Genomic DNA, 227220 nt, shown 5'->3' on the forward strand with positions numbered 1-227220 from the left:
GGCTTCACCAGCCTGATCGGCCAGCCGCTGGCCATCACCAGCCGCGTGTTCGACTATGGCAATCGCGTCAGCGAAGACAAGGCGAAGCAGTCCCGCTTCGTGGTCGGCGCCAAGGGTGTGGTGCTGGGCCAGGACTATGAAGTCGGCCTGACCTACAACGAGTCGAAGATCGACGGCACCGTGCCGGGCGGTTACTTCTCGCAGGTGGCTTACGCCAAGATCATCAACGATCCGGCCAACAACTGGAACCCGTGGGCGCCAGGCGGCGTACAGACCGGCGCACTGGCTGACAAGCTGAAGTCCGCCCAGTACACCGGCGACACCCTGCACGGCAAGTCCACCAGCACTTCCTTCGACAGCAAACTGACCGGCGACCTGCCGACCATCGCCGGCATCACCGCTCAGTACGCAGTGGGCCTGCAGTCGCGCATCGAGAAGCTGCAGACCACCCCGAGCCCGGCCCTGGAAGCTGGCGACATCGCCGGCCTGGGCGGCAGCGTTCCTCCGGTGGACCGCGAGCGCAAGATCAACTCGCTGTTCGGCGAAACCAACGTGCCGGTCCTGAAGACCCTGGACGTGGGCGCCGCCGTGCGTTACGACCACTACGACGACGTAGGCTCTTCGACCAACTACAAGGCCAACGTGCGCTGGCAGCCTGTGAAGCAGGTTCTGGTGCGCGCATCCGCCGGTTCGGGCTTCCGCGCTCCGACCCTGGTCGACCTGTGGCAGCCGCAGACCGTGGGTTCCTCCGAGTCCTTCAATGACAAGGGCACCGGCCAGAACCAGATCCAGGTGAACGCCCTGTCCGGCGGCAACCCGGACCTGAAGCCTGAGAAGTCCCGCCAGAAGTCCGCGGGCCTGGTGCTGGCGCCGTTCGATAACTTCACCGTGGGTATCGACTGGTTCAAGATCAATGTATCCGACATCCTGTCGACGCCTTCGGCGCAGGAAGTGGTATCCCGCTTCCGTGATGGCGACGCTGCGTACAAGAACTTCGTGACCCTGAACAGCTCGGGCGAGATCCAGTCGATCAAGACCCTGCTGACCAACAGCGGCAACGCCACCGTGAAAGGCTTCGACCTGTTCGCGAACTATCGCCAGAACACCGACTACGGCCGCTTCGACGTGGCGCTGAACGGTACTTACATGGACCAGTTCGACCAGACCTCCCCGGGCGGCGCTATCTCGCACAAGGTAGGCACCCTGGTGGACTCCGCCGGCAGCCCGGTGCTGGGCGCGCAGAACGGCGGCGTCGTACTGCGCTGGAAGCACACCCTGGCCGGTACCTGGAGCAAGGACAAGTGGACCGCCACCCTGATCCAGAACTACTCTTCGCGCTATGAAGCGGGTTGGGACCTGAACGACCAGCGCACCTTCGTTGGCGCCCAGGCTACCTACGACCTGAACGTGACCTACAAGCCAATCAAGCCTCTGACCCTGGCCGTTGGCGTGCGTAACCTGTTCGACAAGCAGCCTTCGATCTTCGTGCCGGTGTCCAACCAGTTCCAGTATGGCTACGACATCAACCAGTACGACCCGCGCGGCCGCTTCCTGTACGTGAACGCGACCTACCGCTTCCAGTAATCCTGGATGCGTGACGAAGCGCCCCCGCTTTGGCGTGGGGGCGGCTTTTTTTTTAAACCCAGGCCAAAAGCAGGTGTCAGGCACGTCGTGCCTGACACCAGATTCACGCTTCTGGTTTCCGGCGAAAATCCGGTGCCCTTCTATTTTTTGCTAAGCTTGCGCGATCCTAAATATCGCAGGGGCTTCGCATGCTGACCGTCCACCACCTGAACAACTCCCGTTCGCAGCGCGTGCTCTGGCTGCTGGAGGAACTGGGGCTCGAGTACCAGATCCTGCGCTACCAGCGCGACGCGAAGACCATGCTGGCGCCGCCCGAGCTGAAGCGCATCCACCCTCTGGGCAAGTCGCCCGTGGTGGTCGATGGTTCTGCGGTGCTGGCGGAATCGGGCGCGATCATCGAGTACCTGGTGGAGAAATATGGCAACGGGCGCCTCGTGCCCGCTGCGGGAACGCCGGAAAAGCTGCGCTATACCTATTTCATGCACTACGCGGAAGGCTCGATGATGGCGCCGCTGCTGATGAAGCTGGTGTTCGACCGCGTCGAGAGCAGCCCCGGTCCCTTCTTCGTGCGCCGCATCGCGCGCGCCATCGCGCAGCGGGTGAAGGGGACTTATATCCAGCCTCAGGTCAGCACCCACCTCGATTATCTGGAGGCCGAACTGGGCAAACACCACTGGTTCGCCGGCAATGAGTTCAGCGCTGCCGACATCCAGATGAGCTTCCCGCTCGAAGCCGCCGCCGCCCGCGCGGGGCTCGATGCTTCCCGCCCGCAGCTGCAAGCCTTCCTCGCCCGTATCCACGCCCGCCCCGCGTACCAGCGCGCCCTCGAACGCGGCGGCCCTTACGAGCTGCTGCGCTGATTAAAACCCACGGCGTGAATCAGGTGGCTGCCACGATGTGGCAGCCACCAGGTTTATGCCTCTGGTTTAAAATGGCGACCATGACAGGTAGATTGCTGGCCATTGACGGTTTGAATATTGTGCGGCGTGTGTACGAGGCCAGTCCGGAGCCGGACTCGGATCTCAAGGCCGAGATTGCGTTGCGCCATGCGTTCAGCGCCTTCCAGCGCCTGGTCAACGGGCACGAGCCCACCCACATCCTTCCGGCCTTCGACTATGGCGGCACCACCTGGCGCCACACGCTGTATAACGGCTATCGCGTGGGAAGGCAGCCGATGCCGGAGGTGCTGCGCGAGGCGCTGCCGGAGTTCTACCTGCGCCTGAGCGACATCGGCATGTGCCCCATCTCCATCCCCGATGTGGAAGCCGATGACGTGATCGGCACCGTGGTCACGCGCTGGCTGAGCGAGAAGCGCGGCGAGGCGGTGGTCGCCACGACCGACAAGGACCTGCACTGCCTGATCGCCGAAGGCGCCCGCATCTGGGATCACTTCAAATCCGAATGGCACGACCGCGCCTGGGTCGAGAAGAAGTGGGGTGTCACGCCCGGCATGCTGCCCGACCTGCTGGCGCTGATGGGCGATGAAACGGATTCCATTCCCGGCGTTTCCAACGTGGGCGTGAAAACGGCCGCGCGGCTGTTGCGCACTTACGGCACGCTGGACGCGATCATGGCCGGCGCCGGCATCCTGAAGGACAAAGTGGGCGAAAGTCTACGAAAAGAGCGCGAGATGTTGTATCTTTCTCGTCAATTAGTACAACTAAAGACGGATGTGAAGATCGGCGTGAGCTGGAACATGCTGGTCTGGGACCGTTAAACACTTCAGATGTTAAAAGCAGTGATTATCGACGGCAGCGCCGTGGCGCGCGGCCTGCTCAACACGGTGCTGATGGATGGCGGCTATGAAGTCGTGGGCCAGGCCCACACCTGCGCCGCCGGCAACGCGCTCTTGATCAAGCACCATCCACAGATCATCTGCGTCTCGCGCGACGTCATCGAGGCGGATACGCCGGCGATGCAAGCGATGCGCAAGGATTGGCCGAAGGCGATGATCTTCATGGTCTCCAGCGAATTCGACGAAGGCACGATCCGCAAGGGACACGCGATGGGCATCAACGGCTATATCGTGAAGCCTTTCAATGCGGGCACGGTGCTGAAGACCATCCGCAACACCGTGATCACCACGGTGAAGCGGCAGCAGAAGGCGCAGGAGGGGCCTGCCGGCGCCTCGGAATCAGGCGACGAAGCTTGAGCCGTCGATGATGCCGCCGCCCAGGCACACCTCGCCGTCATACAGCACGGCGGACTGGCCGGGCGTGACCGCCCACTGGGCATCCACGAAATCCAGGCCGAAGGTGCCATCCGGATGCGGCTTCACGTCGCAGGCCACGTCGGCCTGGCGGTAGCGCGTCTTGGCGGCGATGCGGCCCATGTGCGGCGCTTCGCCCGCGATCCAGCTGGTCTGACCTGCATGCAGGGATTCGGACAGTAGCCAGGGATGGTCATGGCCCTGCACCACCCACAGCGTGTTGTTTTCCACATCCTTGCGCGCCACGTACCAGGCGTCGCTGGAGCCGTCCGCGTTCTGGTAGGACTTCACGCCGCCGATGCCGATACCCTTGCGCTGGCCCAGCGTGTAGAAGGACAGGCCCACGTGCTCGCCCACCACCTTGCCGTCCGGCGTCCTGATCGGACCGGCCTTGTAGGACAGGTAGCGGTTCAGGAATTCGCGGAAGGGGCGCTCGCCGATAAAGCAGATGCCGGTCGAATCCTTCTTGGCCGCATTCGGCAGCTTCAGCATCTCGGCGATCTTGCGCACTTCCGTCTTCGGGATCTCGCCCAGCGGGAACAGGGTCTTGGACAACTGCGCCTGGTTCAGGCGGTGCAGGAAGTAGCTCTGGTCCTTGGTATGGTCGAGCGCCTTCAGCAGCTCGTGCCGGCCGGTCGAAGCGTTATGGCGCACGCGCGCATAGTGGCCGGTGGCGATCAGGTCCGCGCCCAGGTGCATGGCGTGGTCGAGGAAGGCCTTGAACTTGATCTCAGCGTTGCACAGCACGTCCGGGTTCGGAGTGCGGCCGGCCTGGTATTCGCGCAGGAATTCGGCGAAGACGCGGTCCTTGTATTCGGCGGCGAAGTTGACGGCTTCGATGTCCACGCCCACCACGTCGGCCACCGAGGCGGCGTCGATCCAGTCCTGGCGGGTGGAGCAGTACTCGGAATCGTCGTCATCTTCCCAGTTCTTCATGAACAGGCCCACGACCTCATAGCCCTGCTCCTTCAAAAGCCAGGCGGAAACGGAAGAGTCAACGCCACCGGACATGCCGATGACTACTTTTTTCTTGCTCATTTGAGGTCCTTCAGACTTCTTCGAATACAGAAGCGTGGGTATGCAGAATTTCGAGGGGCGCGCGCTTGCCTGCGAGATACTCATCGATGAGGGTTAACAGCAGCGGACTGCGGTGACGTTCCTTGCAGGCAGCAATTTCGTCGCGTGTAAGCCACAGTGTACGCAAAATTCCTTCATCCAGCGGCAAATCGTGTTTCTTGCCAACTTCACCACAAAAAGCAAACCGGAGATAGGTCACCAGCTCGCCCGTGCGGTTCGAACGGTAGCGCGACATATACATGCCTACCAACGCTGTGGGGGTGAAATCGTAGGCGGTTTCTTCCAGGGTTTCGCGCACCACCGCCTGCTCCAGCGATTCATGCGGATCCAGATGGCCAGCGGGCTGGTTCAGGCGAATGCCGTCACTGGTTTCTTCCTCGATGAGGAGAAACTTTCCGTCGTGCTCGATTACGGCAGCGACTGTGACATTGGGTTTCCAGGTGCGCGGCATGGGGTCATCCTTGATGAGAGCCGACATTTTATCCTGTTCCGCGTTATCGCATGTTACCGCGATGTGACAAGCCAGTTTCCCGAGGGAATGTTGCTCGATGAGGAATATTAATTATCGGGAATTCCATGATAGATTTTAGTTAGTTTATTCACACTAATCGGAGGCATCATGAGAATTGGCATACCGGCCGAGTCAAGGCCGGGGGAGACCCGGGTCGCGGCAACGCCCGAGACGGTCAAGAAGCTAGCATCCAAACACCAGGTGATTGTGCAGGCGGGAGCCGGCATAACCTCCTCGGTGACAGATGAAGCATATGCGGCAGCCGGCGCTACCATCGGTAGCGCCGAGGACGCGTTGGGTGCGGAGATCGTTCTGAAAGTTCGTGCTCCCAACGCGGAAGAACGCGCCTTGATGAAACGCGGCAGCGTTCTGATCGGCATGCTGAATCCTTTTGATGTGGAGAACATCGCGGACATGGCCAAGGCGGGCCTGTCCGCATTTGCGCTGGAAGCTGTGCCGCGTATCACGCGTGCGCAGTCCATGGACGTCCTGTCCTCCCAGGCCAATATCGCGGGCTACAAGGCCGTGATGGTTGGCGCGAATACTTATCAGCGGTTCATGCCAATGCTGATGACGGCGGCCGGTACCGTGAAGGCTGCCCGTGTGCTGATCATGGGCGTGGGCGTGGCCGGCTTGCAGGCCATAGCCACCGCCAAGCGCCTCGGCGCCGTGATCGAAGCGTCCGACGTGCGTCCGCCTGTGAAGGAACAGGTGGAGTCGCTGGGCGCCAAATTCATTGACGTCCCTTTCCTGACCGATGAAGAGAGGGAAATTGCCAAGGGCGTGGGCGGCTATGCGCGTCCCATGCCGCCGGAGTGGATGAAGCGCCAGGCGGACCTGGTGCACGAACGCGCCAAGGTGGCCGATATCGTCATCACGACCGCGCTGATCCCCGGCCGTCCCGCGCCGGTGCTGATCGGCGAGGAGACGGTAAAGGCCATGAAGCCCGGCTCCGTGATTGTCGACCTGGCGGTGGAGCAGGGCGGCAACTGCCCTCTGTCCGAACTGAACAAGACGGTCATCAAGCACGGCGTGCATATCGTCGGCGAGCCTAACCTGGCTTGCCACGTGGCGGCCGACGCTTCGGCGCTGTATGCACGCAATGTCCTCGATTTCCTCAAACTGATCATCGACAAGGAAGACAAGCTCTCGATCGATTACGAGGACGAGATCCTGAAAGCTACCCTCGTCTGCCACGGCGGCGATCCGCTGCGCAAATAGGAGAGAACGAAAATGGAAGTCAGCCACACCATCACTAACCTGATCATCTTCGTGCTCGCCATTTACGTTGGCTACCACGTGGTCTGGAATGTCACCCCTGCGCTGCATACGCCGCTGATGGCGGTGACCAATGCCATCTCCGCCATCGTCATCGTTGGCGCGATGCTGGCCGCCGGCCTGACCGAGGGCCTGGTCGGCCAGGTCATGGGCACCGTTGCCGTGGCCCTGGCCGCGGTGAACGTCTTCGGTGGTTTCCTCGTGACCCAGCGCATGCTGGAAATGTTCAAGAAGAAGGAAAAGCCAAAGGCCGCGCACGCCGCCGCTGCGCCACAGAAGGAGGTCACGCAATGAGCTGGGTGACCCTTAATCTTGTGACGATGATGTACCTCGTCGCGTCTGTCTGCTTCATCCAGGCGCTGAAGGGCTTGTCGTCTCCGGTGTCCGCACCAGCGGGCAATGCCTTCGGCATGAGCGGCATGGCCATCGCGGCCGTGACCACGATTGCGCTGATCCTGAAACTGAAGGCGGACGCGCAGGCGGCCGGCTACACTGGTTCCGGCATGGGCCTCGGCCTGGTGCTGCTGGGCGTGGTGGTCGGCGGCGGCATCGGCGCCTTCCTCGCCAAGCGCGTGGAAATGACCAAGATGCCGGAGCTGGTGGCGGCAATGCACTCGCTGATCGGTATGGCGGCAGTGTGCATCGCGGTTGCCGCGGTGAGCGAGCCGTCCGCCTTCGGCATTGCCGGTCCGGGCGAGGCGCTGCCGGTCGGTAACCGCATCGAGCTGTTCATCGGTACCTTCGTGGGTGCGATTACCTTCTCCGGTTCGGTGATCGCCTTCGGCAAACTGGCGGGCAAGTACAAGTTCCGCCTGTTCCAGGGGGCGCCGGTGGTGTTCGCCGGCCAGCACATGCTGAACCTGGTGCTGGCTACCGTGATGGTGGGCCTGGGCCTGGTCTTCGTGCTGGGCAGCGGCACCACGCCGGCCTGGACGCCTTTCCTGCTGATGACGGCCATCGCCTTCGTGCTGGGCGTGCTGATCATCATCCCGATCGGCGGTGCGGACATGCCGGTGGTGGTGTCCATGCTGAACTCCTACTCGGGCTGGGCGGCGGCGGGCATCGGCTTCTCGCTGAATAACTCGATGCTGATCATTGCCGGTTCGCTGGTGGGTTCGTCGGGCGCGATCCTGTCCTACATCATGTGCAAGGCGATGAACCGTTCCTTCTTCAACGTGCTGCTGGGCGGCTTCGGCGGCGACGCGGCGGCGGCTGCGGGCGGCGGCGGCGCGCAGCAGCAGCAGCGTCCCGTGAAGTCCGGTTCGGCCGACGATGCGTCCTTCCTGATGGGGAATGCTGAAACCGTGATCATCGTTCCGGGCTACGGCCTGGCGGTGGCGCGCGCCCAGCACGCGCTGAAGGAACTGGTGGAGAAGCTGGGCCACAAGGGTGTGACGGTGAAGTACGCGATCCACCCGGTCGCAGGCCGCATGCCGGGCCACATGAACGTGCTGCTGGCGGAAGCCGAAGTGCCGTACGACCAGGTGTTCGAGATGGAGGACATCAACAGCGAGTTCGCCCAGGCGGACGTGGTGCTGGTGCTCGGCGCGAACGACGTGGTCAACCCGGCGGCCAAGGATCCGAAGTCCCCGATCGCCGGCATGCCGATCCTCGAGGCCTACAAGGCCAAGACCGTGATCGTCAACAAGCGCTCGATGGCTTCCGGCTATGCCGGCCTGGATAATGAGCTGTTCTACATGGATAAGACCATGATGGTCTTCGGCGATGCCAAGAAGGTGCTGGAAGACATGGTGAAAGCCGCGGAGTAAGGAGTAAGTTAAAACCCAAGGCGTGAACCTGGTGGCTGCCACGTCGTGGCAGCCACCTGCTTTTTGGGCCCTTGGTTTTTAGCGGCGCCCGTACATCATCAGGTCGGCCAGCAGCGAGCGGGCGGGCCGGATGATGTCGATGGCGGCCAGCGAGAGGCCGAGCAGGGCCTGGGCGGGGGATTCGTTGGCGAAGATGCGCGCCATCGTATCCGTCGCGCGCACGGTCAGGCTGCGGTCCTGGGCGCGCAGTTCGGCGTAGCGCGCCAGCATATCGGGCGTTGCCGATTGCGCCAGCAGGCGCGCCAATACGGTAGCGTCGCGCAGGCCGAGGTTCAGGCCCTGTCCCGCAACAGGATGGAGCGTCTGAGCCGCATTGCCGATGGCCGTGGTGCGGGCGCTGCCCGTCACGCCGGCGTTCAGCCCGAGCGGGAAAGCCAGGCGGCGGCCGGTGGCCGTGAAGCGTCCCACGCGGTGGCCGAACATATCCCCAAGACGCGCCAGGAAGGCGTCGTCCTCCAGTTCCAGCAATTCAGCCGCCGTATCGGGACGGCAGCACCACACCAGCGAATATTCCTCATCCTGCGGCAGCAAGGCCAGCGGGCCCTCGTGCGTGAAGCGTTCGAAGGCGCGGTGGGCGACAGGCGCGCTGGTGCGCACCTGGGCGATCAGCGCCGTCTGCTGGTAGTCGCGCGCAACGGCTTTTTCCTCCTGCTGGCCGAACAGGCCGCCCTCGGCCTGCACCACGATGGCGGCGCGCAGCATTTGCGGCGCCTCGCCTTCCAGGTGCAGCGCAACCTGGTTCGCGTCTTCATCCTTGCGCACCACGCGGGCGGGGCGCAGCGAGCGTACGCCCAGCGCATCGCATACGGCGCCCAGCGCCTGCACCACGGAGCCGTAGCGCGTGACGTAGCCCAGCGCCGGCACGTCCTGCTCCTCGCGCGTGATCATGCTGCGGCCGAACTGGCCCTTGCGCGACACGTGGATGTCATGGATGGCGGTGGCCTCGATCGGCCAGGCGCCGATCTGTTCCAGGATCTGGCGGCTGCCGTAGGAGAGCGCCAGTGAGCGCGGATCGTTCTGCGCCTGCTCCAGCGGCTTGGCGTCGATCAGGGCGATGCGCTCGGCGCGCATACCGCGCTTGACCAGCAGGGCCGCCAGCGCCATGCCGGCCGGACCAGCGCCGCAGATGGCGATATCGGCATCGACCGTCATGCGCCGCCTTTCATGATGAATTCAATATCCGCGATGGACTTCGGCGCGCTGGCCGTCAGCAGGCGGTAGCCGTCCTGCGTGACGATCACATCATCCTCGATGCGGATGCCGATATTCCAGTACTGCTCCGGCACGCCCGCGGCCGGGCGCACATAGATGCCCGGCTCCACGGTGAGCGCCATGCCGGGCTGGATCAGGCGCGAAGGCTTCTCGTGCTGGCTCACGTCGCGGTACAGGCCGACGTCGTGCACGTCCATGCCCAGCCAGTGGCCGGTGCCGTGCATATAGAACTGGGCGTAGGACTTGCTGGCGATTGCCTCGTCCACGCTGCCCTTCAGCAAGCCGGTATCGAGCATGCCCTGCACCAGCACGCGCACGGCCGCTTCGTGGATGCCGGAATACTGCCGGCCCGGCACGATGGCCTGGAAGGCCGCTTCCTGCGCCGCCAGCACCAGCTCATACAGTTCGCGCTGTGGACCGCTAAAGCGGCCATTGACGGGGAAGGTGCGCGTGATGTCCGAGGCATAGCCTTCGAATTCGCAGCCGGCGTCGATCAGCACCAGGTCGCCGTCTTCGGTGCGGCGGTTGTTGGTGTTGTAGTGCAGGACGCAGGCATTGGCGCCGGAAGCCACGATGGGCGTATAAGCCGGGAATAGTGCGCCGTGGCGGCGGAATTCATACAGCAGCTCGGCCTCGATTTCGTATTCGAACATGCCGGGTTTCGTGGCGCGCATCGCGCGCTCGTGGGCGCCGCCGGCGATTACGCCGGCGCGCAGCATGATGGCCTGCTCGCCTTCGTCCTTCAGCAGGCGCATCTCGTCGATGATGGGCAGCAGGTCGCGCACGGAGGAGGGCGCGGTGATGCCGCTGCGCGACATGCGGCGCACGCTCTCCAGCCAGCGCATCACCTGCGCATCGAGCGTGGTGTTGCGCGCAAGGGAGCAGTACAGCGCCGTGGCGTTGGAGAGCTGGCGCGTCATCTGTTCGTCCAGCTGGCCGATGGGGTAGGCGAAATCCAGGCCGAATTCGGCGCGGGCCGCTTCGGGGCCGTAGCGGTAGCCTTCCCAGATTTCGTGTTCGATATTCTTTTCGCGGCAGAACAGGATGGACTGCGCCGGCGCCGTGCCGCGCGGCGCCAGGAGCAGCAGCACCGCTTCCGGCTCGGTGAAGCCGGTCAGGTAGTAGAAGGAACTGTCGTGACGATAAGGGTAGTCGCTGTCGCCGTTGCGCAGGACTTCCGGCGCCGTGGCAATGACGGCCACGCTGCCGGGCTCCATCTGCGCCAGCAGCCTGGCGCGGCGTTCAGCGTAAGGGCTCATGCGTTCATGACGGCGTTCAGTTCTTCCAGCTGCTTGACGGTGCCCACGTTGACCCATTCGCCTTCGTAGATCTCGCCGCCCACCTGGCCCTTGTCCGCATAGGCGCGAATCAGCTTGCCCAGGCCTGCGTGCTGGCCCGGCTCGATGCCGTCGAACATTTCCATGCGGTAGACGCCGATGTTCCCGAAGTTCCACTTCGGTTCACCGTCGTTGGATACCGAATACATATTCAGGCCGAAGTCGCCCTTGGGATTGTGCCAGGGGTTTTTGGTCAGCCAGATCCAGGCGGCGTCGCGCTTGTCCTTGTCGTAGGTGTTGCCCAGCACGTCCTTGTCATGCAGCACATCCTTCACCTGCTCGAAATCGAAGTGCGGGCAGTAGATGTCGCCGGAGATGGCCAGGAAAGGCTCCTCGCCCAGCAGATGGCGCGCCTTGGCGATACCGCCTGCTGTTTCCAGCGGCTCGGGCTCGGCAGAATAGCGGATCTGCGCGCCGAAGCGGCTGCCGTCGCCCAGGTATTCCTCGAGCATGTGGCCGAGGTGGGAATGGTTGATGACGATTTCCGTGATCCCGGCGCGCACCAGGTTCACGATATGCCATTCGATCAGCGGGCGGCCGCGTACTTTCAGCAGCGGCTTGGGCATGGTGTCCGTCAGGGGACGCATACGCTCGCCGCGGCCGGCGGCAAAAATCATTGCTTTCATGGGACAGCCTTTCAGAAGGTGTAGCCGACCTTGGGCTGCGGGTTGGTATCCAGCGCGTCCAGCAGTTTGCGCAGCGGTTTCAGTTCGTTGTAGCGGTGGGCGGTCTTGCGCACGTACTCCAGCACGGTGGGGATGTCGCCCAGGTACATGGGTTTGTTGTCGCGGTAGTTCAGGCGCGAGAAGGTGCCCAGGTTCTTCAGGTGGCGCTGCAGGGCGCACAGTTCGAAGTCCTTGTAGAAGGTATCGAAGTCCTTGTTCAGCGGCAGGCCCATGCCGCGCGCATGCTGCCAGTAGCGGATCACCCAGTCCAGGATCAGTTCTTCATCCCAGGACACGTAAGCATCCTTCATCAGCGAGCCGATGTCGTAAGTGATTGGGCCATACATCGCATCCTGGAAATCGAGGATGCCGGGATTGGCTTCGTCCATCCACATCAGGTTGCGCGAGTGGTAGTCACGGTGCATGAAGACCTGGGGCTGGGACTGGATATTCGCCATCAGCAGTTCGAAGACTTTGTCCAGGTCCGCGCGCTGGGCGTCGGTCAAGGTCACGCCCAGGTGGCGGCCGATGTACCACTCCGGGAACTGGACCAGGTCGCGCATCATGATTTCGCGACTGAACTCCGGCAGCACGCCGGGCTGGCTTTTCAGCTGGATCTTCACCAGGGCGGACAGCGCCTCGGCGTACAGCGTCGCGGCGTTGTCGTGGTCCAGGGCCTGCAGGTAGCTGGTGGTGCCCAGGTCGGACAGGAGCAGGAAGCCGCGCGGCACGTCCTGCGCCACGATCTTCGGCACGGAGACGCCGGCATCGGCGAACAGCTGGTCCACCTTGACGAAGGCGGGCACGTTCTCGCGCTCGGGCGGCGCGTCCATCACGATCAGGCTGGAACCATGCTGCGCCTGGTGCTCGGGCAGCACGTCGACACGGAAATAGCGGCGGAAGCTGGCATCCTCGGAAGCGGGACGTGCGGAGTCCACGACGACGAGGCCAATGCCTTGCAGCCATTCTTTTACGAGGGCAAGGCGGGGATCGGCGGCTGCTGCGGCGCCATCCTGCGCGCCCTGGGATGATAAATTAGACAATAATGACATTAAACAGCCTGCGGAATCCGGATGGTGTTGAAGATTCCCATATAATAAGGGATTCACATTAAAAAATCGCCTGTCACGGTGTTACTCGCGTCCCTTACATGAGCTGGTTTTCGGCCCCTAACAACAAGCAACGCTGGGCATTTGCCTTGACAGCCATCGCCGCCGCCTCCGCGACGGTGTGTGCCCATGCACAGACCACGCAGCACGCCAAGCGTCCGCCGCGGGTGGAAGACAAGAATGCCGTGACCACGGTGCGCGCCGAGGATATCAGCGGCCGTCCCGAGCGCGAGATCAATCTCGACCGCGACGTGGAAGTGGTGCACGACAAGACCCGCATGACGGCCGATACGGCCTGTTTCCGCCAGGTCGAAGACGAAGTCGAAGCAAAAGGCAATGTACGCCTGTGGCGCTGGGGCGACTACTACACGGCCGACGAGCTCAAGCTCAATATGGAAACGGGCAAGGGCTATATGCTGCAGCCGACCTACAAGATGGAGGTCAACAACGCCCAGGGCAAGGCACGCCGCATCGATTTCATCAACGAAGAAGAAGCGTTGGTCAGCGACGGCACGTATTCCACCTGCCAGGGCCCGAATCCGGACTGGTACCTGAGATCGAGCACGCTCAATCTCGACACGGGGCGCGACGTCGGCACCGCCGGCACCACCATCGTCTACTTCAAGGACGTGCCCCTGATCGGCACGCCCGGCCTGTCGTTCTCGCTGTCAGGTGCGCGCCGCTCCGGCTGGCTGCCGCCGATCCCGGGCTTCGGCTCCAAGGGCGCGGCGGAAATCACCGTGCCGTATTATTTCAATATCGCGCCCAATCGCGACCTGACGCTGTACCCGCGCATCATCTCGCGCCGCGGTATCCAGCTGGGCGCCGTGGGCCGCTATATCGGCGAAACGGACGAAGGCAATTACTACGAAGGCAAGACGTCCTTCGAATACTTGCCGCACGACCGCCAGACGGGCACCGACCGCTGGCAGATCAACACCCAGCACACGCAGGCGCTGACCAAGGAATGGTCGTACGGCTGGAATGCGCGCGCCGCATCGGACGACAACTATCCGAACGACTTTTCGAAGACAGTGTCGTCCTCGGCGGAACGCCAGCTGCTGCGCGAGCTGCGCACCGATTACCGCGGCGAGTACTGGAGCCTGACCGCGCGCGCCAACCGCTACCAGGTGCTGCAGGACCCGGACTCGGTGACCAATCCGAGCCTGACGGTGGAGCGTCCGTATGACCGCCTGCCCTCGATCAACTTCCGTGCCGCGCGCTATGACGTGGCTGGCTTCGACTGGGAATTCAATTCGGAGCTGACGCGCTTCTCGCATCCGACCCTGATCAACGGCAACCGCATGGTGGCCGTGCCGCAGGTGAGCTACCCGGTCATCGGCGCCAGCTATTTCATCACCCCCAAGCTGATGGTGAATGCCGCGGCTTACCAGCTCGATGCTTACCAGGGCACGGAATCGCGCTCGACCTCGCGCGCCATCCCGACCTTCTCGGTCGATTCGGGCCTGGAGTTCGAACGCGAATCGAAGCTGTTCGGCCGCGCCATGACGCAGACCCTGGAACCGCGCCTGTTCTACGTCTACACGCCGTACAAGCGCCAGGACAATCCGCTGTTCGACACCGCTGAAGCGACCTTCAACTTCACGCAGATCTTCAGCGAGAACCGCTTCGTCGGCTCGGACCGCGTCAGCGATGCGAACCAGATCACGGCGGCGGTGGTGTCGCGCTTCCTGGAAGCGAATGGTGCCGAGCGTCTGCGCCTCGCGTTCGGCCAGCGCTTCTACCTGAACGACCAGCGCGTGCAGCTCGATCCGAACGCGGAGAAAAAGGACAGCCGCTCGGACATCCTGGCCGCCGCCACCGGCCGTATTTCCGAAACCTGGGCCGTCGACAGCGCAGTGCAGTACAATCCGCACGACAGCAAGGTAGTCAGCTCGAATCTGACGCTGCAGTTCCAGCCGGGGCCGAAGAAGGTATTCAACGCCGGCTACCGGTATCTGCGCGACAGCTTCAAGAATGCGGACTTCTCCAGCCAGTGGCCGCTTTCGGACCGCTGGTTCGGCGTGGGCCGCGTCAGTTATTCGTTGAAAGATCATAAAGTCCTGGATACCCTGATTGGCCTGGAATACAACTGCGAATGCTGGGTGTTCCGCATGGGCGCGCAGCGCTTCGTGACGACGGCCAACAAGACTTCGACCCAGATCTTCTTCCAGCTGGAGCTGAACGGCTTGTCCAAGTTCGGCATCGGCAATCCGCTGGAAGTGATGAAGAACAGCATTCCGGGCTACCAGCGTTTGAATGAAGGCTACCGCCGCTAATTAGGTTTTCTCCACCCCTGACTCATGAGCGTTTCAGATATGCGTAATGCCAGTATGCACCCGATCAAAGTAGCAGTTGTCCTGCTGTGCGCCCTCGCTGCCGGCACGCCGGCCCTGGCGCAGGACGCCAAGCCGGCCGACAAGCCTGCTGCCGCCGCTCCAGCTGCCGCCGCTCAGCCGGCTGCAGCCCCCCAGGCTGCAGCCGCATCGGCCAAGGGGTTCACCCAGCCCGGCCAGTCCAGCAATACGCCGATCGACTCCATCGCCGTCATCGTCAATGACGAAGTGATCACGCGCCGTGAGCTGAACCAGCGCGTGCAGACCATCGTGCGCCGCATGCAGTCGCAGAAAGTGCAGCTGCCGGAGCAGGCCGACCTGGAACGCCAGATCCTGGAGCGCATGATCGTGGAACGCGCCCAGCTGCAGCTGGCCAAGGAAATGGGCGTGCGCGTGGACGACCAGATGCTGGACCGCGCCATCGGCCGCATCGCCGAACAGCAGAAGATGACGGTGCAGGACCTGCGCAACTCGATGGAGAAAGAGGGCACCACCTTCCCGGCCTTCCGCGAGGAGATCCGCGAAGAGATCATCATGCAGCGCCTGCGCGAGCATGAGGTGGACAACAAGATCCAGATTTCGGAAGCGGAAGTGGACGCCTTCGTGCAGGCCGAGAAGGCTGCCGCCGCCGAGCAGTTCGAGCTGAATATCTCGCAGATCATGGTGCGCATTCCCGAGAACGCGTCGCCGGACGTGATCGCCCAGCGCCAGAAGCGCGCCGAGGAAGTGATGCGCCAGCTGCGCACGGGCGCCGATTTCACCAAGATGGCCGCCACCTATTCCGACGCCACCGACGCACTGCAGGGCGGCGTGGTGGGCTGGCGCCAGAGCGACCGCCTGCCGCCGCTGTTCGCCGAAGCGCTGAACAAGCTGAAACCGGGCCAGCTGACGCCGATCATGCGCAGCGTGGGCGGCTTCCACATCCTGAAGCTGATGGATAAGCGCAGCGTGGCCGAAGCCCAGGCCGCGGAAACCGTGCAGCAGACGCACGCCCGCCACATCCTGATCAAGGTCACGCCGACCGTCAGCGCCGCAGATGCCAAGCGCAAGCTGCTGGAACTGAAGGAGCGCCTGGATAACAAGGCCGCCAAGTTCGAAGACCTGGCGCGCCTGGTGTCGAACGACGGTTCCGCTGCCAAGGGCGGCGACCTGGGCTGGCTGTACCCGGGCGACACCGTGCCGGAATTCGAGCAGGCCATGAACGCGCTGAAGCCGGGCCAGGTTTCCGAGCCGGTGGAATCGAGCTTCGGCTACCACCTGATCGAAGTCCTGGAACGCAAGAGCGACGACGTGTCGAAAGAGAAGAAGCGCGCCGAGGCCCGCAACGCCCTGCGCGAACGCAAGCTGGTGGAAGCGATCGACGACTGGCAGCGCCAGGTGCGCGACCGCGCCTACGTCGAGTTCCGCGACGATTCCAAGTAAACACGAAGGAGGGCACAGGTGAGCGCCACTCAGCAAACAGGGCGCGCCGCCGTGCCGCCATCCCGCCGCCCCGTCGTCGCCGTGACGACGGGCGAACCGGCCGGCATCGGGCCGGAGATTTCCATCCGCGCCGCCTGGTCCATGCGCGAGCGCGTCAACGCCGTGCTGATTGGCGACGCTGCCTTCCTGGCCATGACGGCCGCCGATATCGATCCTGCCATCCGCGTCAGCGCCCTGTCGCTGCAGGCCGTGCGCAATGGCGGGCTGCCGCATTTCGGCCCCAATGTGCTGTGCGCGATCGACATTCCGCTGGGCGCGCACGTGAAGCCCGGCGTGCTGGACCAGGAAAACGGCCGCGCCGTGCTGGCCACGCTGGATGCCGCCATCGAAGGCGTGGGCGCCGGCTGGTTCGAGGCGGTCGTCACCGCGCCGCTGCAAAAGAGCACCATCAACGATGCCGGCGTGCCGTTCTCCGGCCACACCGAATACTTCGCCGACCGCACTGGCACGCCGCGCGTGGTGATGATGCTGGCGGGCCAGCCGCACTTCCCTGCGGACGCCGCGCCGCTGCGCGTGGCGCTGGCAACCACCCATCTGCCGCTGAAGGACGTCTCGTCCGCCATCACGCGCGAGAGCCTGGCCGAAATCCTGGACATCATTGACCGCGATTTGCGCCTTAAATTCGGCATTGCCGCGCCGCGCATCCTCGTCACGGGCCTGAATCCGCACGCCGGCGAAAACGGCTACCTGGGCCGCGAGGAAATCGACACCATCACGCCCGCGCTGGAAGCCGCCCGTGCCCGCGGCATCGACGCCCGCGGCCCGTACCCGGCCGATACGCTGTTCCAGCCCAAATACCTGCAGGACGCCGACTGCGTGCTGGCCATGTACCACGACCAGGGCTTGCCGGTGCTGAAGCACGCCACCTTCGGCCGCGGCGTCAACATCACGCTCGGCCTGCCGCTGATCCGCACGTCCGTGGACCACGGCACGGCGCTGGACCTGGCCGCGCAGGGCCTGGGGCTGGCCGACTACGCCAGCATGGAAGAAGCCATCGCCAGCGCGCTGCGCATGGCCGAGGCCAGCCGCAAGTCCCAACAATAAGAGAACACATGAAACACATAGCCCGCAAACGCTTCGGCCAGAACTTCCTGCAGGACGAGCACGTCCTCGGCGGCATCATCGATTCCATCGCTCCGCGCGACGGCGATACGATGGTCGAAATCGGTCCCGGCCTGGCCGCGATGACGGACCTGCTGCTGCAATCGCTGCCGCACATGCACGTGGTGGAACTGGACCGCGACCTGGTGACGCGCCTGGAAAAGCGCTATCCGCGCGAGCGCCTGACCATCCACGCGGGCGATGCGCTGAAATTCGATTTCGGCTCGATTCCCGTGCCGGAAGGGCGCAAGCTGCGCGTGGTGGGCAACCTGCCGTACAACATCTCCTCTCCGCTGCTGTTCCATCTGGCGGAGTTTGCGAGCAAGGTGCAGGACCAGCACTTCATGCTGCAAAAGGAAGTGGTCGAGCGCATGGTGGCCGAGCCGGGCGGCAAGGCTTACGGACGCCTGTCCGTGATGCTGCAATGGCGCTACCGCATGGCGCTGCTGTTCGTGGTGCCGCCGGACGCCTTCGACCCGCCGCCGAAAGTGGATTCCGCGATTGTGCGCATGATCCCGATCGACAACCCGCTGCCGGTCGATCCCGCGCGCCTGGAAGCCGTGGTCGCGAAAGCCTTCTCGCAGCGCCGCAAAGTGATCCGCAACTGCGTGGCCGGCATGTTCACCGAAGAGCAGCTGGTCCAGGCCGGCATCAACCCCGCCGACCGCCCCGAAGCCGTCCCCGTCGAATCCTACATCGCCCTCGCCAACCTCTAAGGGGTCAGGCACGAAACGTTACATGGGCTCGCTTCTCAGGCGAGCTCATGTAGCATTTCGTGCCTGACCCCCAAATAAAAAAAGCCCACCGGAGGGGTGGGCTGAATCCATTTCTTAGAAAGAAGTGGAGGAGACGGGATTGATTATGATGCGGTGCCGCATATCTATCCAATTTATTTTTGAAATTCCCGTCATTCCTCCAATGAATATCACTGGCAGGTGATCACGACGTTCGCGCGGTCGGCGTCGCCCATCACGTCGGTGCCGTTGACCAGGGTGCAGGTCTGGGTCTTGGTCACGTTGCCGTTGGTGTCGGTTTCCTTCGGCTGGGTGTAGATGGTCAGGCCGTACGGGGTGCCGACCGGGATGGCAGCCGGGAAGGTGAAGGTGGTCGCGCCCTTCGAGATGGCGTAGGCGCCGGAGCTGGAGCCGTTGATGATGCTCAGGCCGTCCAGCGTCAGGTTGCTGATCGTGCCGCCCACCGAGTGCGTGTTCTGCGCGCACAGCACCTGCACCGAGATGCTGGTGGTCTGGCCGGCCGAGCCGTGCGGGTTGGAGACGTTGCAGGTCATGTGATCCGGCTGGGTCTTGATCGTGACGAGGTACTCGGTGCCGTAGGAAACGGTGTTCGGGAAGCTGAAGGTGGTCTGGCCCAGCGGCACGGCCACGGTGTCGCTGCCGTTCTGCAGCACCAGGCCGTTGTTGGCGATCGGCGTGCCGCCCGACGTGGTCACCGTGCCGGAAATGGTGAAGCTTGCCTTGCCGCCGCAGGCGGACAGCACCAGAGCCGCCGCCAGCGCAGCGCCCATTCCTACATACTTTGCTTTCATGTGTTCTCCAAATTGATGCGCTTACGCGGCGGGACGGCAGGTCACAGCCACAGTGGTCACGTTGGCGGTCGGCATGGTGCCGCTGCCGTTGGCCACGGTGCAGGTCAGGCCGGCCGGCTGGTTCAGCACCGAAATGCCGTACAGCGCGCCATTCGATACCTGGGTCGGGAATTTCCAGTTGGTGGTGCCGGCCGGCAGCGAGACGGTGGCCGAGCCGTTGGCCAGCACCAGCACGCCCGAGGTCAGGCCGGTCGCGGTGCCGCCCAGGTCATACGGGGTGTTGAAGCAGGACACGGTCGCCTGCAGCTGCGTGAAGTAGTTGATGCGGCCGGAGCCGTTGTTCAGCGTGCACTGGACGTTTTCCGGGATGGTCTTCAGCGTGATGCTGAAGTTCTGGTCGGTGTTCAGCAGAGTCGGGAAATACACGACGCCGCCGCCGGTGTTGACGGTGACGGTATCGTTGCCGTTCTGGAGGACCAGGCCATCCTTGGACAGGCCCGACACCGTGACGCCCAGCGCGATATTGCCATTACCGCCGCCGCAGGCAGCCAGAACGGCAGCGCTCAACAGCGCCAGGCTGGAACGCAGGTACTTACTATTCATTCATCTCTCCAATACGAATTGCTGGGCCGCCATGCGGAATCGGCAGCTATTTTAGTCCATTTGGCAAGCATGCCACCCATTTCACCTTGTAACAATTTTTAGGGCACCCGTGTGAGCTCGCACCGGGACGCGCGTCCGGCCAGCCGGCAGTGGTTGATTTCCTTGCCGTTGCGGTCGTGGACGACGGCCTGCCATTCGCCCGGCTGCGCGCCGCGCTCCAGCGTCATGAAGCCGAATCCGCCGACCCAGCTGCTGAAGTGGTCGATTACGGCGCCCGGCGCGGGCTGGATTGGCGAGACATCGTCCGGCAGCGGCGTGGTGTCTTCGTCGGTACCGGAAAAGCCGGTCACGAACTGGCTGGGATGGGCGCTGCGGTAGCTGACCTGCTGCCACAGGTGCACATGGCCGGACAGCATGGCTTGCACGCCGGCCGGCAGCAGCATCGGGTTCAGCGAGCCGAAACTTTGCTGCAGGCCGGCGTCGCCCAGCTGCAGGTAGCGCTGGCCGTGCTTGTCGACATCGGCGCCGAAGCCGAGGATGGGGTGGTGGTTCAGGCCCAGGTTCCAGCGCGCCTGTTGCGACAGTTCGTCCAGCCGGCGGTAGTTGGCGCGGTACTGGTCCCAGCCGGGCTGGCCGGGCTGCAGGCCGCGCCAGGTGGTGGCGGCGGTGTCCAGCACCAGCAACTGCGAGTCGCCGCCGAGCGGCACGGCGTAGGGATCGCTGTAGTTGCCTTGCATATCGTTGGCGGCGGCATTGCAGTCGCGGCCGGGCACGAGGGGGCGCGGATCGAGGAAGCGCCACCAGCCCTGTCCGGCGCGGCTGCAGCTTTCATGGTTGCCGCGCACCATGACCCAGGGCGCGGCGGCCAGCAGCGGGGCGGCGGGACGGAAGAAGTCTTCGCGCCAGGTATCCCAGCCATAGCCCCAGGGCGAGCCGGCGCAGCCTGCATTGCCTTCGGGGCAGGGGTTCTCGCGGTAATGGTAGTCGCCGACGTGGATCACGAGGTCGGGTTGCCAGCGCGCCGCGGCGGCGGCAATGGTGGCGAAGGGCGTCGCTTGCGGGTCGTTGCAGGCCTGATAGCGCTTGTCCGATTTCTTCAGGCGGCAACCGGTGTCGCCAATGACGACGATGCGGCGCGGCTCGGCGCGCGGCACCGGCAGCGCCTGGCCGGCGACGCTGGCGCTGCGGGCGCCGGCGGGCAGCGTCGCTTCGCAGGTCAGCACGGGGAAGGCGCTGGGCTTGGAGTCGGCCGGAGCGGAGGAGGTGGGGCGCTGTTCCACGGTTTCGGCGGGCGCGCGCTGGCGCATCGGCTGCTCGCGGCCGTCCACCAGCAGGGCGGGGCAGGAGGACGCAGTCGTCAGCACGCGCGCCACGGCCGCGCCCTGCTCGCCCAGCACAATATAGGCCGACAGCGGCGGCGGTGCCGCGGGCGGCGTGGCGCAGCCGGCGAGGAGGGCGGCCGACAGCAGGGCTGCGGCGCGGGACAGGATGGGCATTGCGTTATCTCCGGTGCAATAAAAGCAAGGCGCTAATCTACCATGCGGCCGGGCTGGCGGCTGAGGCCGTGTCCGAATGACAGTGCTGACCCCGAATTTAGGTGTGCGACAATGGGGGATGAAGCCGAAAGCGATACTTTTTGACCTGGATGATACGTTGTGGCCTATTGCGCCGGTCATTGCGGAGGCGGAGCTGAGCCTGCACGCGTGGCTGAGCGAGCATGCGCCCGAAGTGGCGCGCCAGTTTTCCATCGAGCAGATGCGCGCGCACCGCATGGAGCTGGCGGCGGCCCGGCCGGAGTTGCACGTGGACCTGGGCAAGCTGCGCCGCGCCAGCCTGGAGGCGGTGTTCGCCCATGCGGGCGAGGATGCGGCCGGGGTCGAGGGGGCGATGCAGCACTTCTTTGCTGCAAGGAATGCTGTCACGCCCTATGACGATGTGCTGCCGGGCCTGCTGAAACTGAAACACCAGGTGGTGCTGGGTACCATCAGTAATGGCAATGCCGACCTTGAAGTCATCGGTCTTGCCCACCATTTCAAGGTATCGCTGGCGGCCGGTGATTTCGGCAAGGCCAAGCCCGATCCAGGCATTTTCCTGGCGGCCTGCCACGCGCTGCATGTGGCGCCGTGGGACGCGGTGTATGTCGGCGATGATTTGAAACTGGATGTGGAGGGCGCCCAGCGCGCCGGGCTGCGCGCCGTGTGGCTGAATCGCACGGGCAGCGCGGCGCACCTGGAGGCTGGCGTGAAACCGGACGCCATCTGCAGCAGTTTCGAGGAACTTCTTGCGTGGCTGGAAGAACAGTTGGCAGAATAGATGGTGTATCAGCGCTTCATGATGAAAGTATGCAACTCGATAACCGTGCCCAAACCCTGCTGAAAGCCCTGGTCGAGCGCTATATCGCCGACGGCCAGCCCGTCGGCTCGCGCGCCCTGTCCAGGATTTCAGGGCTGGAGCTGTCCCCGGCCACCATCCGCAATATCATGGCGGACCTGGAGGAGCTCGGCTATGTCGCCAGCCCCCATACCTCGGCCGGACGCATTCCGACGCCGCGCGGCTACCGCATCTTCTGTCGATACGCTGCTGACGGTGCAGCACATCGACGAAAGCGCCGTCGAGACGCGCCTGGCGTCGGCCCAGCCGCCGCAGAAGCTGATCGCCAATGCGGCGCAGATGCTGTCCTCGCTGACCCAGTTCGCCGGCGTGGTGCTGACGCCGCGCCATGAGTCGGTGTTCCACCAGATCGAGTTCCTGCGCCTGGGCGAGAAGCGCATCCTGCTGGTGATCGTGTCGCCGTCCGGCGATGTGCAGAATCGCATGCTGCTGACCGATGTCGATTACACGCCGGCCCAGCTGCAGCAGTCGGCCAATTTCATCAACCAGCATTATTCAGGGCTGGCGTTCGACGAGGTGCGCAACCGCCTGCAGGTGGAGCTGCGCCAGCTGCGCGACGATATGGGGCGCCTGATGCAGGCGGCGGTGGAGGCGGGCAGCGCGGCCATGGCGGAGAATGCCGAGGATATGGTGATCGCGGGCGAACGCAATCTGCTGTCGGTGTCGGACTTGTCGTCGAATATGACGTCGCTGCGCCAGATGTTCGATCTGTTCGAGCAGAAGACGGGCCTGATGCAGCTGCTGGATGTGTCGTCCAAGGCGTCGGGCGTGCAGATCTTTATCGGCGGGGAGTCGAACCTGGTGCCGATGGATGAGATGAGCGTGGTCACCGCGCCGTATGAGGCCAACGGCAAGATCGTGGGGACGCTGGGGGTGATCGGGCCGACCCGCATGGCCTACGAGCGGGTGATTCCGATTGTGGATATTACGTCGCGGCTGTTGTCGAATGCGCTGAGCCAGCATTAGAACCCAGGGCGTGACCCTGGTGTCAGGCACGTCGTGCCTGACACCTGCTTTGGGCCGTGGGTGTTAATGGCGGTGCGGGCAGTTCACTTTGGTGCAGTTGCCGTACATGGCCAGCGCGTGCTCGGCGATCTTGAAGCCGCGCTCCTGGGCGATCATTTGCTGGCGCTTCTCGATTTCTTCGTCGACAAACTCTTCCACGCGGCCGCAGTCCAGGCAGACCAGGTGGTCGTGGTGCGAGCCTTCGTTCAGCTCGAAGATCGCCTTGCCGCTCTCGAAGTGGTTGCGGTTGAGCAGGCCGGCCTGCTCGAACTGGGTCAGCACCCGGTAGACGGTGGCCAGGCCCACGTCCATGTTCTCGGCCAGCAGCTGTTTATAGACGTCTTCCGCCGTCAGGTGGCGCACCGGACTGCTCTGGAAAATGTCGAGAATCTTCAGGCGTGGCAGGGTGGCCTTCAGGCCCGAGGCCTTCAGGTCGGTGGGGCTGTTACTCATGTTTGGTATCGTATGTGGCTGGAGTGCTTTATGATATAGCGTTTTGGCACTTCTGCTCAATTGGATTTGAGGTCACTTATGCGCGTCACCCCGGCTTTGCCGACTATTTTGTTGCACCGTATGAAACGCTCGGCCCCGCTGCTGGCGGCCATGATCCTCGCTGGCTGCGCCAGCAAACAGGCGGCGCCGACCGCGCCGGTGGTGGCCTCCCAGGGCGCCCAGACCACCACCGTTACCCAGCTGCAGAAGTTCATGTGGTTCTTCTCGCCCTACCGTCCGGACATCCAGCAGGGCAATTTCGTGTCGCAGGAAATGATGGCCCAGTTGAAAGTGGGCATGACCAAGGACCAGGTCAAGTTCCTGCTGGGCACGCCGCTGATGGCCGATGTCTTTCACGGCGACCGCTGGGATTACCCGTTCCGCCTGGCCAAGGGCAATGGCGAGCTGACCACCAGCGCCGTGGTCGTCTACTTCGACAAGGATGGCAAGGTGGAGCGCTTCGAAGGCGGCAACCTGCCGACCGAACAGGAATACATCGCCCGCATCGCCGGCCCGATCAAGGCCTTCCAGAAGGCCGAGAAGGCGGCCGCCGAGGCGCAGGGCCAGCCGCAGCGCGCGCCGCTGCCGTCCGGCCAGGACACGGGCACCGCAAAATAAGGACAGCAATGAGTACTCTGAATATCGCAATCGCCGGCGCCGGCGGCCGCATGGGCCGCATGCTGATCGAGGCCGTGCAGGCCGCGCCGGACTGCCAGCTGGCTGGCGCACTGGACCGCGCGGGCGGCGCCAATATCGGCCACGACGCGGCGGCCTTCACCGGCCAGCCGGCCGGCGTGGCCGTGTCGGCCGGGCTGGCCGAGGGCCTGAAGGATGCGCAATTCCTGATTGACTTCACCCGTCCGGAAGGCACGCTGCAGCACCTGGCTTACTGCGCCGAGCATGGCATCAAGATGGTGATCGGCACCACCGGCTTCGACGAAGCCGGCAAGGAAGCGATCCGCAAGGCGGCCGAGAAGACCGCCATCGTGTTCGCGCCGAATATGAGCGTGGGCGTGAACGTGACGCTGAAGCTGCTGGAATTCGCGGCGAAAAGCCTGAACACGGGCTATGACATTGAAATCATCGAGGCGCACCACCGCCACAAGGTCGATGCGCCGTCCGGCACCGCGCTGAAGATGGGCGAGGTGATCGCCGGCGCGCTGGGGCGCGACCTGAAGGATTGCGCCGTGTATGCGCGCGAGGGCGTCACCGGCGAACGCGATCCGTCCTCGATCGGCTTTGCCACCGTGCGCGGCGGCGATATCGTGGGCGACCACACGGTGCTGTTTGCCGGCGATGGCGAGCGCATCGAGATCAGCCACAAGTCATCGTCGCGCGTGACCTATGCGCACGGTTCGCTGCGCGCGGCACGCTTCCTGGCGGACAAGCCGACCGGCCTGTTCGATATGTATGACGTGCTGGGCCTGAACGGCTGATGGAGCATTTCAGCTTTGCCAGCTTCTGGGAGCGCACGGACGCCGTCGGCCACGCCGTCGCCTACCTGCTGCTGGCGATGTCGCTGCTGAGCTGGTATTTCATCCTGGCCAAGGGCTGGGCCTCCTGGCGCGTGCGCCGCAGCAAGGGCGTGGTGCAAGCTTTCTGGGATGCGCCGACGCTGAACGATGGCGTGGCGACCGTGAGCTCGGGCGATCCGGAAGGCATTTATGCGGCGCTGGCAGAAGCGGGCGCGGCCGGCGTGCACGTGGTGGGCCGGGCCACGCTGGCGGGCGAGATGGGGCGCGGCGAGCAACTGACACGCGTGCTGCGCGATGCGATCCACGTCTCGACCACGCGGCTGGAGAGCGGGCTGACCCTGCTGGCGTCGGTCGCGTCCACCGCGCCCTTCGTCGGGCTGATGGGCACGGTATGGGGCATTTACCATGCGCTGGCGGCCGTGTCGGCCTCCGGCACGGTGCAGATCGACAAGGTGGCCGGTCCGGTGGGCGAGGCGCTGATCATGACGGGCATCGGCCTCTTGGTGGCGGTGCCCGCGGTGCTGGCCTATAACGGCTTCAACCGCATCAACCGCCTGACCCTGAGCGAGCTCGACGCCTTTGCGCATGACCTGCACGCTTACCTGACGCGCGACGGCGCAGGCGTCTGAGATGGCTTTCGGCGCCTTCAACCACCACCGGCAGAAGGAGTCCATGGCGGACATCAATGTCACGCCGATGGTCGATGTGATGCTGTGCCTGCTGGTGATCTTCATCATCAGCGCGCCGATGTTCACCAATGCCGTGAAGCTGGATTTGCCGAAGGCGCAGGCGGCCGCGTCGCCGCAGCAGCCTGATACGCTGTCCGTGTCGATCGATGCGACCGGCACGGTGTTCTGGAATAATGAGGCGCTGAAGGCTGCGGAGCTCGACGAGCGCCTGGCCGTAGCCGCCGCCCGCCAGCCGCAGCCGGAGCTGCAGCTGCGCGCTGACAAGGATACGCGCTACGAGGTCGTGGCGCAGGTGATGGCCGCCGCCCAGACCCACGGCCTGGCGAAGATCGGCTTCGTCACCGACCCCAAGAAGGACAAGTAACCATGGCTACCGCCACCCTGAACGGCGCTGCAATCGCCAGCGCCGACGATTTCCATTCCCAGAGTCGCGAGGCGTTCGGCTTCCCGGAGTTTTATTCGAATTCGATCGATGCGTGGGTCGATTGCCTGTCGTATCTGCGCGATGAGGAGAATATGACGAAGTTCCGGCTGAAGGGGAATGAGGTGCTGGAGATTGTGATCACCGATTCGGCGAAGATGCCGGCGGATCTGCTGGAGGAGATTACGTACTGCGTCGGCGGGATCAATGAGCGCTATGAGGATTATGGCGAGAAGCCTGCGCTGAAGCTGACCTTGAAGTAAACCAGAGGCGTAAAGCTAGTGTCAGGCGCATCGTGCCTGACACTTGATTTTGCTTCAGGGTTTTTCGCCGGGGGCCAGGGTCAGGACGTCGAAGCCGGTCTCTGTTACGGTGACCATATGCTCCCATTGCGCCGACCAGGTCCGGTCGGCGGTGACGACGGTCCAGCCGTCGGGCAGGGCGCGGGTCTGGTGCTTGCCGGCGTTGATCATGGGCTCGATGGTGAACACCATGCCCGGCTGCAGCACCATGCCCGTGCCGGGACGGCCGTAGTGCAGCACCTGCAAATCCTCGTGGTAGACCATGCCGATGCCGTGGCCGCAGTAGTCGCGCACGACGCTGAAGCCGGCCGCTTCGGCCAGCGACTGGATGGCGTGCCCCACATCGCCCAGGGTGGCGCCGGGTTTCACGGCGCGGATGCCGGCCCACATCGCGTCATACGTTACTTCCACCAGCTTGCGCGCGGCTTTCGAGGGATTGCCGACGTAGTACATGCGGCTGGTGTCGCCGAACCAGCCATCCTTGATCACGGCGACGTCGATGTTGATGATGTCGCCATCCTTCAGGATCTTCTTCGGGCTGGGGATGCCGTGGCAGATCACTTCGTTGACCGAGGTGCAGATGGTCTTGGTGAAGCCGGCATAGCCGACGTTGGCCGGGATGACGTTCTGCACCTGGGTGATGTAGTCGTAGCAGATCTTGTCCAGCTGCTCGGTGCTCACGCCGGGCTTGACGTATTCGCCGATCATGGTCAGCACATCGGCCGCCAGTTGCCCGGCCGCGCGCGCGGATTCGACCTGGCCGGGACTCTTGATCAGGATGGATTTGTTGTCGCGCTTGCCCATGGTGTGGAACGGTTGGTGGGGGGAGGGGCGCATGGTATCACAAGCGCCCCTGCGCCGCCGCGGCAGCCGCTGCGGGTCAGCGGACTTTGGATGGGTCGAAATGGGCGTTTTCGATCAGTCCCAGCACGTTGCCGAACGGGTCGGCCAGCTCGGCAACCTTGATGCCTTCGCCCACGTCCTGGATTTCTGAGTGAGTACTTGCTCCCAATGCGAGCACGCGCTGGACTTCTTCTGCGATGTTTTCCACGCCCCAGTAGACCTGGGTGCCGGTCTTGCCGGGCGTCCCGTCCGGCAGCAGCCCCAGCTCGAAGCCGCCGATTTCGAAACCGACGTAGAAGGGTTGGTCGAAGTAGGGCTCCTTCTGGAATACCCTGGCGTACCAGGCTTTGCCGGCCTCCAGGTCGGGGCAGGGGTAGATGGCGGTGCGCAGGCCTTTGATCATGGTCGTTCTCCTCTGGTTATTGGATGATGCGCATCTTGCCATGCTGGCGGGCGGCTGGATTGGAAAAATGGAAACCTAGTCGAGGAAGGCGTCTTCGGCGCGCCGCGCATCTACCCGGCGCTCGGGGCCGCCCGGCCACCAGTGGCTAGTTTGGCCGTTTGCGGCCAGGATTCTTGCCTGGGTGTCGATTGGGGGGATTCGCGGCAGGCGGTGGGGCTGCTCGGGCGTTGCCCGGCCGCCAGCCAGATGCGCGCGCGGCGCTTCGCGTGGCGGTGTTGGCGGCATGCCGGCGGCGGCTGCCGGGGCGACGGGCGCAGACGGCGCGGAGGGGGAGGCGGGAGGCGCGGGATTGTGCAGGGCGCGCTCGGCCCGGCGCAGCTCGTCGCGGCGGACGTGGGCGGGCTTCCAGGCGGTTTCGCCGGGCAAAAGCAAGGAGATTTCGGTCCAGGCGTTGCGCGGGATGCCATCCATCATGCTGACGAACTGGTTGGGCGAGAGCGGCCTGCCGTCGTGAATGATCTCGTCGCCATGCACTTCGGCGTAGCGGCTGCCGTCTTCGCGGCTCCAGACGCGCAGCTGCGTTCCCTCGGGAAGGAACAGGCTTTTCCACTGGTAGCCGCGCGGCCGGTGGGCTGGCGGCGCGGGCGTGCGCGCGGCGGCAAGCCACTCGCGTATTGCCTGATCGGCAAGCTCGGCTGCGCGGTCCGGCGAGCCGCTGGCGGCGGCAAAGTTGAGCAGGTCGAGCATGGTGGATGGGGTTATCGCCAGGGTCAGTATTGGAAACATTCTGAAATCTCCTCTGAAAACCTCTGAAATCTTCTGATTTGATCTGAAATCCCTGACAGAGTTCCCTGAGTGGCCGCAATTTGTAATTTCAGAGGATTTCAGAGGTTTTCAGAAGATTTCAGAGGGCGATTTCAGAAGATTTCCAATACAGGGGTGCGCGAGACACCGATACCCTATTTCCTTAGCGGGAGGCGAGCCAGGCGTCGGGGGCGGCGCCGGCGAAGTCGTGGAAGTCGCGGATGAGGTGGGATTGGTCGAAGTAGCCGCAGGCGAGGGCGAGGTCGGCCCAGTCGGGCGCGGCCGGCCCGGCGGCGGGCGATGCGGACGGGGCGCGGGCGGCGGCAGTGGCGTGGCGGAAGCGGGTGATGCGGGCGAAGAGTTTGGGCGAGAGGCCGACTTGCTCGCGGAACCGGGCGGAGAGATGCTGGCGCGAGACGCCAAGGGTGTCGGCGAGGGCTTCGACGCGCAGGGCGCCACCGGAGGACTCGATGGCGGCGACTGCCTGCCGTGCCAGGCCGGCGCCGGCGCCGGGCGCGAGGGCGAGGCGGGCCAGCAGGGCGGACTCGATCAGGCCAAGCCGGGCGCGGTCGTCGAGGTCGGCGGACCAGAGCGCGTCGCCGAGGCGCTCGGCGTCGGTGCGGGGCCAGAGCTGGTCGAGGTCGGCGCGGGCGTCGGCCAGGGCGGGCAGGCAGGGGCCGAGGAAGAGGCTGGCGGCGCCGGGAAGGAAGCGCACGGCGGCCGTGCGCACTGGTCCGGCGGACGGCACATCGATAAAGCGGCTCATCATGCCGACGGCGAAGGCTGCGCCGGTATCCTGCCAGAGGATGTCGACGCAGTTATCGGGCAGTACACGGTGGGAAAACGCGGCCCGGGCGGCAGGCGGCAGCACGGACGAAGTCCAGAAGCAGGCCACCAGGCCGGCCAGCGCCGGGCCGGGCGGATATTCGCTGTAGCGCATCATGTCGCGGCGCACCAAGGCATTGCGTATAATGATCGGTTCATATCACTCATTGTGCGCTACATCATGCAAGAAAAATATAGTCCCGCAGACGTCGAAAAAGCCGCCCAAGCCCACTGGAAGGCGATCGACGCCTACAAAGCCGTCGAAAACGACCCCGCGTTTCCCAAAAGGCAAGTATTACGCCTGCTCGATGCTGCCTTACCCGTCCGGTAAGCTGCACATGGGTCACGTGCGCAACTATACGATCAATGACGTGATGTACCGCTACCTGCGCATGAACGGCTACAACGTGCTGATGCCGATGGGCTGGGACGCCTTCGGCATGCCGGCCGAGAATGCGGCGATGGCGAACAAGGTGCCGCCGGCGCAGTGGACGTATTCGAACATCGCCCACATGAAGGAGCAGATGGAGTCGATGGGCCTGGCGATCGACTGGTCGCGCGAGATGGCCGCCTGCAAGCCCGAGTACTACAAATGGAACCAGTGGATGTTCCTGAAGATGCTGGAAAAGGGCATCATCTACCTGAAGACGGGCACCGTGAACTGGGATCCGGTGGACCAGACCGTGCTGGCCAACGAGCAGGTGGTCGATGGCCGCGGCTGGCGTTCCGGCGCGCTGATCGAAAAGCGCGAAATCCCGATGTACTACGTGCGCATCACCGACTACGCCGAAGAGCTGCTGGACTACGTGGACCACAAGCTGCCCGGTTGGCCGGAGCGCGTGCGCATCATGCAGTCGAACTGGATCGGCAAGAGCACCGGCGTGCGCTTCGCCTTCCCGCACAATATCAAGGGCGACGATGGCCAGCTGATCAACGACGGCAAGCTGTATGTGTTCACCACCCGTCCCGACACCATCATGGGCGTGACCTTCTGCGCGGTGGCCGCCGAGCACCCGCTGGCCACCCACGCCGCCAAGGACAAGCCTGAGCTGCAAGCCTTCATCGCCGAGTGCAAGATGGGTTCCGTGATCGAAGCGGACATGGCGACGATGGAAAAGAAGGGCATGCCGACCGGCCTGTTCGTCACCCATCCGCTGACCGGCGAGCAGGTCGAAGTCTGGGTCGGCAACTATGTGCTGATGACCTATGGCGACGGCGCCGTGATGGGCGTACCGGCGCACGACGAGCGCGACTTCGCCTTCGCCAAGAAATACCATCTGCCGATCAAGCAGGTGATCACCGCCGAAGGCCAGAGCTACTCCACCGACGCGTGGCAGGAATGGTATGGCGACAAGTCCGTGTCGGTGGTCGCCAACTCCGGCAAGTACGACGGCCTGCGCTACACCGAGGCGCTGGAAGCGATTGCCGCCGACCTGGCCGCCAAGGGCCTGGGCGAGAAGAAGACCACCTTCCGCCTGCGCGACTGGGGCATCTCGCGCCAGCGCTACTGGGGCACGCCGATCCCGATGATCCACTGCGATGCCTGCGGCGCCGTGCCGGTGCCGGAAAAGGACTTGCCGGTGGTGCTGCCGGAAGACTGCGTGCCCGATGGCACGGGCAACCCGCTGAACAAGCATGAAGCCTTCCTCAAGTGCGACTGCCCGCAGTGCGGCAAGCCGGCGCGCCGCGAGACCGACACGATGGACACCTTCGTCGACTCGTGCTGGTACTACATGCGCTATACCTCGCCCGGTTCGAACGACGCGATGATCGACCAGCGCAACGATTACTGGATGCCGATGGACCAGTACATCGGCGGCATCGAGCACGCCGTGCTGCACCTGCTGTATGCGCGCTTCTGGACCAAGGTGATGCGCGACTTCGGCCTGGTCAAGTTCGACGAGCCTTTCGTCAACCTGCTGACCCAGGGCATGGTGCTGAACGAAACCTATTACCGCGAAGACGCATCCGGCAAGAAGACCTGGTTCAACCCGGACGACGTGGACCTGACCACGGACGACCGCGGCCGCCCCGTGTCGGCCATCCTGAAGGCGGACGGCCAGCCGGTCAAGCTGGGCGGCATCGAGAAGATGTCCAAGTCGAAGAACAATGGCATCGACCCGCAGGTGCAGATCGAGCAGTACGGCGCCGACACCGCGCGCCTGTTCACCATGTTCGCCGCGCCTCCCGAACAGACGCTGGAATGGTCCGGTTCCGGCGTGGAAGGCGCCAACCGCTACCTGAAGCGCGTGTGGAACTTCGGCTATGCCCAGCGCGACGCGATCCGCGCCGCCGGTTCGCCGCTGGCCGCCGCCGCGTCCACCGACGAGGGCAAGACGCTGCGCCGCGAACTGCACAAGGTGCTGCAGCAGGCCGACTACGACATCAAGCGCATCCAGTACAACACCGTGGTGTCGGCCTGCATGAAGATGCTGAACACGCTGGAAGCGGCCGAGGGCGCGGAGCCGGCCGTGCTGGCCGAAGGCTATGCGATCTTCCTGCGCCTCTTGAACCCGGTGGCGCCGCACATCACCCACGTGCTGTGGCAGGAGCTGGGCTATGCCGGCGACATCCTGGATGCACCGTGGCCGCAGGTCGATCCGGCCGCGCTGGAGCAGTCCGAGATCGAACTGATGATCCAGGTGAACGGCAAGCTGCGCGGTGCGGTCAAGGTGCCGAAGGCCGCCGACAAGGCTGCCATCGAAGCGGCGGCGCTGGCCGAGGAAAGCGTGCAGAAGTTCATCGAAGGCACGCCGAAGAAGGTCATCGTGGTGCCGGGCAAGCTGGTTAACATCGTGGTGTAATCGATATGGCGAAGATGACTCTTGTGCAACGCGCGGCGGCCGCCGCGCTGCTGGCGGCGGCACTGGCCGGCTGCGGCTTCCACCTGCGCGGCGAAGGCGGCAACTACACGCTGCCGTTCTCCTCGCTGTACGTGGGCCTGCCGGAGTCGTCGCCGCTGGCGATCGACCTGAAGCGCAATATCCGCGCCAATGGCCACACCGCCGTCGCCCGCGTGGCGAAGGATGCCGAGGCTAGCATCGAAGTGCTGACGGACCCGGAAAAGACGCGCACCAAGACCATCCTGTCGCTGAACAGCAATGGCCGCGTGCGCCAGTACCTGCTCAGCTACAACATCGTGTTCCGCATCACCGACAAGGCGGGCAACGAGCTGCTGGGACCGACGCCGATCAACCTGCAGCGCCCGATCGACTTCAATGAAACCCAGGTGCTGGCGAAGGAACAGGAAGAAGCGCTGCTGTACAAGGACATGCAGACCGACCTGGTGCAGCAGATGATGCGCCGCATGGCAGCCATCAAGCCGCAGGCCGCGGCCGCCCCTTCGACCGTGCCGCCGGTGCCGACCGCGCCGGGCCTGGTGCCGAACGCGCCGCCCGTGGTGCAGTAAGGCCGCCATGCAGCTGCGCGCCGACGCCCTGGACGCCCACGTCGCCAAGACGCTGGCGCCCCTGTACGTAATCACCAGCGACGAGCACCTGCTGGCGCTGGAGGCGGCCGACAAGATCCGCCGCGCCGCCCGCGCGCAAGGCTATTCCGAGCGCGAAGTGCTGACGGTGGAGCGCAGCTTCAAGTGGGGCGAGCTGCTGGCCGCCAACCAGGCCATGAGCCTGTTCGGCGACAAGAAGCTGATCGAATTGCGCATCCCGTCCGGCAAGCCGGGCAAGGATGGCGGCGCTGCGCTGCAGGCATATGCGAAAGACCTGGGTCCGGACAACCTGACCCTGATCACCCTGCCCAAGCTGGACTGGCAGACGCAGAAGGCGGCCTGGGTGGCGGCGTTGCAGCAAAGCGCCGTCTACATCGACATCCCGAACATCGAGCGCAACGCGCTGCCCGGCTGGATCGCCGGCCGCCTGGCCGCGCAGGGCCAGAGCGCGGAGCGCGCCAGCCTCGATTTCATCGCCGACCGGGTGGAAGGCAATCTGCTGGCCGCGCACCAGGAAATCCAGAAACTGGGCCTGCTGCACGAGCCGGGCAAGCTGAGTCACGAACAGGTGCAGGATGCGGTGCTGAACGTGGCGCGCTACGACGTCTTCAAGCTGTCCGAAGCCATGCTGGCGGGCGACCCGGCGCGCCTGATCCGCATGCTGGAAGGCTTGAAAGGCGAGGGCGAGGCGCTGCCGCTGGTACTGTGGGCGGTGTCCGAGGAAATCCGCACACTGCTAAAATTAAAGGCAGCGATGGCGCAAGGGCGCCCGCTGCCGGCCCTGCTGAAGGAATACCGGATCTGGGGCCCGCGCGAGCGCATGATGGAACCGGCCCTGCGCCGCGTCTCGCTCGCCACGCTGGAAGCGGCCATGCAGCAGGCCGCGCAAGTGGACAAAATGGTCAAGGGACTGCGCGCGAAATCTTTCGCGGGCGACGCCTGGGACGCGATGCTGCAACTGGCACTGAAAGTCGCAAGAGGATGAGTATGGACATCAAGCAGTATATGGAAGACATCGGGCGCCGCGCCCGCGCCGCATCGCGCGGCATGGCGCGCGCCGACAGCGCGCAGCGCAACCGCGCGCTGGAACTGATTGCCGCCGCCATCGAGCGCGAAGCGCCGGCCCTGCGCGCGGCCAACGAGCAGGACGTGGCCGCCGCGCGCGCCGCCGGCCTGGCGCCGGCCATGCTGGACCGCCTGCTCCTGTCGGACAAGGCGATCGCCACCATGGTGGAAGGCTTGCGCCAGATCGTCGCCCTGCCGGACCCGATCGGCGAAATCTCGAACATGAAATTCCGCCCCACCGGCATCCAGGTGGGCCAGATGCGCGTGCCGCTGGGCGTGATCGGCATCATCTATGAAGCGCGTCCCAACGTCACCGTGGACGCCGCCGGCCTGTGCATCAAGAGCGGCAACGCCACCATCCTGCGCGGCGGCTCGGAAGCGATCCACTGCAACCGCGCGCTGGCGAAACTGGTGGCCGAGGGCCTGGCCGGGGCCGGCCTGCCGGCCGACGGCGTGCAGGTGGTCGACACCACCGACCGCGCCGCCGTGGGCGCCCTGATCACCATGCCGCAGTATGTGGACGTCATCGTGCCGCGCGGCGGCAAGGGCCTGATCGCGCGCCTGATGGAAGAAGCCACGGTGCCGATGATCAAGCACCTGGACGGCATCTGCCACGTGTACATCGACGCGAAAGCCGACCTGGGCAAGGCGCTGGACATCGGCTTCAACGCCAAGTGCCACCGCTACGGCACCTGCAACACGATGGAAACGCTGCTGGTGGCGCGCCCCGTCGCCGCCGAAGTGCTGCCGCAGCTGGCGCAGCGCTACGCCAGCGAGCAGGTCGAGCTGCGCGCCGACGACGAGGCCTACGCCATCCTGGCCGCCGCCGGCTACCCGCAGCTGGCGCACGCCACGGAAGAAGACTGGGCCACCGAATACCTGGCGCCGATCCTGGCCGTGCGCATCGTCGACGGCCTGGACGCCGCCATCGAGCACTGCAACAACTGGTCGTCCAAGCACACCGAGGCGATCGTCACCGAAGACTACAGCGCCGCCATGCGCTTCCTGCGCGAAGTCGATTCCTCCTCGGTGATGGTGAACGCCTCCACCCGTTTCGCCGACGGCTTCGAATACGGCCTGGGCGCCGAGATCGGCATTTCCAACGACAAGCTTCACGCGCGCGGCCCGGTGGGACTCGAAGGCCTGACCTCGCTCAAGTACGTGGTGTTCGGCCACGGCGAAACACGCAAATAAAGGAACTCAATGCTCTGGGTAAAAGCGCTGCACATCGTCTTCATCGTTGCCTGGTTCTCCGGCCTGTTCTACCTGCCGCGCATCTTCGTCAACCTGGCGATGGAAGTGCCGGGGCCCGCGAGCGAGCGCCTGCTGACGATGGGCAGAAAGCTGTACCGCTTTACCACGATGCTGGGCGTGCTGGCGCTGGTGTTCGGCCTGTGGCTCACCTGGCTGCAATATGTGGCCGCCGGCATCAAGCTGCCCGGCTGGCTGCACGCCAAGCTGGCTTTTGTGGTGCTGGTGATCGGCTACCACCACGCCTGCGGCGCGCTGCTGAAAAAATTCGAACGTGGCGCCAATGCGCGCAGCCACGTGTTTTACCGCTGGTTCAATGAAGTGCCTGTGCTGATGCTGCTGGCGATCGTGATCCTCGTGGTCGTCAAGCCATTCTGAAAGGTAGCACATGACATCCTATTTCTGCCCATGCCCGCGCGGCATGGAAGCGGCGCTGGCTGAGGAACTGGGCGAAATCGCCCAGGGCAGCCCGACGCTGAAAATCCACAACCAGGTGCCGGGCGGCGTGCACTGCTCGGGCGACCTGTACGACGCCTACCGCATCAACCTGCATTCGCGCATCGCCTCGCGCGTGCTGATGCGCATGGGCGTGTGCCACTACGACAACGAGAACGACATCTACGACCTGGTGCTGGGCCAGGCCTGGGAAGAATGGTTCGGCGTCGATCACACGATCCGCGTCGACGTGACCGCCATCAAGTCGCCCCTGAAGTCGCTCGAATTCATCACGCTGAAGATCAAGGACGCCGTGTGCGACCGCTTCCGCGACATGTACAACAAGCGTCCCTCGGTCGATACGCGCGAGCCGGACATGCGAATCGTTGGCTTCCTCGACCAGCGCCAGTTCATCATCTATCTCGACACCTCGGGCGAAGCGCTGTTCAAGCGCGGCTGGCGCAGCGAGACGGGTGACGCGCCGCTGCGCGAGAACCTGGCGGCCGGCCTGCTGCGCGTGTCGGGCTGGAAGCCGGGCGTGCCGCTGTTCGACCCCATGTGCGGCTCGGGCACCATCCTGTGCGAAGCGGCGCAGATGGTGCAGGGCATCCCGCCGGGCGCGCGCCGCTCCTTCGCCTTCGAGAAGTTCTACGATTTCGATCCCGAGCCGTGGCAGGCGATGAAGGCGGCCATCAAGCCCAATCCCTTGCCGTCCGAGCCGAGCATCTTCGGTTCCGACATCTCCGGCGACATGATCGCCATGGCGCGCCACAACCTGAAGAGCGCCGGCATCCTGTTCGACGTGCCGCTGAAGCAGATCGAGGCGCAGCAGGTGCAGGCGCCGACCGCCACGCCCGGCATCTTGCTGACCAATCCGCCGTACGGCGAGCGGATCGGCGTGCGCGGCGATTCCTCGCTGGAGGAAGATGAGCTGGCGAAGTCCTTCTACGGCGCGCTGGCCACCACCCTCAAGCAGCGTTTCGCCGGCTGGACGGCCTATTTCTTCACCGCCGACCTGGGCTTGCCCAAGATGCTGCGCCTGAAAGAGTCGCGCAAGACGCCGTTCTTCAACGGCGCGCTCGAGTGCCGCCTGTTCCGCTTCGACATGGTCGCGGGCTTCAACCGCAAACCGGGGTCAGATCCGACATTCGGACACGAGCGCGGCGGTAGCGCAGCGGAGCCGGCCGCAGCCCCAGTCTCGGCCCCAGCACCGGCGCCAGCGCCGGCCGCGGCAGGTCCGTGGGCCGCCGCCAAGCCGGGCGGGCCGCGTCCGCCGCGCAAGGGGAGCTGAACGCCGATGATGCCCCAGCCGCCGGCGAGCGTTCCGCCCGACCCTGATGCCGAGGTTCCCTCACCCCAGACGCGGCAACGCAAGCCGCTGGGCGCCGCGGCGCTGGCGGCGGTGCTGGCCGGGCTGTCGATGCTCGGCCCGTTCTCGATCGACGCCTACCTGCCTGCCTTCCCCAATATCCAGCAATCGCTGGGCGCCTCGCCGGTCGAGGTGCAGCAATCGCTGACCGCCTACCTGCTGGCCTTTGCCGGCATGGTGCTGTGGCACGGCGCCCTGTCCGACGCGTTCGGGCGGCGCAATGTGATCCTGGTCAGCCTGGTCACCTTCTGCATCGGCACCATCGGCTGCGCCTCCGCGCACAGCGTGCACTACCTGTGGTTCTTCCGCGTGGTACAGGGCGTGTCGGCCGGCGCCGGCGTCGTGGTGGGGCGCGCCATCATCCGCGATCTGTATGCCGACGCCGCGGCCGCGCGCCTGCTGTCGCTGGTGACGATGATCTTTTCCATCGCGCCCGCCGTGGCGCCCGTGCTGGGCGGCCTCATCGTCAAGTACTCGGACTGGCGCAGCATCTTCCTGTTCCTGGTCGGCTACACGGTGCTGCTGTTCGCCGTCTGCTACCGCCGCCTGCCGGAAACGCTGCCGCCGCACAAGCGCCAGCCCTTCAATCCCGTCTTCCTGTGGCGTAATTACCGCGACATCCTGTCCTCGCCGCTGTTCCATCTCAAAACGGGCGTGGTGGCGCTCAACTTCTGCGGCCTGTTCGTCTACATCACGGCCGCGCCGGTAGCGCTCCCAGGGCAATTGCACCTGGGCCCGGACGAATTCGCCTGGCTGTTCGTGCCGGCCGTGTCCGGCATCTTCCTGGGCGCGCTGGCCGCCAACCGCATCGCCGGCAAGTGGAGCTTCGCGCGCCAGATCCGCTTCGGCTTCGGCTTCCTGCTGTCGGCCGCCACGGTCAATGTCGGCTACCACCTGTTCTTCCCGCCGGCCGTGCCGTGGAGCACCTTGCCCATCTTTTTCTACACCTTCGGCATGTCGGTTGTAGCACCGGGCGCAACACTTCTGGCGCTGGACCTGTTCCCGCACATCCGAGGTACGGTAGCATCATGCCAGTCGTTTGCCGTGACGGTGCTGGCCGCCATCATTGCCGGCGTGATCGCGCCGGCGCTGTCGGACTCCTTCCTGTGGCTCGCTTGCGCCCAGCTATTCTTCACCGTGACCGCGCTGGGATTGTGGTTGACGTCGCGCGTGGTGAGGCGCATGCTTACGCCCCAATGAAGAAAAATGGCAACATTGTTTTATTTTTATCAATAGACTCCCGGGTCATTAATAAATGCAACAAAGTGTCTTCGGGAATTTGTATTGCCGCTAAGTTATAGTATATTTATGTTAATGGGCATTTGAGATTGCAAGCGAGAAATGCACTACCAAGCAGCTCCTGTTTGACGAATTGAATCGGCGCCCCTAATGGCAGGGCGCCAAATACTACTGGCGCCACGATGCATCAACCTGATCAAGACATCCGCAATCGCTTGCTGATCGCGCGTCTGCCGGCCATGCCGCAGATCCTCATCAAGCTGATTGAACTCCTGCAAGCCGACGATGCCGGCATGCCGGAGCTGGCCGCCCTGATCGCCAAGGATGCCGGGATGACGTCCAAGATCCTCGCTGTCGCCAACAGCTCGGCCTACCAGCGCCACAACCGCACGGTGGGCCTGGAGCAGGCCCTGGTCTCGCTGGGCACGGACATGATCAAGACGCTGGTGATCTCCGAGTCCGTGTTCCAGACCTTCAACAACTTCCCCCATTCCGGCAGCACCGACCTGCGCGCGTTTTGGAAAGGTTCCCTCACCACGGCCGTCATCGCGCGCGACATCGCCCGCGCCATGGATTACCCGCATGTGGAAGAGGCTTACCTGGCCGGCCTGCTGCACAATGTCGGCCGCCTGGCGCTGTTGTCCACGGCGCCCAAGGAATATGCCTACAACTTCACCGCACGCGACGACGAAGAGCTGTGCGCCGTCGAGCAGCGCACGCTGGAAATCACGCACACCGAAGCGGGCGCCTGGCTGATCGAGCGCTGGAACCTCGATTCCTTCCTGGCCGACTCCGTGCTGTACCACCACGAGCCGGTCACGCGCCTGGAGTCGGCCCACCCGCTGATCCGCATCGTGCGCCTGGCGCACCACCTGTGCTACCACGGCGACGAACCGCATGCGGCGGAAGACGCGGCCGCGCTGTGCGGCCTCGATCCGAGCCAGCTGGACGCCTTCACCAAGGCGGCCACGCGCCAGGTGCTCAAATCCGCCGACTACCTGGGCATCGACCTGACCGGCGCCGACGATATCGTGCCGCCGCCCGCCGTCGCGCCCACGCCGGCCGATCCGGTGCAGGCGCGCCTGTCCGAGGAAGTGCGCAATATGATGCTGGTGTCCGAGATGGGCCAGACCTTCGCGCGCCAGCAGGGCGAAGCCTCGATGCTGGAAGCGATGACGCGCTCGGCGCGCATCCTGTTCGATTTCGACACCACCGTGCTGCTGCTGGAGAACCCCACCGGCCACGCGCTGGAAGGCTTCGGCACCGGCGACGCGCAGCAGCGCCTGGCCGAATTCGCCATCCCGCTGAATAAGGGCGGCCTGATCGCCGATGCCGCCACCGAGCGCCGGCTGGCCTTCGCCACGCGCGGCGCCCAGCCGCTGACGATCGCCGAGGAGCAGCTGTTCCGCATCCTCGGCACCGATTCCATGGTGTGCCTGCCGCTGGTGGCCGGCCAGCGCTGCCTCGGCGTGCTGGTGGGCGGCGCGGCCGCCTGGCAGCTGCCGTCCTACCAGAAGCGCGAGCGCTTCCTGCAATCGTTCGGCAGCCAGGCCGCCGCCGCGCTGGAGACGGCCATTTCCGAACGGGGCCACGCGCGGCGCCAGATCGCCCATGTGGCCGAGGAATACCGCGAAGCGTCGCGCCGCGTGGTGCACGAGGTGAACAACCCGCTGTCCATCATCAAGAACTACCTGTCGGTGCTGGACGCCAAGCTGGCGCGGCGCGAGCCGGTGGTGTCCGAGATGTCGATCCTGAACGAGGAAATCGACCGCGTGGGCCAGCTGATCCACGGCCTGGCCGACCTGCAGCCGACCGATACTGGCAGCGTGACCCATATCGGCCGCGTGGTGGACGAGGTGCTGCGCCTGTTCCGCGCCACCGACTTCGTGCCGGCCTCGGTGCAGCTCATCCTGCGCATGCTGGACGAGCCGAACGAGATCGACGGCGATGCCGACCTGCTGAAGCAGATCCTCGTCAACCTGATCAAGAATTCGGTGGAAGCCATGCCGGGCGGCGGCCGCATCGAAATTGCCAACCGCGGCCTGGTCAACCGCGAGCGCAAGCTGTACGTCGAATTGGTGGTGGCCGACAGCGGCCCGGGCCTGTCCGCCGAGGTATTGGCTAATCTGTTTACCGCGGTGAAGAGCAGCAAGGAAGGCAAGCACCATGGACTGGGCTTGTCCATCGTGCACAGCCTGGTCAAGCGCATGGGCGGCGAAATCACCTGCCGCAGCGGCGGCACGGGCACCACTTTCGAAATCCTGCTGCCAGCCCGCGGCAGTACCAGCCAGATCGCGACCGTGCCCGCGCGCGTGATGGATTCCGTATAAGGCCATGATGAACCCGACGAACCCGAACCCGCTCATGGCTCCCGAAGACGGACTCATTCCGCCCGCACCCGAATTCCAGCCGCGCCTGCTGCTGGTGGATGACGAACCCCGCCTGCTGACCTCCCTGTACGAACTGCTGCGCGGCCACGACTACCAGCTGGTCACCGCGTCCTCCGGCAGCGAAGCGCTGGCCCACCTGAACCGCCTGCAATTCGACCTGGTGCTGCTCGACCTGCGCCTGCCGGACATCGGTGGCCACGAGATCATGGACTTCATTAACGCCAAGGAAATCGATGCAGACGTGATCGTGATGAGCGGCGAAGCGGGCATCGACGCGGCCATCGGCGCCCTGAAGCGGGGCGCCTACGACTACCTGCGCAAGCCCTACAATCCGCCCGAGCTGCTGAAGACCGTGGAGAACGCGCTGCAAAAGCGACGCCTGGCGGTCGAGAACCGCCGCATCGGACAGCGCCTGGAAAACTCGGAGAAGATGTACCGCTACCTGGTGGACTCTTCGCCGGACATCATCTACACCCTGAACCACGAAGGCTGCTTCACCTTCGTCAACGACCGCGCCTACCAGCTGCTGGGCTTCTCGCGCGAGGAGCTGCTGGGGAAGCACTATTCCATCCTGGTGCACGACGAGGACCTGGAGCGCGCCCGCTATGTGTTCAATGAGCGCCGCGTCGACGAACGCGCCTCGCGCAATGTGGAGCTGCGCCTGAAGTGCAATTCGGGCGGCGGCGCCGACCGCACCTTCAACAACACGCTGATGACGATTTCGCTGAATGCGATCGGCATGCACGTGCCGGGCGAGGAAGTGGCCAAGCACGAATTCTTCGGCACCTATGGCGTGGCGCGCGACATCACCGACCGCAAGCGCGCCGAAGAAATGATTTCCTACCAGGCCTACCACGACATCCTGACCGACCTGCCGAACCGCATGCTGTTCAAGGATCGCCTGGGCCTGGCCGTGATCCAGGCCAAGCGCAAGCTGTCCGAGCTGGCCGTGATGTTCGTCGACCTGGACCGCTTCAAGCTGGTCAACGATACCCTGGGCCATGTGAAGGGCGACGAGCTGCTGCAGCAGGCCGCGCTGCGCCTGAAGGAATGCCTGCGCAAGGGCGACACGCTGGCGCGCCAGGGCGGCGATGAATTCACCATCGTGCTGCCCGAGCTGCGCGACCGCGCCGATGCCAAGTCGATTGCGGACAAGTTCCTGGAAGTGCTGCAGAAGCCCTTCGACCTGGATGGCCACATCGTGCACATCTCGGCCTCGATCGGCATCGCCATCTATCCGGGCGACGGCGAAACCATCGAAGAACTGCTGCGCCATGCGGACATCGCCATGTACCAGGTAAAGGCGCTGGGCAAGAATGGCCACAGCTTCTACCATTCCTCGATGCAGGACATGTCGCACCAGAAGATCGCGCTGGAGCAGTCGCTGCGCAAGGCGCTGGAGCACAATGAACTGGAAATGTACTACCAGCCGCAGATCGACGTGGCCAGCGGCCGCATCATCGGCGCCGAAGGCCTGATGCGCTGGAACCATCCGCAGCGCGGCCTGCTGTCGGCCGGCGAATTCCTGCCCTTCGCGGAAGAGAATGGCCTGATGCTGCCGATCTCGGACTGGATGATCGGCGCCCTGTGCCGCGACCTGCTGATGTGGAATGCGGCCGGCGGCGACACGATCCGCCTGTCGCTCAACCTGTCGCCGCAATACCTGGACCGCGGCGACTTCTTCGAGAAGATGCGCGGCGCGCTGGCGCGCTACGGCATTTCGCCGGCGCAGATCGAAGTGGAAATCACCGAGAACATCTGCATCCGCAACCCGCAGTATGCGATCGAGCAGCTGAACAAGCTGTGCCAGCTGGGCGTGTCCGTCGCCATCGACGATTTCGGCACCGGCTATTCCTCGCTGTCCTATCTGCACCGCTTCCCGATCCACACCATCAAGATCGACCAGAGCTTCGTCAAGGAGATCCACGACGAGCATGGCCACTATCCGGTGATCCTGGCCATCATCTCGATCGCGCGCGGCCTGGGCCTGCACCTGGTGGCGGAGGGCGTGGAAACGGAAGTGCAGGCGCGCTACCTGCAGGCCAACGGCTGCTCGAGCATGCAGGGCTATCTCGTACTACCGCCCGATCTCGCTGTCCTCCTTCATCAATGTGCTGCAGGGGCAGAACCAGGTCGAAGGCGCAGCGCCCGATGCCGCTGCCTCACGCGTAGCGATCCAGGCCTGAGGCGCCCATGCAGCGCTACACGGCCAGCGAAGCGGACGCCTCGGGCGCCACCAATCACACCGCCGAATACCTGCGCGTGCGCGACCTCGCCGAGCGCGGCGTGCCCAATGCCCAGCACAGCCTGGGCTTCATGTACTTCAACGGCCAGGGCGTGGTGCAGAACTACGAGCTGGCTGCCGCCTGGTACCGCCAGGCCGCCAATGCGGGCCTGGAGCACGCGCAGTACAACCTGGGCGTCATGTACCAGAAAGGCCAGGGCGTGGAGCAGGATTATGCGGAAGCGGCGCGCTGGTACCAGCAGGCGGCCGAACAGGGCTACGCCGCCGCGCAGTACAACCTGGGCTGGCTGTACGCCAAGGGCCAGGGCATCGAACAGGACACCGAACAGGCGCGCCACTGGTTCGCCAAGGCCGCCGAACAGGGCGACGCGGGCGCGCAGAACAACCTGGGCATGATGTACGACACCGGCAAGGGCGTGCCGCAGGATTTCAGGCAAGCCATCATGTGGTACCGCCGCGCGGCCGAGCAGGGCTATGCGCGCGCCCAGTTCAACCTGGGCCTGCGCTATGCGAACGGGCAGGGCGTGCAGCAGGATGTGCAGCAGGCCATGTCCTGGTTCCGCAAGGCCGCCGAGCAGGGTTATGCGCCGGCCCAGTTCAACCTCGCGCTGCGCTTCGACAAGGGCGACGGCGTGGCGCAGGACAGCCAGAAGGCCATCCGGTGGTACACGGCGGCCGGCGAGCAGAATCATATGAGCTCCCAGTTCAACCTTGGCCTGATCTACGACAATGGCCACGGCGTGCCGCGCGACGAGCAGCTGGCGCTGGCCTGGTACCGCCGCGCCGCGGAGCAGGGCCATGCCGCCGCCCAGAACAACCTGGGCCTGCGCTATGACCACGGCCAGGGCGTGGCCCAGGATTACGACGAGGCGTCGCGCTGGTACCGCAAGGCCGCCGAACAGGGCTTCCCCGCCGCCCAGTACCACCTGGGCATGCTGTTCGATAACGGCCACGGCGTGGCGCAGGACCATCACGAAGCGATCTTCTGGTACCGCAAGGCGGCCGACCAGGGCCACCTGCGCGCCCAGTTCGACCTGGGACTGCGCTATGAAACGGGGCAGGGCGTGCCGCTCGACCTGCGCAAGGCCATGGGCTGGTACCAGCGCGCGGCCGAACAGAATTACGTCGCCGCCCAGTACATGCTGGGCCAGTTGCATGACCGCGACGATGGCCCGGCGCCGGACCTGGCGCAGGCCAATGCCTGGTACCGCAAGGCGGCCGAGCAGGGCCACACGCTGGCCCAGTTCACGCTGGCCCTGCGCCACGACAATGGCCAGGGCGTGCCCCGTGATTTCAATGCCGCACTGCAGTGGTACCTGGCTGCCGCACGCCAAGGCCATGCCCGTGCCCAGCTCAATGCGGGCCTGATGTACCTGAGCGGCCAGGGCGCCGCCGCCGACCCGGCCGCCGCCTGGCGCTGGCTGTCGCAGGCCGAACGCGCCGGCGTGCCCGGCGCCGCGCGCTATGTCTCGCAGGCCGCCGCGCGCCTGAATGCGTCCGAACTGGCCGCCCTGCGCACCCATCCCGACCTGCTCCCCGCCTGATATCTGCCTGACCCCGGCCGCGCATGGGCGCGGCGCGAAACGATCAATCCGGTGATTGGAGCCGGTGCGTCGTGCCATCCGCGCAACAAACAATCGGCCCGGCCCCAGGCCGGCGCGCGCCTATTGATCAAGTTTCTGACTTCTTCGGCAACCGGCGGTAAAAGCAATCAGCCCCATCCTACACTTCGTTACACAACAAACAAACACACCAGGAGACAGGATGAAGCTGCAGTATCGCAAGAGCATGGCGCTCGCCGTATCGCTCGCACTGGCCAGCATGGCCGCGGCCGCGCAGGAAGAGAATGTCGTTGTGGTTTCCGGTTTCCGCGCCAGTTTGAACAGCGCGCTGAACACCAAGAAGAACAGCGATGGCATCGTGGACGTAATCAAGGCCGAGGACATCGCCAAATTCCCCGACTCGAACCTGGCCGAATCCCTGCAGCGCGTGCCGGGCGTGTCGCTGTCGCGAGGCGACGGCGGCGAAGGCAAGCAGATCACCGTGCGCGGCCTGAATGCGGGCTTCACGCGCGTGCGCATCAACGGCATCGAAGGCGTGACCGCCACCGGCGCATCGGACATCAACGGCAGCACCAACCGCGGCCGCGGCTTCGATTTCAGCGTGTTTGCTTCGGAACTGTTCAACAGCCTGGAAGTGCGCAAGACGGCCGAAGCCAGCGTGGAAGAAGGCTCGCTGGGCGCGACCGTCGACCTGCGCACGGCACGTCCCTTCGACTTCAAGGGCCGCACCATCAGCCTGGGCGGGCAGGAGTTCTACAACAACCTGTCGCGCAAAGCCGAGCCGCGCCTGACCGCGCTGGTGTCCGACCGCTGGACCACCAGCTATGGCCAGTTCGGCGCCCTGATGTCCGCCGCGTATTCGAAGCGCACCTTGCGCGAAGAGGGCTATGAGGCGGTGGAGCTGCTCAGCGCGAACATGGACGGCGGCTTCTGCTCGCCGCTCGGCTACAGCCCGCAGAATCCCGTCAACACACCGGTCAAGGGCATCGACGCCAACAACTGCGGCTTCGGCGTGCCGCGGACCTCGAACACTGCCGCCTACAACGACGTGATGGGCCGCACCGACGATTTCGGCGGCACCGTCGCGAATCCGCCGCCCGGATCGGGCGCCTTCGCGCCGCGCATCCCGCGCTACCGCCGTTCGGAAACCCATTATGAACGCAGCGGTATCACCGGTTCCCTGCAGTGGCGCCCTGGCTCGCACACCGAACTGAATTACGATTTCCTCGGCGGGAAATTCGTCAACAGCCGCTACGACAACTACATCTCCGCGATTTCCTTCGGCCGCACGCTGGGCCAGGCCAACGGCAAGCCGCAGACCTCGATCGTGGACGCCCACTTCGACCAGAACGGCAGCTGGGACTACGGCAAGTTCAACGCCGTCGATATCCGCACCGAAGGCCTGCTGGACAAGTACACCACGCTGTTCCGCCAGAACGTGCTGTCCGGCCGCCACGATTTCAGCGACCGCTTCAAGGTGGACTTCCTGACAGGCGTCTCCAATTCGGACCTGGATGAACCGGTGCGCGCCACCGTGCAGTTCGACTCGCCCAATGTCAACGGCTTCTCCTGGGACTTCCGCCAGAACCGCAACGTGCCCGCGCTGAACTTCGGCATCGATGTCAGCAACCCGAACGCCTTCACCTTTGCACCGCAGGAGGCGGACGGCACTTTCCACGGTCAGTTCGTGGGCCGCTACCTGCATACCAAGAACAAGCTGAAGACGCACGCCATCAACGCCAGCTTTGAGCTGAACGACAACCTCACCCTGCGCGGCGGCCTCTCCAAGCGCAACAACAACTGGACCAATATCGAACTGGGCTCCGGCGGCAATGGCCTGAAGCTGCCAACCGGCACCACGCTGGCCGATGTGTCGCGCCAGATCAGCGGTTTCGGCCGCGGCCTCGATGGCTCGGGCGTTCCCTCGTCGTGGGCGGCGGTGGACTTGCAGAAGTTCCTTGGCGTGTACAACATCGAGTGCCACTGCTCCGCCGTGCCGGGCTCCGAATACAATGTGTTGGGCCAGGCCAACCGCGGCGTGGAAGAAAAGATCGACGCGCTGTTCGGCATGCTGGACTTCAAGTACGATGCCTTCGGCATTCCGCTGCGCGGCAATCTCGGCGTGCGCGGCGCCGATACCAAGGCCACGTCCTTCGCGCTGGTCAACGCCAACAATGTGCTGACGCCGGTGGTGGTCGAACACAAATACCGCGACTGGCTGCCGGCGCTGAACGTGACGGCCGAACTGCCGCGCGATGTGCTGCTGCGCTTCTCGGCCGGCAAGACGCTGGCCCGCCCGGAGTACACCGACCTGGCGCCATCGACCACGCTGTCGACCCAGGTGCAGACCGTCAGCATCGGCAATCCGAACCTGGACCCGATCCGCGCCAAGACCGCCGACCTGCAGGCCGAGTGGTACTACGCCAAGAATGCCATGATCTCCGCCGGCTACTTCTACAAGGACATCGGCACCTTCATCCAGGGCGTGTCCGAGCGCGCCGTGTTCTCCAGCCTGGGCTTGCCGGACTCCCTGCTGCTGGGCGGCGGCTGCAGCATCACGGGCGGCACGCCGGCCTGCCCGACCCTGCCCAGCACCACCGTGGTGGTGAACCGCAAGGTCAACACGCCGGGCGGTCCGCTACGCGGCTATGAGCTGAACTGGCAAATGCCGTTCAGCTTCCTGCCTGGCTTCTGGAGCAATTTCGGCACGCTGCTGAACTACACACATGTGAAGTCGAAGATCACTTATATCACCCGCGTCGACAATCCGAATACGCCGGCCAACGAGCAGCTGACGCAGGTGGCCGACTTCACCGGTCTGTCGCCGAAGGCGCACAACATCACGCTGTACTACGAAGATCCGAAGTTCAGCGCGCGCGTGTCGGCCGCCCATCGCTCGTCCTACCTGCTGAATGTGCTGGGCAATGTGGCGGGGCACGACTTCACCACCGTCGATGGTTCGACCAACGTGGACTTCAGCGTGTCGTACAACATCACGCCGCAGCTGCGCGTGAGCCTGGAGGGCCAGAACCTGACCGATGCGCCGCTGCGTTATGGCCGCGATTCGCAACGCAACGATACGCTGCTCTACGTGCATTCGGGCCGTTCCTTCGTTGCAGGGCTGAGTTACAAGTTCTGACAACTGGACCGGCTTGACGCGGCGGCGGGGGAGTAAGATAGTGCTTTCGCCGCTGCGGAGGTCCCGATGAAACCCGCTGTATTCGGCGCTGCGCTGCTCATTGCAGCCAGTGCCTTTGCCGCCGATCCCCTGGCGGCGCTTAGCAACAAGGAAGCCAGTGGCGGCCTGAAAGCCGCCCTGGAAACCGGGTCGGCCGCCGCCGTCGCCAAGCTGGGCGTGGAAGGCGGCTTCCTGAACAACGACCAGGTCCGCATCCGCCTGCCGAAGATCCTGGAGCAGGCGCGTCCCCTGATCGCTATGACCGGCCGCGGCCAGCAGCTCGACGAGCTGGAAGTCGCGATGAACCGCGCGGCCGAACAGGCTGTCCCCATGGCCAAGCCACTGCTGGTGAACGCCGTCAAATCGATGACGGTGGAAGACGCCAAGCGCATCCTCACCGGCGGCGACACTTCGGTGACGGACTTTTTCAAGGAAAAGACCTCCGCGCCGCTCTCTGCGAAATTTCTCCCTATCGTGAAAGGCGTGACGGACCGCTCCAGGTTGTCCGGCCAGTTCAATGCCGCGATGGGGCAGGCCGGCAAGCTCGGTCTCGCCACCGGCGAAAGCGCCACGGTGGAGGGCTATGTCACGCAGCGCGCGCTGGATGGCCTGTACCTGATGATTGCTGAAGAAGAGAAGAATATCCGCCGCGACCCGCTGTCCTACGGCAGCAAGGCGATCGGCAAGGTTTTCGGTCTGTTGAAATAAGGAGAGCACCATGGGCATTTTCGATACGCTGGCTGGCCAGGTACTCGGCCAGCTTTCCGGTGAGGGCAACCAGGGCGTGTATGAAGCGCTGGGCGGCATGCTGACCAATCCGCAGACGGGCGGCCTGCAAGGCCTGGTCGAGGCCTTCCGGCAGGGCGGCCTTGGGCATGTGATCGCATCCTGGGTCGGCACCGGCGAAAACCTGCCGATCAGCGCCGAACAGCTGCAGGCGGTGCTGGGCAGCGAGCGCCTGCAAGCGCTCGCCGCCAGTATCGGCCTCGATCCGCAGCAGGTCGCCGCCCAGCTGGCGCAGCTGCTGCCGCAGGTGGTCGACCGCCTGACGCCCAACGGCGCAATCCCCGACAGCCGCGGCGCCCTCGACAGCCTGTTCGGGCGCGGCCCCTAGCGGCGGAAGTGCGCTTCGATTTCTTCCAGCGTCTTGCCTTTCGTTTCGGGCAGCAGGAAGGCGGCGGTGAGGAAGTAGATCACCGTGCAGCCGGCCCAGAAGAAGAACATCGCGGCGTAGCCGTGCTGGCCGACGGTCGGCAGGAAGACCGCTGCGATCACTGTCGATACGAACTGGTTGACCAGCAGCGCGATGCTCATGCCATTGGAGCGGATGCGGGTCGGCATCAGCTCGGGACAGGGCAAGCCACACGCACACGCCCGGCCCCACCGCAAAGCTGGCAACGAAGAGGCAGATGGCGGCGGCGACTTGCCAGCCATGCGATGCCGGCGGCACTTCGCCCAGTTGCGCGCGTTCGATGTGCAGCGGCGCAGTGCGGCCTTGCGCCGGGTCGGCGAATGGATTCAGGTGCAGCTTGCGGAAGAAGGCGCCGATCACGCTGTCTTCCTGCACGGCGTCGCTGCGGCTCAAGGTGAGCGCTGGTGCGCCCGGATCGTCGCTGCGGCGAGTGGCGACGTTGGCGAAGGGACCATAGCTGTAGGCGATCGTCAGTTGCTGCGGCGCGCCGCCGGGCTGGCCGCCCAGCGCCTGCAAGGTTTCCCCATCGAGGCGCAGCGTGACGCTGTCGCCCTTTGCCAGCGCCGCGACCTGGCTGCGCACATCGCGCTGGCCGCCCTCGGCGCTGTTGAACAGCAGGCCCGCTGCCAGCAGGGCGATCACGATGCCGCCGCTGCCCAGCATCAGCAGGAATTTTCGGCCCTTGCGGTCCACCAGTGCGACGGCGGCGACCGTCATGACGGCGTTCAGCACCTTCAGGCCGACGTCCGCCATATTGGCCGTGGCGCCGGGCAGGCCGGCCTGGTTCAGGATGTTCACGACGTAGGCCAGCACGGAGTTGATGCCGGTCGCCTGCGTGCAGGCCAGCACCAGGCAGGCGAGCAGGAAGGGATAAAGATAGCGGCGGCTGAACAGGGGATCGCTGGACGCTGCGCCGGCCGTCGCGCTGCGCGATGGGGCCGCAGATGCCGCAGCGGCGGCCATGTCGCGCAACTCGGCATCGGCTTCGGCGGCTGCGCGCGTGCGCAGCAGGGCCTGGCGCGCCGCGTCGTGGCGGCCGCGGCGTACCAGCCAGCGCGGCGACTCGGCCAGCAGCAGGCTGCCGAAGGTGAAGACCAGTCCCGGCGTCAGGCACATCCAGAAAATGCTGCGCCATGCATGGTCGCGCGCCGCGAACAGGGCATCCGCGCGCGCCGCTTCGGACAGCGCCTGCGCCGCCACCGTCGCGCTGTCCACATTGCGCGCCTGGACAAGACCGATCACCGCCGCCGCTACGAGGCCGATCGTCAGCAGCAACTGGAACAGGGCCGCGCCGCGTCCACGCTGGTCGGCACGCAGGCACTCTGCGAGATACAAGGGCACCACCACGCCAATCAAGCCGCCGGACACGCCCTGCAGCAGGCGCCCCAGCAGCAGCGGCGTATAACCATCGGCCAGCGCGATGATCGGGATGCTCAGCGTGAACAGTGCGCCGGACAGCACCATCGCCCAGCGCCGGCCGATCGCATCGGCCACCGCACCCGCGAACAGCGAAGACAGCACGGACCCCAGCAGCACCGCCGCCACGATAAAACTCGAATTGCTGCGCGCTCAGGCGCCAGGCCTGCGACGCCGTCGCCTCCAGATAGGGCAGTGCGCCGGCGATGATGCCGACGTCGATCCCGTAGAGCAGCCCGCCCATGCCGGCAATGAACAGCAGATAGCGCATAGGCCAGGCTGGCGCACCGGCGGCGCCGGACAAAGTGGCAGCGTGCATGAGCACTCCTTTAAAGAATGGCTTCGCCTTCGACGAAAACGGTGACCGGTTTCAGATCCTGGTCCAGCACGACGATATCGGCCCAGGTGCCGGGCGCGAGGCGTCCGCGCTCCGTTTCGCCGAGATAGTCGGCCGGGTAAAGAGATAAGCGGTTCGAGGCCTCGGCCAGCTCCAGCCCCATGCCGACAAAGTTGCGCAGCGCCTGGTCCATGGTCAGCACGCTGCCCGCCAGCGAGCCGGTGGCAAGGCGCACGCAGCCCATGCATTTGTACACGCGCTGCGAGCCCAGCCCGTATTCGCCATCCGGCATGCCGGTGGCAGCGGTGGCGTCCGTGATGCCGTAGGCGCGCGGAATGGCGCGCAGCGCGGCGCGGATGGCGCCCGGATGCACGTGCTGCAGGTCGGGAATGATTTCGGCGTATTCGGCATGGGCCAGCGCCGCATCGACGATGCCGGGCTTGTAATGGTCCATGCCCGTCATGCCGTTGAATAAATGCGTGAAGCCTGCGGCGCCTGCGCGCAGCGCCGCGACGCCGGTTTCGTAGTCTCCCGCGGAATGGCCGACCTGCACGCGCATGCCCATCGCCGCCAGTTGCGGGATCAGCGCCAGGTGGCCCTCCACTTCGGGCGCCATGGTCAGCACGCGGATCGGCGCGATGGCGTTCAGCTCCTGCACCAGTTCCAGCGTGGCCGGCATCACGTCCGGCGGCTGGGCGCCGAGGCGGTGGATGCTGATGAAAGGGCCTTCCAGGTGGACGCCCAGCATGCGCGCGCCGCGCGATGGACGTTGGGCTACCACGCCGGCCAGACCGGCCAGTGCGCGGCGGATGTCCGGCAGGTGGGCCGTCATCGTTGTGCCCAGCAGGGAAGTGGTGCCGTACCTGGCGTGCTCGCGCGCCACGGTGGCGCCGGCGTCGCCGCCGCGCATGATGTCCACGCCACCCGCGCCATGCACGTGAAGGTCGACAAAGCCGGGCAGGATCGTCAGCTTGCCGTCGGCAGAACCGGGAGTGATCTGGCGTATGCGCTGGTCAAAGGCGATGCTGCCTGTGACCCAGCCGCCGGGAGTGAGGATTCTGCCGCTTAACACGCTCTAGTCCGCAATGATTAATTCGATGCCCAGCCGCTGCAGGCCCTCGCGGTATTCCTGGCTGATGCTGGCATCGGTGATGACGGTATGGACGCGCTCCAGCTGCACGATGCGGTGCAGGCTGACGCGGCCGAATTTGGTGGCGTCCGTGAGGACGATGATTTTCTTCGCGCGCTCGACCATCTTGTGGTTCAGGCTCGCTTCCGCCTCGTGGTGGGTGGTTACGCCGAACTGCAGATCCAGGCCATCGACGCCGAGGAAGAGTTTGTCGAAGTTGTAGGCCGCGAGGCTGGATTCGGCCTGGCTGCCCTGGATGGACAGCGACTGCTTGCGCAGCAGGCCGCCCGTGAGGATCAAGTCCACGCCCGGCGCATCGGCCAGTTCCCATGCGATGTTCAGGCCATTGGTCATCACCGTCACATCGCTGGCATCGCGCAGGTGGCGCGCCAGCGAGATCGTGGTGGTGCCGGAGTCGATGATGATGTTGTCGCCCGGCTGCACCAGGCGCGCCGCCATTGCGCCGATGCGTTCCTTCTGCTCCTGGTTGATGGAATCCTTCTGGCGCATCGTGTGCTCGGTGGGCGGCGTGCGCGTCAGGATTGCACCGCCGTGGCTGCGCGTAACCAGGCCTTGCGATTCCAGCGCGCTCAAGTCGCTGCGGATCGTGACTGCGGATACGCCGAACTGGTCGACCAGGTCATTCACCTGGACGGCGTTCTGATGCACGAGCACTTGCAGGATGGATTCGCGGCGTTGGCTGGTATTTCGCATGGTGGCGTTTCGATCTACTGTGAAAACGTCGAGCTTAACAGATGGCGGGCTCGGGCAGGGAGGCCGTATTGCGGCTGCAGGCACGGGCATATTGCGCCAGCACGCGTCCGATCTTGTGCTCGAGCAGTTCCTTCGCACCTGTGCCGAGCTGGCCCTGCAGCACGTCCAGATACTGCTCCGGCAAGTGCTGGCTCAGGAGCGGCAGCGGGACTTCGCGCGCATCGAGATTGGCGAACAGGCGCTGCACGGCGGCCGCCACTTCCGGTTCGCCCCAGTAGTAGCGGCAACGGTCGCTCAGGCCATAGCGGCGCATCACACGCTGCTCTTCGCTGGTGCCGGCGTAATGCGCCAGCCAGTGCTGGGGCTTGGCCAGCATCACTTCATCGAGCACGCGCATCAGCTGCGAGCGTTCTTCTTCGGGCAGCAGTTCGTCTTCGATCTGGCACAGGGCCAGCAAGCCTTCACGCAACGCGAAGGTCGCCGCGGGGCCCACCTTGAGGATGGCGAAATGGTCGCGCACCATGGCATGCAGGCCGGATTCGCGCTGGTAATCCGTGGAATGGGCTTCGAACACCAGGCCGGGCTGGCTGGCGACAAAGGCGGAAAGTTCGGCTGCCTGCTGCGCGGCGTAGTGCTGGATATGGCTGGCGTCGAAGTCCACGCCAGGCTGCACCACCATGGCGATCACGCGCTGCCAGGCATCGCGCAGGCCAGCAACCATGAAGGCGTGACGGTGCACGTCCAGTGTTTGCGCAGCGGCCGATGGCGCTGTGGGTGCACCGGCATCGGCCAGCGCGGCTTCGCCACCCGGCACGGGCACTTCGGTGCCGATGACGTAGACCGGCGGCGGCAGGCCTGCCGCGGCGGCGGATTGCTCGGCCACGGCGCACAGGCGTGCGGAACGCACGGCGACCGTTTCGTCGCTCAGGCGCGGCGGATCGTCGGCGCAGCGCATGCTGCAGTCCAGGTGGATCTTGTGGAAGCCTGCGGCCGCGTAGGCTGCGATCAGCGTTTCGGCGTTGGCCATGGCGGTGGCGGCGTCCTTCTTCTGCCAGGCGTTGGGGCCGAGGTGGTCGCCGCCCAGTACCAGCCTCTCGGCCGGGAAGCCTTGTTCGCGCGCCAGCTGCTGCACGTAGTCGCGGAACTGCGCCGGCGTCATGCCGGTGTAGCCGCCGAACTGGTCGACCTGGTTCGAGGTGGCTTCCACCAGAAGCAGCGTGTCGTAGACTGCCGCCACTTTCATCGCGGCGCGCAGGACGATGGGGTGGCTGCAGCAGACGCTGTACAGGCCAACGGTTTCGCCGCGGCGGTGGGCTTTCACGATTTGCTGGATGGGGGAGAGGACGTCGGTCATCGTGGTTTCGTTTTTGAGTTCGTGGTCGTTCGCGGCGGATCAATGATCCGCCCTACGCGCGAGTGGTGGTGCCTGCTAAGCCAACTGGCGTGCGAGGAGGGCGGCGCCGCGTGCGCCGCCGGCATCGCCAAACCGCGGCGGCAAAATCGGTGGCACGTGCACGCCCCGGAACAGATGCCGCCGCACGGCCTCCGGCAGCCGCTCATACAAATGCGCCAGGTTGGACAGCCCGCCTCCCAGCACAAGCGCATGCGGATCGTAGGACAGCACCAGCCCCGCCACCGCATGCGCGAGCAGGTCCAGATGCACAGCCAGCGTACGCTCGGCAAGCGCATCGCCCACATTTGCGCGCGCCACGATCGCAGCCGGCTCCGCGCCGTCTCCGCCGAAGTGCGCGTGCAGCCTGCTCATGCCCGGACCGGCCACATAGCGCTCCAGGCAGCCCTGCTTGCCGCAAGGGCAGTCGTACACCGGCAATCCGTGCAAGGCCAGCAGCGGCGCCGGCACCGTCCAGTGCCCCCATTCGCCGGCCACGGCATTCAGCCCGCGCTGCAGGCGCCCGTCGACGCAATAGCCGCCGCCTGCACCCGTGCCGATGATGGCGCCGAACATGGTTGGCAGCCCGTCCGCCGCACCGCCCTGGGCTTCCGACAGGGCAAAGCACTGGCAGTCATTGCCGATGGCGACCGGACGGCCAAGCGCCTGCTGCAGCGAGTCCGCCACCTGGCGGCCGTTCAGGGCCGGCACGTTGGAACTGATCTGGCGTCCGGTGGCGATGTCGATAATGCCGGGCAGGCCGATGCCAACCGGCGCCGCCAAGCCAAGCGCCGCATCGCCGCGCGACACCAGCGTCACGATGGCCTGCACGAAGGCTTCGAAGTCTGCGGTCGGTGTGGCGATGCGTTCGCGATGGACTTCCGCAAACGCTGCGTCAAAGGCCACCAGCTCGATCTTGGTACCGCCAATATCGATGCCGTGGTAGCCGCGCTGTTCAGAATTCGTCATGGCGGTAAATGGTCACGCCCTGCACGACACGGTTCACCGTGCCGTCGGCAAATGGATTATCGGGACGCAGGCGCAGTGCTGCCGACTGGTGCAGCGCATATTGCTGCGCCACCAGCAGCCACAATGGCGCCAGCCAGGCGTCGGACCAGGCGGGAGCGGCTATGCCGATATCGGCTTCGCGGCCGACAGTCACGCAGCGGCCGGCTATCTGCTCGCGCTGCAGTTCCTGCAGCAGGTCTTTCTCATACTGGCGCGCCAGCGCCTTGCTGCTGCGGAAAAGGATCACCAGCGCATCGCGGTTCAGGGCGGACTTCGGACCGTGGCGGAAACCGAGCGCCGTGTTGGACATGGCCAGCACGCGGCCTCCCGTCAGTTCCAGAATCTTCAGCGCAGCTTCCTTGGCCAGCGCTTCCAGCGGACCGCTGCCCAGATAGACCACGCGCTGCACCGGCTGCGAAGCCAGTGCCGCAACGGGCGCCGCCCACTGCTGCAAACCTTGTTCCGCCAGTTCCGCCAGTTGCGGCAGGCGCTCGGCGTAATTGTCCTTGCCCAGCACGGACAGCGCGGCCAGCAGCATGCAGGTGAAGCTGCTGGTCATCGCAAAGCCGCGATCGCAGCTGGCGGCCGGCATCATCAGGTTGAAGACGGTGCTGTCGCCGGCGCCGCGCTGCGCCAGCTGGCCGTTGGCATTGCAGGTGATGTTCAGGAAGCGCGCATCGCGCACCGTGCTGCGCACCAGGTCAACGGCGGCCAGGCTTTCCGGGCTGCTGCCGCTGCGTGCGAAGGACACCAGCAGCGTTGGCGCGTCCGCGTCCAGATACAGCTCCGGATGCGTGAGCAGGCTGGTGGTCGCCACGGCTCTCACCTGCGCCGGCCACGCCGCATTCAATTCATCCGCCACGATCTCGCCCACATAAGCGGAGCTGCCCGCACCGGTGAGGATCACGCGCTGCGACGGCTGGTTCAGGCGGTCGCCAAGGAAGTTTGCCAGCGCAGGCTGCGCGTCGGACAGGCGCTCGGCCAGTTCGCGCCACAAGGCGGGCTGTTGGGCGATTTCTTCAGCGGTATCAAGGCCGCCGATGTCGCGCCAGGCTTGCGGATCGCGGTGCAGGAGAGTAGTCATCGATAGAAAAGAAAGTGGAAGTTTCAGAAAGCTTAGATCGTAATTTTCGAAAAGTCAAATACGAAAGATAAACGAAAGAAAAGCGAGTCACCCATCGTCGTATTCCCTCGCTTCCTGTGGCCGGATTGCCACGTTACCGAAAGTTTGCAACGCAACATTTTCGCTAAACGAAAGATATGATCGATAATTTCCCGCTCTTTCCTTTCTTTTATTGACGTTTCGGATTTTCGTTCCTAAAGTACGAATGCCGAAACCGTGAATCTTTCGAAAATATTATGAAACTTCGTCCCGCCGCACTCTTGCTGATGGCCGCCTTTGCCGCTCACGCCGCCCCTGTCGGCAACCTTCGCACGATCAGTGCCGGCGCCGCGCAACAGTGGGAACTGGTCACCGATACCGGCGCCCATGTCCGCGTCAGTCTGCCGCGCGCCGATGTGCTGCGCATCTGGGCCGCGCCGGGCAAGGACTTCACGGGCGCGGGCGACAAGGCCGCGTCCATCGTGGTCGGCGAAGCGGCTCCCAGTGTTCAGCATAGCGTGCGCGAACAGCCTGACCATATTCTGATCCAGACCGCGGCGCTGAGCTTGCGCATCGACCGCAAGCCCTTGCGTTTCACGCTCTACCGCGCCGGCGAAACCGAGCCGCTGTGGCGCGAGGTGCAGCCGCTCGAGCTGGCGGAAAAGCAGAGCGTGCAGGTGCTCTCCAGCGACAAGTCCGAGCGCTTCTTCGGCGGCGGTCAGCAGAACGGACGCTTTGAATTCAAGGGCCGGCAGCTGGACGTATCCTATTCCGGCGGCTGGGAAGAGGGCGATCGTCCCAGCCCGGCGCCTTTCCTTATGAGCTCGCGCGGCTGGGGCATGCTGCGCAACACCTGGTCGGACGGCAGCTATGACCTGCGCGACAGCTCGCAAGCCTCGCTGCAGCACGCCGAGAACCGCTTCGATGCCTATTACTTCGTCGGCAAGGATGTGCGCGATGTGCTGGCCCGCTACACCGAGTGGACAGGCCGCGCGCGCCTGCTGCCGCGCTGGGCCCTGGAATATGGCGACGCCGATTGCTACAACGATGGCGACAATGGCAAGAAGCCCGGCACTGTACCGAAAGGCTGGAGCGACGGCGCTTCCGGCAAAACGCCCGATGTGATCGAGAGCGTGGCCCGCAAATACCGGGAGCACGATATGCCGGGCGGCTGGATCCTGCCGAACGATGGCTATGGCTGCGGCTACACCGGGTTGCCCGATGTGGTGCAGGGTTTGTCGAAGTACGGCTTCCGCACGGGACTGTGGACGGAGAATGGCGTCGACAAGATCGCGTGGGAAGTGGGCAAGGCGGGTTCGCGCGTGCAGAAGCTCGATGTAGCCTGGACCGGAAAGGGTTATCAGTTCTCGCTGGATGCCAACAAATCCGCTTACGACGGCATCCTGAATAATTCGGACAGCCGTCCCTTCATCTGGACCGTGATGGGCTGGGCGGGCACGCAGCGCTATGCCGTGGCGTGGACGGGCGACCAGAGCGCAAGCTGGGATTACATCCGCTGGCATATTCCCACGCTGATCGGCTCCGGCCTGTCCGGGCAGGCTTACGCGACGGGCGACGTGGACGCGATCTTCGGCGGCAGTCCGGAAACCTATACCCGCGACCTGCAGTGGAAGGCGTTCACGCCGGTGTTGATGGGCATGTCCGGCTGGTCGGCTGCGGAGCGCAAGCATCCGTGGTGGTTCGATGAGCCTTACCGCAGCATCAACCGGCGCTACCTGAAACTGAAGATGCGCCTTACGCCCTATATGTACGGGCTTTCGCGCGAGGCCGAGCAGACTGGCGCGCCGCTGGTGCGCGGGCTGATGTGGGATAACCCGGGCGATCCTGGCGCGTGGACGGAGGCGTACAAATATCAGTTCCTATTGGGCCGCGATCTGCTCGTGGCGCCCGTGTATCGCAGCCAGGCCGTGTCGCAGGGCTGGCGCAAGGGCATCCATTTGCCGGCAGGGCGCTGGTTCGATTACTTCGATGGCCGCCAGGCGACGGCCGGCGCCGGTGGCCGCGATATCGACTTGCAGGTGACTTTGGATAAGCTGCCGGTGTTCGTGCGCGCCGGTGCAATTCTGCCGATGTATCCGGAGATGCTTTACGACGGCGAGAAGCCGAAGGATCATCTCACGCTCGATCTCTACCCCGAAGGCGAGTCTGCCTATACTCTCTATGAGGATGACGGCAACACGCGCCAGTATCAGCAAGGCGCGTTCAGCACGCAGCAGATCGGCATGCAGGCTTCCTCCGCCGGTGTTCGCGTCGACATCGCGCCGGTTGTCGGCAGCTACAGCGGACAGGAGCCGCGCCGCAGCTATGCCGTGCGCATGCTGCTTGCGCAGCGTCCTGCCGGCGTGCAGGCGGCAGGCAAAGCGCTGCCGGGCCACGCCAGCCGCGCCGCGTACGATGCCGCAACGGAGGGCTGGTTCTTCGACGCCGCCGAGCGCAAAGGCACGCTCCACGCCAAGACCGCCGCGCAGGACATTCGCCAGCCGCTCGCCATCTTCGTCGCCGCCGCCCAGCCCGCGCCATCCGCCGCGGCGATCGCGGCCCGCGCGGACGACGAGTTCCCGGCCGCGCCAACACCCGGCCGCGCATTGCCGGCAGACGCGATGGTAGTGATCAACCGTCCCGCCGAGGAGCCGGGGCACGCCCTGGAAAACGCCTTCGACGGCAACCCTGCCACCTGGTTCCGCACCGTGCGCAGCCAGGCCGTGCGCAGCGGCGCGCATGAGTGGGTGATCGGCTTCACCGAGCGCCGCCTGATCGACGGCATCGAACTCGCGCCGCGCAACGACAAGAACTGGAAGCACGGCCAGATCCGCGACTACGAGATCTACATCGCCGACAGCAACGGCGAATGGGGCGCGCCAGTACAGCGCGGCCGCTTGAAGCTGGAGGAGAAAACGCAGACGATCAGCTTCGCGCCGACCGCCGGCCGCCTGCTGCGCTTCCGCGTCCTGAGTACACAAAACCCGGCAGGAGACGCGGCATCGACCACCGACCCGATGGTGGAAGCCGCGCAGACAAGTACCGCGCAGGCATACAACGCCGCCGTGCCGCCGGAAGTGGCGCCAATCACGCTGTCCGAATTCCGCGTGCTGGAGCATCGCACGCCGGAGGGCGCGGAGCAGCAGCAATACCTGTCCGACCTGCCGTTGCCGAAAGTTGCAGCGCGCGACAAGCCCGCCGGCAAGGCTGGCGAAATGCGCATGAACGGCCTGCGCTTCCGCAAGGGCCTCGGCGTAGCCGCTGCCAGCCGCATCGATCTGCAGCTGCAAGGCGGGTGGAACCTGCTGCGCGCCGACCTTGGCGTCGACGACAGCTGCCGCAGCGCGGGCGGCCTGCAATTCCAGATCTGGAGCGGCGAACGGCTGCTCTACGACAGCGGCTTCGTCACCGCCCCGGCGGTCGTCAAGCCGGAAATTGATGTACGGGGCCTGAGCCAACTCAGTTTGCGCACGCTGGGCGCACGCGGCTCTCGCCCGGCCCAGGTATGCGGCAACTGGGCCAATGCAGTACTGACAGGCACGGAGGGCGCCTCGGCCCGCCTGCGCTGAACCGCGATTTCTATCCACTTCGAGTCCCCTTTTCGAAAGGGGAGGGGCGCTTACAACCTATAAGAATGAGGAGAGACACTTGGAACTGAAGAAAATGATGGCCGCGCTGGCGGCTGCCGGCCTGGCAAGCGGTGCACTGGCCGCCGGGCAAGCGGAGGAAAAATCCGAAAAGGACGAGAAGCTGGTCCGCGTTGAAGTGACCGGCTCCAGCCTGAAGCGCATCAATGCCGAGACGGCGTCGCCGGTGCAGGTGATCGACTCCAAGCAGATCGAAAACATGGGCGCGCGTACGCTGCTGCAGGTGCTGGACAACCTGCCTGCCGCGCGTCCGGCGCAGCAGGACTTCCGCTCCATGTTCACCGGCTCCGATGGCGCCTCGCAGGCCAACCTGCGCGGCCTCGGCGCACAGGGCACGCTGGTGCTGCTGAACGGCCGCCGCCTGTCCTTCTACGGCGCACCGTCCGGCTTCCAGACCATGTTCGTCAATATCGACGCGATTCCCGCTGCCGCGGTCGAGAAGATCGAAGTGCTGACCGACGGCGCCTCGGCTGTCTACGGTTCGGACGCGGTGGCAGGCGTGATCAACGTGATCACCAAGAAGAATTACCAGGGCGCGGAAGCCAGGGGCACTTACGACACCTCGCCGGATGTGAAATCCTACGGCGAGCGCCAGGGCAGCCTGCTGTTCGGCACGGGCGACCTGTCCAGCGACGGCTACAATGTCTACGGCTCGCTGAACGTCTACAAGCGCGACCGCATCTCGCTGGCCGACACCTACGACAAGCGCCCCGAGTACTTCTACGTCAACAACCCGAACTTCATCCCGAACTTCCGCATCGGCACCGGCAGCGAACCGGGCGTGATGAATCCGGGCACCTTCTTCGTATTCGACCCGGCGAAGGGCAATGCCCGTACCCAGCGCGCCGTGAATGGCTGCACCACCTTCATCACCGAGGCATCGGGTACGCGCTGCGTGTGGAACAACCTGCCATATGCGCTGGACACCGGTCCATCCTCCGACCGCGTGACTGGCTACCTGGCCGGCCGCAAGACCTTCGGCGACAACCTGGAAGGCTTCGCCGAAGCAGCGTTCACCCACATCAAGCTGCGCGGCGAGAACGGTCCGCGCAGCTTTAACAGCGGCAGCACCAACAACTGGTTCTCGCGCAATACCGGCACCAGGCTGAATACCTTCACCTATCCCTACCTGGGCCCGAACAACGTCTACCTCAAGGGCAAGCTGGATGCGGACATGGCCGCGAAGATGGGCGGCGCCGCAGGCCTGAACTACATCCTGCAGGATGCCGTCGGCCACTTCGGCCAGACCAATAAGGACGACAGCTACCGCGCGCTGGCCGGCCTGCGCGGCACCGTGTTCGGCGGCTGGGACTTCGAGACCGCTCTGAGCGTGGCCGGTGCGCACTCCACGCTGTACCAGACCATCAACGTCAACACCAAGGGCTTCGAGAAAGCCTTCGGCCCGATCACGAAAGACCCGGTCACCGGCCGTTCCTACATCTCCGATAACCCGGCCTACAAGTTCGGCGTGATCAGCGAAGAGAACGCAGCCCTGCTGCGCGAAGCGTATCCGACTTTCGATATCCAGTCCTGGACCAAGCTGATTACCTGGGACGCCAAGGTCGAAGGCACGGTGGCCAGGATCGGCGACCGCGAAGTGCGCGCCGCATTCGGTACGAACATCATGCGCGAAAGCTTCGAGACTCCCGGCAATCCGGATGCGGCGAATGGCCTGATCACCCAGCAGGGCGGTTCCTGGTTCGACGGCAAGCGCACCATCTCCGCGCTGTTCGGTGAAGTCGTGGTGCCTGTCACCGAAACGCTGGAACTGAACGCCGCCGGCCGCGTGGACAAATACCCGCACTTCTCGGCCAACTTCGCGCCGAAGATCGGCGTGCAATGGCGCGCGCGTCCCGATGTGATGGTGCGCGGCACCTACTCGGAAGGCTTCCGTGCGCCGAACCTGGCGGAAGCGGGCAGCGGCGGCGTGTTCGCCCAGGTGGGCGGCATCCGCGACACCGTGCGCTGCGACGAAACCAATGCCATCGCGCGCCTGCTGATGAAGTCCGTCACCGCGACGGAAGTAGATCTGGGCAAGAACCTGCTGAACTCCAACTGCTCGACCACGGTTGGCGGCCTGACGCCGCCGAACCCGGAACTGAAGCCGGAAAAGGCCAAGATCTCGACCCTGGGCCTGGTGCTGCAGCCGGTCAGCAATGTCAGCGTGTCGCTGGACTACTGGTTCGTCTACCGCCGTGACGAGATCGTGCGCCAGGACTTCAACCAGCTCTACACCCAGCTGGTGGAAAAGTATGGCCCGACGCTGGCGGGCACCACGCAGGCGATCCGCAACGACCTGACCGACGCGGACCGCGGCAATATGGCCGCCGTGGCGACCATGTGCTCCAATCCGGCCAATGCTGCAGCCTGCGCGGCCGGCATTCCAAAGTACTCGGTCGGCAACCTGGGCGGCTTGATCAACTCTTACATGAACCGTGGCCGTACTCTGGTCGATGGTTTCGACATCGACGCGCGCGCCCGCTTCTCGCTGGGCGAAATGGGCAAGCTGAATACCGGCACGTCCGTCACGATCCGCCGCCGCGAAACGTATAACTATGAAGATGGCAGCGGCTTCTCCGGCAACTATGTCGGCTATTATGATTCGCCGCGCGTACGTGCCACCTTCAATGCCGACTGGGCCTACCGCAACTTCACCACCAGCGTGTTCGTCAACTATACCGGCGGTACCAAGTGGGCATACGGACCATACGATACGGACAACACGCCTGAAAACTGCATGGGCGCAGGCTTGCAACTGCCTGCCCACCAGTGCGACAAGACCCCATCCTATACCACGGTCAACCTGGGCCTCGGCTGGAAACCGGTAAAGAACCTGGACGTGGGCGTGAACATCAAGAACGTGCTGGACAAGAAGCCCTACTACGACCCGAATGGCTGGGAAGGCTACAACCACGCCCAGAACCTGTTCGGCCGCGTGTACTCCTTCTCGGCCAGCTACAAATTCTGGTGATTCGCTACAATGAGCAACCCCTTTTGAGGCAGAACTGATGGACAAGCAATTCAATCGACGAAACTTCCTCACCGCCGGCGCCGCGCTGGCGGGCAGCCTGCTGCTGCCGGGCGCCTTTGCCGCAACGGGCCGCGAGCGCCTGCGCCTTGGCATGATCGGCACCGGCATGCGCGGCCAGGTGCTGCTGCGCGAACTGCTGCGCCGCGACGATGTGGAAGTGGCGGCGCTGTGCGATATCGATCCCGTGATGCTGGGCCGCGCGCTGGCGCAGGCCGAGAAATCCGGCAAGCCGCGTCCCCGCACTTTCGGCGAAGACCGCGACCCGCAAGCCTACAAGCGCATGCTCGATTCGAAGGCGCTGGACGGCGTGATCATTGCCACGCCGTGGGAATGGCATGCGCCAATGGCGATCGCGGCGATGCAGGCGAAAGTGCCGGTCGGCTGCGAAGTCGTAGCGGGCGTCTCGCTGCAGGATCACTGGGATGTGCTGAACACCCAGCTGAAGACGGGCACGCCGTATATGCTGCTGGAGAATGTGTGCTACCGCCGCGATGTGATGGCCGTGCTGCAGATGGTGCGCGCCGGCGTGTTTGGTGAACTGGCACACCTGCAGGGCGGCTACCAGCACGATCTGCGTGCCGTGAAGTTCAATAACGGCGATCCGGCCAAGCCTTACGGTAGCGGCGTGGAGTTCGGCGCCAAGGGCTTCTCCGAAGCGCGCTGGCGCACCGAGCACTCGGTGAAGCGCAATGGCGAGCTGTATCCGAGCCACGGCATCGGTCCTTGTGCGATGTACACCAATATCAACCGCGGCAACCGTTTCACCCGCATCAACAGCTTCGCGACGAAGGCGCGCGGGCTGCACGATTACGTGGTGAAGCAGGGTGGCGCGGACCACCCGAATGCGAAGGTGAAATTCAGCCTGGGCGACATCGTGACCACCACGCTGTCCACCGAGAATGGCGAAACCATCCTGCTGCAGCACGATACCTCGCTGCCGCGTCCTTATTCGCTGGGCTTCCGCGTGCAAGGCACGAACGGCCTGTGGATGGATGTGAACCATTCGATCCACGTCGAAGGCCAGAGCAAGCCGCACCAGTGGGACGATTTCCAGGCCTGGCAGGACAAGTACGACCATCCGCTGTGGCGTAAATACGCCACACAGGCCGAAGGTGCGGGCCACGGTGGCATGGACTACTTCGTGATCCATGCCTTCATTGAAGCGTTGAAGGCGCAGGCGCCGATGCCGATCGATATCTTCGACGCGGTGACCTGGAGTGCGATTACGCCGCTGTCCGAGCAGTCGATTGCCCAGGGTTTCCAGACCCCTGGACTTCCCCGACTTCACCAACGGCCAGTGGCGCAACCGCAAGCCGATCTTCGCCTTCGACGACCGCTACTAGAAAGTGTGACGCAGGCCGGCCATCACGCCGTTCTGCGTCTTCCCAACGCCTACCGTGCCGCCCGCATCCAGGGCGACCGCGGAGGCGCCTTCATTCTTCATGGTGCCAATGCCAACATAGGTTGCGGTGCGCCTGGACAGGAAATACATCAGGCGCGCCACAGCCATCTTCACGTCCGCATCGCTGTGCTTCGCATTGCGGTAGGCCACCTGCGCATCCAGCACCAGTTGCGGCATGATGGGATGGCTGGCTCCCAGATAGTAAAGATTGGATTCCGACAGCCCCGTCGCCGCTTCCGTACGGCGCGCGATCACGCCGCCGGCAAGCTTTGTCTCGCCCAGCATGGCCCAGCCGTTCAGTGTGATACGGCGGTCGAAGTTCGCGCTGCTGGTCAGGCCGGCCGCCGCACCAGGCCCGCCATACAGCTTGTCGTAGGAGGTGGTGACGCCGAAGCGTTTCTCTTCGTAGCCCAGCAGGGCGGTGACCTGGCGGCAGGCCTTCTTGTCCACTGCCAGTTCGCCGCCGCAATTGGTCGCGGACGGGCCGCCCGCCGCGGAGTTGTCGCGGCCAAAGCTCCAGGTGGCGCCAGCGGTGAAGGCGCCGAACTGGCCGAGATAGCCGATGGCATTATCGCTGCGCGCATTCGGCAGATAGAGATCAATGCTGCTGATCGAGAACAGGTTCGGTCCCAGCACATCCGACTTTTGCGTAGCGATGAAGGTCATGTTGATCTGGCGGCCCAGCGTGAGCGTGCCGTACTTGCTCTTCAGGCCCAGGGACGCCTGGCGGCCGAACAGGCGGCCACCCTGGCCCATTGTGCCGCTGTCCGGCGCGAAGCCGTTTTCCAGCGTGAACACGGCTTGCAGGCCGTCGCCCAGGTCTTCGGTGCCGCGGAAACCGATGCGCGAGGGCAGGGAGCCCGTGAGCGAAGGCATCTTGGTCATCGAATCGCCGGCGGCGTTGACGTTGGTGGTATGGGCGATGGCTGCGTCGAACAGGCCATACACGGTTACGTTCTGTGCGGACGCTGCGGATGCAGCGATCCCGCCCAGCAGCGCGGCTGCGCTGCAGAGTGCGTACTTCATTTCGTCTCCTGGATTATCTTATGGTGTGGTGCTGAATCGAGTATAGGAAGCGGCGCCCGTCATTGAAATTCAATAGATCGCGAGCTGGTATTCGGAGCGGTAATAGCGGACGCAGGCCCGATGCGCGCCGCCAGCACGATCAGCGCAGTCATCGCAACCAGGGCCGGCACGGCGAGAATGGCGAGGATCACGCTGAAGGGCAGCTGCATTCCGAGCAGCACGCCGCCAACGATGGAGCCGAGGATGCCGCCGAAGCGTCCCACGCCCAGCATCCAGGCGATACCGGTGGCGCGGGCCTGCGTCGGGTACAGCGGGGCGGCCAGGGCGGGCAGCGAAGCCTGGGCGCCGGTGACCATAGTGCCGGCCGCGAACACGAGGATGGCGAAGGCGACAACGTTGCCACCGCTCAGGCTCTGGCCGACGGCGACCAGCAACACGGCGGCAAGCAGGTAGGTGAAGGCCAGCACGCGGGAAGGATTGAGGCGGTCCATCAGCCAGCCGCCGACCAGGGTTCCGACGCCGCCGCCCAGCGGGAAGAGGGCGGTAAGCATGGCGGCTTTCTCGATGCTGAAGCCAACGTCCTTCATCATCAGCGGCATCCAGCTGGTCAGCAGGTAGAAGATCAGGAGACCCATGAAGTAGACGGTCCACAGCATGAGCGTGGGCAGCAGGTAGCGGCCGGAGAGGTTTTGCGCCAGCGCGCTCTTGCCGGCGGCAGCCTTGCTTGCGGGCGCCTTGCCGCCGTCGCCGGGAACGAAGGTGGTGACATGGCGCAGATCTTTGCCGCTGATGCGTTCCAGTACGCCGGCCACCGCGGACGCTGGATACTGGCGAGCCACCATATAAGCCACGGATTCCGGCAGCACGCGCGCCATCACCGGCAGGAAGACCAGGGGCAGGATGCCGCCCAGCAGGAACACGCTCTCCCAGCCATAGTGTGGAATGATGCCCGCGGCGACAAAGCCGCCGGCGGCGGCGCCCAGCGGGAAGCCAACATAGACGGCGTTGACGATGAAGGAGCGGTGGCGCGCCGGCGCCAGTTCGGCCATCAGCGTCACGGCGTTCGGCATGGCGGCGCCGAGGCCAAGGCCGGTGAGGAAGCGCAGCACGGCCATGGTCTGGATCGAATCGGCGTAGGCGGTGGCCAGGCTGAAGACAGCGAAGCACAGCGTGGACACCATGATCACCGGCTTGCGGCCGAAACGGTCGGCGCTGGGGCCTGCGGCCATGGCGCCGAAGGCCAGGCCGAACAGGGCGGCGCTCAGCACCGGCGCCAGCGCGGAGCGCGCCACGCCCCACTTGGCGACCAGCGCCGGTGCGACATAGCCGATGGCGGCGGTATCGAAGCCGTCCAGTGCGAGGATGGTGAAGCAGAGGAACAGGACGACGTACTGATACGGCGACATGCGGTTCTGATCGATCAGCGCCTGTACATTGAGCGTGGTGGGCGATGCGCCTGCAGCGGCGCCAGCGTGGACTTGCATTTGGTGTCTCCTGAAGGATTTGTTGTGGTGCTGCTAATCCATACTACGATTGGCCCGGCGGGCCGTCTAATACTGATGTAGTCGCAATCCGCTACCTTTAAGGTATGGTCAGAGTTCTTCCTTCACGTGCGCGATACCGCGCGCATCGTAAATGGAATAAATTGTTTTCAGGATGTTGCGCAATTCATCCGATTGGTCCATGAGACGGACGTTGAAGAGGATGGGAGACACAGCATGCATGTCCTCGATCTCGCGATAGAGCACGTCGCTGCGCTTCATGCCCTGCAGGCTGTCCGGCACGATGGAAATGCCCTGGCCCGCCGCCACCATACCGATGGCGATATGCAGCTCGCGCACTTCCATCACGTTTTCGGGACGCAGCGAGTGGGCGCTGAAAGCCGCCAGCACCTGGTCGGCAAAGCTGGGGCGGGGCGCTTTGGGATAGACGATGAGGTTTTCGGGCAGGAGTTCGATCAGCCTGATCGGCCGTTCCTGTTCCGCCAGCCGGTGGCCCAGCGGCAGCGCGACGATCAGCCGCTCCTCGCGCAGCAGGATGCGGCGTATCGACGGGTCTTCCAGCACCACGCGGCCGAAGCCGACGTCGATGCTGCCGTCCTTCAGGCCGCGCATCTGCTCCATCGTGGTCATTTCATGGAAGGTGATGTGCACACCCTGGTTGGCTTCGCGGAAGAGCCGCACGATTTCGGGCAGCAGGCCATACAGCGTGGAGGCGACATAGCCGATGGACAGCGTTTGCCCGATCTTGCCCACGCGCTGGGTCATGGTTTTCATGTCCGCCAGCTTTTCCAGCATGTTCTGCGCGTGGACCTGGAAGAACTTGCCCGCTTCGGTCAGGCGCAGCGGGCGCGAGCCCTTTTCGAACAGGGGCACGCCCAGTTCCTCTTCCAGCTGCTGGATCTGGCGGCTGAGGGGCGGCTGGGCGATGAAGAGCCGCTGGGCCGCCCGCGTGAAGTTTTTTTCTTCCGCCACGGCCAGGAAATAGCGCAGGTGGCGGATTTCCATCTCACACCCGTTCGATCACCACGGCGATGCCTTGTCCCACACCGATGCACATGGTGCACAGCGCATAGCGCCCGCCGGTGTCGCGCAGCTGGTAGGCGGCGGTGGTCAGCAAACGGGCGCCGCTCATGCCGAGCGGGTGGCCGAGGGCGATGGCGCCGCCGTTGGGGTTGATGCGCGGGTCATCATCCTGCAGGCCCAGTGTGCGTGCCACGGCCAGCGCCTGCGCGGCGAAGGCTTCGTTGAGTTCCAGCACATCCATCTGCGCCAGCGACATGCCCAGCCGCTCCAGCAGCTTGCGCACGGCCGGCACCGGACCGATGCCCATCAGGTGCGGTTCCACGCCTGCCGTCGCCATGCCGACGATGCGCGCCAGCGGCGTCAGGCGGTGGCGGGATGCGGCCTCGCCACTGGCCAGCAGCAGTGCGCAGGCGCCATCATTGATGCCGGAGGCATTGCCTGCCGTGACGGTGCCGGCCGGGCGCACCACGCCGCGCAGTCCTGCCAGCACTTCCAGCGTGGTTGCGCGCGGGTGCTCGTCGTTCACGAAGGCCAGCGGATCGCCTTTCTTCTGGGGTATCTGCACCGGCACGATCTCGCGCGCGAACACGCCGGCCTCAATGGCGGCAGCCGCCTTGCGCTGGCTGGCGAGGGCGAAGCGGTCCTGGCCCTCGCGGCTGATGCTGTAGGCTTCGGCCACGTTCTCCGCCGTTTCCGGCATCGTGTCCACGCCATACATTTCCTTCAGCTTAGGGTTGATGAAGCGCCAGCCCATGGTCGTATCCTGCAGGCTGGCCGCGCGCGAGAACGCGCTGTCCGCCTTGCCCATGACGAAGGGAGCGCGGGTCATCGATTCCACGCCGCCGGCCAGCATCAGCGAAGCCTGGCCGCTGTTGATGGCGCGCGCCGCGCTGCCGACAGCGTCCATGCCTGAACCGCACAGGCGGTTGACCGTGGTGCCAGGCACCGACAGCGGCAGGCCCGCCAGCAGCAGGGACATGCGCGCGACATTGCGGTTATCCTCGCCGGACTGGTTGGCGCATCCGTAGATCACGTCGTCCACCGCTTCCCAGTCGAGCTGGGGATGGCGGCGCAGCAGTTCTCGCAGCGGAATGGCGCCCAGCTCGTCGGCGCGCACGTCCTTCAGGGCGCCGCCATAGCGGCCGATGGGGGTGCGGACCGCGTCGCAGATGAAAGCTTCGTTCATGTCTTCTCCTTATTCCCAGAACAGGGTTGCGCCGGTCACTTCCTGCAGCTGGCTGCGGCTCAGGCCTTCGGCCATTTCCACCACGCGCAAGCCGCCGGCAACGACGTCCAGCACCGCCAGGTCGGTATAGATGCGGTTGACGCAGCCGATGCCCGTCAGCGGATAAGCGCATTGCGGGACGATCTTGCTCTCGCCGCTCTTGGTCTGGTGCTCCATCATCACGAATACCTGCTTGGCGCCGATGGCCAGGTCCATCGCACCGCCGACGGCGGGGATGGCGTCCGGTGCGCCGGTGTGCCAGTTGGCCAGGTCGCCCGTGGCCGACACCTGGAAGGCGCCCAGCACGCAGATATCGAGGTGGCCGCCGCGCATCATCGCGAAGGAATCGGCGTGGTGGAAGTAGGCGCCGCCGGTGAGCAGCGTCACGGGCTGCTTGCCCGCGTTGATCAGGTCATCGTCCTCCTCGCCTTCGGCGGGCGCGGGGCCCATGCCCAGCAAGCCGTTCTCGCTGTGCAGGAAAACTTCGCGCTCGGGCGGCAGGTAGTTGGCGACCTTGGTCGGCAGGCCAATGCCGAGGTTGACGTAGGCCCCTTCGGGAATATCCTGCGCCACGCGGGCGGCCATTTGTTCGCGGCTGAAGCGGTTCACAGGCAGCCCTCCTTGACGACACGTTGTACGAAAATGCCGGGCGTGACGATCACTTCCGGATCGAGTTCGCCCAGCGCCACGATATCCTTCACCTGGGCGATGGTGACCTTGGCGGCCATCGCCATCACCGGGCCGAAATTGCGCGCCGACTTGCGGTAGACCAGGTTGCCCCAGCGGTCGCCGCGCAGCGCCTTGATCAGCGCGAAGTCGGCGTGGATGGGCGATTCCAGCACATAGTTGCGGCCATTGATGACGCGCGTTTCCTTGCCTTCGGCCAGCAGGGTGCCGTAGCCGGTGGGGGAGAAGAAGCCGCCGATGCCGGCGCCGGCGGCGCGGATGCGCTCTGCCAGGTTGCCTTGCGGCGTGAGTTCCAGTTCGATTTCTCCGGCGCGGTACAGCGCGTCGAAATGATGGGAGTCGGACTGGCGCGGGAAGGAGCAGATGATCTTGCGCACGCGGCGCGCCTTCAGCAGCGCGGCCAGGCCGGTTTCGCCATTGCCCGCATTGTTGTTGACGATGGTCAGTTCGCGGGCGCCCTGGTCGATCAGGGCGTCGATCAGGGCGGAAGGCATGCCGGCGTTGCCGAAGCCGCCGATCATCACGGTGGCGCCATCGTGAATGTCCGCGACGGCCTGCCGCATCGATTCGAATGTCTTGTTGATCATGTCTGGCTTTCTATTGCAGGAAGCTGGACAGCGCCTGGTTGAAGGCGGATGCCGCTTCGATATTGGAGATATGGGAGGCCGGCAGCACCGACAGGCGCGCGCCGGGAATGCGCTCATACAGGAAGCGCGCATCCTCCACCGTGGTTACCGGGTCTTCCTCGCCTGCGATCACCAGGGTGGGCAGGGCGATGCGGCGCACGTCGTCGCGCTGGTCGGCGGCAGCGAGGGCGTCGCAGCAGGCGGCGTAGCCTTCTGCGTTGCCACCGCCCATGGCATCCACCAGCGCGCTGACGACGATCGGCGCGCGTTCGGCGAAGGCTGCCGTGAACCAGCGCTGCGGCGCGCTGGCGGCCAGGCCGCCCAGGCCGGATTCACGCACGGCCGCAGCGCGCGCCTGCCACCCTTCGGCGGTGCCGATGCGCGCTGCCGTGTTGGCAATGGCGAGACGAGCGATGCGTTCCTCGGCGTGCACGCCCAGCCACTGGCCGATGGCGCCGCCCATGGAGATGCCGCAGAAGTGCGCCTGCTTCACGTCCAGGTGGTCCAGCAGCTCGATCACGTCCCCGCCCAGCTGCGCCAGGCTGTAGGGGCCGAGCGGCGCCGTCGAGCGGCCGTGGCCGCGCGTGTCGTAGCGGACCACCTGGAAATGCTCGCTGAAGACTTCGGCCTGCAGGTCCCACATGCGCAGGTTGGTGCCCAACGAATTGGAGAAAATCAGGAAGGGACGGCCCGCTTCGCCGTCCACGCGGTAAAAGATGCCGCCCGGAGTGTGGCCTGTTTCATCCCTGGTCTCCTCCGCCAACGGGCAGCACCGTGCCCGTGATGTACGAAGCTTCCTGCGAAGCCAGGAAAAGGATGGCGCCTACCTGCTCGGCTATCGTGCCGTAGCGGTGCATCAGGCTCGAAGCGATGGTCTGGTCCACGATGCCCTGGTACCAGACTTTTTCCTGTTCGCTCAGCGGCTTCGGATTGCGCGGCACCTTGCGCGGCGGAGCTTCCGTGCCGCCGGTGGCGACGGCGTTGACGCGGATGCCGTCCGCCGCATGTTCGAAAGCCAGGCTGGCCGTCAATGCGTTCACGCCGCCTTTCGCCGCCGCGTACGGAATGCGGTGGATGCTGCGGGTGGCGATGGACGAGATATTGACGATGGCGCCGGCCTGCTGTTCGATCATCGCGGGCAGCACGGCACGGCAGCACCACAGCGTGGGGAATAGCGAGCGGCGGATTTCCGCCTCGATCTCTTCTTCCTCATACTCCTGGTAAGGCTTGGCCCAGATGGTGCCGCCCACATTGTTGACCAGCACGTCGATGCGGCCGTTGGCCTCCAGCGCAGCAGCGGCGACGGTGCGGGCGCCGGCATAGGTTTCCAGGTCGGCATTGACTACCACCGCCTGCGCATCGAGAGCGCGCACTTCGGCGGCCACTTCGTACACCAGCTCCGAGCGGTCGGCCAGCACTACGCGGGCGCCCTCGGCGGCCGCGGTGAGCGCCACGCTGCGGCCGATGCCTTGCGCCGCGCCGGTGACGATCACGCTCTGGCCATTAAATCGTTGTCGCGTCATGGTCATGCTCCGCTGCTGGCCGAGAATTTTTCAAAGTAGAAGTTGGCCGGGTTCACGCCGATTTCGGCCAGCCACTTGCGTACCGCGTCCACCATCGGCACCGGGCCGCACAGGTAGACATCGATATCGCCGCCGTTCAGCCATTCCGTTTCCACATGCTGCGGCACATAGCCCTTGCGCGGATGGCCGCTGGCCGGCGCCGCGACGCAGGTGCGGTAGCTGAATTGCGGATGGGCGGCGGCGATGCGGTCCAGCTCTTCCAGTGCGACCAGGTCTTCGTCATTGGTCACGCCGAACACCATGCGCACGGGATGGTCGAAGCCCTGCTCGGCCAGCACCTGCAGCATGGCGAGGAAGGGCGCGATGCCCGTGCCGCCGGCCAGCATCAGCACGGGGCGCTGCAGGGGGCGCAGGTAGAAGGAACCGAAGGGGCCGGCGAAGCCGATAGCCTGGCCCGGCTGCGCGATGTCGGACAGATAGCTGCTCATGCGGCCATTCGGCACATTGCGCACCACGAACTCTACGCGGGAAGCGCCGGGCTGGGAGCTGAAGGAATAGGATCTCGTCAGCTCCGTGCCGGGAATTTCCACGTTCACATACTGCCCGGACAGGAAGCTCAATGCGGCCGGCTCCTCCAGGTCGATGGCGAAGCCGATCGTGGTGGCGGAAAGCTGGCGCACGGCGGCGATGCTGCCCGCATGGCGCGTAACGCCCGTCTTGCAGGATGCTGCGGTGGCGGGAATCTTCACCACGCAATTGGACGTGGGACGCATCTGGCAGGCCAGAACGTGGCCTTCGGCCGCTTCTTCCGGCGTGAGCGCATCCTCGATATAGCTGGACTCCGGCATATCGTATTTGCCCGACTCGCAGTGGCCGCGGCAGGTGCCGCAGGCGCCGTCGCGGCAGTCCAGCGGGATGTTGACCTTCTGGCGATAGGCGGCGTCGGCCAGCTTCTCGCCTGCATTGCAGCTGATGAAGCGGGTCACGCCATCTTCGAACTGGAGAGCGATGGTGTAAGTCATGGCGTGCCTCTCAGATGTGATAAATGTCGATCACCTGGTTGATGTAGTCGTTCTTCAGCACGACGTACTTGTCCAGGATGCGCGGCTTCCCGCCGCTGTGATCAATGATGTAGCGCGACATGCCGAAGTAGCTGAAGTCCGTCTTGTAGCGGTGGCTCAGCGTGTGCCAGTTGAAGCGCACGGTCACGGTGTCGCCTTCGCGGCCCACCACTTCGACGTTGCTGACGTTATGGCTGGTGCGCGTATCCGGCATCGTGGCGCTGGAGCGCTCGGTCTTGATGCGGAAGATGCGGTCTTCCAGGCCCTGGCGGTTCGGATAGAAGATCAGCGAGATTTCGCGTTCCGGGTCGGTGATCAGCTTGTCGTCATCGTCCCAGGCAGGCATCCAGAAGCGGACGCTTTGGGCATAGCATTCCAGCCATTCGTCCCACTGCTCGTCGTCCAGCAGGCGGGCTTCGCGGTACAGGAAGGCGCGGATTTCTTCGATATTCATTCTGCGGACTCCTTGGCTTCCGTGATCACTTTCAGCCAGTAGCGGTGCTGCACCGTATACAAGCCTTCGTCTTCCGTCTTCACGCCGCTCATCACCGGCTTCAAGCCGATTTCTTCGGCGGCGGCGTCGGCGCCATCGATCCAGTGCTCGGAGCCGCGGCACATATCGTTCCACTGCATGGCGGAACCGGCGTAGCCGGCCTGGCAGGCGCGGAATTCTTCCAGGTCGTCCGGCGTGGCCATGCCGCTGACGTTGAAGAAGTCTTCGTACTGGCGGATGCGGCGGGCGCGCGCTTCGGCCGATTCGCCTTTCGGCGCGATGCAGTAGATCGTGGTTTCCGTCTTGTCAACCGAGATAGGGCGCAGCACGCGGATCTGCGACCCGAACTGGTCCATCAGGTAGACGTTCGGATACAGGCACAGGTTGCGCGAACGCTCGATCATCCAGTCCGCCATCGGGCCGCCGAACTGCTCGGCAAATTCCTCGCGGCGCGGGTAGTTGGGACGGTCTTCCGGATTGGCCCACTTGGTCCACAGCAGCATATGGCCGTTCTCGAAGGCGTAGAAGCCGCCGCCCTGCTTGCCCCACTTGCCCGCATCCATGGCGCGGATATTGTCCCCGGCCTCGGCTTCCTTGCGGTGGTTGGTGGTCGCGGCGTAGTTCCAGTGAACGGCGGAGACGTGGTAGCCGTCCGCACCGTTTTCAGCCTGCAGCTTCCAGTTGCCGTTGAAAGTGTAGGTGGACGAGCCGCGCAGCACTTCCAGCCCTTCCGGCGACTGGTTGACGATCATGTCGATGATCTTGCCGGCTTCGCCCAGGAATTCGCTCAGCGGCACGACATCCGGATTCAGGCTGCCGAACAGGAAGCCCTTGTAGCTTTCGAAGCGCGCCACTTTTCTTCAGGTCGTGCGAGCCTTCCTTGTTGAAGCACTCGGGATAGCCTGCTTCCTCGGGGTCCTTTACCTTCAGCAGCTTGCCGTTGTTGTTGAAGGTCCAGCCGTGGAAGGGGCAGGTGTAAGTGGCCTTGTTGCCGCGCTTGTGGCGGCACAGCTGTGCGCCGCGGTGGCTGCAGGCATTGATGAAGGCGTTCAGCTCACCCTGGCGATTGCGAGCGATGAAGACAGGCTGCCGGCCCATATACGTGGTGTAGTAATCGTTATTGTTCGGGATCTGACTCTCGTGTGCCAGGTAGATCCAGTTGCCTTCGAAGATGTGCTTCATCTCCAGCTCGAACAGTTCCGGGTCCGTGAAAGCGGCGCGGTTCAGGCGGTAGTCGCCCTTTGCCTTGTCTTCAACGAGGAAATCATCCAGGGTTTGCATTTGTGTTTCTCCTTGCTTAAGCTGCGGCGCGCACGCGCTGGACTTCCGCCGACGGGGCGGCGGCAACTTCCTGCAGCAGGTGGAAGTCGAAGTCGATGGACGCATGCGCTTCGGCGCCGCCGGTGCGCTTCACTGCCGGCACCAGGCCTTCGCGGCTGGCGAAGGCAAAGTCGTCCCACAAGTATTCATCGCCGTCGATATTGATCTGGGTGGTCAGCTTGCGGTGATCGGCTGCGGTGACAAAGAAATGGATGTGCGCCGGGCGGTTGCCGTGGCGGCCCAGCTGGTCCAGCAGCTGCTGGGTGGCGCCGTCCGGCGGGCAGGCATAACCCTTCGGCATGATGCTGCGGAAGCGGTAGCGGCCCTGTTCGTCGGTGATGATGGAGCGGCGCAGGTTGAAGGCGGACTGGCTCTTGTCGAAGAAGGAGTAGTTGCCCATCAGGTTGGCGTGCCACACTTCGACCTTGGCGTTCGGCAGCGGCTTGCCCTTCGCATCGAACACGGTGCCCTGCATGAACAGCACTTCGGCCTGTTCGCTTTCGGTGCCGTCGTCCAGGCGTGCATAACCCACGGACTCCGGTGCGCCGGCCACATACAGCGGGCCTTCAATGGTGCGCGGTGTGCCGCCGGTCAGGCCGGCTTTCGCTTCGGCTTCGTCGGCGCGGATGTCCAGGAAGCGTTCCAGGCCGATGCCCGGCGCCAGCAGGCCGAATTCATTGCGCGAACCGGTGAAGGTCAGGTACTCCAGGCCTTTCCATACTTCGCTCGGCTGGATATCCAGGTCCTCGATCGCCTTGCACAGGTCCCCCATCAGGCGCAGCACGATTTCCTGCACGCGCGGATTGGCGGGGCGGGTCGCGGAGTCCACGATCCAGTGTTTGACCAGTGCGTCGATTTCAGTATGAGTCATGACAAAGTCTCCTCTATAGTTTGGCGATTAGCGATCGTCGTCGCGGATGGATGATGGGTGGCGGCACAGCGGGGCTACCTCGATGGCCATGTAAGGGAACAGCGGCAGCGACATCAGCAGGTTGTGCAGCTCGTCGACGCTTTCCACGTCGAACACGCTGTAGTTGGCGTACTGCCCGGCGATGCGCCACAAGTGGCGCCATTTGCCGCTGCGTTGCAGCTCCTGCGCCAGCTCCTTTTCGCGGAGCTTCAGGTCCGTGGCCTGCTGCTCCGGCATGGAGGGGGGCAGGTTCACGTTCATACGTACATGGAACAGCATGGTGGTTTCTCCTTATCGCGCCTGCAGGCGCTGTACTTTTTCGATATCGATGTCGACGCCGATGCCGGGCTTGCGCGGCACCTGCAGCATGAAGTTCTTGTAGACCAGCGGCTCCTGCAGCACTTCTTCCGTCAGCAGCAGCGGGCCAAACAGCTCGGTGCCGTAAGCGAGGCTGCTGAAGGTGGAGAACAGGTGGGCCGATGCCGCCGTGCCCACGCCCCCTTCCAGCATCGTGCCGCCGTACAGGCCCACGCCCGCCAGTTGGGCCACCGCTGCCACCTGCGCTGCCGGCAGCAGGCCGCCGGACTGGGTGATCTTCACGGCGAATACGTCGGCCGCCGATGCGGTGGCCATCGTGTAGGCATCCTGCGGGCCGTGCAGCGCTTCGTCGGCCATGATGGGCACGGCGAAGGCGGCGGCCAGGCGCGCCATGGCGGCCTTGTTCTCGGCGCGCACCGGCTGTTCGATCAGGTCCACGCCGCCGTCCTGCAGGGCGGCGATGGCGCGCATTGCCTCCTGTTCGTTCCAGGCCTGGTTCACGTCCACGCGCACGCTGGCGCGGTCGCCGACGGCCTTCTTGATGGCGATCACGTGGGCCACGTCGTCTTCCACGGCGCGCAGGCCGATCTTCAGCTTGAAGATGCGGTGGCGCCGCATGTCCAGCATCTTTTCGGCTTCGGCGATGTCCTTGGTGGTGTCGCCGCTGGCCAGGGTCCAGGCCACGGGCAGTTCGTCGCGCACGCGGCCGCCCAGCAGTTCGCTGAGCGGGATGCCGAGGCGGCGCGCTTGCGCGTCCAGCAGGGCGGTTTCGATCGCGCATTTGGCGAAACGGTTGCCCTGGATGACGTGGCGCACTTTCGCCATGGCCTTCGCTACTTCGCTCGCTTCCATGCCGACGATCAGCGGGGCGATGTAAGTGTCGATATTGGTCTTGATGCTCTCGGGGCTCTCTTCGCCGTAATTCAGGCCGCCGATGGTGGTGGCTTCACCCCAGCCTTCGATGCCGTCGGCGCAACGCACGCGCACCAGGACCAGGGTTTGGGTGCTCATGGTGGCTACCGAGAGCTTGTGGGGACGGATGGTGGGCACGCTGGCCAGCATCACTTCGATATTCTGGATCATACTCGTGGCATATAGTGGTGTGCGGATATGGACAAGATAGGCCTGTATCCTGGTGCAGTCCAACACTGAGTTGGTATGATTCAATACCTGATAGGTATGGAGGGGAGTTTCCGTGGAGCTACGTCATCTGCGCTATTTTGTGGCCGTTGCCGAAGAGAAAAATTTCACGCGCGCGGCCAAGCGCCTGTTCATTGCGCAGCCGCCCCTGAGCCGGCAAATCCAGCAGCTGGAGGAGGAGCTTGGGGTGGACTTGATCGAGAAAGGCTCGCGTCCTCTGAAGCTGACGGAGGCCGGTGAATTCTTCCAGGCTCACGCCAGCGAGCTGCTGGAAAAGGTGGGGGCGCTGAAGACGATGACGCAGCGTGTGGGAAAAGTGGAGCGGACCCTGTCGATCGGCTTTGTCGCTTCCACCCTATACGGCCTGCTGCCCGAAATCGTGCGCCGCTTCCGCACCCGCTACACGCATGTGCAGGTGAGCTTCCACGAGATGACCACGATGGAGCAGATCAAGGCCCTGAAGGAGGGCCGCATTGACGTCGGCTTCGGGCGCGTGAAGGCGGAAGACGCCAGCGTGCGCCGCATCGTGCTGCGCGAGGAGCGCCTGATTGTGGCGCTGCCGATCGGCCACGCGCTGAGCGACTCCGACGAGCCCATACGGCTGCTGGACCTGCAGAACGATGTGCTGCTGGTGTATCCGAAAGCGCCCCGTCCCAGTTTCGCCGACCAGGTCCTGGAGGTGTTCCGGGCGCACGGCATTCAGCCGCGCAATGTGCTGGAAGTGCGCGAACTGCAGATCGCTCTCGGACTGGTGGCGGCCGGCGAAGGCGTGTCCGTGGTGCCCGAGAGCGTGCAGGGCATGAAGCGCAAGGACGTGTTCTACCGCACCCTGGCCGACCGCCAGGCCATTTCCCCCGTGATGTTCAGCGTGCGCAATCTGGACAAGTCAGAAGAACTAGTCAACATGCTGGCGGTGATCTATGAGATTTACGATGAGGTCGGAATACCTCACGTGAAAGAGAGCTTATAAATCGCCTGGCGCTTACCGCCGGCGATGCGGTGGTGCGCCACCGGTGCTGCGCTTTTCAAGGTGCCGGAACACGATGCGCCCTTTGCTCAGGTCATATGGGGAGAGTTCGAGCGTCACTTTGTCGCCGGCGAGGATGCGGATGAAGTTCTTTTTCATCCGGCCGGCTGTGTAGGCGATCAGCTTGTGGCCATTGTCCAGATCAACACGAAAGCGCTGGTCCGGCAGGATCTCGACGACCTGGCCGTTCATTTCAATCAATTCTTCTTTTGCCACGGGATTTCCTTTGCGATTGCAGAGTGGGGAGGGGCGAAAAAAAAGCCCGCAGTGCGGGCTTCATTTCAATGTAATGCCAATGCTTCAATCGCTGCTCCGGCCCGTGCTATCTGCGCGGTGCGGGAGGGGCCAGCCAGTGCTATCTGCAAGGTGCCAACCCATGACCAATGTATGTGGTGCTACAAGGTGGAGCACTCGAGAACTCCACCGCTGAACGCAGTGTAACACAGTTTTTTGTGCGGCGCACAAAAAATATACCGCGTACGGAAAATAAGCCCGGATCAACAAAGTGGTACTGTGTCAGTACGCAAGCAATTCAAGTGAGGCGCCCAATGACCAGCACTTCCAACAGGCGAACGCAGAGCACGAAAACCGCTGCGATCGACCACGCGATTAACCTTAAGGGCAGCCATGGATCATCCTTTGCCATACGCTACCTGCGCAACCAGCGTGTTCACGAGGACACGATTCAACGCATCATGTTCGGGGCCTGGTGCGATCACCGTGTTCCGCATTATCTGACGCGCCCGTGACGCGCGCCGGTTCCATCAATGCAGCACCGGCTCCAGCCGCTCTTGCCATCTGAGTGACGCCTGATCCGGCAACAGAAAGGTGCCGCTGGCGCCGTCTGCCTCTGAAATCAGCCAGTACGCGATGGCGATTCGCGCGGCGTCTTCGACTTTTGCCGGCAACCCCTGCCCCTTGAGCCAATCGTCATCCGCGAAGGAAAGCAGGAAGCTCCGAAAGCGTCCCGCTTGATTGAAACGGCTTTGCGATCTTGTCAACGGCACAGAAAAGCCGCATAGAATGCGCCTACGCGGGTGTAGTTCAATGGTAGAACGGCAGCTTCCCAAGCTTCATACGAGGGTTCGATTCCCTTCACCCGCTCCATATTCCCCATTCTGCTAGCGGCGCGTGAAGCGCTGCAGGGTTTGCGAGGGCGCTTCGCCGAACAGCTTTTTGTAGTCGCTGGAAAAGCGGCCGAGGTGGGTGAAGCCCCAGCGCATGGCGATCGCCGAAATATTGAGTTCCGCGCGGTCGGCCAGCAGGTCGCGCCGCACAGCTTCCAGACGGTATTGCTTCAGGTAGGCCATCGGCGCCTGGCCGAAGTGGCGCTTGAATCCCTCGTACAGCTTGACCCTCGAAACGCTGGCCACTTGCTCGATGTCTTCCAGACGGAGGTCGTCCGCAGCGTGGTCGTGGATGAACTGGCGTGCTTTCAGCAGGTAGTGCGGGCAGCTGGGCGCCATCATTGCAGCCAGCTCTTCCGAGTAGTTATGGGGCTGGGACAGCAGCAGCCCCTTCAGCAGCGCGTGTTCCAGGTCGCTCGCCATGTACAGGTGGCTGAACAGCTTGCCCGTGCGTTCCATCTCGCTCAGCAGGTATTTGACCATGCGCCACCAGGCGGCCTGGTCGCCGTTCATCGCGTCCATGCCGGGCTGGAAGCTGAGGGGAGCGTCCAGTGGACGCTGCAGCAGGCTTTCCAGCACCTTGCGCAGCGCCGGGCGCGGAATCGCGACCAGGATCTTGCGGCAATTGCCGGCGATGGTAAGCGCCTGCCTTTCATGCGGCGACAGCACCAGTCCCATGCCGGGATCGGAAACCAGCAGCACGTTCGACTTGGCCAGTTCCTGCTCGCCGACCAGCGGCAGGCTGACGCTATAGCAGTTAAGCGGATTGCCTTCCTGGATCTGCACAGTGACGTCAGTGCCGTACTCGACATAGCCAAGCGTGGTGGCCATTGCCCGCAGCACATTGCCCGAATGCTGGAAGTGCAGGCGCTGCGGCCGGGACACTTCCAGTTCGTGCGGACCGCAAATGCCGGCCATCCAGTCGCGCGCCCCGTCCAGGTCGTTGCGCAGCGCCTGGATACCCAGGTAGTCGACATCGCTTGGCTTGCTCTCGTTCATTGGCCATCCTCCGCTTGATTCAAGCATAGCCGACCTGTCTTACAGATGATAGAAGTCGAGCACCGAGTTGATCTTGTCGTTCAGGAGCAGCACGTGCTTGCGCGTGATACGCCAGTTGCCGCCGTCCCAGCGCAGGTGATAGGTGGCGCGGCCGAAGAAGTGCTCGGCGCTGCCCAGACGGCTGTAGAAAGTGGCCCAGTTGGCCTTCACCTCCAGCTGGCCGTCAGCCTGCTCGGCGATGCGCACATTGCTGATCTGGTGCATGGTGCGCGGCAGCGGCGTAGACGCGGCCGACTTGCCGGTGCGCAGGCGAAACACGCGGTCTTCCAGGCCGGTGCGGTTGTCGTAGTAGATCAACGACATGCCGCGCCGTGGGTCCGTGGTGTACTCATGTTCCGAATCCCATTGGGGAACGTGGAACTCGCATTGCTCGTCGAAGAGGGCGAGATAGGCATCCCAGTCCTGCGCGTCGCACAGCTCGGACTTGCGATAGAGAAACTGTTCAATGGATTGCTGCAGCTGGTTCATGGTTCAGATCTCCTCGGCCGTTTTTTGCTGCAGCCCCTTGAGCAGGCTGTCGCGCCAGGCGCCGTGCTGGTTGACGTACAGGCCTTCGTGGGTCAGTTCGGTGCCCGTCAGGACTGGCCGGATGCCGAGCAGCTTGCTGTTCGGCGTGGCGCCTTCCAGCCATTTGTGGTGGCCGCGCGAGATATCGTTCCAGCGCTCCAGGCGGGCCTGGAAACCGCGCTGGGCTTCGCGGAATTCCACCAGGTCATCCGGCGTGCCCATGCCGGACACATTGAAGAAGTCTTCGAACTGGCGGATGCGGCTGACGCGGTCCTGGTCCGATTCGCCCTTGACGCCGATGCATTGGCTGATGATTTCGGTCTTGTTCCATGCCACGGGACGCACGATGCGCAGCTGCGAACTGATCTGGTCCATGAAGAACATGCTGGGATAGATGTTCAGGTTGCGCAGGCGGTGCATCATCCATTCGGCCTTGTTCTGCCCGTGTTCTTCGACCAGGCGCGGCATCACCGTGGCGTAACCGGGGCGCACGGCTGGATTGGGCATATCGCTGAACAGCACGCTGTGGCCATTCCTGAACGAGAACCAGCCATCGTCGGTTTCGCTATCTCCGGCGCCGAGCTTGCTGTAGTCGAGGGTGCCGCTGCCTGCGTCACCCTTTTGCGCGTTGACGGTCTGGCGTTGCCGCACGGTGGCGACGTAGTTGTAGTGCACCGTGCTGACGTGATAGCCGTCCAGGCCGTTTTCGTTCTGCAGCTTCCAGTTGCCCTCGTAGGTGTAGGTGGATTTGCCCGGCAGGACTTCCAGTTCGCCTGTTGGCGACTGGGCGACCACCATGTCGAAGAAGGCCCGGGCGTCGCCCAGGTATTCTTCCAGCGTATCGCTGCCTTCGACATCCAGGCTGATGAAGACGAAGCCCTTGTAGCTGGCGATGCGCGCCTTCTTCAGGCCGCGCTTGTTCTTGTCGAAATCCTCGCAGTATTTCGTCCGGCGCCTTCACCTTGAGCAGGCGGCCGTCATTCTTGTAGCACCAGGCGTGGAAGGGACAGGTGAAGGCGGCCTGGTTGCCCTTGCTCATGCGGGTCAGCGTCGCGCCACGGTGCTGGCAGGCGTTGACCATCGCATTCAGCGCGCCGGTGGCATCGCGCGAGATGATCATCGGCTGGCGACCCGCGCGCATGGTGATGAAATCGTTCGGCTTGGGAATCTCGCTCTCATGGCAGGCGTAGATCCAGTTCTTTTCGAAGATGAATTCCATCTCCATGTCGAACAGTTCCGGTTCGGTGAACATCTCGCGGGCAATCCGGTATACGCCCTCGGTGGGGCGGAAATCCAGGCAGCCGCTGATGAAATCCTGCCATTGCGCTGGGGTCTTTGCAGTGCTCATGCTTTATCTCCTCCTGCCGTGTGCCGGCTTTGTCGTGTTCAAAGACAGCTTCATTAAATACCGGCGGAGGAAGAGGTGCTATCCGACAACTTGGCGATCACTATCCGTTTTTTCCTGGCGTCTGGACGCAAAAAAGCGGATAGCTCGCTGGCAGCGAGATTTCGAGGGGGTGGAACTGGGGTCAGAGCAGCGTTCGGCGTGCTGGATTGTGGGCCTGGGAGGCGGAGTTCAGGACTTCGAGCTGGCCGGATTTGAAGGTTTGCTGGTGGACGCCGTCGCGGTCATGCCATCGGCACAGGCAGTCTTCGTCCTCCGCGGCGCCGCTGGCGCCAGGCGTAGTCCTCACCACCAGCATCTTGCGGTGCCAACCGATAGGCCGGACGGCGTCGCCGGCCTTTGCACGTTCCCGTTCCATAGCGGCCTCCTGACTTGCATACCGCAATGATACGCCTGTGTTCGGGTGATTTTTAGCTGTTGTGATAAAGCGTGATTATTACGCTACGAGAGTTGCTGTCGGGTAAAAAACCAGAGGCGTAACCCAGGTGTCTGCCACGATGTGGCAGACACCAGCTTTAGGCCGAGGGTTTTAATGAGGGTCCACGTCCAGGCTGACGGAGTAGGACAGCCGCCTGCCCTCATACATACCGCCGCCGCGCACCACGCCATCGCAGGACGTCAATTTGCCGGACAGGTCCAGCCGCTCCAGGCGTTCGCGGAAGGCGATGGCATCCTTCGGCGCCAGGTAGCCGACCATGCGGCCGCTGAGGAAGACAGCGACGGCCTTGTCTTCATAGGGATTGTGATCGTCCGGCAGCAGCAGGGCGGGGTGGATGGCGTTGGCGCTGGTGTCGCCATGCTCGCCGGCCAGTTCGCGGATGGTGTCCTGGTAGCGCGACTCGCCCAGCACTTCGAGCTGGAAGCGGCCTTCGTCCGACCAGCGGTGCACCGGTTCGCCCTCCGGCAGCGGCGTGTAGGAGCCGCCGGCCGGTTTGCCCTTCGGCTGCCACTCCTGGGCCTTGGGCCTGGTCTTGAGCAGGAGCACCAGGCAGACCAGGGCGAGGACGATGATGATCAGGTTGAGGGCGAGGGCCATTGGACGGACGTGCGAAGGTTCGAAAGACCGCTATTATCGCAGGCCGGACACGATAGGGCCGAATGTTATAATGCGCGTTTTTTCAGCAAGTCCTGTTATGTCCTCCGAAATTCCTGAAAAGGGCCCGGCGCGGTCCATGCTCTACGATCCGACTGAACGCCGCATCCGCAGCTTCGTGACCCGCGCGGGCCGGCTGTCCACGGCGCAGGAGCGCGCCCTGAACGAGCTCGGACCGAAGTACATGATCGACTATGCGAAAGCGCCGCTGGACTTCGAACAGGCCTTCGGCCGCAAGGCGCCCGTGATCCTGGAGATTGGTTTCGGCATGGGCGGCACCACCGCCCACATTGCGAAGCTGATGCCCGAGAAGGACTTCATCGGCGTGGAAGTGCACACGCCCGGCGTGGGCAGCCTGCTCAAGCTGATCGGCGACGAAGAACTGAGCAACCTGCGTGTAATTCAGCACGACGCGGTGGAAGTACTGCGCGACATGATCCCGGCTGCGTCCCTGGCCGGCGTGCACATCTACTTCCCCGACCCGTGGCACAAGGCGCGCCACAACAAGCGCCGCCTGATCCAGCCGGCGTTCGTGAAAACGCTGTGCGAGCACATCGCCCCCCGGCGGCTACATCCACCTCGCGACCGACTGGGAAGAGTACGCCGTGCAGATGCTGGAAGTGCTGAGCGCCGAACCGGCCCTGCGCAACACGGCGGAAGGCTACGCACCGCAGCCCTCCTACCGTCCGCTGACGAAGTTCGAGAACCGCGGCATCAAGCTCGGTCACGGCGTCTGGGACCTGGTCTTCGAGAAGAAGTAAGCTCGCGCTGGCAGGAAGGCCAGCAGATTCCCGCACACCACCAGCAGCAGTCCGCCCAGGGCTGCTGCATTCCAGCGATACCCCTCAAAGAAGGTCGATACCGTCAGCGCCACGACGGGGAACAGCACCGTGCAATATGCCGCGCGGTCCGGACCAATGCGCCCCACCAGCAGCAGGTAAGCCGTGAAGCCGATCACCGAGCCGGGAATGCCGAGGTAGAGCAGCCCGATCACATAGCGCGGGCTGGGATCGAAATTGAAGGGCATGCCCAGCGCCAGTGCGCCCACCGTGAGGATCGCTGCGCCAATCAGCATGGCCCAGGTATTGGTCAGCAGCGGCGTCAGGCCCAGCTCCTGCATGCGGCTGGAGAGCAGGTTGCCGGTCGAGAAGCACAGCGTGCCCAGGACGGCCAGGCCCAGTCCCAGCAGCATGCCATTGTCGTTCCAGTGCCCTGCCATCTGCGGCAGGAAGAGCATGGCGATGCCGCACAGGCCCAGCGCCGCGCCCCCCATCACTTGCGGACGGATGGGACGCGCCATGAAAATGCGGCCGTTGATGGCGTTCCAGATCGGTGCAGTGGAAAACACGACCGCCACCAGTCCGCTCGGCACCCACTTGGCGGCATAGTAGAAGCACAGGAAGTTCAGGCAGAACAGGGCGAAGCCCTGCGCCAGCAGATAGCGCCATGCGGCGCGCGGCGGCCAGACTGGCTTGCGCAGCGCGAGCAGGATGAGCATCAGGATTGTGGTCGCGATCCAGAAACGGTAGGCGATGGAAACCGGCGCGGCCACGACGCCGAGCTGGAATTTAATGGCGATCCAGGTGGTACCCCAGATCAGGACGGTGAGGAAGTAGAGTAGGGTATTCATGCGGCCAGCATGACGCGCGCCGCGGGGCGGCAGTTGTCCAGGATTGCGCAATTGGAGGCCGATTGTCTGATCTTGCGCTTTTTGCTGCCGCCGCGGCTGGCGGCGGGCCGGCGGCCGGGCGAGGGCGCAGACTGCGTGCTAGACTTTTCGCATGGACCCCGAAATCACCCTCACGCCGCCGCCGGACGCCATGTCGCACGCGGTGTTCCGCACCATGGCCAAAGCCGACGCAAAGCTGGAGCGCTTCGCCTGGCTGGGCGACGGCCTTGCTGCGGCTATCTGGCGGCGCGAAGTGGACATGGCCGAGACCACGTATGAGCAGCCGGGCCACCACACGCTGTCCTGCTATCTGGTAGGCGGCTATGGCGTGCACCGCGACGATGCGCCGGGCAGCTATGGCGCGCCGCAGCGCCTGTGCGCCCTGCCGGACTGGCACGAGTCGCGCTGGACGGTGCGCGGCGGTCTGCGCATGATGCATCTTTATTTCATGCCCGAGCACTTCACGCGCCGCGCCGTGGTGGAGCTGGACCGCGAACCGCGCGAGCTCACGCTGCAGGACCGCACCTATTTCGAGAATCCGCGCCTGGTGCAGCTGTGCGCCGACCTGCTGAACCAGCCTTGGAGTGATCCCGACCAGCTGCTGCGCGCCAACGAGATCGCGCACGAATCGATCAGCGAACTGCTGCGCTCCCAGCATATGGTCAAGCCGGGACTGCGCTTGCGCGGCGGACTGGCGCCGCTGGTGCGCCGCCGCCTGTACGATTACATCGAGGCCCACCTCGAGCGGAACATCACCCTCGGCACCCTGGCGCAGCTGGCTTGCCTGTCCGAATTCCACCTGGCGCGCATGTTCCGCGTTTCGTTTGGCATGCCGCCTTCCGCCTGGATCGCCGCGCGCCGGCTGGAACGTGCCCGCGTGCTGCTGAAAGGCGAGCTGCCGCTGCAGCAGGTGGCCTACGCCTGCGGCTACGCAGACCTCAGCCACTTCAGCCACCGCTTCCGCGACGCCACTGGCGTCCCGCCGGGACGCTACCGTCAGATTGTCGGGGGATGATTACTGCAGGCCGGCGATGAGGCGCACGATTTCGTCGCCGTAAGAGGCGAGCTTCTTTCGCCCACGCCCGAGACGCCGCGCAGGTCGTCCAGCGAGGTTGGCCTGGCCTTGGCGATTTCGCGCAGCGTGGCGTCGACGAAGATCACGTAGGCCGGCACATTGTGTTCGCGCGCGGCGCCCATGCGCCAGGAGCGCAGGCGGTCGAAAATGGCCTGTTCGTCGGCGTTCAGGTCTGTCTCCACATAGCCTTTCGGCGCCGCGCTGCGTTTCTGCTTGACGGGCTTCTGGTACTGCCGCAGCTGCACTTTCTGCTCGCCCTTCAGCACGGGACGGGCGGCGTCAGTCAGCTTCAGCGAAGCGAAGTTTTCATGGTCCACCGTAACCAGTCCAAGCGCAATCGCCTGGCGCAGGATGGCGCGCCATTCCTGTTCGCTGCGGTCGGCGCCGATGCCGAACACGGACAGCGAATTGTGGTGCCAGGTGCCGATGCGTTCCGAATCCACGCCGCGCAGCACGTCGATCACATGGCCGGCGGCGAAGCGCTGGTCCACGCGGTAGATAGCGGACAGCAGCTTCTGCACCGGCACTGTGCCGTCGAAGGACACCGGCGGTATCAGGCAGGTATCGCAATTGCCCGCAGGGCGCGCCCGGCTCGCCGAAATACTCGAGCAGGCGCACGCGGCGACAGCTTAGCGTCTCGCACAGGCCCAGCATCGCATCGAGCTTGGCGCCCAGCACGCGCTTGAAGTTTTCGTCCGCTTCCGATTCGTCAATCATGCGGCGCTGCAGCACCACGTCCTGCAGGCCGTAGGCCATCCAGGCGCTGGCGGGCAGGCCATCGCGGCCGGCGCGGCCGGTCTCCTGGTAGTAGCCTTCGATGGACTTGGGCAGGTCCAGGTGGCAGACGAAGCGCACATCCGGCTTGTCGATGCCCATGCCGAAGGCGATGGTGGCGACCATGACGATATTGTCCTCGCGCAGGAAGCGGGCCTGGTTGCCGGCGCGCTTCGCGTGCTCCATGCCGGCGTGATAGGCCAGGGCGCGGATGCCATGCTCATTCAGGAAGTCGGCCGTCTCCTCCACCTTCTTGCGCGACAGGCAGTAGACGATGCCCGAGTCGCCGCCATGCTCGGTGGTGATGAAGTCCAGCAGCTGCTTGCGGCCGTTGGATTTCTCCACGATTTGGTAGCGGATGTTCGGCCGGTCGAAGGACGATACGAATTGCGCCGCTTCCTCCAGCTGCAGGCGATGCACGATCTCGGCGCGCGTCTGCTGGTCGGCGGTGGCCGTCAGCGCGATGCGCGGAATGTTCGGGAAGTGCTCGTGCAGCACCGAGAGGCGGATGTATTCGGGACGGAAGTCGTGGCCCCATTGCGAAACGCAGTGCGCCTCGTCGATCGCGAACAGGGCGATCTGGGAATCCTGCAGCAGGTCGAAGCAGCGCTGCGTCAGCAGGCGCTCGGGCGCCACGTAGAGCAGGTCGATCTGGTTGGTGCGCACCAGGCGTTCGATGCGCGCCGCTTCTTCATAGGTCTGCGTGGAGTTCAGGAAGGCGGCTTTCACGCCGACTTCGGCCAGCGCGTCCACCTGGTCCTGCATCAGCGCGATCAGCGGCGAGATGACGACGCCAACGCCATCGCGCAGCATGGCGGGGATCTGGTAGCACAGGGACTTGCCGCCGCCCGTGGGCATCAGCACCAGCGCGTCGCCCCCACTGGCCACCTGCTCAACAATCTGCGCCTGCTGGCCGCGGAAGGCCGGGTAGCCAAATACGGTCTGGAGCAGGTGGAGGGCGTTTGAGCTGGTGTCCTGTGATGTCATTGAAAACTCTTAATCGACCCAGGCCACGGTGCCGGTGAGCCAGGTGGCGATGATGACGAGGCCGAAGGCGATGCGGTACCAGGCGAAGGCGGAGAAGTCATGCGAGCTGATATAGCGCAGCAGCCAGCGCACGCACAGGAAGGCGGACACGAAGGCCGTGATGCCGCCCACGCCGAACAGCGGCAGGTCGGCCATCGACAGCAGGGCGCGTTCCTTGTACAGCGAGTAGAAGGTGGCGGCCAGCAGGGTCGGCACGGCCAGGAAGAAGGAGAATTCGGTGGCAGCCTTGCGCGACAGGCCAAACAGCATGCCGCCGATGATGGTGGCGCCGGAGCGGCTGGTGCCGGGGATCAGGGCGAAGGCCTGGGCGGCGCCGACTTTCAGCGCGTCGATCGGGGTCATGTCGTCCACCGAGTGGATGCGCACGGCGACCGGATTGTTCTTGGCGCGTTTTTCCACCCACAGGATGATCAGGCCGCCGACGATGAAGGCCGCGGCCACCGGAACCGGCGAGAACAGCACGGCCTTGATCATCTTGTTGAACAGCAGGCCGAGGATGGCGGCCGGCATGAAGGCGATCACCAGGTTCATCACGAAGCGGCGCGCGCGTTCGCTGTTGAACATGCCCGTCAGTACTTCGATGAATTTGCGGTGGTATTCCCAGATCACGGCGATCATCGCGCCGCCCTGGATGGCGATCTCGAACACTTTGATCTTTTCACCCGTGAAATCCAGCAGGCTGCCGGCCAGGATCAGGTGGCCAGTGGAGGAAATCGGCAGGAACTCGGTAAATCCTTCTACCAGACCCATGATCAGAGCCTTGAAAGCGAGAATGATGTCCATTGTGGTTTTGGTAAGTGTTCGGTGGGGAAACGCGGCGGGACTACGCGGGCACGAAGCTTACCACGAGCCGACCCTGCCGAGGCACTCGACAGCAGATTAGCGCGGATCGGCGCCGTGCTTTTTGCGCTGGCTCAGGGCGCCGTCGCCTCCTCCAGCTGGGTCAGCCAGACCATCGCCTGCTCGCGCGATTCGCCGCACATTTCCGCGGACGGCTGCAAGCCGGCGCAGAACGCCGGCCGGTCGGGCTGCCCAAAAATTAGGCAGCGGTTGTCCGCCCCCAGCTGCACGCAGCGCACGCCAGCCGGCTTGCCGTTCGGCATGCCAGGGATAGGCGAGGTGATCGACGGCGCCGTGCAGCAGGCGCCGCATTCTGGGCGGCAGGTTGCGGTTTTCATGGGGCCGATAGAAGTATACCGCGCCGCGCTTGACTCCCCTCAAAAGCGCGGAACCTGCGCGGCCTATCATGGTCCAATTGCTACGACCGACAAGGAAGTAGAGATGACCATGCCGCTTCAGTTCGACAAAGCCGCCTACCTCAAGATCCTGCGCGACGCCGGCGTCCCGCCCGATCTCGCCGAAGCGCACGCCGAAGCCATCGAGTCCGGCCTCGCCCAGCCTGTCGTGCTCCCCGCCGACCTGGCGGTGCTGAAAGCCGAAATGCTCGCCCGGATGGACGAGCTCAAGAAGGACATGCTTGACCGGATGGACGAGCTCAGGGCCGACATGCTGGCCAGGATGGACGAGCTCAAGGCGCACCTCATCGAGAGGATGGACGAAAAATTCGCCAAGGTGGATGCCAAGTTAGCGCGGCTCAACGTCCTGGTCACCGTTTCGCTGGTCATGAGCGCGATCTCGATCGCGCTGAACTGCGTGATCCTGGCGCGGCTATGAGCGGTGCGGCGAGGCGGTCCAGCGGGCGCTGGCGGCGATGAGGAGCATGAAGCCGCCGAGGCAGGCGAAGGCGAAGTCGAGGCTCATGGCGTGGGCCACGAAGCCGATCATCGCCGGGCCGGACAAAATCCCGGCGTAGCCTATGGTCGTAATCGCCCCAATCGCCAGGCTGGGCGGCATGGCCTTCTGGTTGCCGGCCGCCGTGAACAGCACCGGTACGATATTCGAAGCCCCCAGGCCGATCAGGACAAAGCCAAGCAAGGCCACGGAAGCGGAAGGCGCCAGCACGGCGGCAAAGAACCCGATGGCCGAGCACAGCCCGCCCAGCAGCATCACACGCTTGCCGCCCAAGCGGCGCACCACGCGGTCGCCCGTCAGGCGCCCTGCGGTCATGGCGATAGCGAAGGCGGCATAGGCCAGGCCGCCGCGCCCCGCGTCCATGCCGCGCTCGACGGTGAGCAGCACGGCGCTCCAGTCCAGGATGGCGCCCTCCGCCAGGAAGCACAGGAAGCACAGCGCGCCGATGAAGATCACGGCGCCATGCGGCACGGCAAAGTGGGAACCGCCGCCGGCTTCGGGCTCGCGCAGCAGGTGCGGACTGGCCAGCCACAATGACAGCGCTACCAGCGCGGAGATAACGATACTCGACCCGGCCGGCGACAGGCCCATCCACAGCATGGCCGCCATCAGCCCGGCCCCAATGAAGCCGCCCACGCTGAACAGACCATGGAAGCCGGACATTAGCGACTCGCCGCTCTCGCGCTCCACCACCACCGCCTGCACGTTCATCGCCACGTCCAGGGTGCCAAGTGTGGACCCGAACAGGAACAGGCAAGCGCCTAGGAGGAAAGGCGTCGGAGCGAGCGCCAGGCCAGGCAGGATCAAGCAGGACAAGGCTCCGGAAACCAGCACCACCGGCCGGCAGCCGAAGCGCGCCGACAGCATGCCCGTCATCGGCATGGCCACCATCGATCCAGCGCCCAGGCAAAGCAGCAGCAGGCCGAGGTCGGCTTCATCCAGGCCGAGGCGTAGTTTGGCAAAGGGCACCAGCGGCGCCCAGGCGGACATGGCAAGGCCGGCCGCGAGAAAGGCCAGCCGTGTGGAATAGCGGTGTGCGGTGTTCATAAGGGCATGACGATACCGGCACCCGCTACCGGGCGCAAGCGCGTCCTGCCTCCGCCACCGCGGCTGCCTAGTGCAGCACGCGTTTCGCCCTGCTGCCGAACGCCTTCAGCAACTCGGCGCAGCTGACATGGATCAGTCCCAGGTGGGCATCCCTCATCACCCAAGGCGTTTCCCTGTCGCCATCGCGCCGCGCCACCTCGCGCTGGACGAGCTCGGTGAGCCGCTCTTCCAGCAATTTACGGTAGTAGGGCGAATTCTGGCTGCCGGCATGGATCTGGGCATATAAGTCAGCCCCTTCCCACAATTCAGCGATGCGCTGATCCCCCAGCCCGGACGTGACCGCCAGGACTTGCAGTGAATGTTTATTGTCCATTTTTATTTTCTCTCCCGTCTGATCAGTATTGTCCAATCTTGACGGCATTCAAGTTGTTATCTACTATTAATGACCAATAAGTAAGTTACCCATCCACTGTTTTTATGCAATCCCCGAATGAAACCAAGCCCCGCTGGGAGCGCCGCAAGGATGCGCGACCGCAGGAGTTGCTTGCGGCCGCCCTCGAATTGTTCACGGACCGTGGCTTTGCCGCCACGCGCCTGGAGGATGTCGCCCGTGCCGCCGGCGTCTCCAAGGGCACTCTCTACCTGTATTTCGAAAACAAGCAGGAATTGTTCAAGGCCGTCGTGCGCGACAACATCGTGCAAGTGATCGGCGAAGCGGAAGAGGAACTGGCCGCCGCCGAAGATATTTCCAGCGAAGACTTGCTGCGCGCTATGCTGGAAAAGTGGTGGAACCACTCCAGCGACCGCCGCGCGGCGGGCCTGACGCGGCTGATGATGGCCGAATCCGGCAATTTCCCCGAGCTTGCGGCGTTTTACGAGGAAGAAGTCAATGTCCGGGGCGGCGCCCTCATCACGAAAGTGCTGGAGCGCGGCATCGCGCGCGGCGAGTTCTACCCGGTCGACCCCTACGTCATGATGCAGGTGATCACCGCGCCGATCATGATGCTGATGATGTGGTCTCACAAGTTTTTCCCCTGCGATCAGCAGGAGATCGACCCAAAGGCCTATATGGAAACCTTCCTCGGGCTGGTAAAACGGGGACTGGCGCCTCAAAAATAGGCATTGGCCAGCGTTTTTGACGCATTCAATCCCCGAAAACTGCAGACTGTCGCAATTTCCCGCTATCCGTTGTCATTATCGTTAATATGCCCACCTGACCAGTTCAACGATAAAATGACGGATTATTTATCCCTCACCGAGTCATAAAAGATGAATATCGAACAAGCCCGTTTCAATATGATCGAACAGCAGATCCGTCCCTGGGATGTGCTGGATGCGGACATTCTCGATCTCTTGCTGGTCGTAAAACGCGAAAACTTCGTGCCGGAAGCCTACAAGAACCTGGCTTTTGTCGACACGATGATCCCACTGCCGGATGGCGAGTCCATGCTGACCCCGAAGCTGGAAGCGCGCATCGCACAGGATATCCAGACCAAGAAGCATGAAAACGTGCTGCTGGTCGGCGCCGGCACCGGCTACCTGGCCGCCCTGCTGTCGCACCGCGCCCGCCACGTGACCGCCGTGGAAATTTCGCCGGCAATGAAGGCGATGGCCGAGAAAAACCTGGCCGCCAACGGCATCAGCAATGTGTCCGTGGAACTGGGTAATGCGTCCCAGGGCTGGACCAACGGCGCGCCGTTCGACGCGATCGTCGTCTCCGGTTCGCTGCCGGTGCTGCCGGAGTCCCTGCTGCAGAACGTGAAGGTTGGCGGCCGCATCCTGGCCATCATCGGCGAATCGCCGGTGATGTCGGCCCACCTGATCACCCGTACGGGCGAGCACGGCTACGACACGAAGAAGCTGTTCGAAACCGACGTGAAAGCGCTCAGCGGCGCTGCCACGCCTTCGCATTTCACGTTCTAAGAGCGAACCATGCAGCACTTAACCGCTCCGGAACTGGCTGACTGGCTGGCCGATGAGGCCCGCGCCAAGCCGTTCTTGCTGGACGTGCGCGAGAACTGGGAGTTCGAGACCTGCCATATCGCAGGCTCGACCCTGATGCCGATGCAGACCATTCCGGCCCGCATCGACGATCTCGATGAGGATGCCCAGATCGTCTGCATCTGCCACCACGGTGCGCGCAGCCTGCAGGTGGCGGCTTTCCTCGAACACCACGGCTTCGGCAAGGTGAGCAATCTGACAGGCGGGATTCACGCCTGGGCGGTCCAGGTGGACCCCGCCATGCCGAAGTATTAGGCCGAAAATTTTTTAATTTTTTGACGACTCCAACGGAGATGCAAATGCAGAAACCCCTTCTCGCCGTGCTGATGTCCAGCGCCTTCCTGACGCTCAACGCACAGGCGGCCGACCTGATCCAGGTGTACAAGCAGGCGCTTGCCAACGACGCCACTTACGCCAGCGCGCGTGCTGCGCTGGCCGCCGGACAGGAGCGCACGACGCAGGGGCGCGCAGGCCTGTTGCCGATCATCTCGGCAACGGGCACCAACACCAAGAACAATGGCGACTTCACGCCCTACAACGTGGGTGATATTGGGGTCGTCAACGGCCAGCTGGCGCAGGTCACCGCACGCAACACGGATAATTACACCAACCTGTGGCAGGTGCAGCTGACCCAGCCCCTGTTCCGCTGGGCGAACTGGGAAAACTACCAGCAGTCCAAGCTGCAGCAATCCGTGGTTGAAGCCACCTTCGCGCAGCAGCAGCAGGACCTGATCGTGCGCACGGCGCAGGCTTACTTCGACGTGCTGACCGCACAGGACAACCTGGCCGTGACCCGTGCGCAGAAGGAAGCGACCACCGAGCAGCTGGCTTCCGCCAAGCGTAATTTCGAAGTGGGCACCCAGACCATCACCGATACCCACGAAGCCCAGGCGGCATACGACCTCGTGGTGGCGCAGGAATTCGCCGCCGTCAACGACCTCGAAGTGAAGCGCACCGCGCTGCAGCAGATCATCGGCACTGCGCCCGGCGCTCTGGCCACGCTGCGTACCGGCGTGACGATCGCTCCGCCGCAGCCGGCTTCCATCGATCCGTGGATCTCGGCTGCCGAAGCGCAGAACTATGGCGTGGTGTCGCAGGACCTGAACCTGGAAATCGCCAAGCGCGAAATCAGCAAGCAGCGCGCCGGCCATATGCCGACGCTGGACCTTGTCGCCGCGTCGTCCCATAACCGCGTTACCTCCAGCGGTACGCAGAAGAACAATGCCATCGGCGTGACCTGGTCGGTGCCGATCTTCAACGGCTTCGCCGTGACCAGCAAGGTGCGCGAAGCGATCTCGCTGGAAGACAAGGCCCGCAACGACCTGGAAGCGTCCAAGCGCGCCGCGTCGCAAAATGCCCGCCAGGCTTTCCTGAGCGTGAACAGCGGCCTGGCCCAGGTGAAGGCGCTGGAAGCGGCGGAAGTGTCGAGCAAGTCGGCGCTGGAATCGAACAAGCTGGGCTACCAGGTGGGCGTGCGTATCAATATCGACGTGCTGAACGCGCAACGCCAGCTGTATAACACCCAAAAGGATCTGTCCAAAGCGCGTTACGACACGATCATGAACGGCCTGCGCCTGAAGTCGGCGGCGGGTTCGCTCAAGGAAGAGGATCTGGTGCCGGTGAACGCGCTGCTCGTCAACTGAGCAGGCACGGCGGATCAATGATCCGCCGCTTCGTTATCGCAAACCGGCGCCGCCGGCGTCGAGCGAACGCTCGATCAATTCAATCTTGTACCCGTCCGGGTCCGTGACGAAGGCGATCACGGTGGTGCCGCCTTTGACCGGGCCCGGTTCGCGCGTCACGTTGCCGCCGTTGGCTTTTACGGCCTCGCAGGCGGCAACAATATTCTCGGCCGAAATGGCGATATGCCCGTAGGCATTGCCGAGGTCATAGCTGTCCACGCCGTAGTTATAGGTCAGCTCCAGCTCCGCGTGTTCCGGATTACTGCCATAGCCGAGGAAGGCCAGCGAATACTTGTACTCCGGATTGTCGCTGGTGCGCAGCAATTTCATGCCGAGCACATTGGTGTAAAAGTCGATCGAGCGCTGCAGGTTACCGACCCGCAGCATCGTGTGAAGAATGCGCATGGTGAAGACTTTCGCTAGTGACAAAATCGCATTGTATGCGCTTTCTCAGCGCTGCACAGGGGTCACTCGCCAGACCGTATTGCCAACGTCATCGGCCACCAGCAGCGCGCCTTGCTTGTCCACCGCCACGCCCACGGGACGGCCCTGCGCCTTGCCATCGCGCGTCAGGAAGCCAGCCAGGAAATCGATCGGCGGACCGGACGGCTTGCCGTCGGCGAAGGGCACGAAGATCACCTTGTAGCCGGAGAAGGGTTTGCGGTTCCACGAGCCGTGCTGGCCGATGAAGGCGCCGCCCTGGTAGCTCTGGGGGAAGAGCTTCCCATCGTAGAAGGCCAGGCCCAGCGAGGCGGTATGCGAGCCGATCGCATAATCCGGCATCACGGCCTTCGATACCATGTCCGGCCGCTGCGGCTTCACGCGCTCATCGACATGCTGGCCGTACCAGCTGTAGGGCCAGCCGTAGAAAGCGCCGTCCTTCACCGAGGTCAGGTAGTCGGGCACGAGATCATTGCCCAGCTCATCGCGCTCGTTCACCACCGTCCACAGCGTTTTTGTGGTGGGTTCCCAGCCCATGCCGTTCGCATTGCGCAAGCCCGTCGCGAACAGGCGCGACTTGCCGCTGGCGCGTTCCACTTCCCAGATGGCCGCACGGCCTTCCTCTTTCTCGATGCCGTTCTCCGCCACATTGCTGTTGGAGCCCACGGTCACATAGAGGAAGCGCCCGTCCGGGCTGGCGGTCAGCGACTTGGTCCAGTGGTGGTTGAGCGGACCGCCCGGCAGGTCGATCACTTTCGTGCCGGGGGCCGTGATCGAAGTCTGGCCTTCCTGGTAGGGGAAGCGCACCAGGGCATCCGTGTCGGCCACATAGAATTCCTTATCGACCAGCACCATGCCGAAGGGCGAGTTCAGGCCTTGCAGGAAGGTTTCCCGCGTCTTTGCCACGCCGTCGGGACCCATGTCGCGCAGCAGGGTGATGCGGTTGGCGGACCTGGTCACGGCGCCCGCCTTCTTCATCTGGTGCTTCATGATGGCGCCCTTGATGCCCTTGGCGTCCTCCGGCTTGGGCGGTGCATTGGTTTCGGCCACCAGCACGTCGCCATTCGGCAGCACGTAGACCCAGCGCGGATGATCGAGTTCGCGTGCGTAAGCCGTAACGGTGAAGCCCGACGCGGCAACCGGCTTGTCCGTGCCCTGGAACGGCGCGGTAGGAGCCACATTGACAGTGGGGATCAGCTGCTTCTTCGGTTCAGGCAGTACAGGATTGGGACCAAAGCCGGCAGGGTATTGCGGCTGTGCGGCGGCACCGGCCGCAAGCAGGAACAGCGAGAGAAGGGCGGCGCGCATCGCGGGCCTCGCTCAGTCGCGCTTCGTGCCCGGCAGGGGCTTGGCCTGCTGGTCCTGGCCGCGGTTGCCCTCAGGCGCTTTCTGCAGGCCAGGCGTGGCGCGGCGGTCCGTATCGACTAGTCCGCCTTCAATGTCTTCGGCGGCCTGGCGGATCACACTGCGCGGCTTCTGGTGGCGTGCGCCTTCCGGCGATTCGTCGCGCTCATGGGGCAGGCGCTTGCCGGCATCCTTGTTGACCGGCTCGGTCGTGTTGATGAGGCGGTCCTTCTTGTCTGGGTTCCATGTCAGATCCTCCTTCGTCCTCGATGTTAACCAAGGAGAAGCGCCACAGTCGCCCGATTGCCTGTTAGCATGTTCCGCGGATCGTGCGCCGGCTGCCATCGCCAACGCCGTGCGGCACTTCGCGCATTAGGAAGCGGGCGGCACGGCGGGCTGCCACAGCTCGACCTTGTTGCCGTCCGGGTCCAGGAACCAGCCGAAGCGGCCGTAGTCGAAGGACTGGATATCGCCGACGATGGTGGCGCCGCCGTCGGCCACCTGCTGCAGTGCGCCTTCCAGGTCATCGACTACCAGGTTGAACATGAATTCGCGGCGCGACGGCGCGAAATAGCCGGTGGTCCGCTTGAACGGGCTGAACACGGTGCAGCCGCCTGCAGGCATGATGGCGGGGAAGAAGGCGGCGTGGTCCGGTGCGTCGGTCGGCAGGCCAAGGTGGGTCTGGTACCAGGTCATCAGGGCTTGCGGGTCCTTGGATTTGAAGAAGATGCCGCCTACACCCAGTGCTTTTGCCATTTCGTTTCCTCCATTGTATACTGTGCAAACGTACAGTATTTCTTCGCGTACCGGCCAGCGATGCAATGCATGGCATGAGCAAGCATTATGGGTTACTCTGCTGCGTGTTGCCAGACCATTTTTGACCGAGATTGATATGCCCGCTACGCACGCCATGTACAACACGATCGCCCTCGTCGTGAGGCCGAACACCTCCGGCATCGAAGAGCCGGTGCGTACGGTGATCGACTTCCTGAAGCAGGGCGGCTACAGCGTGGTGCTGGAAACGGACACGGCGACCCATCTCGGCTTTACGGACATTCCCTCCATGAGCGCCCAGGGCATCGGCGAGCGGGCGGACGCTGTGCTGGTGATGGGCGGCGACGGCACCATGCTCGGCATCGCACGCCAGCTTGCCCCATACGACGTGCCACTGATCGGCATCAACCAGGGCCGCCTCGGCTTCATGACCGACATCTCGCAGGAAGACATGCTGCCCGTGTTGGGCAATATCCTGAGCGGCACCCACAAGGCCGAGCGCCGTACGCTGCTGGAAGGGCGCGTGGTGCGTGACGGCAAAGTGATCTACTTCGGCATGGCCGTCAACGATGTGGTGGTGTCGCGCGGCGCGGGCGCCGGCATGGCCGAGCTGACCGTGAATGTCGACGGCCATTTCATGTACAACCAGCGTTCGGACGGCCTGATCGTGGCCACGCCGACCGGGTCCACGGCCTATGCGCTGTCGGCCGGCGGCCCCTTGCTGCACCCGACGCTGGGCGGCATTGCCATGGTGCCGATTGCGCCGCATGCGCTGTCCAACCGCCCCATCGTGCTGCCCGATTCCAGCGAGATCGTGATCGAGATCGGGCGCGGGCGCGACATCACCGTGAACTTCGACATGCAGACTTTCGCCAGCCTGGTGAATGGCGACCGGATCCACATCCGCCTGTCCCCGCACACCATCACCTTCCTGCACCCGGAAGGCTGGAGCTACTACAACACCCTGCGCGAAAAGCTGCACTGGAACGAATACCCTTCAACTGACGGCAAAATCTGATGCTCCGAACACTGTCCATCCGCGATTTCGTAATTGTCGATTCGATTGAACTGGAATTTTCCTCAGGCTTTACCGTCTTCACCGGCGAAACCGGCGCCGGCAAATCCATCCTGATCGATGCGCTGACCTTGGCGCTGGGCGGCCGCGGCGACGCCAGCGTGGTGCGCGAAGGCGCCGCCAAAGCCGATATCACCGCGGATTTCGCGGTGACCTCGCAGGCCCAGGCATGGCTGGAAGCGAACGAGTTCGCGGCGGAAGAGGGCGGGGCGCTGCTGCGTCGCGTGATCGACAATGCCGGCCGCTCCAGGCATTCATCAACGGTGTCGCCGCCACGGCCGCGCAACTGCGCGAGCTGGGCGACCTGCTGGTCGATATCCACGGCCAGCACGCGCACCAGTCCCTGCTGAAAACCGATGCCCAGCGCGAGCTGCTGGACAACCAGTGCGGCGCCAATGTGCGCGACGTAACGGCGGCTTATAAAGCCTGGCGTGCCTTGTCGAAGCAGCTGGAAGAATTCGAGACCAATGCGGCCAACCTGCAGTTCGAGCGCGAGCGGCTGGAATGGCAGGTCGCCGAGCTGGACAAGCTGGCGCCCAAGAAGGGCGAGTGGACCGAGATCGGCAATGAGCATTCGCGGCTGTCGCACGCGGCGAGCTTGCTGGAGGGGGCGCAGGAAGCTTTGAGCGCCTTGTCTGAATCCGACGACCATCCCGTGCTGTCGCAAGTCTCCTCGCTGCACCAGAAGCTGGGCAAGCTCCTGAGCGTGGATGCCGAATTGCAGCCGGTGGTGGATCTGCTCGAATCGGCGCGTATTCAGCTGCAGGAATCGGTGTATGCGCTGAACACCTATCTGGACAAGGTCGAGCTGGACCCGGACCGCCTGCGCGAAGTCGACGCGCGCATGGATGCGCTGCACTCCGCTTCGCGCAAGTTCCGCGTGACGGCGGGACGAGCTGCCGGAGGAGCATGCGAAGCTGTCCGAAAAGCTGGCGCAGCTGGCCGACGCCAGCGACATCGAAGGCTTGCGCAAGCAGGAGGAAAAGCTGAAGGCGGATTACATGGTGGTGGCGCAAGCGCTGTCCGCCACGCGCGCCGCGGCCGCCAAAGCGCTGGGTTCTGCGGTCACGCAAGCGATGCAGGACCTGAACATGACGGGCGGCCGTTTCGAAGTGGCCCTTAACCCCGCCGAGCCTGGCGCCAAGGGACTGGAGCAGATCGAATTCATGGTGGCCGGGCATGCCGGTGTCGCGCCCCGTCCGCTGGCCAAGGTGGCTTCCGGCGGCGAGCTCGCGCGCATCTCGCTGGCCATCTCCGTCATCACCTCGCATGCCACCACCGTGCCCACGCTGATCTTCGACGAAGTGGACAGCGGCATCGGCGGCGGCGTGGCCGAAGTCGTGGGACGCCTGCTGAAGCGCCTCGGCCAGGAGCGCCAGGTCCTGTGCGTAACCCACCTGCCGCAAGTCGCCAGCCAGGCCGGCCAGCACTTCCAGGTCGCGAAAGGCACGTCCGTCAACGGCAAGACCGCCAGCCGCATCGAAGTGCTCGATCAGAAAGCCCGCATCGAAGAAGTCGCCCGCATGCTCGGCGGCCTCGAAATCACCGCCACCACCCGCAAGCACGCCCGCGAACTCCTCGCCTCTTGATTATAGGGTCAGGCACGAAATGTTACATGAGGCCGCTTCCGGCAGAAGCGGCCTCATGTAACATTTCGTGCCTGACCCCATAGGTATAATGGAAGGCTATCTCTCGCGATCTAAGAAGAATATGTCTTTTGCTAAAGAACCGTCGTTCAAGCACGGTGCGGTGGGGCGCACGGCTGTTGTGCTCGTTAATCTGGGGACGCCGGATGAGCCGACCAGCGGCGCCGTGCGGCGCTATCTGAAGGAATTTTTGTCGGACCCGCGCGTCGTCGAAATTCCGAAGGCGGTGTGGGCGCCCATCCTGTACGGCATCATCCTGCCCTTCCGCTCGAAGCAGTCGGCGCAGAAGTATGCGTCGATCTGGTCGCGCGAGGGCTCGCCGCTGAAGGTCCATACCCAGGCGCAGGCCATGCTGCTGCGCGGCCTGCTGGGCGAGCGGGGACATAGCGAGCTGACGGTGGCCATGGCCATGCGCTACGGTTCGCCGTCCATCCCCGAGGTGCTGGACCGCCTGAAGGCCGAGGGCCACGAGCGTATCCTGATCCTGCCCGCCTACCCGCAGTACTCGGGCACCACCACGGCTTCCGTCAACGATGCCGTGTTCGACCATTACAGGAAGGTGCGCAACCAGCCCGAACTGCGCTTTGTGCGCAATTACCACGACCACGACGGCTATATCGATGCACTGAAGAAGTCAGTACTCGCTCACTGGGAAAGCAACGGCCGCGGCGAGAAGCTGCTGATGAGCTTCCACGGCGTGCCGAAGCGCACCCTGACCCTGGGCGACCCCTATCACTGCGAGTGCATGAAAACGGCGCGCCTGCTGGCGGAAAAGCTGAAGCTGCGCGAGGACCAGTACCTGGTCACTTTCCAGTCCCGCTTCGGCAAGGCCGAGTGGCTGCAACCGTACACGGCCCCGACCGTCGCCCAGCTGGCGAAGGACGGCGTGCGCCGCCTGGACGTGATCTGCCCCGGCTTCAGCAGCGATTGCCTGGAAACCCTGGAAGAGATCGCGATGGAAGTGCGCCACGATTTCATGGCGAACGGCGGCAAGGAATTCAATTACATTCCCTGCCTGAACGAGCAGCCGGCCTGGATCGCCGCCCTGGCGGAAATCGCCGAGCAGCACATGATCGGCTGGCCGACCATGCTCACTCCCTCCCAGCGCGAGTTGCGTAAAAAAGACGCAGAAACCGCGCGGCTGGCGGCCCAGAAGTTGGGTGCTCAGCAATAAGAGTGTTGTTAGCACTTGCCGGGTGAGAGTGCCAGCCTGTTAAAATAGCCGGCTAGGGGATCAATTCGCTGTAGCAGATCAGCGCGGTGGCCAGAAAAGCCCAAGCGATGACTGTCGCGGTAATAAATGGCAACTTCATGATGCGCTCCGTCGGTGTTCTCAGTGACACCGCATAAGCTCATATTAGCCAATCCGGCCCGCTAACGTATCCCCAAGTTTTGTAAAGTTTGTAACTCTGCAGTTACATACAGCTGAGTTCGGCTGTGCGCCGGATATCGCGCCAGAAGGGGAGAATATCCCTTGAAATGTCAGGGGTAATCCCCATTTCTGGCCAGTACGGTAACAAACGTAATGTCAAACAAACACGATTTGTAGGAGTCTCACAGATGCAAGATCAGGAAAACAAGCCAGGCCCGATTCCAGAGGCAGAACAGGCGACCGCCCAACCATCGACTCCCGCCGACGTTCCCGCCATCCCCACGCTGGAAGAACAGCTGGCAGCCGCCGAAGCCAAGCTGGCTGAGCTGCAGGACGCGTACATGCGTGCGAAGGCCGATGGCGAGAACATCCGCCGTCGCGCCCAGGAAGACGTGGCCAAGGCCCACAAATTTGCTGTTGAGAGTTTTGCCGAAGCCATGCTGCCTGTGAAGGACAGCCTGGAAATGGCGCTGAAGGTGGAAACGCCGTCCATCGACAGCCTGAAGGAAGGTGTGGAAATGACGCTGAAGCAGCTCAATTCCGCCTTCGAACGCAACCGCCTGGTGGAAGTGATGCCGGCGGCCGGAGAGAAGCTGGACCCGAACAAACACCAGGCCGTCGCCATGGTGCCCGCCGAGCAGGAAGCCAATACCGTCGTCAATGTACTTCAGAAGGGCTATATGATCGCGGATCGTCTGCTGCGTCCCGCCATCGTGACTGCAGCCCAGCCAAAGTGAGTACTTGAAAACAAATCAGCTTTTCCACATATAAGAACTATCTGAACATTTAGTACATAAAGGAAGAACAAATCATGGGCAAGATTATCGGTATTGACCTGGGTACCACCAACTCCTGCGTAGCAATCATGGAGAACGGCGCTCCAAAGGTCATCGAGAATGCTGAGGGCGCGCGTACCACGCCGTCTATCATCGCCTATCAAGACGATGGCGAAATCCTGGTCGGCGCACCAGCGAAGCGCCAGGCCGTGACCAACCCGCGCAACACCCTGTTCGCGGTGAAGCGCCTGATCGGCCGCAAGTTCGAAGAAAAGGAAGTGCAGAAGGACATCGCCCTGATGCCTTACGAGATCATCAAGGCCGACAATGGCGACGCCTGGATCCAGGTGCGCGACAAGAAGCTGGCGCCGCCGCAGATCTCCGCTGAAGTGCTGCGCAAGATGAAGAAGACCGCCGAGGACTACCTGGGCGAAGAAGTTACCGAAGCCGTGATCACCGTGCCGGCTTACTTCAACGACTCGCAGCGCCAGGCAACCAAGGATGCCGGCCGTATCGCGGGCCTGGACGTCAAGCGCATCATCAACGAGCCGACCGCGGCCGCGCTGGCCTTCGGCCTGGACAAGACCGACAAGGGCGACCGCAAGATCGCCGTGTATGACCTGGGTGGCGGTACCTTCGACATCTCGATCATCGAGATCGCGGACGTGGACGGCGAGAAGCAGTTCGAAGTGCTGTCGACCAACGGCGACACCTTCCTGGGCGGCGAAGACTTCGACCAGCGCGTGATCGACTACATCATCGACGAATTCAAGAAGATCAACGGCCTGGACCTGAAGAAGGACCCGATCGCCCTGCAGCGTATCAAGGCATCCGCCGAGCGCGCGAAGATCGAGCTGTCCTCCTCGCAGCAGACCGAGATCAACGAGCCGTACATCGCCATGGCGAACGGCGCACCGGTCCACCTGAACCTGAAGATCACCCGCGCCAAGCTGGAAGCCTTGGTTGAAGAGCTGATCTCCAAGACCATCGAGCCATGCCGCGTTGCGATCAAGGACGCAGGCGTGAAAGTGTCCGACATCGACGACATCATCCTGGTCGGCGGTATGACCCGTATGCCGAAGGTGCAGGAAAAGGTGAAGGAGTTCTTCGGCAAGGATCCGCGCAAGGACGTGAACCCGGACGAAGCCGTGGCCGTGGGCGCCGCCATCCAGGGCGCCGTGCTGTCGGGCGAACGCAAGGACCTGCTGCTGCTGGACGTGACTCCGCTGTCCCTGGGTATCGAAACCCTGGGTGGCGTGATGACCAAGATGATCCACAAGAACACCACGATCCCGACCAAGTTCTCGCAGGTGTTCTCGACCGCCGACGACAACCAGCCGGCCGTGACCATCAAGGTGTACCAGGGTGAACGCGAAATCGCCGCCGGCAACAAGGCGCTGGGCGAATTCAACCTGGAAGGCATCCCGCCTGCAGCACGCGGTACGCCGCAGATCGAAGTGACCTTCGACATCGACGCCAACGGCATCCTGCACGTGAGCGCGAAGGACAAGGCCACCGGCAAGGAAAACAAGATCACCATCAAGGCGAACTCCGGCTTGTCCGAAGAGGAAATCCAGAAGATGGTGAAGGACGCCGAGCTGAATGCGGAAGAGGACAAGAAGATCAAGGAACTGGCCGAATCCCGCAACCAGGCCGACGCGCTGGTGCACCAGACCCGCAAATCCCTGACCGAATACGGCGACAAGCTGGACGCCGGCGAGAAGGAGAAGATCGAGTCCGCGATCACCGCGCTGGAAGCGGCCGTGAAGGAAGGCGACAAGGCTGCTATCGACGCGAAAGTGTCCGCCCTGACCGAAGCTTCGCAGAAGCTGGGCGAAAAGATGTATGCTGACATGCAGGCGCAGCAAGCTGCCGCCGGTGGTGCAGCAGGCGGCGCCGGCGCAGGTGCCCAGGCCGAAGCCAAACCGGCCCAGGACGACGTCGTTGACGCCGACTTCAAAGAAGTCAAAGACAACAAGTAAATCGCTTTAATAAACGGTCATCCCTGAAAGACTGACCAGCCGAGCCGAGCGACCTGCAACCGGGGCTCGCTCGGCTTTTTCGCATAATTGGCACACCATGGCAAAGCGTGATTTTTACGAGATCCTCGGGGTCGCAAAGAATTCGTCCGAAGACGATATCAAGAAAGCCTATCGCAAGCTCGCGATGAAGTATCACCCGGACCGCAACCCGGACAATAAAGAGGCGGAAGAGAAGTTCAAGGAAGTGAAAGAAGCCTACGAGATGCTGACCAATCCGGAGAAGCGCGAGGCTTACGACCGCTATGGTCACGCCGGTGTCGATCCGAATATGGGCGGCATGGGCGGCGGCGGCTTCGGCGGCTTTGGCGACGCCTTCGGCGACATCTTCGGCGATATCTTCGGTGGCGGCGGCCGCCGCAGCGCCGGCCCGCAGGTGTACCGCGGCGCCGACCTGCGCTACAACCTGGAGATCACGCTGGAGCAGGCAGCCCACGGTTTCGACACTACGATCCGCGTGCCGTCCTGGGACAAGTGCGATACCTGCCACGGTTCCGGCGCCAAGCCAGGCACTTCGCCGACCACCTGCTCCACTTGCGGCGGCCACGGCCAGGTCCGCATGCAGCAGGGCTTCTTCAGCATCCAGCAGACCTGCCCGAAGTGCCACGGCACCGGCAAGATCATCCCCGAGCCATGCCCATCATGCTCCGGTGCGGGCCGCATCAAGCGCAACAAGACGCTGGAAGTGAAGATCCCGGTCGGCATCGACAACGGCATGCGCATCCGCTCCACCGGCAACGGCGAGCCGGGCACCAATGGCGGTCCGCCGGGCGACCTGTATGTGGAAATCCACATCAAGCCGCACCCGGTGTTCCAGCGCGAAGGCGACGACCTGCACTGCGAGATGCCGATCAGCTTTGCCAAAGCGGCGCTGGGCGGCGAGATCGAAGTGCCGACGCTTGACGGCAAGGTGTCCTTCACCGTGCCGGAAGGCACCCAGTCGGGCAAGACCTTCCGCCTGAAGGGCAAGGGCATCAAGGGCGTGCGCTCCGGCTATCCGGGCGACCTGTTCTGCCACGTGGCCGTGGAAACCCCGGTCAAGCTGAACGACCGCCAGAAAGAACTGCTGCGCGAATTCGACCGCTCCACCGCCGAAGGCGGCGCCAAGCACAGCCCGCAGACCAAGTCCTTCATGGACAAGGTCAAAGATTTCTTCGAATAAGCCGTACCACGACCCGCCTCGCGGCGGGTCGTACACACCACTGACGCGTAGGGCGGATCATTGATCCGCCGTGCGTCCCCTCCAGCACTATCAAAAAGGGCCACAATCATGACTGACCCCAATGACGTCCTCCAGCACCTCCTGCAGAACAACCGCAAATGGGCGGAAGACAAGGTAGCAAAAGACCCCGACTACTTCCACAACCTGTCCACCGTGGCGCCGGAATTCCTGTGGATCGGCTGTTCCGACTCGCGCGTGCCGGCGAATGAACTGCTGGGCATCCCGCCGGGCAAGGTATTCGTCCACCGTAACATCGCCAACGTCGTCGTGCACTCCGACCTGAACAGCCTGTCCGTGCTGCAGTTCGCGATTGAAGTCTTGAAGGTGAAGCACGTGATCATCGTCGGCCACTACGGCTGCAAGGGCGTGCACACCGCGCTGACGGGCGGCCGTGTAGGCCTGGTCGACAACTGGCTGCGCCACGTGCAGGACGTCGCGCAGAAGCACGACCGCTACCTGGGCGACGCCCTGGGCGACATCAACAAGCGCAGCGAGCGCCTGTGCGAACTGAATGTAGTGGAGCAGGTGGTCAACGTCTGCCAGACCACGATCGTGCAGGACGCGTGGGACCGCGGCCAGGAATTGACCGTGCACGGTTTCGTGTATGGCCTGAAGGATGGCCTGCTGAACGACCTGAAAATGTCCATCGCTTCGCCAGCCGACCTGGCGCCCCGCCTCGACGCCCGCCTGGGCGCCTACGCCGCCACTTCGGCCTGACGTTCGCTTAGCCGCCGCTGGAAGGCCAGGAAGTCGCTGGCCGTCCGGCGCGGCGCTTCAACCATCGGCACATGGCCGATGCCCTCCATCAGCACCACTTCACTGTTCGGCAGCAGCGCCTGCATCGGCTCCGCGGCCTGCGGGTTCAGCACCCGGTCTTCCTTGCCCCACACGATCAGCGCCGGCGTATCGATCCGCTCTGCCAGCACGGGCGAATCCACGACTTCGCGCATGATCTGCACGTGCAGCGGATAGTCCTCCACCGCGCGCTGCGCCAGCTGGTGTATCAGGCAGTAGGGCAGCCAGGGCGGCCTGTGCATGCAGAAGCCGATCAAGTCCTTCAGCGCTTGCGGCTCTGGCACCAGCAGCGAACTGCGGCCGGTTTTCCTGTAATGCTGAAAGGCCCGCGTCTGCCATGCCACGTCGGTCCCGGCCGCATCCAGCAGCCACAGGCTCGCCACCTGGGCCGGATAGCGCGCCGCGTATTCGCAGGCGATGAAGCCGCCCATTGAATTGCCGCCGAGATGGAAGCGCTGCACATCCAGTTCACCGAGGAAGGCGCGCAGGTTTTCCACCTGCTGCGCAATATCGTGCTTCGCCAGCGCATCGCGCCGCGCGGAGCCAAAGCCGGGCAGGTCCGGGATGATCACGCGGTAGTGCGGCACCAGCCACGCTGCAATGCGCGTGAAATTATCCTTGTCGGCGCCGAAACCGTGCAGCAGCACCAGGACTTCCGATCCATTGCCTCCCGCCAGATAAGGCAGGCTGCTGCGCTTTGCGGAGAGGCCGGCACGCCGCCGCTCAAGGCGCAAACCCAGGCGAGCCGCCCGCGCCGGCATCAGGCGGTTGAAGGCGCACAGGCCGAGCATAACGACGGCCAGCGCATAGACCAGGACCATTTTTTCTCCTGCGGCGCGCGCATTGCCCGCCGAATTGGCATATACTGTATATGCGTACAGTATAATGTGGTTAAATGGAAACAATCGAAAAGCTGGAAATCCTTGCGGATGCAGCCAAGTATGACGCGTCCTGCGCCAGTATTGGGGCGCCGAAGCGGTCTTCGGCCGGGCGGGAGGGGATCGGCGCAACAAATGGCATGGGCATCTGCCACAGCTACACGCCCGACGGGCGCTGCGTCTCCCTGCTGAAAATCCTGCTCACCAATTTCTGCCAGTACGATTGCCAGTACTGCGTGAACCGCCGCAGCTCGAACGTGCCGCGGGCGCGCTTCAGCGTGCAGGAAGTCGTGCAGCTGACGGTCGATTTCTACCTGCGCAACTATATCGATGGACTGTTCCTCAGCTCCGGCATCATCCGCTCCGCCGACTATACGATGGAGCAGCTGGTTGCCGTGGCGCGGGAACTGCGCGAAACCCACCAGTTCCGCGGCTACATCCACCTGAAGACGATACCGGACGCCGATCCCGCCCTTATCGAAGCGGCCGGCCGCTATGCGGACCGCCTCAGCGTGAACATCGAATTGCCGACCCAGGACAGCGTAGCCGCGCTGGCGCCGGAAAAGAGTGTCCACACGATCAAGCTGGCGATGGGAGCGATCCGGCTGAAGCTGGACGAAAAGGAAGCCGAGCCCAAGGCGCCGGCCTTCGCGCCGGCCGGGCAAAGCACGCAAATGATCGTCGGCGCAGACGGCAGCGACGACAAGCGCATCCTCAGTACCGCCGAAACCCTGTACGGCAGCTACAAGCTGAAACGTGTCTACTACTCCGCCTTCAGCCCGATACCGGACAGCCCGAAGACCGTGCCGCTGGCGCCGCCGCCGCTGCTGCGCGAGCACCGTCTCTACCAGGCCGACTTCCTGCTGCGCGGCTATGGCTTCCAGGTGCGCGAGCTGCTGCCGCAGGATGGCAGCCTGGCGCTGGATATCGATCCCAAGCTGGCCTGGGCGCTCTCCAACCGCGAGCATTTCCCGCTTGACCTGAACCGTGCCGACCTGTCCATGATCATGCGTGTGCCCGGCATCGGCCTGCGCAGCGCGCAGCGCATAGTCGAGCTGCGGCGCATGCGGCGCGTGCGCTACGAAGACCTGTCGCGCCTGAAGTGCAGCATGAAGAAGGCCGCACCCTTCATCGTGACCGCCGACTACAAGCCGGCGCGCGACGGCGCCCCATCCGAAGCGCTGCGCCGCGCCATGGCGGACACCCAGCAGCAAATGCCCCTGTGGCCGGAGCTGGCCGCCGCATGATCGCCGTCCAGGCTCACGATTTCTCCAGCTTCCGCGCCGCAGCGCGCGAGCTGATCGTGCGCCGCGTTGCGCCCGAATCCGTACAATGGCTTGGCGGCGCGGACGACCTCTTTGCCGGCGCCGCCTCCGCACTCGACGCAGCAGACGGCTCGCCCGCCGGCGATGCCGGCGCCTTGCGCATCTCGCGCGACCTGATGGCGCTCCTGGAAACCGCCGCGTGCTTCCGCGCCCCGGACCGCTGGCCCTTCCTGTACCGCGTGCTGTGGCGCTGGCATCTTGGCGAACGCGAGGTGATCTCGATGGCAGATGAAGACGGCAACCGCTTGCACAGCATGGCCAGGGCCGTGCGGCATGAAGTGCATGACATGCACGCCTATCTGCGTTTCCGCGAGCGCCCCGCGGAACAGGGCGCACCGCGTTTCGTCGCCTGGTTCGAGCCGGCGCACGACGTGCTGCCGCAAGTGGCCGGCCACTTCATGCAGCGCATGGGCAATGTCAGCTGGATGATCGCCACGCCCGACGCCACGGTGATGTGGGACGGCACCACCCTGCACAGCACCGGCCCGCTCTTGCGCGGCCCGGCTGACATCGCCGACTCCGGCGAAGCCATGTGGCTCACCTATTACCGCAGCATCTTCAACCCCGCGCGCCTGAATGCGGACGTGATGCACGGCCATATCCGCTCACGTTTCTGGAAAAACCTGCCCGAAGCGGCCGTGGTGCCGCACATGGTCACGCAGGCAGCCGCTGGCGCGCGCCGTGTGGGCCAGCTGGAAGCGGTAACGCGCCGCAAAGGCTCCACGATTCCCGTCAAGCCTGAAGATGCGCAACCGGAACGCCAACAGCCGCGCAACCTGGACGAATGCCGCCGCTGTGACCTGTGGCAGAATCGCCACGCAAGCCGTGGGCGGACAGGGTGCGCCGCGCGCCCGCATCATGCTGGTCGGCGAGCAGCCCGGCGACCAGGAAGACCTGGCCGGCAAACCTTTCGTCGGCCCCGCTGGCGAATTGCTGGACCGCGCGATGGAGGCGGCCGACCTCGATCGCCGCACCGTCTACGTGACCAACGCGGTCAAGCACTTCAAATGGGAACCGCGCGGCAAGCGCCGCATGCACAAGACGCCCGCGCAAAAGGAAGTGATGGCCTGCCATTACTGGCTGGAGGCCGAGCTGGAATCCGTGTCGCCCGACGTGATCGTGGCCCTCGGCGCCACCGCGCTGAAGTCCGTCCTGCAAAGCGGCAGTGTGGCGCTCAAGGATTACATCGACGAACCCGTGGAGCGCGACGGCCGATGGATCATCGCCACCTACCACCCCGCCTTCGCCCTGCGCGTCCCCGACCGCGAAGAACGCCAGCGCGCCTTCGACGCCATCACCGAAGCCCTGCGCCAGGCAAAGAAGCTAGCTGGCGGTCGTGCAGGCGGCTGAGGAAGAGCAGGGCGCAGATGCCGCCGATGAAGGCGGTGAACATATCCGATTGCGTATCCCACTGGTCGCCCTGCGTGCCGAGGAATTCGTCCGCGCCCTGGCCCATCGCCACTGCAGCGCCCCATTCGATCAGCTCATACCAGGCGCTGATCGCCATCACGATGCAGATCACGACAAACGCCAGCATCTTGCCGGCCGCGATATGCCGTCCGCGCAGCAGGATCTCGCGCGCCACGAGGGCAGGCACGAAGCCCTGCATGAAGTGGCCGATCTTGTCGTAGGGATTGCGGGTGAGCCCCAGCCAGTGCTGCAGGTCGAAGCCCAAGGGCACGCGCGCATAGGTGTAGGCCCCGCCCACCATCAGCACAATCGCGTGCAGCAGGATCAGCACATACAGCAAGTCCGTCAGGCGGTGGCGCCGGTAGGTGAGCACCAGCAGCGGCAGCGCGATCAGAACGGGCGCAACTTCCAGCACCCACGTCGCGCGGTCATAGGGGGCAATGCCGGACCAGATCAGGACGGCGACGGCGGCTGCGGCGAGGAAGGGATGAAAGTAAGTGCGCATGATCGGGAGCGGCGAACAAAAACTGCATATTAATATCAAAAAGCATTCGTTCTCAACGCAGGCGGGCAGGCCTAGACTGGGTTCCTGATCAACGAATACCCGCCCGCCATGTCCGCCGTCCTTGCCGAACTGCCCGTCGCGCGCCAGCGCTTTGATGTCCGCATATTTGATGCGCCCCTGGGCGCCGAAGTGGTGGGCCTGGACTTGTCGCAGCCTGTGAGCGATGTCGATTTCGCCCGCATCCACGCCGCGCATCTCGATCACCACGTGCTCGTGTTCCGCGACCAGCGCATCACGCCGCGCCAGCAGGTGGAGTTCAGCCGCCTTTTCGGTCCCCTGCAGATCCACGTGCTGCGCAACTTCCAGCTGCAAGGCCATCCGGAAGTACTGGTCGTCTCCAATATCATCGAGAACGGCCAGCCGATCGGCCTCGGCGACGCCGGGCACTTCTGGCACTCGGACCTCTCATACAAGGAGCGCCCCAGCCTGGGCTCCTTCCTGCACGCGCAGGAACTGCCGGAAGAGGGCGGCGACACGCTGTTCGCCAATATGCACCTGGCTTACGACACGCTGCCGGCAGCGCTGCGCCACGCCATCCGCGGCGCACGCGCTGAACACAGCTACCTCGCCAGGTATGACGAACTGCAGGAGCGCAACCCGTATCGCCCCAAGCTGACGCAGGCGCAGATCGAAGAGGTGAAGCCGGTGGTGCATCCGGTCGCGCGGGTCCATCCCGAAACCGGCCGCCGCGCGCTCTTCGTCAGCGAGCACTTCACCACGCGCATCATCGGCCTGCCTGAGGACGAGAGCAAGGCTCTGCTGCAGGAGTTGTTCGCGCACAGCGTGAAGCCGGAACACATCTACCGCCACAAGTGGCAGGCGCACGACCTGGTGTTCTGGACAACCGCTCGTTGATGCACCTCGCCGCAGGCACACCCGAAAACCAGCGCCGCAAGATGTACCGCACCACCATTGAAGGCGATGTACCGTTCTAAGGAGAAGAAATGAAACGAGCACTGGCCGCTACTCTGGCAGCGCTGGCAATGCACGGCGTCGCGCATGCCGAAGGACGCATCCGCATCGCCGAACAATATGGCGTGACTTATCTGCTGCTGAATATCGCCCAGGAACAGAAACTGATCGAGAAGCACGGCAAGGCGCAGGGCGTCGACATCAAGGTCGAATGGACCCAGCTCTCAGGCGGCGCGGCGATCAATGACGCGCTGCTGTCGGGCGCCATCGATATCGCCGGCGCCGGGGTCGGCCCCTTGCTGACGATCTGGGACCGCACCAAGGGGCGGCAGGATGTGCGCGGCGTTGCGGCGCTGGGCAGCTTCCCTTACTACCTCGTCAGCAATAATCCGAAAGTGAAGACCATTGCGGACTTCACGGACAAGGACCGCATCGGCCTGCCCGCCGTGACCGTATCCGTGCAGGCGCGCATCCTGCAGATGGCGGTCGCGCAGAAATGGGGCGACAAGGATTTCGCCCGCCTCGACAAGCTGACGCAAACCCTGCCGCATCCGGATGCCGCGGCTGCCATCATCGCCGGCGGCACGGAGATCAGCGGTCACTTCGGCAGCCCACCCTTCCAGGAGCAGGAACTGGCGCAGAATCCGAACGCGCGCATCGTGCTGAATTCCTACGAAGTGCAGGGCGGGCCGTCTTCGTCCACCGTGCTGTATGCGACCGAGAAGTACCGCAAGGAGAATCCGAAGACGTATCGCGCCTTCGTGTCCGCACTGGCGGAAGCGGCCGACTATGCGGCGAAGAATCCGGAAGGCGCGGCGGACATCTACCTGCGCACCAACAAGAGCAAGGTCGATCGCGCCATCCTGTTGAAGATCTTCCGCAATCCCGAAGTGCAGTTCAAGATTGCGCCGCAGAACACGCTGACGCTGGCGCAGTTCATGCATCGTGTCGGCGCGATCAAGAACAAGCCTGAGAACTGGCGCGATTATTTCTTTGACGATCCCGCGATCGGGCAGGGAGGCTGAGATGGCGCAGCCCTTGCAGCTGGTCCGCTCATCCCCCTTGCTGCGCGCCGAGGGCGTCACACTGGAGTATCGCGACGGCGCGCGTATTGTGCGCGCGGCGCAGGAGGTCAGCTTCGACGTGCATGAAGGCGACCGCTTTATCCTGCTCGGCCCTTCCGGCTGCGGCAAGTCTTCGCTGCTGCGCGCAGCAGGCGGCTTCCTTGCGCCGGCGGCCGGCCGCTTCACCATCGACGGCGCTCCCGTCACCGCGCCCGGCCCGGACCGCATCACCGTGTTCCAGGAGTTCGACCAGTTGCCGCCATGGAAGACGGTCCTGCAGAATGTGATGTTTCCGCTGCTGCGCGCGAAGCGCCTGCCGCGCGCAGAGGCACGCGATATCGCTCTGCACTGGATTGCGCGCATCGGCCTGGAAAAGTTTGCGGACGCTTATCCGCACACCCTGTCCGGCGGCATGAAGCAGCGCGTGGCCATCGCCCGCGCCCTGGCGATGCGCTCGCGCGTGCTGCTGATGGACGAGCCCTTTGCCGCCCTGGACGCGCTCACCCGCCGCCGCATGCAGGAGGAGTTGGGACAGCTGTGGGAAGAGGAGCGCTTCACTTTGCTCTTCGTGACACACTCGATTGAGGAAGCGCTCATCGTCGGCAACCGCATCCTGCTGCTGTCGCCGCATCCGGGACGTGTGCGTGCGGAACTGAACGCCCACCAGTTCGGCATGCACAGCGCGGGCGGCGCCGAGTTCCAGTCCGCCGCGCAGCGCATCCACGAACTTCTTTTCGATCAACCACCAGCGCCGCCTGCGAGCGACGCAGAAAGGATCGCGCTGTGACCCGCGCCATCGACCCGCTGATCCGGCCCGAGTATATCCTCCCCCTCGGCGCTACCGGCCCCGATGCGGCGCTGCCCGGCGTCCCTCAGGGCGCGTCAGCACGCGCCGCGCCAGCACTAAGTGCGCGCCGCAGCGCTTCGGCCATCACGTGGCGAGCGCCGGCCTGGATCGCCCTGCCGGCCGCGCGCAAGACGTTGCTGCTGGCCGTGCTGGCGCTGGTGTGGGAACTCGCCGCGCGCTGGACAAATAACGACCTGCTGCTGCCCACCTTCCTGCAGACCGCGCGGGCGCTGATCGAAGGCATCTCCACCGGCGAGCTGCTGTCCCGCGTCGGCGCCTCGCTGACTGTGCTCGCGCAGGGCTACGCCGCCGGCATCGCGGCGGCCCTGTTGTTGACCGCGCTCGCCGTCCTGACACGGTTAGGGCGCGACCTGCTCGAAACCTGTGTCGCAATGTTCAATCCCCTGCCGGCCATCGCGCTGCTGCCCCTGGCCATGCTCTGGTTCGGCCTCGGCAAGGCCAGCCTGATCTTCGTCATCGTGCACGCCGTACTCTGGCCGCTGGCGCTGTCCACCTATGCCGGTTTCAGCGCCGTGCCGGAAACCCTGCGTATGGCCGGCCGCAACTACGGCCTGAAAGGCCTGTTCTTCGTCTTCGACATCCTGGTCCCGGCCGCACTGCCTGCCATCCTGTCAGGACTGAAAATCGGCTGGGCCTTCGCCTGGCGCACCCTGATCGCCGCGGAACTGGTGTTCGGCGCCGCGTCCGGGCAGGGCGGCCTGGGCTGGTACATCTTCCAGAACCGCAATGAGCTCTATACCGACAAGGTCTTCGCCGGGCTGGCCGCCGTGATCGTGATCGGCCTCGCCGTCGAAAACCTCATCTTCTCCACCCTGGAGCGCAAAACCGTCCGCCGCTGGGGCATGCAAAAGTAAGCTGGTGCAATTCTTGCTTCGAAAGAAGCATGAGCCGGAATTTACGCATTGTCCTGATCCACCCGCCGCACGAAAGTGAGGAGCGCGCCCACGCGCTTCACGCCGGGCTGGCGGAGGCCGGCTACGAGGTGATTGCCTCGCTGCCCGCCGACATCCACCTGCCCGAGCAGATCGCCCAGCTGCAGCCGGACATGATCATCGTCGACGCCGAATCCGACGCGCGCGACGTGCTCGAACACATCGTCATCGCCACGCGCGACGAGCGTCGTCCCATCGTCATGTTTACCGAAGACGAGGACCCCTCGTCCATGGAAGCCGCCATGGCAGCGGGCGTGTGCTCGTATGTCGTGGCAGGCCTGCAGCCCGAGCGTATCAAGCCGGTACTGAAAGTGGCCATGATGCGCTTCCAGCGCGAGCAGAAGCTGCTGCACGAGCTGGAGGACACGAAGCACAAACTGGCCGAGCGCAAGGTCATCGACCGCGCCAAGGGCCTGCTGATGACAAAGCACGGCATGACGGAGGACCAGGCTTACCAGAAGCTGCGCACGATGGCGATGAACAAGAACCTGAAGCTGGCCGAAATCGCCCAGCGCATCCTGGACGTGGAGGATTTGCTGGGCTGATGCACAGTTTTGGTGCAAAACCCGGCCGGAGTAGAGCATGCAGATTGAAAAAGAACGAGTCAGGATCGGATTCAACCCACTCACCGACTGCGCCTCGGTGGTGATGGCGTCCGTGCTGGGTTTCGACCGCAAGCACGGCATCCGTATCGAATTAAGCAAGGAAACCTCGTGGGCGGGCGTGCGCGACAAGCTGCTGACGGGCGAACTGGATGCCGCCCACGCCTTGTATGGCCTGGTCTACGGCACCCAGCTGGGCATCGGCGCCAGCCGCCGTGACATGGCCATTTTGATGAACCTGAACCGCAACGGCCAGGCCATCACCCTGTCGCGCCGCCTGTATGAACAAGGCGCCAGGGATGGCGCCTCGCTGGCGCAGCTGATGCGCGGCCAGGAGCGCCGCTTCACGTTTGCCCAGACTTTCCCCACCGGCACCCATGCTATGTGGCTGTATTACTGGCTGGCCGCCCACGGCGTACATCCGCTCAAGGACGCGCGCACCATCACCGTGCCGCCGGCCCAAATGGCAACCAATCTGGCCGCCGGCCATATGGACGGCTACTGCGCCGGCGAACCCTGGGGCCACCGCGCGGTGATGGATGGCGTGGGCGTGACCATCGCGACCAGCCAGGAGATCTGGCCCGACCATCCGGAAAAGGTGCTGGCCGCGTCCGCCGATTTCGTGCGCGCCAATCCCAACACCGCCCGCGCCCTGGTCGCCGCCGTGCTGGAGGCCAGCCGCTGGATTGACGCCAGCCCGGAAAACCGCATGGCGATGGCCGAGATCATTTCCGCCGTCCCCTATGTCAATACCGGCAAGGAGGTGATCTGGCAGCGCATCCTCGGCCACTACGACGACGGCATGGGCAAGCGCTGGGAAGACCCGCACAGCATGGCCTTCCACCAGGATGGCGAAGCGAACTTCCCTTATCTGTCCGACGGCATGTGGTTCATGACCCAGCACCGCCGCTGGGGCTTGCTGAAGGGAGACCCCGACTACCACGCCATCGCCAGCCAGCTGCACCAGCTCGCCCTTTATAAAGAGGCGGCGGAAATAACAGAGACGCCCATTCCCGCCTCGCCCCTGCGGTCCTCGACGCTGATGGACGGGGCCATCTGGGATGGCAAGGACCCGGTGCGCTACGCCGCCTCCTTCGCGATCCGGCAATAGATAATGGAGCACATATCATGGAAGCATCACCTTTATCCGGCGAAGTTTTTGGCGCATTGATCAATCTTTCCGGCCGGCGCCGGTTTACCTCCCAGCGCCTGGTGCTGTATGCGGTACTGGCATCACAGGGCCAGCCAGAAGCCGTGGCAACGGCCCGCGAGGCGCTCACGCTGTTCCGCAATGCGCACCACACGCTGGTGAACGGCAACGATTCCCTGCCCGGCATATTCTGTAGCGAGCTGCAGGAAGCTTATTACGGCAGGCTGTCCGGCGCGGCGCAGATTGCCGGCTTTATCGAACTGGCCGAACGCGCGCTGGATGCCGCCGAGCGCGGCGCGCGCACTGCGCCGGCATTGCTGGCGGAGCTGGTCGAGATCACCACGCCGGTTCTGGCGGTGCTGAACCAGATCACGTCGATCTACGAGGAATTGTCCAAGCGGCATGCGGTGCAGATGAAGAAGCAGCTGCGCAGCGTGATCACGGACATCGAAACCATCGCGCGCCAGGCCAAGATGGTGTCCTTCAACGCCCGCGTGATCGCGGCGCGTGCCGGGCAGGCGGGCAAGGAGTTCGCGGTCGTGGCCGGGGTGCTCTCCAATATCACGACGGAAATCGACGACATGGTCAAGACCGCACTAAGTGCCGCCAGCGCCTAGCCTGGGCGCACGCCGTGCACTGATGCGGTGCACCATAATCGGGCGAAAACGCACCCAAAACTATCACTAATCCCCCTTTCATTGCCATTTCACCCATGTTCTGCCCCTGCGGCAGGGACAAAACAAGGTGGCACAGCTCTTGCAAAGCAGTAGGGCATAGGGTCAATGGCGACCCTCCCAATTGAATCGCTGGTCTAACGAGGGGCTGGCAACAGGACAACGGCGTCCGTGCATCCCGGCTCACTCAAAAGGCCTGGGCTGCGCGGGCGCTTTTTTGTTTTCTAGACGGGATGAAAAAAATGGCCAGCAAAGCTACCAGCATCAAACTGTTTTCCATCAGCAGCCCGCAGATGCGGGCCTTCCACCTCACCTGGATGGCCTTCTTCGTGTGCTTCTTCGCATGGTTCGCCTGCGCGCCGCTGATGCCCGTGATCAAGGGTGAATTCGGCCTGACTCCGGCGCAAATCGCCAACATCAATATCGCCGCCGTCGCAATCACCATCATCGTGCGCCTGATCATCGGCCCCATGTGCGACCGTTTCGGACCGCGCAAGACTTATACCGGCCTGCTGCTGCTTGGCGCCATTCCCGTGCTGGGCGTGGCTGCTGCCCAGACTTATGAAAGCTTCCTGTTCTTCCGACTGCTGATCGGCGCTGTGGGCGCGAGCTTCGTGATCACGCAGTACCACACCTCCGTGATGTTCGCTCCGAATGTGGTCGGCACCGCCAACGCGGCATCGGCCGGCTGGGGCAATGCGGGCGGCGGCGTGGTGCAGTCCACCATGCCGCTGATCATGGCCGCCATGATCATGCTGGGCGTGAACGAGACCATCGGCTGGCGCGCCGCCCTGGTGGTGCCGGGCGTGCTGATGATCATCATGGCCTTCGTCTACTACCGCTTCACCCAGGACTGCCCGCAAGGTAATTATTCCGATCTGCGCGCCGCCGGCGTAGAGATCGAAAGCGGCAAGAAAGGCGGCTGGGCGAGCTTCAAGCTGGCTGCAAAGAACTACCGCGTGTGGATGCTGTTCGTGACCTACGGCGCCTGCTTCGGCGTGGAAATCTTCATTCACAACATCGCCGCGACCTATTACGTCGACAACTTCAAACTGACCCTGCCGCAGGCCGGCATGGCGGCCGGCAGCTTCGGCCTGCTGGCGCTGTTTGCCCGTGCACTGGGTGGCTGGGTGTCCGACAAGGCGGCAGTGCGCGGCAGCCTGAATGCGCGCGTCAACCTGCTGGTTGTGATGATGATCGGCGAAGGCGCCGGCCTGCTGTGGTTCTCACACGCCGAGACCGTGACGTTTGCCGTGATCGCCATGCTGACCTTTGGCCTGTTCACCCACATGGCTTGCGGCGCGACCTACGCCGTGGTGCCCTTCATCGACAAACGCGCCCTGGGCGGCGTGGCCGGCATCATCGGCGCCGGCGGCAATGTGGGCGCCGTGGCGGCAGGCTTCCTGCTGAAGGGCGTGGGCAACACGCAGCAAACGCTGAGCATCCTTGGCATCCTCGTCGCAGTATCGGCGCTGTGCGCCGTCGCCGCGCGCTTCAGCGCAGAGACCAACAAAGAACACGCACTGGCAGGAGCAGCAGTATGAAGATCGTCGTTATCGGCCACGGCATGGTGGGCCACAAATTCCTCGAATCGCTGGCGGATTCCGGCGCGGCGAACCTGAACGTGACGGTGCTGTGCGAAGAGCCGCGTCCTGCGTATGACCGCGTGCACCTGTCCGAATTCTTCTCCGGTAAGAGCGCGGAAGACCTGTCCCTGGTCAAGCCGGGCTTCTTCGAGCGCGACGATATGGTGCTGCGCCTGAATGCCCGCGCTACCGTCATCGATCTCGCTGCGCGCCAGGTCACGGTCAACACGGGCGATGTGCTGGATTACGACAAGCTGGTGCTGGCCACCGGTTCCTTCCCCTTCGTGCCTCCGGTCGAAGGCAAGGACCGCAAGGACTGCTTCGTCTACCGCACTATCGAAGACCTGGAAGCCATGCTCGAATGCGGCAAGCGCTCCAAGTCCGGCGTGGTGATCGGCGGCGGCCTGCTCGGCCTAGAATGCGCCAAGGCCCTGCGCGATATGGACCTGGAAACCCACGTGGTCGAATTCGCGCCGCGCCTGATGGCGGTGCAGGTCGATGACGGCGGCGGCCGCGTCCTGCGCAACAAGATTGAAGACCTGGGTGTGACCGTCCACACCGGCAAGAACACCATGTCCATCACCGAAGGCGAAGAGGGCACGCACCGCATGAACTTTGCGGACGGCAGCCACCTGGACACCGATATGATCGTGTTCTCCGCCGGCATCCGCCCGCGCGACATGCTGGCCCGTGAATGCGGCCTCGAAGTCGGCCCGCGCGGCGGCATCAGTATCAACAACCAGTGCCAGACCTCCGACCCGAACGTGTACGCCATCGGCGAATGCGCGCTGTGGGGCGGCATGATCTACGGCCTGGTGGCGCCTGGCTACGACATGGCGCGCGTGGCAGCAAAACATATCCTGGGCGACGCAGCGGCCGAATTCAGCGGCGCCGACATGAGCACCAAGCTGAAACTGATGGGCGTGGACGTGGCCAGCATCGGCGACCCGCACGCCAAGGCGGAAGGATCGCGCAGCTACCAGTTCACCGACGAGCGCAAGCAGGTGTACAAGAAGATCGTGGTGTCCGACTGCGGCAAGTACCTGCTGGGCGGCGTGATGATCGGCGACGCCTCCGAATACGGCACGCTGCTGCAGATGATGCTGAACCGCATCGAGCTGCCGGAAGCGCCTGAATTCCTGATCCTGCCGCAGTCCGACGGCGCCGCCAAGCCGGGCATCGGCGTGGATGCGCTGCCGGCATCGGCCCAGATCTGCTCCTGCAACGACGTGTCCAAGGGCGCGATCTGCGACGCGGTTGCAGCCGGCAATACCAGCATCGGCGCGCTGAAGAAGTGCTGCGGCGCGGGAACCTCCTGCGGCGGTTGCGTGCCCCTGGTGACGCAGATCATGAAGGCCGAGATGAAGAAGCTGGGCATGGACGTGAACAACCACGTCTGCGAACACTTCCCGCACTCGCGCCAGGAACTGTTCCACCTGATCCGCGTCGGCCAGATCAAGACTTTCGAAGACCTGGTCGCCCGTCACGGCAAGGGCATGGGCTGCGACATCTGCAAGCCGCTGGCGGCAAGCATCTTCGCCACCTGCTGGAACGACTTCGTGCTGAAGAAGGAACACGCCAGCCTGCAGGATTCGAACGACTACTTCCTGGGCAATATCCAGAAGGACGGCACCTACTCCGTGGTGCCGCGCATGCCGGGCGGCGAAGTGACACCGGAAGGCCTGATTGCTGTCGGCATGGTGGCCAGGAAATACGGGCTGTACACCAAGATCACCGGCGGCCAGCGCGTGGACCTGTTCGGCGCCCGCGTCGAACAGCTGCCGCTGATCTGGGAAGAACTGATCGCTGCCGGCTTCGAAACCGGCCACGCTTACGGCAAGTCGCTGCGCACGGTGAAGTCCTGCGTGGGTTCGACCTGGTGCCGTTACGGCGTGGGCGATTCCGTGGGCCTGGCGATCGAACTGGAAAACCGCTACAAGGGCTTGCGCACGCCGCACAAGATCAAGTTCGGCGTGTCCGGCTGCACCCGCGAGTGCGCCGAAGCACAGGGCAAGGACGTGGGCATCATCGCCACCGAAAAGGGCTGGAACCTCTACGTGTGCGGCAACGGCGGCATGAAGCCGCGCCACGCCGAGCTGCTGGCTTCGGACCTGGACAAGGAAACCCTGGTCAGGTACGTCGACCGCTTCCTCATGTTCTACAGCCGCACGGCCGACCGCCTGCAGCGCACCAGCACCTGGCGCGAGAACCTGGAAGGCGGCCTGGATTACCTGAAGGATGTCGTCATCAACGACAAGCTGGGCGTGAACGCCGAGATGGAAGAGGACATGCAGCGCGTGGTCGAAACCTACGCCTGCGAATGGAAGGAAGCGGTGAACAACCCCGAGACCCGCGCGCGCTTCCGCCACTTCGTCAACAGCCCTGACAAGGACAGCAATGTGGTCTTCATGGAAGAGCGCGGCCAGATCCGCCCCGCCACCATTGAGGAACGCAAACTCATCCCGATCAAAGTCGTCGCTTAAGGAGAACAACCATGCACCGCGATATCCAAACCGGCAACTGGACCGCCATCTGCGGCCTCGATGACATCGTCCCCAACACCGGCGTCTGCGCCCTGCTGAATGGCGAACAGGTGGCCGTGTTCCACCTGCTCGACCAGGGCGAGCCGCGCGTTTTTGCGATCGGCAACTACGACCCGAACTCGGAAGCCTCCGTGCTGTCGCGCGGCCTGGTGGGCAACCTCGGCGAGCGCATCGTGGTTGCCTCGCCCATCTACAAGCACCATTTCGACCTGCAGACCGGCGAGTGCCTGGAAGCGCCTGAGCATTCGGTGTCGACCTGGCCGGCGCGCATCGATGGCGGAAAGGTCTGGGTCGGGGCATGAAGCCGTCGCTGGTCGTCGTCGGCAATGGCATGGCCGGGATGCGCACGGTTGAGGAGCTGCTCAAGCTGGCCCCCGACCTGTACGACATCACGGTCTTCGGCGCCGAGCCGCACGGGAACTACAACCGCATCCTGCTCTCGCCCGTGCTGGCCGGCGAGAAGACGGTGGACGACATCATGCTGCATACCCGCGAGTGGTACCAGCAGAACGGCATCACCCTGCACGCCGGCGACCCGGTCGAGCACATCGACCGCAAGCGCCGCACCGTGCGTGCGCGCTCCGGCCTGGAGGTGCGCTACGACCGCCTGCTGCTGGCCACCGGTTCCAAGCCCTTCATCATTCCCGTGCCCGGCCATGAACTGCCTGGCGTGCTGGCCTTCCGCGACATCCAGGACGTGGAAGACATGCTTCAAGCCGCGCGCAATCACAAGCATGCCGTTGTCATTGGCGGCGGCCTGCTGGGCCTTGAAGCGGCCAACGGCCTGCAGCGCCAGGGCATGGAAGTCACCGTTGTCCACGTCACCGACTCGCTGATGAACCAGCAGCTGGACAAGCCTGCTGCCGCTTTGCTGCAGAAGGCGCTGGAGGCAAAAGGCCTGCGCTTCCTGCTGGGCGCGCAGACGGCGGCCATCACCGGCACCGACCGCGTGACCGGTGTGCGCTTCGCCGACGGCAGCGAAATTCCCGCCGACCTGGTGGTGATGACGGCCGGCGTGCGCCCCAATATCGCGCTGGCAAAGTCCGCCGGCCTGCACTGCGAGCGCGCCATCGTGGTGGACGACACGCTGCAAACCTATGACCCGCGCGTGTACGCCGTTGGCGAATGCGTGCAGCACCGCAGCGCCACCTTCGGCCTCGTGGCCCCGATCTGGGATCAGGCCCGCGTGTGCGGCGCCCACCTGGCCGGCGCGGGCGTACGCCGCTATGTGCAGCAGGCTTCGCCGACCCGCCTGAAGGTGACGGGTGTGGACTTGTACTCGGTGGGCGATTTCATCGGCGGCGAGGGCAGCGAAGACCTGGTGCTGCGCGATCCGCGCCGCGGCGTGTACAAGCGCCTGGTCCTAAACGGCAACCGCATTGCGGGCGCCGTGCTGTATGGCGACGTGCAGGATGGCCCGTGGTACTTCGACCTGATCCAGAAGCGCACCGATATTTCGGCTATGCGCAGTCAACTCTTGTTTGGCCAGGCGCTCTGCGCCCAGGCTGCGTGACATCATGAATCTCTCCCAGGAACACCTGTCGGTCAGCACTACCTGTGCCTATTGCGGCGTTGGCTGCGGCGTGAAGGCGACGCCGCGCGAGGATGGCGGTTTCGACATCGCGGGCGATGCCGCGCATCCGGCCAACTTCGGCCGCCTGTGCGTGAAGGGTTCCGCACTGGGCGAAACCATCGGCCTTGAAGGACGCCTGCTGCATCCGATGATGCGCGATGGCGCAGGCGGTTCTCTGCGCCAGGCTTCCTGGGATGAGGCGCTGGATCACGTGGCTGCGCGCTGGGCGGCGATTGTCGAGGAACACGGACCGGATTCGGTCGCATTCTATGTTTCCGGCCAGCTGCTTACCGAGGACTACTACGTCGCCAACAAGCTGATGAAGGGCTATGTGGGCAGCGCCAATATCGACACGAATTCGCGGCTGTGCATGTCCTCCGCCGTGGCGGGGCACAAGCGCGCCTTCGGCGAGGATGTGGTGCCCGTGCACTACGATGACCTGGAACTGGCGGACATGGTCGTCCTGGTCGGCTCCAACCTGGCCTGGTGCCATCCCATTCTGTTCCAGCGCCTGACGCGCGCGAAGGAAGCGCGGCCGGAAATGAAGATCGTCGTGATCGATCCGCGCCGCACCGCGACCTGCGAACTGGCCGACCTGCACCTGCCCGTGAAGCCGGGCACGGATGTGTGGCTGTTCAATGGCCTGCTGAATTACCTGTCGGGCATCGGCGCGGTCGATCCGGAATTTGTCGCTGCGCACACCAACGGCCTGGCCGATGCGCTGGCCGCCGCCGCGCTGACGCCGGAGGAAGTGGCGCGCGTTTGCCGCGTGAACCTGCATGACCTGATGGATTTCTACCAGTCCTTCGCAGCCACGGCGCGTGTGATCACGGGTTTCTCGATGGGCGTGAACCAGTCGGGCGCCGGTACGGACAAGGTGAACAGCATCATCAACTGCCACCTGATCGGCGGCCGTATCGGCAAGCCGGGCATGGGGCCGTTCTCGATCACGGGGCAGCCGAATGCGATGGGCGGGCGCGAAGTGGGCGGCCTGGCCAACATGCTGGCCGCGCACATGGATCTGGACAAGGCCGGGCATCGTGATGCCGTGCAAAGCTTCTGGGAGTCGCCGCGCATCGCTTCTTCCATGGGCCTGAAGGCGGTGGACCTGTTCAACGCCATCGAGGCGGGCCGCGTGAAGGCTGTGTGGGTGATTGCCACCAATCCTGTCGTCAGCCTGCCGAACGCGGACCAGGTGCGGCGCGCGCTGGGTAAGTGCGAGCTGGTGGTCTCCTCCGACGTGGTGCTGGCCACCGACACCAACGCCCACGCACACGTGCTGCTGCCGGCGCTGGCCTGGGGCGAGAAGGATGGCACCGTCACCAATTCCGAGCGCCGCATCTCGCGCCAGCGCGCCTTCCTGCCGGCGCCGGGCGAGGCGCGTCCGGACTGGCTGATCCTGTCGCAGTTCGCGCAGCGCCTGGGCTATTCCGGCTTCGACTTCAGCAGCGCGCGCGACATCTTCGTCGAGCACGCGGCCCTCAGCGCCTGGCGCAATGACGCTGCCGCCATCCCGCGCGCCTTCAACATCGGCGGCCTCGCAGCACTCGACGCCACCGCTTACGATGCGCTGCCGCCCACGCAGTGGCCCGTCTTCCCCATCCGGCCCACGTCGCAGTACGGCGGCCTGTCCGCCAGCGCCGCAGGGCCGTCGCCCGCCGCGCGCCCCTTCGCTGACGGCCGCTTCTGGCATGCCGACGGCAAGGCGCGCTTCGTCCCCACGCCCCCGCGTACCCCCGGCAACGCGCTGGACGAGGACTTCCCGCTCGCCCTGAACACCGGCCGCGTCCGCGACCAGTGGCACACGATGACCCGCACCGGCCGTGCGCCCAAGCTGGGCGACCACATCTCGGAATCCTTCGTCGACATGCACCCGCAGGACGCCCTGCTGTGCGGCGTGAAGGAAGGTGAACTGGCCCGCATCTCCAGCCACTGGGGCAGCATGATCGCCCGCGTGCAGCACGGTGGCGGCATCGCCCGCGGCAGCGCCTTCATTCCCATTCACTGGAACAACCAGACCGCGTCGGACGCGCGCGTCGGCGCCCTGGTCAACCCGGTGGTGGACCCCGTGTCCGGCGAACCCGAATTCAAGCATACGCCGGTGCGCATCGACCGCTTCCCAGTGAAATGGCACGGCTTCGTGCTGAGCCGCACCAACCTGGAGCTGGACAGCCTGGCTTACTGGACCCGCGTGCAGGGCAAGGACTTCGCCCGCTACGAACTGGCAGGCCGCAACAATATAGAAGACTTCGGCCACTGGGCGCGCCAGCTGCTGGGCGTAACGGACGATGATCCCGACTGGCTCGAATACGCGGACAAGAGCGAAGGCGTTTACCGCGCCGTGCACCTGGTGAACGACCGCATCGAGCAATGCATCTTCATCTCGCCGCGCCTCGACCTGCCGGCGCGCGGCTGGCTCTCCGGCCTGTTCGCACAGGAGCAGCTGGAAGCCTCCGACCGCGCCGCCGTGCTGGCGGGACGCGCGATCGCACAAGGCGCGGATACCGGCCCCACCGTCTGCTCCTGCTTCGGCGTGGGCCGCAACACGATCTGCAAGGCGATCAAGGACAACGGGCTGAAGACCGCCGCCGAAGTCACCGCCTGCGTGAAGGCGGGCGGCAATTGCGGCAGCTGCGTGCCCGAGATCAAGCAGCTCCTGCTGCTGACCCGGGTCACGGAAGAGGAAGAGGCTTAGCGGTCGATGCCGCCCAGGCAGATGTACTTGATGACGAGGTAATCGTCCATGCCGTGCGTGGAGCCTTCCCGGCCGATGCCGGACTGCTTCACGCCGCCGAACGGCGCGATCTCGTTCGAGATCAGGCCCGTGTTCACGCCGACCATGCCGCTTTCGATGCCTTCGGCCACGCGCCAGATGCGGCCGATATCGCGCGAATAGAAGTAGGCGGCCAGGCCGAACTCCGTTGAGTTGGCGAGGGACACGGCTTCGTCATCGGTTTTAAAGCGGAACAGCGGCGCCACCGGGCCGAAGGTTTCCTCGTGCGCCACCAGCATGTCTGCATTCACATCCGCCAGCACGGTCGGCTGGAAGAAGCTGTGGCCCAGTTCATGGCGTTGGCCGCCCAGCAGCAGGCGCGCACCCTTGCCCAGCGCATCGGCCACATGCTCTTCCACCTTCTGCACGGCTTTTTCTTCGATCAGCGGCCCTTGCGTAACATCGGCGTCAACGCCGTTGCCGACCTTGAGCTTGCGTACCGCTTCCACCAGCCTGGCCGAGAAGGCATCATAGATCCCGTCCTGCACATAGATGCGGTTCGCGCACACGCAGGTCTGGCCAGCGTTGCGGTACTTGGACGCGATCGCGCCTTCCACGGCGGCATCCAGGTCCGCATCGTCGAACACGATGAAGGGCGCATTGCCGCCCAGTTCCAGCGAAACCTTCTTGATCGTCGGCGCGCACTGTTCCATCAGCAGGCGGCCCACGGCGGTCGAGCCGGTAAAGGTCAGCTTGCGCACAATGGGGTTGGAGGTCATCTCCTTGCCGATGGCCTTCGCATCGCCCGTCACCACGCTGAACACGCCGGCGGGAATGCCTGAGCGTTCAGCCAGCACGGCCAGCGCCAGTGCGGAGAAGGGCGTCAGTTCGGCGGGCTTGAGCACCATGGGGCAGCCTGCGGCAAGCGCGGGGCCGGCCTTGCGCGTGATCATCGCCGCCGGGAAGTTCCAGGGCGTGATGGCCGCGCAGACGCCGATCGGCTCGCGCGTGAGCACGATGCGCTTGTCCGGCCAGGGCGACTGCAAGGTTTCGCCCGCGATGCGCTTGGCTTCCTCGCCGAACCATTCGATGAATGACGCCGCATAGGCGATTTCGCCCTTGGACTCGGCCAGCGGCTTGCCCTGTTCGGCCGTCATCAGCAGCGCCAGGTCGTCCGCGTTCTCCAGCATCAGGTCATTCCACTTGCGCAGGACGGAAGCGCGCTCCTTGGCGGTCTTCCTGCGCCAGGCGGACCATGCGGCGTTGGCCGCTTCGATGGCGCGCCGCGTCTCGGCTTCGCCCATCTTCGGCACGGTACCGATCCGTTCTCCGGTCGCGGGATTGACGACGGCAATGGTTTCGCCGCTTTCGGCATCGCACCACTGGCCGTTGATATAGGCCTGCTGGCGCAGCAGGGTGGGATCTTTCAAAGTCAGCATATCGCCCCCTTTCTGAATCCACCAAGTATAGCGAGAAGCTTGCAACCTTGCCTTGAGCACAATCCGGGACGCGCGGTTGCGGATGTTTCAATTTGGGCATATGATCGAAGTGCAAAATATTGAGATAAAACTAATATGCGCCGCCCCATCGTACTGGTCCCCGCCTGCAGCCATCAGATTGGTTCGCACCCCTACTATGCCGCTCAGAACAAATATGTGGACGCGGTCGTAGTGGGAGCGCGCTGCCAGCCGCTGCTCGTGCCGCCGCTTGGCGACAATACGGATGTCGATGCACTGCTGGCCATGGCCGATGGCCTGATGCTCACCGGTGCGGCATCCAATCTGCATGCGCGCTACTATGGGCAGGATTTGCTCGATCCCTCGCTGCCCCTCGATCCCGCACGCGATGCAACCACGCTGCCCTTGATTCGCGCCGCCGTGGACAAGGGCGTGCCCCTGTTCGCAATCTGCCGCGGCTTCCAGGAAGTGAACGTGGCCCTCGGCGGCACGCTGCACCAGGCCGTGCACGAAGTGGCCGGCATGCTGGACCACCGCGAAAACAAGCGCGAATCGTTGGAGCAGCAATATGCTGAGGCGCACCGCGTAATGCTCGAGAAGGGCGGACGTTTGCACTACATTCTCGACGGCGAGAGCGAAATCCAGGTGAACTCCCTGCACGGGCAGGGCATCGACCAGCTGGCTCCCGGCCTGCTGGTCGAAGCGCGTTCCGACGACGGCCTGGTGGAAGCCTATGCCGTCGCCAACTCGCCCGGCTTTACGCTGGCCGTGCAGTGGCATCCCGAATGGCGCGTTGCCGACAACCCGGTTTCCATGAAGCTGTTCAGCGCATTCGGCCTGGCGTGCCGTGTGCATCGCGACCGCATCCCTTAGCGGCCCCTCTCTGCGGCAGTCCAGAATTTCAACAAACAGAGAGGAAGCTATGGCAATTCGCGAGAACTTTACTTACACCGACATGGAAGAGTGGCTCAATGAAAAGCGGGTCACGGAAATCGAATGCCTGGTGCCGGACCTGACCGGCGTCGCACGGGGGAAAATTCTCCCGCGCGGCAAATTCACGGAAGACCGGGGCATGCGCATCCCGGAGATTGTGCTCGGCATGACAGTAACCGGCAACACGCCCACCGAGGACGACGCCTACTACCGCGCGATTTCCTCCATCGACCGCGACATGATCCTGAAGGCCGACCCCACCACGATCACGATGGTGCCCTGGGCCGCCGATCCTACCGCGCAGGTGATCCACGACTGTCACTTCGCCGACGGCCGCCTGGTCGATTTCGCGCCGCGCACGGTGCTGCGCCGCGTGCTGAAACTGTATGAGGACAAAGGCTGGAAGCCCATCGTGGCGCCGGAACTGGAGTTCTACCTGACGGACAAGAATTCCGATCCGGACCTGCCGCTGAAAGCGCCCATCGGCCGCAGCGGCCGCGCCGAAACCAGCCGCCAGGTGTACAGCATCGATGCGGTCAACGAGTTCGACCCGCTGTTCGAGGATATCTACGATTACTGCGACATGATGGGCCTCGACGTCGATACGCTGATCCACGAGATCGGCGCCGGCCAGATGGAAATCAACTTCCTGCACGGCGAGCCGCTGGGCCTGGCGGACAAGGTGTTCTTCTTCAAGCGCACCTTGCGTGAGGCCGCGCTGAAGCACCATATGTACGCAACCTTCATGGCCAAGCCGATGGCCGGCGAGCCGGGATCGGCCATGCACATCCACCAGAGCGTGGTCGATGCGAAGACGGGCCTGAACATCTTCAGCAATGAGGATGGTTCGCCCTCGCCGCTGTTCAAGAACTACATCGGCGGCTTGCAACGCTACATGCCATCCGCTATGGCGATCGTGGCGCCCTATGTGAATTCCTACCGGCGCCTGGTGCGCCACACTGCCGCGCCGATCAACATCCAGTGGGGCGTGGACAACCGCACCGTGGGCTTCCGCATCCCCGAGTCGGGCGTGCAGGACCGCCGCATCGAGAACCGCATTATCGGTGCGGGATGCGAATCCCTACCTGGCGCTGGCAGTCACTCTGGCCTGCGGCTACCTTGGAATGACCGAACACCAGGAGCCTTCGCCCATCACCACCGGCAGCGCGTATGAGCTGAAGTACGAATTGCCGCAAGGCTTGCCGGACGCGCTGAAGCTGCTGCGCGCCGAACCCCGGCTGCATACGGTGCTGGGCGAGCGCTTCATCGATGTCTACGCAGCGATCAAGGAACTTGAGCACCAGGAATTCATGACGGTGATCAGCCCCTGGGAACGCGAACACCTGCTGCTGCACGTTTGAGGAGGGCGCCATGGAAACCGCTGACATCCAGGCCAGGGACCATGCGCACTACCTGCATCCCTTCACCGACCACAAGGCGCTGGGCGAGAAGGGCGTGCGCGTTATCGTACGCGGCGAAGGCATTTACCTGTGGGACTCGGAGGGAAAGAAGCTGCTGGACGGGATGTCCGGCCTGTGGTGCGTGAACACGGGCTACGGGCGCACCAGCATCGCCAAGGCCGTGTACGAGCAGATGGAAACGCTGCCCTTCTATAACAGCTTCTTCAACACCACCAACCTGCCCGCGGTCACGCTCGCGGCGAAGCTGGCGGAGATTGCGCCGCCCGGTTTCAAACACGTGTTCTACACCGGTTCCGGCTCGGAGGCGAACGACACCAATGTGCGCATGGTGCGCCGCTACTGGGACGTACTGGGTCAGCCGCAGCGCGACGTCATCATCAGCCGCCACAACGCCTATCACGGCAGCACGATGGCGGGCGCCTCGCTGGGCGGCATGGAAGGCATGCACGCGCAGGGCGGCCTGCCGATTCCCGGCATCGTGCATATCGGCCAGCCCGATTACCTGTCCGCCGGGCGCGGCATGACGGAGGAACAGTTCGGCATCCGCGCCGCCTCGTGGCTGGAGACGAAGATCCATGAAGTGGGTGCTGACCGTGTGGCGGCCTTCATCGGCGAGCCGATACAGGGCGCGGGCGGCGTGGTAATCCCGCCCAGCACTTACTGGCCGGAGATCCAGCGCATCTGCGACAAGTACGGCATCCTGCTGATCGCGGATGAAGTGATCACGGGCTTTGGCCGCACGGGCCGCATGTTCGCATCCGAGCTGGTCGGCATCCGGCCGGACCTGATCACCTTCGCGAAGGGCGTGACCTCGGGCTATGTGCCGCTGGGCGGTGTACTGGTGGGCCAGCGCGTGGCCGATGTGCTGGTAGGGCAGGGCGGCGAATTCCAGCATGGCTTCACTTACTCCGGCCATCCTGTGGCCTGTGCCGCGGCGCTGGAGTCGATCCGCATCGTGCAGGACGAGCGCCTGGTGCAGCGCGTGGCCGAGGATACGGGGCCTTACCTGGCCAGCCGCTTCGCCTCGCTGGACAACCACCCGCTGGTGGGCTTTACCAACAGCTGCGGCTTCGTCGCGGGCCTGAACCTGGTGCGCAGGAAGGGAGCCACGCTGCACCAGCACGAATGGTTCGAACCGGAGAAAGCCGTGGGCATGGTGTGCCGCGGCCATATGTTCAATAACGGCATGATCATGCGCGCCGTGGGCGACCGCATGATCATCGCACCGCCGCTGGTGATGACGCGTCCGCAGATCGACGAGATGGTGGCCCTTATCCGCCACTGCCTCGACCTCACGTATGCGGACTTGCGCGAACGCGGCTGGGTCAAGGAGTGAGCATGGAGAAAATCGACTGGCACGACCGCGCCATCCGCCTGAGCATCGATGGACGCGCCTTCATCAACGGTGAGCGCACCTGGGCGGTGGGCGGCCGCAAGTTCGACAATCTGTCGCCCATCGATGGCCGCTACCTGGCGCAGGTGGCGCGCTGCGAAGCCGGGGATGTGGACCTGGCGGTGTCCAAGGCCCGCGCGGCTTTCGAGGACGGTCGCTGGGCGCGCAAGGCGCCGGCGCAGCGCAAGAAGATCCTGCAGCGCTTTGCCGAGCTGATGATGCAGAACCTCGAGGAGCTGGCCCTGCTCGAAACGCTGGACATGGGCAAGCCGGTCAAGTACAGCCAGTCGGTGGACGTGCCACTTGCCGCCAATTGCATACGCTGGTACGGCGAGGCGATCGACAAGGTGTATGGCGAGATCGCGCCGACGCCGGCCCACAGCCTGGCGCTGATCACGCGCGAGCCGGTGGGCGTGGTCGCGGCCGTGGTGCCGTGGAACTATCCGATGCTGATGACGGCTTGGAAGATCGCACCGGCGCTCGCGGCGGGCAATAGCGTGATCCTGAAGCCGTCCGAGAAATCGCCTTTGACGGCGCTGCGCATGGCGGAACTGGCGATGGAAGCGGGCATCCCGGCCGGCGTGTTCAACGTTCTGCCGGGCTTCGGCAATGAGGCCGGCTCCGCACTGGCCTTGCATATGGATGTGGATTGCATCGGCTTTACCGGCTCCACCCGCACGGGCAAGCTGATCATGCAGATGGCGGGGCAGTCGAACCTGAAACGGGCATGGACGGAGCTGGGCGGCAAATCGGCCAATATCGTTTGCGCGGATTGTCCGGACCTGGATGCGGCGGTGTCGGCGGCCGTGGGCTCGATCTATTTCAACCAGGGCGAGAGTTGCAATGCACCTTCACGCCTGTTTGTCGAGGAATCGATTCGCGAGGAGTTCCTGGCGCGTGCGCTGAAGATGGTGCCGGACTATGCACCGGGCGATCCGCTCGACCCGGACACGGTAATGGGCGCGATCGTGGACGGCATCCAGATGAAGACGGTGATGGGCTATATCGAGTCGGGCAAGGAGGAGGGGGCGAAGCTGCTGGTCGGCGGCAATGCGGCACGCACCTCTACCGGCGGGTTCTATGTCGAGCCGACGCTGTTCGACGGCGTGCGCAATGACATGAAGATTGCGCGGGAGGAGATTTTTGGACCGGTGCTGTCGGTGCTCAGTTTCAGCGATCTCGATGAGGCGGTGCGGCAGGCGAATGCCACGCCTTACGGCTTGCACGCGGCGGTGTGGACTGCGGACCTGAGTAAGGCCGTGAAGACCGCCCGCGCCTTGCGGGCGGGCACGGTGCACGTCAACCAGTACGATGGGGACGATATCACCGTGCCGTTCGGCGGGTACAAGCAGTCGGGCAATGGCCGCGACAAGTCATTGCACGCGTTCGACAAGTACACCGAATTGAAAACGACGTGGATTCAGATTTAGGCCGTTAGCGGCGCAACCACGTCGGATCAATGATCCGACCTACGCGCCGTGTCTGAACCGCAGTGCGTAGGGCGGATCATTGATCCGCCGTGTGTGCCGTTAGAAGCAGTGTTCGATAGCCGGGAAGCTGCCGTCCTTGACAGCCGCCACATACGCGCTGACCGCCGCGCCAATACTGGTCTGCCCCTCCATGAAATTCTTCACGAAGCGCGCCTTACGGCCTGGGAACACGCCCAGCATATCGTGCATCACCAGCACCTGTCCCGAGCAATCGGGTCCGGCGCCGATGCCGATGGTCGGCATGGCCAGCAAGTCGGTGACTTCCTTGCCCAGCGCTGTCGGAATCGCCTCCAGCACGACCATGGACGCACCGGCCGCCTGCAGCTTCAGCGCATCCGCCTTCAGCAGGTCCGCGCTTTCCACGGTCTTGCCCTGCACCTTGTAGCCGCCCAGCGAGTGCACGGACTGCGGGGTCAGGCCCAGGTGGGCGCAGACGGGAACCGAACGATCAACCAGGAAACGCACGGTGTCCGCGACCCAGGCCCCGCCTTCGATCTTCACCATATGCGCGCCGGCCTGCATCAGCTTGACCGCATTGTCGAAAGCCTGCTGCGGCGTGCCGTAGGAACCGAAAGGCATGTCCGCCACGATCATCGCCGACTTCGTGCCGCGCGCCACGGCGGCGGTGTGATAGGCGACATCCTGCACGGTGACCGGCAGGGTGGACGTAAAGCCATTGCATACCATGCCCAGCGAATCGCCGATCAGCAGCACTTCGACGCCGCAGTTATCCATCAGCGTGGCGAAGCTGGAGTCGTAGCAGGTCAGCATGGTGATCTTTTCGCCGGCTGCGCGCAGCGCATTCAGCGTCGGAATCGTAACGGCCTTGGTCGGCACGGCTTTCGCCGGGGCAGGCGTGCCGCTGCTGGCGGGCGCCGGAGCGGGGGCCGAACCAGCCATATCGTTTCCTTGCAAATAACCAGACATGGTATGTCCTCGAAATAAAAAGCGTATTGTAAGCGCTTTATTTTAAATTGCTTGTCAGCGCCGCAATTCCGCCATGATCTTTTCGGCGAGGAAGTCGCACGGCGGCCGCTTCGACTTGGTGCTGCGCGCGAGGATGACTTCCAGCGCATCGATTTCCGGCAGGCCCTGCGCCTGGCCGAGCAGGGCGAGGTGCGACGGAACCGCGCAGCGCGCCAGCGGCGCCACGGCGAGTCCTGCTTCGACCATGCTCAGTAGCCCCATCAAGCTCGGGCTCTCATACGAGGTGCGATAGGGGATCTTTGCCTTTTCCAGGCTGCGGATCGCGTTTTCGCGCGCCACGCTGCCGGGCAGGAAGACGGCAATCGGCAAGGGCCGCTCTTTCCAGATATTCTTCGCGCTGGGCGTTGCGGCCCACACCATCGGTTCGAAGCGGATGAATTCTCCCGAGAGTCCCTTCACGCGCGTGGCGCAGACCAGGTCGACCGAGCCATCCTTGACCATCGGCGCCAGCGCCACGCTAGGCAACCCCACCACCTGGATTTCCACCTTCGGGTAGGTGGCCGAAAACTTCTTCAGGATCGACGGCAGCAGCGAATACGCATAGTCATCCGGCACGCCAATGACCACACGCCCTGTGATATCGGGCCGCACCACAGCGGCCCACGCCTCATCGCGCAGCGCCAGCATGCGCCGCGCATACGTCGCAGCACTTCGCCATCCTGGGTTGGCGTCACGCTGCGCGGCCCGCGCACGAACAGCGGCTTGCCGAGCGCCGTTTCCAGCGTCTTGATCTGCATGCTCACGGCCGATTGCGAGCGATGCACGATTTCGGCGGCGCGGCTGATGTTGCCGGTATCGGCCACGGCCACCATCATGGCCAGGACATCCAGGTCGAGTGCTTTCATAGGTATCAGAAAATCAGATAGATACGATCAATATTATGCGATTTTCTTAGGCTAACACGTCGGGCATAGTATCGGAAAGGAGGCCACTCATGAACGCACGCACCGATCCATCCATCTTCGCATCCCCGGAGCTGTACTTTGCCACGCTGTCGTCCGGCATTCGTGTGCCGTACGTGGCCAGTGGTTCGGGCGAACCGCTGTTCTTTGTGCATGGCTCGCTGTGCGACTTCCGTTATTGGGACAGCCAGATTGGCGTTCTGGCAAAGGACTTCTACTGCGTTTCGATGAGCCTTGGCCATTACTGGCCTGGCGGCGACGGCCGCGCCCTGGGAGAGTTCAGCTGGAAGAACCACGTTGCCGAACTCGCGGAGTTCATCGCCGCAATGGACGTGGGACCGGTGCACCTGGTGGGGCACTCGCGCGGTGGATGCGTGGCGTTCCAACTGGCGCGCGAGTATCCGCACCTTGTGAAATCGCTCACGCTGGCCGATCCTGGCGGCCCCCTGCAAATCGATGGAACCCCCGAGGCGTCGCTGCCGGCTGCGACCGAGACCCTGCGCGCACAAGTCGCGGAGCTGATTGAAAACCGTGAGATTGAGGCCGGAATTGAACTCTTTGTGGATTCGGTCAGCATGCCCGGCATCTGGCGCAAGAGCCCTTCCACTTTCCGCACCATGGCGCTCGATAACGCTTCCACGCTGCCCAAGCAGTTCCGTGATCCGCTGCCGGCGTATTCGCGCGAGGCTGCGGGTGAAATTAAATGCAGGACCTTGCTGATCGCGGGCCAAAAGAGCCCGCGTATGTATCACGATAACGTGGAACGGCTGGCGGAGTGGATCGAATCCGCGCAAACGCAAACCGTTGCCGGCGCCTCGCATGGTATGAACGTCACCCACGCGGCGGCGTTCAACCGGCTGCTCCAGGCCTTCGTGCGCTGATTATTTTCCGACAAACAGGAAGGCCACGGCAGCCATGATGCTGAAGAAGGCGCCCAGGTGGCGCCAGGTCAGCGGCTCGCCCAGCACAGTCACCATGAAGATGCCGAACACGATGAGGGCGATGGCTTCCTGCGTCACCTTCAGCTGGCCGGCGCTCCAGCCGCTGGCGAAGCCGATGCGGTTGGCGGGAACGGCCATGCAGTACTCGACGAAGGCGATACCCCAGCTGATCAGGATCACGTGATAGAGCGGCTTGGTCATGCCGCCTTTCAGGTGCCAGTACCAGGCGATCGTCATGAAGATGTTCGAGAGTGAAAGCAGGAGGAAGGTGGTCATGATGTGATTTTGGTGATCGCCTGGTCTGCCACGCGCGGCGTGAAGGCGGCGGCGGGCCCAAGGCCCGGTACTTCAATGTGTGGTTCGAGTTCGAGCAGGGGCGCCAGCACGAAGGCGCGCTCCGTCAGGCGCGGGGTGGGGCACCGTCAGTGTGGGCGAGTTGATGACCTGCTCGCCGTACAGCAGCAGGTCGAGGTCCAGCGTGCGCGGCGCGTTGCGATAGGGGCGCTGGCGGCCATGGGCCTGCTCGATGCCGTGCAGCGCCTGCAGCAGCGCTTCCGGTTCCAGTGCCGTTTGCAGGCGGGCGACGGCGTTGATGTAGTCGTCGCCGCTGGAATCGATGGGGGCTGTCCTGTACAGGCAGGAGACGCCGGCCAGCGTGCTGTCGTGCAGCTGGCGCAGCATTTCGATCGCATCTGCCACGTTGGCGCGGGCGTCGCCGAGGTTGGCGCCGATGCCGATATATGCAGTGACGTTCATGGCGGATATGCGGCGGATCAATGATCCGCCCTACGCTTCGTTGGGGGCAGAAGCTGCGCTGCCACCGCGCTTGCCGCGGCGGGGACGGCGGCGGCGGCGGCGCGGGGCGCCGCTGTCGTCGCTGGCAGGCATGTCGAAATCGTCCTCGCCTTCTTCGCCGGTTTCCGGGACATTGCCTTCGGCTGCCGTTTCGGCCGAGGCGTGTTCCTCAATGCCTTCGAGGCCTTCCTTGTGGCGCGTGCCGCGGCGCGGCGGGCGCTTGCGCTTGGCGCCGGCGGCGGCGTTGCCGGCCGAGGACACCAGCTCGGCGCGCATCACTTCATCGCCCTCATAGAAGGCAGTCCACCAGTCGCCCAGCTCCGCGTCGATCTCGCCCGGACGCGCAGCGCAGCAGCAGGAAGTCGTAGCCGGCGCGGAAGCGCAGGTGTTCCAGCAGCTTGTAAGGATTCTTGCCGCTGCGGCGCTCGAAGCGCGGCTGCATGGCCCAGATGTCGCGCATGTCCGAACCGATCTTGCGCTGCAGGGCCAGTTTCTCGGTCTGCGATTCCAGCACTTCGTCCGCCGCCAGGTGCAGGGCGGGGATAGGGAATTCGCCGGCGGCCTGGTAAGCCTGCCACTTCTCCAGCACCTGGTGCCACAGCAGGGAAGCGAACAGGAAGCCCGGCGACACGGTCTTGCCGGACAGGATGCGGCGGTCGGTGGCGTCCAGCGCCAGGGTCACGAACTTGGTGCCCAGCGGCTGCTCCAGCACCACGTCCAGCATCGGCAGCAGGCCGTGGTGCAGGCCTTCCTTGCGCAGCTGCTGCAGGCAGGCCAGCGCCTGGCCGGACATCAGCAGCTTCAGCATCTCGTCGAACACGCGTGCGGCAGGCACATTGTTGATCAGCGGCGCCATCACGGAAATCGGTTCGGCGGTGGTCGGCTCGATATCGAACTTCAGCTTGGCCGCGAAACGCACCACGCGCAGCATGCGCACCGGGTCTTCGCGGTAGCGCGCTTCCCGGCTGACCGATGATGCGCAGGGTCTTGGAGCGGATATCCTCGATGCCGCCGTGGTAGTCCAGCACTTCTTCGGTGGCCGGGTTGTAGTACATGGCGTTGACGGTGAAGTCGCGGCGCGCCGCATCTTCCGCTTGGGTGCCGAAAGTGTTATCGCGCAGCACGCGGCCATGTTCGTCGCGCGGCGCGTTGTCCATCGCGGTGCCGCGGAAGGTGGTCACTTCCAGCAGGTCCTGGCCGAACATCACGTGCACGATCTGGAAGCGCTTGCCGATGATGAAGGCGCGGCGGAACAGGCGCTTCACCTGCTCCGGCGTGGCATTGGTGGCGATGTCGAAATCCTTCGGCTTCACGCCCAGCAGCAGGTCGCGCACGGCGCCGCCCACGACGAAGGCCTGGAAGCCCGCTTCCTGCAGGGTGCTGGTGACGCGGATGGCGTTGGAAGACAGCAGCTTCTGGTCGATGCCGTGGTCTTTCGACCCCAGCACAACGGGCTCGCTGGTATTGCGTCCGGCCTTGCCTTTGACGCCCAGTATTTTGCGGATGAATTTCTTAATCATTGAACAGATGGAGTAAAGCCCAGCCTTTTGCCTCGGCGTGTTTGCTCAGCGTGGCGTTGGGGTTGGTCGCAATCGGGTGGCTGACGATGGACAGCAGCGGCAGGTCGTTGTGCGAATCGCTGTAGAAGTGCACGCTCTCGAAGCTGTCCAGGGTGTGGCCCATCGTCTCCAGCCAGGCCTTGGTGTGCATGATCTTGCCCTCGCCCTGGGTCGGCGTGCCTTGCAGCTTGCCGGTGATGCGGCCTTGCGCATCGCGCTCGGGCATGGCGGCAATCAGGTGCTCCACGCCGAAGGCTTTGGCGATCGGCGCCGTCACGAAGTGGTTGGTAGCGGTAACGATGGCAACCAGGTCGCCTGCGTCCAGGTGTTTCTGCAGCACGGCGCGGGCCGATGGCAGAATGTTCGGCATCACCACTTCCTGCATGAACTGCTGCTGCAGTTCGGCCAGGCGCTGCGGCTCGAAGGCAGCCAGGGTGCCCGGCGAGAATTCCAGGTATTCCACCGGGTCCAGGGTTCCGGCCTGGTACTGGGCGAAGAATTCATCGTTACGGCGACGGAACGCCTCCACGTCCACCGCGCCCAGGCGGCACAGGAACTTGCCCCATTCGTAATCGGAATCGATGGGCAGCAGGGTGTGGTCGAGGTCAAATAAGGCGAGCTTCATTATTCTTTCGCTTCCGCCTGCAGCCATTCGCGCAGCAGCGGCAGGGTGATCGGTCGTTGGGTTTCGAGGGAATACTGGTCGAGCGAGTCCAGCATCGAAGACAGCGAGCGCATGTCCCGCTGAAAATGGGACAGCAAGTAGGGTAACGCGCCGGAGACAAGGTCAAGCCACGGGCGGCGGCTGCCTGGCTCAGGGCGGCCACCTTCTCTTCGTCCGTCAGGCCGTGCAGCTGGTAGATCAGGCCCCAGCCCATGCGGGTACGCAAATCCTCGCGCACCGGCAGCACGGCCGGCGGCACGGCGCCGCTGCACACCATGAAGGCGTTGTTGGCGCGGATTTCATTGAACAGGGCGAAGGCGTCGATCTGGGCTACCGGCGACAGCTTTTCGCAGTCGTCCAGCAGGTAGAGGTCCACGTCCGGCGAGTACACAAACTCGGATTCGATCGAAAACGGGGAAATATAGCGGGCGCGCTCGGTCGAGGCGAGCGCCTTCAGCAGGTGCGACTTGCCTGCGCCGATTTCCCCCCACAGATAGGCAAAATGCTCGCGCGAAGTGCGCTCGGCGAACTGGCGCATCAGCGCAGCTACCTCGGCATTGCGGCCCACCTCGAAGGATTCCAGGGTGTGCACCGGCTCCGCGCCCAGGTCAAGCACCAGCTGTTTCATTGGCAGCGCCCCGGGTTAGTGGTCTTTTGCATAACGTTTTCGATCTTCACACTATGCATTATAAAAGCTGCTGCTTAGGTAGTGTCGCCGCAGGTGGCGGAAGGCCACCATCAGCAGGGCCGACGCGGGCAGCGCAAGCAGCACGCCGACAAAGCCGAACAGCTGTCCAAAGGCCAGCAGGGCGAAGATCACGGCCAGCGGATTGAGGCCGATGCGCTCGCCCACCAGGCGCGGCGTGAGGAAGAATCCTTCGATCACCTGGCCTACGCCGTAGATGATGGCCACGGCGATCAGGCCGCTCCAGTCGCTGAACTGCAGCAGCGCGGACATCAGGCGCCAGCAGCAGGCCCAGGCCGAAGCCCAGGTAGGGAATGAAAACCAGCAGGCCGGTGAGGATGCCCACAGGCAAGGCCACGTCGAAGCCGGCCAGGGCCAGGGCGGCCGAGTAGTAGCAGGCCAGCGCCGGCATCACCAGCAACTGGCCGCGCAGGTACTGGGCCGGCAGGCTGTCCGCCTCGCGCGCCATTGCCACGGTGGAGCCGATCCAGCGGCGCGGCACGGCGGCGGCCAGCGCGCGCCACCAGTTCATGCCAATCCAGCAACGTGTCGAACAGGACGACGGGGATCAGCACAGGCCGTCGCCAGCCGTCCCAGCACGGCGGTGCCGCCGATGCGGCCGAGTTCAGGATCGCAGTCCAGATCTGGTCGCCGCTGCTGGCCATCTGCTCGGTGACGAAGCGCTTGATGCCGGCCGAGTCGAAAGTGAAGTCCACGCCCATCTGCTGCAGGCGGGGGCCGAAAGTGTCGTTCAGGCGGGCCAGGGCAGTGGGGATGGCGGCCTGCGGCAAGGGGATTTCCTTCTGCAGCACGGGCACCACGATCAGCACGATGGCGAACATGGCAGCGAAAAACAGCACGATGACGAAGGTCACGGCCAGCGAGCGGGGCAGGGGGAAGCGTGCAAACTTGAAGCGGCTCAGGCGGTCGACGCCGGGATTCAGCACATAGGCCAGGATGGCGGCCGCCAGGAAGGGCGTCAGCACCCGGGCCGAGAGTCACCAGAAGGAACAGGAATGCCAGCCAGACTGCCACCCAAAACAAGGTTTGTTTTTGTTCTACCGAGAGGGGAAATGGCATGGATAAGCTGGCTTGTGGTCGAAAAACGGCTGATTGGGAGGCTAATTTGATAAAATAGCGGACTTGCCGGATTTTGCCCCCATTTCGGCGCAGAATCGGGTCACCGCCTTCTATTTTACCGCCTCCGCTGCGAAATACACCATGAGCCAACCTTCGAATGTTTCCCTTTCCTACCGTGACGCAGGCGTTGATATCGATGCCGGCGATGCCTTAGTTGAAGCGATCAAGCCGTTCGCCAAGCGCACGATGCGCGAAGGCGTCATGGGCGGCATCGGCGGCTTCGGCGCGCTGTTCGAGATCAGCAAGAGTACAAGGAGCCTGTGCTGGTGTCCGGCACCGATGGTGTGGGTACCAAGCTGAAACTGGCTTTCGAACTGAATCGTCACGACACCGTGGGCATCGACCTGGTGGCCATGAGCGTGAACGACATCCTGGTACAGGGCGCCGAGCCGCTGTCTTCCTCGACTACTTCGCCTGCGGCAAGCTGGACGTGCCGACTGCGACCGACGTGATCAAGGGCATCGCCAAAGGCTGCGAACAGGCTGGCTGCGCACTGATCGGCGGCGAGACCGCTGAAATGCCGTCGATGTACCCGGCTGGCGAATACGACCTGGCAGGTTTCGCTGTCGGCGCCGTGGAAAAGTCGAAGCTGATCGACGGCACCAAGATCGTTCCCGGCGACGTGGTGCTGGGCCTGGCATCGTCCGGCGCGCACTCCAATGGCTATTCCCTGGTGCGCAAGATCATCGAAGTGGCGAAGCCGGACCTGAACGCCGACTTCCATGGCCGCAAGCTGGCGGACGTGATCATGGAACCGACCCCGCATCTACGTGAAGCCGCTGCTGGCGCTGATGGAGTCGATGGAAGTGAAGGGCCTGGTGCACATCACCGGCGGCGGCCTGGTCGAAAACATCCCGCGTGTGCTGGCCGATAACCTGACCGCGGAACTCGATTCGAAGTCGTGGACCATGCCCCCGCTGTTCCAGTGGCTGCAGCAGCACGGCGGCGTGGCCGACGCTGAAATGCACCGCGTGTTCAACTGCGGCATCGGCATGACCGTGATCGTCTCCGCCGCCAACGCGGACGCAGCGGTCGCCCAGCTGACCGCTGCCGGCGGAAACCGTTTCCCGCATCGGCGTGATCCGCGCCCGCGCCGAAGGCGAGAATCAGACCATCGTCAAGTAATTCAGCACCCAAGGCGTGAACCAAGTGGCTGCCACGATGTGGCAGCCACTAGTTTTTTGTCCTGGGTTTTAGGAAGCCTGCGGCGCTTCAGCGCTTGAGGATCCTGGGCACGGCTGGGGCGCGCAAGCGGTGCGAATCCGGTAGGCCGGAACCGAGGAGGGGGCGCAGATAGTCGAGGAAGGCGGGGGTGACGCCGGTGCCGGCGGCGTTGATGAAGGCCTCCTCCATCGTGCGGGTCTTGCCGGCCACGGTTTCCAGCGGCTGCAGGACGTAGTCAACCGAATAGTCGCCGGTGCGGCGGATGGCGACCGAGCCGTCGCGGTCCGTCCACATGGCGTATTGCACCGCCTTCTCGCCCACTTCGCGCGCCTCGCGCTGGTCCACGTCGGACACGCAGCCGAGGAAGGAGCGCTGCAGGTAGCCGAAGGTATCGCCGCGCACGCGCTTGATCCCCAGCTTGGCCTTGATCTCGTCGCACAGCAGGTCAGCCAGCGCGCCCGTGCCGGACAACTGCACATTGCCATGCGCATCGCGTTCCACTTCCTTCGCCAGCAGCGAAGCGATCGCCTCGCCGGACGCATCATGGATGCCTTCGGAAACAGCGATCACGCAGCGTCCCAATCGCGAGTGCACCTCCTTCACGTCGGCCAGGAACTGCTCCAGCGAGAACACGCGCTCCGGCAGGTAGATCAGGTGCGGGCCATCGTCCGGAAACTTGCGGCCCAGGGCCGCGGCGGCGGTCAGGAAGCCCGCGTGGCGGCCCATCGACCACGCCCACATAAACACCCGGCAGCGAAGCATTATCCAGGTTCGGCCCCGGCAAAGGCCTGCGCCACAAAGCGCGCGGCGGACGGGAAGCCCGGCGTGTGGTCATTGCCCACCAGGTCATTGTCGATGGTCTTGGGGATATGGACGGCGCGCAGCGGATAGCCGGGCCGCGCGTGCCTGTTCGGCCACGATGCGCACCGTGTCCGATGAATCGTTGCCTCCGATGTAGAAGAAGTGGCCGAGTCTCGTGCGCCTCAGCACCTTGAAGATCTCTTCGCAATACTTCAGGTCCGGCTTGTCGCGCGTGGAGCCGAGCGCGGAGGAGGGCGTGGCCGCGAACCAGTTTCCAGGTTATGGCTGGTTTCCTGCGTCAGGTCGAGGAAGTCTTCATTGACGATGCCGCGCACGCCGTGCAGCGCGCCGTAGACCCGCGTCACCTCGCGGAAGCGCCGCGCTCAAGCGCCACGCCGACCAGCGACTGGTTGATCACGGCGGTCAGGACCGCCCCCTGTGCGACCAGAATTTTGCCCGACGACATACGCAGCCTCCAGAAAAGAAGTTGGTTGACGAGCCGTCAGCTTACTCTGTTTTTGCACCGCTGCCGATATTGCGGTCGAGGAAGCGCTCGACGCGGGTCCAGAAGTCGACGCGGTTTTCCTGCAGCGCCCAGCCGTGGCCCTCGCGGTCGTAGGTGATCCACTCGACCTGGCTGTTATGCCTGCGTACCGCGTCGAGGAACAGCTTGCCGTGATACAGGGGCACGCGCTGGTCCTCGGTGCCATAGGCCATCAGCAGCGGCTGGCGAATGCGGTCGGCCAGATGGATGGGCGAGGTCGCGCAACTGCGCCGCATCGCGCGTTGTGTCGCCGACCAGCTCCGGGATCCCGTCCTGGCGCCAGCGGTCGCCCAGGTCGTCGTTATAACTCCAGTGACCATTCGGCCATCAGGCCGATATCGGTCACGCCCACCCATTCCACGCCGCAGCGGTACAGCGCGGGCTCGCGCACGAGTCCATCAAGGTAGCGTAGCCGCCATAGCTGGCGCCCGCGATGCAGATGCGCTTCGGATCGGCGATGCCCTGGGCGATGGCCCAGCGTGTGCAGTCGGTGACATCGTCCTGCATCGCCAGGCCCAGTGCTTTCCAGCCGGCGCGGAAGTGGCGCACGCCATAGCCGGTGCTGCCACGAATTCCGGCTCCATCACCGCATAGCCGTGCGAGGCGAGGAACTGGGCGTCCGCATTCCACTTCCATTCGCCGCCGCGTACCCAGGGGCCGCCGTGCAGCAGGACGACCAGCGGCAGGTTCTTGCGCTTGCTGTCCTTCGGATGCGTGATCCGGCCGAATTTCCAGCCCGTCGCGCGCCTTGTAGCGGACAAACGTTTTGCTGGCCATGCGCAACGGTCGATGGCGGGCCATGCACTGCCCACCTGCACCAGCTTTTGCGTGTCCATGTTGTGATCGGCCAGCGGCCCGGATCGACATCGGCATACGAATGCACCAGCACCCAGGCCGTCTGCGGGTAGCGCGCCGGCGTCAGCTCGTTGATGCGGCCTGGCAGCAGCTTGTCCACGGCTTCCTGCGCCGCTTTCAACTGGCCGTCGAACCATGCCCGTGCCGCGCGCATCGGACAGGTAGCTGATGCCGGCCAGCTTCCGCGGCTCACCACCAGGCCGCCGCGGAAGTCGGAAGCCTTCCCAGTGCGACCAGCGGCGCTTTGGCCAGCTGCGCGTTTCGCGATGTCGTACTGATAGAGGGCTTCCTTGTCATGCCGGCGCGGCACCGCACGTACAGCGTGCCGTCCGGCGCGAATCCTTCGGGAGCGATGGCGCCTTTTTCGTTGAACAGGCCGAAGCTGTGCAAGGCGCGCCATTCGTCGCTGGACTTGTCGAGGTAATGGAGGATGGCGCGATCCTTGTCCGCACGCTCAGGGTCAGGCGCGGTTCGCCGTTCTGGTCCACCACCAGGACAGGACGGAAGCCGGACCCTTGATGGCGCTCACACGACCGGTGACCGTGTCCACCTTCTTCAGCGCCAGGTGCTGCAGGTTGCGGAAGCCGGCATCCCACACGGCGGAACTACATAGACTTGGTCCGAATCCTGCTTGCCGGGCTGGCGCAGCAGGAAGTGGTTCCGGTCAGGTGCTGCTTGTTCGTACGGTGGAAGCCGTCGACGGGGTCGCGCGTGTCGGCCAGCTGCAGGAAATTGCTGCCATCGCGGTTGATGGCGAAGAGGCCCGGCGCGTACTGGTCGTCGGCCCAGGTTTCTTTTGCATCGTAGGTGTTGAAGACCAGGCGCTGGTCGTTGACCCACTCGAAGTAGTCGATGTCGGCATCCTGGAACTGGGCGATGACCTTGATGGCCAGCGTGTCCAGCTCCATCACGGCCAGGCGCCGGCGCTCGCCCTTGCTGGCCACGCGCGCCGCCAGGTATTTGCCGCTGGGCGAAAGGCGCGCTTCGCTGAATTGTCCGTTTTCGAAGAAGGCGGAAGCGGGGAATCGGTGCGAGGTCCGCAGCTCTGGCGGGAGCGGCCGGGCGATAGGACTGCGCACAACAGGGTCAGTGTTTTCATGCGCTTACCTTACGTGAAGGAGCGGTGTCTGGCCTTGCGCTGGAGCAAGGCCAACCATTTACTGTGGGGCGCCCTTGCCGATATTCCTGTCCAGGAATTTCTCGACGCGGGTCCAGAAATCAGATGCGGTTTTTCGCCAGCACCCCAGCCGTGGCCTTCCTCCGAATACTCGACCCATTCCACGTCCTTGTTGGTGACCTTGACGGCGTCGCGGAATTTCGTGCCGTGCACCAGGGGCACGCGCATGTCCGCGCCGCCGTAGGCCAGCAACGGCGGCTGTTGATGCGCGCGGCCTGTTCCAGCGGCGAGGTGGCTTTCAGCTGCGCCGCGTCCTTTCCAGGTCGCCGATCAGGTCCGGCATGCCGTACTTCTTCCAGCGTTCCGGCAGGTCGTCGGAATACAGCCAGTGGCCGGTGTAGAGCAGCTTGATGTCGGTGACGCCCACCCAGTCGACGCCGCATTTGTACAGGTCCGGATCGTTGACAAGGCCCATCAGCGTTGATAGCCGCCGTAGCTGGCGCCTGCGATGCAGACGCGTTTCGGATCCGCGTAACCCTTCTCGATGGCCCATTTGACGCCATCGGCGGCATCGTCCTCATCTTCAGGCCCCACTGCTTCCAGCCGGCGCGGAAGTGGTGATCGCCAAAGCCGGTGCTGCCGCAGAATTCCGGCTGCAGCACCACGTAGCCGCGCGAAGCGAGGAACTGCACTTCCGGATCCCAGCCCCACTGGCTGCCGCGCACATAGGGGCCGCCGTGGACCAGCACCACCATCGGCAGGTTCTTGCGCGCGCCCTGCACGGGGATGGTCAGCATCGCCGGAATCTCCAGGCCGTCGCGTGCCTTGTAGCGCACTTCCTCCTGCATGCCCATTTGCGTAGGCTTGATGTTCGGGTAGCTGGCGCCGACGCGGTTCAGCGTCTTCTTCTCCGTGTTGTACAGGAAGTAGACGCGCGGCTGGATATCCGAATAGGCCTGCACCAGGACGTTGCTGGTTTCCTGGCGCGTAGGCAGATCGATCAGGTTCACGGTGTGGGGCAGCAGCTTGTCCACGTCCTCCTGCATCTGCTTCATGGCGGGATCGAACCACAAGGTGCCGGCGCCGTCGCGCACATAGCGCACGCCCAGCAGCTTGTCGCCGCGCATGATCAGGTTGCCGCGGAAGTCATAGCCATCGAGCTGGATCAGGGCCTGGTCGCTGACCTTGCCGCTGGCGAAGTCGAAGGTGTGCACGGCCGCGCGGTCCTTGGCCCTTGTTGCTGATCACGTACAGCGTGCCTTCCGGACCGAAGGCCAGCGGCGTGAAGGCTTCGGCGCCGCCGCGGTACATGTCGAAGCTGACCAGCTTGCGCCACTTTTCATTGTCCGCCTCGCGCAGGAAGATGTTCTGCATATTCTTCTCGAATGTGTAGGCCAGCCGCGGCTCACCCTTGTTATCGAGCAGCCAGCCCATCGTGTCGCCCGGCTGGCTGACGGACTGCGTGCGCCCGTTCAGCGTGTTCAGCTTCAGCATCTTCACTTCGCGCACGTCGCCGGGGCCGGCGATCGAGCGGTCCGTCACATACGTCCATTCCGAATCCTGGGTGCCGCGCTGCGGCACCATATAGGTGTGCCACGGCAGCATCTTCAGGCGCCATGCCGTCGCGGATGAAGGCGCCGGTGCGCTCGGCCAGCTGGCGGAACTGCGTGCCGTCCTTGTTGACGGCGAACAGGCCGGGCGCATAGCGCACATCGGCCTGGCCGGCGGACTTGTCGCGCAGGTCGAACAGCAGGCGGTTATCGTTCACCCACTGCACATGGCCCACATCGGCGGCGGTGAAGCCGGCCACGGCCTGGGCTTTGTTGACGGTAAGGTCCACCACGGCCAGCATGTCGCGGCCATTGTCCTTGCTGGCGATCTTCGCTGCCAGGAATTTGCCGCTCGGGAGAGAATCGGCTCGCTGAATTCGGGGTTCCTGAAGAAGTCTTCAATGGGCTGGAGCTGGGCGAAAACGGGCGATGCGGCTGCGAACAGGGCGGTGAACAGAAGAAGGGATTTTTTCATTCTCGAACATTATCACGCGGGCATGCGTGCGGAAATCCGCGGATTGTCACATTTTCGCGGGCGGCAAGCCCGGCGTGCGGATGTGGCGCAGCAGGGCCAGGCTTTGCTCGTCCGGTGCAGGCGTCAGCAGGCTGACGACGGCGTTCGCCAGCAAGCCGGCGGGCACGCCGAACACGCCGGCCGATATGGGCGCGATGCCGAACCACAGGCCGGCCTGGCTGCCGCCGAGAGTGGGGTTCGCGTGCAGCATGTAGTAAAGGCAGATGAAAAAGCCCGTGATCATGCCGGCCACGGCGCCCTGGCGGTTGGCGCGCTCCCAGAACACGCCCAGCACCAGGGCCGGGAATAGCGTGGACGCGGCCAGCGAGAAGGCGGCGCCGACCAGGGAGATGATGTCGCCCGGCTTGGTGGAGGCGGCGTAGGCGGCGATGAAGGCGACGGCCAGCAGCAGCAGCTTGGAGATCGTTACGCGCTTCTGGGTGGAGGCGGTGGGGTCGACCAGCTTGTAGTAGACGTCGTGCGACAGGGCGTTGGAGATCGCCAGCAGCAGTCCGTTCCGCCGTGGACAGCGCCGCCGCCAGGCCACCTGCCGCCACCAGGCCCGAAATCACATAAGGCAGGCCGGCGATTTCCGGCGTGGCCAGCACCAGCACGTCGGAGTCGATGACGATTTCGGCCAGCTGCACCACGCCGTCGTGGTTGATGTCGCTGATGCTGAGCAGGGGATTGGCCTTGTCCACATTGGCCCAGTAGGACACCCAGGTCGGCAGGCGCGAGAAGTCGCTGCCCACGAGGGCGCTGTAGATATCGTATTTGACCAGCACCGCCAGCGCGGGAATCGACAGGTAGACCAGCAGGATGAAGAACAGGGTCCAGAACACGGAGACGCGCGTCTCATGCACCGAAGGCGTGGTGTAGGAGCGCATCAGGATGTGGGCAGTGCGGCCGTGCCGACCATCAGGCAGAACACCAGGGCCAGGAAGTTGAGGCGCTTGCTGTTGGACTCGGCGGCCGTCTTGCCGGGGAAGGGTTCGGCGTGCGGCACCATTGCGCGGGCGCGCGCCAGGTTGTAGTCGCGCTCTGCGGCCCATAGCGACGCCGCTTCTTCCACGCTCTTCGGATAGGCAGCCAGCGCGCGCTCGGCGGCGCGGATTTCCAGCAGCGAGCCGCTGCGCCGTTTGACCATGTCCAGGTAATGCTGCGCTTCCTGGCGGCCGGATTCCCAGGACGCCGGCAGGCCATTCAGGCGCACCCCATAATCCTCCGCGCGCTGGACGAAGATGGCGCGCACCTCGAGTTCCGCATCGTCATGCGCCAGCACGTTTTCGCGCGCCGTCAGCTGGGGCAGCAGCTTGCCGTAGGCGATCTGCGGCAGCGGATTGCCGCTGTGCTTGACCGACAGCCACATGGCCGGGATCAGGAAAGCGGTCAGGATGATGATGTACTGCGCCACCTGGGTCCAGGTGATGGCGCGCATGCCGCCGAGGAAGGAGCAGACCAGGATGCTGGCCAGGCCGAGGAAGATGCCGACCGAGAAGTCCACGCCCGTGAAGCGCGCCGTGATCAGGCCGACGGCGTAGATCTGCGCCACCACATAGGTGAAGGACACGATGATGGTCGCCGCCACCGCCAGCAGCCGCACGACGCGCCCGTAACGGTCGCCGCCATAGCGGGCGGACAGGAAATCGGGGATGGTGAACTGGCCGAACTTGCGCAGGTAGGGCGCGATCAGCAGCGCGACCAGGCAGTAGCCGCCGGTCCAGCCCATGATATAGGCCAGGCCATCGAAGCCGTGCAGGTAAAGGCCGCCGGCCAGGGAGATGAAGCTGGCCGCCGAGATCCAGTCGGCGGCGGTCGCCATGCCATTGAACATGGCCGGAACGCGCCTGCCGGCCACATAATATTCGAGCACATTCGAGGTGCGCGAGATGACGCCGATGGCCGCATACAGGGCGATGGTGGCGAACATGAACAGGTAGCCGATCCACAGGCGCGGCATGCCTTCCTTTTCCAGCACGGCCACCGCGATCAGGAAGGAGGCGAAGCAGGACGTGAAGATCAGGTAGTAGCGCGACAGGCGGCGGAAGAAGCTGGGTTTCAAGACTCGGCCTCCGCTGCATAGTCACGGTCGGCGCGGCGCATGTACAGGCCATAGGCGGCGATGATGGCCAGGTAGGCCAGCGAGGCGCCCTGCGCCGCCAGGTAGAAATTCAGCGGCCAGCCGAAGATGAACAGGCCATCCAGGTCGCGCGCGAAAAACACGATGCTGAAGGTGAGCAGGCCCCACAGCGAGAGCAGGATGCCCGTCACGCGGCGCGTGCGGCGCCAGTAGCGTTCACGTTTATCCAAAGTGCGGTACCTCTTCGTTTTCTGGTGGTTCCGGCGCGCGCAGGGGAAGGTCAGGCGGAACAGGCAGCCGGGGTATTTGGGATCGTGGCAGCGCGGATTGGCGAACAGGTCCAGCTCCGCGCCGTGCTGCTGGGCGATCTCGCGCACGATGGCGAGACCGAGACCGCTGCCCTCGGCATTGCTGCCCAGGATGCGGTAGAAGCGTTCGAACACGTGGACGCGCTCGGCGGGCGGGATGCCGGGGCCATTGTCTTCCACTTCGAGGATGCCGTGGTCGCCGGCGCGCCGCACGCGCACGGTCACGGCGCCGCCGCGCGGCGTGTAGCGCAAGGCATTGTCGATCAGGTTGGACAGCATCTCGCGCAGCATCAGCGGCTTGCCGTCAATCGGCACTTCCTCGACCGGCGGCTCGAAGCCCAGGTCGATCTTGTAATTGAAGGAGGCCTGCACCCAGTCCTGCACCGTGCTGCGCGCCAGTTCGCCCAGTTCGATGGGGACGAAGGCGGCGCCGGCCTGCGGCTGGTTCTCGGCGCGGGCCAGGGCCAGCAGCTGGTTCACGAGGCGCGTGGCCGCTTCGGAACTTTTCGCCAGCTGTTCCAGCGAGCGGTCGATTTCGCCCTGGTCGGTCTGGCGCAGCGCCAGTTCGGACTGCATGCGCATGCCGGCCAGCGGGGTTTTCATCTGGTGGGCCGCGTCCGCGATGAAGCGCTTCTGCATGTCGATGGAAAGCTTGAGGCGCTCCAGCATCTCGTTCAGCGAGCGAACCAGCGGCGTGATTTCTTCCGGCACCTGGTTGGGCGGGATGGGACTCAGGTCATCCTCGGGACGGGCGCGGATGCGCTCCTGCAGCTCGGCCAGCGGCAGCAGCCCGCGCGACAGGGCAAACCACACCAGGGCCAGCACGATGGGCAGGATGATGAACTGGGGCAGGATCACGCCCTTGATGATTTCATTGGCCAGCTGGCGCGCTTTTCCAGCGTTTCCGCCACCTGCACCAGGGCCAGGCGCGGGTCTTTGGACTTGTCCTGCTCCAGGTTCACATAGGAATAGGCGATGCGGATCGGCGCCCCGTGCAGGTTCTCGTTGCGGAAGTCGACGGCGCCGGCGCGGAAGCTGTCCCGGATCGGGCGGGGTTTGCGGCTGCGGCAGGTCGCGGTCGCCGTCCACGTAATTGCCCTGGGGGCCGATGATCTGGTAGTAGACGCTGTCCACATCGTCGGCGCGCAGGATGTCGCGCGCGGGGCCGCCCAGGCGCTCGGCCAGCTTGCCATCCACCTCGCGCACCTGCTGCGCCAGCACGGTGACATTGTCTTCCAGCGCGTGGTCGAAGGGCTGGTTGGCGATGGACTTGGCGACCAGGTAGGTGATCGCAATACTCATGGGCCACAGCAGCAGCAGGGGGGCGAGCATCCAGTCCAGGATCTCGCCGAACAGGGAGTGCTGGATTTCCTGGGCTTCGGCGGCGGGCGCCTCCTGCCATGTAGCCTGTTCTTCGCTCACTTGCTTTCAGCGCTGCTGGCGCTGGAAAACTTCTCCAGGCAGTAGCCCAGGCCGCGCACAGTGGCGATGCGTACGCCGCCCACCTCGATCTTCTTGCGCAGCCGGTGCACATACACTTCGATGGCGTTGTTGCTCACTTCCTCGCCCCATTCGCACAAGTGGTCCACCAGCTGCTCCTTGGACACCAGGCGCCCGGTGCGCGCCAGCAGGATTTCCAGCAGCCCCAGTTCGCGCGCCGAGAGGTCCAGCATCTGGTCGTTGATATAGGCGCTGCGGCCCACCTGGTCGTAGGTCAGCGGGCCATGCTTGATCACGGTGGAGCCGCCGCCCTGGCCGCGCCGGGTCAGGGCGCGCACCCGCGCTTCCAGTTCGGACAGGGCAAAGGGCTTGGCCATGTAATCGTCCGCCCCCAGGTCCAGGCCGTTGACGCGCTGTTCGACCGAGTCGGCAGCGGTCAGGATCAGCACCGGCAGCAGGGAGCCGCGCGTGCGCAGGCGGCGCAGCACTTCGAGGCCGGACATCTCGGGCAGGCCCAGGTCCAGTATCAGCAGGTCGAATTCCTGGGTGGACAGGGCAGTGTCGGCCTCCTGCCCGTTTTTTACGCAATCAATCGCATAACCGGACTGGCGCAGGGAACGCGTCAGGCCGTCGGCAAGGACGCTGTCATCTTCGGCAAGTAAAATACGCATATCGGTAATGTAGCCATTTTTTGATATCTATCAAAGTTAAATGCAAGGCAAATGCAAGTTATGAAAACAGTGCTTGTCAAAAGCACTGTTTTTTTTACACAGTGCTGCCTGTAGCGACCAATTCACCTGCGCGAAAGAACATCATGGACGATAAAAAGCTGTAATACCCGCATCGGAAAAAGCCAAGGCGCTGGCCGCCGCGCTGGCTCAGATTGAAAAGCAGTTCGGCAAAGGCTCCGTGATGCGCATGGACGCGTCGGCTCCGATCGAGGAAGTGCAGACCGTCTCCACCGGCTCCCTGGGCCTGGACATCGCTCTGGGCGTAGGCGGCCTGCCGCGCGGCCGCGTGGTTGAAATCTACGGTCCGGAATCGTCCCGGCAAGACCACCCTGACCCTGCAGGCCATCGCCGAAATGCAGAAGCTGGGCGGAACCTGCGCCTTCATCGACGCGGAACACGCTCTGGATGTGACCTACGCGCAGAAGCTGGGCGTGAACCTGCACGAGCTGCTGATCTCCCAGCCGGACACCGGCGAACAGGCCCTGGAAATCTGCGATGCGCTGGTGCGCTCCGGTTCCGTCGACCTGATCGTGGTGGACTCGGTCGCGGCGCTGACCCCGAAAGCCGAAATCGAAGGCGATATGGGCGATTCGCTGCCAGGCCTGCAGGCCCGCCTGATGTCCCAGGCACTGCGCAAGCTGACCGGCACCATCAACCGCACCAACACCCTGGTGATCTTCATTAACCAGATCCGCATGAAGATCGGCGTGATGTTCGGCAGCCCGGAAACCACCACCGGCGGTAATGCACTGAAGTTCTACGCCTCCGTGCGCCTGGACATCCGCCGCACCGGCTCCATCAAGTCCGGCGACGAGGTGATCGGCAACGAGACCAAGGTGAAAGTCGTCAAGAACAAGATCGCGCCTCCATTCAAGGAAGCCCACTTCGACATCCTGTATGGCGAAGGCACTTCCCGCGAAGGTGAAATCATCGACCTGGGCGTGGAAGCCAAGATCGTTGAGAAGTCCGGCTCCTGGTACAGCTACGGCGGCGAACGCATCGGCCAGGGCAAGGACAACGCCCGCCTGTTCCTGAAGGAGCGCCCAGCGCTGTCGCGTGAGATCGAGAACAAGGTTCGTGCCGCCCTCGGCGTGCGCGAATTGCCGGCGGTGAACGACAACGGCGAAGAAGCGCCGGCCCCGAAGTTGAAGGCCGTCGAGTAATCACACACGGCGGATCAAAACGATCCGCCCTACGCATTGCGATTTGCAAACGGTGATGCAAACGCCGACAAATATCCGGCATTGCGTCAAATCCAAAATGCGAACATCCAACATCGCGTAGGGCGGATCGTTGATCCGCCGTCTCTGCTATGCCCCGCCCTCAACTCTCCCTCAAGGCCCGTGCGCTGCGGTTGCTGTCCCAGCGCGAGCACAGCCGCCTCGAACTGACGCGCAAGCTCTCAAAATACGCCGAAGAAGGCGACGACCTGAATCCCTGCTCAACTTCCTCGAGCAAAACAAATGGCTGTCCGAAGAGCGCTTCTCGGAAAACCTGGTGCACCGCCGCGCGGCGCGCTATGGCAACAGCCGCATTGTGGCCGAGTTGCAAAGCCACGGCATCGACGGCGAATTGCTGTCCGATGTGAAGGCCAGCCTGAAGGAAGATGAAATCGAGCGCTGCTGCGAAGTGTGGCGCCGCAAATTCGGCGAAGTCGCCACCGACCCCGAAGGCCGCAACAAACAAATGCGTTTCCTGCTCGCGCGCGGCTTCTCCCAGAAAGCCATCCGCGCCGCCATGAAGGGCACTATGCCGGACGAGGACTTTTGAAGCCATTAGGGCTACTCATCCCGGTTGTGCTACACTTTTGCAGTTTTATGCAGCACCGCGGGTGCGGTGGTTGTCCGTAGAAGCTGCGGCGTACATTAGCTGCTTATTAATTTGGCCACAAAAGTGGCATCGGTCTTATGTCCCTGTCAAATCCAGTCTCCCGACGTGTGCTGAGGCATACGCGCGCCATAGACGTCCAAGCGTTTGCGCGCGAAGATGGCCTATGGGATCTTGACGCTCATATAACTGACATCAAATCCATTGATACCATGCTCGCATCGGGACCGCGCAAAAGCGGCGAACCGGTGCACGATCTCTGGCTGCGTATCACTGTCGATAAGCAGCTCACGATCGTCGATGTCGAAGCTGTCTCGGACGCTGTTCCCTATCCCGGCCACTGCAATACCATCGGCCCCGCCTACAAATCCCTTATCGGTCTTAGCCTGATGAAGGGTTTCCGCAACGAAGTGAAGCAACGCCTTGGTGGCGTCCTGGGCTGCACGCATCTGACCGAACTGGCCCAGATCCTGCCCACCGCCGCCATCCAGGCATTCGCGAACGACGTCTGGCCGGTGCGTGAACGCTCCGAGCATCATGAAAAGCCGTTCCAACTCGACAAGTGCCATGCCCTGAAGACCGATGGCATGGCAGTTGCCGAGTTTTACCCACGCTGGTTTGCCCAAAAGGTAGACGCGGCTTAGGTGCTGTCCAAATTAACATTAACCGTATTCATACACACATCAGTATCAGAAGGGAAAAGCCAGCATGAAAATCCATGAGTATCAAGGCAAGAAATCCTCCGAAAGTTTGGAGTGACCGTACCGCGCGGTATTCCGTGCATGTCCGTGGACGAGGCAGTGAAAGCTGCTGAAACCCTGGGCGGTCCGGTGTGGGTCGTTAAGGCACAGATTCATGCTGGTGGCCGCGGCAAGGGCGGCGGCGTGAAAGTAGCGAAATCGCTGGAGCAGGTGAAAGAGTTCTCGAACCAGATCATGGGCATGCAGCTGATCACGCACCAGACCGGTCCGGAAGGCCAGAAGGTACGCCGCCTGCTGATCGAAGAAGGCGCAGACATCAAGAAGGAACTGTACGTTTCCCTGGTGACCGACCGCGTGACCCAGAAAGTTGTGCTGATGGCCTCCTCCGAAGGCGGCATGGACATCGAAGAAGTCGCTGAATCCCACCCGGAAAAGATCCACTCGATCGCTATCGATCCAGCCGTGGGCCTGACCGACGCTGAAGCCGCTGGCATCGCTGCCAAGATCGGCGTACCGGAAGGCTCCATCGCTGACGCGGTGGCCAACCTGAAGGGCCTGTACAAAGCGTACTGGGAAACCGACGCATCCCTGGCCGAAATCAACCCGCTGATCCTGACCGGCTCCGGCAAAGTGATCGCTCTGGACGCCAAGTTCAACTTCGACGCCAACGCCCGTTCCGTCATCCGGAAATCGTGGCCTACCGCGACCTGGACGAAGAAGATCCAGCCGAAGTGGAAGCTTCCAAATTCGACCTGGCCTACATCTCCCTGGACGGCAACATCGGCTGCCTGGTGAACGGCGCCGGCCTGGCCATGGCCACCATGGACACCATCAAGCTGTTCGGCGGCGAACCGGCTAACTTCCTGGACGTAGGCGGCGGCGCCACCACCGAGAAAGTGACCGAAGCCTTCAAGCTGATGCTGAAGAACCCTGGCCTGAAAGCCATTCTGGTCAACATCTTTGGCGGCATCATGCGCTGCGACGTGATCGCCGAAGGCGTGATCGCCGGCGCCAAGGCCGTGTCCCTGTCCGTGCCGCTGGTCGTGCGCATGAAGGGCACCAACGAAGACCTGGGCAAGAAGATGCTGGCCGACTCCGGCCTGCCTATCATCTCCGCTGACACCATGGAAGATGCAGCCAAGGCTGTTGTTGCAGCCGCTGCCGGTAAATAATTGAAGGAATCACAATGTCTATCCTGATCAACAAAGACACTAAAGTCATCACCCAGGGCATCACCGGCAAGACCGGCCAGTTCCACACCCGCATGTGCCGCGACTACGCGAACGGCCGTGAAGCCTTCGTGGCCGGCGTGAACCCGAAGAAAGCCGGCGAAGACTTCGAAGGCATCCCAATCTACGCCTCCGTGAAGGAAGCCAAGTCCGAGACCGGCGCGACCGTGTCCGTGATCTACGTTCCGCCGGCAGGCGCAGCCGCTGCGATCTGGGAAGCTGTTGAAGCCGAACTGGACCTGGCAATCTGCATCACCGAAGGCATCCCTGTCCGCGACATGATGGAAGTCAAGGACCGCATGGCCAAGGCCGGTTCCAAGACCCTGCTGCTGGGCCCGAACTGCCCAGGCCTGATCACCCCGGAAGAAATCAAGATCGGCATCATGCCGGGTCACATTCACCGCAAGGGCCGCATCGGCGTGGTTTCCCGCTCCGGCACCCTGACCTATGAAGCGGTGGCGCAGCTGACCGCCCTGGGCCTGGGCCAGTCTTCGGCAGTTGGTATCGGCGGCGACCCGATCAACGGCCTGAAGCACATCGACGTGATGCGCATGTTCAACGAAGATCCGGACACCGACGCCGTGATCATGATCGGCGAAATCGGCGGTCCTGACGAAGCCAACGCAGCGCGCTGGATCAAGGACAACATGAAGAAGCCGGTGGTAGGCTTCATCGCCGGTGTGACCGCTCCTCCGGGCAAGCGCATGGGCCACGCCGGCGCGCTGATCTCCGGCGGCGCCGACACCGCGCAAGCCAAGCTGGAAATCATGGAAGCCTGCGGCATCACCGTGACCAAGAACCCGTCCGAGATGGCACGCCTGCTGAAGGCAATGCTGTAATCGTTTCGGTATGATGACGGGGAGCTGCGGCTCCCCGTTTTTATTTGTCTGAGAGGATTTGATTGGCCAAGCTGATAATTACCCGCGAAGGCGTCGTCGAGCAGACCGTGCAGCTCTCTAAGGAGCACATGTCGGTTGGCCGCCACCGCCATAACGACATCGTCCTGAACCACCCGGCGGTCAGCGGCGAGCATGGGGTAATCACCACCATCCTGGACGACTCCTTCCTCGAAGACCTGAACAGCACCAACGGTACCTTTGTTAACGGCCACCGCATCGGCAAGCACTTCCTGCAGCATAAGGACGTGATCAAGATGGCCAAGTACCACCTCGAATTCATCCAGGACGGCATTCGGCCGCTGGCGGCCGCTGCCGCCGCAGCCGTCTCGCCCGCGGGCACTGCCGCTCGCTCCGCGCTGCCCGGCGCCGGTGGTTCGTCCGCCCCCGCTGGCGCTGGCGCCGCTCCGGCTGCCGCCGCGCTGCAGGCGTCGTTCGCGCCGGCGCCTGCCGGCCGCATCGAACTGATGAACGGCCCCAATGCCGGCAAATCCCTGACCCTGAGCAAGCCGGCAACCAGCCTCGGCCGCCCCGGCGTCCAGGTCGTCGTCATATCGCGCACCCCCCTCGGCTACACCGCCACCCACGTCGAAGGCGACCTGCAGCCTCTGCTGAACGACAACCCACTGGGCCGTGCGCCCCAAAATTGTCCGAAGGCGACGTGCTCGACCTGGGTGGCACCCGCATGTGTTTCCGTGCGGCATGACAAAAATTGTCAGGTAGCAAGAACTAGCGTGACAAAGTTCGACAGCTGGCTGACAAACTTCGACAGCTCAGCTGACGAAATTTGCCAGTAAACGCCTAAAAACCCATCATTTTGCACAAAAAATAGGCTGGCACGCCGATTGCTCTTACCCAAGTGTCCCAACCCCACACTTAAGTTCTCTTACCAAGGAGCAGCAAAATGAAATCCATGAAAATGATGAAGCAACAAGCTCAAGCCGGCTTCACCCTGATCGAACTGATGATCGTGGTTGCCATTATCGGTATCCTGGCAGCCGTTGCTATCCCTGCCTACTCCGACTACACCGCCAAGGCCAAGATCGCCAACGCTGTCTCGGCTGCTGACTCTCTGAAGACTGCGGTATCCGTTTGCGCTCAGGAAGCTGGTGGCGTTCTGACCGACTGCGACAATGGCGCGAATGGCATCCCTGCTGCTACTGACTTCAAGCCTACCAAAGAAGTTGCCAGCGCCACCGTTGCCGATGGCGCAATCGTACTGACCCTGGCGACCGGCATCTCGACTGCTGCTGACGGCAAGACCATCACCTTTACCCCGACTCTGACTGCTGGCGACAGCACCATGAAGTGGAAGGCAACCACCACCGTGACTGCTGGCACCCCTCTGGAGCAAGCCATCGTCAAGAACAACCCGTAATAGCGTAGCGCAAAACCGAAAACCGGGCTTCGGCCCGGTTTTATTATTTGGTCAGACGATTTTCTGGCGGTCGGCGAGAAGGGCCTCGTAAGTGAGGTTCTGCAGCATGGTGAAGTGGACCGGGTCGAGGCTGGTGAACTGGACGCCGTAGGCAAAGACCTCGTCCTGCCCATTAGGCCCGGCGGCCACGCTCACATTGCGTACCAGCGCCTGCGTGTTGATGCGCACCTGGTGCTGATCCGGCCGGGAAAGCAGGGTGAAGTCCAGGCTGACGGTCTCGGTCTCGCGTGCGAGAGGGACGCTGGATTCGATCAGCGCGCCGGACACGCTGAGGTTCGTAAGGAAGACAGAAGTCTGCGCGCCATCATCGCGCGTCAGCTGCGCCGGAATTTCGACCTTGACGCGCATTGCCGTCCGCAGGGAGGTACCCTGGATATTGGCCGGGAAGGTAACGTGGGCGTACAGCAAGGGACGCTGGAACACGCGTAGCACCACCGCAGAAAACGAGCACACGTTTACGCCCGAAAACACGCGGATAGTCAGCTTGTCGCCTTCGAGCATGGCGATCGGCGCGCCGTTCTCCATCGGGATCTTGACGATCATAAACTCGTCGCGCACCCAGCCGACGACCGAAGAAAAGTGCTGCATGGGGCGCAACGTGCGGTGGGTGAGGAGCTGGATACGCCCGCCCACCTGCAGGTTCATTTGTTCAAATTCGATTTCCTGCGTCTTTGCATCGCTCGCCATGCCTTCTGCGCCTGTGGTTGTTGAGCACTTAACTATTATACATTGTCGCGAAATAAATAGTTCTATGTGGAACTAATTGTCATGGCGACTGTGCAACTTTCAGTGCTGCCAGGTCCATGCCGACCAGGTGATAAGGCTCCGGCTGCTCATTGCCGCAACGTCCAGCCGCGCAGGTGCGCCTGGCGCCGGTGAACCAGCCGCCGTTATCTCGATCAAGCATCTCCGAATCTACCAGATCCAACGTTTGCCTGTAGCGGCGCACCATATCCGGACGGTCGCCAACGGCCAGGAAAGCGCGCATGGCCTCGGCTTGCGGCCACCAATACTTGTTGCGGTCCACCTCGCCATCGGGATAGATGCGCGAATAAATCCCGCCGTCGGACTCGTCATAGCCGGAGGCGACAGCGTATTTCAGCAGCCGTTCGCTGACGTCGGCATATATCGGCGGCAGGCCGCGCTTCTCGGCCGTACGCAGCAGGTGCACCCATTCGAACTGGTGGCCAATATCGATGAAGCCGCCCCGATCGCGCGACTGCAGTGGCTTCCAGTGTTCGTCATACCATTCCGGGATATAGGCGGAGCCGCTGGGCAAACCCACCATCAGCTTGTACAGCACAAAATTGCCGACTTCGCGCGCATCCTGCAGCGCACTGGGATCGCGAGTGGCATCGATCAGCGCGAGCAAGGCCTCGAAGATGTGCATCACGTGGTTCTGCGAATTCAGTCCGCCCTTCGAGGGCGCAAAATCACGGGACGCCGAGATGCGGAAGCCGCCATCCTGGTCGCGCAAATTGTCACGGACATCCTTCCACGCCTCCAGCGCTGCTTTCTTGTAGCGTTCTTCGCCCGTCACCCGGCCCATGTGCGACAGTGCCAGCACCACGAAGGCGTGGCTGTAGGTATTCTTGGATTCGTCCAGCACTTTGCCATCCACGTCCACGCGGCGGTAGAAGCCACCATATTGCGGATCGCTGAAATGCTCCAGCAGGAAATCGGCGCCGCGGCGGGCCGCCTGCTCGTAGCGCTTGTCGTTGGTCGCTTCGTAGCCGGCGATCAGCGCATACACCATGCGGCTGTGCATGGTCAGATCGTTGCCGGCGCCCGGCACCGCCTTCCAGCGCCGGTCAAAGCTCGCCAGCATCAGCCCGGACGGGGTAGGGAGACCGCGACCCAGCGCGACAGGTGGGCGTTCAGATCCTTGCGGTGCCAGTCCGCGTTCACGAACTCGCCATTGTTCTGCTCACAGCCCTGCAGCAGCAATGCCACCGTACAGGGGACCAGCCAACGCAGATTTGTAAGTAGTGGTTTCATGCATAAATGCTAACGCCATGCATGAGTTGTCACAAGAACAATCTGATGTGAGCTGCTGAGGTGTTGTACGATAGCGCCTCCATGTGCACGAACTACCGCCCCACTTCCCGCGACCTGGTTGCCGAGATGATGCAGCTCGACATGCTCGCGCCCGCCGACTGGCCGGAGGAAACGTGGAAAGACTACGCCGCTCCCATCATCCGCCAGAATGGCGATGGGAAGGCGGAATGCATTGTGGCGTCCTACGGCATGGTGCCGCGGCGGCATATCCCGCCCGGCGTAAAGCCCTGGGATACGATGAATGCCCGCAGCGAAACAGTCGGTGAGCTGCGCTCGTTCGCTGGGGCGTGGCGCGCAGGCCAGCTCTGCCTGGTGCCCATGAATCACTTCTACGAGCCGAGCTACGAATCAGGCAAGGCAGTGCGCTGGGGCATCGGCATGGCCGACGAGCGCCCGTTTGCGGTGGCCGGCCTGTGGCGGCGCTGGGTCGAGGAAGACGGCAGCACGTCCTACTCCTTCACCCAGCTCACCATCAACGCCGACGAACACCGCCTGATGAATCGCTTCCACAAGCCGGGCGACGAAAAGCGCTCGCTGGTCATTGTCCCGCCCGAGCACTACGAACACTGGCTGGGCTGCCGCAACCCCGAACACGCCCGCGCCCTCCTCGCGCACTACCCCGCAAAGCGCATGCGCGCCTGGGAAGACCCGCTCGCGCCGCGCAAGAAAGAGGAGTCGCCGCAGCTGGATTTGTGGGCTTAGTCGGCCTTCCAGTCGCCGGACTTGCCGCCAGCCTTTTCAACCACGCGGATATTGTCCATGATCATGCCGCGATCCACGGCCTTGCACATGTCGTAAATCGTGAGCAGGCCGACCTGGACGGCGGTCAGTGCTTCCATTTCCACGCCGGTTTTGCCGTAGGTTTCGACCTGGGCGCGGCAGAGGATGGTGGAGGAGGGCTCGTCGGATTCGAAGTCGACGGTGACGCGGGTCAGTGCCAGGGGATGGCACAGGGGAATGAGGTCGCTGGTGCGCTTGGCGGCCATGATGCCGGCCAGGCGCGCGATGCCGAGCACGTCACCCTTTTTGCGCTTCCCGTTAGAATGATGGCCAGCGTTTCCGGCTGCATACGAATGCTGCCGGCCGCTACGGCGACGCGGTGGGTTTCCGCCTTGGCGCCGACATCGACCATGTGGGCTTGCCCGGAGGCGTCGAAATGCGTAAGTTCTGGGTTCTTGTTGGTCATCGTGTCACTCTGATTGAACAGGTATGATAGCACTGTGAATGCACATCGTTTTCCCCGCCGCCTGCTGGCGGCCCTGCTGTCGTCGCTGCTGATCGCCGCGCCGAACGGACAGGCGCAGTCGTCGTCCTCCACTCCGAACCTGCCCAATCTCGGCGACGCCTCGCGCGAGGATCTGTCGCCCGTGATGGAACGCCGCCTCGGCGAAGAAATCATGCACGACATCAAGCGCAACAAGGATTACCTGGACGATCCGCCCATCACGGAATACATGAACGAGCTGGGCGAGAAGCTGGTCCAGGCCCGGCCGGGCGCGCGAGGGGATGCCAATTACGAGTATTTCTTCTTCGTGGTGCGCGATACGCAGCTGAACGCGTTCGCGCTGCCGGGCGGCAATATCGGCGTGCACTCGGCGCTGCTGCTGGCGGCGCAAACGGAATCCGAACTGGCGTCCGTGCTGTCGCACGAAATCGGCCACGTGGCGCAGCGCCATATCGCCCGCCAGATCGGGGGCGCAGAAGGGGGATGCGCTGATTCCTCTGGCGGCAATGATCCTGGCAGCGCTGGCGGTGAAATCCAGTCCGGGACGCGGCAATGGGCGTGTTCATGGGCGGCCAGGGCCTGGCCATCCAGCGTCAGCTGAATTTCAGCCGCGATGCGGAACGCGAGGCCGACCGCGTCGGCTTCCAGATCATGGGCGAGGCGGGTTACGACACCAGCGGCATGGTGGCCTTCTTCCAACGCATGCAGCAGACCACGCGCAATTACAGCGACATCGTGCCGGCCTGGCTGCTGACCCACCCGCTGACCACCGAACGTATCGCCGATATCCAGGCCCGCGTGCGCGAGCAGCCGTATCGCCAGCGTGTTGATGCCACCGATTTCTACCTTGTCCGCTCGCGCGCCCGCGTGCTGCAGGATGAAAGCGACAAGGGCTTGCTCGAGACGCAGCAATTCTTCCAGATCCAGACCGAGTCGCCGAGCCGCCAGCAGGTTGCGGCGGGGCAGTATGGACTGTCCATGATTGCGATCCGCCGGCATGATTATGCGGCTGCGCAGTCCTGGCTGGACAAGGCGAAGGCCACGCTGGACAAGCCGCCCACTCCCGGGGCCTTCAGCTCGCCCATGCCGCGCGGCCAGTCCGATACCATGCTGGCCTTCCTGTCGCTGGAGATCAAGCTGGCGCAGGAGGATAAGCCCGACGTAATGGCGGCTGCAGTCAAGGAGGGCGCGGCGGCACATGCGCGCTATCCGCTGTCGCGCGGGTTGGTCTGGCAATATGCGGACGCGATGATCAAAGGCGCCAAGTACGATGAGGCCGGCCGCTTCCTGCGCGACCAGCTGCAGATGTACCGCAGCGAACCGGAGTTGCATGATTTCCTGGCGCAGGTGTATGCGAAGCAGGGCAAGATCGCGCTGCAGCATATTTCGACGGCGGAGTCTTACGTGCTGCAGGGCGGGATCATGGCGGCGCTGGATCAGCTGAACCTGGCGCGCAAGGCGCCGGATGCGACCTACTACGATCAGTCGGTGATCGATGGACGGGAGCGGGAGCTGCAGGCGCTAAGGCGGGAGATGATGGGCGATAAGAAGAAAGATAAGGACTAAAACCCAAGGCAGAGACAAGTGTCAGCCACATCGTGGCTGACACTAGGTTCACGCCTTGGGTTTTGATTCAGGGTGCGGGCTGTTTGCGGAAACCGAGCTGCTCGACATCGCCGCGCGCGAGCGGGGATACGGGCACGGCGCGCCCGCCGGTGCGCAGCACGAGCTCGCCGTCGGCGTGTTCCAGCCAGTCCAGCAGCGCTTCGTCGCTGACCGGCGTGCCATCCAGTTCCAGCAGCGGCAGCACTTGCGCGAAGTCGCGGTCGTCGAGTTGCGCGACGGTGTCGCCGCTGCGCAGGATCAGTTCACCTGCTTCCGTCAGCCACGCCTCATCCGGCACACCCAGCGGCGCGCCCGTGTGCAACATGAAGCCCTGCAGCGGATCGGTGCGCGCGATGAAGGGAGTCGCTTCCAGATTCAGGTAGACGCGCTGCGGGCCATTCTGGAAATACCAGCAGCCGCGCTCGTCCTTGAGGTAGTTGCGCACAATGAAGCCCACCAGGGCGGCATTGCGCAGCTTGTCCCCCGGTTCGTTGAAGTGCTGGGCGCGCTCGTCGCGCATGCGCCAGTTCCCGCGCGCGTCGAGCGCCAGCCAGCCGTAGCAGTGCGGCACATTCGGCCATTTGGCCATCGCCTGTTTGACGATTTCATCCATGCATCAGGCCTCGCACAAGGTTTCGTCAAACGGTGCCTGCTGCGTCCGGTTCCCCTCCAGGAAGTGCAGCAGGCGCTGCGGCAGCCAGGCCAGGTGGCCCGGCATGCTGCCGCTGGTAAAGCCGACGTGGCCGCCCTCGTCGGGATAGTCCAGCACCACGTGCGGCGACGCCGCGCGCGGCAGGTGGATGCCCGGGAAGAAGGGATCATTGCGAGCGTTCAGCATCAGCGTGGGCACGGTGATGTCGTTCAGCACATGCTTGGCGCTGGCGCGGTCCCAGTAGTCGTCGGCATCGCGGAAACCGTGCAGGGGTGCGGTCACGATATTGTCGAAGGTGTGCAGGTCGGTTGCGGCCATCATGGCATCGAGGTCGAACAGGCCCGGGAACTGCTTCAGCTTGGCGAGGCACTTGGGCTTCATGGTCTGCAGGAACATGCGGCTGTACATGCGGTTGACGCCGCGCGACAGGGCGTTGCCGCCTTGCGCCAGGTCCACCGGCGCGGAGATCGAACAGGCCGCATCCACAACCTCCGCCTGGTGCCGGGACTCGCCCAGCCAGCGCAGCAGCACATTGCCGCCCAGCGACACGCCGCAAGCATAGAACTTGCCCGTGGCGCGCGGGTGCAGGCGGCCGAGGATCCAGTCGACTTCTTCCACGTCGCCGGAATGATAAAAACGCGGTGCGATATTCGCTTCACCGGAGCAGCCGCGGAAATGCGGCACAGCGCCCGACCAGCCGCGACGCACGAGCTCTGCCATCAGAGCGCGTGAGTAGTGGCTGTCGGACGAGCCTTCGAGGCCATGGAACAGCACCACGAAGGGTTTCCCTTCCTGTCCATCGACAAAATCGACGTCGACGAAATCGGCATCCGGCGTGTCCCAACGTTCACGGCGGAAGTGTACGGCCGGCTTGGCCATGCAAGTGGCGGGATAGATAGTCTGCAGATGGCCGCTGGGCAGCCAGATTGGGGCGATGTAGTTCATGATGCGTTTTCGCGGGCTCGTGACCCGCCTTACGTCTAGTGCAACACTTGAGCGCGTGTGTCGACCGGTGCCGGTCCTGGCGCTACAGACACATGATGCAACACAATGCGCCAACCCTTCGGTGTCTTGACGTACACATTGGTCGCAACCAGGTGCTGCGGCTCGCCACTTTTCGCAGTCACGCCTTCAATTACAGTATGCACTGAACTCATCAGGTTGTGCGTTTCATGCAGCTCGGTGGGCGAAATATGCAGGCCACCGTGCTCTAAAAGCAACTGCCACGACTCGCGGATGGCGGCGTGGCCGATCAGGCGCTGGCCACCGGGATGGATGCAGACGATTTCCTCATCGTCCGCCCACAACGCCATCAGGGCATCGAGATCCGCCCGGTTCAGCGCGTCATAGAAAGCTGCTTCGACTTCTTTGGCGCTGCCGATCTGGTGCTTGCGTACCATGGGGGCTCCGGGCAGTGAGGAAGATTAGTGGTGACCGACTTCGGTGCCGGGCTTCAGGCAATATTGGGTGCCGCAGTACGGGCATTTGGCTTCGCCGTGCTTGAAGTCGAGGAATACGCGCGGGTGGGACGACCACAGCGGCATGGCCGGATTCGGGCAGTATGCCGGCAGGTCTTTGCCATCGAGTTCGACTGGGGCTTGGGCGTTGCTCATCTTCTAATGCTCCGGGGTATAAAAAAGCACGATTTTAATGCATTCGCGCAGGGAGAAGGATTCGCCGGTAAAATGTCGTCTCTTTGTAATGTTTCTGCCAGCGAAGGAGTTCCTTGTGTGGCAATCCGATCACATGAGCGATTCCGACCGCGAACCAGACATCGCAGCCTATCATGAGCCGTCGTGGCGTGCTGGTGTGAAAGATGGCATGCCGACACTGTTCGGCATCCTGGCGTGGGGACTGGTCGTGGGCGTGGCGATGGTCAAGTCCGGGCTGACGGTGCCGCAGGCGCTGGGCATGACGCTGATGGTGTTTGCCGGTTCGGCCCAGTTGGCTTCCTTGCCGCTGATCGCCGCCGGCGCGCCGATCTGGGTGGTATTCCTGACCGCCTTCGTGGTCAATCTCCGTTTCGTGATCTTTGCCGCCCTGCTGGCGCCGCAATTTGCGCGGCTGCCGCTGCGGCAGCGCTTTTTCCTGGGCTATGCGGCGGGCGATATGACCGTCGCGATCTACCTACAGAAGTTCCCGACCGAGAAGCCTGAAGTGGGCAAGGTGTCCTATCTCAAGGGGCTGCTTTACCCGAACTGGGCAGCGTGGCAGGTCGGCTCGATTGCCGGCGTGCTGCTGGGCAGCACCGTGCCCACCGAGTGGGGACTGGGCTTTGCGGGCACGCTGGCCATTATCGGTATCGCGGTGCCGATGGTGACCACGCGGCCGGCCTTGTGCGGCGTGCTGGTGTCCGGCTTGGTGGCCGTGGCGGCGCACAGCCTGCCGTATAAGCTGGGGTTGCTCGTTGCAGTGGTAGTCGGCATGCTGACCGCGATGGCGGTGGAAAGCCTGCAGGAAAAGAAAGTCATGAAGCATGTCTGACCTGGAAATCTGGCTGACCATTATTGCGCTGGCCTGCGCGACGGCTGCTACGCGCAGCTCGTTCTGGGTGATCGGCGAACACGTGTCCATCCCGACGCGCGTGCAGGGCATGCTGCGTTACGCTCCCTCCTGCGCCCTGGCCGCCATTATCGGCCCCGACCTGTTGCTCGATCCGGCCGGCGCGGTCGATCTCGGCCTGCACAACTATAAGCTCATCGCCGGCGTCGCCGCCAGCGGCTACTACCTTGTCCGCAAGAGCATGCTCGAAACCATCATCTTCGGCATGCTCGCCTATACCGCTCTCCGCCTGCTGCTTCCTGCCTGAGCTTGCGCCCTCGCAAAGCGCGCCGAGACGAGCGCGCTAAGCTCGGCTGATGACCAGCCATCCAGCCAATCTCGAACAGCGCATCCTCCTGGCACGTGGCCAGAAGGTCATGCTCGACTCCGAGCTGGCTCAGCTTTATGGGGTGCCAACGAAGGTTCTCATGCAGCAGGTCAGGCGCAATATTGCGCGCTTCCCTGAGGACTTCATGTTCCAGTTGACCACCGCGGAGTGGGAGATTTTGAGGTCACACGGTGTGACCTCAAATTCGGATTTGAGGTCACAAATTGTGACCTCAAATCCGAATTTGAATTTCCGGGCCCGCCGCTATCATCCTCATGTGTTCACGGAGCAGGGCGTGGCGATGTTGTCGTCTGTGCTGCGCAGCGAGCAGGCGATTGCGGTAAATGTGGAGATCATGCGGGCGTTCGTGCGCCTGAGGGCGCTGATCGCGACCAATGCGGAACTGGCGCACCGATTGGATGAGCTTGAGCGGCGCGCGCTGGAGCAATCCGACTTCGAGGAGGCGGTGCGGGGAAAAGTTCCGCGAGGTGTTCGAGGCGATACGGGCGCTGACGGCGGCGCCGGAGCAGGGGAAGCATAGGCCGATTGGCTTCGTAGTGACCGATGATGATACGCCAAGTGCTTGATTTGTTAATAACTAACGGTCGTGCGGCGCTGGCATTCAGGTAAAATAGCGGTCTTTCCAACAATTTCGTCCCCTTGTATAGCCATGCTGAATTTCAAACGTCTGGAGGACCTGGCCGCGCAGAGTGCGCTGCAGGGCAAGCGTGTGTTCATCCGCGCCGATCTGAACGTGCCGCAGGATGATGCCGGCAATATCACCGAAGATACCCGCATCCGCGCTTCTGTGCCGGGCATCCAGATGGCGCTGAAGGGTGGCGCTGCGGTGATGGTCACGTCGCACCTGGGCCGTCCGACCGAAGGCGAGTTCAAGCCGGAAGACAGCCTGGAGCCGGTGGCCAAGCGCCTGTCCCAGTTGCTGGGCCAGGACGTGAAGCTGGTGCAGAACTGGGTGGACGGCGTGGACGTACAGCCGGGCCAGGTTGTGCTGCTGGAAAACTGCCGCGTCAACAAGGGCGAAAAGAAGAATTCCGATGAGCTGGCGCAGAAGATGGCCAAGCTGTGCGATGTGTACGTGAACGACGCCTTCGGCACCGCGCACCGCGCCGAAGCCACTACCCACGGCATCGCCAAGTACGCACCGGTCGCCGCGGCCGGCCCGCTGCTGGCCGCCGAGCTGGACGCGCTGGGCAAGGCCCTGGGCGCACCGGCCCGTCCGCTGCTGGCCATCGTGGCCGGTTCCAAGGTGTCGACCAAGCTGTCCATCCTGAAGTCGCTGGCCGACAAGGTCGATAACCTGATCGTCGGCGGCGGCATCGCCAATACCTTCATGCTGGCCGCCGGCCTGAAGATCGGCAAGTCGCTGGCCGAAGCCGACCTGATCGCCGATGCGAAAGCCATCATCGACCTGATGGCCGCCCGCGGCGCGCAAGTGCCGATTCCGGAAGACGTGGTCTGCGCCAAGGAATTCTCCCCAACCGCCGCGGCAACCGTGAAAGCCGTGGCCGATGTCGCCGATGACGACATGATCCTGGATATCGGCCCGAAGACTGCGGCCAAGCTGGCCGAGCAGATCAAGTCCGCCGGCACCATCGTGTGGAACGGCCCGGTCGGCGTGTTCGAATTCGACCAGTTCGGCGAAGGCACCAAGACCCTGGCGATGGCGATTGCCGGCTCCAAGGGCTTCTCGATCGCCGGCGGCGGCGACACCCTGGCTGCGATTGCCAAATACGACATCACCGATAAAATCGGCTATATCTCTACCGGCGGCGGCGCCTTCCTTGAGTTCCTGGAAGGTAAGACGCTGCCAGCAGTGGAAATCCTGGCGCAACGCGCCCAGCAGTAAAGGCAAAAGGCGCTCGCAAAGCGCCTTTTTTACTCTCACCGCTCTTCATCAAGGAATCTGCTAATGTCCCGTGGCACCAAGATCGTTTCCACTATCGGCCCCGCTTCCAATGACCTGAATGTCCTGATCCGCATGATCAAGGCGGGTACGGACGTGGTTCGCCTGAACTTCTCGCATGGCAAGGCGCAAGACCATATCGACCGCGCCAACCTGGTACGCCAGGCCGCCGCCGAATGCGGCAAGGAAGTAGCGATCATGGCCGACATGCAGGGTCCCAAGATCCGCATCGGCAAATTCGAGAGCAACAAGATCGAACTGGCCAACGGCGACAAGTTCATCCTCGACGCGAAATGGGGCGAGAACGGCGAGCTGGGCAACCAGGAGCGCGTGGGCCTGGACTACAAGCAGCTGCCGAACGACCTGAAGCCGAATGATGTGCTGCTGCTGAACGATGGCCTGATTGTGCTGACCGTGGACAAGATCGTCAACCACGAGATCTACACCACGGTGAAGATCGGCGGCGAGCTGTCCAACAACAAGGGCATCAACCGCCAGGGCGGCGGCCTGACTGCGCCGGCCCTGACCGCGAAGGACATGGAAGACATCAAGACCGCGATGTCCTTCCAGGCCGACTACCTGGCCATTTCCTTCCCGAAGAACGCCACCGATATGGAAATGGCCCGCCAGCTGGCCAATATCGCCGGCGAGCCTTTCGGCCACAAGCCGATGATGATCGCCAAGATCGAGCGCGCCGAAGCGATTCCCGCACTGCAGGAAATCCTGAATGCGTCCGATGGCATCATGGTGGCGCGCGGCGACCTGGCCGTGGAAGTGGGCAATGCTGCCGTGCCTGCGCTGCAGAAGCGCATGATCAAGATGGCGCGCGAATCGAACAAGCTGGCCATCACCGCGACCCAGATGATGGAGTCGATGATCTTCAACGCCGTGCCAACCCGCGCCGAAGTATCCGACGTGGCGAACGCCGTGCTGGACGGCACCGACGCCGTGATGACCTCCGCTGAAACCGCCTCCGGCAAGTACCCGGTCGAGACCGTTGAAATGATGGCCGCGATCTGCGTGGAAGCCGAGCAATCCGAATACAACAAGCTGGACGCTGATTTCCTGAACGTGCGCTTCACCCGCATCGACCAGTCGATCGCCTATGGCGCCCTGTTTACCGCCCACCACCTGCGCGTGAAGGCCATCGTGGCCCTGACCGAATCCGGTTCCACCGCGCTGTGGATGAGCCGCCATAACATCGACACGCCGATTGTCGCGCTGACCCCCAGCACCACCACCCAGCGCAAGGCTGCGCTCTACCGCAACGTGCGCTCCTATGAGCTGATGCAGGACGCGCCGACCGATGTCGTGTTGCGCTCCGCGGAAGATCTGCTGGTGCAGAAGGGTATTGCCGAAAAAGGGCGATATGATTGTGGTTACCTGGGGTGCCCCAATGGGCAAGGTCGGCGGCACGAATGCATTGCGTATCGTCAAGGTCGGCGAATTCACGCACCGCGCCGAGCAGCCGCGATAAGGTAGTGAGCAGCCGAGCGAAGATTTTTTTTTCTTTTTGGAGTACACCATGTCTCTCGTATCCATGCGTCAACTGCTGGACCACGCCGCTGAACACGGCTACGGCATCCCGGCATTCAACGTCAACAACCTGGAACAGGTGCAGGCCATCATGGCCGCCGCCGACGCTCTCAACAGCCCGGTGATCATGCAGGCTTCGGCCGGCGCCCGCAAATATGCCGGCGAAGCCTTCCTGCGCCACCTGATCGATGCAGCCGTGGAAGCTTATCCGCACATCCCGGTGGTGATGCACCAGGACCACGGCCAGTCGCCGGCCGTGTGCATGGCCGCGATCCGCTCCGGTTTCACTTCCGTGATGATGGACGGCTCGCTGCAGGCTGACGGCAAATCCGTCGCTTCCTACGAATACAACGTCGACGTGTCGAAGGAAGTGGTGAAGTTCGCCCACTCCATCGGCGTAACGGTGGAAGCGGAACTGGGCGTGCTCGGTTCCCTGGAAACCATGAAGGGCGACAAGGAAGACGGCCACGGCGCCGAAGGCACCATGACCCGCGAACAGCTGCTGACCGACGTGGCCCAGGCCGCCGACTTCGTGCAGAAGACCCAGTGCGACGCGCTGGCCATCGCCATCGGCACCTCGCACGGCGCCTACAAGTTCACCCGCAAGCCGACCGGCGACATCCTGGCCATCGACCGCATCAAGGAAATCCACGCTCGCATTCCCAACACCCACCTGGTGATGCATGGTTCTTCGTCCGTGCCGCAGGAACTGCTGGCCATCATCCGCGAATTCGGCGGCGACATGAAGGAAACCTACGGCGTGCCGGTGGAAGAGATCCAGGAAGGCATCCGCCACGGCGTGCGCAAGATCAATATCGATACCGATATCCGCCTGGCCATGACCGCTGCGATCCGCAAGTACATGTTCGAGAACCCGTCCAAGTTCGACCCGCGTGATTACCTGAAGCCGGCTCGTGCCGCTGCGGAAGAAATCGTGAAGGCGCGCCTGCAGGCATTCGGCTGCGAAGGCCGTGCATCGCAGATCAAGCCGATTCCGCTGGATAAGATGGCAGAGCGTTACAAGGCCGGTGAACTGGCCCAGATCGTGAAGTAAAACCGGCAAAGGCTGGTGTCAGGCACGATGTGCCAGACACCTGGCCACCGCCGCGTGCAAGGGTGTCCGCCACGTCGTGGCAGACACCAGATTCACCCGGTTTACAAATTTCGAGAATCCCCCCGCTATGAACAGCCTTTACAAGTCCACTATCAAATCCCTCCCGCTGCTGGGTCACGGCAAAGTCCGCGACAACTACGCCGTCGGCGACGACAAGATCCTGATCGTCACCACCGACCGCCTGTCGGCTTTCGACGTCGTGATGAACGAGCCTATCCCCGGCAAGGGCATGGTCCTGAACCAGATGAGCGATTTCTGGTTCGAAAACTGGGCCACATCGTGCCGAACCACCTGACCGGCGTGACGCCGGAATCCGTGGTGGCTGCGGATGAAGTGGACCAGGTCAAAGGCCGCGCCGTGGTCGCCAAGCGCCTGAAGCCGATCCTGGTGGAAGCCGTGGTGCGCGGCTACATCATTGGCTCCGGCTGGAAGGACTACCAGGACACCGGCTCCATTTGCGGCATCAAGCTGCCGGAAGGCCTGCGCCAGGCCGACAAGCTGCCGCAGCCGATCTTCACCCCGGCCGCGAAAGCCGACCTGGGCGAACACGACGAGAACATCAGCTTCGAGGACATGGAGCAGCGCATCGGCGCCGAACTGGCCGCCCAGATCCGCGACATCGCCATCAAGCTGTACACCACCGCCGCAGACTACGCCGCCACCAAGGGCATCATCATTGCCGACACCAAGTTCGAGTTCGGCCTGGATGACAACGGCGTGCTGCACCTGATGGATGAAGTGCTGACTGCCGACTCTTCGCGCTTCTGGCCTGCCGATTCGTATGCGCCGGGCATGTCCCCGCCGTCCTACGACAAGCAATTTGTGCGCGACTACCTGGAAACGCTGAAGGACTGGAAGAAGACGCCACCGGCGCCAGCCCTGCCGGCTGACGTGATCAACAAGACCCAGGCCAAGTACTTCGAAGCCATCGAACGCCTGACCGGCGAGAAGCTGAAGGTATAAGCATGGCAGATCAGAACAAGCCGCTGGTCGGCGTGATCATGGGCTCGTCCTCGGACTGGGACGTGATGCAGAACGCCGTGGCCATCCTCAAGCAGTTCGGCGTGCCCTTCGAGGCGCAGGTGATCTCTGCCCACCGCATGCCGGACGAGATGTACGCCTATGCCAAGAGTGCCCGTGAGCGCGGCCTGCGCGCCATCATCGCCGGCGCCGGCGGCGCCGCCCACCTGCCGGGCATGGTCGCGGCCATGACCATCGTGCCGGTGCTGGGCGTGCCTGTGCCGTCGAAATACCTGCGCGGCGAGGATTCGCTGCTGTCCATCGTCCAGATGCCGAAGGGGGTGCCGGTGTCCACCTTCGCCATCGGCGAAGCGGGCGCCGCCAACGCGGCCCTGACCGCCGTCGCCATCATCGCCACCACCGACGATGCGCTGGCTGCAAAGCTGTCCGATTTCCGCGCCCAGCAAACTGCCGCCGCACAGGCCATGAAACTGCCACTTGAATAAATGAGTAATGCAACCAACCCACCAGCGTGGCTGGGTGTGATGGGCGGCGGCCAGCTTGGCCGCATGTTCGCCCACGCCGCGCAAAGCCTGGGCTACAGCGTGGCCGTGCTGGAACCGTCCGACGATTGCCCGGCCGGCCAGGCCGCCAACCGCCTGATCAACGCCGGCTACAGCGATGCCGACGGCCTCGATGCGCTGGCCGCGCAATGCGTGGCCGTGACCACCGAGTTCGAGAACGTGCCGGCCGACAGCCTGTCGCGCCTGGCGCAAACCGTGTTTGTCGCACCCAATGCGCACGGCGTCTCCGTGGCGCAGGACCGCATCGCCGAGAAGTCCTTCTTCGTGACGAGCGCGGCGAAATCCGGCGTGATGCCTGCGCCGCACAAGGTGATCGCCTCGCAGGACGACATCGATGCGATTCCGGACGACCTGCTGCCCGGCATCCTGAAAACGGTCCGCATGGGCTATGACGGCAAGGGCCAGGTGCGCGTGAAGTCACGTGAAGACGTGCGCGCCGCCTTTGAATCCATGGGCAAGGTCACCTGCCTGCTGGAGAAGATGCTGCCGCTGGCGTATGAAGTGTCCGTGCTGACGGCACGCGGTGCGGACGGCGTCTCGGTCGTGTATCCGATCGCCGAGAATGTGCACCGCGACGGCATCCTCTTCACCACCACTGTGCCAGGACCGAACGTGTCCGCCGCATGCGCGCGCAAGGCGCAGGATGCGGCTCAGGCCATCGTGGCGGAACTGGGCTATGTGGGCGTGCTGTGCATCGAGTTCTTCGTGCTGGCCGACGGTTCGCTGGTCGTCAATGAAATGGCGCCGCGTCCGCACAATAGCGGCCATTACACGATCGATGCCTGCGTCACCAGCCAGTTCGCGCAGCAGGTTCGCGCGATGGCACGCCTGCCGCTGGGCGATGTGCGCCAGCATTCGCCGGCCGTGATGCTGAACATCCTCGGTGATGTATGGTTCGACGGCGACACGCAGCGTGAACCTGCCTGGGACCGGATCCTGGCCCTGCCGGGCGCCAACCTGCACCTGTACGGCAAGGAAGAACCGCGCCGCGCCCGCAAGATGGGTCACCTGACTTTCGTGGCGCCCACGCTGGCGGAAGCGCAGCAGCAACTGAACGCGGCCTGCGCCATCCTGGGTATCGCGCCATGACCGGTCCGTCCGAAGCCATCGCCGCCGCAGCCGCGTCGCTGGAGGCGGGCGAGCTGGTGGCATTCCCCACCGAGACCGTCTACGGCCTCGGGGCCGACGCAGAAAACCCGGCGGCCGTGGCGCGCATCTATGCCGCCAAGGGCCGGCCGCAGGACCATCCCGTGATCGTGCACGTCGCGCCCGGCGCCGATCTCGATTACTGGGTGACGGATGTTCCTCCTGCCGCGCGCCAGCTGGCGCAAGCCTTTTGGCCGGGGCCTCTCACGCTGATCCTGAAGCGCAATACCCACATTCCGGACGCCGTTTCAGGCGGCCAGGATACGGTCGGCATCCGCTGCCCCTCGCATCCGGTGGCGATCGCGCTGCTGTCGGCCTTCAAGGGCGGCAAAGGCGGCGTGGCGGCGCCGTCGGCCAACAAGTTCGGTAACGTGAGCCCGACCACGGCGCAGCACGTGAAAGACGAATTCGCCGGCGAGGTCGGGGCTGGCATGGCGGTCGCCGCGGTGCTGGATGGCGGCAACAGCCAGGTCGGCATCGAATCGACCATCCTTGACCTGTCGCGCCTCGCCACGCACGGCCCGGTGCTGCTGCGTCCGGGGCATATTTCCTCGCAGCAGATTGCGGACGTGATTGGCGCGATGCCCCAGTCGCCCGACCAAACCGCGCCGCGTGCGTCGGGCACGCTGGAATCGCATTACGCGCCGAAAGCGCCCGTCGCGCTGTTGCCAACTTGCGACATTCCCGCCACCGTTTCCGCGCTTGCCGCCCGTGGCCGCAGGGTAGCCCTGATCCACTACACGCCAATTGCAGCAAGTGAGCCGTCCGTTGCGCTCCCCGATGAGCCAAAGGGGTATGCTTATGGTGTGTATGCCGCGCTGCGTGCGATGGACCAGGAACAGGTCGATCTGATCCTGGTGGAAACGCCGCCGCAGGATGCGGAGTGGGCTGGCGTCAATGACCGCCTGCGCCGCGCCGCCTTCGGCTCCGCCGGCATTATCGAGCGTTTCCTGACGCCGTAAGCACGGGGGTGCATCCAGCCTCCGGCGCATTGCGCATGGAGGCTGTGATGCACCGTCTACGACTACTCGCAGCAACGCTTGCGGCTATGCTCGCCGCTGTGCCAGCGCTGGCGCAGCAGGCCGAACAGCCGCCTCTCTCCCTTTTGCCTGTTGTCGCCACGCCGGCGCTGCCTTCCAACGCGCCGCCGGCGCCTGCGGCCGGCGCCGTGACTGCCGCCTCGCCCGCAGCACGCCTTGCGCCGGCGCCGCCGCGCGGCAAGCTGCTGTCCGGTCCCTCGATGCAGAAGATCAGCCTTGGCGTGTTCAAGGTGCGGCACATCGAACCTTCGATGCTGACGGACTTGCTGTCGCGCGCATCCGAAGCGCTGCGCGAAGTGGTGGGCCAGCCACGCTGCACGATCACGACGTATTCAGTGCGCTACAGCACGATCGGTGGCCGTGGCGAAGCGACCGATGCCAGCGCCGCCATTGTCACGCCTACCGGCAAGGACCCTGTCTGCAAGGGCGAGCGCCCGATCCTGCTGTATGCCCACGGCACCTCGATTGCGCGCGACCACAATATGGCGAGATTGCGCGGCGAGGCGCAGCTGGTGGCGGCGCTGTTCGCGGCCCAGGGTTATATCGTGGTGGCGCCGAACTATGCGGGCTATGAAGGCTCCTCGCTGCCTTACCACCCCTACCTGAACGCTGAGCAGCAGTCGGCGGACATGGTGGACGCGCTGCGCGCCAGCCGCGTGGCCCTGTCGCGCATGAAGCAGGGCTTTTCGCAGCAACTGTTCATCGCCGGCTATTCCCAGGGCGGCTTCGTGGCCCTGGCCACGCAGCGCGCCATCCAGCAGCAGTACAGCAATGAATTCAAGGTGACGGCGGCGGCCGGGCTTTCCGGGCCCTATGCGCTGGCGCAGTTTTCGGACAATGTCTTCAACGGCGCTCCGAACGCGGGCATCACCGTCTATATGCCGCTGATCGCCACATCGGCCCAGCGCGCAGGCGCGGCCATCTACGGCACGCCGCAGGAACTGTACGAAAGCCAGTACGCGTCCGGCATCGAATCGCTGCTGCCCGGCAGCATGACGCGCAGCGATTTGTTCAAGCGCGGCAAGCTACCCACGCGCGCGCTGTTCGCGGCCGACTCGCAGCCGCAGTCGGAAGGGGCGGGCGCCTACTTCGCCAATCCACACCTGATCCGCAGCAGCTTCCGCGACGCCTATCTGCAGGACATGGCCAACTTCCCCTGCAACGGCGACCCGGGCGCGGGCTGCACCTCGCACAACAACCTGCGCAAGTGGATGCTGAAGAATGACTTGCGCAATTACCGTCCGCAAAGCCCGCTGCTGCTGTGCGGCGGCGCGGCCGATCCCGCGGTGCCGTTCTCCAATGCCACTGCGGCCGCCGCCTACTTCACGTCCAAGGGGGCGGCGCCCACGCTGCTCGATCTCGAGGCGAAGGCGGACGATGAGTTCGCCCCGCTGCGCCAGGGCTTCGCCCGCGTGCTGGACGAAGCGCGCCGTTCCGCCGTGGACGACAACAAGTCCCCTGAGGACGCCGTCTTCGAACGCTACCACTCCCGCTACGCTGCTCCCTTCTGCCTCCTCGCCGCCCGCCAATTCTTCAACTCCCGCTAGGGGTCAGGCACGAAATGCTACATGAGGTCGCTTTGCAAGCGGCCTCATGTAGCATTTCGTGCCTGACCCCTAGTCAGTGGCGGAAATCCTGCCGTTTTTACAAAATTTCCCTTGTATAAGTCTCATTAGCGCTGGCATATTAATTGGGTTGCGAATAGAACAACCGTTCGCAAGCTACAAGAATATTTAACCAGGAGACACAATGCGTCACATGAAATTAGTGCTGTCGTTGGCGGCAGCAGCTGTCATCGCGGCTTGCGGCGGCAATGGCCCACGCGAGGGCGACCAGACCCCAAAACAGAAATATTCCGCAATGATCTCTTTCGGCGATAGCCTGTCCGACGTGGGCACCTATGCCGTGGGCTCCATCAAGGCTGCCGGTGGCGGCAAGTTCACCATCAATGGCAACAATACCGCCATTAACGAGGCCCTGACCGGCTCCAACTGGACCGAGCTGATTGCTGCGCAAGTTGGCCTGCCGGCGCCATGCCCCTACATGACCGGCCTGGAAGGCGACGCCAGCAAGGGCCTGAACGTGCCCATCTCCACGAACAACAACTGCAACAGCTACGCCCAGGGCGGCTCCCGCGTGACCAACCCGATCGGCCCGCACAACAAGGCCAATGACCCAACGGTGGGCGCACTGACCGTGCCGGTCGTCACGCAGGTGAAGAATCACCTGGCCAAGGTGGGCGGCAAGTTCAAGGGCGATGAGCTGGTGTTGATGATGGTCGGCGGTAACGACGTCCTGCAAAACCTGGACGACCTGCGGGCCAACGCCACCAAGGCCGGCACTGCCGCCGGCAACACGACCTTTGCCACCAGCCTGACCGGCCAGCTGGCAGCCGGTGCGCCGAGCCCGCAAACGGCCGCCCAGGCAATCGGCCTGGCCATCGCCACGGAAGCTGCACGTCCGGGCAGCACCAGCGCCACCATCGTCGGCGCCGGTGTGGCCGCAGCCGTTGCCGCCGGCAATACTTCCGCTGCCTCGCCGGCCGTGTATGGCCCGATGGTCGCCAAAGCCCAGGCAGATGCCACGGCCGCCGGTGCCAAGGCTGGCGCGGATTACGCTGCCGCCCACGGCCCGGAACTGGTTGTCGCCATGGGGCAGGCTGGAGCGGAACTGGTGGTGCTGGTGAAGAGCCAGCTGATCGCTAACGGCGCGAACTTCGTAGTCGTCAACAACCTGCCGGACGTGGCCAACACCCCGAGCGGTCTGGCCCAGGACGCGAACACCAAGGCCCTGATCAACGCCATGGTGAAGGCCTTCAACGACCAGCTGACCAATGGGCTGGCCGCCGAAGCGAAGGTGCAGCTGGTGGATGTGTTCTACGTCAGCCATGACCAGGCGACCAACCCGGCGCCTTACGGTCTGACCAATGTGACCGAGCCCGCCTGCGACCTGTCGCCGGCCAAGAACATCACCAGCAGCTCGCTGACCTGCAACGCTTCCAACCTGAAGCCCGGCGACGTGAGCCACTATTCCTACGCCGATACGGTCCACCCGACTCCATTCAACAACAAGCTGCTGGCACGCTATGTGTCCGAAAAGATGGCCCTCAAGGGCTGGATGTAATCGCCCTTAGACCACAGGAGACACTATGCAAATTCGTATGCAACACGTAGCCAAGCTGGCGGCGCTGGCGGCCGCTCTGGGATTTTCGATGGGAGCGCAGGCGCAATCGGCCGGCGAGTACATGGTCAAGATTGGCGTGAACAAGATCACGCCGAAAGTGAAGAGCGGGGAATTCACTGCACCGACGCTGCCGGGCTCGACCGCGGATGTGGAACCGGACACCAAGCCCCTGTTCAGCGGCGCCTATATGTTCACCGACCACATCAGCGCCGAGCTGGTCCTGGGTGTGCCGTACAAGCACACCCTGGTCGGCGACGGCATGATCAAGGGCGTAGGCAAACTGGGCACGGTGGAAGCGCTGCCGCCGACCCTGTTCGGCCAGTACCGCTTCCTGCAGCCGAATTCGGCCTTCCGTCCGTACGTTGGCCTGGGCATCACTTATGCCTACTTCCAAAAGGAAACCGGCTCCAGCACGCTGACCGCCTTCCTGGACCCGGGCGGCAAAGCGCCGTCGACTTTCGAGATGGATGCGAAGTGGGCCGTCAGCGCCCAGCTCGGCGCAACCTGGCGCTTCAATGAACGCTGGTTTGCTGACGTCGCCGCTGTGAAGACCAAGCTGAAGACGACGGCGCATTTCAACACCGGCCAGTCGATCAGCGCAAAACTCGATCCGGTGGCGGTCAGCCTGGCAGTGGGCTACAAGTTCTAAATCAAACCCAAGGTGTAACCCAAGTGTCAGGCACGATGTGCCTGACACTAGCTTTTGCGTTGGGTTTATTTGCCGGCGCCGTCGCGCAGCACGCGCGTCTGGCCCAGGGCGCGGGCGCCGAGAAAGCCGCCTTTGCCCAGTTCGCCGCCGACACCGAAGCTGAGGGCGCAGGAATAGTCTTCGGCACGGGACGGCATATGCAAGTCCCAGGCGTTGCGCGCGGCGGGTTCAGCTGCCGAAATGGCCGCCGGGCGCGGCGTCGGTTCACGCGCCGCATCGGCCAGTGTAGCCGCCGACAGTCCGCTGGCGCTGCACAGCCCGCCAGCACAGGCGGAATCAGACTGCGCGGCCGCCGGCAGGGCGATGGCAAGCGCGGCAAGGAAGGGGATGACTCGGTTCATGGTATTGCAGTCTTTTGATGATGACCGCAATTCTATGACGATTCGGGAAACCGCATTGCCGAAGCTAAAAAAACCAAGGGCGTAACCCAGGTGTCTGCCACGATGTGGCAGACACCAGCTTCTGCCTTGGGTTTACTGGAAAGCCTGGATGCCCGTCTGGGCGCGGCCCAGGATCAGGGCGTGGATGTCGTGCGTGCCTTCGTAGGTGTTGACCACTTCCAGGTTCACCATGTGGCGGATCACGCCGAACTCGTCGGAGATGCCGTTACCGCCCAGCATGTCACGGGCGACGCGGGCGATGTCCAGCGACTTGCCGCAGGAATTGCGCTTCATCATGGACGTGATTTCCACTGCGGCCGTGCCTTCGTCCTTCATGCGGCCCAGGCGCAGGCAGCCTTGCAGGCCGAGGGTGATTTCGGTCTGCATATCGGCCAGCTTCTTCTGCACCAGCTGGTTGGCGGCCAGCGGACGGCCGAACTGGGACCGGTCCATCGTGTACTGGCGCGCGGTGTGCCAGCAGGATTCGGCGGCGCCCAGCGCGCCCCAGGCGATGCCGTAGCGTGCCGAGTTCAGGCAGGTGAACGGACCCTTCAGGCCACGCACGTCCGGGAAGGCGTTCTCTTCCGGGCAGAACACTTCGTCCATGACGATTTCGCCGGTGACCGATGCGCGAAGGCCGAATTTGCCGTGAATTGCCGGCGCGGACAAGCCTTTCATGTCTTTTTCCAGGATGAAGCCGCGGATCGCGCCTTCGTCATCCTTGGCCCAGACCACGAACACGTCCGCGACCGGGGAATTTGTGATCCACATCTTGGAGCCGGTCAGCGAGTAGCCGCCCGCCACTTTCCTGGCGCGGGTCACCATCGAGGCCGGGTCGGAGCCGTGGTTCGGCTCGGTCAGGCCGAAGCAGCCGATCCACTCGCCGGTGGCCAGCTTGGGCAGATATTTGCGACGCTGCTCTTCGGTGCCGAATTCATAAATCGGAACCATGACCAGCGACGATTGCACCGACATCATCGAGCGGTAGCCGGAGTCGACACGCTCCACTTCGCGCGCGATCAGCCCGTAGGACACATAGTTCAGGCCCGGACCGCCGTATTGTTCGGGAATCGTGGGTCCCAGCAGGCCGAGTTCGCCCATCTCCTTGAAGATCGACGTATCCATCCGCTCGTGGCGGAAGGCTTCCAGGATGCGCGGGGCCAGTTTGTCCTGGCAGTAGGCAGCGGCAGCGTCGCGTACCATGCGCTCTTCGTCCGTCAGCTGGCTGTTCAGCAGCAGCGGATCGTCCCAGTGGAAGGGGGCTTTGGTCTGGCTCATTGTCTCTCTCTATTGAGTTAATAAAGTTTCTATCTCAGGTCACGCACGGCGGATCAAAACGATCCGCCCTACGCGACAACACGACGCATCGAGCCCGCGGCGCGTAGGGCGGATCATTGATCCGCCGTGTTCGCGCCGCCGATGGCCACAAACCTGCCACCGTGAAATACCAGCGGCGGGCGCGGGGTGAATTCGCAATGCTCGACCTCGCCCACGAAAATCACGTGGTCGCCCTCGGGGTAGCGGCTGCGGTTGTGGCATTCAAACCACGCCGTGCACCCTTTCAGGATAGGCTGGCCCGTGCGGGAAAGTTCGAATTCCACGCGTCCGAAGGGGTCTTCGGTGCGGGTGGAAAAGAGCTTCGCCAGGTGAGCCTGCTCGGCACTGAGCACATTGATCACGTAATGCGAATTGCCGCTGAAAATAGGCAGGCTGTTCGCTCCCGATCCCAGGCTCCACAGCACGAGCGGCGGCTCAAGCGACACGGAATTGAAGGAACTTGCCGTCAATCCACGAAATCCGCCGTCGGCCAGCCGCGTCGTAATCACCGTCACACCGGTGGCAAATTGCGACAGCGCCTGGCGAAAATGGGGACTGTCGAACTCGCGCACTTCCGCGCGGGGGGAGCTAGTATTCATGCTGGACCTGATCAATTCGAAACAATTATCTCAAAAGCCGTTTCCGAAAACCTTGGCGAAAGCGACCTCGATTTTCAGTATGGCGGCAAAGTGCAAGCATACAGGGTCGGTTTGAGATACAGTAGGGAAACTGACATGGTAGGAGGGTTAGTATGAGCGAAGTCGCAATTTTGGGAGGCGGCTGCTTCTGGTGCACCGAGGCGGTGTATCTGGAGGTGCGCGGCATCAAAAGCGTGGAATCCGGCTACTGCGGTGGAAGTCAACCCGACCCGACCTATGAACAGGTATGCACCGGCGATACCGGCCACGCCGAGGTGGTGCGCCTGGTCTACGACCCGGCCGTGATCAGCTACCGCGACATCCTCGAAATCTTCTTCACCATCCACGATCCGACCACGCTGAATCGCCAGGGCAACGACACGGGCACACAGTACCGCTCCGTCATCTTCCACCAGAACGCCGAACAGGAAGCAACCGCGCGGCAGGTGGTGGCGGAGATGGCTCATGTGTGGGATGCGCCTATCGTTACGGAATTGTCCCCGGCGCAGACTTTCTACAAGGCCGAGGATTACCATCAGAATTACTATGCCCAGCATCCGCTGCAGGGGTATTGCGCTTTTGTGGTGGCGCCAAAAGTGTCCAAGTTCCGGCAAACCTACGCGAACAAGCTCAAATAACGGGGCCGCGGGACCGGATGCACGGCGGATCAATGATCCGCCCTACGCGCCGTCGCAGGTCTGGCCCGAAGGGCTGTAGGGCGGATCATTGATCCGCCGTGTGTGCTCAGACGCCGGCGTTTGCCGCCGCATAAATATACTCACGCGACCACGGCAGCGCCTGCGCCGAGCGTCCCGCCTTGCCGCACACGATCTGGTACAGGCTGATCCAGTCCTGCTCGAAGGCCCAGGCGCAGCCGGCGAGGTAGACGTGCCAGATGCGGAAGCGCTTATCGCCGCCCAGCTCGCGCACCTTGTCCTCGTTCTGCTCGAAGTTCTCGGCCCAGATGCCGCAGGTTTTCGCGTAGTGGCGGCGCAGGTTCTCGATATCGTAAGCTTCCAGCTGCCCCTGCTGCATGGCCTTCAGCACCTGGCCAATATGCGCCAGCTCGCCGTGCGGGAACACGTATTTATCGATGAATTCCCCGCCGCCGTAAGGCGTTTCGCCATTCTCCGCGTCGGTGGACGTGATGCCGTGGTTCATGGCCACACCTTCATCCGCCAGCAGGCGATGGATGATGCCGAAGTACTCGGCCAGGTGGCGGATGCCGACGTGCTCGAACATGCCAACGCTGGTGATGCGATCGAAGGTGCCCGTCACATCGCGGTAATCCTGCAGGCGGATTTCCACCATGTGCTCCAGCCCGGCTGCTTTCACGCGTTCCTTCGCCAGCGCGAACTGGTTTTCGGACAGTGTGATCCCCACGCAGCGCGCGCCGAACTTCTGCGCGGCGCGGATCACCAGAGCCCCCCAGCCGCAACCGATATCGAGCAGGGTCTGGCCCGGCTGGACGCGGATCTTGGTCAGGATGTGGTCGATCTTCTTGATCTGGGCCGTGGCCAGGTCCTCGTCGCCATTCTCGAAGTAGGCGCAGGAATAGACCATGTTCGGGTCCAGGAACTGCTGGTAAAACTCGTTGGAAACGTCGTAGTGGTAGCGGATCGCTTCCGCGTCTTTCTTGCGGTCGTGCTGGAAAGTACGCACGATGCGCGCCAGCTTGCCGTCCGTCTTGACGGAGCTGCGCGCCAGCGCGTTGACGACCTTGATCATGTCCGCCGCCCGGCCCTTGACCTCGATCGCGCCTTCCACATACGCCGTGCCCAGGCTGGAAAGCGAGGGCGTGAGCAGATAGCGCGCGGCCGAAGGGTTCGGCACGCGAATCGTCACGCGCGGGGCTTCCTTGGAGAAATCGAAGTTGCGGCCATTCCACAGCTCGATACGCAGGGGCACAGAGATCTGGGTGGCGACGCTATCGACCCAGGCATTGATGCGGTTTTGAACAAACATTGAGCCTCCGTTGGTCAGTTCCGCTGGAGGCCCGTGGCTTTAAGGCTGGATGCGTTCCTTGGTCCAGCTGCCGTCGGCCTGCAGCGTGTACACAATCCTGTCATGGAAGCGCGAAGCGCGGCCTTGCCAGAATTCCACGCGGTCCGGCACCAGGCGGTAGCCGCCCCAGTGCGCCGGACGCTGCGGCTTATCGCCGCTGGCCGCCTCCACGGCGGCATAGTGCACCTCCATCTGCCCCCGGTCTGCGATCGGCTGGCTTTGCTGGGACGCAATGGCCGCCAGCTGGCTCTTCAGGGGACGGCTGTAGAAGTATTTGTCGCTGTCCTCTGCCGATGTCTGTTCCACGCGGCCCTCGATGCGCACCTGCCTTTCCAGCTCGGGCCAGAAGAACAGGATGGCAGCCTGCGGGTTCTCCGCGAGTTGCTGGCCTTTGAGGCTCTGATAATTGGTGTACCAGGTGAATCCGCGTTCGTCGTACTGCTTGATCAGCACGATGCGCGAGCTGGGGCGCCCGTCCTTGCCCACGGTGGCCACGCTCATGGCGTTCGGCTCGTTCACCTGCGCCTTCATGGCCTCATGGAACCACTTGGCAAATTGCGCTATCGGGTCGCCCAGGGTGTCGGCTTCGGACAGGCTGGCGCGCCCATAATCCATTCTCAGGTCGGCCAGGGCGATGCCGCCGGACGACGGCAGCAGGCCGCGGCGCTGCTGCATGGCCTCGCCCAGGATGCTCATCTGCGCGGGGCTCAGAATCCGTTTTGCCATGGGCGCGATGTGCGCCTCTTCGGTTTCCATGTGCGAGGTATAAGCCTGTACGAAGCGCCCGACATCACTCGCATCGAGGGCGGCGCTGGAACCGTTGGCAACTTTGTCCAATTGTGAATTGATTATATTCCAGTCTTTATCCATCTGCTGATGTTGCTCAAGTATGGCGGGCGCCAGGGAGCGCAGCAGGACGGCATCCTCGCCTTCGGCAGTAGCGTCGAGCATGGGCAGCAGGTCGATTTCCTCATCCGCGTGGTGCAAATGTGCTGCCTTGTTGAAATATTTCTGCACGGCCTGGGCCGCCTGCTGGGCGGCTGCGTCGGCGCCATGCCGGGGCAGGTGGCTGAGCAGGTTTTGCAAGGTTTGCAATTGCTTGCGGATCTTGTCGTGGCAATGCTTGAGGACGGCGATCGGCTGGTCGTAGCCGGGAGCCGTGTCGATCAGGGAGTTGCTCATGGCGCGCATTATGGCTGGATTGGGTAGGGTAGGAAGGGTCTGTTACCAGAACCCCTCCCCCCTAAGAACCGTGCATGCGATTTTCACCGCACACGGCTCAAGCATAATAAAAGATCCTATACAGGAACCGGTTTCACAACTTTCAAGCCAAGACGATGAACTTGAGTGTGGCAATTGGGGTGCAATAGTACTCGATTTCCAAGGGCGTCGGATCCGCCCATCACACGATACTCTATGTGGTGGTCGTGCCATCCTGTATCCATGTCCATCTCGTATCCACACAGCGCGCAGAGTCCGCGCTGGTCCGCATATAGCTTCGCCCATTCCTTCCGGTAGCCCATGTTTTTCAACATGCGATCCTGACGGAGGGTTTCCCCATATGCTTCCCATTGCGGGTCATAGGGATGATATTCCCGTTTGATCCTTGTATGGCGATCAATGGGAGTACTCGCGAGCGAGTACAGTTCCATTACCCCTTTATTGCCATCCTTCGTTACCACGTCCGCAGCAAATACCCGTTTCCGATCCTCGATTGACCGCCAATATTTCTGGCGAATCCATTCGGCGTTCTTGTTCGGGTGTCTGCGCTTGGCCCACCGCATCAGCCGCCAGTACAACAGCGAGTCCATGCGCGAGAACGCTTGTTTGGCTACTATCGGACTGTGATAACGCGCCCAGCCCCGTAGTATTGGATTCAGCAGTCGGATCAGATCCTCCTGCCGAACCATCAGATGTTCGCCGATGGATTTCCGCAGCTTTTCATAGAACGCTTTCACGTTCTTTTTACTCGGCTTGATGAGCATCTTTTCCTCATACTTCCGGAAATTCCACCCAAGGAAATCGAAGCCTTCGTCGATGTGCACGATCTTGGTCTTGGCGTCGGACAGTCGCAGTCCTCGTTTTGCGAGGAAGGTTTCTATCCATGGCCGGATTTCTGTTTCAAGCAGTTCAGATGAACCGCAAGGAACCACGAAGTCGTCCGCGTATCGCACAACACCTACTTTGAGCCCTTTGATTTTCGACTTACCGAATTTCGCACCGAGGTGCTTAATCAGTTCCGTTTCCAACCCGTTCAGCGTCCAATTGGCCAATGCAGGGCTGATGATGCCGCCCTGCGGCGTCCCCGCTGTGGTTGCCAGCAACTGCGCCCGGTCTACGACCCCGGATTTCAGCCACTTCCGAAGAATCGCTTTGTCCATGCAGACATGTTTGATTATCCAGTCGTGGTTGATGTTGTCGAAGAAGCCTTCGATGTCCGCGTCCAATACCCATTGGGCCGAAGCCTTCTGAGACATCTTCACGAACAACTGACCCATCGCGTCGGCTGTTGAGCGATTCTTCCTGAACCCATATGAGTTCGGGTCGCTTACAGTCTCCAGTACCGGATCGAGCGCTAGCAGATGCAGCGCTTGCATAGCTCGATCCTTCATGGTCGGGATACCCAAAGGGCGGTCCTTCCCATTGGCCTTGGGGATATAGACCCTCCGTAGTGGCAGGGGTCTATAACGGCGCTTCTCCAATTGCGCAAGTGCTGCAAACTTCTGCAGCGGCGTTTCCCATAACTGCCGGTCCACGCCTGCGGTACGCTTGCCTTGGTTTTCAGTCACTCGTTTGACTGCCAGTGCTTTCGCACTAAACGAGCGGGTCAGCCACCGTTGCAGGGATCTCACCCTACGCCAGTCGGCTGCCTGCGTTGCCTTCGTTAATCGAATCTGCATGACTCTCACGTTCTTCTGAACGCGCCGCCAATCTATGTCGGCCCATTCCGTAGGAAAGTGCGAGGACGCAGAATCTAACTTGCGTTCGATTGCTTTCATTGCTGTACCTCGTCGTAGTGGTACCCGACGAGAGACGCAACTCTGCCCCGAAGGGAAGAACTGCATCCCTTCGGGCGATTGTGAAGAATCTACCTACTTGTCTATGTGTTCGCTAACGACTATTACACCAGATGGAAGTCTGCCCGCTTTCGCGTGGGACAAATCCTGAAATCCCTATCCCACCCATTACAGGCAGGCGTTCGCTTTTTCCATCCTCCCATACCCGCTCCGCCATGGGCTCCCCTTGCGGGTTGCTTGCCTGTCCCGATGTTCGGGGCAGGCGGCGAGTCGGGCTTACCACGTTCCCTGTGATACCAGCACGGCCATACTGCGCCGCACATGACTGTTTAGGGTCTGACTCTCCCCCCGGTGGTTTGATGACGACGTGTTCCCAGCCTTGACGGGAACAACCAACCACACACCTTTTGGTTCAGGCCAACGGCAGCTTTAGCCTGTCAATGTTCACGAGGGTTTAAGCATCAGTTCACATTACATTACCCATGCAGTCTCACCTAGCCCCTTGACCGTATGCTGCTAACGATCTCTGAACTCCACATTCGCATGCGAGTCCACCACTTATGTGGGGGTACATTGTCGTCAGAGCTTCACACCCCTCCGTTACCAGAGACGCATGTCTGAGTAGGTGACAAGTGGTCGTACACCCGGTCACAGCTCTTTCCCATGGGGAGAGTGTGACAAGGTATCGCAGAGTTTGCGCGATCTTGAGTAGTCCATCCTGTTTCTGAACCCCATTGGGGGCAACCGTGCATATCCCTGGGGGCAGGGAATCCGTGACGTTAATTCGGTAGAATTTTGTTTTGGATTTGTTGCGGTTGAACAACAAACTTGCTGTCTTGTGGACATAAAACTGAACAATTTGACATCAAATTCACGAGTGAACTTGTGATTTAATCCCAATTGCGTGAGGTCTTATTGCAGTGTGTTTGTTTTGGTTTTCATCCCCGAATTGCGGACGCAACTAGGGAGCCCACGGCTTTCATGTCAGTCAAAGATTAATAAAATCAATGACTTGCCGCGTGACGTGCAGGATGGGTACTACGTAACTACTCTATGCCGCGAAGGCGGCGAATCGCGACGGCGTGTCGCACCAAGGCAATCATTGTAGCGGGTGTCCGGTAAAATGGCGGGATGAATTCCCTGAATACCCCGCCGGTCGACGAGCACGATGTCGACTTCGAACGCCGCTTCGGCGGCATCGCCCGCCTGTATGGCGACAAAGCCCTGGCCCGCTTCCGTGAAGCGCATATCTGCGTGATCGGCGTGGGCGGTGTCGGCTCGTGGATCGTGGAGGCGCTGGCGCGTTCCGCCGTCGGCCGCCTGACGCTGATCGACCTGGATAATGTCGCCGAGTCCAATATCAACCGCCAGATCCAGGCGCTGTCCGGCACCGTCGGCATGGCCAAGATCACGGCGCTGGCCGATCGCATCGCGCAGATCAATCCTTATTGCGTGGTGGAGCAGATCGAGGACTTCGTCACGCCCGATAACCTGGACGAGATGATCGGCTCGCGCTCCTACGATTACGTGATCGACGCCATGGATTCGGCCAAGGCCAAGACGGCGCTGGTGCACTATTGCCGCCAGCATTCCATTCCGCTGATCGTGATCGGCAGCGCGGGCGGCCAGACCGACCCCACGCGCATCGAGGTGCGCGATCTGTCGAAGACGGAGCAGGAACCCTTGTTGAAGAAGGTGCGCCGCCGCTTGCGCAGCCAGTACAACTATCCGCCGAATTCGAAGAACAAGCTGAATGTGGATGCGGTGTTCTCGATGGAGCCGCTGAAGTTCCCTGAAACCGGCGAGGCATGCTCGGTCGATGGCGATGAGCGCGGTCCCTCGACCAGCATCACCGGCATCAATTGCGCAGGCTTCGGCTCGGCGATGGTCGTGACCGCAACCTTTGGCATGGTCGCGGCCGGGCACCTGCTGCGCAAGCTGGCAGAGCAGGCCGCCGCTCCGGCCGTGGCATCCGCCGCGAGTGCGGCGGATCAATGATCCGCCCTACGCGTCGTGGTGGCTCTGGCCCGAAGGGGTGTAGGGCGGATCATTGATCCGCCGTGTGTGCACGCCGCCGGCTTATTTCCCTGACTTCACCGTCCGCCCAAGGAAAGACCGCATCAACGCCGCGATCGCCGCGCTATCCTCTTCGAGGGCAAAGTGTCCGGTATCAAACAGATGCAATTCGGCTTTCGGCAGGTCGCGCAGGTAAGGGTGGGCGCCCGCTGGCGGGAAGATCTTGTCGTTCTTGCCCCACACGATCAGCATTGGCGGCTGGTGTTTGCGGAAATAGGCCTGCCATGCCGGGTAGTGGCCAGGGTTGGTGCCATAGCTGTAGAACAGCTCTAACTGAATGTCCTTGTTGCCGGGACGGTCCATATAGGCCTGGTCCACGGTCCAGGCATCCGGGCTGATGTGCTGCACGTCGCGCGCACCCTCGGTGTACTGCCATTTGGTCGCGCCCAGTTCCAGCAAAGGGCGCAGCTTGGCGGCATTGGCCTCCGATTTGTCGGCCCAATAGGCTTTCACCGGCGCCCAGAAGTCGTTGGCAATGCCTTCGTCGTAAGCGTTGCCGTTCTGGACGACGATGGCCGACACCCGTTCAGGATGGGCTGCAGCAAGGCGGAACCCGATCGGAGCCCCATAATCCTGCACATACAGCGCATAGCGCGATGCGCCGACCGCCACCGTGAATTTGTCGATCACGTTTGCCAGGTTGTCGAAGCTATATGTGAACTTATCCATCGGCGGCATGTCGCTCTGCCCGTAGCCCGGATAGTCGGGGGCAATCACGTGGTAGCGGTCTGCCAGCAGAGGGATCAGGTTGCGGAACATTTGCGACGAGGTGGGGAACCCGTGCAGCAGGAGCACCGTCGGCGCGTTCTTCGGCCCCGCTTCACGATAGAAGATGTTCACGCCGTCGACTTTCACTGTTCGATAAGCGACGCTTGCGGTACTGGCGGCATTGGGTGCGGCCCTGTCGGGCGCCGGCGCCGCCTGTGCGGCCTGGAGTGCCAGGGCGAGTCCCACGGCGGTAGCGATGCGGGTAATGTTCATGGTGGCTTCCTTTCAGAGGGCTGCCGGCGCCGCAAGCGGCGAGGCTGGTTAGGGGATCAGAAGGTGAAAACGGTGTAGCCGTCAGCGGAGATCTGGGCGATGCTGGGCAGTCCGGATGTGCCGGGCACGCTGTTGTCGGTGATCAGGTCGAACCCCGCCTTCTCCACTTCTTCGCGGGCGCCGAAGACATCGGCGCAGCCGCACGATACGCCCGCCACCTTGTCTTCCACCGCCTTGTACAGCGCATGGATAGGATGCGCGCTATTGGCCAGCACGCCCGGCCAGCGTGTGCCGGTGCCCTGGAAATAGATCCCGACCTCGGTGCCTTTCTGCTTGAAGTCGTAGGCGGCGGCCAGTCCGTTGAACATGCGGCCCAGGGCGTCTTCGCCGGCTTTGGGATCGGACAGGATGATGATGGCAGCTTTCATGGCAATTCTCCGTTTGGTCAATGTCGTTGGCCCGCCGCTTCGTACAGCGGATGGAGGCCATTCTAGGTATCGATAACCGGGAGAGAAACGGTGCGGAACTCAATTCATTGTTTCGCGCCGAGAAATGCTGACAGGCTAATTCAGATGCTGGTGTGCGCGTAGATGCTCTACCAGCAGGTCGATAAAATTGCGCACTTTGGAAGAGCCATATTTGCTTTCGCGATGCAGCACGTTCACCGGCGAAGGCGCTTCCTCATAATCGGCGAGGATGATTTTCAGGCGCCCCGCCTTGAGCTCATGGGCGACCTGGTAGGAAAGCAGGCGGCAGATGCCCAGGCCCGAAACCACGGCATCGATGGCCGCATCATTGCTGGTAACGGTCAGCCGTGGCTGGGTGCGCACCATGGTGGGATCGTCAGCCGCACCGAACTTCCATTCCACGCGCGGCGAAACGCCGCTGGCGGCGACAATCGTGTGCCGCAGCAGGTCCGCCGGATGCTGCGGCACGCCATTTCTCGCCAGGTATTCCGGCGATGCGCACAAGACCCGCCGCACTTGCCCAACCCGCAGTGCTTTCAGGCTGGAATCCGGCAAATGGCCGATGCGGACCGCAACGTCGATACCCTCATCAACCAGGTTGACCACCCGGTCCAGGAAATATGCCGATACTTCGACTTCCGGATACTCGTTCAGGAAGCGCACGATGCACGGCATGACGAAGGACTTGCCGAACAAGACCGAAGCGGTAACCGACAGATTGCCCTTGGGCGCCGAGTTGACGCCTGCCGCCGCTTCATTGGCTTCGGCAATGCTGGAGAGGATATTGCGCGTATCGTCCAGATAGCGGCGTCCCGCCTCGGTCAGCCGCACATTGCGGGTGGTGCGCAGAAGCAACTTGACGCCCAGCTTTTCCTCCAGTGCCGAGATGGCGCGCGTAACGGCTGCCGGCGACAGGTCCATGCGGCGGGCGGCGGCAGCGAAGCTCTCCTCTTCGCCCACGGCGACAAAGACACTCATCAGGTGGATCTGGTCCATTCATTGCTCCTGGCGAAATACTGACTCGTATTGGACGGGCATTCTTGTGCATTATTTCGCAGAACATGGGCTACGGCAATCTATCGCAGTCCGCTGCTGCACCGCCGCACTCCGCACACATTGCTGCGCCACGCGAAACAGTGAATTGCAGCCGGCCGGATTCCCGTCACTTGCGCACTGCCCGACAATGCGCACAAGCACTTCAAGGAGATTGCCATGAGCGACAGGGACAGCTTTCACGCCGGCGAGCGCGCCGTGCAACAGTGCGCCGGCGAAGCCGCGATCGCGGAACGTAACATCGCCGTGATGACCGACACGGTGATTGCCGGCGCCCGGCCGTTCATCGCCAAGCAGTTCATGGTCGTGTTGAGCAGCGTAGACAAGGTGGGCGCCGTCTGGGCTTCAATATTGTTCGGCAAACCGGGTTTTCTGCGCACCGAAGACGGCAAGTCCATCCTGATCGACGCGCCGCTCAAGGAACGGGATGAAGCGGATCCCCTGTGGGCCAATATAGCCAACCAGGCAGATCTCGGCATGTTGTTCATCGAGCTGGGCTCGCGCCGGCGCTACCGCGTCAATGGCGCCGTGGAGCGGATGGACGGGCAAGGTTTGTCCGTGCAGATTCGCGAGGCCTACCCCAACTGCCCGAAATATATCCAGCGCCGACAGCTGCGGCAACTGGGCGAGGCCCGGCTGCCGGTGCAAAGCGCGCACGGCACGGTGCTGCGCGGAACCGTGGAAGCCATCATCGGCGAGGCCGACACCGTATTCGTGGCGAGCCGCCATGCCGGCAGCGGTGCGGACGCTTCACATCGCGGCGGTGGCGCCGGCTTCATCAAGCTGGTGAACGACAACACCCTGCGCATCCCCGACTATCCCGGCAACAGCCTGTTCAACACGCTGGGGAATTTCAGGCTCGACCCGCGCGGGGGCCTTTGCATTCCAGATTTTGCGCGCGGCCATTTGCTGCAGCTGACCGGCGCCGCCAGCGTGCACTGGAACCAGGATGATCCACAGGACGAAACCGGCGGCACGCGGCGTTTCTGGGATTTCAAGGTCGAGAAATGGATTCTGCGCGATACGCCGCAGCCGATGGAGTGGGAATACCTGGATGCTTCCCCCTTCAATCCGGCCGTTCAGCCCTGAGGTGTGGGCCTTGGACCATGTGATCGCAGACATCATCAAGCACGGCCCCACCGTGAAGGAGTTCCACCTCCGGCGCGAAGACGGCGGCGTCATGCCGGACTGGCAGGCGGGAGCGCACATCGTGCTGCACTTTGCCGGTGCCGGCGGCGCATCCCATGAAAACCACTATTCGCTGATCGGCGCACCAGGCCCGGCGCATGTCTACCGCATAGCAGTGCAGCGTGAAGAACAGGGCAGGGGCGGCTCGCGCTGGCTGCACGACGAGGCCACCGTGGGCAGCAGGGTTGGAGTGAGCGGTCCTTTCAACAGTTTTCCGCTGGCCGTGGGGGAGTCGGCCGACAGCCCGCGTGTACTCCTGATCGCGGGCGGCATCGGCATCACGCCCCTGATTTCCATGGCCCACGCACTGGGAGCCGGCGGCAGGGCAGTCGCGCTGCACTACCTGGCGCGCAATCCTGACCGCCTGGTGCTGCTGGATGAATTGCGGGCGATTCCCCACCTGTCCCTGATGCTGCATATGTCGCAGGAATCCGGCCGCACGGATCTCGCCAGCCTGCTGGGCGCCTACCGCGCAGGCGACGCATTCTACGCTTGCGGGCCGGCATCCCTGTTGCAGGCCCTGGCTGCAGCGGCGGCGCGACTGGGCTGGCCGGCTGGCGCGATGCACTTCGAGAGCTTCGGCCAGCGCGCGCATGCCGATGACAGGGCGCTGACGGTGGAGCTGTCACTGTCGCAGATGACGGTGGAAGTGGCCCCCGGTACCTCGATACTGGATGCGCTGATCGCGGCCGATGTCTTTGTTTCCTACGACTGCAAGCGCGGTGAATGCGCGAGCTGTTTCACGCCCGTCCTCGAAGGCGAGGCAGTCCACCGCGATGTGTGTCTGACTCCGGCCATGCGCGCGCAGGGCATGTGCACCTGCGTGTCCTGGGCCCGCGGCCCCCGCCTTGTGCTGGACCTGTAGGGCGGATCATATGGGGGGCGCCCAGCCCCGCCGTGTGTGAGCGGCCGATTGGCCGGTACTTGCCAGTGCTAGTCACCGACTCGACTAACGCGAGCGCGCAGACATCCCACACAACCGGCGCGGTCACCTGCTCCGGCGGCGCGCTACGCGCCTCGCGGGCCAGCGTGATATGCGGCTTGAACGCCCCATGCGTGGCCGTCGAAATCCCCGCGGCTTCGAGGCGTGCAATGAGGTCGGCCTGCATGGCCAGCAACTCCGCCGGCGGCGCCGTCATGCCCGCCCAGGCGATGCGCGGCCTGCTGAAATAGCCGTAGCAATCGACCACAAGCTGCATGGGCGGCACGGGCACCCCTTCCAGAATATCCAGCAGCGCCGGCAGCGCATCCGCCGGTTGCTGGCCGAGAAAGGCCATGGTCAGGTGCAGCTTGTCGCGCGGCGTATGGCGTCCGGCGACGGGCGCCTGCAGGCGCGCCAGGGCATCGCGGGTGGGTGCGTCCGGCCAGAGCGCGAAAAACAGCTTGAGGCTTGAATGATTTGCTATCATGATGCCGCCTTGGAAACCTGTAAGAGAGAATACACGATGACCCGCAGCTCCGTTCTGTTCGCATTCATTTTGTGCGGCCGCCGCCTCGCTGGCGCAGGCCCAGACCCCGGCGCAGCAGCAGCCAGCTGCCGCCACCCAGCCGGCCGCCGCCGCGCAGCCGGCAACTTCGGCTGACGCGCAAGCCGCCAATCCGGCCGCCGCGCAAGCTGACGCACAGCCGGCTGGCCCGGTGGTTCCCGGTTCCGCCGAACCCGGCCCGCCCGCCGAGCAACTGATTGTCACCGACGTGCGCGTAGGCAAAGGCAAGGAAGCCATGGCCGGCGCCACCGTCAAGGTTAACTACACCGGCTGGCTTTACCGTCCGCTGGCCAGGAATGGCAAGGGACGCCAGTTCGACACTTCCCTCGGCCCTGGCCGCGAACCGCTGGAATTCCCGCTGGGCGCCGGCAAGGTGATCAAGGGCTGGGAGCAGGGCGTGGCCGGCATGAAGGTGGGCGGTAAGCGCACCTTGATCATCCCGTCCGAACTGGCCTACGGCCCGCGCTCGATGGGCATGATCCCCGCCAACTCCGCACTGATCTTCGACGTCGAACTTCTGGACGTTAAATAAGGGTACACTGGTCTCCAACCCAGCAGCGGAGGAGAGGAGACCATGAATATTGCCAACGACGTCACGGCACTGATCGGCAACACACCCCTGGTGCGCATCAACCGCATGGCCGCGGGCGCACCAGCCCAGGTGCTCGCCAAGCTCGAGTTCTACAATCCCGCCCACAGCGTCAAGGACCGCATCGGCCTCTCGATGATCGAGGCAGCCGAAGCGGCCGGGCAAATCCATCCCGACACCATCATTCTCGAGCCAACCAGCGGCAACACGGGCATCGCCCTGGCCATGGTGTGCGCGGCGCGCGGCTACCGCTGCGCCCTCGTGATGCCGGACACGATGAGCAAGGAGCGCCGCACGCTGCTGCGCGCCTACGGCGCGGAACTGGTGCTCACGCCGGGCTCCGAAGGCATGACGGGCGCGATCCGCCGCGCCGAAGAAATGGTCGCGTCGGACAAGCGCTACCTGATGCTCCAGCAATTCAACAACCCCGCCAATCCGGACATTCACCGCCGCACCACCGCTGAAGAAATCTGGCGCGATACGGACGGCCAGGTGGACATCCTCGTTGCAGGCGTCGGCACCGGCGGCACCATCACGGGCGTGGGCGAAATCATCAAGGAGCGCAAGCCTTCCTTCCAGTGCATCGCGGTGGAGCCGGATGCGTCGCCCATGCTGTCCAAGGGGACCAAGGGACCCCACCCGATCCAGGGCATCGGCGCGGGCTTCGTACCGGCCGTGCTGAATACCTATATCTACAACGAAGTGATTTGCGTGAAGAACGAGGACGCCTTTACCACGGCGCGGCGTGCGGCATCGGAGGAAGGACTGCTGGTGGGGATTTCGTCCGGAGCGGCGCTGTGGGCGGCGCTGGAAGTGGCGCGCCGTCCGGAGAACGCGGGCAAGATGATCGTGACCGTGATTCCCTCGTTCGGCGAGCGCTATCTCAGTACGCCCCTGTTTGCGGGGCTGGCGGATTAGTGATGGTGGTGGGCGTGGTCATGGCCGTGGTCATGATCGTGGTCGTGCTCATGCTCATGATCGTGTCCGTGGTCGTGCCCTTGCTCTTCGGCCGGCTTCTGCAGGCAGCAGTTGTGCTCCGTCGTTCCCTGTTCCGTTTGTAGCGTGGTGTGGTGGATGGCGAACTTTTCGCGCAACTCGCGCGCAATCTCGTCGATCGCCTGGTCGCCCGGATAACCGCCGGGCATCACCAGGTGGCAGGTGAGGGCGGTATCGGTCGTGCTCATTGACCAGATGTGCAGGTCGTGGATGCCGGTCACGCCCTTGCGCTCGCGCAGGAACTCCTCCACTTCGGCAGGATCGACATTGCCCGGCACGGCGGCCAGCACCATGTCCGCCGATTCGCGCAGCAACGACCAGGTGCTTTTCGCGATGAACAGCACAATCAACAGGCTGACCGCCGGATCCAGCCACGACCACCCGGAGTACATCACGATCACGCCCGAGACCAGCACGCCCAGCGAAATCGCGGCGTCGGCAGCCAGGTGCAGGTAGGCGCCGCGGATATTCAGGTCGTCCTTGCTGCCGCTCATGAACAGCCAGGCGGAGAAGCCGTTGATCAGGATGCCGATGCCGGCAACGACGGATACCGTCAGCCCCTGCACCGGAACGGGCTTGAACAACTGCGCCACCGCGCCCCAGGCGATCGCGCCGCAGGCGGCCATCAGCAGCATGCCGTTGAACAGGGCCGCCAGCATGGAGCTGCTGCGCAGGCCGTAAGTATAGCGTGCGGACGGCTTGCGGGTCGCGAGGATGGCGGCGGCCCAAGCCAGCGCGAGGCCCATGACGTCCGACAGGTTATGGCCCGCATCGGCCATCAGCGCGGTCGAATTGGCGAGGAAGCCGTAGAAGAATTCCACTGCCACGAAGATGGCGTTCAGCGCGATGGCGATGGCGAAGGCCTTGCCGTGGCTGACTTCTCCGTGGTGGTGACCGTGGCCATGGTCATGGCCATGTCCGTGATGATGGTGATGGCCGCTCATGGCTCGTTCCCGTTGGGTGGTTCGGCGATATGCTCGAGCATATCGTGGAGGACGCCGCTGATGTGCGCATCGGCGGTCGAATAGAAAACCTGCTTGCCCTGGCGCTCGGACTTCACGATGCGCGCGGCGCGCAGCAGGCGCAGGTGGTGGCTGACCAGTGAACTGGATAGCTGCAGGCTGGAAGCAATCTCGCTGACCGCAATCGGCGCTTCCACGCAGGCCAGCACGATGCGCAGGCGCGTGGGGTCGCCCAGCAGGTGGAACAGGTCCGCCAGCTGCGCTACCGAGCTGTCGTTTTCGGTGAAGATCGCCATTGGTGCTAACAGTTGAATAGGTATTCATATGTTAGCACAACCCAGAAGCGAAATCTGGTGTCGGGCACTGAAGTGCCAGACACCCGCTTTAAGCCGCGGCGTGGAACAGGTGTCTGCCACATCGTGGCAGACACCAGCCTTTCACGGTTTGGCGAGGGCTTCCTCGACGGCGCTGCGCGTTTTCGGTTCGAGCGTGGGCAGGACCTTGTCCAGCTTCTCGGCGCGGGCCAGGGCGGCTTGCTGGGCGGGCGTCAGCGCCGGCGCGCTGTGGAACATGGATTGGCCGACCAGCATGACCGAAGCAGTCAGCAGCGCCACCAGCAAGGCGGCGCCCAGCAGGCGCAGCTCGCGCGCCGAGAAGCTTTCGTGCGAAGTGGCGATGGGCCGCCGGCCAGGCGCCGACAAGGGAACGACCGGCGCAAGCGGCGGGGGCGGGGAGGCAGGCGGCAGTCCGCCGGCGGAGCGCGCATGCTGCGCCAGCTCCGCCGATGCGGCTTCGATGCGCTCCAGGTGCCGTTCGACCGTCTCTTCCAGCACGGCTTCGTTCAGCGCCACCAGCGCGAAAATGGGATCGTCTACATCGAGCTTGATGCCAGTCTTCTCGAATACCTGGCTGCGTAATTTGGCGCGGTCCATGGGCGGCTTACCAGTTCACCAGGTCGAGCTGCTCGAACAGGTCGCGGAACACGACCTTGATGCGCTGCTTTTCCATCACGTTGAATTTGTCGCTGGACTTCACTTCGTCCAGCGTGAGGCGGGCGGTGTTCATTTTCTTCACGTCCGCGCCGAAAGTATCGGCATTGCGCTGGGCCAGCACCACGCGGCCGCGCACGCGGGAGGAATTGTCCGCATAGGTTTGCGATTCGATGAAGGCCTTGCCGGACGCCGATTGCAGCAGCCCGAAATGCTCGTTCTCCCACAGCACCAGCGGCACATGGGTGGACTTGGCCGTCGAGACGAAGCCCATCGCGGTGTCATGCAGGGTATCGCCGCCGCCCACGATGGTGTGGATGTAGACCTTGCGGCCCGATTCTTCCAGCAGATTGAAGCAGTCGTTCTCGATCAGGTAGGCCAGCAGCGGCGAGAAGGTATTGGCGCCGTTGTCGATCACACAGTTGCCGTCTTCTTCCAGGATGTCGATCATCAGCGCATCGAATCGCTTGGGATCGATGGTGCGCGATTCGGTCATCACGGGGATGTGCTTCACGTCCAGCGCCTTGTAGCGGGAGAAGGTGGTGTTTTCCTGGTCGGTGTCGTAGCAACGCAGCGGAGTGTCACCCTTGGCCTTCAGCCACTGGGCGAGGACGGTCGATACGAGGGTCTTGCCGATTCCGCCCTTACCCTGCAGGACGAAGTGAACCGTGTTTTGCATTCTTGCTCCTGTTATTAGTGGCAGGAAGCCGCGCCGCTGTCGCCTGCCTCCCGCTCGTGGGATTCCGGCCGCACGCCATCGGCCGCCAGGAATTCCCATTCATAGCCATTTTCCTTCAATACCAGCTTCAGCACGCCCAGTCGCCAGTTATGGCGCGCCTCGCTGTTGTCGACGATCCAGCGAAACGGCGTCAGGAAAGCTCCCGCCCGTGCCGACAACGAACTGGCGCACGCCGCGCGCCGCATCGAGCTTGCGATCGGCATCCATCGGCGCAAAGCGCTCATAGTCGTGATCGTGGCCGGACAGCACCAGCTCCACGCCTGCCTCGTACAACAGGCGCCAGGCCTCGCGCATATGGTCGGTCTCGGGATGCCCGCCAGAACTATACAGCGGCGAGTGCCAGTAGGCGAGGGTGCAGCGTGCAGGATGGCGTGCCAGGTCGTCTTTTAGCCACAGCAGCTGGCGCTGGTGTGCGGCGCCCTTCATTTCACTGTTGAGGGCGATGAAGTGCCAGCCGTTGATGTCGAAACTGTAATAGCCGCGCCCGCGCTGGCCGGCGGTGTTGCCGAAATACTCATAGTAGCCGCTGGTGGTGCCGCTGTAGTACTCGTGGTTGCCGATCGCGGGACGGGTGCGCGACTTGAACCTGCCCCAGGTCGGCGCATAGCAGTCGCGGAATTCGGCCGCCGTGCCGTTCGGGTAAGTGTGGTCGCCCAGCGTGAGCACCAGGGCATGCGGATCGCCGGCCTCGATGATGGCGGCCGTCTGCGACGCGCCGGCAAACTGGGGACGGGCGTAGCGGCAGTCGGCGATGTCGCCGGCCGCGTAGACGGTCAGGCGCCCGGCGACGGGGGCCGGTTCCGAGGCCTGTACGGCGCCTGCCGCAACTGCCAGCGCCAGCGCGGTTAGAATACGGGTCATGCAAGTCATACCTTCTCAAGAACAGGAAGCCATTCTGCAATCGCGCGCGCCCACGCTGATGATCGAGGCGCGCGCCGGGACTGGCAAGACTACCACGTTGGCCATGCTGGCGGCACGGGAGCACGGCGTTGTGCTGGGCCTGTGCTTCTCCGACGGCGCCCGCATCCGCTTCGAGGACAAGCTGCGCGACGAAGCGCCTGGCCGCAAGGTGACGGTGCTGACCGTGGAGGGCCTGGCGCGTTCGCTGCTGAACCGCCTGATCCAGGGCAGTTTCTTCGACAAGCCGTCCCGCCTGGCCAGTGCCGAGCAGCTGCGCCGCACGTGGTGGACGCCGCCAACGCCGTCTGGCAGAAGTATGAGCAGCGCGGCGGCAGCGAATTCGATTTCGACTTCGAATACCGCACGCCGCGCATCGAGCAGATGCTGGAATTGCTGTCCACGCTGAAGGCGACGTTGGCCTCGCTGGACTTCGATGACGAAGACTTCGACGATTACGCCGTCGATGAACTGGCCGAGCGCTTCAATGTGGACCGCGAAGCGATCGAGATCTGCCGCGAGATCGAGCGCCGCCGCCAGCCGCAGCAGGGTTACATCGTGTGGCAAAGCCCGGCGGACCTGGTCACCGACCTGGTGGCCGTCCTGCGCCGCGAGCCGCACACGCTGGAGGCGCTGCCGCAGGCGGACGTGTGCCTGGTCGACGAATGGCATGACGTGAACGCCGCCGAATTCGAGCTGCTGCGCCTGTTCCGCCGCGACGCGCGCCTGGCCGTGGTGGGCGACCGCCACCAGGTCATCAACGCCGCGCGCGGCGCCGACCCGCAATTCTCGGCCGAAGCCTTCGACCGGGCATGGCCGGGCGTGGTGCGCCTGCCGTTGAGCCAGTCGCGCCGCTGCGGCGTGTCGATCGCCAAGCTGCTGCGCCAGGTGCTGCCGGCCTGCCGCTTCGAATCGCACAGCGAAACATACTCCGAACTGCGCCGTGTGCAGATATGCGCCGGGCGAATGCGCGGCGGCGGTGGCCGACCGTGCTGCCGCCCTGGCCGCCGATGGCGCGAAATTGTCCGACGTGGCCGTGGTGCTGCGCGAGGCCGACCAGACGGTGGACATTGAAAACCTGCTGCTGGACCGCGCCGTGCCCTATGTGTGCGACGGCGTGGAGTCCTATCTGCTGCGTCCCGAAATCCTGATGCTGCGCGCGCTGCTGCATATCGCCAGCGGCGACTACGCCACTCTGAAGGGCGACAAGGAAAGCTGCGAGCGCATGGTGGACAGCCTGCTGGTCTATCTTTCCGTGTCGGCCGTGGGCACGGACTGGGAAACGGGCCACGAAATCTATGGCAGCGGCAACTGGCTGGAACTGGCGCGCCACGATGTGGTGGCCGAACCTTCGGCGCTAGACAATCTTTTCAGCGGCGTGCTGTGCGCCGACAAGGAAGGCGACAGCCCGACCACTGCGCGCTGGAAGCAGCGCTTCCGCCAGGTGGTGCAGCTGCTGAAGGAACGCGCGGCGGAGATGAGCGCGCCCGAGCTGCTGGCGCTGGCCAGCCAGGCGCTGGACCTGCCCGCCGCGACGCGCACGGCCTTCGTCAGCCGCAGCCGCGCCGATTCGGCCCTGCGCACCATCCGCGCCTTCATCGAATTTGCCGAGCGACGGGGCAAGCCGTCCGCCGCCGACTTCCTGCAGGAGCTGAAGACGCGCCAGGACCGCACGCGCGCCGAAGTGAATTACCTGCGCGAGCGCAGGCAGCTGGTGCTGACCACCGTGCAGGCTGCGAAGGGAAGAGAATGGTCCCAGGTGCTGCTGCCCTGCCTGGAACAGGGCCAGTTCCCGCGTGGCGGGGATATTGCCGAAGAACGGCGCTACTTCTACGTGGCGGCCAGCCGGGCCATCGCCGGCCTCACACTTTTCGAACCGGACGAGCAGAACGCCGCCCGCCGTAGTTCACTTCTCAGTTGATGAGCTCAGTTGATAAACCTTAGCAGGCCCTGAAGGGCGTGGACCACGGTCTGTTCGCGCACGGAATGACGGTCGCCGGTGAAGACCAGGCGCTCGGTGTGCACGGCGTCGCCGTTGGCCCAGCCAAAACAGACGGTGCCGACCGGCTTGCCCGGCACGGCGCCGGTCGGGCCGGCGATGCCTGTCGTGGACACGGCCACGTGCGCATTGCTGGACGCCAGCGCGCATTGGGCCATCGAGGCGGCCACTTCTTCGCTGACGGAGCCGAACTGCGCAATCAGCGCGGCCGGCACGTCCAGCATTTCGGTCTTGGAGGCATTCGAATAGCAGACAAAGCCGCAATCGAACCAGCCGGTGGAGCCGGCAATTTCGGTGATGGCCTGGGAAATGCCGCCACCGGTGCACGATTCGGCGGTCGCCAACAGCAAGCCTTTGTCCTGCAGGGCCTGTCCCACCTGGGCGGCCAGTTCGTTAATATCGACACTCACTTTGGGCTCCTTTTGGCTTCGAATTCCGATGGCTTCATTCTAGCTCGCCACTGCTGCGCTTGACCACGCTGCAGCGCAAAAAGTGTTGTCCCCTTCCGATTCACATGCCTTTTGCTAGCCGGGCGAGGCTGATACGGCGCGGTTTTCATATAGTGTGCTGCCTTCTTTAGCTCAACGATAGAATAAGGGGATCTCCCCCGGCGCGTGAGGCATGGTGGCTCCTCTGCAAAAAAAAGACAGGAAGAGGCTTCCAGGTGGCTGGCTGCTCATGCTCGCCATCGCCATCTTTCCGTTGCTGGCCGCCGCCCAGTCCTCCAGCCTGCTCGAACGCCAGGTCAAGGCCGCTTATCTATACAAGTTCGCCGGTTTCGTCGAATGGCCGGACGGCGTGTTCACGCGGCCGGACAGCCCCGTCATCATCGGCGTGGCCGGCGCCGATCTGCTGGCCGAGCAGCTCGAAATCGCGGTTGCCGGCCGCAACGCCAACGGCCGGCCCCTCCAGGTGCGCCGGCTGCGCAAGGGCGATGCGGTCAGCGGCCTGCATATCCTGTTCGTCAGCGCTGGGCTGGACAAGGCACCCGCCCAGGAATGGATGGCGGCCGTGCGCGGCCAGCCGGTGCTGACTGTCACCGATGCCGAGGAAGGCGCCGGCCTGGCCGCCATGATCAGCTTCGTGATGGCGGAGGAGCGCCTGCGCTTCGAGGTCGCGCTCAAGCATGCGCTGGCGGCCCATCTGCGCATCAGCGCGCGCATGCTGCAGGCGGCGCTGCGCGTCCAGCAGGTGGCGTCATGAGCGCGCGCGGATCGCTGCGGCGCAAGCTGCTGGGCGTGGTCATGCTGGTCACGCTGGTGGCGCTGCTGGTGTCCGTCGGCACCATCATCGCCTATGATTTGCGTGCCTATCACCAGTCCGTCATTGGCGACATGAGCACCCAGGCCGAGCTGCTCGGGCATATCGAGTTCGCCCGCGCTGGCTTTCGACGACCAGCGGCTGGCGAAGGAAAACCTGTCCCTGCTGCGCTTGCGGCCCAAGGTGGATGCGGGCGCCATCTACAACGCGCGCGGCCAGCTGTTTGCCACCTATGTGGCGCCCACCAAGGATGTGGCGGTGCCGCGCACGGCCGGCGCCGAAGGCGTGCAGTTCGCGAACGGCAAAATGAGCATGTTCCGCACGATACGCGACAACGGCGAAGTGCTGGGCACTGTCTACCTGCGCACCGATTACGAACTTCTCAGCCGCTTCGGCGACTACCTGCTGATCGCCATCATCGCCAGCCTGCTGGCCATGGGCATTTCCTACCTGCTGATGCGGCGCCTGAACCGCGTCGTCACCCAGCCCGTGCTGGCGATTGCGGACGTGGCGCGCGAAGTGGTGGCCACGGGCGACTACTCGCGGCGAGCCGAGCGCCTGTCCGACGACGAAGTGGCCGAACTGGCGGATACCTTTAACCGGATGCTGAGCGAGATCGAAACGCGCACGCGCGAGCTGGAAAACTCCAACCGCGAAATCGCACGCGAGGCCGAGCAGCGCAGCCAGGCGCAGAAGGAAATCATGCGCCTGAACGAGGAGCTGGAGCAGCGTGTGCACGAGCGCACCATGCAGCTGGAACAGGCCAACGGCGAGCTGGCGATGGCGATGGAAGAGGCGAAGAGCGCCAACCAGGCCAAGTCCGCCTTCCTGTCCTCGATGAGCCACGAGCTGCGCACGCCGCTCAACGCCATCCTCGGCTTCGCCCAGATCCTCACGTCGGACAAGCTGCCCTCCACGCTGCTGCAGAAGAAGGAATTCGCCAACCATATCCTGAAATCCGGCCGCCACCTGCTTACACTGATCAACGAGATCCTGGACCTGGCCAAGATCGAATCGGGCGCCGTGGCGCTGTCGATGGAGCCGGTGGCGCTGCAGGAAATCCTGGCCGAGTGCGAAAGCATGGTGGCGCCGCTGGCGGGCCAGCGCGGCATCCGCCTGCTGTTCCCGGAAGAGTGCAAGACACACGTCACGGCAGACCGCACGCGCCTCAAGCAGATCCTGCTCAATCTCCTGTCCAACGCCATCAAGTACAACCGGCAGGGCGGCGCCGTGGTGGCCGATTGCAGCCCGAGCGGGCCGGGACTGTTGCGCATCTCGGTGCAGGACACCGGCATGGGCCTGCAGCCGGAGCAGGTGCGCTCGCTGTTCCAGCCCTTCAACCGCCTGGGTCAGGAGAGCGGCGCGGAAGAGGGCACAGGCATCGGCCTGGTCGTGACCAAGCGCCTGGTTGAACTGATGGGCGGCATCATCGGCGTGACCAGCAGCCTTGGCGTGGGCAGCATGTTCTGGATCGAGCTTAAAGCAACGGAGCCGGTACCGTCGCGCGTTGAGGGTGCGGCCGACCGCGTGGCGCCGGCAACGGCCGGCCATGCCGAGGAGGAGCCGGCCTTGATCCTGTACGTGGAAGACAATCCGGCCAACCTGAAACTGGTGGAAGAAATCATCAGCTTCCGCCCCGACTTGCGGCTGCTGTCCGCGCCCGATGGCCATCTCGGCATCGAACTGGCGCGGGCGCACCACCCCGACATCATCCTGATGGACATCAACCTGCCCGGCGTGAACGGCATCGATGCCCTGAAGCTGCTGCGCAATGATCCGCGCACGGCGGACATTCCCGTGATCGCGCTGACGGCCAACGCCATGCCGCGCGATGTGGAGAAAGGCCTGGCCGCCGGCTTCTTCCGCTATCTGATCAAGCCGATCAACATCGATGAATTCACGGAAGCCATCAACAGCACGATGGCCTTCCTTGCGCGCCGCGACGAGAAGGAAAGGAGCACGCCCACGTGATCACGCGAGCCGATATCCTGAATGCCAATATCCTGATCGTGGACGATCAGCCGGTCAATGTGCAGCTGCTGGAATACCTGCTGCAATCGACGGGCTATTCGCGCGTCAGTTCGACCACCGATCCGCGCGTGGTCGCGCCCTGGCACGACCAGCATCGCTACGACATCATCATCCTCGACCTGCACATGCCCGGCATGAACGGCTTCGATGTGATGGATGCACTGAAGCCGCTGGAGCCGGACGGCTACCTGCCGGTGCTGGTGGTGACTGCGGAGCCGGACAAGAAGCTGTCCGCGCTGGAAACGGGCGCGCGCGATTTCGTCAGCAAGCCTTTCGATCCGGTCGAAGTGCTGACGCGCATCCGCAACCTGCTGGAAGTGCGCCTGCTGCACCGGCAGGCGCGCGACTACAACGCGCTGCTGGAGCAGACGGTGCGTGAGCGCACGGCCGACCTGCAGCGCTTCCGCAGCGCGATGGACGCCACGGCCGATGCGATCTTCCTGATCGATTCGGACAGCATGCAGCTGGTCGATATCAACGACGGCGCCTGCCGCATGCTGGGCTACAAGCGCGAGCAGCTGCTGGAAATCGAGCCGTCGCGCCTGGGACTGGGCACGCGCGAGGAGCTGCAGCAGTGGGCGGAATCGGCGCATGCGGCCGCGGCCAGTCCATCCCGCGCGCCGGAGCTGCTGGAGACGGAACTCACCCGCGCGGACCACGCCACGGTGCCGGTGGAGGCTTACTGGCAGCAGCAGAATGAAGGCGAGTCTGCGCACCGCACCCTGATCTGCGTGGCGCGCGATATCAGCGAGCGCCGCCTGGCTGAGGAACGTCTGCGCCATATGGCGCATTACGACAGCCTGACCGGCCTGCCCAACCGCACGCTGTTCTTCCAGACGCTGGGCGAATCGATCGAACTGGCGCAGGACAAGGAGTGGCGCATTGTGGTGCTGTTCATCGGCCTGGACCGCTTCCGCAACATCAACGATTCCGTCGGCGCGGCCATGGGCGACCAGCTGCTGCGCGATTTCTCGAACCGCCTGGTGCAGTGCGTGCGCATTCGCGATACCGTGGGACGCCTCGGCGGCGACGAGTTCGCGCTGATCCTGACCATGACGCGCGACCAGCAGGATGCGGTGCTGGTGGCGAACGAGGTGCGCGAAGCCTTGCGCGCGCCATTCGACCTCGATGGGCATCAGGCCACGCTGACCGCGTCCATCGGCATTGCCATGTATCCGGACGATGCCAGCGATCCCGAAACGCTGGTCAAGTATGCGAATACGGCGATGGAGCGCGCCAAGGAGGCGGGGCGCGACGGCTACCGCTTCTTCACGGCGGGCATGAATGTGCAGGTGCTGGCGCGGCTCGATCTGGAGATGGCCTTGCGCCGTGCGCTGGAACTCAATGAGCTGGAGCTGTATTTCCAGCCGAAGGTGAACCTGCACTCGGGGCGCGTGAGCGGGGCGGAGGCGCTGCTGCGCTGGAACCGTCCGGGTTATGGGCTGGTGTATCCGGCGGAGTTTGTTTCCGTGCTGGAGGATACGGGGTTGATCGTGCGCGTCGGGACCTGGATCATCGAGACGGCTTGCCGTCAGATCGCTTCCTGGATGCGGTCGCCGGTGGGGCAGGTGCATGTGGCGGTGAACGTGTCGAGCCGGCAGTTTGTCGAGGGCGACCTGGAGACGGAAGTGAAGCAGTCGCTCGAACGCCACAAGGTGCCGCCGGAGTTGCTGGAGCTGGAGCTGACGGAGACGGCCTTGATGTCCAACGCCGAGCGCACCATACAGGTGCTGGGCGCCTTGAAGGAACTGGGCATCAAGGTTGCGATCGACGATTTCGGCACCGGCTATTCTTCGCTGGCCTATCTGCAGCGCTTCCCGATCGACAAGCTGAAAATCGATATCGCTTTCGTGCGCGATATCACGACCAATCCGAACGATGCGGCTATCGCGCTGGCCATCATCAGCATGGCACACTCGCTGAAGCTGCGCGTGATTGCCGAGGGCGTGGAGTCGCGTCCGCAGCTGGAGTACCTGCGGCGCAACCGCTGCGACGAGATCCAGGGGTATTACTTCAGCCGTCCCTTGCCGGCGCTGGAGATGGGGCAGCTGGTGGAGGCGGGCAAGGGCCTGCCGCCGGACCCGAACCAGGCGGCCGAGCCGCCGCAAACCCTGCTGCTGGTGGACGACGATGTCAATGTGCTGTCATCGCTGCACCGGCTGTTCCGGCGCGATGGGTACCGGATATTGACGGCGGTGTCGCCGACCGAAGGGTTTGAGTTGCTGGCCTTGTATCCTGTGCAGGTGATTGTGTGCGACCAGCGCATGCCGATCCTGAGCGGCACCGAGTTTCTGGCGAAGGTGAAGGAGATGTATCCGGATACGATACGCATCATCCTGTCCGGGTATACGGGGCTGGAGGCGGTGCTCGATTCGATCAACCGCGGGGCGATTTATCGGTTCTATACCAAGCCGTGGGATGATACGCAGTTGCGCGACAATATCCGCCTCGCTTTCCACCATTACTGGCTTATGCACGGCAGCGGGCGCCGCGCGGGGGATCCGGGCGAGGACAATACGGTCATGTCCGCGACGTGATGCCGCCGCCGCGGGCCGCAGCCGTAGTCGCGGGCCGGCATGCACGGCGGATCAATGATCCGCCCTACGCTGCTGTGGAGTGCATTTGTGCTGCCCGGGCGTGTAGGGCGGATCATTGATCCGCCGAAAAGTGGTCGAAGCCGGAGAGGTGGAGGTTGAGAGGGGCGCCGCCGGAGTCGGTGAAGCGCAGCCCGGGCGCGGCTTCGATCACGCCGGCGCGGGTGACGGCCACGCCAACGGAGGCGCCGGCGGCGAGGATGGCGTCGCGAGCGGAGGCGGGGGCGGTGAAGCAGAGTTCATAGTCGTCGCCGCCGGCAGCGCTGAAAGCGCGGCGCAGGGCGGCGTCGCGGGTCGCGAGCACCGGTCCGGCAGGCAGCGCATCCACATTCAGCGTGGCGCCAACGCGGGAACGTTCAAGGATATGGCCAAGATCGCCGGCCAGGCCATCGGAAATGTCGATAGCCGCATGCGCGATGCCTTGCAAGGCAAGACCAAGGTCCACGCGCGGCGTTGGCGTATGCAAGCGAGACGCAGCGGCGGACAGCTCGTCCGCCGAAAGGGAGAGCTGGCCGAGACAGCAAGCCAGCGCAAGCCGCGCATCGCCCACCGTGCCGGACACCCACACATCATCGCCCACCTGCGCCGCGTCGCGCCGCAACGCCCGCCCCGGCGGCACTTCGCCGAACACGGTGATGCAAACGTTTAAGGGCCCCTTGGTCGTATCCCCGCCAATCAGCTCGCACCCATGCGCATCGGCCAGCGCAAACAGTCCGGCGGAAAACGAAGACAGCCACTCACGATCGGCAGCCGGCAGCGCCAAGGCCAAAGTGAAAGCCACAGGCCGCGCGCCCATGGCAGCAAGATCGGAGAGATTGACGGCGAGGCTCTTGTGCCCCAGGCGGCGCGGGTCCTCGCCTGCGAAGAAATGCCGGCCCTCGACCAGCATGTCGGAAGAAATCGCCGTCTGCATCCCCGGCGACGGGGTGAGCAGGGCGCAGTCGTCGCCGATGCCTAGCGTGGCCTTGCCGGTGGCGGGGCGAACGAAATATTGTTTGATCAGGTCGAATTCAGAGAGCATCCCGCCATTGTAGCGGGACGCCCCTGAATCAGTGTTTGTCACGCAAATAGATCCAGGTTCCGCCGGATGCGAGCGCTGCGGTGGCAAGCGTGACCACCCAGCTTGAATCCTGAGGAGTGAAGAACAAAGCCGCGGCGGTCACAGGAAACAGGACGCCGGACATACGGGACCAGGAGTGCCAGAGTGCTGAGCGCATGGTTTTTCCTTCCGTAAAGGTGCCTTCACTAAACAGTCTAGGAGGCGAAATGCCAAATGTAAACTTGCTAGCTGCAATTATTCCAATTTTTTTCGAATTTGCGCAACAAGATTTTAGGATTTCGTGCCGCAAGTCACCATCGCACTATGAAGCCCCGGGAAACAGCTATTTAATTGCAGAAATTAATGTTTCTCCAAGGTAGTTAAATATTCAATGGCCACACCCGCCCGGCCGGCATGGCGTGGCCACGCCGCATCAGATCTGTGCCTGTCCGCCGTCGACAAACAGCTCGATGCCGTTGACGAAGCTGGCGTCCTCGGAAGCGAGGAAGACGGCTGCCTTGCCCACCTCAGACGGCTGGCCCAGGCGGCCGCTCGGCACCAGCGTAGTGAGGTAGCCGAGCAAGCCTTCTTCCTGTCCTTCCGGCGCCAGTCCGGTCAGGCCCGGCGTGTGGATCGGGCCGGGGCTGATGGCGTTCACGCGGATCTTGCGCGGCGCCAGGTCCAGCAGCCAGCTGCGCGCGAAGTTGCGCACGGCGGCCTTGCTGGCGCTATACACGCTGAAGTTCGGCGTGCCCTTGATCGAGACTGTGGACGCCGTCAGCAGGATCGACCCGCCATCCTTCAGCAGCGGCAGCGATTTCTGCACGGTGAACACGGCGCCCTTCACGTTGACGTCGAAGATGCGGTCGAAGTGCTCCTCGGTGATGGCTTCCAGCGGCATCATGTCGCCGCCGCCGGCGTTGGCAAAGACGACGTCCAGGTGGCCGGCCTTGTCCTTGATCTCGGCGAAGATGCGGTCCAGGTCTTCCAGTTTCGACACGTCGCCCTGGATGCCGTGCGCCGCCGCGCCGATGGCGTCGACTGCCGCATCGAGTTCCGCCTGGCGGCGGCCCGTGATGAAGACGGTGGCGCCTTCCGCTGCGAATTCCTTTGCCGATGCCAGGCCGATGCCCGTGGTGCCGCCGGTGATCAGCGCGATTTTGCCTTTGAGTTTCATGGTGCTGCTCCTAAAAAGTGATTTGCGATGTGCTCACTTTAGGCGCGTCAGATTATTCGATAAAGTGGTATAAATGAAGAACTTTATTCCTGTGGATGAATAATCATGGACCAGCTGCTGGCGATCCGCGCCTTTGCGCGCGTGGTGGAAGCGGGCACCTTCACCAAGGCCGCCGATTCAATGAATATGCCGAACGCCACGCTGACCAAGCTGGTGCAATCGCTGGAGACGCATCTCGGCGTGAAGCTCCTGCAGCGCACCACGCGCCGCGTGACCGTCACGCCGGACGGCGCCCAGTACTACGAGCAGACCGGCCCTTTGCTGAAGGAGCTGGAAGACATCGATTCCGGTTTCAGCGTCGCCCAAGGCAAGCCGCGCGGACACTTGCGCGTCGATTGCGGCGGCCTGTCCGCAACCATGCTGCTTCTGCCGGCGCTGCCCGAATTTCTGGTGCAATATCCCGACATCCGCATCGACTTCGGCGTGAGCGACCGCAATGTGGACCTGGTCGGCGATAACGTGGACTGCGTGATCCGCGGCGGTACGCTGAACGACTCCACGATGGTGGGGCGCCGCATCGCCAGCGCCGCCTGGGTGACCTGCGCCACGCCGGCCTACCTGGACGTGCACGGCGTGCCCGCCCACCCGCGCGAGCTGGAAGGTGGCGCCCACAAGCTGGTTCACTACCGGTCGGCGACCAATAGCCGCGTGGCGCCCATGCGCTTCGAGCGCGCCGGCGAAAAGATCGAGATCAAGGCGCCCGGTGCGGTTGGCGTCAACGAGAGCAATGCGCACCTGGTGGCGGGGCTGACGGGACTGGGTGTGTTCCAGACCTTCGCCTTTGCCGCAGCGCCGGCCATTGCGCGCGGCGAACTGGTGCCGGTCTTGCGGGAGTGGCAGCCGGCGCCGATGGAGTTCCATGTGGTTTATCCGTCAAGCCGGCATATGAGCAGGCGCTTACGCGTGTTTATAGAGTGGGTGGCGGAGAGTTTTGCGCAGCGGGCGCTGGGATTGGCCGCGGGCCGGGAGGCAGCGGCGGATCAATGATCCGCCCTACGTATTGTTGGCATGAATATAATTTTTTAGCAGTAATTCGGGAAAATACCTAGGTTTGGCCGTACAAGCGTCTGTTAGAATCAAGGAATTTTCAGAAAGTACACATAGGGGGGCAGTACAGCATGGACTCGGCATCTGATAAAAAAGAAGAACTTCGACAGCAACTTCGCGCAGCCGCACTTGAATATCACGAGTGTCCCAAACCCGGCAAAATCAGCGTTACCCCCACCAAGCAACTCTCCAACCAGCGCGACCTCGCACTGGCTTACTCTCCCGGCGTAGCAGCACCCTGCGAAGAAATCGTCGCCGATCCCGCCAATTCCTACAAATACACTGCCCGCGGCAACCTGGTCGCCGTGATCTCGAATGGCACGGCCGTTCTGGGCCTGGGCAATATCGGCGCGCTGGCATCGAAGCCCGTCATGGAAGGCAAGGGCGTGCTGTTCAAGAAGTTCGCCGGCATCGACGTGTTCGACATCGAAATCAATGAGCAGGACCCGGACAAGCTGGTGGACATCATCGCCGCGCTGGAACCGACCTTCGGCGGCGTGAACCTGGAAGACATCAAGGCGCCGGAGTGCTTCTACATCGAGCGCCAGCTGCGCGAAAAGATGAAGATCCCGGTCTTCCACGACGACCAGCACGGCACCGCCATCATCGTTGGCGCGGCCATCCTGAACGGCGTGAAGATCGTCAAGAAGGACATCAAGAACTGCAAGCTGGTGGTTTCCGGCGCGGGCGCCGCAGCGCTGGCCTGCCTGGACCTGATCGTGGACCTTGGCTTCCCGATCGAGAACATCACCGTGACCGACCTGGCCGGCGTGGTCTACAAGGGCCGCACCGAGCTGATGGACCCGGACAAGGAACGCTTCGCGCGCGAAACCAGCGCCCGTACCCTGGCTGAAGTGGTCGAAGGCGCGGACATCTTCCTCGGCCTCTCCGCCGGCGGTGTGCTGAAGCAGGAAATGGTCAAGCAGATGGCGCCAAATCCGCTGATCCTGGCGCTGGCCAACCCGACGCCGGAAATCCTGCCGGAAGACGTGAAAGCCGTGCGCGGCGACGCCATCATCTGCACCGGCCGTTCGGACTACCCGAACCAGGTCAACAACGTGCTGTGCTTCCCTTACATCTTCCGCGGCGCGCTCGACTGCGGCGCAACGACCATCACGCGCGAAATGGAAATCGCCGTGGTGCACGCGATCGCCGAACTGGCCCACGCCGAGCAGTCGGACATCGTGGCCAGCACCTACGGCATCGCCAACCTGGCCTTCGGCCCGGAATACCTGATCCCGATGCCTTTCGACCCGCGCCTGCTGATCAAGATCGCGCCGGCCGTGGCGAAGGCGGCCTTCGACTCCGGCGTGGCATCGCGCCCGATCGAAGACCTGGAAGCCTATGCGGACAGCCTGCAGCAGTTCGTCTACCGTTCCGGCACGTTCATGAAGCCGCTGTTCTCGGTGGCGAAGAAGGCCGCTTCGGAACTGAAGCGCATCGTGTATGGGGAAGGCGAAGAAGAGCGCGTGCTGCGCGCCGTGCAGGTGGTGGTGGACGAAAAAGCTGGCGCGTCCTATCCTGGTGGGCCGTCCGGCCGTGCTGGAAGCGCGCATCCAGAAGTTCGGCCTGCGCCTGAAGCCCGGCATCGACTACGCCGTCATCAACCCGGACTACGATGAGCGCTATCGCGACTACTGGACTGCCTACTACGAACTGACTTCGCGCAAGGGCGTGACCCAGGAATGGGCCAAGCTGGAAATGCGCCGCCGCCACTCGCTGATCGGCGCCATGATGATCAAGAAGGGCGATGCGGACGGCATGATCTGCGGCACCTTCGGCACCACCCAGCTGCACCTGCACTACATCGACCAGGTACTGGGCCGCCGTCCGGGCGCCTGCGTGTACGCGGCGATGAACATCCTGGTGCTGCCGGAACGCCAGCTGGCGATGGTGGACACCCACGTCAACGAGAACCCGACCGCCAACGAGCTGGCTGCCATCACCATCATGGCAGCGGAAGAGATGAAGCGCCTCGGCCTGGAGCCGCGTGCGGCCCTGCTGTCGCACTCCAACTTCGGTTCGGCCAACACCGAGTCGGCGCAGAAGATGCGCGCCACGCTGCAGCTGGTGCGCGAACGCGCGCCGGACCTGGAAGTGGACGGCGAAATGCACGGCGATACGGCGCTGGATTCCAAGCTGCGCAAAAAGATCATGCCGAATTCCTACCTGGAGCGCGACGCGAACCTGCTGGTGATGCCGAATATCGACGCCGCCAACATCGCGTACAACCTGGTCAAGAGCTCGGCCGGCAACGGCATCACCATCGGCCCGATCCTGCTGGGCTGCGATGCGCCGGTGCACATCCTGACCCCGTCCGCCACGGTGCGCCGTATCGTCAACATGACAGCGCTGTGCGTGGTTGACGCCGTCGCCAACGCCGTCAAAAAAGAGAACGCATGACCGATCTGCTGCTTGCCATCGTCCACCACCTGTTAGCCTTCGGGATTGCGGCGGCCATCACCGCCGAACTGGTTCTGGTCCGACCCGGCATGCAGCCTTCGGCCGTGCGGCTGGCAGCCCGTTACGATGCAGCCTACGGGCTGCTCGCAATAGGCCTGCTGGTGATCGGCTTCCTGCGCGTCTATTTCGGCGCCAAGGGGCATGAGTACTACTTCCACAACCACGTGTTCTGGACCAAGCTCGCCCTGTTCGCGGTGGTGGGCCTGCTGTCCATCAAACCCACGCTGCGCTTCCTGCGCTGGCAGAAGGCCTTGCGCGCCGATCCCGGCTTCGCGCCGGAAGAGGTGGAGATCAAGGCTGTGCGGCGCCGCCTGATGGCTGAAATCCACGTGTTCGCCTTCATTCCGATCGCCGCCGCCGCCATGGCGCGCGGCTACGGCTACGTCCCTTAATTGCATCGCTGTAACATGTTGTAAGCCCGTCCGGCCGCCGGGACGGGCTCTGTTACAATTACGGGTTCGATAACATTCGCAGTTGGAACCGCACATGAGCAAGAGCAAGCGCGCCCTGATCACGGGCATTACCGGCCAGGATGGCGCCTATCTGGCGCAACTGCTGCTGGAAAAGGGCTACCACGTCACGGGCACTTACCGCCGTTCCAGCTCCGTCAATTTCTGGCGCATCGAAGAACTGGGCGTCCAGAACCACCCCAACCTGAACCTGGTCGAGTACGACCTGACGGACCTGGGTGTGACCATCCGCATCATCCAGGATGGCAATTTCGATGAGATCTACAACCTGGCGGCCCAAAGCTTCGTCGGCGTTTCGTTCGCACAGCCTGTGACCACGGCCGAAATCACCGGCGTGGGCGCGGTGCACCTGCTGGAAGCGATCCGCATCGTCAATCCGAAGATCAAGTTCTATCAGGCGTCCACCTCCGAAATGTTCGGCAAGGTGCAGGCCGTGCCGCAAAAGGAAGACACGCCTTTCTATCCGCGCAGCCCCTACGGCGTGGCCAAGCTGTACGCGCACTGGATGACGGTGAACTACCGCGAGTCCTACGGCATCTTCGCCTGCTCCGGCATCCTGTTCAACCATGAATCCCCGCTGCGCGGCCGCGAGTTCGTGACCCGCAAGATCACCGACTCCGTCGCCAAGATCAAGCTGGGCAAGCTGGAAGTGCTGGAGCTGGGGAATATGGATGCGAAGCGGGACTGGGGCTTCGCCAAGGAATACGTGGAAGGCATGTGGCGCATCCTGCAGGCCGACCATCCGGATACCTATGTGCTGGCGACCAACCGCACCGAGACCGTGCGCGATTTCGTGACCATGGCGTTCAAGGCCGTGGACATCGCGATCGAATGGCAGGGCGAGGGCGAGAATGAAACCGGCCATGATTCGCAGACGGGCAAGGTGCTGGTGCGCGTATCGCCGAAGTTCTACCGTCCGGCCGAAGTGGACCTGCTGATCGGCGATCCGGCCAAGGCCCGCAAGGAACTGGGCTGGGAAGCGAAGACCTCGCTGGAAGAGCTGTGCCAGATGATGGTCGAAGCAGACCTGCGCCGCAACAAAGCCGGCTTCTCCTTCTAAGATGACGCGCCGCCTGCAGCTGCTGTCCCCGGGGCGCGAAGGCGAGGGCAAGCGCGCCCTCGTCACCGGCCTGGCGGGCTTCACCGGCCATTATGTGGCGGCCGAACTGCGCGCCGCCGGCTACCAGGTGATCGGCACTGCGGTGCCGGGGCATGGCCATAACGGCGACATGGTGGCGCTGGACCTGACCGACCGCGCGGCCGTTGCCGCCGCCGTGCACGAACTGCAGCCGGACGTTGTCGTGCACCTGGCGGCCATCGCCTTCGTCGCCCATTCGGACGTGGAGCAGATCTACCGCGTCAATGTGCTGGGCACGCGCAACCTGCTGGAGGCGCTGGCCTCGTCGCCGAAAAAGCCTTCGGCCGTGCTGCTGGCGTCCAGCGCCAATATCTACGGCAACAACAGCGTGGAAGTGATCCACGAAGATGTGCCGGCCGCACCGGCCAACGATTACGCCGTCAGCAAGCTGGCGATGGAGCATATGGCCCGCCTGTGGATGGAGCAGCTGCCCATCATCATGGTGCGTCCCTTCAATTACACGGGCGTGGGCCAGGCGGAGAATTTCCTGCTGCCGAAGATCGTGTCCCACTTCCGCCGCAAGGCAGCGGACATTGAACTGGGCAACCTGCACGTATGGCGCGATTTCTCGGACGTGCGCGTGGTCGCCGCCAGCTATCGCGCCCTGCTGGCCGCGAAGCCGGCCGGCCAGGTGTTCAACATCAGCGCCGGCAAGGCTTACTCGCTGGGCGAGGCGATCGCCATGATGGAAGAAATCGCGGGCTACAAGATCAATGTCCACGTCAATCCGGCCTTCGTGCGCGCCAATGAAGTGGCGCGGCTCACCGGCGACAACCGCCGCCTGGCCTCCGTGGTCGGCGCCATCGAACCGGTACCGCTGGAGCAAACCCTGCGCTGGATGTACGAGGCGTAATTGCCGTTCACGGCAAACGAGTAACATGCGCGTACTGCATTTCTACAAGACTTACTATCCCGATTCCTGGGGCGGCATCGAACAGGTGATCCGCCAGATGTGCGTTGGCACCGGCCGCCTCGGCGTGCGCAATGAGGTGCTGACGCTGACCCGCAACGGCGGGCCGGAACTGATGGAGATCGAGGGCCATTCGGTGCACCGCGTGCGCCTGGATTTCGAGATCGCTTCCAATGCCGTGTCCGTGGCGTCGATCCGCAAGCTGGCGCACCTGGCCGAGCAGGCGGATGTGATCCACTATCACTTCCCCTGGCCCTTCATGGATTTGGCGCACTTCATGGCGCGCGTGAAGAAGCCCAGCGTGGTGACCTATCATTCGGACATCGTGCGCCAGAAAACGCTGCTGCGCGTGTACACACCCCTGAAGCGCAGCTTCCTGAAGGACGTGGACTCGATCGTCGCGACGTCTCCGAATTACCTGGCGTCCTCACAAGTGCTGAAGCGCTACGAGGGCAAGGTGACCACCATTCCATTCGGCCTGGACAAGTCGACTTATCCCGAGCCGCGTGCCGAAGTGCTGGAGAAGTGGCGCGCCCGCTGCGGCGAGCGCTTCTTCCTGTTCGTGGGCGTGCTGCGCTACTACAAGGGTCTGCACATCCTGCTGGAAGCTATGGCGCGCAACGGCTATCCGGTGGTGATCGTCGGCGCTGGTCCGATCGAGCAGGAGCTGAAGCAGCATGCGGCGCGCCTCAAACTTGGCGACAAGGTGATCTTCGCCGGCGCCGTGGAGGAAGAAGACAAGGTCGCGCTGCTGAAGCTGTGCTATGCGATGGCATTCCCCTCGCACCTGCGTTCCGAAGCTTTCGGCATTTCGCTGCTGGAAGGTGCGATGTATGGCAAGCCGATGATCTCCAGCGAGATCGGCACCGGCACGACCTACATCAATATTGACCAGGATACCGGCCTTGTTGTGCCACCGAGCGACGTGTCGGCCTTCGACGAGGCGATGCGCACGCTGTGGGAAAACCCGCAGCTGGCGGCCGACATGGGTCGCCGCGCGGAGCAGCGTTATTGGTCGCTGTTCACGGCCGAGAAGATGGCCGAGGATTACGCGGCGCTGTATCGCTCGCTGCTGGCGCGCAGCTGACCATTCACTTCCGCATCAGGGCCACCGCATAGGGATGCAGGGTGGCCGTCATCACACCGGCCTGCACCGCGGGGTCGGCATCCATATACGCTTTTGCTGCCGCGTCGTCCGGCGCTTCAAAGACGACCAGGCCGAAGGTCTTGTCCAGCGGTTCGGACGTTCTGCCGGCCAGGATGATGCGGCCTTTCGCCAGGTCGTCCTGCAGGCGCTTGAAGTGGCGGCCCGTGGCGGCTTTATCGGCATCGCTCCATTTCGCTTCGTCCTGCAGGTGCGGTGCGACGCGCAGCACGTAGAGGTACTGCTTCGTTTTCGCTTCCTCGGCTTGCGCCAGTTGCGGCAGCATTGTCGGCAGCAGGGCTGCCGCGAGGACGGCGCGTAGCGCCAGGCGCTTCATTGTTTTCATGACCGGCCTTTCAGTGACGGGTTGCGTCCATGGTGAGGCCGGCTCTACGCGCTGTCAACAAGCGGGCTGTGAGTTCGATTGCCAGCGAAACCACCAGTCCTGCGGCGGCCAGGATGAAGAGCAGGCGATGCTGTCCACCGCTGGCCGCGAGCAGCCAGGATGAGGCGTAGCCGACCAGGGCCTGGCATAGCGCATAAATGGTCGTGGCGCGGCTCCAGGCGGCTGACTGCCTTTCCGCGTTGCCGGGCAGGAGGCGCTGGATCTGGCTCAGGTAGATCGGCACGATACCCGGCGGGAAGGTGCCGATCACCAGCGTGGCCAGGATCAGCGCCGGGATGTTGGTCGTGCTGACCAGGACCGCGATGGCCGCGATTTGTCCGAGCATGGCGATACGGCTCGTCACGAGCGGCGTGATGCGGTCGCCCATCGCGCCATACATCATCGGGCCGACGATGGCGCCTATCCCATAAGCGATCCAGAACAGCGCGCCCTGCTGCGCACCCAGGCCCAGGCCGCGCGCCACATAGTCGACTAGGAAGATCATCATCGGCACCAGGCCTACGGCCATCAGGGCGTATTGGATGTACAGGATGGTCATCGCCCTCTTTACGTCTTCATCTGCTGCCGCGTGAGCGGCCGCCGTTTTGGGCTTGCCAGCCCGCGACTTGTCCGCCGCGCCATCTCCGTCGCTGCCGCCGGCCCGCGACGCGCTCGCCTGTCGCGCAGCGCCGCCCGCGTCCAACGCCGCAGTGGGGGACGCTGCGTCGTGGGCGGACACGTGGCTGGCTGCCGCTGTGTCAGGCGACGCCGCGCTGGTGGCGGACGCTGCGGGCGAGGTCGCGCGAGTGAGGGACGCGTCGTGCTGGGTGGCCGGCTGGGAGGCTGGCGCAGTGGCGGTGGCGGGGATGGTTGCGGGCGCGGAGTGGAGGGCGCCGGAGGACGCGGGGCGAGGGGAGGGGCTCGTGGCGGGAGAGGGAGGCGAGGTGGGCGCGGGCCAGGCGGTCCAGGTGGCGGCGGTGAGGAGGGCGGAGACGGCGCCGAGGCCGGCCCAGGTCTGCCACAGGCCGATGTGCAGCAGCAGGGGCACCAGCGTGCCGGAAGCGGCGATGCCGAGGCCGAGGCCGAGGAAGATCGCGCCGCTGGCCCTGCCGCGCTTTTCGAGCGGAATATGGGGCAGCACGGTGATGGCCGCCAGCACCATGATGATTCCGCCCGCCAGGCCGGACATGAAGCGCCAGAAGAAGAACCACGATACGGACACCGGCACCGCGCAGGCGAAGAAGGCCAGAGCGGCCAGCGCCATCATCCACTGCAAAGTGCGCCGTGCGCTGAGGCGAGCGGCGAGGGGCCGACCGCCGACCGCGCCGGCGAGATAGCCGACCAGGTTGGCCGCGCCGAGGTAAAGCACGTCGTTGGCCGCGAACCAGTGCGCCTCGATCAGGGGCGGGATCAGCGGCGTATAAGCGAATCGGGCGAGGCCGATGCCAACCAGGCTGGCGCACAGCGCCGCGAAGATGGAACGGCCAACGGAAGGTGAGGAAGACATGAGGAATCCCGGAAAAATGATGTTTGACAGGTGCGTCATGTTTGACAGCGTAGTCAAGTTTGCCAGAGCTGTCAAGAATGCGCTAGAATCCCCTCCATGGTCGGAATACGTCAATTTAACGAAGAAGCGGTGATGGACGCCGCAATGCAGCTGTTCTGGACGCGAGGCTACGCCTCCACGTCCATGCAGGATCTTGCCAGGCCACCGGCGTGCTGCGCGGCTCCCTCTACAACGCCTACGGCGACAAGGAAAAGATCTTTGTGCTCGCCTTCAAGCGCTACCACCGCCAGATCCTGGCGACCTGCCGCGACGCCCTCGCGCATCCGGACTTGCGCATCGCGCTGGAAACCTACTTCGAAAAGCTGATCGCCCTGATGACCAGCATTGGCGAGGGCGCCCACACGCGCGGCTGCCTGACCACCAAGACGGCGGCCGACGAAACGGCGAAAGGCGAGATGATCCTGGGCGCCCTGCGTGGCCTGCTGGATGGCATGGAAGTCCTGCTGACCGAACGCCTGCAAAAGGCCGGCAAGCTGCCGCTGGCGCCGCAGGAGGGCGCGCGTCTGATCGTGACGCTCACGCGCGGCCTGGTGATCATGGAACGCGTCTATTCCGAGCCGGCGCGGCTGCGCGCCAGCGCGGCAGCTCTTATCGATCTGCTGCTGAAGAAGTAGCGCGGTATTCGCCGCAAGTCTTTCCCGTCCATTTCTTGAAGGCGCGCTGGAAGGTGGCGCTGTCGCTGAAGCCCAGCTCCGTGGCGAGCTGGGTAAGGCCGATGCGCGAGGTGGTCAGGCGCGCGATGGCGATGCCGCGCCGCAGATCGTCCTTCAGTTTTTGCAGCGAGGTGTCCTCATGCGCCAGCTGGCGCTGCAGCGTGGCGGGCGACACATGCAGGCTGGCCGCCACCGCCGGCAGGTCCGGCCAGTCCGGATACTGGCGCAGCAGGCAGTTGCGCACTTCCTGGCTCACCGGGCCGAAGCCGCGCGGCGGCAGCAGGATCTGGGCGAAGGCGTCCGGCAGGAAGGCACGTAGCGCTTGCGCATCGCGGCTGACGGGCGTCTGCAACACTTCGGCATCGAACCAGAAGCCGGACGTGGGCTGCAGGAAGCGCCGCGTGCCGGGAAACACGGACGCATAGTCGCGTGCATAGTCCGGCTCCGGAAACATGAAATCGAAATGGCGGATCGGCAGCGGACCGTTGATCAGCCACGCCGCCAGGCGCCACAGCACGCGCACCATGGTCTCCTGCAGGAAGGCCGGCGCCGCCTCGCCTGCACCGGCCCACGCCACATCCATCCCCGCCTCGTCCTTCTGCACGGACAGCGAAAACAGCAAATCATCCTGCAACAGGTTGAGCACCGTGCACATGCGGCGCAAGGCGCTGCCCAGATCCGGCGCGCCCATCCCGGTGCGCGCCACCAGGGCGAAGGAGCCGAGCTTGAAGGGGCGCGAGAACAGGCCCACCGATTCGTCCTTCAGCTCCTGGGCCAGGGTGTAGAACAATGCGACATACTGGTGTGAACTGATGCCCGGATGCGCCGGATCGGTCAGCACGGCGGTGTCGGCGCCCACGCGCTGCAGGTAGGCTGCCACGTCCGCCCCGCGCGCGCCGATGCGGGACAGCATGCCGCGCACGAAGGCGGGGGCGATCAAGGTATCGGTGAGGTCTTTTGCCATTGGTTTTAATGTCCGCTGCAATTGCCCGGCGGGCGGCAAGCCCATAGGATGGGGGAATTATAAGCCGGGGCGTGAGGCGAATTGCCACCGCTACTTTCAACCAGCAGGAGACAGACAGATGACTTCCAATGTATGTGTGGCAGGTGTGGGCATGGTGCCGTTCATGAAGCCGGGCGCCAATGAATCTTATCCCGTGATGGCGTCGAAAGCCGTGCTGGCCGCGCTGGCCGATGCGGGCATCGGCTACAACGATATCCAGCAGGCTTACGTGGGCTATGTGTACGGCGATTCCACCGCCGGCCAGCGCGCCCTGTACGAAGTGGGCATGACCGGCATTCCGGTCGTCAACGTCAACAACAACTGCTCGACCGGTTCGACGGCGCTGTACCTGGCGCGCCAGGCGGTGCAATCCGGCGCGGCCGATTGCGTGCTGGCGCTGGGCTTCGAGCAGATCAGTCCCGGCGCGCTGGGTTCCGTGTTCGGCGACCGGCCCAGTCCTTTCGACCGCTTCGAACACGTGACCGATGAACTGGTGGGCCGCAACGATATCCCGCTGGCGCTGCGCTACTTCGGCGGCGCGGGCCTGGCGCATATGGAGGAATTCGGCACGCCGCTGAACACCTTCGCGAAGATCCGCGCCAAGGCCAGCCGCCATGCGGCCAATAACCCTGTCGCCCTGTTCCGCAAGGAGGTGACGGAAGAGGAGGTGATGGCTTCGCCCATGGTGTGGGAAGGCGTGATGACGCGCCTGATGGCCTGCCCCCCAACGTGCGGCGCGGCGGCCGCCGTGATCTGCTCGGAGGCTTTCGCCCGCCGCCACGGCCTGAACGCCATGGTGCGCATCCGCGCGCAATCCATGACGACCGACCGCGCCGTCAGCTTCGAGGCGCGCGATATGCGCGAGGTGGTCGGCTTCAGCATGGCGCGCGATGCGGCACAGCAGGTGTATGAAGCGGCCGGCATCGGCGCCGAGGATGTGCAGGTGGTCGAGCTGCACGACTGCTTCGCACACAATGAGCTGATCAGCTATGAGGCGCTGGGCCTGTGTCCGCGCGGCGGCGCGCAGAAGTTCGTGGAGGATGGCGACAATACCTACGGAGGCAAGTATGTGACGAATCCTTCGGGCGGGCTGCTGTCGAAAGGCCATCCGCTGGGCGCGACCGGGCTGGCACAGTGCACGGAGTTGGTGCAGCAGCTGCGCGGGCAGGCGGACAAGCGCCAGGTCGAAGGTGCGCGCCTCGCCCTGCAGCACAACCTGGGCCTGGGCGGGGCGTGCGTGGTGACCTTGTACGAGAAGGTGTCCGCATGATCGACCGCGCCTGGCTGGGGCGGGATCTGCCGCCTTCCGAAATGCTGGTGGACCGCGCGCGGCTGCAATTCTTTGCGCGCACCATCGGCGAGACTGACCCGGTCTACCTGGACGTTTCCGCCGCGCGCGATGCGGGCTACCGTGACCTGCCGGCGCCGCCGACGTTCCTGTTCTCGGTGGAGCTGGACAGCGGCACGACCGACTGGATGCTGCGCGAGATGGAAATCCCGCTGGCGAAGCTGCTGCACGGCGAGCAGTCCTTCCGCTACCACAGGCCGGTGTGCGCGGGCGACCGCATCACGGTGCAGTCCACCATCAGCGAGATCTATGACAAGAAGGGCGGCGCGCTGGAATTCGTGACCCGCAGCTCGCGTGTGACGAACCAGAATAATGAACTGGTGGCCGAGCTGCGCTCGGTGCTGGTTGTGCGGCATTGAAGGGGGGAATTCATGAAACCAGGAGATTTGCTGCCGCCGCTGGATCTGCCGCCTGTCGACCGCACCATGCTGGCGCTGTTCGCCGGCGCGTCCGGCGACCATAATCCTATTCATATCGATATCGATTTCGCCCGCCGCTGCGGGATGCCGGACGTGTTTGCGCATGGCATGCTGGGCATGGCCTGGATGGGGCGGCTGCTGACGCAGTGGGTGCCGCAGTCGCAGTTGCGCGAGTATTCGGTGCGGTTTGCGGGGATTACGCATTTGGGGAATGCGATGCGGTGCCGGGGGGAGGTGACGGAATTGCTCGACCTGGATGGCGAGCCGTGCGCGCGTGTGACGGTGGTGGCGGCCAACCAATACGGCCAGCAAAAAACAATCGGCGAGGCCATTGTAGCCGTGGCCCACGGCCGTGGAGCACCGGTCGATGGCCCGTCAGGGCTGTAGGGCGGATCATTGATCCGCCGTCTATGAACAGAGAGGAAACAAAATGAAACTGCAAAACAAAGTAGCACTGATCACCGGCTCCGGCCGCGGCATCGGCCGCGCCATCGCACTGAAGCTGGCCGCCGAAGGCGCAAAAGTCGTCATCGACGACCTGGACGAAGTACCCGCGCAGGAAACGGCCAACGAAATCAAGGCTGCCGGCGGGGAAGCCATCGTCTGCGTGGGCAGCGTGACCGCGCCCGATTTCGCCGAGCGCCTCATCGCCACGGCCATGGAGCACTACAAGGGCCTGGACATCATCATCAACAACGCCGGCTACACCTGGGACAATGTGATCCAGAAAATGACCGACGAGCAGTGGCAAGCCATGCTGGACTGCCACCTGACCGCACCCTTCCGCATCCTGCGCGCCGCCCAGCCGGTGATCAAGGCATTGGCGAAGGCGGAAGCCGAGCAGGGCGTGCGCAATGTGCGCAAGGTGGTCAACATTTCGTCCGTGGCCGGCGTGTTCGGCAACGCGGGACAGGTGAACTACTCGGCCGCGAAAGCCGGCATCATGGGCCTGACACAAACGCTGGCGAAAGAGTGGGGCCGCATGAACACCACCGTCAACTGCGTGGCTTTTGGGCTGATCAAGACCCGCCTGACCGGCAACGCGGCCGAAGGCGCAACCGCCAATATCGAAGGCAAGGAAATCAAGGTCGGCGTCAACAAGGACCTGCTGGCGATGATGGAAGCGACGATTCCGTTGGGCCGCGGCGGCACGCCGGAAGAAGCGGCGGGCGCAGTCTACATGCTGTGCATTCCGGAGTCCGACTACGTCAGCGGCCAGACCCTGCTGTGCACCGGCGGCCTGACCGGCATCTGAGGAGAACGCATATGCTGCCACGCCTGCACCAGCACCCTTGGATGGACGCGGACATCGAAGCCTTCCGCGAACAGGTGCGCCGCTACGTCCACGCCGAACTCGCGCCGCACCTGGACGGCTGGCGGCGCCAGGCTACATCCCGCGCGAAACCTGGCGTCCCTTTGGCGAGCTGGGATTCATGCTGCCGGAGATGGACGAGAAATACGGCGGCCCCGGCGCCACGCTGGCCTATCAGCTGGTGGTGCAGGATGAACTGGCCAAGGCCGAAGTGCCGGCCAATTCGGCCGTGCACACGATCGCCGCGCACTACATCCTCGACTACGGCACGGAAGAACAGAAGCAGCGCTGGCTGCCTCGCCTGTGCAGCGGCGAACTGCTGGCCGGTATCGCGATGACGGAGCCGGGCTGCGGATCGGACCTGAAAGCCATGCGCACGCGCGCCGTGCGCGAAGGCGAGCATTACGTGATCAATGGCGCCAAGACCTTCATCACCAACGGCTTCACGGCGAACCTGCTGGTGCTGGCGCTGCGCACCGGCGACGCCGGCTCCAAGGGTATTTCGCTGGTCGTCATCGAAACGGAAAACCTGCCGGGCTTCAGCGTTGGCCGCCGCCTGGAAAAGATCGGCATGCATGCGTCGGACACGGCGGAACTGGCCTTCGAGGACATGCGCGTGCCCGTGACAAACCTGCTGGGCGAAGAGGAAGGCCGCGGCTTCGGCCAGCTTATGAGCCAGCTGGCCTATGAACGCATGCTGCTGGCGGTGCCCGCCGCTGCCGTGATCGAGCGCTCGCTGGAACTGGCGGTGGAATACACCAAGGAGCGCAAGGCTTTCGGCCAGCCGATCTCGGACTTCCAGAACACGCGCTTCAAGCTGGCCGAATGTGCGACGATGGCGCATGTGGTGCGCAGCTTCGTCAACGATTGCATCCAGCGCCTGCTGGATGGCACGCTGGATGATGAAGCGGCCTATATGGCGAAGTGGTGGTGCTCGGAGCAGCAGTGCAAGGTGACGGACGAATGCCTGCAGCTGTTCGGCGGTTATGGCTATATGGCCGAATACCCGATTGGCCGCCTGTGGGCGGACGCCCGCGTGCAGCGCATCTACGGCGGCACCAATGAAATCATGAAGGACCTGATCGCAAGGAGAGTACTGGAATGAAGCCTCTCACCGGCTTGCACATCGTTGAATTCGAAGGACTGGGACCAGGACCGCTGTGCGGCCGCATCCTTGCCGGTTTCGGCGCAAGTGTAACGCTGGTGATACGCCCTGGACCCGCCGTCGTCGCGGGCCTGCTGGGCGGAGGCTCAGACGGTGTGCGTCCGCTGGCCGAGGGCAAGACCGAGCTGGCGCTGAACCTGAAGGACCCGGCGGATCGCCAGCGCGCGCTGGACCTGCTGGCGCAAGCCGATGGCCTCATCGAAGGCAACCGGCCGGGCGTGATGGAGCGCCTGGGGCTGGGGCCATCGGACGTGGCGGCTGTCAATCCGCGCCTGGTCTATGGCCGCATGACGGGCTGGGGACAGGAAGGTCCGCTGGCGCAGGCCGCCGGCCATGACCTCAATTACGTGGCCCTGAGCGGCCTGCTGTCGCTGGCTGCGCCGGGCGGACAGCTTCCCGCCTTCCCGCCGACGCTGGGCGATGGCGCCGGCGCGCTGGGACTGGCCTTCGGCATGGTCAGCGGCATCCTGCAGGCGCGCAGCACGGGCAAGGGTTGCGTAGTCGATGCGGCCATCACGGACGTGGTGTCCATGCTGGGCGGGATCGCGCAATGGGTTGTCGCAGGCGGAGGCCTGGGCGGGCCGAAGCCGAGTCCCTTCCACGATTCACCCTTCTACGATGTCTACCGCTGCGCCGACGGCGCTTGCATCACGGTAGGCGCGCTGGAGCCGCAGTTTTACGCGCTGCTGCTGGAGAAGCTTGGCTTGCATGATGTGGATCCGCGCAGGCAGTACGATGCGTCCACCTGGCCCGCGCTGAAGGAGCGCTTCACCGCGCTGTTTGCCTCGCAAGATCGTAGCCACTGGTGCGCGTTACTGGAAGGTACAGACGTTTGTTTCGCGCCGGTATTAAGCCTGGCGGAGGCCGCGCAGCATCCGCACAACATTGCACGCCATGCCAGTCCGGCGCTGGCCCCGCGCTTCAAATCTTTCTGACAGCTCAGCCATTATGGTGTAACTTAGACAATATGGGATGGGCACGTCATGAAAACCAAAATTGCCTTCGTATTGTTACTGGCCATCGCGGAAATGCGATGGGGGGATGCGTTCGACTGGATTATTGACAGCTATCCAATCGCCGCCATCCGCAATGTGATGCCTGCCAATATCAGCAGCGGGGACCGCAACGGTCTGAATCCTCACTAGCTGACTGAAAGTCTGTCAGCTGGCATACTGGAGGGATCTGTACTTTCCAGTGCCGCCATGAGCTTTTTCCCGCGCTGTCTTGCCGCGTCCTTCCTTGTCATCGCCGGTGCGGCCAATGCCGCGCCGCCTCCGCGCTTCGCGGATTACCACCACACCGCCTGGACCACGCAGGATGGTGCGCCCACCGAAATCAAGGCCATGGCGCAGACTCCCGACGGCTGGCTGTGGTTGGGCACTCCCACTGGCCTGTACCGCTTCGATGGCGTGCGCTTCAGCCGCTATGTGCTGCCGTCGAAGGCCTATGCGCTGGCACGCCTGCACGAGCTGGTGGCGCGGCCCAATGGGGAGCTGTGGATAGGCGATATGGTGGGCGGCCTGTTTGTGCTGCGGCCGGACGGCAAACTGGAAGATGTCTCGCCGGAGGGTGAACTGGGCGGCACGACGGGCGGCATCCGCTCGATCGCTTTTGGCCGCGACGACAGCGTGTGGGCCGCTACGCCAACGGGTTTGTTCCGGCGCGCTGGCGGGAAGTGGACAAAGATCGGGGAGGCGGTGGGTATGCCGCCGGGCTATATCACCGGGGTGATCAGCGACCAGTATGGCCGCATCTGGGTTGCCGGTCCGGCCGGCGTATTCCGCTTCGATGCCGGCAGTGGGCGTTTCGTCTCGCTGGGCATGGCGGCCGTTGACGGGCGCCTGATCCTGTCGCCTGACGGCCACCTGTGGCTGTCGGAGCGCGACCGCTTGCGACTGGTGCCGGACCAGCCGCCTGGTGGCCTGCAGCCGCGCCCTGCCTATTTTAATCAGGCCGAGGCCCGCTCCTTTTCCCAGTTCGACCGCGCAGGCAATCTGTGGGCGGTGACGGGCCAGCAGGGCGCGGCCCTGCTGGCGGCAGATGCGCTGAAGCCTGAACTGCGCCTGCAGGACAGTGCTGGCGACCGGCTGGATCAGCGCTGGCAACTGTCCTCCCTGACCGTCAACGGCGTGCTGGAAGACCGCGAGGGCAATGTGTGGATGGCGACCCAGTCAGGACTGGACCGCTTCCGCCGCAAGCGCCTGATCCGCCCCGATATTCCCGAAGGCAGCGGCATGTATACGATGGCGTCCGGCGACGGCGGGCGGGTATGGATTGCCGACCCCGAGGCGGTGCGTGCCTGGCGTTTGGGACCGGACGGCGAAGTCGAAGGCAGCGAAGCGACCGGCCTGGTGGCCAATGACCGCGACGGCGCCTTGCTGCTGGTGTGGCCGCGCAAGATCGAGCGCCGCTTCCAGGGCCGGGTCAGCAGCATTGCGCTGCCGCCGGGCCGCGATGGCAAGCCGGTGGATCTGGACCTGGTTGGGGTGCTGGATGACGGCAAGGTGCTGTGGATCGCATCGCTGCAAACGGGCCTGATGGGCTATGTGAACGGCGAGTGGCTGCCGCGTTCGCGCTTCAATCTGCCGGACAAGATCTTCCTGTCCACCCGCGGCGGGCCGGGGCAGCTGTGGCTGGCCTGCGGCGACGGTTCGCTGGTGCTGTATGACGATGGCAAGCTGACGCGCTATGACGCAGCCATGATCGGCGTGGCGACCGTGCTGCGCGCGGGCGCGGAAGTGCTGGCGGCCGGCGCCAAGGGCGTGGCGGTGCTGCAGGAGGGGAAGCTGCGGCTGCTGGTGACAGCCGATCCGGAGGTGCTGCTGAATGTGTCCGGCATCGACGTTACGGCGGATGGCGATTACTGGCTGAATGGCGGCAAGGGGATTGTGCATGTGCGCGCGGCGGACTGGCAGGCGGCGATGCGCGATCCTGCGCGTCCCCTGCGCTATGAGTTGCTGGACAGCGCGGATGGCTATCCGGGCCGCGCCATGCTCGATAACCGCCTGCCCAGCATCTTCAAGGCGCCGGACGGCCGCTTGTGGTTCATGACCACGGGCGGCGTGGTGCACCTCGACCCGGGCGGCTGGAGCGCAATGCAGTGGCGCCGCATGTGCAGATTGAAGGGCTTGGCGCGGGCAGCATGCAGTTCAGCCCTCGCGCGCCGGTCACGCTGCCGGCGGGCGTGCAGGGATTCCAGGTGCAGTACACGTCCACGTCGCTGCGCAAGCCGGAGGGCTTGCAATTCCGCTACCAGCTGGAGGGCGCGGATGCGGGCTGGCAGGAAAGCGCCGGCCAGCGCGTGGCGCACTATAACAACCTGGAACCGGGCACATACCGCTTCCGTGTGGCCGCCGCCAATGAAGACGGGGTGCCCGGCGAGCGTGAGGCGACGCTGGCCGTAACGGTCACGCCCACGCTGACTCAGAGTATGTGGTTCCGCGTGCTGGCGGTGCTGTCGGCGGCCGCCCTGCTTTATCTGGTCTATCGCTATCGCCTGCGGATGGCCACGGCGCGCGTGGAGGAGCGCATGCAGGTGCGGCTGGCGGAGCGCGAGCGCATTGCACGCGCGCTGCACGACACTTTCCTGCAAAGCCTGCAGGCCATTGTGCTGCGCGTGCATACCGTCGCTGCGGAGTTGCCGGAGGGCGGCGCTGCGCGGCGCAAGCTGGAGGTGCTGCTCGATTATGCCGACAAGACGCTGGAGCAGGGGCGCGACCAGGTGCAGGAGTTGCGCAACGGCGCACAGGGCGGGCTGGCGCAGGCGCTGGAGGAGACGGGGCGGACTTTGTCCGAACACCATGCAGGTTACTCGTTTGCGCTGACCGCGGAGGGCTTATCGCGCGGCCTGCTGCCGCAGGTGTCCGAGGAGGCCAGCAGTATCGCGCAGGAAGCTTTGCGCAATGCCTTCAACCACGCGGGACCCTGCGCGGTTTCCGTGCTGCTCTCCTATGGCGCGGAGGAGTTGCTGGTGGAAGTGGCGGACAAGGGATCCGGCCTTGTGCAGGAGGGCAAGGCCGGGCACTGGGGACTGGTGGGCATGCGCGAGCGGGCGGAGCGTGTCGGCGGTACGCTGTCCATCGATTCCGTCCCCGGCGCCGGCACCCGCGTAACGCTGCGCGTGCCGGCGCGGCTGGTTTATTCCGGCTAGCGCTCCAGTGTGAGGCTCAGCAGACCGATGACGACGTCGTTGCTTAGCGTGCGCAGCGTGAGGCTTTGCAGTGGCTTGCTGGCGTTGAGGGGCAAGGCTAGTGCGGTTGCCGCGCCGCCGTCGATGGCGGTGCCGCGCGATTGCAGGCGGATGGCGCCGGTCTTCAGGTCGATGCGCGGGGGGATTGGGCCGGGCCGCTGGAACTGGTAGTCGTCGGTGAAGTAGTCCTGGTCGATGGGCCACCAGTTGCTCGGGTTGTGCAGAGGGAGGCGTTCGATGCTGCCGTCCTGGTAGTGGACGATGATCTCGCCGTTGTCGATCCGGCTTTGCATGAAGTTGGTGGAGCCGGCGAGCAGCAGGTATGCACGTTGTGCATTGCCGCTTAGCGGGATTGTGGCTTCGCGCGGGTAGTTGTGCCATTGGGAGGTGAACAGGATATTGTTCGCCACCGCGTCGCCCGGCGTGGCGAAGGGGACGTTGTTTGGCATGGTGATGGCGCCATTGCCGGCGCGGGCCTTGTCGCGCAGACCGGTGTCGTCGATCTTCGGCAGCGCTTTCACGTGTCCAGCCCAGGCGCCGGCGCCTTGCGCGGGCAGGGAGAGGGAGACGTAGGGCGAGCGCGGCGTCTGGTATTTGCCGGGCTTGAAGATTTCGGTGACGCGATCGTTGAATGGCAGGGCGATTGACTCGTAGTGCGCGGCGGGGTTGGGCGTGCGCCAATCGGCGTTCAGCCCGGTGATCGCGGCCGTGCGCGAGTCGCCAGCGTTGCGGTGCGGGATGCCGGCGGGGGAAGTGGGGGCGCCGGACCAGGTGATGGCGATGGCGGCGCGGCGGGCGAAGGGAGCGTCGATGTGGACGGCGCTGCGGTCCAGGCGCCAGGAGACGGGCTTGCCGTCGACGGTCACGGCCTGCACGCGCGAGTAGGCGGCGGGGATCGCGAGGCGCAAGGTGGAGAAGCGCGCGGCGGGCTGGGTGACCTCCCATTGCTCGCTCAGTCCGCGGCGGGTGAAGCGCAGCGCCAGGTCAGGGTGGCGGAGGCTTGCGTGCGTCCACGCGGAGGGGAAGCCGGGCGATAGAGTGAGCACACCGGATAACGCATCGGGGCGCACACCGAACAAGCCTTCAACCAGGGCGCGCGACATCACGCCGGCGCCGTCGGCAAAATCACGCTGCGATTCGCGGCGGTAGGCGTCGAGGTAGTTCATGGTGCCGACATTGCCCGGCGAGATGCCCATGAACATACTGGCCAGCAGCGCACTCTTGGCCAGCATAAAGGCATCTTCACGCGAGCCGGCCTGCCACAAGGCCAGCGCCGTGTGCAGGTTCTCGCCCATGACCACATTGTTCACCGACCAGGAGTAGGGCATCCAGTTCGTGGTCGGCAGCATGGCGTAGGCAGCGTCGGACGGCACGCCTTCGCCGCGCACGGGCAGCGGCTTGAACTCGCGCAGCAGGGCGGCGG

The 227220-nt window shown here is 63.9% G+C and carries 200 protein-coding genes, 1 tRNA gene and 34 pseudogenes (2 of these 235 cut by a window edge); 125 read left to right on the forward strand and 110 right to left on the reverse strand.

Annotated features, from left to right (window positions below; genetic code table 11):
• The 4 genes from ACHMW6_RS01160 to ACHMW6_RS01175 all read left to right on the forward strand — a co-directional run.
• Positions 1-1584, forward strand: partial view of a TonB-dependent receptor gene (locus ACHMW6_RS01160; RefSeq protein WP_395404848.1) — the 3' portion only. Its footprint begins 1200 nt before the window's first position; the window shows 1584 of its 2784 coding nt (coding positions 1201-2784); the start codon falls outside the window, past its left edge; it ends in the stop codon at positions 1582-1584.
• A gap of 188 nt (positions 1585-1772) precedes the next feature.
• Positions 1773-2444, forward strand: coding sequence for a glutathione S-transferase (locus ACHMW6_RS01165; RefSeq protein ID WP_395404850.1), 672 nt, complete (start codon positions 1773-1775; stop codon positions 2442-2444).
• An 80-nt stretch (positions 2445-2524) separates the two neighbouring features.
• A complete protein-coding gene (locus ACHMW6_RS01170; RefSeq protein WP_395404852.1) occupies positions 2525-3301 on the forward strand; it encodes a 5'-3' exonuclease H3TH domain-containing protein in 777 nt (258 codons plus the stop codon).
• Positions 3302-3310: 9 nt separating this feature from the next.
• Positions 3311-3736, forward strand: a complete 426-nt coding sequence (locus ACHMW6_RS01175; protein ID WP_395404854.1) for an ANTAR domain-containing response regulator — start codon at positions 3311-3313, stop codon at positions 3734-3736.
• Here ACHMW6_RS01175 and mnmA read toward each other — a convergent pair.
• Together mnmA and ACHMW6_RS01185 are read right to left on the reverse strand one after the other, a co-directional pair.
• Positions 3719-4831 (reverse strand): tRNA 2-thiouridine(34) synthase MnmA, encoded by a 1113-nt coding sequence (gene mnmA / locus ACHMW6_RS01180; RefSeq protein WP_395404856.1) that lies wholly within the window; start codon positions 4829-4831, stop codon positions 3719-3721. The two genes, ACHMW6_RS01175 and mnmA, sit on opposite strands and share 18 nt — an antisense overlap.
• Before the next feature lie 10 nt (positions 4832-4841).
• Complete coding sequence (locus ACHMW6_RS01185) at positions 4842-5321, reverse strand: NUDIX hydrolase (protein ID WP_395408499.1); 480 nt, start codon at positions 5319-5321, stop codon at positions 4842-4844.
• A 168-nt stretch (positions 5322-5489) separates the two neighbouring features.
• On the opposite strand from ACHMW6_RS01185, the gene ACHMW6_RS01190 reads away from it, so the two are divergent.
• From ACHMW6_RS01190 to ACHMW6_RS01200, 3 genes are read left to right on the forward strand one after another with little or no spacing between them, the layout of a single operon-like run.
• The gene (locus ACHMW6_RS01190; protein WP_395404858.1) at positions 5490-6602 is read left to right on the forward strand and encodes a Re/Si-specific NAD(P)(+) transhydrogenase subunit alpha; all 1113 of its coding nucleotides are present in this window, start codon (positions 5490-5492) and stop codon (positions 6600-6602) included.
• Between the two features lie 12 nt (positions 6603-6614).
• Positions 6615-6953, forward strand: a complete 339-nt coding sequence (locus ACHMW6_RS01195) for a proton-translocating transhydrogenase family protein (RefSeq protein WP_395404860.1) — start codon at positions 6615-6617, stop codon at positions 6951-6953.
• Entirely contained in the window at positions 6950-8428 is a 1479-nt protein-coding gene (locus ACHMW6_RS01200) for an NAD(P)(+) transhydrogenase (Re/Si-specific) subunit beta (RefSeq protein ID WP_395404862.1), read from the forward strand. The genes ACHMW6_RS01195 and ACHMW6_RS01200 overlap by 4 nt, the downstream gene beginning before the upstream one ends.
• A 78-nt stretch (positions 8429-8506) precedes the next feature.
• On the opposite strand, the gene ACHMW6_RS01205 is transcribed toward ACHMW6_RS01200, so the two are convergent.
• The 4 genes from ACHMW6_RS01205 to ACHMW6_RS01220 are packed head-to-tail and all read right to left on the reverse strand — an operon-like array spanning position 8507 to position 12754.
• The gene (locus ACHMW6_RS01205) at positions 8507-9640 is read right to left on the reverse strand and encodes an FAD-dependent monooxygenase (protein ID WP_395404864.1); all 1134 of its coding nucleotides are present in this window, start codon (positions 9638-9640) and stop codon (positions 8507-8509) included.
• On the reverse strand, positions 9637-10959 hold the full coding sequence (pepP, locus tag ACHMW6_RS01210) for a Xaa-Pro aminopeptidase (protein ID WP_395404866.1): 1323 nt from the start codon (positions 10957-10959) through the stop codon (positions 9637-9639). Before pepP ends, ACHMW6_RS01205 begins: the two co-directional genes overlap by 4 nt.
• Positions 10956-11663 carry an N-acetylmuramate alpha-1-phosphate uridylyltransferase MurU gene (murU, locus tag ACHMW6_RS01215; RefSeq protein ID WP_395404868.1) on the reverse strand — a complete coding sequence of 236 codons (708 nt, stop codon included), beginning with the start codon at positions 11661-11663 and terminating at the stop codon, positions 10956-10958. Before murU ends, pepP begins: the two co-directional genes overlap by 4 nt.
• 11 nt (positions 11664-11674) lie before the next feature.
• A complete protein-coding gene (locus tag ACHMW6_RS01220; protein WP_395404870.1) occupies positions 11675-12754 on the reverse strand; it encodes an aminoglycoside phosphotransferase family protein in 1080 nt (359 codons plus the stop codon).
• Positions 12755-12852: 98 nt separating this feature from the next.
• Between ACHMW6_RS01220 and ACHMW6_RS01225 the strand changes: the two genes are divergently transcribed.
• Genes ACHMW6_RS01225 through rsmA form a run of 4 tightly spaced genes read left to right on the forward strand, consistent with a single transcriptional unit; the run spans position 12853 to position 18446 of the window.
• Entirely contained in the window at positions 12853-15090 is a 2238-nt protein-coding gene (locus tag ACHMW6_RS01225; RefSeq protein WP_395404872.1) for an LPS-assembly protein LptD, read from the forward strand.
• A gap of 39 nt (positions 15091-15129) precedes the next feature.
• Positions 15130-16569 carry a peptidylprolyl isomerase gene (locus tag ACHMW6_RS01230; protein WP_395404874.1) on the forward strand — a complete coding sequence of 480 codons (1440 nt, stop codon included), beginning with the start codon at positions 15130-15132 and terminating at the stop codon, positions 16567-16569.
• Between the two features lie 18 nt (positions 16570-16587).
• Positions 16588-17673 (forward strand): 4-hydroxythreonine-4-phosphate dehydrogenase PdxA, encoded by a 1086-nt coding sequence (gene pdxA / locus ACHMW6_RS01235; protein WP_395404876.1) that lies wholly within the window; start codon positions 16588-16590, stop codon positions 17671-17673.
• Positions 17674-17681: 8 nt separating this feature from the next.
• Positions 17682-18446, forward strand: a complete 765-nt coding sequence (gene rsmA / locus ACHMW6_RS01240; RefSeq protein WP_395404878.1) for a 16S rRNA (adenine(1518)-N(6)/adenine(1519)-N(6))-dimethyltransferase RsmA — start codon at positions 17682-17684, stop codon at positions 18444-18446.
• 209 nt (positions 18447-18655) lie between these two features.
• Here rsmA and ACHMW6_RS01245 read toward each other — a convergent pair whose 3' ends face one another.
• The 3 genes from ACHMW6_RS01245 to ACHMW6_RS01255 form a co-directional block, all read right to left on the reverse strand.
• Complete coding sequence (locus ACHMW6_RS01245; protein WP_395404880.1) at positions 18656-19276, reverse strand: hypothetical protein; 621 nt, start codon at positions 19274-19276, stop codon at positions 18656-18658.
• Positions 19277-19297: 21 nt separating this feature from the next.
• Positions 19298-19879: a hypothetical protein gene (locus ACHMW6_RS01250; protein ID WP_395404882.1), complete on the reverse strand. Its 582-nt coding sequence runs from the start codon at positions 19877-19879 to the stop codon at positions 19298-19300.
• Positions 19880-19977: 98 nt separating this feature from the next.
• Positions 19978-21375, reverse strand: a complete 1398-nt coding sequence (locus tag ACHMW6_RS01255; protein ID WP_395404884.1) for a metallophosphoesterase family protein — start codon at positions 21373-21375, stop codon at positions 19978-19980.
• Positions 21376-21493: 118 nt separating this feature from the next.
• On the opposite strand from ACHMW6_RS01255, the gene ACHMW6_RS01260 reads away from it, so the two are divergent.
• Together ACHMW6_RS01260 and hrcA are read left to right on the forward strand one after the other, a co-directional pair.
• Complete coding sequence (locus tag ACHMW6_RS01260) at positions 21494-22192, forward strand: HAD family hydrolase (protein WP_395404886.1); 699 nt, start codon at positions 21494-21496, stop codon at positions 22190-22192.
• 29 nt (positions 22193-22221) lie between these two features.
• Positions 22222-23236 (forward strand): annotated as a pseudogene (hrcA, locus tag ACHMW6_RS01265) (heat-inducible transcriptional repressor HrcA).
• A 63-nt stretch (positions 23237-23299) separates the two neighbouring features.
• Here the strand turns inward: hrcA and fur are convergent.
• Positions 23300-23728 (reverse strand): ferric iron uptake transcriptional regulator, encoded by a 429-nt coding sequence (gene fur / locus ACHMW6_RS01270; protein WP_395404888.1) that lies wholly within the window; start codon positions 23726-23728, stop codon positions 23300-23302.
• 120 nt (positions 23729-23848) lie between these two features.
• Between fur and ACHMW6_RS01275 the strand changes: the two genes are divergently transcribed.
• Genes ACHMW6_RS01275 through ACHMW6_RS01295 form a run of 5 tightly spaced genes read left to right on the forward strand, consistent with a single transcriptional unit; the run spans position 23849 to position 26615 of the window.
• Positions 23849-24385, forward strand: a complete 537-nt coding sequence (locus tag ACHMW6_RS01275) for an outer membrane protein assembly factor BamE (RefSeq protein ID WP_395404890.1) — start codon at positions 23849-23851, stop codon at positions 24383-24385.
• A gap of 8 nt (positions 24386-24393) precedes the next feature.
• Complete coding sequence (gene dapB, locus ACHMW6_RS01280; RefSeq protein ID WP_395404892.1) at positions 24394-25203, forward strand: 4-hydroxy-tetrahydrodipicolinate reductase; 810 nt, start codon at positions 24394-24396, stop codon at positions 25201-25203.
• Complete coding sequence (locus tag ACHMW6_RS01285) at positions 25203-25871, forward strand: MotA/TolQ/ExbB proton channel family protein (RefSeq protein WP_395404894.1); 669 nt, start codon at positions 25203-25205, stop codon at positions 25869-25871. Before dapB ends, ACHMW6_RS01285 begins: the two co-directional genes overlap by 1 nt.
• Position 25872: 1 nt before the next feature.
• The gene (locus ACHMW6_RS01290; RefSeq protein WP_395404896.1) at positions 25873-26295 is read left to right on the forward strand and encodes an ExbD/TolR family protein; all 423 of its coding nucleotides are present in this window, start codon (positions 25873-25875) and stop codon (positions 26293-26295) included.
• Between the two features lie 2 nt (positions 26296-26297).
• On the forward strand, positions 26298-26615 hold the full coding sequence (locus ACHMW6_RS01295; protein ID WP_395404897.1) for a barstar family protein: 318 nt from the start codon (positions 26298-26300) through the stop codon (positions 26613-26615).
• Positions 26616-26669: 54 nt separating this feature from the next.
• Here ACHMW6_RS01295 and map read toward each other — a convergent pair whose 3' ends face one another.
• The 4 genes from map to ACHMW6_RS01315 all read right to left on the reverse strand — a co-directional run bounded on the left by map (position 26670) and on the right by ACHMW6_RS01315 (position 29659).
• Positions 26670-27458 (reverse strand): type I methionyl aminopeptidase, encoded by a 789-nt coding sequence (gene map, locus ACHMW6_RS01300; RefSeq protein WP_395408501.1) that lies wholly within the window; start codon positions 27456-27458, stop codon positions 26670-26672.
• A gap of 76 nt (positions 27459-27534) precedes the next feature.
• Complete coding sequence (locus ACHMW6_RS01305) at positions 27535-27900, reverse strand: VOC family protein (RefSeq protein ID WP_395404899.1); 366 nt, start codon at positions 27898-27900, stop codon at positions 27535-27537.
• 75 nt (positions 27901-27975) lie between these two features.
• Positions 27976-28686 (reverse strand): hypothetical protein, encoded by a 711-nt coding sequence (locus ACHMW6_RS01310; protein ID WP_395404901.1) that lies wholly within the window; start codon positions 28684-28686, stop codon positions 27976-27978.
• A 181-nt stretch (positions 28687-28867) separates the two neighbouring features.
• Positions 28868-29659, reverse strand: a complete 792-nt coding sequence (locus tag ACHMW6_RS01315; RefSeq protein ID WP_395408502.1) for a DUF6597 domain-containing transcriptional factor — start codon at positions 29657-29659, stop codon at positions 28868-28870.
• 51 nt (positions 29660-29710) lie between these two features.
• Here ACHMW6_RS01315 and leuS point away from each other — a divergent pair.
• From leuS to ACHMW6_RS01380, 13 genes and pseudogenes are all read left to right on the forward strand, one after another.
• A pseudogene (gene leuS, locus ACHMW6_RS01320) lies at positions 29711-32333 on the forward strand (leucine--tRNA ligase).
• 14 nt (positions 32334-32347) lie between these two features.
• Positions 32348-32938, forward strand: coding sequence for an LPS assembly lipoprotein LptE (gene lptE, locus ACHMW6_RS01325; RefSeq protein WP_395404903.1), 591 nt, complete (start codon positions 32348-32350; stop codon positions 32936-32938).
• A 7-nt stretch (positions 32939-32945) separates the two neighbouring features.
• Positions 32946-33962, forward strand: a complete 1017-nt coding sequence (holA, locus tag ACHMW6_RS01330) for a DNA polymerase III subunit delta (protein ID WP_395404905.1) — start codon at positions 32946-32948, stop codon at positions 33960-33962.
• 2 nt (positions 33963-33964) lie between these two features.
• Complete coding sequence (locus ACHMW6_RS01335; protein WP_395404906.1) at positions 33965-35236, forward strand: glutamate-5-semialdehyde dehydrogenase; 1272 nt, start codon at positions 33965-33967, stop codon at positions 35234-35236.
• A gap of 9 nt (positions 35237-35245) precedes the next feature.
• The gene (locus ACHMW6_RS01340; RefSeq protein WP_395404908.1) at positions 35246-35671 is read left to right on the forward strand and encodes a CopD family protein; all 426 of its coding nucleotides are present in this window, start codon (positions 35246-35248) and stop codon (positions 35669-35671) included.
• Positions 35672-35681: 10 nt separating this feature from the next.
• Positions 35682-37019: a class I SAM-dependent RNA methyltransferase gene (locus ACHMW6_RS01345; RefSeq protein ID WP_395404910.1), complete on the forward strand. Its 1338-nt coding sequence runs from the start codon at positions 35682-35684 to the stop codon at positions 37017-37019.
• A 6-nt stretch (positions 37020-37025) separates the two neighbouring features.
• Entirely contained in the window at positions 37026-38297 is a 1272-nt protein-coding gene (locus tag ACHMW6_RS01350; protein WP_395404911.1) for a multidrug effflux MFS transporter, read from the forward strand.
• A 221-nt stretch (positions 38298-38518) separates the two neighbouring features.
• Positions 38519-40666: an HDOD domain-containing protein gene (locus ACHMW6_RS01355; RefSeq protein ID WP_395404913.1), complete on the forward strand. Its 2148-nt coding sequence runs from the start codon at positions 38519-38521 to the stop codon at positions 40664-40666.
• Between the two features lie 34 nt (positions 40667-40700).
• Positions 40701-42912, forward strand: a pseudogene (locus tag ACHMW6_RS01360) (putative bifunctional diguanylate cyclase/phosphodiesterase).
• Between the two features lie 7 nt (positions 42913-42919).
• Complete coding sequence (locus ACHMW6_RS01365) at positions 42920-44515, forward strand: SEL1-like repeat protein (RefSeq protein ID WP_395404915.1); 1596 nt, start codon at positions 42920-42922, stop codon at positions 44513-44515.
• Positions 44516-44735: 220 nt separating this feature from the next.
• Positions 44736-47672: a TonB-dependent receptor gene (locus ACHMW6_RS01370; protein WP_395404917.1), complete on the forward strand. Its 2937-nt coding sequence runs from the start codon at positions 44736-44738 to the stop codon at positions 47670-47672.
• A gap of 66 nt (positions 47673-47738) precedes the next feature.
• Positions 47739-48419 (forward strand): DUF4197 domain-containing protein, encoded by a 681-nt coding sequence (locus ACHMW6_RS01375; protein ID WP_395404919.1) that lies wholly within the window; start codon positions 47739-47741, stop codon positions 48417-48419.
• A 10-nt stretch (positions 48420-48429) separates the two neighbouring features.
• On the forward strand, positions 48430-48825 hold the full coding sequence (locus ACHMW6_RS01380) for a YidB family protein (protein ID WP_395404921.1): 396 nt from the start codon (positions 48430-48432) through the stop codon (positions 48823-48825).
• Here the strand turns inward: ACHMW6_RS01380 and ACHMW6_RS01385 are convergent.
• The 7 genes and pseudogenes from ACHMW6_RS01385 to ACHMW6_RS01415 all read right to left on the reverse strand — a co-directional run bounded on the left by ACHMW6_RS01385 (position 48822) and on the right by ACHMW6_RS01415 (position 55981).
• Positions 48822-49145 carry an MFS transporter gene (locus ACHMW6_RS01385; RefSeq protein WP_395404922.1) on the reverse strand — a complete coding sequence of 108 codons (324 nt, stop codon included), beginning with the start codon at positions 49143-49145 and terminating at the stop codon, positions 48822-48824. The two genes, ACHMW6_RS01380 and ACHMW6_RS01385, sit on opposite strands and share 4 nt — an antisense overlap.
• Before the next feature lie 424 nt (positions 49146-49569).
• Positions 49570-50448, reverse strand: a pseudogene (locus ACHMW6_RS01390) (MFS transporter); the annotation flags it as partial.
• Between the two features lie 200 nt (positions 50449-50648).
• Entirely contained in the window at positions 50649-51728 is a 1080-nt protein-coding gene (locus ACHMW6_RS01395) for an N-acetylglucosamine-6-phosphate deacetylase (protein WP_395404924.1), read from the reverse strand.
• 3 nt (positions 51729-51731) lie between these two features.
• The gene (locus tag ACHMW6_RS01400; protein WP_395404926.1) at positions 51732-52499 is read right to left on the reverse strand and encodes a DeoR family transcriptional regulator; all 768 of its coding nucleotides are present in this window, start codon (positions 52497-52499) and stop codon (positions 51732-51734) included.
• A 34-nt stretch (positions 52500-52533) separates the two neighbouring features.
• Complete coding sequence (locus ACHMW6_RS01405) at positions 52534-53853, reverse strand: D-tagatose-bisphosphate aldolase, class II, non-catalytic subunit (protein WP_395404927.1); 1320 nt, start codon at positions 53851-53853, stop codon at positions 52534-52536.
• Between the two features lie 75 nt (positions 53854-53928).
• Positions 53929-54858 (reverse strand): ROK family protein, encoded by a 930-nt coding sequence (locus ACHMW6_RS01410; protein WP_395404929.1) that lies wholly within the window; start codon positions 54856-54858, stop codon positions 53929-53931.
• Positions 54845-55981, reverse strand: a complete 1137-nt coding sequence (locus ACHMW6_RS01415) for an SIS domain-containing protein (RefSeq protein WP_395404931.1) — start codon at positions 55979-55981, stop codon at positions 54845-54847. Before ACHMW6_RS01415 ends, ACHMW6_RS01410 begins: the two co-directional genes overlap by 14 nt.
• A gap of 275 nt (positions 55982-56256) precedes the next feature.
• On the opposite strand from ACHMW6_RS01415, the gene ACHMW6_RS01420 reads away from it, so the two are divergent.
• The 3 genes and pseudogenes from ACHMW6_RS01420 to ACHMW6_RS01430 all read left to right on the forward strand — a co-directional run.
• Complete coding sequence (locus ACHMW6_RS01420; protein WP_395404933.1) at positions 56257-59568, forward strand: TIM-barrel domain-containing protein; 3312 nt, start codon at positions 56257-56259, stop codon at positions 59566-59568.
• Between the two features lie 79 nt (positions 59569-59647).
• Entirely contained in the window at positions 59648-62617 is a 2970-nt protein-coding gene (locus ACHMW6_RS01425; RefSeq protein ID WP_395404935.1) for a TonB-dependent receptor plug domain-containing protein, read from the forward strand.
• A 166-nt stretch (positions 62618-62783) separates the two neighbouring features.
• Positions 62784-63665 (forward strand): annotated as a pseudogene (locus tag ACHMW6_RS01430) (Gfo/Idh/MocA family protein); the annotation flags it as partial.
• A 351-nt stretch (positions 63666-64016) separates the two neighbouring features.
• Here ACHMW6_RS01430 and ACHMW6_RS01435 read toward each other — a convergent pair.
• From ACHMW6_RS01435 to ACHMW6_RS01500, 14 genes and pseudogenes are all read right to left on the reverse strand, one after another.
• Positions 64017-65105 carry a porin gene (locus ACHMW6_RS01435; protein ID WP_395404936.1) on the reverse strand — a complete coding sequence of 363 codons (1089 nt, stop codon included), beginning with the start codon at positions 65103-65105 and terminating at the stop codon, positions 64017-64019.
• A 59-nt stretch (positions 65106-65164) separates the two neighbouring features.
• Positions 65165-66589 carry an MFS transporter gene (locus ACHMW6_RS01440; RefSeq protein ID WP_395404938.1) on the reverse strand — a complete coding sequence of 475 codons (1425 nt, stop codon included), beginning with the start codon at positions 66587-66589 and terminating at the stop codon, positions 65165-65167.
• Between the two features lie 108 nt (positions 66590-66697).
• Positions 66698-67612, reverse strand: coding sequence for a LysR family transcriptional regulator (locus ACHMW6_RS01445; protein WP_395404940.1), 915 nt, complete (start codon positions 67610-67612; stop codon positions 66698-66700).
• A 1-nt stretch (position 67613) separates the two neighbouring features.
• Entirely contained in the window at positions 67614-68816 is a 1203-nt protein-coding gene (pcaF, locus tag ACHMW6_RS01450; RefSeq protein ID WP_395404942.1) for a 3-oxoadipyl-CoA thiolase, read from the reverse strand.
• Positions 68817-68825: 9 nt separating this feature from the next.
• Positions 68826-69464, reverse strand: a complete 639-nt coding sequence (locus tag ACHMW6_RS01455; RefSeq protein WP_395404944.1) for a CoA transferase subunit B — start codon at positions 69462-69464, stop codon at positions 68826-68828.
• Positions 69461-70129: a 3-oxoacid CoA-transferase subunit A gene (locus ACHMW6_RS01460; RefSeq protein ID WP_395404946.1), complete on the reverse strand. Its 669-nt coding sequence runs from the start codon at positions 70127-70129 to the stop codon at positions 69461-69463. The genes ACHMW6_RS01455 and ACHMW6_RS01460 overlap by 4 nt, the downstream gene beginning before the upstream one ends.
• 10 nt (positions 70130-70139) lie before the next feature.
• Positions 70140-70931 carry a 3-oxoadipate enol-lactonase gene (gene pcaD, locus ACHMW6_RS01465; protein ID WP_395404948.1) on the reverse strand — a complete coding sequence of 264 codons (792 nt, stop codon included), beginning with the start codon at positions 70929-70931 and terminating at the stop codon, positions 70140-70142.
• On the reverse strand, positions 70909-71691 hold the full coding sequence (locus ACHMW6_RS01470; protein WP_395404950.1) for a 1,6-dihydroxycyclohexa-2,4-diene-1-carboxylate dehydrogenase: 783 nt from the start codon (positions 71689-71691) through the stop codon (positions 70909-70911). Before ACHMW6_RS01470 ends, pcaD begins: the two co-directional genes overlap by 23 nt.
• Before the next feature lie 2 nt (positions 71692-71693).
• Positions 71694-72713, reverse strand: coding sequence for a benzoate 1,2-dioxygenase electron transfer component BenC (benC, locus tag ACHMW6_RS01475; RefSeq protein WP_395404952.1), 1020 nt, complete (start codon positions 72711-72713; stop codon positions 71694-71696).
• A gap of 10 nt (positions 72714-72723) precedes the next feature.
• Complete coding sequence (gene benB, locus ACHMW6_RS01480; protein WP_395404954.1) at positions 72724-73206, reverse strand: benzoate 1,2-dioxygenase small subunit; 483 nt, start codon at positions 73204-73206, stop codon at positions 72724-72726.
• Positions 73203-74526, reverse strand: a pseudogene (benA, locus tag ACHMW6_RS01485) (benzoate 1,2-dioxygenase large subunit). Before benA ends, benB begins: the two are co-directional and overlap by 4 nt.
• 16 nt (positions 74527-74542) lie before the next feature.
• Complete coding sequence (catA, locus tag ACHMW6_RS01490) at positions 74543-75436, reverse strand: catechol 1,2-dioxygenase (RefSeq protein ID WP_395404956.1); 894 nt, start codon at positions 75434-75436, stop codon at positions 74543-74545.
• A 27-nt stretch (positions 75437-75463) separates the two neighbouring features.
• The gene (catC, locus tag ACHMW6_RS01495) at positions 75464-75754 is read right to left on the reverse strand and encodes a muconolactone Delta-isomerase (RefSeq protein WP_395404957.1); all 291 of its coding nucleotides are present in this window, start codon (positions 75752-75754) and stop codon (positions 75464-75466) included.
• A gap of 12 nt (positions 75755-75766) precedes the next feature.
• Positions 75767-76876 carry a muconate/chloromuconate family cycloisomerase gene (locus ACHMW6_RS01500; protein WP_395404959.1) on the reverse strand — a complete coding sequence of 370 codons (1110 nt, stop codon included), beginning with the start codon at positions 76874-76876 and terminating at the stop codon, positions 75767-75769.
• A 112-nt stretch (positions 76877-76988) separates the two neighbouring features.
• Between ACHMW6_RS01500 and ACHMW6_RS01505 the strand changes: the two genes are divergently transcribed.
• Positions 76989-77903 (forward strand): LysR family transcriptional regulator, encoded by a 915-nt coding sequence (locus ACHMW6_RS01505; RefSeq protein WP_395404961.1) that lies wholly within the window; start codon positions 76989-76991, stop codon positions 77901-77903.
• A gap of 12 nt (positions 77904-77915) precedes the next feature.
• On the opposite strand, the gene infA is transcribed toward ACHMW6_RS01505, so the two are convergent.
• Positions 77916-78176, reverse strand: coding sequence for a translation initiation factor IF-1 (infA, locus tag ACHMW6_RS01510; protein WP_395404963.1), 261 nt, complete (start codon positions 78174-78176; stop codon positions 77916-77918).
• Between the two features lie 332 nt (positions 78177-78508).
• Between infA and ACHMW6_RS01515 the strand changes: the two genes are divergently transcribed.
• Positions 78509-78709 (forward strand): hypothetical protein, encoded by a 201-nt coding sequence (locus tag ACHMW6_RS01515; protein WP_395404965.1) that lies wholly within the window; start codon positions 78509-78511, stop codon positions 78707-78709.
• 15 nt (positions 78710-78724) lie between these two features.
• On the opposite strand, the gene ACHMW6_RS01520 is transcribed toward ACHMW6_RS01515, so the two are convergent.
• Complete coding sequence (locus ACHMW6_RS01520) at positions 78725-78868, reverse strand: hypothetical protein (RefSeq protein WP_395404966.1); 144 nt, start codon at positions 78866-78868, stop codon at positions 78725-78727.
• A 125-nt stretch (positions 78869-78993) separates the two neighbouring features.
• Between ACHMW6_RS01520 and ACHMW6_RS01525 the strand changes: the two genes are divergently transcribed.
• Positions 78994-79067, forward strand: a tRNA-Gly gene (locus tag ACHMW6_RS01525).
• Between the two features lie 14 nt (positions 79068-79081).
• On the opposite strand, the gene ACHMW6_RS01530 is transcribed toward ACHMW6_RS01525, so the two are convergent.
• The 5 genes and pseudogenes from ACHMW6_RS01530 to ACHMW6_RS01550 form a co-directional block, all read right to left on the reverse strand.
• Complete coding sequence (locus tag ACHMW6_RS01530; RefSeq protein WP_395404968.1) at positions 79082-80086, reverse strand: AraC family transcriptional regulator; 1005 nt, start codon at positions 80084-80086, stop codon at positions 79082-79084.
• Positions 80087-80125: 39 nt separating this feature from the next.
• Complete coding sequence (gene antB / locus ACHMW6_RS01535; protein WP_395404970.1) at positions 80126-80614, reverse strand: anthranilate 1,2-dioxygenase small subunit; 489 nt, start codon at positions 80612-80614, stop codon at positions 80126-80128.
• 3 nt (positions 80615-80617) lie between these two features.
• Positions 80618-82001: pseudogene (antA, locus tag ACHMW6_RS01540) on the reverse strand (anthranilate 1,2-dioxygenase large subunit).
• Between the two features lie 181 nt (positions 82002-82182).
• A complete protein-coding gene (locus ACHMW6_RS01545) occupies positions 82183-82416 on the reverse strand; it encodes a hypothetical protein (RefSeq protein WP_395404972.1) in 234 nt (77 codons plus the stop codon).
• A gap of 171 nt (positions 82417-82587) precedes the next feature.
• On the reverse strand, positions 82588-83094 hold the full coding sequence (locus tag ACHMW6_RS01550) for a hypothetical protein (protein WP_395404974.1): 507 nt from the start codon (positions 83092-83094) through the stop codon (positions 82588-82590).
• Between the two features lie 136 nt (positions 83095-83230).
• Here ACHMW6_RS01550 and trmB point away from each other — a divergent pair.
• Positions 83231-83912, forward strand: a pseudogene (trmB, locus tag ACHMW6_RS01555) (tRNA (guanosine(46)-N7)-methyltransferase TrmB).
• Here the strand turns inward: trmB and ACHMW6_RS01560 are convergent.
• Positions 83876-84781 carry a DMT family transporter gene (locus ACHMW6_RS01560; RefSeq protein WP_395404976.1) on the reverse strand — a complete coding sequence of 302 codons (906 nt, stop codon included), beginning with the start codon at positions 84779-84781 and terminating at the stop codon, positions 83876-83878. The pseudogene trmB and the gene ACHMW6_RS01560 sit on opposite strands and share 37 nt — an antisense overlap.
• A 151-nt stretch (positions 84782-84932) precedes the next feature.
• On the opposite strand from ACHMW6_RS01560, the gene ACHMW6_RS01565 reads away from it, so the two are divergent.
• Positions 84933-85835, forward strand: coding sequence for a helix-turn-helix domain-containing protein (locus ACHMW6_RS01565; RefSeq protein ID WP_395404978.1), 903 nt, complete (start codon positions 84933-84935; stop codon positions 85833-85835).
• On the opposite strand, the pseudogene recQ reads toward ACHMW6_RS01565, so the two are convergent.
• The 3 genes and pseudogenes from recQ to ACHMW6_RS01580 form a co-directional block, all read right to left on the reverse strand.
• A pseudogene (gene recQ / locus ACHMW6_RS01570) lies at positions 85836-87656 on the reverse strand (DNA helicase RecQ). It abuts the gene before it with no gap.
• A 9-nt stretch (positions 87657-87665) separates the two neighbouring features.
• Complete coding sequence (locus tag ACHMW6_RS01575) at positions 87666-88499, reverse strand: undecaprenyl-diphosphate phosphatase (protein ID WP_395404980.1); 834 nt, start codon at positions 88497-88499, stop codon at positions 87666-87668.
• A 131-nt stretch (positions 88500-88630) separates the two neighbouring features.
• The gene (locus tag ACHMW6_RS01580; RefSeq protein ID WP_395404982.1) at positions 88631-88894 is read right to left on the reverse strand and encodes a YkgJ family cysteine cluster protein; all 264 of its coding nucleotides are present in this window, start codon (positions 88892-88894) and stop codon (positions 88631-88633) included.
• Positions 88895-88997: 103 nt separating this feature from the next.
• Between ACHMW6_RS01580 and ACHMW6_RS01585 the strand changes: the two genes are divergently transcribed.
• Positions 88998-89390 (forward strand): hypothetical protein, encoded by a 393-nt coding sequence (locus tag ACHMW6_RS01585; RefSeq protein WP_395404984.1) that lies wholly within the window; start codon positions 88998-89000, stop codon positions 89388-89390.
• Here ACHMW6_RS01585 and ACHMW6_RS01590 read toward each other — a convergent pair.
• Positions 89385-90515 (reverse strand): MFS transporter, encoded by a 1131-nt coding sequence (locus tag ACHMW6_RS01590; RefSeq protein ID WP_395404986.1) that lies wholly within the window; start codon positions 90513-90515, stop codon positions 89385-89387. The genes ACHMW6_RS01585 and ACHMW6_RS01590 overlap by 6 nt on opposite strands.
• A gap of 67 nt (positions 90516-90582) precedes the next feature.
• The gene (locus ACHMW6_RS01595) at positions 90583-90888 is read right to left on the reverse strand and encodes a hypothetical protein (protein ID WP_395404988.1); all 306 of its coding nucleotides are present in this window, start codon (positions 90886-90888) and stop codon (positions 90583-90585) included.
• 104 nt (positions 90889-90992) lie between these two features.
• Here ACHMW6_RS01595 and ACHMW6_RS01600 point away from each other — a divergent pair, with 104 nt between their 5' ends.
• The 4 genes from ACHMW6_RS01600 (at position 90993) to ACHMW6_RS01615 (ending at position 94159) form a co-directional block, all read left to right on the forward strand.
• Entirely contained in the window at positions 90993-91634 is a 642-nt protein-coding gene (locus ACHMW6_RS01600; protein ID WP_395404990.1) for a TetR/AcrR family transcriptional regulator, read from the forward strand.
• 150 nt (positions 91635-91784) lie between these two features.
• Positions 91785-92438, forward strand: coding sequence for a protein-L-isoaspartate O-methyltransferase (locus ACHMW6_RS01605; RefSeq protein WP_395404992.1), 654 nt, complete (start codon positions 91785-91787; stop codon positions 92436-92438).
• A gap of 9 nt (positions 92439-92447) precedes the next feature.
• Positions 92448-92771: a rhodanese-like domain-containing protein gene (locus ACHMW6_RS01610; RefSeq protein ID WP_395404994.1), complete on the forward strand. Its 324-nt coding sequence runs from the start codon at positions 92448-92450 to the stop codon at positions 92769-92771.
• A 44-nt stretch (positions 92772-92815) separates the two neighbouring features.
• Positions 92816-94159: a TolC family outer membrane protein gene (locus tag ACHMW6_RS01615; protein WP_395404996.1), complete on the forward strand. Its 1344-nt coding sequence runs from the start codon at positions 92816-92818 to the stop codon at positions 94157-94159.
• Positions 94160-94192: 33 nt separating this feature from the next.
• Here the strand turns inward: ACHMW6_RS01615 and gloA are convergent, their stop codons facing one another.
• The 4 genes from gloA to ACHMW6_RS01635 are packed head-to-tail and all read right to left on the reverse strand — an operon-like array spanning position 94193 to position 96739.
• Positions 94193-94603 (reverse strand): lactoylglutathione lyase, encoded by a 411-nt coding sequence (gene gloA, locus ACHMW6_RS01620; protein WP_395404998.1) that lies wholly within the window; start codon positions 94601-94603, stop codon positions 94193-94195.
• Between the two features lie 45 nt (positions 94604-94648).
• Entirely contained in the window at positions 94649-95947 is a 1299-nt protein-coding gene (locus ACHMW6_RS01625; protein WP_395405000.1) for a PQQ-dependent sugar dehydrogenase, read from the reverse strand.
• Positions 95948-95959: 12 nt separating this feature from the next.
• Positions 95960-96328: a hypothetical protein gene (locus ACHMW6_RS01630; protein ID WP_395405002.1), complete on the reverse strand. Its 369-nt coding sequence runs from the start codon at positions 96326-96328 to the stop codon at positions 95960-95962.
• A gap of 27 nt (positions 96329-96355) precedes the next feature.
• Positions 96356-96739, reverse strand: a complete 384-nt coding sequence (locus ACHMW6_RS01635) for a VOC family protein (protein WP_395405004.1) — start codon at positions 96737-96739, stop codon at positions 96356-96358.
• A 136-nt stretch (positions 96740-96875) separates the two neighbouring features.
• Here ACHMW6_RS01635 and ACHMW6_RS01640 point away from each other — a divergent pair, with 136 nt between their 5' ends.
• From ACHMW6_RS01640 to can, 7 genes and pseudogenes are all read left to right on the forward strand, one after another.
• Positions 96876-97775 (forward strand): NAD kinase, encoded by a 900-nt coding sequence (locus ACHMW6_RS01640; RefSeq protein WP_395405008.1) that lies wholly within the window; start codon positions 96876-96878, stop codon positions 97773-97775.
• Positions 97775-99421: pseudogene (gene recN, locus ACHMW6_RS01645) on the forward strand (DNA repair protein RecN). The gene ACHMW6_RS01640 and the pseudogene recN overlap by 1 nt, the downstream one beginning before the upstream one ends.
• A 121-nt stretch (positions 99422-99542) precedes the next feature.
• Positions 99543-100652: a ferrochelatase gene (gene hemH, locus ACHMW6_RS01650; protein WP_395405010.1), complete on the forward strand. Its 1110-nt coding sequence runs from the start codon at positions 99543-99545 to the stop codon at positions 100650-100652.
• A gap of 386 nt (positions 100653-101038) precedes the next feature.
• Positions 101039-101587 carry a nucleotide exchange factor GrpE gene (grpE, locus tag ACHMW6_RS01655; RefSeq protein WP_395405012.1) on the forward strand — a complete coding sequence of 183 codons (549 nt, stop codon included), beginning with the start codon at positions 101039-101041 and terminating at the stop codon, positions 101585-101587.
• Between the two features lie 74 nt (positions 101588-101661).
• Entirely contained in the window at positions 101662-103608 is a 1947-nt protein-coding gene (gene dnaK, locus ACHMW6_RS01660) for a molecular chaperone DnaK (RefSeq protein ID WP_395405014.1), read from the forward strand.
• 97 nt (positions 103609-103705) lie between these two features.
• The gene (dnaJ, locus tag ACHMW6_RS01665) at positions 103706-104827 is read left to right on the forward strand and encodes a molecular chaperone DnaJ (protein WP_395405016.1); all 1122 of its coding nucleotides are present in this window, start codon (positions 103706-103708) and stop codon (positions 104825-104827) included.
• A gap of 108 nt (positions 104828-104935) precedes the next feature.
• Positions 104936-105604 (forward strand): carbonate dehydratase, encoded by a 669-nt coding sequence (gene can, locus ACHMW6_RS01670; RefSeq protein WP_395405018.1) that lies wholly within the window; start codon positions 104936-104938, stop codon positions 105602-105604.
• Here the strand turns inward: can and ACHMW6_RS01675 are convergent.
• Positions 105583-106503, reverse strand: a complete 921-nt coding sequence (locus tag ACHMW6_RS01675; protein ID WP_395405020.1) for an alpha/beta fold hydrolase — start codon at positions 106501-106503, stop codon at positions 105583-105585. The genes can and ACHMW6_RS01675 overlap by 22 nt on opposite strands.
• A 74-nt stretch (positions 106504-106577) precedes the next feature.
• Between ACHMW6_RS01675 and ACHMW6_RS01680 the strand changes: the two genes are divergently transcribed.
• From ACHMW6_RS01680 to ACHMW6_RS01690, 3 genes and pseudogenes are all read left to right on the forward strand, one after another.
• Positions 106578-107807 carry a putative DNA modification/repair radical SAM protein gene (locus ACHMW6_RS01680; protein ID WP_395405022.1) on the forward strand — a complete coding sequence of 410 codons (1230 nt, stop codon included), beginning with the start codon at positions 106578-106580 and terminating at the stop codon, positions 107805-107807.
• Positions 107804-108460: pseudogene (locus ACHMW6_RS01685) on the forward strand (TIGR03915 family putative DNA repair protein); the annotation flags it as partial. The gene ACHMW6_RS01680 and the pseudogene ACHMW6_RS01685, both read left to right, overlap by 4 nt.
• A gap of 150 nt (positions 108461-108610) precedes the next feature.
• Positions 108611-109235 (forward strand): annotated as a pseudogene (locus ACHMW6_RS01690) (UdgX family uracil-DNA binding protein).
• On the opposite strand, the gene ACHMW6_RS01695 reads toward ACHMW6_RS01690, so the two are convergent.
• A complete protein-coding gene (locus ACHMW6_RS01695) occupies positions 109180-109800 on the reverse strand; it encodes a DUF2238 domain-containing protein (protein WP_395405024.1) in 621 nt (206 codons plus the stop codon). The pseudogene ACHMW6_RS01690 and the gene ACHMW6_RS01695 sit on opposite strands and share 56 nt — an antisense overlap.
• 108 nt (positions 109801-109908) lie before the next feature.
• Between ACHMW6_RS01695 and ACHMW6_RS01700 the strand changes: the two are divergent.
• The 12 genes and pseudogenes from ACHMW6_RS01700 (at position 109909) to ACHMW6_RS01755 (ending at position 124459) form a co-directional block, all read left to right on the forward strand.
• A pseudogene (locus tag ACHMW6_RS01700) lies at positions 109909-110795 on the forward strand (TauD/TfdA dioxygenase family protein).
• Positions 110796-110804: 9 nt separating this feature from the next.
• Complete coding sequence (locus ACHMW6_RS01705) at positions 110805-111797, forward strand: ABC transporter substrate-binding protein (protein ID WP_395405026.1); 993 nt, start codon at positions 110805-110807, stop codon at positions 111795-111797.
• A 1-nt stretch (position 111798) separates the two neighbouring features.
• Positions 111799-112623, forward strand: coding sequence for an ABC transporter ATP-binding protein (locus tag ACHMW6_RS01710; protein WP_395405028.1), 825 nt, complete (start codon positions 111799-111801; stop codon positions 112621-112623).
• Positions 112620-113558: an ABC transporter permease gene (locus ACHMW6_RS01715; protein WP_395405030.1), complete on the forward strand. Its 939-nt coding sequence runs from the start codon at positions 112620-112622 to the stop codon at positions 113556-113558. Before ACHMW6_RS01710 ends, ACHMW6_RS01715 begins: the two co-directional genes overlap by 4 nt.
• A 29-nt stretch (positions 113559-113587) precedes the next feature.
• A complete protein-coding gene (locus tag ACHMW6_RS01720) occupies positions 113588-114181 on the forward strand; it encodes an ANTAR domain-containing response regulator (RefSeq protein ID WP_395405032.1) in 594 nt (197 codons plus the stop codon).
• A gap of 37 nt (positions 114182-114218) precedes the next feature.
• Positions 114219-115349, forward strand: coding sequence for a CmpA/NrtA family ABC transporter substrate-binding protein (locus ACHMW6_RS01725; RefSeq protein WP_395405034.1), 1131 nt, complete (start codon positions 114219-114221; stop codon positions 115347-115349).
• A 17-nt stretch (positions 115350-115366) separates the two neighbouring features.
• Positions 115367-116005 (forward strand): methyl-accepting chemotaxis protein, encoded by a 639-nt coding sequence (locus ACHMW6_RS01730; protein ID WP_395405036.1) that lies wholly within the window; start codon positions 115367-115369, stop codon positions 116003-116005.
• 299 nt (positions 116006-116304) lie between these two features.
• A complete protein-coding gene (locus tag ACHMW6_RS01735; RefSeq protein WP_395405038.1) occupies positions 116305-117606 on the forward strand; it encodes an MFS transporter in 1302 nt (433 codons plus the stop codon).
• Complete coding sequence (gene nirB / locus ACHMW6_RS01740; RefSeq protein WP_395405040.1) at positions 117603-120131, forward strand: nitrite reductase large subunit NirB; 2529 nt, start codon at positions 117603-117605, stop codon at positions 120129-120131. Before ACHMW6_RS01735 ends, nirB begins: the two co-directional genes overlap by 4 nt.
• A gap of 11 nt (positions 120132-120142) precedes the next feature.
• Complete coding sequence (gene nirD / locus ACHMW6_RS01745) at positions 120143-120493, forward strand: nitrite reductase small subunit NirD (protein WP_395405042.1); 351 nt, start codon at positions 120143-120145, stop codon at positions 120491-120493.
• Complete coding sequence (locus ACHMW6_RS01750) at positions 120490-121704, forward strand: NAD(P)/FAD-dependent oxidoreductase (RefSeq protein ID WP_395405044.1); 1215 nt, start codon at positions 120490-120492, stop codon at positions 121702-121704. The genes nirD and ACHMW6_RS01750 overlap by 4 nt, the downstream gene beginning before the upstream one ends.
• A 4-nt stretch (positions 121705-121708) precedes the next feature.
• Positions 121709-124459: a molybdopterin-dependent oxidoreductase gene (locus tag ACHMW6_RS01755; RefSeq protein ID WP_395405046.1), complete on the forward strand. Its 2751-nt coding sequence runs from the start codon at positions 121709-121711 to the stop codon at positions 124457-124459.
• Here the strand turns inward: ACHMW6_RS01755 and gabD are convergent.
• A complete protein-coding gene (gene gabD, locus ACHMW6_RS01760) occupies positions 124456-125916 on the reverse strand; it encodes an NADP-dependent succinate-semialdehyde dehydrogenase (protein ID WP_395405048.1) in 1461 nt (486 codons plus the stop codon). The two genes, ACHMW6_RS01755 and gabD, sit on opposite strands and share 4 nt — an antisense overlap.
• 135 nt (positions 125917-126051) lie before the next feature.
• On the opposite strand from gabD, the gene ACHMW6_RS01765 reads away from it, so the two are divergent.
• The 4 genes and pseudogenes from ACHMW6_RS01765 to ACHMW6_RS01780 all read left to right on the forward strand — a co-directional run bounded on the left by ACHMW6_RS01765 (position 126052) and on the right by ACHMW6_RS01780 (position 131111).
• Positions 126052-126807 (forward strand): gamma-glutamyl-gamma-aminobutyrate hydrolase family protein, encoded by a 756-nt coding sequence (locus ACHMW6_RS01765; protein ID WP_395405050.1) that lies wholly within the window; start codon positions 126052-126054, stop codon positions 126805-126807.
• A 49-nt stretch (positions 126808-126856) separates the two neighbouring features.
• A pseudogene (locus ACHMW6_RS01770) lies at positions 126857-128228 on the forward strand (glutamine synthetase family protein).
• 10 nt (positions 128229-128238) lie between these two features.
• Positions 128239-129624: an aspartate aminotransferase family protein gene (locus ACHMW6_RS01775; RefSeq protein WP_395405052.1), complete on the forward strand. Its 1386-nt coding sequence runs from the start codon at positions 128239-128241 to the stop codon at positions 129622-129624.
• A 2-nt stretch (positions 129625-129626) separates the two neighbouring features.
• Positions 129627-131111: an aldehyde dehydrogenase gene (locus ACHMW6_RS01780; protein ID WP_395405054.1), complete on the forward strand. Its 1485-nt coding sequence runs from the start codon at positions 129627-129629 to the stop codon at positions 131109-131111.
• Positions 131112-131210: 99 nt separating this feature from the next.
• Here ACHMW6_RS01780 and panB read toward each other — a convergent pair whose 3' ends face one another.
• Together panB and ACHMW6_RS01790 are read right to left on the reverse strand one after the other, a co-directional pair.
• A complete protein-coding gene (gene panB, locus ACHMW6_RS01785) occupies positions 131211-132071 on the reverse strand; it encodes a 3-methyl-2-oxobutanoate hydroxymethyltransferase (RefSeq protein ID WP_395405056.1) in 861 nt (286 codons plus the stop codon).
• Between the two features lie 81 nt (positions 132072-132152).
• Positions 132153-133003: pseudogene (locus ACHMW6_RS01790) on the reverse strand (LysR family transcriptional regulator).
• Positions 133004-133092: 89 nt separating this feature from the next.
• On the opposite strand from ACHMW6_RS01790, the gene ACHMW6_RS01795 reads away from it, so the two are divergent.
• Complete coding sequence (locus tag ACHMW6_RS01795; protein WP_395405058.1) at positions 133093-133941, forward strand: alpha/beta fold hydrolase; 849 nt, start codon at positions 133093-133095, stop codon at positions 133939-133941.
• Here ACHMW6_RS01795 and ACHMW6_RS01800 read toward each other — a convergent pair whose 3' ends face one another.
• From ACHMW6_RS01800 to ACHMW6_RS01825, 6 genes and pseudogenes are all read right to left on the reverse strand, one after another.
• Entirely contained in the window at positions 133942-134277 is a 336-nt protein-coding gene (locus ACHMW6_RS01800) for a DMT family protein (protein WP_395405060.1), read from the reverse strand.
• Positions 134274-134757 (reverse strand): annotated as a pseudogene (folK, locus tag ACHMW6_RS01805) (2-amino-4-hydroxy-6-hydroxymethyldihydropteridine diphosphokinase). The gene ACHMW6_RS01800 and the pseudogene folK overlap by 4 nt, the downstream one beginning before the upstream one ends.
• Before the next feature lie 30 nt (positions 134758-134787).
• Positions 134788-136316: pseudogene (gene pcnB / locus ACHMW6_RS01810) on the reverse strand (polynucleotide adenylyltransferase PcnB).
• Positions 136309-136980 (reverse strand): HAD family hydrolase, encoded by a 672-nt coding sequence (locus tag ACHMW6_RS01815; protein ID WP_395405062.1) that lies wholly within the window; start codon positions 136978-136980, stop codon positions 136309-136311. The pseudogene pcnB and the gene ACHMW6_RS01815 overlap by 8 nt, the downstream one beginning before the upstream one ends.
• Positions 136980-137647 (reverse strand): annotated as a pseudogene (gene hda / locus ACHMW6_RS01820) (DnaA regulatory inactivator Hda). The gene ACHMW6_RS01815 and the pseudogene hda overlap by 1 nt, the downstream one beginning before the upstream one ends.
• A gap of 51 nt (positions 137648-137698) precedes the next feature.
• Positions 137699-138784: pseudogene (locus ACHMW6_RS01825) on the reverse strand (AI-2E family transporter).
• 63 nt (positions 138785-138847) lie between these two features.
• On the opposite strand from ACHMW6_RS01825, the gene ACHMW6_RS01830 reads away from it, so the two are divergent.
• The 4 genes and pseudogenes from ACHMW6_RS01830 to ACHMW6_RS01845 all read left to right on the forward strand — a co-directional run bounded on the left by ACHMW6_RS01830 (position 138848) and on the right by ACHMW6_RS01845 (position 140067).
• Complete coding sequence (locus ACHMW6_RS01830; RefSeq protein ID WP_395405064.1) at positions 138848-139144, forward strand: hypothetical protein; 297 nt, start codon at positions 138848-138850, stop codon at positions 139142-139144.
• Positions 139129-139361 (forward strand): annotated as a pseudogene (locus tag ACHMW6_RS01835) (AIR synthase related protein); the annotation flags it as partial. The gene ACHMW6_RS01830 and the pseudogene ACHMW6_RS01835, both read left to right, overlap by 16 nt.
• A 9-nt stretch (positions 139362-139370) precedes the next feature.
• Positions 139371-139718, forward strand: coding sequence for an AIR synthase-related protein (locus ACHMW6_RS01840; RefSeq protein WP_395408503.1), 348 nt, complete (start codon positions 139371-139373; stop codon positions 139716-139718).
• Positions 139615-140067: an AIR synthase-related protein gene (locus ACHMW6_RS01845; protein WP_395405066.1), complete on the forward strand. Its 453-nt coding sequence runs from the start codon at positions 139615-139617 to the stop codon at positions 140065-140067. Before ACHMW6_RS01840 ends, ACHMW6_RS01845 begins: the two co-directional genes overlap by 104 nt.
• On the opposite strand, the pseudogene ACHMW6_RS01850 reads toward ACHMW6_RS01845, so the two are convergent.
• The 15 genes and pseudogenes from ACHMW6_RS01850 to ACHMW6_RS01920 all read right to left on the reverse strand — a co-directional run bounded on the left by ACHMW6_RS01850 (position 140057) and on the right by ACHMW6_RS01920 (position 149888).
• Positions 140057-141275: pseudogene (locus tag ACHMW6_RS01850) on the reverse strand (6-phosphofructokinase). The gene ACHMW6_RS01845 and the pseudogene ACHMW6_RS01850 overlap by 11 nt on opposite strands.
• 41 nt (positions 141276-141316) lie before the next feature.
• Positions 141317-141589 (reverse strand): alpha/beta hydrolase family protein, encoded by a 273-nt coding sequence (locus ACHMW6_RS01855; RefSeq protein WP_395405068.1) that lies wholly within the window; start codon positions 141587-141589, stop codon positions 141317-141319.
• Positions 141590-141809: 220 nt separating this feature from the next.
• A pseudogene (locus tag ACHMW6_RS01860) lies at positions 141810-142226 on the reverse strand (hypothetical protein); the annotation flags it as partial.
• A 171-nt stretch (positions 142227-142397) separates the two neighbouring features.
• Positions 142398-142598: a hypothetical protein gene (locus ACHMW6_RS01865; protein WP_395405070.1), complete on the reverse strand. Its 201-nt coding sequence runs from the start codon at positions 142596-142598 to the stop codon at positions 142398-142400.
• A 70-nt stretch (positions 142599-142668) separates the two neighbouring features.
• Entirely contained in the window at positions 142669-142806 is a 138-nt protein-coding gene (locus ACHMW6_RS01870; protein ID WP_395405072.1) for a hypothetical protein, read from the reverse strand.
• 7 nt (positions 142807-142813) lie between these two features.
• Entirely contained in the window at positions 142814-143287 is a 474-nt protein-coding gene (locus ACHMW6_RS01875) for a hypothetical protein (RefSeq protein ID WP_395405074.1), read from the reverse strand.
• Between the two features lie 29 nt (positions 143288-143316).
• Positions 143317-143553, reverse strand: a complete 237-nt coding sequence (locus ACHMW6_RS01880; RefSeq protein ID WP_395408504.1) for a hypothetical protein — start codon at positions 143551-143553, stop codon at positions 143317-143319.
• 70 nt (positions 143554-143623) lie between these two features.
• Complete coding sequence (locus tag ACHMW6_RS01885; protein ID WP_395405076.1) at positions 143624-143800, reverse strand: hypothetical protein; 177 nt, start codon at positions 143798-143800, stop codon at positions 143624-143626.
• Entirely contained in the window at positions 143800-144396 is a 597-nt protein-coding gene (locus ACHMW6_RS01890; protein ID WP_395405078.1) for an alpha/beta hydrolase family protein, read from the reverse strand. Before ACHMW6_RS01890 ends, ACHMW6_RS01885 begins: the two co-directional genes overlap by 1 nt.
• Before the next feature lie 75 nt (positions 144397-144471).
• Positions 144472-144930, reverse strand: a complete 459-nt coding sequence (locus tag ACHMW6_RS01895) for a hypothetical protein (protein WP_395405080.1) — start codon at positions 144928-144930, stop codon at positions 144472-144474.
• Positions 144931-145396: 466 nt separating this feature from the next.
• Positions 145397-147451 (reverse strand): annotated as a pseudogene (locus ACHMW6_RS01900) (sodium:solute symporter family protein).
• Positions 147448-148635: a sodium/substrate symporter small subunit gene (locus ACHMW6_RS01905; RefSeq protein WP_395408505.1), complete on the reverse strand. Its 1188-nt coding sequence runs from the start codon at positions 148633-148635 to the stop codon at positions 147448-147450. The pseudogene ACHMW6_RS01900 and the gene ACHMW6_RS01905 overlap by 4 nt, the downstream one beginning before the upstream one ends.
• A complete protein-coding gene (locus ACHMW6_RS01910) occupies positions 148632-148970 on the reverse strand; it encodes a sensor histidine kinase N-terminal domain-containing protein (protein ID WP_395408506.1) in 339 nt (112 codons plus the stop codon). Before ACHMW6_RS01910 ends, ACHMW6_RS01905 begins: the two co-directional genes overlap by 4 nt.
• Positions 148879-149109: pseudogene (locus ACHMW6_RS01915) on the reverse strand (sensor histidine kinase N-terminal domain-containing protein); the annotation flags it as partial. The pseudogene ACHMW6_RS01915 and the gene ACHMW6_RS01910, both read right to left, overlap by 92 nt.
• Positions 149110-149195: 86 nt before the next feature.
• Positions 149196-149888 (reverse strand): response regulator, encoded by a 693-nt coding sequence (locus ACHMW6_RS01920; RefSeq protein ID WP_395405082.1) that lies wholly within the window; start codon positions 149886-149888, stop codon positions 149196-149198.
• 163 nt (positions 149889-150051) lie between these two features.
• Between ACHMW6_RS01920 and recA the strand changes: the two are divergent.
• The 7 genes and pseudogenes from recA to ACHMW6_RS01955 all read left to right on the forward strand — a co-directional run bounded on the left by recA (position 150052) and on the right by ACHMW6_RS01955 (position 155979).
• Positions 150052-151111, forward strand: a pseudogene (gene recA / locus ACHMW6_RS01925) (recombinase RecA).
• A gap of 149 nt (positions 151112-151260) precedes the next feature.
• Positions 151261-151718: pseudogene (gene recX / locus ACHMW6_RS01930) on the forward strand (recombination regulator RecX).
• A gap of 137 nt (positions 151719-151855) precedes the next feature.
• Positions 151856-152419: a DUF2889 domain-containing protein gene (locus ACHMW6_RS01935; RefSeq protein WP_395405084.1), complete on the forward strand. Its 564-nt coding sequence runs from the start codon at positions 151856-151858 to the stop codon at positions 152417-152419.
• A 64-nt stretch (positions 152420-152483) separates the two neighbouring features.
• A pseudogene (gene sucC / locus ACHMW6_RS01940) lies at positions 152484-153648 on the forward strand (ADP-forming succinate--CoA ligase subunit beta).
• Between the two features lie 14 nt (positions 153649-153662).
• The gene (sucD, locus tag ACHMW6_RS01945) at positions 153663-154544 is read left to right on the forward strand and encodes a succinate--CoA ligase subunit alpha (RefSeq protein ID WP_395405086.1); all 882 of its coding nucleotides are present in this window, start codon (positions 153663-153665) and stop codon (positions 154542-154544) included.
• 62 nt (positions 154545-154606) lie between these two features.
• The gene (locus tag ACHMW6_RS01950; protein WP_395405088.1) at positions 154607-155398 is read left to right on the forward strand and encodes an FHA domain-containing protein; all 792 of its coding nucleotides are present in this window, start codon (positions 154607-154609) and stop codon (positions 155396-155398) included.
• Positions 155399-155505: 107 nt separating this feature from the next.
• A complete protein-coding gene (locus ACHMW6_RS01955) occupies positions 155506-155979 on the forward strand; it encodes a pilin (RefSeq protein ID WP_395405090.1) in 474 nt (157 codons plus the stop codon).
• 51 nt (positions 155980-156030) lie between these two features.
• Here ACHMW6_RS01955 and ACHMW6_RS01960 read toward each other — a convergent pair whose 3' ends face one another.
• The 3 genes from ACHMW6_RS01960 to ACHMW6_RS01970 all read right to left on the reverse strand — a co-directional run bounded on the left by ACHMW6_RS01960 (position 156031) and on the right by ACHMW6_RS01970 (position 158037).
• Positions 156031-156726, reverse strand: a complete 696-nt coding sequence (locus ACHMW6_RS01960; RefSeq protein ID WP_395405092.1) for a flagellar brake protein — start codon at positions 156724-156726, stop codon at positions 156031-156033.
• Positions 156727-156805: 79 nt separating this feature from the next.
• Entirely contained in the window at positions 156806-157867 is a 1062-nt protein-coding gene (locus ACHMW6_RS01965) for an AGE family epimerase/isomerase (protein ID WP_395405094.1), read from the reverse strand.
• Positions 157867-158037 carry a hypothetical protein gene (locus tag ACHMW6_RS01970; RefSeq protein WP_395405096.1) on the reverse strand — a complete coding sequence of 57 codons (171 nt, stop codon included), beginning with the start codon at positions 158035-158037 and terminating at the stop codon, positions 157867-157869. The genes ACHMW6_RS01965 and ACHMW6_RS01970 overlap by 1 nt, the downstream gene beginning before the upstream one ends.
• A gap of 81 nt (positions 158038-158118) precedes the next feature.
• On the opposite strand from ACHMW6_RS01970, the gene ACHMW6_RS01975 reads away from it, so the two are divergent.
• On the forward strand, positions 158119-158799 hold the full coding sequence (locus tag ACHMW6_RS01975; protein ID WP_395405098.1) for an SOS response-associated peptidase: 681 nt from the start codon (positions 158119-158121) through the stop codon (positions 158797-158799).
• Here ACHMW6_RS01975 and moaC read toward each other — a convergent pair.
• A pseudogene (gene moaC, locus ACHMW6_RS01980) lies at positions 158796-159283 on the reverse strand (cyclic pyranopterin monophosphate synthase MoaC). The gene ACHMW6_RS01975 and the pseudogene moaC overlap by 4 nt on opposite strands.
• Positions 159284-159317: 34 nt before the next feature.
• Here moaC and ACHMW6_RS01985 point away from each other — a divergent pair.
• The gene (locus tag ACHMW6_RS01985; protein WP_395405100.1) at positions 159318-159923 is read left to right on the forward strand and encodes a M48 family metalloprotease; all 606 of its coding nucleotides are present in this window, start codon (positions 159318-159320) and stop codon (positions 159921-159923) included.
• Positions 159875-160888 carry a M48 family metallopeptidase gene (locus ACHMW6_RS01990; RefSeq protein ID WP_395405102.1) on the forward strand — a complete coding sequence of 338 codons (1014 nt, stop codon included), beginning with the start codon at positions 159875-159877 and terminating at the stop codon, positions 160886-160888. Before ACHMW6_RS01985 ends, ACHMW6_RS01990 begins: the two co-directional genes overlap by 49 nt.
• Positions 160889-160955: 67 nt before the next feature.
• On the opposite strand, the gene ACHMW6_RS01995 is transcribed toward ACHMW6_RS01990, so the two are convergent.
• The 4 genes from ACHMW6_RS01995 to ACHMW6_RS02010 are packed head-to-tail and all read right to left on the reverse strand — an operon-like array spanning position 160956 to position 163192.
• Positions 160956-161540, reverse strand: coding sequence for a DUF2946 family protein (locus tag ACHMW6_RS01995; RefSeq protein WP_395405104.1), 585 nt, complete (start codon positions 161538-161540; stop codon positions 160956-160958).
• Positions 161541-161543: 3 nt separating this feature from the next.
• Positions 161544-162524, reverse strand: coding sequence for a YheT family hydrolase (locus ACHMW6_RS02000; RefSeq protein WP_395405106.1), 981 nt, complete (start codon positions 162522-162524; stop codon positions 161544-161546).
• A gap of 35 nt (positions 162525-162559) precedes the next feature.
• Positions 162560-162979 carry a YybH family protein gene (locus ACHMW6_RS02005; RefSeq protein WP_395405108.1) on the reverse strand — a complete coding sequence of 140 codons (420 nt, stop codon included), beginning with the start codon at positions 162977-162979 and terminating at the stop codon, positions 162560-162562.
• 24 nt (positions 162980-163003) lie between these two features.
• Positions 163004-163192, reverse strand: a complete 189-nt coding sequence (locus tag ACHMW6_RS02010; protein ID WP_395405110.1) for a zinc-finger domain-containing protein — start codon at positions 163190-163192, stop codon at positions 163004-163006.
• A 133-nt stretch (positions 163193-163325) separates the two neighbouring features.
• Between ACHMW6_RS02010 and ACHMW6_RS02015 the strand changes: the two genes are divergently transcribed.
• The 13 genes and pseudogenes from ACHMW6_RS02015 to ACHMW6_RS02075 all read left to right on the forward strand — a co-directional run bounded on the left by ACHMW6_RS02015 (position 163326) and on the right by ACHMW6_RS02075 (position 176584).
• Positions 163326-164063 (forward strand): AzlC family ABC transporter permease, encoded by a 738-nt coding sequence (locus ACHMW6_RS02015; protein WP_395408507.1) that lies wholly within the window; start codon positions 163326-163328, stop codon positions 164061-164063.
• On the forward strand, positions 164056-164388 hold the full coding sequence (locus ACHMW6_RS02020) for an AzlD domain-containing protein (RefSeq protein ID WP_395405112.1): 333 nt from the start codon (positions 164056-164058) through the stop codon (positions 164386-164388). The genes ACHMW6_RS02015 and ACHMW6_RS02020 overlap by 8 nt, the downstream gene beginning before the upstream one ends.
• Positions 164389-164437: 49 nt before the next feature.
• Positions 164438-164989, forward strand: coding sequence for an ORF6N domain-containing protein (locus ACHMW6_RS02025; RefSeq protein ID WP_395405114.1), 552 nt, complete (start codon positions 164438-164440; stop codon positions 164987-164989).
• Between the two features lie 129 nt (positions 164990-165118).
• Positions 165119-166315 carry a phosphoglycerate kinase gene (locus ACHMW6_RS02030; RefSeq protein ID WP_395405116.1) on the forward strand — a complete coding sequence of 399 codons (1197 nt, stop codon included), beginning with the start codon at positions 165119-165121 and terminating at the stop codon, positions 166313-166315.
• Between the two features lie 63 nt (positions 166316-166378).
• Positions 166379-167849 (forward strand): annotated as a pseudogene (gene pyk, locus ACHMW6_RS02035) (pyruvate kinase).
• A gap of 48 nt (positions 167850-167897) precedes the next feature.
• A complete protein-coding gene (gene fba / locus ACHMW6_RS02040; RefSeq protein WP_395405118.1) occupies positions 167898-168962 on the forward strand; it encodes a class II fructose-bisphosphate aldolase in 1065 nt (354 codons plus the stop codon).
• Between the two features lie 127 nt (positions 168963-169089).
• Positions 169090-169985: pseudogene (locus ACHMW6_RS02045) on the forward strand (phosphoribosylaminoimidazolesuccinocarboxamide synthase).
• A gap of 2 nt (positions 169986-169987) precedes the next feature.
• Entirely contained in the window at positions 169988-170488 is a 501-nt protein-coding gene (gene purE / locus ACHMW6_RS02050; protein WP_395405120.1) for a 5-(carboxyamino)imidazole ribonucleotide mutase, read from the forward strand.
• The gene (locus ACHMW6_RS02055; protein ID WP_395405122.1) at positions 170489-171655 is read left to right on the forward strand and encodes a 5-(carboxyamino)imidazole ribonucleotide synthase; all 1167 of its coding nucleotides are present in this window, start codon (positions 170489-170491) and stop codon (positions 171653-171655) included. It abuts the gene before it with no gap.
• Positions 171652-172674 (forward strand): L-threonylcarbamoyladenylate synthase, encoded by a 1023-nt coding sequence (locus ACHMW6_RS02060; RefSeq protein WP_395405124.1) that lies wholly within the window; start codon positions 171652-171654, stop codon positions 172672-172674. Before ACHMW6_RS02055 ends, ACHMW6_RS02060 begins: the two co-directional genes overlap by 4 nt.
• Positions 172675-172721: 47 nt before the next feature.
• Positions 172722-174299 (forward strand): alpha/beta hydrolase family protein, encoded by a 1578-nt coding sequence (locus ACHMW6_RS02065; protein WP_395405126.1) that lies wholly within the window; start codon positions 172722-172724, stop codon positions 174297-174299.
• 211 nt (positions 174300-174510) lie between these two features.
• Positions 174511-175875 (forward strand): SGNH/GDSL hydrolase family protein, encoded by a 1365-nt coding sequence (locus ACHMW6_RS02070; RefSeq protein WP_395405128.1) that lies wholly within the window; start codon positions 174511-174513, stop codon positions 175873-175875.
• A gap of 25 nt (positions 175876-175900) precedes the next feature.
• Positions 175901-176584 (forward strand): OmpW family protein, encoded by a 684-nt coding sequence (locus ACHMW6_RS02075; protein ID WP_395405130.1) that lies wholly within the window; start codon positions 175901-175903, stop codon positions 176582-176584.
• Positions 176585-176649: 65 nt separating this feature from the next.
• Here ACHMW6_RS02075 and ACHMW6_RS02080 read toward each other — a convergent pair whose 3' ends face one another.
• The 3 genes from ACHMW6_RS02080 to ACHMW6_RS02090 all read right to left on the reverse strand — a co-directional run bounded on the left by ACHMW6_RS02080 (position 176650) and on the right by ACHMW6_RS02090 (position 178940).
• On the reverse strand, positions 176650-176985 hold the full coding sequence (locus ACHMW6_RS02080) for a hypothetical protein (RefSeq protein ID WP_395405132.1): 336 nt from the start codon (positions 176983-176985) through the stop codon (positions 176650-176652).
• 132 nt (positions 176986-177117) lie between these two features.
• Complete coding sequence (locus tag ACHMW6_RS02085; protein ID WP_395405134.1) at positions 177118-178302, reverse strand: acyl-CoA dehydrogenase; 1185 nt, start codon at positions 178300-178302, stop codon at positions 177118-177120.
• A 113-nt stretch (positions 178303-178415) separates the two neighbouring features.
• Positions 178416-178940: a flavin reductase family protein gene (locus ACHMW6_RS02090; RefSeq protein ID WP_395405136.1), complete on the reverse strand. Its 525-nt coding sequence runs from the start codon at positions 178938-178940 to the stop codon at positions 178416-178418.
• A gap of 152 nt (positions 178941-179092) precedes the next feature.
• Between ACHMW6_RS02090 and msrA the strand changes: the two genes are divergently transcribed.
• Positions 179093-179617 carry a peptide-methionine (S)-S-oxide reductase MsrA gene (msrA, locus tag ACHMW6_RS02095; RefSeq protein ID WP_395405138.1) on the forward strand — a complete coding sequence of 175 codons (525 nt, stop codon included), beginning with the start codon at positions 179093-179095 and terminating at the stop codon, positions 179615-179617.
• A 106-nt stretch (positions 179618-179723) separates the two neighbouring features.
• Here the strand turns inward: msrA and ACHMW6_RS02100 are convergent, their stop codons facing one another.
• The 3 genes from ACHMW6_RS02100 to ltrA all read right to left on the reverse strand — a co-directional run bounded on the left by ACHMW6_RS02100 (position 179724) and on the right by ltrA (position 183982).
• Positions 179724-180944 (reverse strand): class I SAM-dependent methyltransferase, encoded by a 1221-nt coding sequence (locus ACHMW6_RS02100; protein WP_395405140.1) that lies wholly within the window; start codon positions 180942-180944, stop codon positions 179724-179726.
• 39 nt (positions 180945-180983) lie between these two features.
• On the reverse strand, positions 180984-182165 hold the full coding sequence (pdxH, locus tag ACHMW6_RS02105; RefSeq protein WP_395405142.1) for a pyridoxamine 5'-phosphate oxidase: 1182 nt from the start codon (positions 182163-182165) through the stop codon (positions 180984-180986).
• Positions 182166-182281: 116 nt separating this feature from the next.
• Positions 182282-183982, reverse strand: coding sequence for a group II intron reverse transcriptase/maturase (gene ltrA / locus ACHMW6_RS02110; RefSeq protein ID WP_395405144.1), 1701 nt, complete (start codon positions 183980-183982; stop codon positions 182282-182284).
• A gap of 1149 nt (positions 183983-185131) precedes the next feature.
• Here ltrA and tcdA point away from each other — a divergent pair.
• Positions 185132-185998, forward strand: a complete 867-nt coding sequence (tcdA, locus tag ACHMW6_RS02115; protein ID WP_395405146.1) for a tRNA cyclic N6-threonylcarbamoyladenosine(37) synthase TcdA — start codon at positions 185132-185134, stop codon at positions 185996-185998.
• An 81-nt stretch (positions 185999-186079) separates the two neighbouring features.
• Here tcdA and ACHMW6_RS02120 read toward each other — a convergent pair whose 3' ends face one another.
• From ACHMW6_RS02120 to ACHMW6_RS02130, 3 genes are all read right to left on the reverse strand, one after another.
• Positions 186080-187057 (reverse strand): alpha/beta fold hydrolase, encoded by a 978-nt coding sequence (locus ACHMW6_RS02120; protein WP_395405148.1) that lies wholly within the window; start codon positions 187055-187057, stop codon positions 186080-186082.
• Between the two features lie 56 nt (positions 187058-187113).
• The gene (locus ACHMW6_RS02125) at positions 187114-187485 is read right to left on the reverse strand and encodes a DsrE family protein (RefSeq protein WP_395405150.1); all 372 of its coding nucleotides are present in this window, start codon (positions 187483-187485) and stop codon (positions 187114-187116) included.
• A gap of 135 nt (positions 187486-187620) precedes the next feature.
• Entirely contained in the window at positions 187621-188520 is a 900-nt protein-coding gene (locus tag ACHMW6_RS02130) for a LysR family transcriptional regulator (protein WP_395405152.1), read from the reverse strand.
• Between the two features lie 216 nt (positions 188521-188736).
• On the opposite strand from ACHMW6_RS02130, the gene ACHMW6_RS02135 reads away from it, so the two are divergent.
• Together ACHMW6_RS02135 and ACHMW6_RS02140 are read left to right on the forward strand one after the other, a co-directional pair.
• Positions 188737-189666: a pyridoxamine 5'-phosphate oxidase family protein gene (locus ACHMW6_RS02135; protein WP_395405154.1), complete on the forward strand. Its 930-nt coding sequence runs from the start codon at positions 188737-188739 to the stop codon at positions 189664-189666.
• Between the two features lie 19 nt (positions 189667-189685).
• On the forward strand, positions 189686-190630 hold the full coding sequence (locus ACHMW6_RS02140) for a PDR/VanB family oxidoreductase (protein ID WP_395408509.1): 945 nt from the start codon (positions 189686-189688) through the stop codon (positions 190628-190630).
• A 109-nt stretch (positions 190631-190739) separates the two neighbouring features.
• Here the strand turns inward: ACHMW6_RS02140 and thpR are convergent.
• Positions 190740-191489 (reverse strand): annotated as a pseudogene (gene thpR / locus ACHMW6_RS02145) (RNA 2',3'-cyclic phosphodiesterase); the annotation flags it as partial.
• On the opposite strand from thpR, the gene ACHMW6_RS02150 reads away from it, so the two are divergent.
• Positions 191404-191784, forward strand: a complete 381-nt coding sequence (locus ACHMW6_RS02150) for an FKBP-type peptidyl-prolyl cis-trans isomerase (protein WP_395405156.1) — start codon at positions 191404-191406, stop codon at positions 191782-191784. The pseudogene thpR and the gene ACHMW6_RS02150 sit on opposite strands and share 86 nt — an antisense overlap.
• A gap of 42 nt (positions 191785-191826) precedes the next feature.
• Complete coding sequence (gene cysK / locus ACHMW6_RS02155) at positions 191827-192759, forward strand: cysteine synthase A (RefSeq protein WP_395405158.1); 933 nt, start codon at positions 191827-191829, stop codon at positions 192757-192759.
• Here the strand turns inward: cysK and ACHMW6_RS02160 are convergent.
• The 5 genes from ACHMW6_RS02160 to ACHMW6_RS02180 form a co-directional block, all read right to left on the reverse strand.
• Positions 192756-193781, reverse strand: coding sequence for a cation diffusion facilitator family transporter (locus tag ACHMW6_RS02160; protein WP_395405160.1), 1026 nt, complete (start codon positions 193779-193781; stop codon positions 192756-192758). The two genes, cysK and ACHMW6_RS02160, sit on opposite strands and share 4 nt — an antisense overlap.
• On the reverse strand, positions 193778-194095 hold the full coding sequence (locus ACHMW6_RS02165) for an ArsR/SmtB family transcription factor (protein ID WP_395405162.1): 318 nt from the start codon (positions 194093-194095) through the stop codon (positions 193778-193780). The genes ACHMW6_RS02160 and ACHMW6_RS02165 overlap by 4 nt, the downstream gene beginning before the upstream one ends.
• A gap of 141 nt (positions 194096-194236) precedes the next feature.
• Positions 194237-194731 (reverse strand): hypothetical protein, encoded by a 495-nt coding sequence (locus ACHMW6_RS02170; protein WP_395405164.1) that lies wholly within the window; start codon positions 194729-194731, stop codon positions 194237-194239.
• A gap of 7 nt (positions 194732-194738) precedes the next feature.
• Positions 194739-195467 (reverse strand): hypothetical protein, encoded by a 729-nt coding sequence (locus tag ACHMW6_RS02175; protein ID WP_395405166.1) that lies wholly within the window; start codon positions 195465-195467, stop codon positions 194739-194741.
• A gap of 147 nt (positions 195468-195614) precedes the next feature.
• The gene (locus ACHMW6_RS02180) at positions 195615-196388 is read right to left on the reverse strand and encodes a metallophosphoesterase family protein (protein WP_395405168.1); all 774 of its coding nucleotides are present in this window, start codon (positions 196386-196388) and stop codon (positions 195615-195617) included.
• Here ACHMW6_RS02180 and ACHMW6_RS02185 point away from each other — a divergent pair.
• The 3 genes from ACHMW6_RS02185 to ACHMW6_RS02195 are packed head-to-tail and all read left to right on the forward strand — an operon-like array spanning position 196387 to position 198345.
• Positions 196387-196833, forward strand: coding sequence for a hypothetical protein (locus ACHMW6_RS02185; protein WP_395405170.1), 447 nt, complete (start codon positions 196387-196389; stop codon positions 196831-196833). The genes ACHMW6_RS02180 and ACHMW6_RS02185 overlap by 2 nt on opposite strands.
• Positions 196809-197498: a UvrD-helicase domain-containing protein gene (locus tag ACHMW6_RS02190; RefSeq protein WP_395408510.1), complete on the forward strand. Its 690-nt coding sequence runs from the start codon at positions 196809-196811 to the stop codon at positions 197496-197498. Before ACHMW6_RS02185 ends, ACHMW6_RS02190 begins: the two co-directional genes overlap by 25 nt.
• The gene (locus tag ACHMW6_RS02195) at positions 197404-198345 is read left to right on the forward strand and encodes a 3'-5' exonuclease (protein WP_395405172.1); all 942 of its coding nucleotides are present in this window, start codon (positions 197404-197406) and stop codon (positions 198343-198345) included. Before ACHMW6_RS02190 ends, ACHMW6_RS02195 begins: the two co-directional genes overlap by 95 nt.
• A 5-nt stretch (positions 198346-198350) precedes the next feature.
• On the opposite strand, the gene ACHMW6_RS02200 is transcribed toward ACHMW6_RS02195, so the two are convergent.
• The gene (locus tag ACHMW6_RS02200) at positions 198351-198833 is read right to left on the reverse strand and encodes a CinA family protein (protein WP_395405174.1); all 483 of its coding nucleotides are present in this window, start codon (positions 198831-198833) and stop codon (positions 198351-198353) included.
• Between the two features lie 268 nt (positions 198834-199101).
• Between ACHMW6_RS02200 and ACHMW6_RS02205 the strand changes: the two genes are divergently transcribed.
• The 3 genes from ACHMW6_RS02205 to ACHMW6_RS02215 all read left to right on the forward strand — a co-directional run bounded on the left by ACHMW6_RS02205 (position 199102) and on the right by ACHMW6_RS02215 (position 204251).
• A complete protein-coding gene (locus ACHMW6_RS02205; RefSeq protein ID WP_395405176.1) occupies positions 199102-199626 on the forward strand; it encodes a YfiR family protein in 525 nt (174 codons plus the stop codon).
• Between the two features lie 222 nt (positions 199627-199848).
• Entirely contained in the window at positions 199849-201654 is a 1806-nt protein-coding gene (locus ACHMW6_RS02210) for a response regulator (protein WP_395408511.1), read from the forward strand.
• A complete protein-coding gene (locus ACHMW6_RS02215) occupies positions 201651-204251 on the forward strand; it encodes an EAL domain-containing protein (protein WP_395405178.1) in 2601 nt (866 codons plus the stop codon). Before ACHMW6_RS02210 ends, ACHMW6_RS02215 begins: the two co-directional genes overlap by 4 nt.
• A 112-nt stretch (positions 204252-204363) precedes the next feature.
• Here the strand turns inward: ACHMW6_RS02215 and thiL are convergent, their stop codons facing one another.
• The 3 genes from thiL to ACHMW6_RS02230 form a co-directional block, all read right to left on the reverse strand.
• Positions 204364-205329 (reverse strand): thiamine-phosphate kinase, encoded by a 966-nt coding sequence (thiL, locus tag ACHMW6_RS02220; RefSeq protein WP_395408512.1) that lies wholly within the window; start codon positions 205327-205329, stop codon positions 204364-204366.
• Positions 205330-205357: 28 nt separating this feature from the next.
• Positions 205358-205525, reverse strand: a complete 168-nt coding sequence (locus ACHMW6_RS02225) for a hypothetical protein (RefSeq protein ID WP_395405180.1) — start codon at positions 205523-205525, stop codon at positions 205358-205360.
• Between the two features lie 255 nt (positions 205526-205780).
• A complete protein-coding gene (locus ACHMW6_RS02230) occupies positions 205781-206524 on the reverse strand; it encodes an SDR family NAD(P)-dependent oxidoreductase (protein WP_395405182.1) in 744 nt (247 codons plus the stop codon).
• Between the two features lie 105 nt (positions 206525-206629).
• Between ACHMW6_RS02230 and ACHMW6_RS02235 the strand changes: the two genes are divergently transcribed.
• From ACHMW6_RS02235 to ACHMW6_RS02260, 6 genes and pseudogenes are all read left to right on the forward strand, one after another.
• Positions 206630-207571, forward strand: a complete 942-nt coding sequence (locus ACHMW6_RS02235; RefSeq protein WP_395405184.1) for a LysR substrate-binding domain-containing protein — start codon at positions 206630-206632, stop codon at positions 207569-207571.
• A 131-nt stretch (positions 207572-207702) separates the two neighbouring features.
• Positions 207703-210034, forward strand: a pseudogene (locus ACHMW6_RS02240) (NADP-dependent malic enzyme).
• Positions 210031-210486 (forward strand): DUF2214 family protein, encoded by a 456-nt coding sequence (locus tag ACHMW6_RS02245; RefSeq protein WP_395405186.1) that lies wholly within the window; start codon positions 210031-210033, stop codon positions 210484-210486. Before ACHMW6_RS02240 ends, ACHMW6_RS02245 begins: the two are co-directional and overlap by 4 nt.
• 94 nt (positions 210487-210580) lie before the next feature.
• On the forward strand, positions 210581-211624 hold the full coding sequence (gene gmd / locus ACHMW6_RS02250; protein ID WP_395405188.1) for a GDP-mannose 4,6-dehydratase: 1044 nt from the start codon (positions 210581-210583) through the stop codon (positions 211622-211624).
• A 1-nt stretch (position 211625) separates the two neighbouring features.
• On the forward strand, positions 211626-212555 hold the full coding sequence (locus ACHMW6_RS02255) for an NAD-dependent epimerase/dehydratase family protein (RefSeq protein WP_395405190.1): 930 nt from the start codon (positions 211626-211628) through the stop codon (positions 212553-212555).
• A gap of 25 nt (positions 212556-212580) precedes the next feature.
• On the forward strand, positions 212581-213699 hold the full coding sequence (locus ACHMW6_RS02260; protein WP_395405192.1) for a glycosyltransferase family 4 protein: 1119 nt from the start codon (positions 212581-212583) through the stop codon (positions 213697-213699).
• Between the two features lie 4 nt (positions 213700-213703).
• Here the strand turns inward: ACHMW6_RS02260 and ACHMW6_RS02265 are convergent, their stop codons facing one another.
• The 3 genes and pseudogenes from ACHMW6_RS02265 to ACHMW6_RS02275 form a co-directional block, all read right to left on the reverse strand.
• Positions 213704-214102 carry a YciI family protein gene (locus ACHMW6_RS02265; RefSeq protein ID WP_395405194.1) on the reverse strand — a complete coding sequence of 133 codons (399 nt, stop codon included), beginning with the start codon at positions 214100-214102 and terminating at the stop codon, positions 213704-213706.
• Between the two features lie 10 nt (positions 214103-214112).
• On the reverse strand, positions 214113-214880 hold the full coding sequence (locus ACHMW6_RS02270; protein ID WP_395408513.1) for a YbfB/YjiJ family MFS transporter: 768 nt from the start codon (positions 214878-214880) through the stop codon (positions 214113-214115).
• A gap of 171 nt (positions 214881-215051) precedes the next feature.
• A pseudogene (locus tag ACHMW6_RS02275) lies at positions 215052-215648 on the reverse strand (YbfB/YjiJ family MFS transporter); the annotation flags it as partial.
• 209 nt (positions 215649-215857) lie between these two features.
• Between ACHMW6_RS02275 and ACHMW6_RS02280 the strand changes: the two are divergent.
• A complete protein-coding gene (locus tag ACHMW6_RS02280; RefSeq protein WP_395408808.1) occupies positions 215858-216322 on the forward strand; it encodes a TetR/AcrR family transcriptional regulator in 465 nt (154 codons plus the stop codon).
• Here the strand turns inward: ACHMW6_RS02280 and ACHMW6_RS02285 are convergent.
• A complete protein-coding gene (locus ACHMW6_RS02285) occupies positions 216297-217325 on the reverse strand; it encodes an AraC family transcriptional regulator (protein WP_395405196.1) in 1029 nt (342 codons plus the stop codon). The two genes, ACHMW6_RS02280 and ACHMW6_RS02285, sit on opposite strands and share 26 nt — an antisense overlap.
• 118 nt (positions 217326-217443) lie before the next feature.
• Here ACHMW6_RS02285 and ACHMW6_RS02290 point away from each other — a divergent pair, with 118 nt between their 5' ends.
• From ACHMW6_RS02290 to ACHMW6_RS02325, 8 genes and pseudogenes are all read left to right on the forward strand, one after another.
• Entirely contained in the window at positions 217444-218634 is a 1191-nt protein-coding gene (locus ACHMW6_RS02290; protein WP_395405198.1) for a lipid-transfer protein, read from the forward strand.
• Positions 218631-219071: a MaoC family dehydratase N-terminal domain-containing protein gene (locus tag ACHMW6_RS02295; RefSeq protein ID WP_395405200.1), complete on the forward strand. Its 441-nt coding sequence runs from the start codon at positions 218631-218633 to the stop codon at positions 219069-219071. The genes ACHMW6_RS02290 and ACHMW6_RS02295 overlap by 4 nt, the downstream gene beginning before the upstream one ends.
• A 12-nt stretch (positions 219072-219083) precedes the next feature.
• On the forward strand, positions 219084-219518 hold the full coding sequence (locus tag ACHMW6_RS02300) for a MaoC/PaaZ C-terminal domain-containing protein (RefSeq protein ID WP_395405202.1): 435 nt from the start codon (positions 219084-219086) through the stop codon (positions 219516-219518).
• 43 nt (positions 219519-219561) lie between these two features.
• Complete coding sequence (locus ACHMW6_RS02305) at positions 219562-220386, forward strand: SDR family NAD(P)-dependent oxidoreductase (protein ID WP_395405204.1); 825 nt, start codon at positions 219562-219564, stop codon at positions 220384-220386.
• Between the two features lie 11 nt (positions 220387-220397).
• Positions 220398-221548 (forward strand): annotated as a pseudogene (locus ACHMW6_RS02310) (acyl-CoA dehydrogenase family protein).
• A complete protein-coding gene (locus tag ACHMW6_RS02315; RefSeq protein WP_395405206.1) occupies positions 221545-222543 on the forward strand; it encodes a CaiB/BaiF CoA transferase family protein in 999 nt (332 codons plus the stop codon). The pseudogene ACHMW6_RS02310 and the gene ACHMW6_RS02315 overlap by 4 nt, the downstream one beginning before the upstream one ends.
• A gap of 48 nt (positions 222544-222591) precedes the next feature.
• Entirely contained in the window at positions 222592-222753 is a 162-nt protein-coding gene (locus tag ACHMW6_RS02320; protein WP_395405208.1) for a hypothetical protein, read from the forward strand.
• 1997 nt (positions 222754-224750) lie between these two features.
• Positions 224751-225758 (forward strand): triple tyrosine motif-containing protein, encoded by a 1008-nt coding sequence (locus ACHMW6_RS02325; protein WP_395405210.1) that lies wholly within the window; start codon positions 224751-224753, stop codon positions 225756-225758.
• Here the strand turns inward: ACHMW6_RS02325 and ACHMW6_RS02330 are convergent.
• Positions 225755-227220, reverse strand: the 3' end of a protein-coding gene (locus ACHMW6_RS02330; RefSeq protein ID WP_395405212.1) for a DUF4450 domain-containing protein. It continues 1837 nt past the right edge of the window; 1466 of the gene's 3303 nt are visible here — the last part of the coding sequence; the start codon falls outside the window, past its right edge; it ends in the stop codon at positions 225755-225757. The genes ACHMW6_RS02325 and ACHMW6_RS02330 overlap by 4 nt on opposite strands.

It is taken from the genome of Pseudoduganella sp. UC29_106 (assembly GCF_044055365.1).
In the GTDB taxonomy this organism is placed as follows: domain Bacteria; phylum Pseudomonadota; class Gammaproteobacteria; order Burkholderiales; family Burkholderiaceae_D; genus Rugamonas.

Coding starts and splice junctions, on each gene's coding strand:
- ACHMW6_RS01165 (WP_395404850.1), top strand. CDS start 1,773: ATGCTGACCGTCCACCACCTGAACAACTCCCGTTCGCAGCGCGTGCTC.
- ACHMW6_RS01170 (WP_395404852.1), top strand. CDS start 2,525: ATGACAGGTAGATTGCTGGCCATTGACGGTTTGAATATTGTGCGGCGT.
- ACHMW6_RS01175 (WP_395404854.1), top strand. CDS start 3,311: ATGTTAAAAGCAGTGATTATCGACGGCAGCGCCGTGGCGCGCGGCCTG.
- mnmA (WP_395404856.1), bottom strand. CDS start 4,831: ATGAGCAAGAAAAAAGTAGTCATCGGCATGTCCGGTGGCGTTGACTCT.
- ACHMW6_RS01185 (WP_395408499.1), bottom strand. CDS start 5,321: ATGCCGCGCACCTGGAAACCCAATGTCACAGTCGCTGCCGTAATCGAG.
- ACHMW6_RS01190 (WP_395404858.1), top strand. CDS start 5,490: ATGAGAATTGGCATACCGGCCGAGTCAAGGCCGGGGGAGACCCGGGTC.
- ACHMW6_RS01195 (WP_395404860.1), top strand. CDS start 6,615: ATGGAAGTCAGCCACACCATCACTAACCTGATCATCTTCGTGCTCGCC.
- ACHMW6_RS01200 (WP_395404862.1), top strand. CDS start 6,950: ATGAGCTGGGTGACCCTTAATCTTGTGACGATGATGTACCTCGTCGCG.
- ACHMW6_RS01205 (WP_395404864.1), bottom strand. CDS start 9,640: ATGACGGTCGATGCCGATATCGCCATCTGCGGCGCTGGTCCGGCCGGC.
- pepP (WP_395404866.1), bottom strand. CDS start 10,959: ATGAGCCCTTACGCTGAACGCCGCGCCAGGCTGCTGGCGCAGATGGAG.
- murU (WP_395404868.1), bottom strand. CDS start 11,663: ATGAAAGCAATGATTTTTGCCGCCGGCCGCGGCGAGCGTATGCGTCCC.
- ACHMW6_RS01220 (WP_395404870.1), bottom strand. CDS start 12,754: ATGTCATTATTGTCTAATTTATCATCCCAGGGCGCGCAGGATGGCGCC.
- ACHMW6_RS01225 (WP_395404872.1), top strand. CDS start 12,853: ATGAGCTGGTTTTCGGCCCCTAACAACAAGCAACGCTGGGCATTTGCC.
- ACHMW6_RS01230 (WP_395404874.1), top strand. CDS start 15,130: ATGCGTAATGCCAGTATGCACCCGATCAAAGTAGCAGTTGTCCTGCTG.
- rsmA (WP_395404878.1), top strand. CDS start 17,682: ATGAAACACATAGCCCGCAAACGCTTCGGCCAGAACTTCCTGCAGGAC.
- ACHMW6_RS01245 (WP_395404880.1), bottom strand. CDS start 19,276: ATGAAAGCAAAGTATGTAGGAATGGGCGCTGCGCTGGCGGCGGCTCTG.
- ACHMW6_RS01250 (WP_395404882.1), bottom strand. CDS start 19,879: ATGAATAGTAAGTACCTGCGTTCCAGCCTGGCGCTGTTGAGCGCTGCC.
- ACHMW6_RS01255 (WP_395404884.1), bottom strand. CDS start 21,375: ATGCCCATCCTGTCCCGCGCCGCAGCCCTGCTGTCGGCCGCCCTCCTC.
- ACHMW6_RS01260 (WP_395404886.1), top strand. CDS start 21,494: ATGAAGCCGAAAGCGATACTTTTTGACCTGGATGATACGTTGTGGCCT.
- fur (WP_395404888.1), bottom strand. CDS start 23,728: ATGAGTAACAGCCCCACCGACCTGAAGGCCTCGGGCCTGAAGGCCACC.
- ACHMW6_RS01275 (WP_395404890.1), top strand. CDS start 23,849: ATGAAACGCTCGGCCCCGCTGCTGGCGGCCATGATCCTCGCTGGCTGC.
- dapB (WP_395404892.1), top strand. CDS start 24,394: ATGAGTACTCTGAATATCGCAATCGCCGGCGCCGGCGGCCGCATGGGC.
- ACHMW6_RS01285 (WP_395404894.1), top strand. CDS start 25,203: ATGGAGCATTTCAGCTTTGCCAGCTTCTGGGAGCGCACGGACGCCGTC.
- ACHMW6_RS01290 (WP_395404896.1), top strand. CDS start 25,873: ATGGCTTTCGGCGCCTTCAACCACCACCGGCAGAAGGAGTCCATGGCG.
- ACHMW6_RS01295 (WP_395404897.1), top strand. CDS start 26,298: ATGGCTACCGCCACCCTGAACGGCGCTGCAATCGCCAGCGCCGACGAT.
- map (WP_395408501.1), bottom strand. CDS start 27,458: ATGGGCAAGCGCGACAACAAATCCATCCTGATCAAGAGTCCCGGCCAG.
- ACHMW6_RS01305 (WP_395404899.1), bottom strand. CDS start 27,900: ATGATCAAAGGCCTGCGCACCGCCATCTACCCCTGCCCCGACCTGGAG.
- ACHMW6_RS01310 (WP_395404901.1), bottom strand. CDS start 28,686: ATGTTTCCAATACTGACCCTGGCGATAACCCCATCCACCATGCTCGAC.
- lptE (WP_395404903.1), top strand. CDS start 32,348: ATGACTCTTGTGCAACGCGCGGCGGCCGCCGCGCTGCTGGCGGCGGCA.
- holA (WP_395404905.1), top strand. CDS start 32,946: ATGCAGCTGCGCGCCGACGCCCTGGACGCCCACGTCGCCAAGACGCTG.
- ACHMW6_RS01335 (WP_395404906.1), top strand. CDS start 33,965: ATGGACATCAAGCAGTATATGGAAGACATCGGGCGCCGCGCCCGCGCC.
- ACHMW6_RS01340 (WP_395404908.1), top strand. CDS start 35,246: ATGCTCTGGGTAAAAGCGCTGCACATCGTCTTCATCGTTGCCTGGTTC.
- ACHMW6_RS01345 (WP_395404910.1), top strand. CDS start 35,682: ATGACATCCTATTTCTGCCCATGCCCGCGCGGCATGGAAGCGGCGCTG.
- ACHMW6_RS01350 (WP_395404911.1), top strand. CDS start 37,026: ATGATGCCCCAGCCGCCGGCGAGCGTTCCGCCCGACCCTGATGCCGAG.
- ACHMW6_RS01355 (WP_395404913.1), top strand. CDS start 38,519: ATGCATCAACCTGATCAAGACATCCGCAATCGCTTGCTGATCGCGCGT.
- ACHMW6_RS01365 (WP_395404915.1), top strand. CDS start 42,920: ATGCAGCGCTACACGGCCAGCGAAGCGGACGCCTCGGGCGCCACCAAT.
- ACHMW6_RS01370 (WP_395404917.1), top strand. CDS start 44,736: ATGAAGCTGCAGTATCGCAAGAGCATGGCGCTCGCCGTATCGCTCGCA.
- ACHMW6_RS01375 (WP_395404919.1), top strand. CDS start 47,739: ATGAAACCCGCTGTATTCGGCGCTGCGCTGCTCATTGCAGCCAGTGCC.
- ACHMW6_RS01380 (WP_395404921.1), top strand. CDS start 48,430: ATGGGCATTTTCGATACGCTGGCTGGCCAGGTACTCGGCCAGCTTTCC.
- ACHMW6_RS01385 (WP_395404922.1), bottom strand. CDS start 49,145: ATGGCTGGCAAGTCGCCGCCGCCATCTGCCTCTTCGTTGCCAGCTTTG.
- ACHMW6_RS01400 (WP_395404926.1), bottom strand. CDS start 52,499: ATGCGAAATACCAGCCAACGCCGCGAATCCATCCTGCAAGTGCTCGTG.
- ACHMW6_RS01405 (WP_395404927.1), bottom strand. CDS start 53,853: ATGACCGACGTCCTCTCCCCCATCCAGCAAATCGTGAAAGCCCACCGC.
- ACHMW6_RS01410 (WP_395404929.1), bottom strand. CDS start 54,858: ATGACGAATTCTGAACAGCGCGGCTACCACGGCATCGATATTGGCGGT.
- ACHMW6_RS01415 (WP_395404931.1), bottom strand. CDS start 55,981: ATGACTACTCTCCTGCACCGCGATCCGCAAGCCTGGCGCGACATCGGC.
- ACHMW6_RS01420 (WP_395404933.1), top strand. CDS start 56,257: ATGAAACTTCGTCCCGCCGCACTCTTGCTGATGGCCGCCTTTGCCGCT.
- ACHMW6_RS01435 (WP_395404936.1), bottom strand. CDS start 65,105: ATGAAGTACGCACTCTGCAGCGCAGCCGCGCTGCTGGGCGGGATCGCT.
- ACHMW6_RS01440 (WP_395404938.1), bottom strand. CDS start 66,589: ATGCAAGTCCACGCTGGCGCCGCTGCAGGCGCATCGCCCACCACGCTC.
- ACHMW6_RS01445 (WP_395404940.1), bottom strand. CDS start 67,612: ATGGAAATCCGCCACCTGCGCTATTTCCTGGCCGTGGCGGAAGAAAAA.
- pcaF (WP_395404942.1), bottom strand. CDS start 68,816: ATGAACGAAGCTTTCATCTGCGACGCGGTCCGCACCCCCATCGGCCGC.
- ACHMW6_RS01460 (WP_395404946.1), bottom strand. CDS start 70,129: ATGATCAACAAGACATTCGAATCGATGCGGCAGGCCGTCGCGGACATT.
- ACHMW6_RS01470 (WP_395404950.1), bottom strand. CDS start 71,691: ATGACGCGACAACGATTTAATGGCCAGAGCGTGATCGTCACCGGCGCG.
- benC (WP_395404952.1), bottom strand. CDS start 72,713: ATGACTTACACCATCGCTCTCCAGTTCGAAGATGGCGTGACCCGCTTC.
- benB (WP_395404954.1), bottom strand. CDS start 73,206: ATGAATATCGAAGAAATCCGCGCCTTCCTGTACCGCGAAGCCCGCCTG.
- catA (WP_395404956.1), bottom strand. CDS start 75,436: ATGACTCATACTGAAATCGACGCACTGGTCAAACACTGGATCGTGGAC.
- catC (WP_395404957.1), bottom strand. CDS start 75,754: ATGCTGTTCCATGTACGTATGAACGTGAACCTGCCCCCCTCCATGCCG.
- ACHMW6_RS01500 (WP_395404959.1), bottom strand. CDS start 76,876: ATGATCCAGAATATCGAAGTGATGCTGGCCAGCGTGCCCACCATCCGT.
- ACHMW6_RS01515 (WP_395404965.1), top strand. CDS start 78,509: ATGACCAGCACTTCCAACAGGCGAACGCAGAGCACGAAAACCGCTGCG.
- ACHMW6_RS01530 (WP_395404968.1), bottom strand. CDS start 80,086: ATGAACGAGAGCAAGCCAAGCGATGTCGACTACCTGGGTATCCAGGCG.
- antB (WP_395404970.1), bottom strand. CDS start 80,614: ATGAACCAGCTGCAGCAATCCATTGAACAGTTTCTCTATCGCAAGTCC.
- ACHMW6_RS01545 (WP_395404972.1), bottom strand. CDS start 82,416: ATGGAACGGGAACGTGCAAAGGCCGGCGACGCCGTCCGGCCTATCGGT.
- ACHMW6_RS01550 (WP_395404974.1), bottom strand. CDS start 83,094: ATGGCCCTCGCCCTCAACCTGATCATCATCGTCCTCGCCCTGGTCTGC.
- ACHMW6_RS01560 (WP_395404976.1), bottom strand. CDS start 84,781: ATGAATACCCTACTCTACTTCCTCACCGTCCTGATCTGGGGTACCACC.
- ACHMW6_RS01565 (WP_395404978.1), top strand. CDS start 84,933: ATGGACCCCGAAATCACCCTCACGCCGCCGCCGGACGCCATGTCGCAC.
- ACHMW6_RS01575 (WP_395404980.1), bottom strand. CDS start 88,499: ATGGACATCATTCTCGCTTTCAAGGCTCTGATCATGGGTCTGGTAGAA.
- ACHMW6_RS01580 (WP_395404982.1), bottom strand. CDS start 88,894: ATGAAAACCGCAACCTGCCGCCCAGAATGCGGCGCCTGCTGCACGGCG.
- ACHMW6_RS01585 (WP_395404984.1), top strand. CDS start 88,998: ATGACCATGCCGCTTCAGTTCGACAAAGCCGCCTACCTCAAGATCCTG.
- ACHMW6_RS01590 (WP_395404986.1), bottom strand. CDS start 90,515: ATGAACACCGCACACCGCTATTCCACACGGCTGGCCTTTCTCGCGGCC.
- ACHMW6_RS01595 (WP_395404988.1), bottom strand. CDS start 90,888: ATGGACAATAAACATTCACTGCAAGTCCTGGCGGTCACGTCCGGGCTG.
- ACHMW6_RS01600 (WP_395404990.1), top strand. CDS start 90,993: ATGCAATCCCCGAATGAAACCAAGCCCCGCTGGGAGCGCCGCAAGGAT.
- ACHMW6_RS01605 (WP_395404992.1), top strand. CDS start 91,785: ATGAATATCGAACAAGCCCGTTTCAATATGATCGAACAGCAGATCCGT.
- ACHMW6_RS01610 (WP_395404994.1), top strand. CDS start 92,448: ATGCAGCACTTAACCGCTCCGGAACTGGCTGACTGGCTGGCCGATGAG.
- ACHMW6_RS01615 (WP_395404996.1), top strand. CDS start 92,816: ATGCAGAAACCCCTTCTCGCCGTGCTGATGTCCAGCGCCTTCCTGACG.
- gloA (WP_395404998.1), bottom strand. CDS start 94,603: ATGCGCATTCTTCACACGATGCTGCGGGTCGGTAACCTGCAGCGCTCG.
- ACHMW6_RS01625 (WP_395405000.1), bottom strand. CDS start 95,947: ATGCGCGCCGCCCTTCTCTCGCTGTTCCTGCTTGCGGCCGGTGCCGCC.
- ACHMW6_RS01630 (WP_395405002.1), bottom strand. CDS start 96,328: ATGGCAGCCGGCGCACGATCCGCGGAACATGCTAACAGGCAATCGGGC.
- ACHMW6_RS01635 (WP_395405004.1), bottom strand. CDS start 96,739: ATGGCAAAAGCACTGGGTGTAGGCGGCATCTTCTTCAAATCCAAGGAC.
- ACHMW6_RS01640 (WP_395405008.1), top strand. CDS start 96,876: ATGCCCGCTACGCACGCCATGTACAACACGATCGCCCTCGTCGTGAGG.
- hemH (WP_395405010.1), top strand. CDS start 99,543: ATGTCTTTTGCTAAAGAACCGTCGTTCAAGCACGGTGCGGTGGGGCGC.
- grpE (WP_395405012.1), top strand. CDS start 101,039: ATGCAAGATCAGGAAAACAAGCCAGGCCCGATTCCAGAGGCAGAACAG.
- dnaK (WP_395405014.1), top strand. CDS start 101,662: ATGGGCAAGATTATCGGTATTGACCTGGGTACCACCAACTCCTGCGTA.
- dnaJ (WP_395405016.1), top strand. CDS start 103,706: ATGGCAAAGCGTGATTTTTACGAGATCCTCGGGGTCGCAAAGAATTCG.
- can (WP_395405018.1), top strand. CDS start 104,936: ATGACTGACCCCAATGACGTCCTCCAGCACCTCCTGCAGAACAACCGC.
- ACHMW6_RS01675 (WP_395405020.1), bottom strand. CDS start 106,503: ATGGTCCTGGTCTATGCGCTGGCCGTCGTTATGCTCGGCCTGTGCGCC.
- ACHMW6_RS01680 (WP_395405022.1), top strand. CDS start 106,578: ATGGAAACAATCGAAAAGCTGGAAATCCTTGCGGATGCAGCCAAGTAT.
- ACHMW6_RS01695 (WP_395405024.1), bottom strand. CDS start 109,800: ATGCGCACTTACTTTCATCCCTTCCTCGCCGCAGCCGCCGTCGCCGTC.
- ACHMW6_RS01705 (WP_395405026.1), top strand. CDS start 110,805: ATGAAACGAGCACTGGCCGCTACTCTGGCAGCGCTGGCAATGCACGGC.
- ACHMW6_RS01710 (WP_395405028.1), top strand. CDS start 111,799: ATGGCGCAGCCCTTGCAGCTGGTCCGCTCATCCCCCTTGCTGCGCGCC.
- ACHMW6_RS01720 (WP_395405032.1), top strand. CDS start 113,588: ATGAGCCGGAATTTACGCATTGTCCTGATCCACCCGCCGCACGAAAGT.
- ACHMW6_RS01725 (WP_395405034.1), top strand. CDS start 114,219: ATGCAGATTGAAAAAGAACGAGTCAGGATCGGATTCAACCCACTCACC.
- ACHMW6_RS01730 (WP_395405036.1), top strand. CDS start 115,367: ATGGAAGCATCACCTTTATCCGGCGAAGTTTTTGGCGCATTGATCAAT.
- ACHMW6_RS01735 (WP_395405038.1), top strand. CDS start 116,305: ATGGCCAGCAAAGCTACCAGCATCAAACTGTTTTCCATCAGCAGCCCG.
- nirB (WP_395405040.1), top strand. CDS start 117,603: ATGAAGATCGTCGTTATCGGCCACGGCATGGTGGGCCACAAATTCCTC.
- nirD (WP_395405042.1), top strand. CDS start 120,143: ATGCACCGCGATATCCAAACCGGCAACTGGACCGCCATCTGCGGCCTC.
- ACHMW6_RS01750 (WP_395405044.1), top strand. CDS start 120,490: ATGAAGCCGTCGCTGGTCGTCGTCGGCAATGGCATGGCCGGGATGCGC.
- ACHMW6_RS01755 (WP_395405046.1), top strand. CDS start 121,709: ATGAATCTCTCCCAGGAACACCTGTCGGTCAGCACTACCTGTGCCTAT.
- gabD (WP_395405048.1), bottom strand. CDS start 125,916: ATGCTGACTTTGAAAGATCCCACCCTGCTGCGCCAGCAGGCCTATATC.
- ACHMW6_RS01765 (WP_395405050.1), top strand. CDS start 126,052: ATGCGCCGCCCCATCGTACTGGTCCCCGCCTGCAGCCATCAGATTGGT.
- ACHMW6_RS01775 (WP_395405052.1), top strand. CDS start 128,239: ATGGAAACCGCTGACATCCAGGCCAGGGACCATGCGCACTACCTGCAT.
- ACHMW6_RS01780 (WP_395405054.1), top strand. CDS start 129,627: ATGGAGAAAATCGACTGGCACGACCGCGCCATCCGCCTGAGCATCGAT.
- panB (WP_395405056.1), bottom strand. CDS start 132,071: ATGGCTGGTTCGGCCCCCGCTCCGGCGCCCGCCAGCAGCGGCACGCCT.
- ACHMW6_RS01795 (WP_395405058.1), top strand. CDS start 133,093: ATGAACGCACGCACCGATCCATCCATCTTCGCATCCCCGGAGCTGTAC.
- ACHMW6_RS01800 (WP_395405060.1), bottom strand. CDS start 134,277: ATGACCACCTTCCTCCTGCTTTCACTCTCGAACATCTTCATGACGATC.
- ACHMW6_RS01815 (WP_395405062.1), bottom strand. CDS start 136,980: ATGAAGCTCGCCTTATTTGACCTCGACCACACCCTGCTGCCCATCGAT.
- ACHMW6_RS01840 (WP_395408503.1), top strand. CDS start 139,371: ATGTACCCGGCTGGCGAATACGACCTGGCAGGTTTCGCTGTCGGCGCC.
- ACHMW6_RS01855 (WP_395405068.1), bottom strand. CDS start 141,589: ATGCGGCGCAGTTGCGCGACCTCGCCCATCCATCTGGCCGACCGCATT.
- ACHMW6_RS01880 (WP_395408504.1), bottom strand. CDS start 143,553: ATGCGCGTGCCCCTGGTGCACGGCACGAAATTCCGCGACGCCGTCAAG.
- ACHMW6_RS01885 (WP_395405076.1), bottom strand. CDS start 143,800: ATGGGCCTTGTCAACGATCCGGACCTGTACAAATGCGGCGTCGACTGG.
- ACHMW6_RS01895 (WP_395405080.1), bottom strand. CDS start 144,930: ATGCTGCCGTGGCACACCTATATGGTGCCGCAGCGCGGCACCCAGGAT.
- ACHMW6_RS01910 (WP_395408506.1), bottom strand. CDS start 148,970: ATGGCAAGCTGGCCGAGCGCCTGGGCGGCCCCGCGCGCGACATCCTGC.
- ACHMW6_RS01920 (WP_395405082.1), bottom strand. CDS start 149,888: ATGCGTATTTTACTTGCCGAAGATGACAGCGTCCTTGCCGACGGCCTG.
- ACHMW6_RS01935 (WP_395405084.1), top strand. CDS start 151,856: ATGTCCCTGTCAAATCCAGTCTCCCGACGTGTGCTGAGGCATACGCGC.
- sucD (WP_395405086.1), top strand. CDS start 153,663: ATGTCTATCCTGATCAACAAAGACACTAAAGTCATCACCCAGGGCATC.
- ACHMW6_RS01955 (WP_395405090.1), top strand. CDS start 155,506: ATGAAATCCATGAAAATGATGAAGCAACAAGCTCAAGCCGGCTTCACC.
- ACHMW6_RS01960 (WP_395405092.1), bottom strand. CDS start 156,726: ATGGCGAGCGATGCAAAGACGCAGGAAATCGAATTTGAACAAATGAAC.
- ACHMW6_RS01965 (WP_395405094.1), bottom strand. CDS start 157,867: ATGCTGGCGAGCTTTGACCGGCGCTGGAAGGCGGTGCCGGGCGCCGGC.
- ACHMW6_RS01970 (WP_395405096.1), bottom strand. CDS start 158,037: ATGAAACCACTACTTACAAATCTGCGTTGGCTGGTCCCCTGTACGGTG.
- ACHMW6_RS01975 (WP_395405098.1), top strand. CDS start 158,119: ATGTGCACGAACTACCGCCCCACTTCCCGCGACCTGGTTGCCGAGATG.
- ACHMW6_RS01990 (WP_395405102.1), top strand. CDS start 159,875: ATGGGCGTGTTCATGGGCGGCCAGGGCCTGGCCATCCAGCGTCAGCTG.
- ACHMW6_RS01995 (WP_395405104.1), bottom strand. CDS start 161,540: ATGGATGAAATCGTCAAACAGGCGATGGCCAAATGGCCGAATGTGCCG.
- ACHMW6_RS02000 (WP_395405106.1), bottom strand. CDS start 162,524: ATGAACTACATCGCCCCAATCTGGCTGCCCAGCGGCCATCTGCAGACT.
- ACHMW6_RS02005 (WP_395405108.1), bottom strand. CDS start 162,979: ATGGTACGCAAGCACCAGATCGGCAGCGCCAAAGAAGTCGAAGCAGCT.
- ACHMW6_RS02010 (WP_395405110.1), bottom strand. CDS start 163,192: ATGAGCAACGCCCAAGCCCCAGTCGAACTCGATGGCAAAGACCTGCCG.
- ACHMW6_RS02015 (WP_395408507.1), top strand. CDS start 163,326: ATGAGCGATTCCGACCGCGAACCAGACATCGCAGCCTATCATGAGCCG.
- ACHMW6_RS02020 (WP_395405112.1), top strand. CDS start 164,056: ATGTCTGACCTGGAAATCTGGCTGACCATTATTGCGCTGGCCTGCGCG.
- ACHMW6_RS02025 (WP_395405114.1), top strand. CDS start 164,438: ATGACCAGCCATCCAGCCAATCTCGAACAGCGCATCCTCCTGGCACGT.
- ACHMW6_RS02030 (WP_395405116.1), top strand. CDS start 165,119: ATGCTGAATTTCAAACGTCTGGAGGACCTGGCCGCGCAGAGTGCGCTG.
- fba (WP_395405118.1), top strand. CDS start 167,898: ATGTCTCTCGTATCCATGCGTCAACTGCTGGACCACGCCGCTGAACAC.
- purE (WP_395405120.1), top strand. CDS start 169,988: ATGGCAGATCAGAACAAGCCGCTGGTCGGCGTGATCATGGGCTCGTCC.
- ACHMW6_RS02055 (WP_395405122.1), top strand. CDS start 170,489: ATGAGTAATGCAACCAACCCACCAGCGTGGCTGGGTGTGATGGGCGGC.
- ACHMW6_RS02060 (WP_395405124.1), top strand. CDS start 171,652: ATGACCGGTCCGTCCGAAGCCATCGCCGCCGCAGCCGCGTCGCTGGAG.
- ACHMW6_RS02065 (WP_395405126.1), top strand. CDS start 172,722: ATGCACCGTCTACGACTACTCGCAGCAACGCTTGCGGCTATGCTCGCC.
- ACHMW6_RS02070 (WP_395405128.1), top strand. CDS start 174,511: ATGAAATTAGTGCTGTCGTTGGCGGCAGCAGCTGTCATCGCGGCTTGC.
- ACHMW6_RS02075 (WP_395405130.1), top strand. CDS start 175,901: ATGCAAATTCGTATGCAACACGTAGCCAAGCTGGCGGCGCTGGCGGCC.
- ACHMW6_RS02080 (WP_395405132.1), bottom strand. CDS start 176,985: ATGAACCGAGTCATCCCCTTCCTTGCCGCGCTTGCCATCGCCCTGCCG.
- ACHMW6_RS02085 (WP_395405134.1), bottom strand. CDS start 178,302: ATGAGCCAGACCAAAGCCCCCTTCCACTGGGACGATCCGCTGCTGCTG.
- ACHMW6_RS02090 (WP_395405136.1), bottom strand. CDS start 178,940: ATGAATACTAGCTCCCCCCGCGCGGAAGTGCGCGAGTTCGACAGTCCC.
- msrA (WP_395405138.1), top strand. CDS start 179,093: ATGAGCGAAGTCGCAATTTTGGGAGGCGGCTGCTTCTGGTGCACCGAG.
- ACHMW6_RS02100 (WP_395405140.1), bottom strand. CDS start 180,944: ATGTTTGTTCAAAACCGCATCAATGCCTGGGTCGATAGCGTCGCCACC.
- pdxH (WP_395405142.1), bottom strand. CDS start 182,165: ATGAGCAACTCCCTGATCGACACGGCTCCCGGCTACGACCAGCCGATC.
- ltrA (WP_395405144.1), bottom strand. CDS start 183,982: ATGAAAGCAATCGAACGCAAGTTAGATTCTGCGTCCTCGCACTTTCCT.
- tcdA (WP_395405146.1), top strand. CDS start 185,132: ATGAATTCCCTGAATACCCCGCCGGTCGACGAGCACGATGTCGACTTC.
- ACHMW6_RS02120 (WP_395405148.1), bottom strand. CDS start 187,057: ATGAACATTACCCGCATCGCTACCGCCGTGGGACTCGCCCTGGCACTC.
- ACHMW6_RS02125 (WP_395405150.1), bottom strand. CDS start 187,485: ATGAAAGCTGCCATCATCATCCTGTCCGATCCCAAAGCCGGCGAAGAC.
- ACHMW6_RS02130 (WP_395405152.1), bottom strand. CDS start 188,520: ATGGACCAGATCCACCTGATGAGTGTCTTTGTCGCCGTGGGCGAAGAG.
- ACHMW6_RS02135 (WP_395405154.1), top strand. CDS start 188,737: ATGAGCGACAGGGACAGCTTTCACGCCGGCGAGCGCGCCGTGCAACAG.
- cysK (WP_395405158.1), top strand. CDS start 191,827: ATGAATATTGCCAACGACGTCACGGCACTGATCGGCAACACACCCCTG.
- ACHMW6_RS02160 (WP_395405160.1), bottom strand. CDS start 193,781: ATGAGCGGCCATCACCATCATCACGGACATGGCCATGACCATGGCCAC.
- ACHMW6_RS02165 (WP_395405162.1), bottom strand. CDS start 194,095: ATGGCGATCTTCACCGAAAACGACAGCTCGGTAGCGCAGCTGGCGGAC.
- ACHMW6_RS02170 (WP_395405164.1), bottom strand. CDS start 194,731: ATGGACCGCGCCAAATTACGCAGCCAGGTATTCGAGAAGACTGGCATC.
- ACHMW6_RS02175 (WP_395405166.1), bottom strand. CDS start 195,467: ATGCAAAACACGGTTCACTTCGTCCTGCAGGGTAAGGGCGGAATCGGC.
- ACHMW6_RS02185 (WP_395405170.1), top strand. CDS start 196,387: ATGCAAGTCATACCTTCTCAAGAACAGGAAGCCATTCTGCAATCGCGC.
- ACHMW6_RS02180 (WP_395405168.1), bottom strand. CDS start 196,388: ATGACCCGTATTCTAACCGCGCTGGCGCTGGCAGTTGCGGCAGGCGCC.
- ACHMW6_RS02190 (WP_395408510.1), top strand. CDS start 196,809: ATGCTGGAATTGCTGTCCACGCTGAAGGCGACGTTGGCCTCGCTGGAC.
- ACHMW6_RS02205 (WP_395405176.1), top strand. CDS start 199,102: ATGCTCGCCATCGCCATCTTTCCGTTGCTGGCCGCCGCCCAGTCCTCC.
- thiL (WP_395408512.1), bottom strand. CDS start 205,329: ATGCTCTCTGAATTCGACCTGATCAAACAATATTTCGTTCGCCCCGCC.
- ACHMW6_RS02225 (WP_395405180.1), bottom strand. CDS start 205,525: ATGCGCTCAGCACTCTGGCACTCCTGGTCCCGTATGTCCGGCGTCCTG.
- ACHMW6_RS02230 (WP_395405182.1), bottom strand. CDS start 206,524: ATGAAACTCAAAGGCAAAATCGCGCTGATCACCGGCGGCACCACGGGC.
- ACHMW6_RS02235 (WP_395405184.1), top strand. CDS start 206,630: ATGGACCAGCTGCTGGCGATCCGCGCCTTTGCGCGCGTGGTGGAAGCG.
- ACHMW6_RS02245 (WP_395405186.1), top strand. CDS start 210,031: ATGACCGATCTGCTGCTTGCCATCGTCCACCACCTGTTAGCCTTCGGG.
- gmd (WP_395405188.1), top strand. CDS start 210,581: ATGAGCAAGAGCAAGCGCGCCCTGATCACGGGCATTACCGGCCAGGAT.
- ACHMW6_RS02255 (WP_395405190.1), top strand. CDS start 211,626: ATGACGCGCCGCCTGCAGCTGCTGTCCCCGGGGCGCGAAGGCGAGGGC.
- ACHMW6_RS02260 (WP_395405192.1), top strand. CDS start 212,581: ATGCGCGTACTGCATTTCTACAAGACTTACTATCCCGATTCCTGGGGC.
- ACHMW6_RS02265 (WP_395405194.1), bottom strand. CDS start 214,102: ATGAAAACAATGAAGCGCCTGGCGCTACGCGCCGTCCTCGCGGCAGCC.
- ACHMW6_RS02285 (WP_395405196.1), bottom strand. CDS start 217,325: ATGGCAAAAGACCTCACCGATACCTTGATCGCCCCCGCCTTCGTGCGC.
- ACHMW6_RS02290 (WP_395405198.1), top strand. CDS start 217,444: ATGACTTCCAATGTATGTGTGGCAGGTGTGGGCATGGTGCCGTTCATG.
- ACHMW6_RS02295 (WP_395405200.1), top strand. CDS start 218,631: ATGATCGACCGCGCCTGGCTGGGGCGGGATCTGCCGCCTTCCGAAATG.
- ACHMW6_RS02300 (WP_395405202.1), top strand. CDS start 219,084: ATGAAACCAGGAGATTTGCTGCCGCCGCTGGATCTGCCGCCTGTCGAC.
- ACHMW6_RS02305 (WP_395405204.1), top strand. CDS start 219,562: ATGAAACTGCAAAACAAAGTAGCACTGATCACCGGCTCCGGCCGCGGC.
- ACHMW6_RS02315 (WP_395405206.1), top strand. CDS start 221,545: ATGAAGCCTCTCACCGGCTTGCACATCGTTGAATTCGAAGGACTGGGA.
- ACHMW6_RS02320 (WP_395405208.1), top strand. CDS start 222,592: ATGAAAACCAAAATTGCCTTCGTATTGTTACTGGCCATCGCGGAAATG.
- ACHMW6_RS02325 (WP_395405210.1), top strand. CDS start 224,751: ATGCAGTTCAGCCCTCGCGCGCCGGTCACGCTGCCGGCGGGCGTGCAG.